This is a genomic window from Massilia sp. IC2-476 (assembly GCF_020707295.1).
Lineage (GTDB): Bacteria > Pseudomonadota > Gammaproteobacteria > Burkholderiales > Burkholderiaceae_D > Telluria.
In genome coordinates this window covers 228,621-454,250 of sequence record NZ_JAJFER010000004.1, presented here as the reverse complement: position 1 = coordinate 454,250, position 225,630 = coordinate 228,621, and the positions used below count along the sequence as shown (strand labels likewise).

The window sequence follows — 225,630 nt, the reverse complement described above, 5'->3', positions numbered from 1 at the left end:
TCGCATTCTGCGAGAACGGCGCAGGCTTCGGTGGCGCCGTCATTTCGCTGATGGCGATGCTCGAACAGCTCGATCCGCGCTATACCCCGCTCCTGTACACCAGCCTGGGCACCGAACAGTACCGGCAACTGGCGGCGCAGACGTCCTGGCGGCACCTGGCGCCGGTCGACATCGTGAGACGGGGCTGGCTGTACGACCGCCGCGTGCCCTTCGCGTCGATGATCGACAACGTGTGCAACCTGCTGCCCTATGCGTTCAAGTATTACCGGGCCTTCCGTCGCCAGGGCGCGCGCATCGTCTACCTGAACAATGACGCCAGCTGCAATGTCGCCGCCGCCATGGCGGCGCGCATGGCGGGCCTGCCCCTGGTATTGCACGCGCGCGGCTTCCACGCCGACACGCGCAGCAACCGGCTGGTCCTGTCATGGCTGGATCATTGCATCCCGGTGTCACAAGCCGTCAAGCAGCAGCTGGTTGGCCTTGGCGTGCCGGAAGACAAATGCACCGTGGTGCCCGAGGGCCTCGACCTCGGGGTCTACCGTCCGCGCAGCCCGGCAGCACGCCTGCGCGGCGAGCTGGGCCTGCCGGCGGATGCGCCGGTCATCACCCTGGTGGGCGGCCTGATCGAATGGAAGGGGCAGGATGTGCTGCTCGAGGCGGCCCCGGCGGTCTTTGCGCGCTACCCGAACGCGCACATCCTGCTGGTGGGCGCCGCCTACGGCCGCGACGACGTGTTCGCGCGCAAGGTCGGGGAGCTGGTGCAGGCGCCCGGCGTGGCCGGCCGCGTCCACCTGCTGGGGGGACGCAAGGACATTCCCGAGATCCTGTCCATCAGTTCGGTCGTGGTGCACGCGTCGACCCAGCCTGAGCCCTTCGGCCGCACCTTCCTGGAAGGCATGGCGGTCGGGCGCCCGGTGATCGCATCGAACGAAGGCGGACCGCTCGACGTCATCACCCATGAAGTCGACGGGCTCCTGATCGCGCCGCGCGATCCCGCCGTCCTGGCTGGCGCCATCCTGCGCATCCTGGACAACCCGGCCTGGGCCGCGCAGATGGAAAGCGCGGCCGCCGCCACGGCGCAGCGCTATTCGATCCAGTCCCATACGAAGGCGATCACGGCGGTACTCGAGCGCTTTGCCTGAAGCGCGGACCGGCCGCGGCGCGGCCGGCTTCTTTCAGGAAGCGCGACCGAAGCGCGACAGGCGCAGCCTGGCGCTGCCCGCCAGCAGGTGCAGTTCGTTGACGAGCGGGTGGGAAATCAGGCGCAAGGCCCCGTACCAGGTGCCGAGCACGAAAGGAAACGCGAGCAGCAGCCGCGCCATTGCCGGCAGTGACTCCGGCAACACCAGGTGCAGCGCTTCGCCGATCACCGTACAGCACACCGCCACCGCCAGGCTCGGCATGACGCTGGCGAACAGGGCCGAAGGCTTGAACTGCAGGTAGTGGTACTGCAGGTAGAGCATGACCGGCACGACGCACATCGTCGCCAGGCAGACTGCCCAGCCAAAGCTGACCAGGGTACCGTCGAACAGCAGCACGCCCAGCGTAATGCGCATCACCAGGGTGGCGCTTTGCGGAATCGCGCCCAGGTAGGGGCGTCCGATCGAAGCGAGCGCGCTCGGCGTGTACTGGAACAGCAGGTAGAAGCACGCTGCGATACAAAGCGGCAGGATCGCCGGGACGCTGTCCAGCCAGGTAGGACCATACAGCGCCAGCACCAGGTCGCGCCCGAATACCGCCGTCAGGGCCAGCGCCGGCCAGCCGATGCCGGTCAGGAGGGTGACGGCGCGGCGCAGGGTCGGCACCAGCGATTCGCCGCGGTGATGCGCCTGCGACAAATAAGTCAGGGCGCCATAGGTGACGGTGGTACCTGCCAGGTAGCTGAAGATCGACACCGTCGAGTTGGCCCGGCTGAACAGGCCGACATGGCGTGCACTGCCCAGTTTGCCCAGCACGAGTTCGGCGATCGAGCCGTTGGCGGCATCGATACAGTTGGTCAACAGCTGTCCCACGCCGAAGTTGATCACCCGCCCCCAGCCACGGCGCGAGGGAATCCAGGGCATGCCTTTCGGGCGGAAAGGGATGTAGGCCAGGGCGCAGGTGCAGATGTTGATCAGGTTGGCCCAGGCCAGGCTCATGGTGCCGAAATCCAGGGCCGCGAGGATGAGGCAGCTGGCGCAGTAAGCGATGGTGCCGGCCGCCGTCACCACGGCCTGCTTGTCCGCCGCCAGTTCACGCAGCAGCATCGAGTGCGTCAGCGAGCCGAACGGGATGACGATGAAGCCCAGGGCCAGCACCCGCATGACCGGGACGATGCCGGGCTCGTTGAAAAAATCGCCCAGCGGCGCGCTGAGGGCGAACAGGCCGACCGCCAGCGACCACGAGGTGGCGTACAGGATCCCGAGTGCCGAACGGATCTTTTCGGGGGTGAGCTCGGGCTCGCGCTGGATATAGGTGGCGACGCCGAAGTCGCGGAACATGTGGGCGATGGTGACGAACACCACCGTCATCGAGAACACGCCGATCTCGCTCGGGGTGAGCATGCGCGCGAGCAACACGCTGACGAGGAACTGCACCAGGGCGGCGCTCGACGACGAGAAGAAATTAATGACTAGTGAGCGGCGCAGGTTGGCCATGCTTCATATACTTTCCGGCAACTGCCTATTCGCGGCACTACCAAGGACCTTGACGATGGCGAAGCGGCTCGCCGGGTTCAGGACAGGACTGCACCAGCCCGGTCCGCCTATCCTCGCATGACCGACGCCATGTCGCGCAGCGAGCGCAGCGAAGGATTGCTCCACATGAGCGGAGCGACGGCGGCGACCGCCGCCCGGCGCTGGCCGGCGCGCAGGTGCATGTATGCCAGGCTCAGCCTGCCATAACGCAGCCTGGTGCGCCAGCCGCGCCGGATCCCGGCCGGCGCGTCGCGCAATTCCTCGTCCAGGGCCGCAATCGTGGCGACGTACTTGCGCTGCGCCGCCACCGGATCCTTGCGCAGGGCGCTGCCCGGGTAGATGTAATACACCGACAGCGGCAGGTTGACCACGCCGCCGCGCCGGCTGGCGGCATACAGGCGGATGAAGAAATACATGTCTTCGCCAATCTTGTGCTCGAGCGGGAAGCCTCCCAGCCTGAGGAAGGTCGCGCGCGGCAGCGACAGGGTGCGGATCTCGGCGAAACCATCGGCGATGCAGGCCTCGAAATCGTCCTGGGCGATCGGGATCTCGACCTGGCCCGGATGGCGCGCCACCAGGCTGCGGCCGGCGGCGCAGGCGTCGATCGAGAACTGCAGATGGGTATCGTCGGGCTCGCGGAAGTCCTGGTCGGCGAACAGGAAATCGATGTCCGGTTCGCGCGCGATCCAGCGTGCGTGCGCAGCCAGGCGTTCCGGCATGTAGGTATCGTCGGCGTCCAGGAAGGCCAGCCAGGTGCCGGTGGCCAGGCGCGCCCCGTTGTTGCGGGCCGCCGACACGCCGGCATTCGGCTGGGGCACGTAGCGCACCCGGTCGCCGTAACGCGCCGCCACCGCCGCCGAATCGTCGGTGGAACCGTCGTCGATGACGATGATCTCGTGCGCCGGCCAGGTCTGGGCCAGCACCGAGTCGATCGCGCGCGCCAGCGTCGCGCCGTTGTTGAAATTCGGTATGACGACCGAAAACGTGATGTCAGGATGGTTCATGGCAGGCAGGGAACGGGCCGCATGTGGCTCAGGCGTCACCCGGGCGGAAGTGGCGAGCATGGTTGCGCCACAGCGCACGGCGCAGGGCCTCGACCACCCACGGCACCTTGCGTTCGAGGTTCCATTTCCCCGACTTGCCGGTCTGGCTGTCATAGACGCCGAGCATGCAGGCCGCGCACTTCTCGTCGTAGCCGCCGTTGCGCAGGCGGTTGGCCACCAGCAGGGCGCGGTCGATCAGCTTCAGGCGGATCATGCGGCGGTAGGGGGCGGGGGTATGCTGGTACCAGAACTTGAACGAGTTGCGCGCCATCAGATAAAAATAATACGGTCCTTTCTCGCTCATCCGCAGGCGCGGATGGCAATGCAGCACCACCGCATCGAAGGCCATGCGGCACAGCCAGCCCTTGGCGGACAGGCGCGCGCTGATGTCGTTGTCTTCCCAATAAGCAAAATAGGAATCGTTGAGCAGGCCGACTTCGCGCAGGGCCTCCACGCGCAGCATCAGGGCGGCGCCCATCAGCCACATGTCGCGCGGATACTGCGCTTCCATTTGGCGTGTTTCTTCCACCGAGGTCGAGCTGACCGAGGCCATCGCCGGCCAGTCGTGGCGGGCGCCGCAGAAATCGATCACGCTTTCGTCGTCGCGCGCCAGGATCAGCGGCGAGGTGGCGCCGCAGCGCGGATCGGCGTCGATCAGTTCGACCAGGCGGTCGAGCGCATCCGGCTTGACCACGGCGTCGCTGTTGACCAGCCAGGCGTAGTCGGCGCCGCTGTCGAGCGCACGGCGCAGTGCGATATTGTGGCCGCCCGCGAAGCCGAGGTTCTGCTCGTTGCGCAGCAGGCTCAGGTCGGCGCCGGCCAGGCTCTGCTGCAGGCGGGTCCATTCCTCGGCACGCGAACCATTGTCGATCACCACGATGTCGAGCAGGTGGCCGGCCCGGTTCTTGAGCGCAGCCAGCGAACGTACGCAGGCGGCGGTCTCGTCCGAGCAGTTCCAGTTGAGAACACTGATCAGGATGCGCCGGGAACTCGGAGCTGGCTTGGACATGTCTACCTCGGCACTACGGCAATTAAATTAACGACAATTATTCTAGATCAATTTTCGTTCGCTGAGGCAATTAAACCAATCGTGCGCACGGCTTGTGGCATGACCGCGTCACACCAGCACCTCGGCCGGCGCCGGATGTCCGAGGAAGGCGGTGGGGCTGGCCGACAGGCCGTAGGCGCCGGACTGGAACACCACCACCAGGTCGCCGCTGTCCGCCTGCGGCAGTTCCATGCGTTCGGCCAGCATGTCGAGCGGCGTGCAGAGGGGACCGACGACGGTGACGCTCTCGCGCGCCTGTGCGTCCATGCGGTTGCCGATCGCCACCGGGTAGTTCTTGCGGATCACCTGCCCGAAGTTCCCCGAGGCCGCCAGGTGGTGGTGCAGGCCGCCGTCGGTGACCAGGAACACCTGGCCGCGCGATTCCTTCCGCTCGAGCACGCGCGCCACGTAGACGCCCGCTTCGCCCACCAGGTAGCGGCCGGACTCCAGCGACACCCGCACATCGCCCAGGCGTTCGCGGACGCGCGGCAGCCACGCGGCCAGCCCGGCCGCCACCGGAGCCAGGTCGAGCGCCGCCTCGCCCGGGAAATACGGAATGCCGAAGCCCGCTCCCAGGTTCAGCATGCGGGGAAGGAAGGCGCAGTCCTCGGCCAGGCGCAGGGCCAGCGCGAAGCCGCTCGCGTGCGCCTCGACCACCGCCTCCGCCTTCAGGCTTTGCGAGCCGGCGAAGATATGCAGGCCGAGCGGCTCGATACCATGCCGGCGCAGTTGCGCCACCACTTCCGGCACGCGTTCGGCGTCGATGCCGAAGGGCTTGGCGCCCCCGCCCATGCGCATGCCCGAGGCCTTCAGCTCGAAGTCCGGATTCACGCGCAGCACCACGCGCGGGGCCAGGCCGAGCTCCTTGGCCTGGTGCGCGATACGCTCGACCTCGGCCGCCGATTCGGCATTGATGCATACCCCGGCGGCGATCGCGCGCCGGATCTCGGCCATGCTCTTGCCGGGGCCGGCGAAACTGATATCGGCCGGGTCGAAGCCGGTGTCGAGGGCGGTGGACAGCTCGCCGCCTGACGCCACGTCGAGGCCGTCGGCCAGCCCTGCCATCAGCTGCACCATGGCCGGCATCGGATTGGCCTTGATCGAATAATGCAGCTTCAGCCCGGCCGGCAGGGCGGCGCGCAGCTGCGCCATGCGCGCCTTGACCAGGGCCCGGTCATAGGCATAGAAGGGCGTGGCGCCGACCCGTTCGGCCAGGCGCGACAGGGGCATGCCACCGATCTGCAGTTCGCCGCCGGCGACGGGAAACTGGTTCTGCGGGGCGTGGACAGGTTTGTTCATGCGATGCTGCTTTCGAAGGTATCGAGGAAGGCCGCGCGCAGCGCCGGGCGGTCGATCTTGCCGTTCGGGTTGCGCGGAAACGCTTCGGCGCGCAGGGCCAGGTGCTGCGGCACCATGTAGGCCGGCATGCGGCGCTGGCATTCCTTCAGCAGCGCGCCGCGGGTGGCCTCGTCGGCGCAGGGCACGCTGGCCAGCAGCACCACCGCCTGTCCCAGCTCCGGGTGCGGCACGCCGAACGCGACCGCCTCTTCCACCAGGCCGCTGGCATAGGCCAGCTCTTCGACCTCGGTCGGGCTGATGCGGTAGCCGGAGACCTTGATCAGGTCATCGGTACGGCCGACGAAGTACAGGAAACCCTCTTCGTCGCGGCGCACGGTGTCGCCCGACCAGACCGCCATTTCGACCAGGGGCAGGGCCGGATCCTGTCCCGGCGCCGGGCGGAAGCGCTCGGCGGTCTTAGCCGGATCGTTCCAGTAGCCGAGCGCGACCAGGGCGCCGCGGTGCACCAGTTCGCCCGGCTCGCCGGGCGCACAGGCGCTGCCGTCGGGCCGCACCACCATCACCTCGGCATTCGGGATCGCGCGCCCGATCGAATCCGGACGCCGGTCCAGCTGTTCCGGCGGCAGGTAGGTCGAGCGGAAGGCTTCGGTCAGGCCATACATCAGGAACACCTGTGCCCGCGGCAGCGCGGCGCGCAGCTGCGCCAGCGTGGCGCCCGGCATGGCGCCGCCGGAATTGGTGAGGTAGCGCAGGCTGCAGTCGGCCGGCCACGGCAGCCGCGCCAGCTGGCTCCACAGCGGCGGCACGGCGGCCAGGCCGGTGATGCGCTCGGCCGCGACCGCCGCCACGACATCGCGCGCAAACAGGTGGTTGATCAGCACCGCCGAGGCGCCGGCCAGGAAAGCGCAGGTCAGCTGGCTCAGGCCATAGTCGAAGCTGAGCGGCAGCACCGACAGGATGCGGTCGTCCGGCCCGATCGCGAGGTAATCGGCGACGCTGCGCGCACCGGCCACCAGGTTACGGTGCGACAGCACCACGCCCTTGGGCTTGCCGGTGGAGCCGGAGGTGTACAGGATGGCGGCGACGTCGGCGTCGATCCGGCGCGCCGGCGTGGATGCGGGCGCGGCGGCCAGCGCCGCTTCCCAGGCGCGCACTTCCGGCGCGCCGGCGGGCGTCTCCGCTCCGGACTTCAGCCCGGTGGCCAGCACGGCGCGCAGGTCGGGACAGGCCGCCAGCACCGGCGCCAGCGCGGCCAGGCGCTCGCTCGAGGTGACCAGCACCCGCACGTTGCAGTCGCGCAGGATGTGCGCGACCTGTTCCGGCTTGAGCAGAGGATTGACCGGGACGAAGACGGCGCCGGCGGCGGCGGCGCCGAACAGCGCCGCCACGTTCTCGATGCGCTTTTCCAGGAACACGGCCACCCGTTCGCCGGGCGCGCGCAGATGGGCGCCCAGCGCCGCGGCGGCGGCGCGCACGGCGCCGGCCAGCGCGGCGTAGTCGAGGCGGATGTCGCCATGGGCCAGGGCCGGGGCCTGCGGCGTGCGCGCGGCCGAGGCGAAAATGAAGTCGTGGACCAACTCGCTCATAAAAGAAGACGAAGCATGCGCGGCATGTCGTGTTGCGGTGCAAATAGAGCGCAATGTTACCATTTCGCCTGCGAAACAAGGCACAATACGACCCAGATACCACAGCCGACCATGCCGCTTCCCGCCCCCCTTTCCCTCGCGCCGCCGGCGCATCCCCGCGTGCCGCTGGCGCCGGTGCTGTCGCGCGCCTCGTTCGGCCGCGGACGCGCCAGCCTGCCGAGCGTGCTCGAGGCCGGGGAAGCCCGCTTCGTCACCAGCGGCCGGGTGGCGCTGGCGCTGGCGCTGCGCGCCCTCGGCGTGGAAGCGGGCGACGCGGTGCTGCTACCGGCCTATCACAGCCTGTCGATGGTGCCGCCGGTGCTGTGGCGCGGCGCGACGCCCCTGTTCTACCGCGTCGGGATGGACACGGCGGTCGACCTGGACGATGTCGCCGCGCGGCTCGGGCCGCGGGTGAAGGTGCTGGTGGTCACCCATTACTTCGGCTTCCCGCAGGACCTGGTGCGGCTGCGCGCGTTTTGCGATGCGCATGGCCTCGCCCTGGTGGAGGACTGCGCCCACTGCTTCTTCGGCGAGCACGCGGGACGCCCGGTCGGCGCATTCGGCGACTACGCCATCGCCAGCAGCATGAAATTCTTCCCGGCCTACGATGGCGGCGTGCTGGTGTCGCGCACCCGGCCGCTGGCGTCCAGGCTGCGCCCGGCCGGCGCCGCCTTCGAGATCAAGGCCCTGCTCAACACCCTGGAACGCGGCTTTGCCTACGGCCGCCTGCCGCTGCTGCACGCCCTGCTGGCCGCCCCGCTGGCGGCCAAGGGACTGTTGTGGAACGCGCTGAAAGGCCGCCGCGGCGAGGCGGCGCAGGCCGCGGCGCTGGCCCCCGCCTCGTCCGACAGCGGCGTGGAGTTCGACCCTGCCTGGGTCGACAAGCGCGCCTCCTGGATCGCGCGGCGCCTGCTGCGCCGCGCCGACGCCGGGCGTATCGTGACGCGGCGCCGCGCCAACTATGCGCGGCTGGAGCGCGCGCTCGGCGGCCTGCCCGGTTGCCGCCCCCTGTTCGCGCAGTTGCCGGCGGGCGCCTGTCCCTGGCTGTTCCCGCTGCTGGTGGACGATCCGGAGCCGGTCTGCGCGCGCCTGGACGCATGGGGCGTGCCGGTCACCCGCTTCGCCTCGACCCTGTGGCCCGGCGTGGACGCGGCTGCCGGCGCCGAGAGCGCAGCGCTGTCGCGCCGGGTGCTGGCCTTCCCGCTGCACCAGGAGCTGCGTGAAGACGAGCTTGCCTGGCTGTGCGAACGCGCACGCGCGGCCCTGGCCCCATGAAGTGGCGACTGCTTCCGGCCGCGCGCTTCGGCGCCGCCGCCGCCCACTGGGATGCGCTGCGCGCCGGCCTGCCGGCGGCGCCGATGTTCGCGCCCGCCTTCGTGGACGCGCTGCTGGAAGCGTTCGGCAGCGGACCCGAGCTGCTGGCCCTGTGCGAAGACGAGGCGGGCCCGTGCGCGGCGGCCGTGCTGGCGCCGCAGGGCCCGGGGCGCTGGGCCACCTTCCAGCCGGCCCAGGCGCCGCTCGGGCTGTGGCTGCAGCGGCCCGGCATCCCGGCCGCGTCCCTGCTCGCCGGCCTGGGCGGCGCCCTGCCTGGCTTCGCCCTGCAGCTCGGCCTCACCCAGTGCGACCCGCTGCTGCTGCCGCGTCCCGCTCCCGGCGCCGGCGACAATATGCGTACCCTGGACTACATCGCGACCGCGCGCATCGATGTCACCGGCGGCTTCGAGGATTACTGGAACGGCCGCGGCAAGAACCTGCGCGCCAACCTCAAGAAGCAGCGCAAGCGCCTTGCCGCCGACGGCATCGCCACCCGCCTCGACGTGGTCGATCAGCCCGGCATGATGGCTGCCGCGGTGGCCGACTACGGCCGGCTGGAAGGCGCCGGCTGGAAGGCGCGCGGCGGCACCGCCGTCGACGCCGGCAACGCGCAGGGGCTGTTCTATGCCCGCATGCTGGAAGCCTTCGCCCGCGATGGCGGCGCGCGCGCCTACCGCTACTGGTTCGGCGAGCGGCTGGTCGCCATGGACCTGTGCATCCTGGAACGCGATACCATCGTCATCCTGAAGACCGCGTACGATGAAAGCGCGGCGGACGGGCTGTCGCCGGCGCTCCTGATGCGCGAGGAAGCCTGCCGCGCGCTGTTCGACGAAGAACGGTTCGCGCGCATTGAATTCTACGGACGGGTGATGGAGTGGCACACGCGCTGGACGGACCAGGTGCGCACTCTTTACCATCTCAACCATTACCGGTGGCCGGCCCTGGCGCGCCTGCATGCGATGCTGCGCGAACGGGGCGCCGCCCACCTACAGAACGGAGCATGACATGTATCTCGACGAAGTGAAAACCCTGCTGGCCGACGTGCTGAACCTCGGTCCCGGCGCCCAGGCGCTGACGGCCGACTCGCCCCTGCTGGGCGCCATTCCCGAACTCGACTCGATGGCGGTCGTCAGCGTGATCGCCGCCATCGAAGACCGGTTCGGCGTCATGATCGACGACGACGACATCAGCGCCAGCACCTTCGAGACGGTGGGCAGCCTGGCGCGCTTCGTGGAACAGAAAACCGGACAATGATGCGTCCCGCGCCTGCCGAACATTTCTTCCTGCCTGCCGCCGCCGGACGGCGCTATTGCGTCTACCATCCGGCCCAGGGCGGCGCCCGTGCGGCGCTGCTGTACGTGCCGCCCTTCGGCGAGGAGATGAACCGCAGCCGGCGCGCGGCCAGCGTGGCCGCGCGCGCGCTGGCCGCGCAGGGCTGCGCGGTGCTGCAGCTGGACCTGCACGGCAGCGGCGACAGCGACGGCGAGTTCGGCGAGGCGCGCTGGGACACCTGGAAGGCCGACCTCGCCCTCGGCCACGCCTGGCTGGCAGAGCGGACGCAGTGCACCCCCGGCCTGTGGGGCGTGCGCCTGGGCGCGCTGCTGGCGCTGGACTACGCGCGCGCCGCCGCCGTGCCGGTCGAGCGCTTCGTCCTGTGGCAGCCGGTGCTGCGCGGCGCGGTCTACCTGAACCAGCTGCTGCGCATGCGCATGGCAAGCGAAATGCTGGCCGGCGAAGGCGGACGCGACAGCCGGCGCCTGCGCGAGTCGCTGCGCGTGGAAGCCCAGGAGATCGGCGGCTACATGCTGGCCCCGGCGCTGGCGGATGCGATCGAAGCGGCCGACGCGGGCGCCTTCGCGACGCCGGCGGCGCCGCTGCACTGGCTGGAAGTGGTGCCGGCGGCCGGCCGCCCGGTTCCCCAGCCGGCGCAGCAGCAGGCCTGGATCTGGCGCGCCCAGGGTGCGACCGTGGAACTGCAGGCCGTGCACGACGAGGCCTGCTGGAGCATGGCGGAAACGGCCGAGTGTCCGCAGCTGCGTGCGGCCACGCTGGCCGCGCTGGCCGCGCCGGCGACGCAGGGAGGGCAGCCATGATCGACGAACGCGCCATCTCCTTCGACTGCGAGGGCGACCGCCTGTACGGCATCGTCAGCCTGCCGGCCGGCCCGGCCGCGCCCGTGCGCGGGGTGCTGATCGTGGTCGGCGGCCCCCAGTACCGCGCCGGCAGCCACCGCCAGTTCACGCTGCTGGCGCGCAGCCTGGCCGCGCGCGGCATCGCCGCCATGCGCTTCGACTATCGCGGCATGGGCGACAGCGAGGGCCGCGCGCGCGGCTTCGAGGAAGTCGATGCCGACATCCGGGTGGCGCTCGACGCCTTCACCGCGGCCGCGCCGCAGCTGCGCGACATCGCCCTCTGGGGCCTGTGCGACGGCGCCTCGGCGATCGCATTCTACGGCGCCGGCGACGCGCGCGTGGGCGGCCTGGCCCTGCTCAATCCCTGGGTGCGCACCGAGGCCGGCGCGGCGCGTGCGACCATCCGGCATTACTACCGCAGGCGCCTGTTCGAGGGCGAGCTATGGAGCAAGATCCTGGCCGGGCGCTTCGACCTGCGCTCGGCGGCCGCCTCGGCGCTGGCAGTAGCGCGCAGCGCGCTGGGCGCGAAGCCGGCGCCGGGGCCCGTGGCCACGCTGCCGCAGCGCATGGCCGACGGCCTGGCGCGCTTCGACGGACGCCTGCTGGTGATGCTCAGCGGCGCCGACCTCACCGCCCAGGAATTCGCGGGCGTGGCCGAGACCGATCCCGCATGGCGCCGCCTGCTCGGCGAGCGCCGCGTCACGCTGCGCCGCCTGCCGGGCGCCGACCATACCTGCTCGCGGCGTGACTGGCACGACCAGGTCGTCGACTGGACCTGCGACTGGATGGCCGCGTGGTAGACACGGTCCTGATGGTCGCCTTCCACTTCCCGCCCCAGCGCGGCAGCAGCGGCATCCAGCGCACCGTCTCCTTTGCCCGCTACCTGCCCGACCTCGGCTGGCGTCCCCTGGTGCTCAGCGCCCATCCGCGCGCCTATGCGGACGCGGGCGGCGCGCCCTACGACGGACCGGCGCAGGTGACGCGCGCGTTTGCGCTCGACAGCGCGCGCCACCTGGCGATCAAGGGACGCTATACCCGCATGCTGGCCCTGCCCGACCGCTGGATCGGCTGGCTGCCGGGCGCCGTCTGGGCCGGCTTGCGGCTGGTGCGGCGCGAGCGTCCCGCCGTCATCTGGTCCACCTATCCGATCGCCACCGCGCATTTGATCGGCCTGGTGCTGCACCGCCTCACCGGGCTGCCCTGGGTGGCGGACCTGCGCGATCCGATGATCGACGCCAGCTGGCCGCAGGATCCCTGGATGCGGCGCGCCGCCGCCTGGGTCGAGCGCCGGACGCTGCGCCACTGCGCGCGCGCCGTGTGCGCCACGTCTGGCATGGTGCGCAGCTACCGCCAGCGTTATCCGGAACTGCCGCCGGAACGCTTCTGCGTGATCGAGAACGGTTACGACGAAGCGGAATTCACGGCCGCCACAGCGGACGTGCCGCGGCCCGTTGCGGCGCCCGACCGCCCCTTCGTGCTGCTGCACAGCGGAATCGTCTACCCGTCGGAGCGCGATCCGGGTCCGCTGTTCGCGGCACTGGCCGGGCTGGCCCGCGCCGGCGTTCTCGATCCGGCGCGCTTCCGGCTGCGGCTGCGTGCGCCGGTGCACGATGCGCTGCTGAAGGAACTGGCGCGCGAGCAGGGCATCGACGCGCTGGTGGAGATCGCTCCGCCCCTGCCCTACCGCGCCGCGCTGGCGGAAATGCTGGCGGCCGACGGCCTGTTGGTCCTGCAGGCGGCAAACTGCAACGACCAGGTGCCGGCCAAGCTCTACGAATACCTGCGCGCGGGACGCCCGCTGCTCGCGCTGACCGATCCCGCAGGCGACACCGCGGCCCTCATGCGCGCGGCCGGCATCGATACCATGGCGCCGCTCGACGACAGGGAAGCGATCGCGCAGGCGCTGACGCGCTTGCTGGAATTGGCGCGCAGAGGCAGTGCGCCGTGCGCGGCGCCGGAGTTCGTGCAGGCGCAGGCGAGGAGCGCCCGCGCCCGGCAACTGGCCAGCCTGCTGGCAGACGTGGCATCCGAGGCCCGGTCCCGGCGCGCTGGGAACTGAGGCAGCGCGCTGCCTGGGGCCCGGGCGCGCTTACCTCTGGGGCCCGGCCGCGCTAGCGGCAGAGGCCAGGCAGGGAGCGAAGTCGTCGAACGCTCCGTATGCGGGCGCCGCGCTGCGCGCCTGCCCGCACAGGTCGTGCGGCGCGCCGGACGTCGCGCCCTCGCGGCGCGGTACTTCATCGCGCCAGGCGAATTCGCGGCCGGCGAACAGCGCGCGTACCGGGGAGTAGCCGAGATAGGCATACAGTGGAGGCGTGCTACGGTTGTCGCGTTCGCGCACGACACCGCCGTCGCGGCTGCGGATAACGCCATCGACCAGGTTGCCTTCGAGGTCGGCGCTGCTTCCGGCGAAACGCACATCCACACCCGCGGTGTCGATGACGCTGTTGTGGACCAGACGGCTGCCCGCAGCGTTGTTGAGATAGATGCCGACGTCGGAACACGAGGCGATCAGGTTGCTGTGCAGGCTGGCGTCCTGCTGCTCGACCACGCAGGCGCGGTCGCGGCAGTAGGGCTTGCCGGTGGCGCCGCCGCCCAGCGACAGCCCGACACGCTTTCCGCCCAGCCCGCGCAGGCGGCGCTCGCACCAGACCAGGTTCTGCTCGAACAGGTTGCGTTCCCCCGCCCCCTTGGCGAAGGCGCCATAGCTGATGCCGTCGCCGAAGCCCTTGACGAAGTCGCTGATCAGGTTGCGCCGGATGTTCCAGTCGCTGGCGGCCACCAGATCGATCGGCGTCACCGGATTGGTCGTCATGCGCGCCTTCGTGTTGTGCAGGGTGTTCGACTCGATCAGCCCATGGTCGGGGAAACGCCCGTTCTCGCCGTTTATCTTGATGTGCGCATTGAAGTCGACCAGGGTATTGTTGACGATGGCGACATGATGGGCGGCGCCCACGATGTGCAGCGCATGCTCGCAGCTCGAATCGTCGCCGCACACGCCTCGCATTTCCAGGTTTTCAATCCGCCACCATGGCGCGCCGATGCGAATTGCCTCGACGGTCTCCACTAGCAGCGTGACGCTGCCGGGGCGGCGTGCACGCAGGGTGATTGGCGCCGCTTCGCTGCCCGGCTGGAAGGCCGCCAGCGTGGCGCCGATGCGGTAGCTGCCCGGCTGGAGGGTGATGGCGTCGCCCGGCTGCGCCTGTCCGACCGCGGCGTACAGGGCGCCCACGCTGGCGACCTCCACCTCGCGCGCGACGCGACCGGATGCGGGAGCGTCCTGGGCGCCGAGCCGCAGCGCTGCCTCGGTCAGGAGCGGCCCGCTGTCCCGGTCGAGCGCGACCAGCCCGGAGCCAAGCCAGTGCCCGACGCTTTCGATGGCGGCGTTGTGGCCGTCGGCGCGGCGCTCGATGTAGGGTCCAAGCTGGCGCGGAGCGACGTTCACCCGGTCCAGCACGAAGGCAGCGGCGCCCGCCGCCATGAGCGCCAGCAGCAGCGCCAGCGCCAGCAGGGTGGCCGGCAGGCGCCGCCGCGCCGCACGCGGGCCAGGCGTCATGGAGCGGACTTGATGCCGTGGCGGGACATCAGATCGTACAGGGTTGGGCGGCTGACCCCGAGGATCTCGGAAGCCTTGACGATGTTGCCGTCGACCCGTGCCAGCACCTTGACGATGGCCTTGTACTCGGCCTCGTCGCGCACCTGGCGCAGGTTGATCGGTTCTTCGGTCGCGCCTTCGCCCGGCAGCCCGAGGTCCTCGGCGACGATGGTGTTCCCGTCGGCCATGATGACGGCGCGCTTGATGTAGTTCTCCATCTCGCGTACGTTACCGGGCCAGTTGTAGCCCTCGATCGCGGCGATCGCGTCCGGCGCGAAGTGCAGCGAGGCGCGCCCTTCGGCGGCGCAGAACTTGTTCTTGAAGTGGTGCGCCAGCAGCGCCGCGTCGCCTTCGCGTGTACGCAGCGGCGGGATGGTCACCACGATCTCGGACAGGCGGTAATACAGGTCTTCGCGGAAGCGCCCCTGGGCGCACAGTTCCTTGAGCTTCTGGTGGGTAGCGCAGACGATGCGCACGTCCACCGGGATCTCCTCGTGGCCGCCGATGCGCTCGATCACGCGCTCCTGCAGGAAGCGCAGCAGCTTGGCCTGCAGCGCCATGGGCAGGTCACCCACCTCGTCGAGGAAGAAAGTGCCGCCGTGCGCCAGTTCGACCTTGCCCTTGGTCTGCTTCGCCGCGCCCGTGAAGGCGCCTTTTTCGTAGCCGAACAGTTCGGATTCGAGCAGGTTCTCGGGGATCGCCGCGCAGTTGATCGCCATGAAGCGCTCCTTGGCGCGCGGCGACAGCTGGTGCAGGGCGCGCGCCAGCACTTCCTTGCCCGTGCCCGATTCGCCCAGCAGCATCACCGAGGCCGAGGTCGGGGCCACTTTCTCGATGTTGCGGCAGACCTTGAGCATGCCGGGGTCGCGCGAGATCACGCCGGCCAGCGGCGAATCGGCCTGGGCCTGCTGCATGCGGCGGTTTTCCTTCTGCAGGTTGTGCAGGAAGAAGGCGCGCTGGATCACCAGGTTCAGCACTTCCGGGTCGCAGGGCTTGTGGTGGAAGTCGTAGGCGCCCATGCCGATCGCCTTGACGGCGTTGGCATGGTCCTGGTTGCCGGTCAGGACGATGACGCGGGTGTCCGGCGCCAGCGCCAGGATCTGCTGCAGGGTTGCCAGGCCTTCGGTCGAGCCGTCCGGGTCGGGCGGCAGGCCCAGGTCCATGGTGCACACGGCCGGCTCGTGGCGCCGGATCTGGGCCAGTGCGGCCTCGCGGTCGCCGGCCACCACCACGTCGTAGGCGTCCAGGCTCCAGCGCAGCTGTTTCTGCACCCCGGGATCGTCCTCGATGATCAAGAGTTTCGGTTTTGTCTGGGTCACGTTGTTCCTCGTTTCAGGCGGCACGGCGGGCGCCCTGCTCCGCCGGCGTTTCCTGTTGGTGGTGCGGCAGCAGGACCCGGAAGGTGGTGCCCGCACCAGGCGTGCTGCTCACCTCCAGGCTGCCGCCCAGTTCATGGATGTATTCACGGCTCTCGAACACGCCGATGCCCATGCCGGCCGACTTGGTCGAGTCGAAAGGCTTGAACAGGCGCTCGCGGATGAACTCTTCGCTCATGCCTTCGCCGGTGTCGACGATCTCGATCAAGGCCTGGCCGTCCCGGCGCAGCAGGCGGATCGTGACGCGGCCGGTGCGCGGGGTTGCTTCGATCGCGTTCTGGATCAGGTGGCCCACCACGCGCTCGAGGCGCTCGCGGTCGGCCAGCACGCGCAGCTGCGGGTCTTCCACCACCAGCTCGGGGCGCGGCTCGAACGCGGCCTTCAGCGCCACCGCCTGCGCCACCACCTCGTCCAGCGCCAGCGCCAGCGGCTGCTCGGCATTGTCGAGGCGGCTGAGCTTTTGCAGCATGATCTTCATCTTCTGCACCGAGTAGTCGACGGTCTCGAGCATGTCGGCCTGGAATTCGGGATTGTCCTTGTGCTTGGCCGCATTCGCGTTCATCAGGGACAGCTGCAGCACCAGGTTCTTCAGGTCGTGCACCACGAAGGTCGACATGCGGTTGAAGGACTCGAACTGGCGCGCGACCATCAGCGCGTTGGCGGTGTCCTGCTGGGCCAGCTGGCTGGCGGCCTGGCTGCCCGCGATCTCGAGCACGTCGATCACTTCCCAGTTCAGCTTGACCGGGCTGCGCGGGTTCTGCAGCAGCACGAAGCCGAACAGGCGCGCGTGCAGGATCAGCGGCACCACCAGCCAGGCGCGCGGATAGTCGGCCAGCCACGCCGGCAGCACCAGGGCGTCGTACTTGTCCGGGCTATGCGCGTATTCGTGCAGGTCGACCACCCACTGGCTGGTTTCGAGGAACTGGCAGAAGGCCGAGCCGGCCGGCTCGGAAGCCGCAGGCGCCGGGACCTGCCAGCTGGCCACCGGTTCGAAGCGTCCGCCTTCGACGCGCTGCCACAGGGCTCCGCCCGGGCTCTCGACCAGGTTGGCGACCGCTTCGATGGCGCGCTGGCCCAGGTCGGGACCGGGTTTCGACAGGGTGCGGGTGAAGCGCATCCACTCTTCGCGGTAGTCGTAGTTGTAGCGGTAGAAGTGCTTGCTGATGAAGACCTTCAGGCGCGCCCGGAAGCTGCCCGAGAACAGCACCCCGGCCAGCAGGATGATGGCGGCGAACAGGAAGGTCACCTGCATTACCGTGCCCCAGCTGCCGCCGAAATAGCGCAGGTAGTAGCCGGCCGAGCCCATCGCCAGCAGGTAGAGCGCGGAGCCGAACAGGGTCGCCGAGTGGAACATCGCGCGGCGCGACACCGACAGCGGCGAAGACCACAGCTTGCTGCGGCCGAGCGACACCGCGATCAGCGGCACGCTCAGGGCGTTGACCAGGCCGCGCGCGGCCCAGATGTCGGTGTCGACGCTGCGGAACAGCAGTGCGTGGCTGTACAGGTAGAAGTCGTAGGCGAACATGGTGCCGATGCCGAGGCAGGCGAACTTCACCGCCCAGCGCTCGTGCAGGGTGCGGTTGCGGTAGACCAGTTCGACCAGCAGCATGCCCGACACCGCCATCGCCACCCGCGCCGCGATCGGCAGCGCGCCGGCGTCGGCCGTGGGCGCCAGGCTCCACCAGCCGCCCACGGTCCCGAGCAGGCAGCCCAGGTAGGCCAGCGCGCCCAGCACCAGCGCCGGCTGCAGGCGCAGCGGCAAGCGGCTGGCGGGATCGGTGAAGTGGCCGCGCAGCACCAGCAGGAACGCCGACCAGGAGGCGTTGCGCAGCAGCTCGGCGCTGTCGGCCAGCGCCGAGACGGGCGTGCCGACGCTCGCTTCCCAGGCCAGGGTCGCACCCCACAGGACGCTCGAGAGGCAGGCCAGGCCGAGCGCGATGTCGTGGCGGCGCCGCTGGCGCACCGCCAGCGGCGCGCCCAGCACGAGGAAACAGACGGCCACCAGCACGTAGCTGTAGGCCGCGATGCTGGTCAGGGAAACTTCCATGGGGTCGACGGTGGCTCGAACGTGAGTGGGCGGGCTGGATGGACGGGACCGGCCGGCCCCGGCGCCATCAACGCCCGCTGCGGAACAGCACGACCTTGAGCGTATTGATCAGGATGAGCACATCCAGGAACAGGCTGTTGTTCTTCACGTAGTACAGGTCGTACTGGAGCTTTTGCAGCGCGTCCTCGGCCGAGGAGCCATAGCCGTAGCGCACCTGGGCCCAGCCGGTGATGCCGGGCTTGACGCTGTGGCGCACATTGTAATACGGCACCACCTCGATCAGCTGCTCGACGAAGTACGGACGCTCCGGCCGCGGGCCGACGAAGGACATCTCGCCCTTGAACACGTTGAGGATCTGGGGCAGCTCGTCGATGCGGGTCTTGCGCATGAAGTTACCGAAGCGGGTGACACGCGGGTCGTTCTGCGCCGCCCATTGTGGCTTGCCGGCCTTTTCGGCGTCGACGCGCATGCTGCGGAACTTGTGCACGCGGAAGGTCTTGCCGTCCTTGCCGACCCGTTCCTGCGAGTAGAACACCGGACCGCCGTCTTCCAGCTTGACGAAGATGGCCGCCAGCAGCATCAGCGGGAAGGCCAGTACCAGGATGATCATGCTGCACACCAGGTCGAAGCTGCGCTTCATGAAGGTACGCACGAAACTCTGGTCGAAGCCGCCGCCAAACACCAGCCAGGAAGGCTGCAGCGAGTCGACCCGGATCTGGCAGGTCTCGCGCTCGAAGAAGGTGGCGGCGTCGGTGACGCGGATGCCCTGCAGTTTGCAGTCGAGCAGCTCCTTGATCGGGAAGCCGCCGCGGCGGTTCTGCACCGACACCACGATCTCCGACACGTTGTGCTGGCGTACCAGCGAGACCAGCGAATCGCCGTCGCGCACCTTCAGCAGGCTGGTGGACGGCACGCACAGTTCTTCGCTCGGGATCTGGATGTAGCCGGCGATGTCGTACTTGTGGTAGCTCGAGTTCTTGCTCGCCAATTCACTGCATTCCTTGGCCAGGGGGCCGCTGCCGAGGAACATGATGCGCGACTGGAGGAATCGCGCCTCGGACGACTTGAAGAAGGCCATGCGCGCCAGGAAAATGCCGGTGCCGGCCAGAACAAACACCAGGGCCATGGTGCCGCGCCCGAAGGACAGTTCCGGCGCCATGTAGAACACCAGTGCCAGGATCGCGAAGCCCATCAGGAAGGACGGCATCAGCTTCATGAAGAAGGGATGGCGCAGGCCTTCGTCGAAGTCGAGCTGGTACATGCCCATCGCGCTCATGCTGAAGATGATCGCCACGGTGAACGCCACCGCCGAGGTGAAGAAGTGGTCGAGGTGGGCCGCCGCCGCGGCATCCTCGAATTCAAGCATTCGCACCGCGGCGCCTATGTAGGCTGCGCCCAGCAGCACCAGCACTTCGACGAACAGCAGGAGAAAGACGATCTTCGATACGTAGTGGTTAGAGATCCGAAACACGGTAGCCTCCCCGATTCTTATTGCTATTCATATGGCTTGTTGGTATTTCTTATCTGTCATGCGCTGCGGCCGGCGCCAGGTTCCGTACATACCAGTCCATCGCCTGGCGCAGCCCTTCGCCGATGCGGTGGGTGGGCTGGTAGCCCAGCAGGCTTGCCGCCTTGCCGATGTCCGCCTGGGAATGACGCACGTCGCCGCGGCGGAAGTCCGCGTACTGCGGCCGGTGCGCGTCCAGGTGCGGGAACTGCTCCCGCAGCAGGTCGCGCATCATGCCGTACAACTGGTTCAGGCTGGTGCGTTCGTTGACGGCGATGTTGAAGACCTGGTTCGCCGCCTCCGGGCCGGCCAGGGCCGACAGCAGGTTGGCCTGCACCACGTTGTCGATGTAGCAGAAATCGCGGCTGGTCTCGCCGTCGCCGTTGATGCGCAGTTCCTGGTTGCGGATCAGGGCCGCGACCCACTGCGGGATCACGGCGGCGTAGGCGCCGTTCGGGTCCTGGCGCGGACCGAACACGTTGAAGTAGCGCAGGCCGACCGATTCCATGCCATAGGTACGGCCGAACACGTTCGCATACAGCTCGTTCACGTACTTGGTCACCGCATACGGCGACAGCGGATTGCCGATGCGGTCCTCGACCTTGGGCAGATCCGGATGGTCGCCGTAGGTGGAGCTCGACGCCGCGTAGACGAAGCGCCGCACCCGGGCGTCGCGCGCCGCCACCAGCATGTTGAGGAAGCCGCCGACGTTGGTGTCGTTGGTGGTCACCGGGTCGTCGATCGAGCGCGACACCGAGCCAAGGGCGGCCTGGTGCAGGACGAAATCGGCGCCCTCGCAGGCGCGTGCGCAGTCGTCCGCCTTGCGGATATCGCCTTCGATGAAGGCGAAGCTGTCCCAGGCGGCGGCGCCGACCGCTTCGCGCACGAGTTCGAGGTTGTGCCTGTGGCCGGTGGCAAAGTTGTCCAGGCCGGTCACTCGCTGGCCGAGGCGCAGCAGCGCCTCGACCAGGTTCGAACCGATGAACCCGGCCGCACCGGTCACGAGCCAGTGGTAGCGATGCTGCTGCAGGTGTTGCTGGGCGTCTTGAAACTTATTCACTTTCGAACACTCTCTTGGTCACGCCGGGCCGACTGGCGCTGCCGCGGCACATGCCGCGGCCGATGCAGGACTTGCGGTTATTACAGGCGCCAGACGCAGTAGCCGGCTTCCTGCAGAGCTTTCGGATCGAACTGCGATTTCACGTCGATGAAACAGCCATTTTCGTTCAGCTTGGACTGGAAGTCAGCCAAAGACAGCGCCAACACCTCTTTGTGTGGCACCGCAACCACCAGCGCGTCCGCTTTCGGCAGGCTGTCCCAGCTTTCCAGCTTGATGCTGTATTCGTGCTGCGCTTCCTCGGCATCCGCCTGCGGGTCGAACACATGCACCTCGACCCCGTAGCTTTCGAGTTCGTGGACGATGTCTGCCACCTTGGAATTGCGCAAGTCGGGGCAGTTTTCCTTGAAAGTCAGGCCGATCACGTTGACCTTCGAGCCCTTGACGTGGAAGCCCGACGAAATCATCGACTTCACCGTCTTCTCGGCCACGAACTTGGCCATGCCGTCGTTGATGCGGCGGCCTGCCAGGATCACCTGCGGATGGTAGCCAACCATCTCGGCCTTGTGGGTCAGGTAGTACGGATCGACGCCGATGCAATGGCCGCCGACCAGGCCGGGACGGAAGGGCAGGAAGTTCCACTTGGTGCCGGCCGCCTTCAGGACTTCGAGCGTGTCGATGCCAACCTTGTCGAAGATGATCGCCAGCTCGTTCATCAGGGCGATGTTCAGGTCGCGCTGGGTGTTCTCGATGACTTTCGCGGCCTCGGCCACCTTGATGCTGGAAGCGCGGTAGACGCCGGCGGTCACGACCGATTCGTACAGGGCGGCGATGCGCTCGAGCGAGGCATCGTCGTCGCCCGACACCACCTTCAGGATGGTGGTCAGGGTGTGTTCCTTGTCGCCCGGGTTGATGCGCTCCGGCGAGAAGCCGACATGGAAGTCCTGCTTCCACTTCAGGCCCGATTCGCGTTCCAGGATCGGGATGCAGACTTCCTCGGTCGCGCCGGGATAGACGGTCGACTCGTAGACGACGATGGCGCCGCGCTTCATATTGGCGCCGACCGACTTGCTGGCGCCGATCAGCGGCGTGAAGTCCGGATTGTGCGCGATGTCGACCGGGGTCGGGACGGCAACAACAATATAGTCAGCCTGGGCAAGCAGCGCCGGATCGGTGCTGACTTCGAGGTGGCGTGCGGCCTGCAGCTGTTCCGACGATACCTCGCCGGTCGGGTCGACAAAGCGCTTGTAGTTCTCGATTTTCGCGCTCGACAGGTCGAAACCGATGGTGCGCCCCTTTTTGCCGAATTCCACTGCCAGGGGCAAGCCCACATAACCCAGCCCTACTACAGCGACGACCTCATCAGCTTTCATATCGCATTCCGTTCAAGAATTTAGTTTTGCAATAATGCTAACTTTCAGTTTAGCATGAATGCATAAGTACACTCAACTTTACCGTCTGTATTTGTCTAACGGTAACAACAATGTCCGAAGAACGATATCGGAATGTCATGACGATGTCATGACAGCGGGAGGCAAAGCAGTGCCAACTCATCCGTATCGACCATGCAATATTAGCATTTTCTGAAACACAAGTTCCAAGAAAGCATGAATCGTGCGCGGCCATTTGATAGCAAGCGGTTAAGCAATATTGCCACGCGGAATTGGATCAGGGCGCACGTTTGCAGGCTGCAAACCGGGCATGGACGTCGGAAGGGGAAACTGGTGGCGCGGCTGGCGGGGATCGAACCCACGACCCTTGGCTTCGGAGGCCAATACTCTATCCACTGAGCTACAGCCGCGTAGGGGGAAGGAAGTGATGCGAAGGATACAGTCTTTCGCAACTTACGTCCATGGGCACTCTTGCTCCAAATGAATTTCATTACACTATGGAAGCTTTACGACTATAATCGGCCGTTTGACGGCATTTGCAAGAAAGCATGTGATCGCAAGCGCCGGGAGTGGCAGGTTTTTTTAATCGAATTAAGGAAATCATGAGCGACGCACACAACGAACACCAATCCCTGATCCGAACCCCGAAGCAACTCATTGCGGCCGTAGCGGGGTTCTTCCTGGTCATCGTCATCGGCATCATCCTGCTCGTGATCTTCGCTACCAATAACCGCCTGACCGGCGCCGGCACCAGCAGCCAGAGCGCCGAAGCCGTGGCGGCGCGCCTGCGCCCCGTTGCCGAAGAAGGTTTCACCCTGGTCGACGCGAATGCGCCTAAAGTCCTGCAAGCAGGCAATGCGGTGTACGCGGCCGTGTGCGCCGCCTGCCATGACAGCGGCGCTGCCGGGGCCCCGAAGCTGGGCGACAACGGCGCCTGGGGCGCCCGCCTGGCGCAAGGCTACGACACCCTGGTCAAGCACGCGATCGAAGGCATCCGCGCGATGCCGGCCAAGGGCGGCAATCCCGACCTCGACAACGTGGAAGTGGCGCGCGCCGTGGTTTATCTGGCCAACAAGAGCGGTGCTTCGTTCAAGGAGCCGGCCGTGCCGGCCCCGGCCGCGGCGAATGCCGCCCCGGCGGCCGCAGAGGCTGCGCCGGCAACTGCGGCAGCCGCCGCGGCACCGGCCGCGGCCGCCCCTGCTCCGGCCGCAGCGCCTGCCGCCGCCCCGGCGCTTGCCTCGGCAGACACCGGCAAGGCCTTGTATAACAGCGCGTGCATCGCCTGCCATGGCGCCGGCATCGCGGGCGCACCGAAAGTCGGCGACAAGGCGGCCTGGGCCGCCCGTATCGGCCAGGGTAACGCCGTATTGTACGAACACGCCATCAAGGGCTTCCAGGGCAAGGCCGGCATGATGCCGCCCAAAGGCGGCTCGACAGCGCCTGATGCCGACGTGAAGGCTGCAGTTGACTACATGGTGCTTGCTTCGAAGTAAAAGCAAACGGCCTGGCTCCGACCCGCCCACACCGGCGGGTTTTTTTCCGCCAATGTCAAAACGACAGTATATATATTGCTAAAAACGGTTGCTGCCGAATAATATTCGTTAAATACTGGGTAATATTGTGTTGCTCTAGGGCAAAAATCGCCCAAAATTTTGAACAGAATTTGTGATTCCTCTGGGAATGTGTTTTTCTTTGGCGTAACCTTGTTCTCTGCCAGTGGCGTAATCAAGCGTCCCGCATCCTGAACGAGATCTCCACATGAAATTCTTGACACATCCGCTGACCAAGCGCGCTGCTTATACTGTTCTGTTCGGCGCGACCCTTACCGCCTGCGGTAGTGGCGGCAGCACAACCGATCAAAACAATGTCCTGTCGTCCAGCATGGACGGCACGCGCTCGATGTCCCTCGGTACGTATGTACCGCAAAGCCGTGGCACCACGACCGGCACCAATACCAATACCGGCGCAACCAACCCGGCCGGCACCATCACCACCGTGCGCTTCGAGGGCACCTCGTCGGCCGCCCAAACCAACGTTCCCGTGACCTTCGGCCAGGTGTTCGTGGCCGGCGACCTGCCTGCCAATTCCGGCCTGGTCGGCCGCCTGGAGGACGGCAGCAGCCTTCCGCTGCAGGTCGACGTCAAGGCCAAGCACGCCGACGGCTCGGTGCGCCATGCCATCATCTCGACGGTGCTGCCGACCCTGAATGCCAGCGAAGTCCGTTCCATGTCGCTCATCCGCGGCACCGCGTCGGCTGCCAGCGCGGCGCCGATCACCGCTCCGCTGGATGCCGGTTTCACCGCCTCCGTCAGCGCTACCCTTAACGGCGTACGCTATAGTGCGTCGGCTGAGGAGCTGATGCGCAGCGGCAAAGCCAAAGTCTGGCTGTCCGGCGCGACCGCTACCGAATGGCAAGTGATGGCGCCGCTGACCACCAGCACCGGCGTGCAGCACCCGCACCTGACGGCACGCTTCGCGATCCGCTGGTACCCGGCGACGAAGAAGGCACGCATCGACACGGTCGTCGAGAACAACTGGGCCTTCGAGCCGAAAGTGCAAACCTTCACCTACGACGCCAACCTGACCGTGGGCGGCAAGACGGTGTTCAACAAGCCAGGCATGATGCATTACCACCATGCCCGCTGGCGCCAGCTCGCCTGGTGGAACGGCGCAAGCCCGGAAGTCAACGTCAAGCTCAACACCGGCTATCTGATTGCCACCCGTGCCGTGCCGAACTACGACCAGACCCTCAGCATTCCTGAATCGCAGCTGAGCGCGCTCAAGACCGAATGGAATGGCGCGATCACCGAACCGATGGCAACCGGCCTGGCCCTGAAGAACATGCCGACCACCGGCGGCCGCCGCGACATCGGCCTGCTGCCGGGCTGGACGGTCATGTACCTGCTGAGCATGGACAAGCGCGCGCGCGACGTCACGCTGGGTACCGCCGACCTGTCGGGCAGCTGGTCGCAGCACGTGCGCGACAAGCAGACCGACATGCCGGTCAGCGTCATCGACTATCCTTATATGTCGGTGCTCGGCCGTGGCGGCGACATGATCAACCAGAAGACCGGCCGTGACGAACGTTTCCCGGACTGCCTGAGCCCGACCTCGTGCTATACGCCGAATGAACAGGATACCGCGCACCAGCCGAACCTGGCCTACGTGCCGTATCTGGTGACCGGCGACTATTACTACCTGGAAGAGCTGCAGTTCTGGGGCATGTACAGCGCCTTCGTCGACAATCCTTACTTCCGCGGCTTCGAAAAGGGCCTGGTGATCCCGGACCAGGTGCGTGGCCAGGCATGGTCGCTCCGCACGCTGGCCGAGGCGGCGTACATCACGCCGGACAGCCACCCGCTGAAGAGCCACTTCACCACCTTCGTCAACAACAACCTGGACTGGTTCAACAACACCTATACCACGGGTGCGGCGACCGGCAATGCCCTGGGCGTGATCACGAACGGTTATTCGATCGTGTATGACGAAGGCACCGGCCTGGCGCCGTGGCAGGACGACTTCTTCACCTCGGCGGTTGGCCACGCTGCGGAACTGGGCTTCACCAAGGCTGAAAACCTGCTGCGCTGGAAAGTGAAATTCCCGATCGCCCGCATGGTCGGCCAGGGCGCCTGCTGGATCGGCGCCGCGAACTACACGATGAAGGTCCGTGACAGCGCCAACTCGCCCATCTACGCGACGATCGGCGAAGTCTTCAAGAAGAGCAGCCCGGACTACCTCAGCACCGCCTGCGGCAGCGAGGCGATGGCCAAGGTCCTGAACCTGCGTGTCGGCGAAATGAGCGGCTATGCTCCGGAAGCGACCGGCTACCCGGCCAACATGCAGCCTGCCCTCGCTTACGCGGCGAGCTACGGCGGCACCGAAGGCCAGAAAGCCTGGGCCCTGTTCGACCAGCGCAACTTCAAACCCAACTACGCGTACGCTCCGCAGTTCGCGATCAAGCCGCGCTGATCAAGCCGGATGAACAAAAGGCCGCCTCGTGCGGCCTTTTTTTTCGTCCCGACGCACGCGGGCCGTGTAACAGGTAGTCGATCAGACAAGCCTGCCGAAGCGCAGACCACCTTTCTGATTTTTGCGACTTGGACACCAATCGCAGCAGGTTCGGCGCCAAAGCACGCATATTGCCGCCCTCCTCAAAAAATAATCTTCATAGGCAAATGTTGCGGATTACCCGATTTTCTTACAATTGGTTACGTATTTTCCTGTTCGCATCCTATACTCTGTGGAAATGTGTCTCACGGAAATTTATTTTAGACACAATTACTAGTCGAAATGATACGAGGAACCAGATGCGTCCATCCTGCCTTACCCTGACCCGCACCGTGCTCGCACTCGCGTGCGCTACCATCCTGGCGCCGGCCTCGGCCGCAACCCTGTCGGTCGGCGCCGGCAAGACCTACGCCCGCCCATGCCAGGCGTTCGCTGCCGCCAAGGTCGGCGACATTGTCGAAATCGCGGGCAACGCCACCTATAGCGGCGACGTCTGCGGCATCTATGCCAGCAACCTGACCATCCGCGGCGTGAATGGCCGCCCGAAGATCGATGCGGCTGGCCAAAATTCGATGGGCAAGGCCATCTGGGTGGTGGTTGGTGACAATGTGGTCATCGAAAACGTCGAAATGTTCGGCGCGAAGGTGCCCGACCAGAACGGCGCCGCCCTGCGCCTGGAGGGCACCAACTTCACTCTGCGCTCGTCCTACCTGCACGACAACGAGAACGGCATCCTGACCGGCGTCAACCTGAACAGCAACATCCTCATCGAGAACAGCGAGTTCGGGCGCAACGGCTACGGCACCGGCTACACCCACAACCTGTACATCGGCAACGTCGGCAGCCTGACCTTCCGCTACAACTATTCGCACGACGCCAACGTCGGCCACAACCTGAAGTCGCGCGCACGCGTCAACACCATCGCCTACAACCGCTTCTCGAGCCTGCCGGAAGGCCAGGCCGGCAGCGGCAAGCCGAGCTACGAGATCAACCTGCCGAACGCAGGCACCAGCTACATCATCGGCAACGTGATCCAGCAGCCGGCCGCGCACAACAACCCGAACCTGATCGCCTACGGCGAAGAAGGCGCGAGCAATCCGGGGCACGACCTCTACGTCGTCAACAACACTTTCCTGAACGACGACAGCTCGCGCGGCAACTTCGTGCTGGTCGGTAGCGGCGTCACCAAGCCGATCCTGTTGCAGAACAATATCTTCGGTGGCACTGGCACCCTGAGCAACCAGGTCGGCGCCATCGAGAAGACCAATTACCGCGCTGCCGCGCCGGGCTTCGTCAACCGCGCCGCCTACGACCTGCGCCCGACCGCGAACGCGCTCGTGATCGATGCCGGTTCCGCCCCTGGCGTGTCGGCAGCCGGCGTGGCGCTGGCCCCAGGCGCGCAGTACAAGCACGTGGCCGGCGGCGAAGCCCGCCCTGCAGGCCTGCTCGACATCGGCGCCTACGAGGCGGCATCCGTGACGACGGCGCCGGCGCCGACCAGCTGGGTCACCTGCGCCACCGAATGGGGCACCTGCAGCTTCAGCGGCAGCCGCGAAGTGCGCTACGGCACCGCCACCGCCTTCGTCACCAAGACCGTGAGCGGTCCGGTGCGCTGCGCCAACTCGGTCTTCGGCGACCCGGCCCCGGGTGCGGCCAAGTCCTGCAGCTACGCCGTGGCCGCCACCACCGGTGCGGCGCCGGCCGACGCGAGCTGGACCGCCTGCGCCAGCCAGTACGGCATCTGCACCGTTCCCGGCACGCGCGAAGTGCGCTACGGCGCCGCCGGCAGCTACGCGACCATGATCGTCACCAATTCGGTCAAGTGCTCCGACGCCGTCTTCGGCGACCCGAAGCCGGGCGTGGCCAAATCCTGCAGCTACTCCAGCGTCGCACGCTGATTTCCGCTCCCTGTACGGGTGCACAAAGAAAAACGGCCGCGATTCGCATCGCGGCCGTTTTTTTATCGCCCCAGGCGACGCGCGATTACCAGATGATCACGCGGTCCTGCGGCGCCAGGTACATCTTGTCGCCCTGCTTCACGCCGAAGGCTTCGTAGAAGCCCGGCTGGTTCTTCAGGGTGCCGTTGGCGCGGAACTGGGCCGGCGAGTGCGGGTCGGTCTTGACCTGGTTGATCTGGGCCGGCTCGCGCATCTTCGCGCGCCACACCTGGCCCCAGCCCATGTAGAAGCGCTGGTCGCCCGTGAGGCCCTTGATCACCGGCGCCGGCTTGCCATTCAGGGACAGCTTGTAGGCCTTGTAGGCGATCGCCAGGCCCGAGTTGTCGCCGATGTTCTCGCCCAGGGTCAGTTCGCCGTTGACGTTATAGCCCGGCAACGGGCTGTAGCCGGCGTACTGCTTGATCAGCACCTTGGTCTTCTCGGCGAAGCGCTTGCCGTCTTCCTCGGTCCACCAGTTGCGCATGTTGCCGTCGCCGTCGTACTGCGAGCCCTGGTCGTCGAAGCCGTGGCTGATCTCGTGGCCGATCACGGCGCCGATGCCGCCGTAGTTGACCGCGTCGTCGGCCTTCGCATCGAAGAACGGCGGCTGCAGGATCGCGGCCGGGAACACGATCTCGTTCAGTTCCGGGTTGTAGTAGGCGTTGACGGTCTGCGGCGTCATGCCCCATTCGTCGCGGTCGATCGGCTTGCCCAGCTTGTTCAGCTCGCGGTTGTATTCGACCACGCGCGAACGCATCACGTTGCCCACCAGGTCGTCACGCTTGACGGTCAGCGAGGAATAATCCTTCCACTTGTTCGGATAACCGATCTTCGGGGTGAACTTGGCCAGCTTGGCCTGGGCTTCCTTCTTGGTCGCGGGGCTCATCCAGTCCAGGGTGTCGATCGAGGAGCGGTAGGCCTCGAGCAGGTTCTTCACCAGGACTTCCATGCGCGCCTTGCGCTCGGCCGGGAAGTGCTCCTTGACGTACAGCTTGCCCACCGCGTCGCCCATGGCGCCCTCGATGGTCGACACGCCGCGCTTCCAGCGCGGTTCCAGCTTCGGCGCGCCCGACAGCGTGGTGCCGTGGAAGGCGAAGCGCTGGTCGACGAAGGCCTTCGACAGGTAGGAGGCGTAGCCGTTCACGGTGTGCAGCTGCAGATAGACCTTCCAGGTCTCGAGCGGCACGCGGTTCACGATCTCGGCCATGCCCTTCAGGTAGCTCGGCTGGCTGACGATGACGTAGTCGGTCTTGCCGGCGATGCCGGCTTCCTTCAGCCAGGCGTCCCAGGCGTAGCCCGGCGCCAGCTCGGCCAGCTTGGCCACTTCCACCTTGTTGTAGGTCTTGATCGGGTCGCGGTTCTCGACCTTGGTCCACTGGACCTTGGCCAGTTCGGTTTCCAGGTCGACGACGGCTTTCGCGTTGGCGGCGGCATTGGCGTCGCCCGACAGCGCCAGCATCTTCTCGACGTGCTGCTGGTACTTGGCGCGGATGTCGGCCATCTTGGCGTCGTCCAGCTTCAGGTAGTAGTCGCGGTCCGGCATGCCCAGGCCGCCCTGGTACAGGTCGGCCACGTACTTGGTCGAGTCCTTGGCGTCCTGGTGGATGTAGAAGCCGAAGGGCGTGGTCACGCCCAGGCGGCCCAGGCGGGCAAACGCGGCCGGCAGTTCGGCCTTGTCCTTGATGGCGGCGATGCCGGCCAGTTCGCCCTTGAGCGGGCTGATGCCCAGCTTCTCGAGGCGCGCTTCGTCCATGTAGCTGGCGAAGAAATCGCCGATCAGCTGCTCTTCCGAGCCGGCGCGCGGGTTCTTCGTGGCGGCCGACTTCTCGATGATGGCGCGCAGTTGCGGCTGGGTGTCGTCGTGCAGCTTGTGGAAGGCGCCCCAGCTCGACTTGTCGGCCGGGATCTCGACGGTTTTCAGCCACTTGCCGTTCAGGTATTCGAAGAAGTCGTCCTGGGCGCGCACGCCCGGCTCGACGTATTCGAGGGCGATGCCGGCGGACAGGGCCTTGCCCTTGGCGGCGCCGGTGGCGCTCTTGGTGGATTCGGCCTGGGCCATCGAGGCGACCAGGATCAGCGCCGCGGCGCTCACTAGACGTCGTTTCATGCGGTTCTCTCTAAGTGTCGTTATTGTCGTTATATGCGCAGCGGGCCGACGCTGCGAAGCGCCGGCCCGTCGTTTCAAGGCCTGATTACCAGATCAGCACGCGGTCCTGCGGCGCCAGGTACATCTTGTCGCCTGGTTTCACGCCGAAGGCCTCGTAGAACTCCGGCATGTTCATCACGGTGCCGTTGGCGCGGAACTGGCCCGGCGAGTGCGGGTCGGTCTTGACCTGGTTGATCTGCTGCGCTTCGCGCATCTTCGAACGCCACACCTGGCCGAAGCCCATGAAGAAGCGTTGGTCGCCGGTCAGGCCGTCGATCACCGGGGCCGGTTGGCCGTGCAGCGACAGCTTGTAGGCTTTATACGCGATCGACAGGCCGGCGTTGTCGCCGATGTTCTCGCCCAGGGTCAGTTCGCCGTTGACGTTATAGCCAGGCAGCGGCGAGAAGCCGTTGAACTGCTTGACCAGCTTGTCGGTGCGGGCCTTGAAGGCGCTGCGGTCGGCGTCGGTCCACCAGTCGCGCAGGTTGCCGTCGCCGTCCGACTGGCTGCCCTTGTCGTCGAAGCCGTGGCCGATTTCGTGGCCGATCACGGCGCCGATCGCGCCGTAGTTGACCGCGTCGTCGGCGCGCATGTCAAAGAACGGCGGCTGCAGGATCGCGGCCGGGAACACGATCTCGTTGGTCGTGCTGCGGTAGTAGGCGTTCACGGTCTGCGGCGTCATGCCCCATTCGGTGCGGTCGACCGGCTTGCCCAGCTTGTTCAGCTGGTAGTTGTACTTGAAGGTCGCGGTACGCATCGCGTTGCCGACCAGGTCGTCACGCTTGATGGACAGCTTCGCGTAGTCGCGCCACTTGTCCGGATAGCCGATCTTCGGGGTGAACTTGGCCAGCTTGGCGCGGGCTTCCTTCTTGGTGGTCGGGCTCATCCACTCCAGGTTGTCGATCGACTGGCCATACGCAACAATCAGGTTCTTCACCAGTTCTTCCATGCGCGCCTTGCGCTCGGCCGGGAAGTGCTCCTTCACGTACAGCTTGCCGACCGCTTCGCCCAGCGCGCTCTCGACCGTGCCGACGCCGCGCTTCCACAGCGGGGCCTGCTCCGACACGCCCGACAGCGCAGTGCCATAGAACGAGAAGCTCTGGTCCACGAATGCCTTCGACAGCAGCGGCGAGTACTCGCGCAGCAGCTGCCACTCGAAGTAGGACTTCAGGGTCGACAGCTCGGTCTTGGCCAGCACCTCGTTCAGGCCCTTGAAGTAGCTAGGCTGGTTGACGATGATGGTGTCGACCTTGTTGCCGATTCCGGCCGCGCCCAGCGCCGCCTTCCAGTCGTAGCCGGGAGCCAGCTTGCCCAGGTCGGCCACGCTCATCTTGTTGTAGCGCTTGACCGGGTCGCGGTTTTCCACGCGGGTCCACTGCACCTTGGCCAGTTCGGTCTCGAAGTCGACGATGGCCTTGGCCTGGGCCGCGGCATCCTTCTCGCCCGCCAGCGCCAGGGTCTTTTCGACGTGCGCCAGGTACTTGGTGCGGACTTCGGCCAGCTTGGCGTCGTCCTGCTTCAGGTAGTAGTCGCGGTCCGGCAGACCCAGGCCGCTCTGCGAGATGTACACGACGTGCTCGGTCGAGTTGCGCATGTCCTGGCTGACGTAGATGCCGTATGGGGTCGACACGCCGATCTTCGCTAGGTGCGCGACCAGGTTCGGCAGGCCCTTCTTGTCCTTCAGGGTGCGGATCTTCTGCAGCTCGCCGGACAGCGGCTTGGTGCCCAGGGCTTCGCGGCGCGCTTCATCCATGTAGCTGGCGTACAGGTCGCCGATCTTCTGGGTTTCGGAGCCAGTCTTGGCCGACTTGTCGGCCTGCGCGGCTTCGATGATGGACTTGATCTGCGGCGTGGTGTCGTCGCGCAGTTTCATGAAGGTGCCCCAGCTTGCCTTGTCGCTCGGGATCTCGGTCTCTTTCAGCCACTTGCCGTTCAGGTAGGTGAAGAAATCGTCCTGCGGGCGCACGCTGGTGTCGATGTACTGGGTGTCGATGCCCGACACCGGCGCGCCGGCCGGCTGGGTCGGCGCCTTGTCGGCCGCATTCGCAAAGGCTGCCATCAGGGACAGCGTCAGGGTGCTCAAAAGGATTCGCTTCACGAAAATAGTCCTCGATTGCTAGGGGTGCTGGGGTTGGGAAAAAGCGGCCGGCTTGTGGCCGGTCTTCAGGAAGTGCGCGTGATAACGCGCCTGGCTTGCCGTGTAGACCCCAGGCACGGTGATAAAACGCGCTGTGTCGTGGTTCTGCGCCAGCAGGTGATTGCCGAACACGCGCAGCTGCATGTTGGCGGGAAAACGCGGGTGTCCGGCCCGGCAGCGCCGCGCGGACGAGAGAGTCGATTTCTTCATTCTTATAATGTTCTGCCTGACATCCCGCCCACCGTCCTCGACGATAGGGCTGCACCCATTCTAGCGGGTGCGCAAGGGGCAGCAACGGCCCGGGGGGCTTTTTTACTTTTCGATACATGCAAACAGGGCGATATCACGTATGCATGTGTTGGTACGTCACAACAAGACGGCCTGCGGGAGGCGGTATTGCTACCAGGAATGTAGAATCGACGGGAATAAAAAAGCCCGCGGAGGGGGCCGCGGGCAAAGACCACTTCAAAAAGTGGAGAGAGAAAAACTGGAATTCACTATAGGTTCCCACCCTCGCGTTCGCTTCGACTCTTACAATTGCTTACCAAGCCGGCATATCCGTAACAGGGCGCTTACACAAACCCGCTGTCATGTATGCATGAGCGCATGGTTTGGCCTGCTTCGGAGCAGCCCTCCGTGTTCGGGTTTATACTGGACTTGCGCTACCTCATGCGTGCTGCACGGCACCAAGGCCAGCGCTCACATCGGGTGAACCATGGGCTCCACTTTCAAGAATTCCTGTCTCGTCGGCCTGGGCGTCGTTGCCGGGGTTGCGGCCACCATGCAGTTTTCGGCGCTGGCCCAGAAACCGGTCGAGGCCGGCATGCCGCTGGCCGAGCTGCGCCAGCTGGCCGATGTCTATGGCGTCATCAAGTCCACCTACGTCGAGCCGGTCGAGGACCGGGCCCTGCTGTCGGAAGCGATTTCCGGCATGGTGGCTTCGCTCGACCCGCACTCGGCCTACCTCGACCCGCGCGCCTACCGCGAGCTGCGCGAAGGCACCGAGGGACGCTTCGTTGGCCTCGGCATCGAGATCTCCGAGAGCGAAGAAGGCTATGTGGAGATCGTCGCCCCGATCGAGGATTCCCCGGCCTGGCATGCCGGCATCAAGGAAGGCGACCTGATCACCCGCATCGACGGCCACCCGGTGCAGGGCCTGCCGATCGACGAAGCGATCAAGCGCATGCGCGGCGAACCGGGCAGCAAAGTCACCCTCACCATCGCGCGCAAGGACAGTCCCGAACCGCTGCGCTTTACCATCGCGCGCGGCGAAATCGTCCAGAAAAGCGTCAAGGCGAAGATGGTGGAGCCGGGCTATGCCTGGCTGCGCATCGCCCAGTTCCAGGAGCCGACCGTGGACGACATGGCGGCCAGGCTGCAGGCGCTGTACCGCGACAACCCGGACATGAAGGGCCTGGTGCTCGACCTGCGCAACGACCCCGGCGGCCTGCTGCAGGGCGCGATCGGCGTGGCCGCGGCCTTCCTGCCCAAGGATGCCGAGATCGTCTCGACCAACGGCCAGCTGCCCGACTCGCGCCAGCGCTTCTACGCCCGTCCCGAGTTCTACATGCTGCGCAGCGGCGCCGATCCGCTGGCCAGCCTGCCGCCGGCCTTCAAGAAGCTGCCGATGGTGGTGCTGGTGAACACCGGCTCGGCCTCGGCTTCCGAGATCGTGGCCGGCGCCCTGCAGGATTACAGGCGCGCCGCCATCCTGGGCAGCCAGACCTTCGGCAAGGGCTCGGTGCAGACCATCCGCCCGATCGGCCACGACGCTGCGGTCAAGCTGACCACCGCGCGCTACTACACCCCGGCCGGGCGCTCGATCCAGGCGCGCGGCATCCTGCCCGACTTCCCGGTCGACGAAACGGCCGACGGCGACGGCTTCAACGCTTTACGTATGCGCGAAGCCGACCTCGATCGGCACCTGTCCAACGACCGCGAGAAGGAAGCCGCCACGCGCCAGGAAGACATCGAGGAGCAGATGCGCCTGTGGGCCGACGCGCGCGCGCGTAAACCGGTCGATTACGGCAGCGCCGACGACTTCCAGCTGGCCCAGGCCCTGCGCCACCTGAAGGGTGAGAAGGTGCAGCTGTCCAGGCGCGCCGTCCCCACCGCGACGACGCTGGCGCAGCAGGAGCACTGAGCTCCTTGCACGCAGGTCAAGCTTGTCATTTCCGCCAATTCCCAGCCCCGGCATGAGCGTGTAGAATCGCCGCATCTCTCGGGAAACCTCGGTTAATGTCTTTGAAAGTCCCCAATATGAAACCTGTCGTGATCAGCGGCACTGGCCTGTTTACGCCGCCGTATTCCATCTCCAACGATGAGCTGGTAACGGCTTACAACGCCTACGTCGACCTGTACAACCAGGAGCACGCCGCCGCGATCGCCGCCGGCGAAACCACCGCGCTGGAGCACTCGAGCAGCGCCTTTATCGAAAAAGCCTCCGGCATCAAGTCGCGCTACGTGATGGAAAAGGAAGGCGTGCTCGACCCGACCCACATGACGGCCCGCATCCCGGAACGCGCCGACGAACAGGTGTCGCTGCAGGCCGAGATGTGCGTGGCCGCCGCGCGCGAAGCACTGGACCGCGCCGGCAAGCAGGCGTCGGATATCGACATGGTGCTGGTGGCCTGCTCGAACATGCAGCGCCCTTACCCGGCGATGGCGGTCGAGGTGCAGGATGCGCTGGGCATCGAAGGCTTCGGCTTCGACATGAACGTGGCCTGCTCCTCGGCCACCTTCGGCATCCAGACCGCGGTCGACGCGGTGCGCAGCGGCCGCGCCCGTGCGGTCCTGATGCTGAACCCGGAGATCACCAGCGGCCACCTGAACTTCCGCGACCGCGACAGCCACTTCATCTTCGGCGACGCCTGCACCGCCGTGATCGTGGAAGCAGCGGATACTGCGACCAGCCGCCACCAGTGGGAAATCCTGGACAGCAAGCTCAAGACGAAGTTCTCGAACAACATCCGCAACAACTTCGGCTTCATGAACCGCTTCGACGAAGCCGGCATCGGCGCGCCGGACAAGCTGTTCCGCCAGCAGGGCCGCAAGGTGTTCAAGGAGGTGTGCCCGATGGCGGCCGAGACGATCGCCGACACCGTGAAGAACGCGGGCCTGGAGATCAAGGATGTGTCGCGCTACTGGCTGCACCAGGCCAACCTGAACATGAACCAGCTGATCGCCCGCACCCTGCTAGGCCGCGACGCGGAGCCGAGCGAGGCGCCGGTGATTCTCGACACCTACGCCAACACCTCGTCGGCAGGGTCGATCATTGCGTTCCACAAGTACCAGGATGACCTGCCGAGCGGCGCGAACGGAGTGATCTGCTCCTTCGGCGCCGGTTACTCGATCGGCTGCGTGGTCGTTCGCAAGAAGTAAGCTTGACTGCGTGGGCGGCAGCGCTGCCCACGCAGCAGAGTGTCGATCACAAGCGCGCAGCCAATTCGGCGCCCTCCCGGATCGCCCGCTTCGCATCCAGCTCCGCCGCCAGCGCCGCCCCGCCGATCTTGTGGAAACGCGGTCCGCCGGTCGTGCCTTCCGCCGGCATCAGCTCCGCCAGGCTCTCCTGCCCCGCACAGATCACCACGTTGTCCACCTCCAGCACGCGCGCCTCACCGCCAACGGTGATGTGCAGTCCCGCGTCGTCGATGCGCTCATACTGCACGCCCGCCAGCATCTGCACGCCGTTGCGCACCAGGGTCGCGCGGTGCACCCAGCCCGAGGTCTTGCCCAGGCCCGCGCCCGGACGGGTAGTCTTGCGCTGCAGGAGCCAGACTTCGCGCGGCGGATGGGGCCTTGCCGGCGCCACCAGGCCGCCCGGCGTGCTTGACGCAGGATCGACGCCCCACTCCGCCATCCAGTGCGCGGCCGGCACCGGCAGCGGCACGGCCGGGTCGTGCACCAGGAATTCGCCCATGTCGAAGCCGATCCCGCCGGCGCCGATGATGGCCACGCGCCGGCCCACGGGTTTCCCTTCGCGCAGTACGTCGAGGTAGCTCAGCACCTTCGGGTGCTCGATGCCGGGAATGCCTGGCTTGCGCACCTTGATACCGGTAGCGACGATCACGTCGTCGTAGCCGCCGGCGAGCAGCTCGTCGCGGCTCACCCGGCGGCCCAGGCGCACGTCCACATTAGTGAGCGCCAGCTTGCGGCCGAAGTAGCGGATGGTCTCGGCGAATTCCTCCTTGCCCGGCACGCGCATGGCCACGTTGAACTGGCCGCCGATGTGGTCAAGGGCATCGAACAGGGTGACCTGGTGGCCGCACTCGGCCGCCACGGTGGCTGCCGACAGCCCGGCCGGGCCGGCGCCGACCACGGCCACGCGGCGCCCTCTGGCCGTCTTGCGGTACACCAGTTCGGTCTCGTGGCAGGCGCGCGGATTGACCAGGCAGCTGGCCCGCTTGTTGGAGAAGGTGTGGTCGAGGCAGGCCTGGTTGCAGGCGATGCAGGTGTTGATTTCGTCGACGCGGCCTTCGGCCGCCTTGGCGACCCAGTCGGGATCGGCCAGGAAGGGCCGCGCCATCGACACCAGGTCGGCGCTGCCCTGCGCCAGCAGCGCTTCGGCGTCCTGCGGCATGTTGATGCGGTTCGAGGCGACCACGGGGATGCGGACTTCGCTGCGCAGGCGCGCCGCCACCTGCGCAAAGGCGGCGCGCGGCACCGAGGTAACGATGGTGGGCACGCGCGCCTCGTGCCAGCCGTAGCCGGTGTTCAGGATCGTGACGCCGGCGGCCTCGAGGGCCCTGGCCACCGCCACCACTTCGTTCCACGTATTGCCGCCTTCGACCAGGTCGAGCACCGAATGGCGGTACATCAGGATGAAGTCGGGGCCAACCGCGGCACGGATGCGGCGCACCACCTCGAGCGCCAGGCGCATGCGGTTCTCGATCGGGCCGCCCCAGTCGTCCGTGCGCTTGTTGGTGCGCGCGCACAGGAACTGGTTCAGCAAATAGCCTTCGCTGCCCATGATTTCAACGCCGTCGTAGCCGGCCATCTTCGCCAGCTTCGCGCAGCGCGCATAAGCGGCGATGGTGGCCTCGATACCGGCGGCGTCCAGCGCCTTCGGCTTGAACTTCGAGATCGGCGACTTCAGCGCGGAGGCGGAGACCACGAAAGGCTGGTAGCCGTAACGCCCAGCGTGCAGGATCTGCAGCAGGATCTTGCCGCCCTCTTCGTGCACGGCACGGGTGACGCGCCGGTGGTTGGGTACGTCGCCGATGACATTCAGGGTGCCACCGAAGGGCAGCAGCCAGCCCTGGCGGTTGGGCGAGATGCCGCCGGTGACGATCAGGCCGGCGCCGCCCCGCGCGCGTTCGCGGTAGAACGCGGCCAGCTTGCCGTAGTTGTAGAAGCGGTCTTCGAGACCGGTGTGCATCGAGCCCATGATCACGCGGTTCTTCAGCGTGGTGAAACCGAGGTCGAGCGGGGCGAGGAGATGGGGATAAGTGGTGGACGTCATCACGGCATTACACCGTGATTTCGTGGAGGCGTGTTTCTAAACTTCCAATTCGACCTCAGGCCAGGTGGCTTTCGCGGTCGCGCAGTTCGGCGAAAGCTTCGATGCTGCCGATGTTGACCGTGACCGGGCGCAGGATCGCATCCGGCGACATCGACCGCCAGGCGAACTGCCATTCCTTTTCCTGGGCCTGGCCGGCGCCCTTGGTAAAGGCCGCGCCCAGGCGCGAGCGCACGCCGTATTCCACCGGACCGTCGATGCCGGCCCAGTCAGGCAGGGTACGCTGCACCGCGCGGTGCAGGCGTTCGCCGAATAGTTCGGTGTTGTGGATCACCAGGCAGCTGTCGGCCGGGCCGAGCACGTCGAACAGGCGCTTGTCCCATACGGTCGAAAACGACACGGTCAGGAAGAAGCCGGCGGGCACCAGGCGGAACTGGCCGCGCAGCGCGGCTTCCAGTTCGGCATGCGGTGCGTAGCGGTGGAGGGTCGGGGGGCGTTGATAGTCGTGCATGCTGTACTCGATCATTCGGTGGGTGCGCTCTGGCGTGGCTGTTGCAGGGACAGCGTATGCTGCATGCGCATGAAGCGCGAGGCGATGAAGATCTCGCGCAGGAAGTAGACGAAGCTGCTGATCAGGCCGACCATCGCGAACACGAAGAGGCCGGCGATGTACTGGTCCAGCGGCAGGTTGGTGGTATCGCCCAGGAACAGCATCGCAATCACCAGGCAGACCATCAGGCCGCAGCCGGTGCTGGAAGTGATCGCGGTGTTGATCAGGTGCGAGCGGGTGTAGAGGGTTTCGAGTTCGGCCGATTCCTCATTGCTGGGGCGGACCTTGAGGCGGTCTTCGAGCACCCGGGTGCGGTCGATGATGCGCGCCAGCCGGTTGGTCAGCACGGTCAGTTTGGTCGCCACGCCAGTCAGCAGGAAGACCGGCGCGATCGCCAGCTGGATGACGTGGCCGATGTCGCTGATCTGGATATTCATGGGAAGCGCAATGTTGTTGTAGGTTTGAGCATAGTGTAGCAGCCGCGGCGCGCGACTGGCACCCCGCGCCTGTCAATCAAAGCGGCTGTGGCGCTTGAACTGCTCGGTGGCGTTCACCAGCGCCCGGGCGATGCCGGTCTCGAGGGCGCCGTGGCCGCCGTCCGGAATCATGTGCAGCTTCGCCCCCGGCCAGGCCTGGTGCAGGCGCCAGGCCGACAGCGGCGGGCAGATCACATCGTAGCGGCCCTGCACGATGACCGCCGGCAGGTGGGCGATGCGTCCGATGTCGCGCACCAGCTGGTCCTCTTCCAGGAAGGCGCCGTGCAGCATGTAGTGCGACTCGAGGCGGCCCACGCCCAGGTCGAGCGCGTCGGACGAGGCTTCTTCCGGCTGCGGCAGCAGAAACACGCGGCGGCCTTCGAAGCGGCTCCAGGCGCGCGCGGCCGGCCAGTAGACCTCGGGATCGCCGCACAGCAGGCGCTCTGCATAGGCCTTGAGCAGGTCGCCGCGCTCTTCCTGCGGAATCGGGGCCACGAAGTCTTCGTACAGCTCGGGGTAGAACCACTTCACACCATTGATGAACCAGTCGACTTCCGCCTTCGTGCACAGGAAGATCCCGCGCAGCACGAAGCCGAGGCAGCGTTCGGGGTGGGACTGGCCGTAGGCCAGCGCCAGCGTCGAGCCCCAGGAACCGCCGAAGACCAGCCATTGCCGGATGCCGAACATCTGGCGCAGGCGTTCGACATCGTCGATGAGGAGCTGCGTGGTGTTGTTGCGCCACTCGCCCAGCGGCGTGGACTTGCCGGCGCCGCGCTGGTCGAACAGGATCACGCGGTAGGCGCTGGGGTCGAAGAAGCGCCGGTGCTGGGGCGACAGGCCGGCGCCCGGCCCGCCATGCAGGAACAGCACCGGAATGCCGTTGGGGTTGCCGACTTCTTCCCAGTAGATCGTGTGCAATTCGTCGACGGCGAGCATGCCGTGGCGGATGGGCTGGATCGGCGGGAACAGGGACGGCGGCGTGGCAGGCATGGTTCTCTTTCGGCGGGTGACAGCCGATTGTAGCCTACCGCCACGGCGTTTCAGAAGAAGGTGTTGAGCGCCTCGCGCACGTTGTAGGCGTCGTCCACCGCCAGCAGGACCTGCCACTTGTCGAAGGTGGTGCAGGGATGCGAAATGCCGCAGCCGACCAGGTCGCCCACGCGCAGGGAGTCGCGGATGTCTCCCTCGGGCAGCGACAGGTAGGCATGCTGGTCGTTCATCTTGACGATCTCGCAGCCGGGCGGCAGTTCGTTCGGTAGCCCCGCCGCGCCCGGACGGTGGGTGAATAGCGGCATCGGCAGCGCTTCGTCATAGGATGCGTCGCGCTTGCCCATGGTGAGGATGGCGAGGCCCGGTTCGGGGCGCGACTGCACCGTGCTCCACACCTCCAGCGCCGGGCGCAGGCCCTCGCCATGGGCTTCGCGCGCGTCCAGCTGGGCCAGCAGGCGCTTGTATGAGCCATGGTCGCTGGTCAGATAGCAGCCGCTGCGCAGCACGGCGCGCACCGGGCGCGACAGGCTGTCCACGCCGGCAAAGCCGCGCGCCACCAGATCGAAGTACGAGGAGCCCCCGGCCGACAGCAGGATCTCGGCGCTGCCGAACAGGCCTTCGCCGTCGGCCGTTTCGACCAGGTCCACCAGCTCGGCCAGGAAGGCGCGCACGGCGCGCAGGTCGGCCTCGCGGTCCTGGCTGACGAGCAGGCCTTCGTAGCCTTCGAAACCGGCCAGCACCAGGCCGTCGGCACCCGCGACAGCGCGCGCCACGTCGAGCGCTTCCCTGGCGGTGCGGCAGCCGGCGCGCTTGCCGGCCAGGCCGAGTTCCACCAGCACCGGCAACGGACGCGCCAGGCCGCGTGCGCCCGCCGCTTCCGACAGTCGCGCGACACCGGCCAGGGAGTCGGCCAGCACGAAGCACTCGAAATCCGGATCCTCGTGCAGCAGCGCCAGCACGGCGGCGATGTCGGCGCGCGCCACCAGCTGGTTCGCCAGCAGCACGCGGCGCACGTTGAAGCGGTAGGCAACCTGGACCTGGGTGGCGCTGGCCAGGGTGATGCCCCAGGCGCCATTGGCCAGCTGGGCCGCGAACAGCTGCGGACTCATGGTGGTTTTGCCATGCGGCGCCAGGGTGGCGCCGTGGCGCTCGCAGAAAGCCTTCATCCAGGCCAGATTGTGCTGCAGTGCCGACGTCTTCAGCACAGCCACCGGGAAGGAGGTGTCGCCGCGCAGCACATTCCAGCCCTGCAGGCCGACCGCACCCTGGCGCAACGGTTCGGTGATCGGCAAGCCCTTGGTGCCGGGCAGGAGCAGGTGTTCGTCGAGGCTGGACAGGGCGAGGCCGTCGCGGGGCAGAGTGTGCATGGCGGTCACTGGTTAAAAGTCGTTGCGGCTATTGTACCGAGGCTGGGCGAGGCGAAAAAAAAGCACCGCCGCAGCGGTGCCTTCCCTTACGTCACGACCTCGGCATTACTGCATATGCTGGCCGCCATTGATCGCGATATTCGCGCCGGTCACGAACGCCGCTTCTTCGGACGACAGGTAAGCGACCAGGCCGGCGACTTCTTCCGGCTTGCCCAGGCGGCCCATCGGGATTTGCGGGATGATCTTGGTTTCCAGCACTTCGCTCGGGATGTCCATCACCATCTTGGTGCCGATGTAGCCTGGCGAGATGGTGTTGACGGTCACGCCCTTGCGTGCCACTTCATAGGCCAGGGCCTTGGTGAAGCCGTGCATGCCGGCCTTGGCCGCCGAGTAGTTGGTCTGGCCGAAGGCGCCCTTCTGGCCGTTGACCGAGGAAATGTTGATGATCCGGCCCCAGCCGCGCTCGACCATGCCGTCGCAGACCGGCTTGGTCATGTTGAACACGGAGTCGAGGTTGGTCTTCATCACCGCGTCCCAGTTCGGCTTGTCCATCTTCTTGAAGGTCATGTCGCGGGTGATGCCGGCGTTGTTGACCAGCACGTCGACCGGGCCGACTTCCTGCTCGACCTGGCGCACGCAGGCCTGGGCCGAATCGTAGTCGGACACGTCGCAGGGATAGGCCCGGAAGTCAAAGCCCTGCTCTTTCATCTGGGCCAGCCAGCCGTCGGCCTTCTTGTTACCCGGCGAATACGTCGTGACGACCTTGTATCCCAAAGCGGCCAGCTTGATGCACACCGCCTCGCCCAGGCCGCCCATGCCGCCCGTCACCAATGCTACTCGTGCCATTGTCTTCTCCAGTTTTAGTTGTCAGTCACTGCTACCGCATTTACTCCAGGCGGTCAGTCGCGTTCGACCGCCAGCGCCACGCCCATGCCGCCGCCGATGCACAGGCTGGCCAGCCCGCGCTTGGCGTCGCGGCGCACCATTTCGTGCAGCAGGGTCACCAGCACGCGGCAGCCGGAGGCGCCGATCGGGTGGCCGAGGGCAATTGCACCGCCATTCACGTTGATCTTCGAGGTATCCCAGCCCATTTCCTTGTTGACCGCGATGGCCTGGGCGGCGAAGGCCTCGTTGATCTCCATCAGGTCGATGTCTTCGTGGGTCCAGCCGGCCTTTTTCAGGCACAGCTGGGTCGCCGAGACCGGGCCCATGCCCATGATCGACGGATCCAGGCCGGCCGAGGCGTAGGCCTTGATGCGCGCCAGCGGGGTCAGGCCCAGCTCCTTGGCCTTGGAGGCGCTCATCATGATCACGGCGGCGGCGCCGTCGTTGATGCCGGAAGCGTTGCCGGCGGTGACGGTGCCCTCTTTATTGAAGGCGGGGCGCAGCCCGCTCAGCGCTTCCAGCGTGGAGCCATGCTTCGGGTATTCGTCGGTGTCGAAGATGGTCGGGCCCTTCTTGGAAGGAATCTCGACGGGGATGATCTCGTCCTTGAACTTGCCTGCTTTTTGGGCAGCTTCGGCCTTGAGCTGGGATTGCAGCGCGAATTCGTCCTGCTCGGCGCGCGAGACCTCGTACTTGCGCGCGACGTTCTCGGCGGTCACGCCCATGTGGTACTGGTTGTAGACGTCCCACAGGCCGTCCACGATCATGGTGTCGACCAGCTTGGCGTCACCCATGCGGAAGCCGTCGCGCGAGCCGTTCAGCACATGCGGCGAAGCGCTCATGTTTTCCTGGCCGCCGGCGATGACGATCTGGGCGTCGCCGCACTTGATGGCCTGGGCCGCCAGGTGGGTGGCCTTCAGGCCGCTGCCGCACACCATGTTGATGGTCTGGCCCGGCACCATGTCGGGCAGGCCGCCCTTGATGACGGCCTGGCGTGCCGGATTCTGGCCGGCGCCGGCGGTGAGGACCTGCCCCATGATCACCTCGCTGACCGAGGCGGGGTCGATGCCGGTCCTGGCCAGCAGTTGGCGGATCACGTGCGCGCCGAGTTCGGCAGCAGGGATCTTGGCCAGTGTGCCGCCGAACTTGCCGACCGGCGTGCGGCCAGCGGCCACGATGACGACGTCTTCCATGTTGATCTCCCTAATTCCCGGCGCCGCCGGGCGATTGTTCAGACAGCAGGGTTGCGAAACCATGCATGTTACGGTGGGTGGGGTGCTGATGTTTGAGCAAAATCAATCTTATCAGTTTACTCACCGAATACAACCGCGCGACGACTGGCTTGCGCTGGGATGTTGCGCGTTTTTTGAACAGCAATGGAACACCCATTTCTACTAGGAATCATGCGTACGTAACTGTCCTTTCGGTCAAATTTCACAGTAGAATGCACGAGCGCAACGCCAACCAGACTGTTTTATGCCGAAAAACCCAAGCTCGCTGCCCATCGAAATCAAGATCTCCACGGTCGTCGCCATCTCGACGATCCTGCATTCGGCCGACCCGGTCGTGATCGATGCAGCCCTGCGCCAGATGACGGGCGGGGTGTCGGATTTCTTCGAGGACGAGTTCGCGGTGATCGACATCGCCGCCATCGCCCATGAGGGAGAGGCGATCGACTGGCCGGCCCTGGTGGCGCTGCTCAAGAAATACCGGCTGAACGCCGTCGCCGTGCGCGGCGCCGGCCCGGGGCTGGCGGACAGGATCCGCGCCCATGGCCTGTCGCTGGACGACGGCAGCAGCGGCGTGCGCGCGCCCGAGCATAAGGAGGTGCAGGAAGCAAGCGCAGCGGCCCCGGCGCCCGAGCCGACCCCGGCGCCGACGCCCGCCCCGACCGCGGCCCTGGCCGCGCCGGCTCCGGCGCCGGTCTCGGCCATGATCATCGATACCCCGGTGCGGGCCGGCCAGCGCATCTATGCGCGCGGCAGCGACCTGATCATTACCGCGGTCGTGAACAATGGCGCGGAAATCATTGCCGACGGCAGCATCCACGTGTATGCGCCGCTGAACGGCCGGGCCCTGGCAGGCGCATCGGGCAACCCCGAAGCGCGCATCTTCGCCCTGGCCATGCAGCCGGAACTGGTGTCGATTGCAGGCGTGTACCGCACCTTCGACGACGGGTTCCCGAACGACCTGACGCGCCAGCCGGCCCAGATCCGCCTGGTCGGCGACCGGCTCGACATTTCGTCGCTGGCGCCGGCCTCGCGTGCATAATCCCCCATAGACCGCAGATACCTGCTAGAACTGTAAAGGACCTTTTTGTGGCACGAATTATTGTTGTGACGTCCGGCAAGGGCGGTGTGGGCAAAACCACTTCGAGCGCAAGCTTTTCGAGCGGCCTGGCCCTGCGCGGCCACAAGACCGCCGTCATCGACTTCGACGTCGGCCTGCGCAACCTCGACCTGATCATGGGCTGCGAACGCCGCGTGGTCTACGACCTGATCAACGTGATCAATGGCGAAGCGACCCTGAACCAGGCCCTGATCAAGGACAAGCACACCGACAACCTGTTCATCCTGCCGGCCTCGCAGACCCGCGACAAGGATGCGCTGAGCGAAGACGGCGTCGAGCGCGTGCTCAATGACCTGGTCCAGATGGGCTTCGAGTTCATCATCTGCGATTCGCCGGCCGGCATCGAGCACGGCGCGCTGATGGCGCTGACCTTCGCCGACGAAGCGATCATCGTTACCAATCCGGAAGTGTCCTCGGTGCGCGACTCGGACCGCATCCTCGGCATCCTCCAGGCCAAGTCGCGCCGCGCCCAGAGCGGCTCGGAGCCGGTCAAGGAACACCTCTTGATCACCCGCTACTCGCCGAAGCGCGTGGACGCCGACGAAATGCTGTCCTATCAGGACGTGCAGGAAATCCTGCGCATCCCGCTGATCGGCATCATCCCGGAATCGGAGTCGGTGCTGCACGCCTCGAACCAGGGCAATCCGGCGATCCACTTCAAGGGCACCGACGTGGCCGACGCCTACGAAGACGTGGTGGCCCGTTTCCTGGGCGAAGACCGTCCGCTGCGTTTCACCAACTACGAAAAGCCGGGCCTGTTCCAGCGCATCTTTGGAGCCAAGTGATATGCCTATCCTGAACTTCCTCTTTCCCAAAAAAGAGAAGAGCGCGACAGCGGCCAAGGAGCGCCTGCAGATCATCATCGCCCGCGAGCGCACCAACCGCGCCGGCCCGGACTTCCTGCCGGCCCTGCACCGCGAGCTGATCGAAGTGATCTCGAAGTACACCAAGGTCAGCGCCGACGACATCAAGATCTCGCTCGACCGCCAGGGCAACCTGGAAGTGCTGGACGTGAACGTGGTGCTGCCGGACGCCTGATTCGCCTGCCCGCCGCGAACCGATGCCAGTCAGTGCAGCTGACTGGCATTTTTTTTATCACTCGTCGTCTTCGGTCGAGACTTCCAGCCTGAGCTCGCCGACCCCAATCACGCCGCCCCTGGGGCTGTGGTCGCCGTTGATGCGCACGAACGAGAGCGACAGCGCACTCAGTTCATCGGCCAGGGCGCCGGCCAGATGACGCCGGATCGGGTAACGCAGCTGCACGGCCCCACCCCCGTGATGGGCGGCGCTGTTGATCTTGAAGGCACCCAGGTTGCCGATGTACAGGTTCAGCGGCCGTCCCAGCGCCGTGCGGCGCGAAGGAATGTTCAGGTACAGCTCGTAATAGAAGCCGCCCTGTTTGGCCAGCTCGGCCAGTTCGACGCTGTCGAGCGTGATGTGCACCGAACGGTAAGTGTCGGCGCGGCCCGGGATGCGGCCCGCCTTGTTGCCCCCGATCGCGGCCAGCGTGCGCGCATGCTCGGCACTGATCGGCAGCTGGACGCTGAGCGAGTTCTCGTCCAGGCCGACCTTCTCGGCACCGCTCAGCGCGAACCTGCCCTTGCCGGTCTCGCGCGGCGACGGGATGCGGAAGGACCCGACCGGCGGCAGGGACGAGGCCAGTTCGCGCGCTCCCGCCTGCGCCCGCCGGATGTTCGGGTCGGCGAGGCGCGCCAGCGGCAGCCGGGTCGGCAGCGCTTCGTTCGCGTAGCGGTAGCCCAGGCTGCTGCGATTGCTGTAGGTCGACAGGCGGGACAGGCTCAGGCTGCTGTTGTAGACGTGGGTGCCGGACCAGTAGGCGTTGGTGGTGGCCGGCATCTTGCGTCCGCCGCCCGCGCTCACCCAGGCCACCCAGAGCCGGTCGATGTTCGCATGGTGCAGCCAGAAGATGGGATCGATGGGCGACTCCATGGTGGCCATCACTCCGCCGATCAGGTCATGGACCGGGTTGTGCGGCGCGTCTTCGCACAGGGTCTCGAAGGCATTGCTGGTGCCACGCTGGAAGTTGAGCACCGTCGGCGCGAAGGGCGCCATGGTGAGCACCGGCCGCACATTGGTGTTGATGCGCGCCACGAACAGTGGATTGGCATTGTTCGGGTTGGTGAACTCGGCCGGCAGGTTCGGGTAGCTGTAGTAATCCCAGTAAGGCAGGACCAGCAGGCTGTCGCCGGACACCGTGCGCAGGCGGCGCTCGAAGTGATACAGGTAGCCGCGGTGCCAGGCCAGGAAATACGGAATGCTGTGCGGGCACTTGTTCAGGTGGATGCTGGTCCAGTACGCCCAGCTGTTCGGGTCGGCCGCATTGGTATTCGCCTTCATGAGCCGGACCGCCTTGAGCAGCGAGTCGTAGCGCGGCGTGGTCTTGAAGGCCTGCCACTCGGGGCGGATCTTCAGGGTGGTCTGGGCCAGCACCTCGAGCGGCAGGCTCGCCGCGCCGAGTGCGAGCGCGGAGCGCTCCAGGAACGCCCGCCTGCCTGGTCTTGCCTGTGTCATCGTCAGCCTCGTCTGGTCGATTGGTCGATTCGACGATACCGGGCCGGTCCCGGCGGGACTTGAGATGGCGCGACCCGGCGCCAGCCCTGTCAGCGAATCGCTGTCCGGGCTGTGCTGGATCAAAGTTTCCGAATGGATCTAATGCTAGGAAATTTCCGGTTTGCAGCTTCTAGACCGGCACCTGGACCGTTCCCATGTCGATCACGCGCGCCTTCTGCAGCTCGCGCGCCACCTTGGCGCAGGCTTCCACGTGCTCGTATCCCATCTTGCGGAACAGTGCGAAGCCGATCGCCGCCGAGGCCACCTGCCCGGCAATCGGTACCACCTTGGTCACGGTCTTGGCCGCGATCTTGATGCCGGCGCGCTTGAACAGCTGCAGCACCAGGGTCTTGGTCACAAGCTTGCCGACCAGCATGCCGCCCACCGAAGCCGCCGCCTGGTAGGCCAGCACCCGCATACGGGGATGGAGGCGCTCGATCTGCTGCTGGCTCAAGCCGAACTCCTTGTTCACTTCCTCGACCAGCACGGTGAAGGTGGTCAGGTCGGACAGCACGTCCACGCCCGGCAGCGGCACCGCCGCCACCCCGGCCGATACCAGGGCGCGCTTGCGCACCATCTCGCGGCAGCGCTCACGCGCCAGCTCGATGTCGGGGCCGGTCACCGGCTCCAGTTTGGGCGCCTCGCTAGTTGCCGCCACGTCTTTCTTTTTGCGTCGAAACAACATATCGCCTCCGGATTACCATCGTCGGGACAAGTGTAACGCCCTCTGGCGTTTCGCCTTAACACAACAGAAGCAAGTTTCATAACGCAAATTCGTTATTTTTCCGTAGCGCTATTTTGTGAAAGTCTGCTATATTCGGTTTAACCCTTGTAGGACCCTTCCTACAAGGGTAACCTTACCAGTAGATGTCCTATGAAGATCGCCGTTCTTGAGCAAGACCGCAGCCAGGCCGAACTGATTTGCCAGGTGCTGACCGCCGCCGGGCATACCTGCCACGCCTACGACAGCGCCAAGGAATGCCTCGCCCAGCTGCGCAAGGAAAACGCGGACATGCTGGTCATGGATTGGAACGTGCCAGACATGGAAGGCGCCGAGATACTGCGCCGGGCCAAGGAAAAAATGGCCTCGAACGCACCGACGATCTTCCTGGTCGGCAACAATGCCGAGGACGACATCATTGCCGGCGTCACCGCCGGCGCCGACGACTACTTGGTCAAGCCGCTGCGCCGTGGCGAACTGGTGGCGCGCGTCTCGGCCCTGCTGCGCCGCGCCTACCCTTCGCAGAACAGCGCCGAGCAGCTGCAGTTCGGCCCCTTCACTTTCGAAACCCGCCCGGGACGCCTGCTCAAGGATGGCTCGATCATCGACGTCACCCAGAAGGAATTCTCGCTGGCGCTGCTGTTCTTCCGTAACATCGGCCGCCCGCTGTCGCGCGCCTACATCCACGAATCGGTGTGGGTGCGCGATACCGACGTGCCTTCGCGCACCATGGACACCCATGTCTCGCGCGTGCGCAACAAGCTGAGCCTGCGTCCGGAGAACGGCTTCCGCCTGGTGCCGGTCTACAGCTACGGCTACCGCCTGGAAAAACTCGGCGCTTGATGCGCTTGCCTGCATTATCGTAAATGCACCAGGGCGGCCGGCCCCGGCCGGTCCCTGAAACCCTGCTCGCACAAGGGTATAATGGCTGTAACCCTGTCGACCCCGTCCCACCATGCAACTGCTTGCCGTTGGCCTGAACCATACCACCGCACCGGTCTCGCTGCGCGAGCAGCTGGCGCTCGCGCCTGACCAGCTCGGCAAGGCGGTGCAGGCGGCGCGCAGCTGGTTCGCGCGCCAAGGTTCGGGGGTCTCCGGCGACGAAGCGGCGATCCTCTCCACCTGCAACCGCACCGAGATGTACGCGGCCAGCGACATCGCCAATCCGCTCGACGCCTCGGCCCAGTTCCTGGCCCACTACCACGCCCTGAATTTCGCCGAGCTGCGCCCCCACTTATATATGCTGCCGCAGGACAGCGCGGTGCGCCACGCCTTCCGCGTCGCCTCCGGGCTCGATTCGATGGTGCTGGGCGAGCCGCAGATCCTGGGCCAGATGAAGGATGCGGTGCGCAGCGCCGAGGAAGCCGGTGGCCTCGGCACCTACCTGCACCAGCTGTTCCAGCGCAGCTTCGCGGTGGCCAAGGAAGTGCGCACCACCACCGAGATCGGCGCCCACAGCGTGTCGATGGCAGCGGCCGCGGTTCGTTTATCGCAGCGCATTTTCGACCGCATCGCCGACCAGCACGTGCTGTTCATCGGCGCCGGCGAGATGATCGAGCTGTGCGCCGCCCACTTCGCGGCCCAGAACCCGAAGTCGGTCACCATCGCCAACCGCAGCATGGAACGCGGCCAGCTTCTCGCCGCCCGCTACAACGGCGAGGCGATCCGCCTGGCCGACCTGCCCGAGCGCCTGCACAGCTTCGACATCGTGATCTCGTGCACCGCCTCGACCCTGCCCCTGATTGGCCTCGGCATGGTCGAGCGCGCAGTCAAGGCGCGTCGCCACCGTCCCGTGTTCATGGTCGACCTGGCCGTGCCGCGCGATATCGAGCCGGAAGTCGCGCGCCTGGACGACGTCTTCCTGTATACCGTGGACGACCTGGCGCAAGTGGTCCAGACCGGCATCGAGAGCCGCCAGGCTGCCGTGGCCCAGGCCGAAGCCATCATCGAAACGCGCGTGCAATCCTTCATGAACTGGATCGGCGACCGCGCCATGGTGCCGGTGATCCGCGACCTGCACGAGTCGAGCGAGGCGCTGCGCCTGGCCGAACTCGATCGCGCCCGCAAGCTGCTGGCGCGCGGCGACGATCCCGAGGCGGTGCTGGAAGCGCTGTCGAAGGGCCTGACCGCCAAGTTCCTGCACGGTCCCCAGCAGGCGCTGCACCACGCCCAGGGCGACGAGCGCGCCCGCCTGGCCAGCCTGCTGCCCCAGCTGTTCCGCGGCCGCCGTTAGCGGCCCTCTCACCGATCCGTCGTGCGTCCTGCCATGGACGCGTCCCGGCCGCCCTGCGGCTACCAAGACTCTATTCGAACCCCATGAAACCATCCATGCTGGCCAAGCTGGACCAACTGGCCAACCGACTCGTCGAACTGGACGAACTCCTGATGTCCGAAGGCGCCACCGCCAACATGGACAGCTACCGCAAGATGACGCGCGAGCACGCCGAGCTGTCGCCTTTGGTGGCCCTGTACAAGCAGTACGGCGCGGCCCAGGACGACATCGCCGCCGCCCAGGAGATGGCGCAGGATCCGGAGATGAAGGAATTCGCCCAGCAGGAGACCGAAGACGCCAAAGCGCGCCTGGCGGCCCTGGATCTCGAGCTGCAGAAGATGCTGCTGCCGAAGGACGCCAACGACGAGCGCAACATCTTCCTCGAGATCCGCGCCGGCACCGGCGGCGACGAATCGGCGCTGTTCGCCGGCGACCTGCTGCGCATGTACACCCGCTTCGCCGAACGCCAGCGCTGGCAGGTCGAGGTGGTGTCGGAGTCGGCGTCGGACCTGGGCGGCTACCGCGAAGTCATCGTGCGCATCATCGGCAACGGCGTGTACTCGAAGCTGAAATTCGAATCGGGCGGCCACCGCGTGCAGCGCGTGCCCGCCACCGAAACCCAGGGCCGCATCCACACCTCGGCCTGCACGGTGGCCGTGATGCCGGAAGCGGACGAGGTCGAGGACGTGAACATCAACCCGGCCGACCTGCGCATCGACACCTACCGCGCTTCCGGCGCCGGCGGGCAGCACATCAACAAGACCGATTCGGCGGTGCGCATCACCCACCTGCCGACCGGCATCGTGGTCGAGTGCCAGGACGACCGCAGCCAGCACAAGAACAAGGCGCAAGCGATGAAGGTACTGGCGGCGCGCATCAAGGACGTGCAGATCCGCGAGCAGCAGTCGAAGGAAGCGGCCACCCGCAAGAGCCTGATCGGCTCGGGCGACCGCAGCGAACGGATCCGCACCTACAACTTCCCGCAGGGGCGCCTGACCGACCACCGCATCAACCTCACGCTGTACAAGCTGGACATGATCATGGACGGCGACTTGGCGGAGCTGACCAATGCGCTGGCGGCGGAGCACCAGGCGGAGCTGCTGGCGGCTTTAGGAGACTGATGTTGTAGGGTGGGCAGATTTCCTGCCCACGCGGTCAACTGCCACCGGCACTGTCGCAACGTATCATCCTGTCGCGACCACCGCGTGGGCGGGAGACCCGCCCACCCTACGTTAAGCAAAGATTAAGTGGTAACGCAGGCTTCATGCGAGAATGGCCCCCGTCCGAACCACACCGATAACAACGCCATGATGCTGCCTTCCAACCGCCAGATCCTGTACGCCATCTCGTCGATCTGCTTCGCGCTGATCGCGGTCGCCCTCTACCTGCAGCACATCCAGCAGATGCTGCCCTGCCCGTTGTGCGTGATCCAGCGCTACATGTTCCTGGCGATCGGCGTGGCCAGCCTGGTGTCGGCCATCAGCGGCAAGGTCCGCGAAGGCACCGTCCTGGCCCTGCTGGCGGCGCTGGGCGGCCTGTACACGGTCGGCAAGCACCTGTGGGTGATCGCCCATCCGGGCTTCACCTGCGGCATCGACCCGATGGAGACCTTCCTCAACAAGATCCCCACCGCTGAATACCTGCCCTGGCTGTTCCGCGCCGACGGCCTGTGCGAAGGCGCCACCGATTCGCTGATGGGTCTCGCGATCCCGCAATGGTCGGCGGTCTGGTTCGTGGTCCTGACCCTGCTGCTGGCCTTCGTCCTGCTGCGCAAACCGGCGCGATGATCACGCAGGTAGAAGCCGGCGCCACCCTGCGCCAGCTGCAGGCGGGGCTAGGGCTCGACCCGCTGGAAAACCGCATCCTGCTGTGCCATGCGCTGGCTTTGCCGCGCGTGGCCCTGATCACCCAGTCCGAGCGCGCCCTCACTGCCGACGAAGCGGCGCGCCTGGCAAGCCTGGTGCAGCGCCGCCTCGACGGCGAACCGATCGCCTACATCGTCGGCGAACGCGAATTCTTCGGGCTGCCGTTCCGGGTCGCACCCGGCGTGCTGATTCCCCGTCCCGACACCGAACTGATCGTCGAACTGGCGCTGGAGCGCCTGCCGCAAGGAGGCCGCCTGCTCGACATGGGCACCGGCAGCGGCGCCATCGCCGTGGCCTGCGCCCACACCCGACGGGACGCCGTCGTGACCGCGCTCGACCTCAGCGACGAGGCCCTGGCCATCGCGCGCGCCAACGCGGCAGCCAACGGCGCCAGCGTGCGCTTCCTCCAAAGCGACTGGTTCGCTGCCGTGGGTGACGAGCGTTTCGAGCTCATCGCCTCCAATCCGCCCTACATCGCGGCCGGCGACGCCCACCTGGCGCAGGGCGACCTGCGCTTCGAGCCGGTCGGCGCCCTCACCGACCATGCCGACGGCCTGTCGGCCCTGCGCAGCATCATCGCGGGTGCCCCCGGCCACCTGGTGCCCGGCGGCTGGCTGCTGCTCGAACATGGCTACGACCAGGCCCATGCCGTGCGCGACTTGTTGCAGGCACGCGGCTTCAGCGACGTGCAGAGCTGGCGCGACCTGCCCGGCATCGAACGGGTCAGCGGCGGCCGCCTGCCCTAGCTTGCGCGACGCCGGCCGCGGCGTTGCTACAATGACCATTCCTTGACTGCCAGCCCCGACGGGCAACGCATGCGCAAACTGTTCGCTTCGATCATCCTGCTCGCTCCCTTCGTGTGCGGCGCCGCCGACACGACGACCGAGTCCGCGCGCCGGCTGTTCGAGCGCGAATGGCAGTGGCAGCTGCGCCAGCAGCCCGAATACGCGACCGGCATCGGCGAGCATCGCCACGGTGGTCTGCTGTCCGACACCTCGCTGGAGGCGCGCGCCGCAGCGGTCGAACACGCGCGCAAGGTGCTGGACGAAGCGCGCCGGCTCGAGCGCAGCGAACTGCAGGGGCAGGACCGCATTTCCTACGACCTGTTCGTGGCCGCGCGCGAACGCGAGCTGGCGGCGGCCGCCTTCACCGCCTTCGATCCGCAACCGATCAGCAGCTGGGACGGCCTGCACCTGCGCCTGCCGCGCCTGGTCGCGCAGATGCCCTTCGCCACCGAGCAGGATTACCGCAACTATCTTGGACGCCTGAACGCGCTGCCGGCCCACGTCGATGGCCTTATCGAGCAGATGCGCGCCGGGATGCGCGCCGGCTGGACCGTGCCGAAAGTCGTCCTCATTCCAGTGCCGGAAGCCTTGCGCCGCCTGCGCGAAGACATCGCTGCCGGGCCGCTGTTCGCGCCGCTCCAGCGCATCCCCGCAGCGATCGAAGCGGAGGTGCGCGAAGACCTGGTCGACGGCGGCATCAGCGCGCTGGCCAATGCCGCGGTCGCGCTGTACCGGCTGGAAGACTTCCTGCGGGCCGCGTACCTGCCCGCTGCGCGCGACACCATCGGCGCTTCCAGCCTGCCCGGCGGCGCGGCCTGGTACGCCTTCCTGGTGCAGAGCAGTACCACGACCGGGCTGTCCCCGGCCCAGGTGCACGCGATCGGCCTGAAGGAAGTGGCGCGCATCCGCGCCGAGATGGCGGCGCTGGTGCCGCGCACCGGCTTCAGGGGCGGCCTCGATCGCTTCCTCGTGTTCGCGCGCAGCGACCGGCGCCTGTTCTTCGCCCAGCCCGACGCGCTCCTGGGCCGCTACCGCAAGGCGCTCGCGCGGGCCAAGGCCAGGCTGCCGAAGATCGTCGGCACCGTGCCGACCGCGGAGATCACGGTCAAGCCGATGCAGGATGGGATCGCGCAGCCGGTGGCCTATTACGAAGCCGGCAGCGACGAGCGCAGCGCCGCGCTGGTGGTCAACCTCACGCAACTGGGCACGCGCCCGATCTGGCAGGTCGACAGCGTCGCCCTGCACGAAGGCCTGCCGGGCCACCACCTGCAGGTGGCGCGCGCGCAGATCCTGTCCGAAACTGCGCTGCCCGCCTTCCGCCGCCACGCCTGGTTCGACGCCTTCGGCGAGGGCTGGGCCACCTATGCCGAAGGCCTGGGCGCGCAGCTCGGCTTCTTCGACGATCCGTTCTCGCGCTTCGGCCAGCTCAATGAAGAGATGCTGCGCGCGGCGCGGCTGGTGGTGGACACCGGCATCCATGCCCAGGGATGGTCGCGCAAGGAGGCGATCGACTACCTGAACGCGCACACCGCCAACCCGCCGCAGGACAACGAGGCCGAAGTCGACCGCTACATCGCGCGCCCGGCCCAGGCGCTCGGCTACAAGATCGGCCAGCTGCGCATTGCCCTGCTGCGCGACCGCGCCCGCGCGGCGCTGGGCGGACGCTTCGACCTGCGCCGTTTCCACGATGCGGTACTCGGGAACGGCGCGCTGCCGCTCGACCTGCTGCAGCGCCAGGTCGAGGCCTGGATCCTGAGCGAAAAAGAGGCAGGCCGCCCGGCTGCGCCGCGTGCCAAAGGAACCGCCGGCCAGGAATGAGGCCCCTCCCGGCGCGCCGCGCGTTTTTCGGTTACTCTCTGCTCCAATCCGCATTGGCAGTATAAGAAAGGAAACACCCGTGTCGAATCAACTCCAACGCCGCCTCGCCCTGCTCGACGACGACGACCACCGCGCCCTGCTCGGCCAGGGCCTGCGTGGCATCGAACGCGAAACCCTGCGCGTAGACCGGCAAGGCCACCTGGCGCGCACCCCGCACCCGGTCCAGCTCGGTTCGGCACTGACCCATCCGCAGATCACCACCGACTATGCCGAAGCCCTGCTGGAATTCATCACCCCGGCCGAGCACGACATCTCCGTGGTGCTGAACCACCTGGACGCGATCCACCGCTTCGCCCATGCGCGCCTCGACGGCGAGATGCTGTGGAGCGTGTCGATGCCGGGCGAACTGCCTTCCGAGGAAGAGATCGAGATCGGCTGGTACGGCAAGTCGAACATCGGCATGCTCAAGCACGTCTACCGCCGCGGCCTGGCGCTGCGCTACGGGAAGGCGATGCAGTGCATCTCGGGCATCCACTACAACTACTCGCTGCCGGAAAAGCTGTGGACGCTGGTGGCCGCCAGCGAAGGCATCCACGAAGAACGCCGCCATGCGCTGCGCGACTTCCAGTCCGAAAGCTACATCGCGATGATCCGCAACTTCCGCCGCTACAGCTGGCTGCTGATGTACCTGTTCGGCGCCACCCCGGCCCTGACCACCAGCTTCCTGCGCGGCCGCCCGCACGGGCTGCAGACGCTGTCCGAGGACACGCTCTACCTGCCCTACGCGACCAGCCTGCGCATGAGCGACCTCGGTTACCAGAACGATGCCCAGGCCGGCCTGCGCCCGCACGAGAACAGCCTGGAAAGCTACGTCACCAGCCTGATGGCGGCCGTGAACACGCCCTACGAGCCTTATCAGGCGCTGGGCACCAAGAGGGACGGCGAGTGGATCCAGCTGTCGACCAATGTGCTGCAGATCGAGAACGAGTACTACTCGACGATCCGCCCGAAGCGCGTGATCCGCACCGGCGAGCGCCCGGTGCAGGCGCTGTGCAACCGCGGGGTGCAGTACATCGAAGTGCGCTGCCTCGACGTCGATCCGTTCGAGCCGGTCGGCATCAGCCTGGAAACGGGCCGCTTCCTCGACGCCTTCCTGCTGTTCTGCGCCTTCGAAGAGAGTCCCCTGATCAGCGCCCACGAGGGCCAGGTCCACGCGCGCAACTTCGCCCGCACCGTCAAGGAAGGGCGCGATCCGTCCCTCACGCTCACGCGCGACGGCCTTGATGTGCCGCTGAAGGACTGGGCGCTGGAACTGGTCGAACGTATCCGCCCGGTGGCCCAGCTGCTGGACGACCAGCACAACGACGGCAACGTGCACGAATCTTCGCTCAACCTGCAGAAGGCCAAGATCATCAACCCGGACCTGACGCCGTCGGCGCGCGTGCTGGAAGAGATCCGCAGCCTCGGCTCGGCCACCGCTTTCGGCCTGCGCCAGAGCGAACTGCATGCGGCAGCGTTCCGCGACAGTCCGCTGATGCCGGCCGAGGAAGCGCTGTTCGACGAGATGGCGCGCACGTCGCTGGCCGAGCAGGCGGCGATCGAAAAGACGAATACCGGCAGCTTTGACGACTTCGTCGCGGCCTACAACAGCAGCACGCTGTGCGGCAACCACTGAACCTGGTCCTCCAGGGATGCTCACGTTCTACAACGAACACCATGCCCAGCAGGCCCCCTGCTCCGGGCCCTGGGACGAGCATCTGGATGCGCTCGCGCTGACGCTGGCGGAGTTCGAGCGGCGCGGCCTGGGCCGCATCGTGACGCCGCAGGGCGTGCCCCTGGTCTCGCTCGAGCGCGTGCACACGCCGCGCTATCTGCACTTCCTGCGCAGCGCCTGGAGCGCGTGGACGGCGCTCGATCCCGCCAACGCGCAGCGCAATTTGCTGCCCACGCTCTGGCCGGCCCACGGCGTGCCAAGCGCGCCGGAGCCGGACGACTTCTTCGCGCGCCTCGGCCTGTTCGCCTCCGACAGCGGCACGCCGATCGGCGCCGGCACCTGGCTCGCCGCCAGGACCGGCGCCGACTGCGCCATCAATGCCGCCCACGCGCTGCGGGTGGGCGAACGGGCCAGCTTCGCGCTGACCCGGCCCGGCCAGCATGCGCGCGCCGAAGGCTTCGGCGGCGGCTGCTTCCTGAACACGGCGGCGCTGGCGGCCCAGCACCTGCTGGACGACGGCCTGGGACGCGTGGCCATCCTCGACATCGCGCGCCACCATGGTGGCGGCGCGCAGGACATCTTTTATGCGCGCAGCGATGTGCTGGCCGTGTCGCTCCACCTCGACCCGCGCCAGGCCTACCCGTTCTACAGCGGGCATGCCGGCGAACAGGGTGCGGGGGCGGGGCTGGGCTACACCATGAACCTGCCCTTGGGACGCGATTGCGGCAGCGCCCAGTGGCTGGCCGCGCTGGAGACGGCCTGCGTCAAGCTGGCCATGTTCCGGCCCGAGGCGCTGGTGGTTCCGCTGGGCGGACTGGCGCAGTGCTTCGGCCTGCAGGGCGGCGACCTGCTGCGCATCGGCGAGCGCATCGCCCACCTCGACCTGCCCACGGTCTTCATGTTCGAGGGCGGCCATGGCGCCGTGCACATCCTCGAAGGCTTCGAAACCGCCGCGTGAGCGTGATACGCGCGGCTCCCAACCTATTTCATTCCCATGATCGACTGGCAGTTCACCCATTTCAACGACCTGACTACCGCCGAGCTGTACGAAGTGCTGGCCCAGCGCCAGGACGTGTTCATCCTCGAGCAGACCTGTCTCTACCCCGATATCGACGGCCTCGACCCGCAGGCCCACCACCTGCTCGGCTGGCGCACGGTCGACGGCCAGCGCCGGCTGGCGGCCTACCTGCGCGTGCTGGGTCCGGGCGTGAAGTACACCGAGATGTCGCTCGGCCGCGTCATCACCACCAAGGCCGCACGCGGCAGCGGCGCCGGGCGCGCGCTGCTGAAGGAAGGCATCGCGCGCGCCGAGGCGCTCTACCCGGGCCATCGCATCCGCATCGGCGCCCAGCAATACCTGGAACAGTTCTACCAGAGCTTCGGCTTCGAAACCGTCTCCGCACCCTACGACGAAGACGGGATCATGCACATCGACATGCTGCGCTAGCGCGCCGGCGCCAGCAGCACGGCCCGGCAGTCGCCCTCCTCGGTGCAAGCGTAGGCGGCGATCTGGCGGGCGTCGTTGATGCCGACGGCGTCCAGCACTGTCCAGATCCCGCGTTTGGCGACCAGGTCGTTCAGGTCGTGCATCACGCCGTCGCGGTAGAGGAAGGCATGCGAAAAGCTCTCGCCCGGCACATCGCTGGCGCGGGTCGAGTAGCCGACCACCATGCCGGCATTGTTCAGGGCGCGCGCCTCGGTGGTGGCGCCGCCGAAGGAGCCGAGGTCGGTCATGGCGCCGCCGCGGTACAGGAAGGCGTGCTGGACGTCGGCGTTCACGAAGCTCGTGCCGGCCACCTCGCCGCGCTCGTTGATGGCCGCGGCCGCGCTCGACGGGCCTCCCAGGGTGCCGAGGTCTTTCATGACGCCCTTCGCATACAGGAAGGCGCGCTGGGCCGTGAAGCCGCGCAGGAAGGACACCCCAACGACCGCGCCGGCCTTGTTGATCCCGGCCGCGCGTGCCACGCCGCTGCCGAGGCTGCCGATGGCGGTCATCTTGCCACCCGAATGAAGAAAGGCACGGTCATTGCCGGCGCGGTCCAGCGCATACCCGGCCACCTGGCCGCTCGCATTGATGGCGGTGCCGAAGGTCGGGCGGCCGTTCAGCATGCCGAGGTCGCGCGCCGTGCCGCCCTGGTACACGACGGCATGGGACACGCCGTTCTTCGTCTCCGAGGAACCGGCGACCTGGCCGGTCGGACTGATGGCCGCCGCCACGCTGCCATTGCCGCCAAGCGTGCCCAGGCTGCTCATGCTGCCCTGCGACCACAGGAAGCCGCGCCCGTCCGGCCCGATACCCACGATGCGCCCGCTGGCGTCGATGGCGTGCGGCGTGGTGTTGGACGGCAGGAAGCTCATCGTGTAGACGGACTGGCTATGCGCAGCGAGCGGCGCGAGGAATGAAGAGGACAGCAGGAGGGCAGGCAAGGAATAGCGCATGACGAACCTTTGATGCTTGAGTGAAGGGGACTTGCAGCATCTCGGATAGCCAACCCAGCAGGTTTGATATATATCAATGTCCAAAATCTCATCTGGACTTCTTTCGGCGACGCGGTTGCGCCGCCAGCCGGCCTGCCATGCAGACGATCACGGTCGCGAGCAATAGCCAGCCGTCGGGCTCGCCTTGCGCGGCGCGCAGCGGCAGGCAGGCGGCAACCGGCGCCACAGGCGCGGTGGCGGATGCGGAGGGCACAGCGAGGAAGAACAGCAGGAAGGGAAAGCGCATGGGCGGAGGCTGGCGGAGTCGTCGGGACTCGCAGCATCGGGCATCCAGCACGCCCGCCCACTGCGCCAGCGCAGGCGTGCACGCAAAAAAAAACCGGGTCAGCGCCCCGGTTCATTTGCCAGCAATGTCTTACTCGACCTTGGTCAGCGTGATCTCGAACACCAGGCCATTGCCTGGCGGGACGCTACCCGAACCGCGGTCGCCGTAGCCCAGGCTTGCCGGCACTTCGATGGTGCGCTTGCCGCCCACCTTCATGCCGGTGACGCCCTGCTCGAAGCCCGGGATCACGGCGTTGGTACCGAGCTTGAACGAGAAGCTGTTCGATTCGACGCGGGTGCCCTTGTGGTCGGCAGCCGACGCGCTGTACAGCCACAGGATGTAGGTCACGGTGGCGGTCTTGCCGGAAACGGCTTCGGCGCCGGTGCCGACGGTGTCGTCCTTCTTCACCAGCTGGGCCGGATTGTTCGGGTTAGGCGTACCGGAATCGCCACCGCCGCCGCAGGCGGTCAGGCTGAGAATGGCGGCGAAGGCGGCGGCGAGGAGGAACTTCAGCTTCATGAGACGGATCCTTGGGGTGGAAAGTAAAGTGCGAAAAGTTAATGCAACGTAATTTCGCACCTTACCGGAGCCGTCTCCGGGCGTCTGTCCCCCGACTGTCCGTCTTTTGTATCGATCTGTCCTTATTTGTAATGGGGTGGCAGCATCAGATCTCGACCTGGGTGCCGAGCTCGATGACCCGGTTCGGCGGAATCTGATAGTAGTCGGCAGCGGCACGCGCATTACGCGACATCATCACGTACAGGTGCTCGCGCCATGGCGCCATACCGCCGCCCGGCGCCGAGATCACGGTCTGGCGGGCGATGAAGAACGAGGTCTCCATCATCTCGAAGTTCAGGCCGAGGCCGCCGCACTGGCGCAGGATCCCCGGGATGTCCGGTTCGTCCTTGAAGCCGTACTGGACGTTGAGCTGGAAGCAGTTGTGGCCAAGCTCCACTACCTCGACCTGTTCCTCGCTCGGCACCCACGGCACCTCGCGCATGTGCACAGTCAGGAACACAACGCGTTCATGCAAGACCTTGTTGTGCGACAGGTTGTGCAGCAGGGCATGCGGTACGCCGTCGCTCTCGCCGCGCAGGAACAGGGCGGTGCCGGGCACGCGCGCGGGCGGCGCCACGAACAGCGATTCCATGAAGGCTTCCAGCGGGATCGCATGCTTTTCCAGGTTCTCGAACACCAGCTCGCGGCCGCGCTTCCAGGTCAGCATCAGGGTCAGCAGGACGGTGCCGAGCAGCAGCGGGAACCAGCCGCCATGGAACAGCTTGAGCGTGGTCGACGAGAACAGCATCACGTCGATCACCAGGAAGAAACCGGTCGCCCCCAGGCACACGGCCAAGGGCAGGCGCCAGCGGTAGCGCGTCACGAAGAAGGTCAGGATGGTGGTCGCCATCATGGTGGCGGTCACCGCGATGCCGTAGGCGCCGGCCAGTTCGTCCGAGGAACCGAAGCCGATCACCGCGATCAGCACGACGGCCAGCTGCACCCAGTTGACGGCTGGGATGTAGATCTGGCCGATCTCGCTTTCCGAGGTGTGCATGATGCGCATGCGCGGCAGCAGGCCGAGCGCGATCGCCTGCTTGGTCATCGAATACGTGCCGGAAATCGTCGCCTGCGAGGCGATGACGGCCGCCATGGTCGACAGGATTACCAGCGGAATCACGCTCCAGGTGCCGAGCTGGTGGAAGAAGGGATTCTCGACCGCGTCCGGCTGCATGATCAGGAGACCACCCTGGCCAAGATAGTTCAGCACCAGCGCAGGGAAGGCGATCATGAACCAGGCCATGCGGATCGGCCTGCGGCCGAAGTGCCCCATGTCGGCGTACAGCGCTTCGGCGCCCGTGATCGCCAGCACCACGGCGCCCAGGGCCACGAAGGCAAGCAGCTTGTTTTCCATCATGAAGCGCAGCGCATGCCATGGATTCAGGGCGTTCAGGATCACTGGCGCTTCGATGATGTTGATGATGCCCATCACGGCCAGGGTGAGGAACCAGATCAGCATGATCGGGCCGAAGAAGCGGCCGATGCCGGCGGTGCCGTGGCGCTGCACGCTGTACAGGATCACCAGCACCACCACCGCCAGCGGCACCACGTAGTGCGACATGCCGGGGGCGGCCACTTCCAGGCCCTCGATCGCGCCCAGCACCGAGATCGCCGGCGTGATCACGCTGTCGCCATAGAACATGGTGGCGCCCAGTACACCGATCACCAGCAGCGGGAAGTGCCAGCGCGAGTGTTTCGTGACGGAGTTGGTGGCCAGCGCCATCAGCGCCATGATGCCGCCTTCGCCGCGGTTGTCGGCGCGCAGCACCAGCGTGACGTACTTGAGCGAAACGATGACGGTCAGCGCCCAGAAGATCAGGGAAATGATGCCGAGGATGTTGGGGGTGGTGAGAGGAAGACCGTGCTCGTGGTCGAAGATCGCGCGCAGGGTGTACAGCGGGCTGGTGCCGATATCACCGTAGACGATGCCGATGGCAGCCAGCGTCAGCGCCGCGATGCTGCTCTTCTTGTTTTCGGAACTCAAGGTTGCACCATTGTTTCTGTTCTGGTGCGCCGCACCATAAAATAACGACAAGAAAATTGCAAGAAGATTTCGTGTTGCATCATACACCTACGCAAAAAGGCCCCGCGCCAGCAGAGATATTGCGCATCAGGGATAATGTCATCCCAGCAATCGTCTCTCTCCTCCCATGCGTTCCGGTATCCTGTCCGCCGCCCTCGCCTTCCTGTGCTGGGGTCTCTTCCCTATCTATTTCCATGCGATCGGCGAAGTGCCGCCGGCCCAGATCCTGGCGCACCGGGTGCTGTGGTCCCTCGGTTTCCTCCTGATCGTGCTGGCCTTCCGGCGCCAGTGGAAATGGCTGGCGCAGGTGCGCCAGCCGCGCGTGTTCTGGAGCTTCGTGGCTTCCGCCTTCCTGCTCTCGGCCAATTGGCTGGCCTACATCTGGGCGGTGAACAACGGCCATGTGATCGAAGCGAGCCTCGGCTACTTCATCAATCCGCTGGTGAACATCATGTTCGGCTATCTCCTGCTGAAGGAACGCATGCGTCCGGCGCAATGGGGCGCGATCGCGATCGCTGCGCTGGGCGTGGCCTGGCTGACCTGGCAGGCGGGCTCGGTGCCCTGGATCGCGCTGTTCCTGGCGGCCTCCTTCGGCGGCTACGGCCTGCTGCGCAAGACTGCGGCGCTGGGTGCGCTGGAAGGCCTCTCGTTCGAGACCATGGTGCTGTTCCCGTTCGCGGCCGCCTATGTGGCCTGGCTGACCGTCAACGGAGGCAATGCCTTCCTCGAGGTGGACTCGGATACCACCCGCGTGCTGCTGGTCGCGGCCGGCCCGATCACGGCCATCCCGCTGCTGCTGTTCGCCACCGGCGCGCGCCAGATTCCGCTCTCGATCCTCGGCCTGCTGCAGTACCTGTCGCCGACCATCCAGTTCCTGCTGGGCGTGTGGCTGTTCCAGGAACACTTCAGCAGCGACCGCCTGGTCGGCTTCGCGATGATCTGGGCCGCGCTGGCGCTGTTCGCTGGCGAAGGCCTGTGGCGCAACAGGACCGCCAGCGCCAAAACCTGATCCGGGACCGCGCGGGACACAAAAACCAGTGTCCCGCGGGACGGGTTCCGGGTATCCTGTGCACCTTAAACAACACCAGAGTCAAAGCATGGCCAATTACGTCTATACCATGAACCGCGTGGGCAAAATCGTCCCGCCAAAACGTCAAATCCTGAAAGATATTTCCCTGTCCTTCTTCCCGGGTGCGAAGATCGGCGTGCTGGGCCTGAACGGCTCGGGCAAGTCGACCCTGCTGAAGATCATGGCCGGCATCGACACCGACATCCAGGGCGAAGCGCGCCCGATGCCGGGCCTGAACATCGGCTACCTGCCGCAGGAACCGCAGCTCGATCCGGAAAAGACCGTGCGCCAGGAAGTGGAAAGCGGCCTGGGCGAAGCCTTTGAAGCGCAAGCCAAGCTGGAAGCCGTGTACGCCGCCTATGCGGAAGAAGACGCGGACTTTGACGCCCTTGCCAAGGAGCAGGAGCGCCTGGAATCGATCATCGCCGCAGCCGATGGCGGCAACCTGAACCTGCAGATGGAAATGGCTGCCGACGCGCTGCGCCTGCCGCCGTGGGACCAGAAGATCGGCGTGCTGTCCGGCGGCGAGAAGCGCCGCGTGGCGCTGTGCAAACTGCTGCTGAGCAAGCCCGACATGCTCCTGCTCGACGAACCGACCAACCACCTGGACGCCGAATCGGTCGAGTGGCTGGAACAGTTCCTGCTGCGCTTCCCGGGCACCGTGGTGGGCATCACCCACGACCGCTACTTCCTGGACAACGCCGCCGAATGGATCCTGGAACTGGACCGCGGTTCGGGCATCCCATGGAAGGGCAATTACTCGTCGTGGCTGGACCAGAAGCAGGCACGCCTGAAGCAGGAAGAAGCGACCGAATCGGCACGCCAAAAGGCGCTGGCCAAGGAACTGGAATGGGCGCGCCAGAATCCGAAGGCACGCCAGGCCAAGTCCAAGGCCAGGTTGGCCCGCTTCAATGAACTGAGCGAATACGAATACCAGAAGCGCAACGAGACCCAGGAGATCTTTATCCCTGTGGCTGAGCGCCTGGGCAATGAAGTCATCGAGTTCAAGAACGTCTCGAAAGCCTTCGGCGACCGCCTGCTGATCGACAACCTGTCCTTCACCGTGCCGCCGGGTGCGATCGTCGGCATCATCGGCCCGAACGGCGCCGGTAAGTCGACCCTGTTCAAGATGATCGCGGGCAAAGAGCAGCCGGACAGCGGCGAAGTCGTGATCGGCAAGACCGCCAAGGTCTCGCTGGTCGACCAGAGCCGCGACGAACTGGCCAACAACAAGACCGTGTTCGACGACGTCTCCGGCGGCGCCGACATGCTGAGCGTGGGCCGCTTCGAAATGCCCTCGCGCGCCTATCTGGGCCGCTTCAACTTCAAGGGTTCGGACCAGCAGAAGGTGGTCGGCAACCTGTCGGGCGGTGAACGCGGCCGCCTGCACCTGGCCAAGACCCTGCTCCAGGGCGGCAACGTCCTGCTGCTGGACGAACCGTCGAACGACCTGGACGTGGAAACCCTGCGCGCCCTGGAAGACGCCCTGCTCGAGTTCGCCGGCAGCGTGATGGTGATCTCGCACGATCGCTGGTTCCTGGACCGTATCGCGACCCACATCCTGGCCTTCGAAGGCAATTCGCAAGTGACCTTCTTCGATGGTAACTACCAGGAATACGAAGCCGACAAGAAGAAGCGCCTCGGCGAAGAGGGCGCGAAACCGAAGCGCATCCGCTACAAGCCGCTCACGACCTAAGCCCTTGTTTCGTAATGGAAAGCCCCGCATCGCGGGGCTTTTTTTTATTCGCGGAAACGGAACGCAGGTTTGCAAAAGTCGTGTGTAGAATCGTCGCGTTTAGGCCTGTAGGCCAGGGATCTGCGCTGCCGTTCTGCGGCCTGCGCTGACAGTGCTTATGATTGATTACCGCAACAACCGCGTCCCGGGCGGGACCTTCTTCTTCACGGTGCGCCTGCTCGAACGGGGAAGCACCCTGCTGACAGACCATATCTCCGCCTTCGGCGAAGCCATGCGCCTGGCGCGCGTGCGCAAGCCCTTCCACGTCGATGCCTGGGCGGTCCTGCCGGACCACGCGCATGCGATGTGGACGCTGCCACCAGGCGACCACGACTGTTCCAGCCGTTGGCGCGCAGTCAAGATTGCCTTTTCCAAGGCCTTGCGCAAATCCGCCATGCCGGATGCCAACGAAGGCGCGATCTGGGAGCGCCATTACCAGCACTACCGCGTCGGCGACGACCACGAATACGCGGCGCTGGTCGACTATACCCACACCGATGCGGTACGCCATGGCTTCTGCAGCCATCCGCGCGAATGGCCCTGGTCCTCGCTGCACCGCTTCATCAGCGCCGGGCACGAGGCGCCGGCGCCGGAGCTGATCGTGCCGCCGTGGATACACCGGCCGCAACCGAACGGGTTTGCCCGCTTGTAAAAACAAAAGGCCCCGCAGGGCCTTTTGTTCTGATGACAGAAACGCTTAGAAAGCGTACTTCGCACCGATGGTGAACACATCGGCCTTGGCGCCGAAATCCTTGCTCTTGCCATAGCGCTCGTATTCGCCGATCAGCGACACGTTCTCGTTGATCTTGTACTCCGCGCCGACTGCGCCATAGGCTTCGGTCTTGCTGCGGCTCATGCTAGCGTTGACGAGCTCGAGTTCGTTCTTGACGCGGGTGGCGCCCAGCTTGCCGTACACCGAGAACTGCTCGTTCACCGGCATGCTTGCCTTGGCGGCCAGGTAGAAGGCATGGCCTTCGGTCTCGCCTCGGTTGTTCACGCCGCCGATCGAATAGTTGACGTCCGACTTGCGGAAGTCCGTATAGCCCGCCTCGACACCCCAGGTCTGGTTGAACTCGTAGCCGCCGAAGAGCTTGCCGGAAGCCTTGTAGCCTTCGGTGTCGACATTCGTAGCGCCGGACAGCTTGAAGTCGTGGTCGGCGCTGGCAATACCGGCGCCGACATAGGCGCGCGGGGCGGTGGTGGTCTGGGCCTGGGCAGCCGACATGGCGGCTGCGGATGCGATCAATACAGCGACAAGCTTCTTCATTACGCGAATCCTTTACTTGACTGGTTCGCGATTCCCATCGAATCGCGATGTAGCCAAGATAGCATTCAGGTTTCTTAATTAAAGGCCCAGAACCCGTAAAAACTGTAAGCAGATGTAACTTAATGACCGAAGAGTTAGATATTTTATAAAAAGATCATGAAAAATCGATGCTGCTTACACGATGTTCCTGAAAGTTAGATTAAGGCGAGAGCCAGTGGGTTTGGCGGTTTTGTTGATTCCATGCATCCAATTGGCCTGCATCCGCCCCGCCATGAACAGCAGGCTACCGTTGGTCAGCGGCAGCTTCAGGGTCTCTTTCGTGAGCTTGTGACGCAGAATGAAAGGTCGGGTCGCGCCGAAGCTGACCGAGGCGATCGCCGGCTCAAGGCCCAGCTCGGGCTCGTCGTCGCTGTGCATGCCCATGCTGTCGCGGCCATCGCGGTAATAGTTCAGCAGCACACTGTTGTAGCGCCGGCCAGTCGCCTCTTCGGCGGCCAGGCGGATGGTGTCGAGCAGCGGCGTGAACGGCAGCGGCGCCAGGCTCAGGCCCGAATAGCGGTAGCCCTTCTCGCCATGCCAGGCGCTGAGGCGCGGTTGCAGGTGACGCTTGCCGTAGACGACCACGGTTTCCTCGCGCCAGTCGGTTTCGGCAATCAAACGCGCCAGCACCTCCTCGTTCGGCCAAGGCAGCGGCAGCTGGGGGAGAAAGGCGAGTTCGCCGTCGCGGATCGGGATCGGCGTCAGATCGGTAGCTGGGGCGAATAAGTCCATTGTGCAATGTTTATGGCTATGATGAGGCTTTCCCCTCACCCCATCATTTTCGCATGGACAAACGTCATTTCTTGGGCGCGGCACTGGCGTCAAGCACCCTGCCCGCGCTGGCGGCCACTCGAAAGACAGCGAGCGGCCCTACCCTGCTCACGATCACCGGGGCCATCGAACGCAGCAACCGCGGTGCGCTCGACCCGGTGCGCGACCAGATGATGTTCAAGCAGAAGCTGGCGTTCACCCGGGCGCTGGCGCTGGACTTCGCGGCGCTCGCCGCCCTGCCGGCGCGCACGATCCGGCCAACCCTCGAATACGACGGCAAGCCGCATGCCCTGCGCGGGCCGCTGTTGACGGACGTGCTGGCACTGGGCGGCGCGCGGCCGGCAGACCATGCGAAGGTCCTGCTGCGGGCGGTGGATGGCTATGCGGCGGCGGTCCCCATGGGCCAGCTGCGGGCCTGGGGCTTCATCGTGGCGACGCACCTGGACGGCCAGCCGATGGCGCTCGGCGGGCTGGGACCCTTATGGGCGGTATACGACGCCGACCGCGTGCCGGAAATGGCGGCGCGGAAGGTCACGGAACGCTTCGGAGCCTGCCCCTGGGCGCTGTACCACATCGAGGTACAGCCTTAAAGCGCTTGGCAAAACCCCGAGGGCAAGGCGCATCTTCGAAGACAGTACGCCAGTACGGCGAGACGATGCAACGCAGCCATCGGGGGAATTGCCGGGCGCGTTCAAGCGTAGGCTTCGGCCAGGCTCATGACGCGCGGGGTCACGGTGATGCCGACGTTGCCGAACAGCGTTTCGATCGCGGCCAGGTTGGCCTGGCATTCCTCGGCCTTCCAGCCGTTGAACAGATCGGTGCCATCCTTCTGGAAGTGCAGGTCCAGCACCTTGCCCTTGTCCTTGTGGACATAGCTCTGCTGGTGGATATTCTTGAAGCCGAGTTCGGCCAGACCCGCCAGCACGGACTGCGGCGGATTGTCCGGATCGGTGGCCAGGAAAACACCGAAGGTCTTGCCGGGCGGTTTTGCGGCGACGTCGATATCGTAAATACCCGGGGCCTTGGTGACGCTGGTGCTCTTCAGGAACAGCATGTTCTCTCCTTATCCTCTTACCTGCTTCGAACGCAGATGGATCGGTTTGTATTGATCAGCAGCCTAGCTTATTGCTCTCTGGGAACTTTGTCGATCTTTGTCTGCACTTTTTTGGGTTTAGCGCAGCAATAGCCCCCAAACAGTGCCGCCAATTAACAACGCACAAGCCAACATCCCTGTAATAAAGCCAACTTCCCGCTTTGCCGGATCACGGTAATAGCCCAGCGCATAGGCGATCCGGCCCAGGCACCACAGCATGCCCCCAAGCGCCGCCCAGACGTCGCCCAAATAATAGGCACACATCCACAACGGCACCAGCAACAGGGGCAACTGCTCGAGCGTATTGGCTTGCACCCGCTGGCAGCGCTGGAACTCTTCCGGGCCATCCATGATGGGCGCCGGAATGTCGTGGCGGATGCGGGCGCGGCCGGCGTTCACGCCGGTCCAGAAATACACGCCGAGTGCGGCCAGGGTGGCCCAGGCAGTCAAGAACATCGAAAATCCTGTGAATAAAGTGGGGATAAAGCCGGGATAAGACAGGGATAAAACGGGATAAGTCAGCCTTCACCGCGCTTGCGCCGCGCCAGCTCGGCGGTCGGCGGCACCAGTGCTTCGTACAGCTGGCCGGTGGCCGGGTCCCAGCGCGTGACGGCCTCCTGCTGGCGCGCCACGGTGGCGAAGTCGCCGCGCGCGACCGGGCCGCTGAGGGCTGCTTCAGGACCCAGGCGGAACACATTGGCCAGGGTTTCGCTGGCCAGCGGCCGCGCCAGTTCGCGCGCGACCTCCGGCGGCACGCCGGCAGCCTGGTAGGCGCGCAGCGCGGCGTCGAGCACCGTCACCAGGTAATTCGACGCGAACACGGCGGCCGCGTGGTAGACCGTCTTGGCGGCGGGATCGATGCGCACGGTGCGCGCGCCGATCGCGGCGAAGGCCGGCTCCAGCACGGCCAGGGCCTGCGGGTCGCCCTCGATGCCGCAGAAGGTGCCGGTGAAGGTCCCTGCAACCGCTTCCGGGTCGGCAAAGCTGCGGATCGGGTGCACGCTGGCGACAAAGGCGCCGGCTTCGCGCGCCGGCTGCAGTTCGCTGGAGGCCTTGGCGCCGCTGCAGTGGAACACCACGGCGCCTGTAAAGTGGCCGTCTCGCGCCAGCGCTTCACAGGCAGGTACGATGGCGTCGTCGCCCACCGCCAGCATCCACACCTGCGCGGGACGCATCCGCACCAAGGTGTCGCAGGCGCTGCCGGCGCCGATGAAAGCGACGGCCTCACGCGCACTGTCCGGGCTGCGGGTCAGCACGTCCTGCACGGCGAACGTGCCGGTGGCCGCGAACAGGCGCCCCAGCGCGCGGCCGACGTGGCCGGCGCCGACCAGGTTCAGCGTCGGACTCACGTCAGAAGCTGGAGCCGGGCAGCTCGAGGAAGGCCAGTTCTTCCAGCGTGGAGGCGCGGCCGAGGATGGCGTTACGGTGCGGGAAGCGGCCGAAGCGGGCGATCACGCCGCGGTGACGGTGCGCATAGTCGAGCGCTTCACCGAAGCCTTCGTGCTGGCCAGCCAGTTCGGTGAACAGGCTCACGCACTGCGCCTGCATGTGCGCGTCTTCCGCGTGCTCGAAGGGCATGTAGACGAACTGGCGCTCGACGGGTGCCAGCGCCAGGTGTTCGCTGGAATCCACCAGCTGGCGCGCATTGGCCAGTGCCAGCGTGTCGCCGGCAAAGGATTCCGGCTTGCCGCGGAAGGCATTGCGGGTGAACTGGTCGAGCACGATGATGCGCGCCAGCGTGCCGCGCGGTCCCAGCTCGTCCCACTCGCGCAGCCCGCCCGCCAGCGCCTGGCTGATCAAGGCGCCGAAGCGCTCGCGCAGGCCGGCATCGAAGGCTTCGTCCTTGCGGAACCATTCGACCCGCTGCTTCCCGTGGCCTTCAGCGCCCTCAGGAAGGAACCAGAAATCGAGAACGTCTTGTGCTTGCATTGATGAACCCCAGTAATGAATAGCGAAGCTTATTATTGTTATTTACTTAATTGCGGGCGTGCGAGAGCTGGAAGGCTTCCAGGCCTTCGAAGGCGGCCAGCTCGTCGGCCAGCTCGGACAGCGAGGCCCCGCTTTTCCTCGACAGGGCCAGCGCCACGAAGCGCCATTCCTGGCGCCCTTCGTCGCTGCTGATGGTCAGCGAGCTGCCGGCGATCTCGTAGCCGCGCTCGAGCGCCGCCGTGCGCAGCACGTCTTCGCGCGGGAAGACCTGCGGCTTGAAGCGCATGCGCACCGCCACCGCGTGACGCGACGGCAGGATGGTTTCCAGGCGGTTCAGGTAGATCATGATCATGCCCGAGAAAAAGGCCAGGCCCATCGCCGCCAGGTAGAAGCCGACGCCGACCAGGATGCCGATCGCGGACGAAGCCCAGATCGAAGCAGCCGTCGTCAGGCCGCTGATGTTGAAACCTTCGCGCATGATGACGCCGGCGCCGAGGAAGCCGATGCCGGTCACCACGCCCTGGATGATGCGGGTCGGGTCGACCGGCGCCAGCACGCCGCCATGGCCGCCGTACCAGAAGTCCGGGTAGCCGGCCAGGATGGTCAGCGCGGCCGAGGCCATGCACACCAGGCCATAGGTGCGCATGCCGGCAGCGCGGCCATGGTAGGCCCGTTCATAGCCGACCAGCAGGCCGAGCGCCAGCGCGCCGGCCAGGTGCAGCAGGATCAGGCCATTGGTGAAGATGCTGGATTCGGACCAGTACGCCCCGAGGAGTTGGTTGGAAGGCATAAGAGGCTGTTACGCTCCCGGCTTCTTGCGAACCAGCTGCTTTTCGAAGGCCTCGTCGTGCTTGCTGATGCGCTTGACCTCCTGCGGACCGAGGCCATTCACGAAGGCGACGAATTCGTCCAGCTCCATGGGCGCGTTCAGGGCCGGGGCGCCCGGCGCTTCCGCCAGGTAGAACAGGCCGTCGCCGGTGCGCGCCATCGAATACGCGGCGTTGCCGGTGCGTTTTTTCAGGCGCTCGACGGCGGCGCTGGCGCGGGTGGATCGGGAGCTCGCCATGTTAGAAGGCCTCCGTGCGCTTGATCAGCCAGTCGCGCGCCGCGCCCTGCACATGCGGTTCGAGGCGCGCGCGCACCATCGCGTGGTAGGCGTTCAGCCACGCGATCTCGTCTTCGCGCAGCAGCGCGCGGTCGATCGGGCGGGTATCGATCGGGCACAGGGTCAGGGTTTCGAAGCCCAGGTACTCGCCGAACTCGGTGGTGTCGACCACCTGGTTCAGCACCAGGTTCTCGATGCGGATGCCCCAGCGTCCCGGACGGTAGATGCCCGGCTCGATCGAGGTGATCATGCCCGGCTCCATCGCGGTGTGCGGGTCCGGCGGCACGGCTGGCGAAATCGTCTGCGGGCCCTCGTGCACGTTCAGGAAGTAGCCGACGCCGTGGCCGGTGCCGTGGCCGTAGTCGATGCCGGCGGCCCAGATCGGCGCACGTGCGATTGCGTCCAGCAGCGGCGCGCGGGTGCCGCGCGGGAAGCGGGTCGAGGACAGGTTGATCAGGCCCTTGAGCACCAGCGTGTAGTCGCGCTTCTGCGCATCGGAAGGGGTGCCGACCGGGATCACGCGCGTGATGTCGGTGGTGCCGCCCAGGTATTGGCCGCCCGAGTCGATCAAGAGCAGGCCGTCACCCTCGATGACCGCGCAGCTTTCTTGCGAGGCGCGGTAGTGCATGATCGCGCCGTTGCTGTTGAAGCCGGCGATGGTCGAGAAGCTCGGGCTGATGAAGTTCGGTCGGCGTGCGCGTGCGGCCGTGATGTGGGTGTCGATCGCCACTTCGTCGAGTGGTGCGCGGCCGGCGTCTTCCAGCAGCGGCTCGAGCATTGCAAAGAATTCGCACAGGGCCGCGCCGTCCTGCTCCATCGCGGCGCGCACGTTGACGGCTTCGCTGTCCAGCTTGCGCGACTTGGCGAAAGTGGTCGGGTTGATCGCTTCGGCCACGTTCACGCCCTGGGCGACGGCCGCGCGCATGCCGGCGGTGACGCGGCGCGGGTCGAGCAGCAGCGTTGCGCCATCCGGCAGCGCGGCCAATGCGGTGGCGGCGTTCGCATACGGCGCCAGGTGGACGCCGTCGGATTCCAGGCGCGCGCGCACGTCCGCCGGCACCTTGCCCTCGCCCACGAACAGGGTGGCGTCGGCGCGGCCGATCAGCGCGTGCGCCAGGAACACCGGATTGAAGCTGACGTCGGCGCCGCGCAGATTGAACAGATAGGCGATATCGTCGAGCGTCGAGATGAAGTGGTAGCCGGCGCCGTGCTGCTCCATGGCGGCGCGGGTGGCGGCCAGCTTGTCGGCACGGCTCATGGTCGCATACGGCGGCAGGTGCTCGAACACCGGGTCGGACGGCAGCGCCGGGCGATCCTGCCAGACTTCGTCGAGCAAATCGATGTCGGTACGCAGACGGATGTTCTTGGCCGCCAGCGCATCGGCCAGCAGGCGCGCACCGGCCAGGCCGAGCACCCGCGCATCGACGGCAACGGTCTGTCCTGCCGACAGGTTCGCAGCCAGCCAGTCCACGTGCATCTGGCTGGCGGCGCCGGGGATCTTCATCAGGGCAATCTCGCTGCCGGCCAGCTCGCTCTCGGCCTGGGTCCAGTAGCGGCCATCGGTCCACACGCCGGCGAAGTCGCGGGTGGCGATGAAGGTGCCGACCGAACCGGTGAAGCTTGAAATCCACTCCCTGCCCTTCCAGTGGCCGGGCAGGTATTCCGACAGGTGCGGGTCGCTCGACGGCACGAGGTAAGCGTCGATGCCGGCGCGCGCCATCGCGCTGCGCAGCCGGGCAAGCTTGTCGGCACGGGCTTGTTCGAATTCGGGAGTGGACATGGCTTGGTCATTCAGGTTGTTATCCAAGCCACGTATGATACGCCGCAATGCCATGACGTGGCGCGTCGCCTTATTGCGTTATGACATCATCCGCTACAATGTCATCAACACGATCAAGTTGACCGGCAGCCAGCCGGCGCAGGAGACGGACATGGATTTCGAAGCGGCCAAGCGGCTGTGCCGCAGCTTCCCCGGCTGTACCGAGGACACCAAGTGGGACCACGACACCGTGTTTTCGGTCGGGGCCAGGATGTTCGCGGTGACCAACAAGGACGGTCCTTCGCAAGGCTTCAGCCTGAAGGCGGACGACGAACGCTTCCTGGAACTGACCGACCGGCCCGGCATCAATCCGGCCCCCTATCTGGCGCGCGCCAAGTGGGTGTTCGTGACGCCGGAGGCCCAACTGGACGACGCGGAATTCGCCGGGCTGCTGCGCCGTTCCTACGAACTCGTGTTCGCCAAGCTCACCCGCAAGCTGCAACGTGACATAGCCGGCTGATCCCAACAGAAACGCGCCCGCCGACCCGATTGGCGCATAATCTGCACCGCCATCTTTACACCAGAAGACAGAACGACATGCAAGACTACCACCATGACCGCGCCCGCGCGCTGCTCGCCAACGCTACCCAGATCGTCACCCCGGAACAAGTGCAGGCCGCGGTGAAGCGCGTCGCCGACGAACTGAACGCGCGTTTCGGCGCCCCCGACAACAAGGCCTTCCCGCTGGTGCTGGGCGTGATGGGCGGCGCCGTGGTCTTCACCGGCAACCTGCTGCCGCAGCTGAACTTCCCGCTCGAATTCGACTACATCCACGTCAGCCGCTACGGCGACGCCGACCGCGGCGGCCAGATCGTGTGGAAAGTCATCCCGCGCCAGGACGTCACCGGCCGCACCATCGTGGTGGTCGACGACATCCTCGACGAAGGCGAGACCCTGGCCCACGTCAAGCAGCGCCTGCTCGACATGGGCGCGGCCGAAGTGATCGTCGCGGTCTTCGCCGACAAGGACCTCAAGCGCGCCAAGCCGATCAAGGCCGACCTGGTGGGCCTGACGCTGCCGAACGAATTCGTGGTCGGCTTCGGCATGGACGTGTACAACTACTGGCGCAACCTGCCGGGGCTGTGGTCGATCAACCAGGATGACCTGAGCGCGGCGGAGCCGGAGCCGGAGTTTCCGGTGCCGGATGCGAAGCGCCTGGATTAATCTGTAGGGTGGGCAGGTTTCCTGCCCACGCGGTCAACCGGCTGCAAGATCGTCGAGCACGGTGTTTCACCCTCTAACTATCACCGCGTGGGCGGCAGAGCCGCCCACCCTACGGTTCAGCGAATTGCCAGGCGTTCGCGCGCCGCGGCATATTCGGCCTTGAGCCGCTCCACCATCTCGGCCACGGTCGGCACGTCGTCCATCAGGCCCACGCCCTGGCCCGCGCCCCAGATGTCGCGCCAGGCCTTGGCGCTGCCGCCGCCGAAGCTCATCTTGCTCTTGTCCGATTCCGGCAGGTTGTCCGGATCCAGCCCGGCCGCGACGATCGACTTCTTCAGGTAGTTGCCATGCACGCCGGTGAACAGGTTGGTGTACACCACGTCCGCCGCGCTCGATTCGACGATCGCATCGCGGTAGGCGTCGGTGACGTTCGATTCCTTGGTCGCCAGCCAGCGCGAGCCGATGTAGGCGAAGTCGGCGCCCATGGCCTGGGCCGCGAGGATCGCGTCGCCCGTGGCGATCGAGCCGGACAGCGCGACCGGCCCCTGGAAGAACTTGCGCACCTCGCCCACCAGCGCGAACGGCGATAGCGCGCCCGCATGGCCGCCGGCGCCGGCCGCCACCAGGATCAGGCCGTCCACGCCCGCCTCCAGCGCCTTTTGCGCGTGGCGGATCGAGACCACGTCGTGCAGCACGATGCCGCCGTAGGCGTGCACGGCGTCGAGCATCTCCTTCGGCGGCGCGCGCAGCGAGGAAATGATGATCGGCACCTGGTGCTTCACGCACACCTCGATGTCGTGCGCCAGCCGGTCGTTCGAGGCATGCACGATCTGGTTCACGGCGATCGGCCCCACCTTCTTGCCCGGATTGGCGGCCCCGTAGTCGGCCAGTTCGCGCTGCAGGTCGGTCAGCCAGGTGTCGAGCAGCTCGGCCGGGCGCGCGTTCAGGGCGGGGAAGGAACCGACGATGCCGGCCTTGCACTGGGCCGCCACCAGCGCGGGGCCGCTGGCGATGAACATCGGCGAGGCGATCACGGGAAGGGACAGGTCTTGCAACACGGGTGGCAGCGTCATGGAAGGCTCTCGGTTGTCGGTTGATGGAACACGGTGGAGGGCATTATGCCGTGAAAAAAGAACGATCGTGCTAGATTTTTGACTCTAAACGTCGAGCAGCTGCCCTCCCGCGATCCGCGCGGCCCGGGCGCGCACCAGGGCGGCCACCGCCCACCCGGCCAGCTCGTCCTGCGACATCGCCAGCAGCGCGGTGCGCACCCGCTCCACCAAGGGGATAGCGCTTAACAGCCCGGGCAGCCCCTCCAGCGCCAGCGCGCGCCGCTCCAGCAGCAGGAACTTGAGCAGCACCTTGACCGCGTTCTGCGCATTGCGCACCGGGTCGGCGCTCAGGTAGTCGAGCCGGGCCCGGGCCCGCGCCACGGCATCGGCGACGTTCGCGAACACCGGGCCATGGCCGGGGATGACCACGCGCGGCGCCAAGGAGGCGATCAGCGCCAGCGTGGCGCCCACTTCCGCGAAGCCCGGTTCTCCTGCCAGTTCGGGAAAGATCACGCCGAAGCCGTTTTCCCACAGGGCGTCGCCGGAGATCAGGATGCCTTCGGATTCGCAGAAGAACAGCAGCGCATGCGGGTCGTGGCCGGGAGCGGCCAGTACGCGCCAGGACAGGTCGCCCAGCTCCAGGCTATCGCCCGGCCTGAGTGTGGCATCGAAGCCGAAGCGCGCGCACTGCTGGCCGGTGGCGCGGTAGCTGAGCGCCTCCTCGTCCCAGGCTGCGACTTTGTCCGCGTCCAGCGCCGGGATCGCCGTGTGGCAGCCATAGGTGGCCTGCAGCAGCGCGTTGCCGCCGCAGTGGTCCGAATGCAGGTGGGTGTTGAGCAGGCGCCCGAGCGGGCGGCCGTTCAGGGCCTGGCGCACCAGCGCCAGGGTCTGCGGCGCGTGCGTCACGTAGCCGCTGTCCACCAGCGCCGTGTCATGGCGGCCGGTGAACAGGATATTGTTGGACGACAGCCAGCCCCGCTCGAACACGTGCAGCGACGGGGGCAGGCGCAGGTCCATGTCAGCCCCAGTCGATCTCGGCTTCGCGGCGCCGGATTTCGGTCCACACGCTGCGCTTGTACTCGTCGCTGGCCTTGCCCCAGGCGACGATCTCGTCGATGGTACGCAGGCAGCCCTTGCACAGGCCGCTGACAGGGTCCATCTGGCACACGTTGATGCAAGGCGATGGGACGGGGCTGCTCAATTCAGGATTCATGCGAACAGCGCCTTCACGTCGAGGTAATGGGCGCAGACGGCCACCACGACCATCAGGGCCAGCGCCACGCGGCTGCCGCGGTCCTTCAGCGCATACAGCACCGGGTCGTCGTCCATCTCGCCGCGCGCGGTCTTGATCCACAGGCGGCCGAGCCAGTAGATCATCAGCGCGGCCAGGCCCCACAGCAGCACCGGGCTGGCGTAGCGCGCCTCGGTGTCGGCCGCATTGATGAACAGGCCCAGCACCACCACCGCCGCCAGCGCCGAGGCCAGGCCCATCGGCCACAGCACGGCCAGGTCGACCACGTGGTAGTCGCGCCCGTGCGCGCTGGCCTGGCCGCGCTGCTGCATCAGCTGCAGCTCGGAGCAGCGCTTCACCAGCGCCAGGCTGAGGAACACGAACAGCGAAAAGGCCAGCAGCCAGGAGGTGGTGTGGATGCCGACCGCCACCGAGCCGGTCACGATGCGCATCGTGTACAGCGTCGACAGCATCAGCACGTCGAGCAGCACGCGCTCCTTGAGCCACCAGCTATAGGCGGTGGTGAGCACCACGTAGGACAGCAGCATCGCCACGAAGCCCTTGTTGATGGTGGAGGCCAGGGCGAAGGAACCGGCCAGCAGCAGCAGCGCAGCCAGCACGCCCGAGGTGATCGGCAGCGCGCCGCTGGCAAAGGGCCGCAGCTTCTTGCGCGGGTGGCGGCGGTCGTTGCCGAGGTCCCACAGGTCATTCGCGATATAGGTCGCCGAAGCCGCGCCGGAAAAGCACAGGAAGGCCAGCAGCATGGTGGCCACGTGTTCGGGTGCGAAAGAGAAAGCGGTCAGCAGCGGCACGAACAGCAGGACGTTCTTGGCCCACTGGTGCACGCGCAGCGCCTTGCGCCAGGTGGCCAGGCCTGCCGCGGGCTTCGGGAATTCCTTTTCGACGGCATGCCTGGCGCGCACGGTGCGCGTCACGGCGTGTGATGCCCCCACCAGCACGGCGGCCTGGGCGCCTTCCCACACCGCCAGGTCGGCCGCGCTGTCGCCGGCATAGGCGAACTCCGGCCCGACTTCTGCGCGGATCGCGGCCAGCTTGTTGCTACCCTTGAGGTTGCGCGTTTCGTCGGTGGCCAGCACGCGGTCGAACAGGGCCAGGTGGGCGGCCACCGGCTCGGCGATCGAGCGGTGCGCGGCCGTGGCCAGCACCAGTTCGCGCCCGCCGGCTTTTTCCGCGCGCAGGTAGTCGAGCAGGTCTTCGCGGTAGGGCAGCGCGTCGGGCGAGATGGTGACGCGGCGCGCGATCTCGGATTTCAGGTGCTCGCGTCCGCGCAGCAGCCAGAACGGCAGCTTGAGCAGGTCGGGGGCGGAATGCTTCGCCAGCAGCAGCACCGACTCGACCAGGGTATCGGTCGGGGTCAGGGTGCCGTCGAGGTCGACCACGAGCGGGACGGTGGTCGAACGCTGTGCCTGTTGGGAATCCAGCATGGAAGTGTCAAGCGAAGTGATCACGATTCAGTTCAAGAATTGCAAAGCCATCGCGCATTATCGCTCATCGCGCGGCGGCTCGGCCGGTACTGCATGGGGCGAGGCCCATTGCGCCAGCTTCTTCGCCACCCGGTCATTGAAGCGCGCGGGATCGATCAGGTGGCGTTCGTGGATGCCCTCGCACACCTTGTCCAGCTCGTCCCAGGCTTCGACCTGGAAGCGCACCCGGCGGCCGTCCACGTCCACGACCCTGCCGCGGATGGTCAAGGTCATGCCCGGCGGGGTCGGCACCAGGTGCTGGAAACTGACCATCGTGCCCAGGCTCTGCTCGCGCGGCCAGTCCATGAAGGGCATCAGGCCGTGCAGGCAGGCCAGCTCCATCATGCCGACCAGGTAGCCGGTGGCCAGCACTTCCGGCATGTCCAGGCAGAAGGGCGTGTCGTGATAGAGCGCGGGCACGCTGGCCCGCGCCGGGATCGTATAGCGCCATTCAAAGCTATGGCCGAGTTGTATTTCTGCACGCATGTGCGCAGATTAACGCAGCCGGTCGCATTTGGGTAAATCCTCCTTGACCTGCAGCGTCAGGGGCGTACACTCCAGACACCATCCAGCTGGATGGTGCAAGCGTGGCGTAAGGAAGCGAAAGGCATCATGACCAGAGAACTAGTGAAAGTGGTAGCGAAGGAGCCGGTACGGCCGGCGGACTCGGAAAAGATCACGATCAACCTCGGGCCGATCGACCTCGGGCAGATCGATCTGTTGGTGAGCGAAGGTTTCTATTCCAATCGCTCCGACCTGATCCGCACGGCGATCCGCAACCAGCTGCAGGCGCATGCCGACGTGCTGCGCCAGACCGTGGCGCGGCGCAGCCTGGTACTCGGCATCCACCATTACACGCGGGCCGACCTGGAACGGGCGCGCGCCGCCGGCGAACGCCTGCAGATCCAGGTGCTCGGCCTGGCCAGCATCGCAGACGACGTCACGCCCGAACTGGCGCGCGACACCATCGAATCAATCGTCGTCCTCGGCGCGCTGCATGCCAGCAGCGCGGTGAAGGCGGCACTAGCCGGACGCATCCAGTAAGCGCTCCGGCCAGGGGAAGACCATGAAAATGAACATGCACCTGCTCGCGCAGATGCGCAAGGCCACCCGCGCCCTGCTCAAGAAAAATCCGCTCGATACCGCGGCCATCGTGCAGGAAGCGATGAAGCACGCGAACGCCTTCCAGCGCAGCGCGCCCTCCACCGACGTGCTGGCCGACCTGCAGCGCAACATGGAATCCTTGCGCGGACAGTTCGAGGTCCCGGCCAACGACGCCTGGCCGGGCAGCTTCAGCAGCGGCAGCTACAGCAACGAGGCCGGCACCCGCGACTACAAGCTGTACGTGCCGAGCACCCTGGGCGACGCCCCGGCCGCGCTGGTCGTCATGCTGCACGGCTGCACCCAGAACCCCGACGACTTCGCCCACGGCACGCAGATGAACGCACTGGCGGAAGAACTGGGCTGCCTGGTCGTCTATCCGGCGCAGTCGCAGTCAGCCAACCCGTCGCGCTGCTGGAACTGGTTCAATGAATCGGACCAGCAGCGCGACCGCGGCGAACCCTCGATCATTGCCGGCATCACGCGCGACGTGATGGCGCGCCACGCGGTCGATGCGCGCCAGGTATTCGTTGCCGGCCTGTCCGCGGGCGGCGCGATGGCGACCATCATGGGCACCCTGTATCCGGACCTGTACGCCGCCGTCGGCGTGCATTCGGGCCTGCCCTTCGCGGCGGCCAAGGACCTGTCCTCGGCGCTGGCGGCGATGAAGGGCGATTTCCGGCGCAGCCAGGCGCCGGGACGCCAGCTGCCGGTCATCGTGTTCCACGGCGACCGCGACACCACGGTCCATCCCGCCAATGGCGACGCCCTGGTCAGCCAGGGCCGCGCGCGCGGGGTGCGCCACACCGCCGAGCCGGGCCAGGTGCCGAACGGCCACGCCTACACCCGCACGGTGCACCACCACGACGACGGCAGCGTGCATGCCGAGCACTGGCTGATCCATGGCGCCGGCCACGCCTGGTCGGGCGGCAATGCGCGCGGCAGTTATACCGATGGCAAGGGGCCGGATGCGAGTCGTGAGATGATGCGGTTTTTCCGCACGCAGCGGTAAGGTGGGCGGGTCCCCCGCCCACGCGGTGAAAGTTAGCGGTTCAACTGTCGCGCCGGCTGATCTTGCCGCAATAGTTCAGCCTCGATGTGGGCGCGCAGGCAGGCCGGGCACCAGCAGCCAGCGGCTTCCTGCGGTACCAGAACGGCGGGCGGCAGGGCCGTGCACCAGCAAGGTTCAGGGCTGCCATCGGCCATGGCGCAGCCGAATTCGGCGCCGCAGCGGGTGCAGGTGCTCACGGGGCATTCCCGCATGAAAAAGGGGTCATGGTTCTGTACGGTGGCGATTCAGCCCATAAAATACAACAAGACGCCATATAATCAGCACAAGTACTAGGCTGTTGCCTTAAAATCTCGCGACATTTATTTTGGACCTTCCATGAACGCAACCTTGAGCAGCCTGAATCCCGACGACCAGCCCAACGATCTGACCAAGGTTTCGCCACAGATCAAGGCACAGATCCTGGCCGAGGCGCTTCCCTATATCCGTAATTTCCACGGCAAGACCATCGTCATCAAGTACGGCGGCAATGCCATGACCGACGAGCGCCTGAAGCACGGCTTCGCACGCGACGTCATCCTGCTCAAGCTGGTCGGCATGAACCCGGTGGTGGTGCACGGCGGCGGTCCGCAGATCGACAACGCACTCAAGAAGATCGGCAAGCAGGGCACCTTCGTGCAGGGCATGCGCATCACCGACGAAGAAACCATGGAAGTGGTCGAGTGGGTGCTGGGCGGCGAAGTCCAACAGGACATCGTCATGCTGATCAACCACTACGGCGGCCAGGCCGTGGGCCTGACCGGCAAGGACGGTGGCCTGATCCGCGCACGCCGCATGTCCATGCCGGACAAGGAAAAGCCGGGCGAATTCCTCGACATCGGTTTCGTCGGCGAGATCGAAGCGATCAACCCGGCGGTCGTCAAGGCGCTGCAGGACGACGCCTTCATCCCGATCATCTCACCGATCGGCTTCGGCCAGGATGGCCAGGCCTACAACATCAATGCCGACGTCGTGGCCGGCAAGATCGCCGAAATCCTGAAAGCCGAAAAGCTGATCATGATGACCAACATCGCCGGCGTGCAGGACAAGCAGGGCAACCTGGTCACCGACCTGTCGGCGCGCGAGATCGACGAGATGTTCGAAGACGGTACGATTTCGGGCGGCATGCTGCCGAAAATCTCGTCGGCGCTGGACGCCGCGAAGTCGGGCGTCAATACGGTCCACATCATCGATGGGCGCATCGAACACAGTTTGTTGCTGGAAGTCTTGACCGAACAGGCTTTTGGCACTATGATCCGGTCTCACTAAATTTTTTGTGGCAGAGTTTCTGCCACAGAAGACGACCTGAATGCCCTTGTAGCTCAGTGGTAGAGCACTCCCTTGGTAAGGGAGAGGCCACGTGTTCAATCCACGTCAAGGGCACCACCCCCCTCCTGCAGCACTTCCCTCAGTAGATCCGCTCCACCTTGATGCCGCGCTTGCGCAGCAGCTCGGGCACGCCGCGTTTGCCCACCAGGTGCAGCAATCCCACCGCCACCACCGCATTGTTTTCGCGCCCCAGGAGCGAAACGATCTTGTCCGCCATCGGCCCGTTGCGTTCGTCCATCAGCAGTTCGCGCATGAACTTGCCGCTGATGCTGTCGTCTTCTTCCATGCGCTGCGCGATGCGTTCCAGCGCCGCCTGGTCGGCGCGCTCGTAGGCATCGAACAGTTCGCGCGACTCGCGCAGCTGGCGCCCGGACGCCATGTGCTCCAGCGTTTCTTCCAGCAGTTTCCACTGGTCCTCGTCCTTGAGGCGGTCAAGCAGCGCGGCCTGGTAGCCGATCGACTCGAGTTCGGCGATGCGGGTCTTGCCCTTGCTGCGCGCCTGCTCCGCCAGATGGCTGTCCACGCCCAGGCGCGGGTCGTAGCCCATCTTCGCCGCGTCGATCACGGCCAGCGTCATCACGATCATCCAGGGTTTCAGCTGCTTCAGTGCGGCCGGGTCGAGGCCCTGGCGCTTGAGCGCGGTTTCGATGCGCTGGCGCCGCTCGGGCGCCAGGCCGGCCAGCCCGAGACGCGGGTTACCATACATGCCGTGCTGCTGGAGCGCCGCCGCCATCGCGGCCGGATCGCGCGCGGTATCGATTTCCAGCGCCAGCGTGGGCGCGGCCTCCAGGGCCTGGCGGATGCGCGGTTCGAGCGGATAGAAATCGGGACGCCCGGCATGGATGGTGCCGTACAGGTAAAGTGAGTGCCCGCTGCCGCTGACCTTGAACAGCGCGCCGCGTTCTGCCGCCAGCGCCTGGAAGGCCAGCAGGAACAAGCTGAAGAACACCACTATAATCGGACGTCGCATTCAATTCTCCGTTGTGTCTGCACCGTGCCAAATCATACCCTTCCCTCTCCCGTCTGGCTGTTCGACCTCGACAACACCCTGCACGACGCCTCGCATGCGATCTTCCCGGCCATCAGCGCCAACATGAACACGTATATCGCGCGCGTGCTGGGCGACGGCGACAGCCCCGCCACCCAGGCGCAGGTGGACGCCGCCCGCCTCGGCTACTGGAAGCGCTACGGCGCCACCCTGCTCGGCATGATCCGCCACCATGGCGTGTCGGCCGCCGACTTCCTGCACGTCACCCACGACATCGGCGCCCTCGACAAGCTGGTGCGCGCCGAGAAGGGCCTGGGCGCCCTGCTGCGGCGCCTGCCGGGCCGCAAGATCCTGCTCACCAACGCGCCGACGCGCTACTCCACGGACGTGATGCGCCACCTGGGCCTGGGTCGCCACTTTGCGCACCACGTCGCGATCGAGCACATGCATGTGCACCGCCAGCTGCGTCCCAAGCCATCGAGCCTGATGCTGCGCCGCCTGCTGCGCAAGCACGGCGTGGCGGCGCGCCGCTGCATCCTGGTCGAAGACACGCTGGCCAATTTGAAAAGCGCGAGCCGCCTCGGGCTACGCACGGTGTGGGTCACACAATACCTGCGCATGAGCGACCCGATCGGCAAAGCGCCACTGCCGCGGACCCTGAAACGCCCCGGTTACGTCGATGTCAAAGTAAAATCCGTGCGACAGCTACCGGCGCGTTTACACCGGCTGCGCTAATCCAAAAACAAGGGGGGCCTCGAAAACCGTAGCGAGCGGCGGTAAGCTTGACCGAGAAGCGCAGCTGTACGGGAGTACAGCGAGCATCGCAGGTCGAGATTACAACGCGTAGTAGGTTTGCGAGGTCTCCCAACGAACTAGGGATCACATGGCAACTAAGCCGGGGCAGCGCAAGCTGCAAATCCTCCAGGCCCTGGCCTCGATGCTCGAGCAGCCCAAGGGCGAGAAGATCACCACGGCGGCGCTGGCGGCGCGCCTGTCGGTGTCGGAAGCGGCGCTGTACCGCCACTTCGCCAGTAAGGCCCAGATGTACGAGGGCCTGATCGAGTTCATCGAGTCCAGCGTGTTCGGCCTGATCAACCAGATCACCGAGCGCGAGGAAGGTGGCGTGAACCAGGCCTATGCGATGCTGCAGATGCTGCTCTCCTTCGCCAGCAACAACCCGGGCATGACCCGGGTCCTGATCGGCGACGCGCTGGTGGGCGAGGACGAGCGCCTGCAGCTGCGCATGAACGGCTTCTACGACAAGGTCGAGATGGCGTTCAAGGGCGCCCTGCGCGTGGCCGCTACCCAGGGCCACGGCCAGGAAGCCGACGTCGCGGCGCGCGCCGGCCTCCTGGTGAGCTACGTGACCGGACGCTGGCACCGCTTCGCCAAGAGCGGTTTCAAGCAGAACCCGGCCGAAGGCACGGCCCTGCAGCTGTCGCTGCTGCTGGCGGCATAAGCTAGCGCCAGAGGCATCATGGACACCCAGGAAGTCTTCGCACTGCTGGACGACGCCGGCGCCCAGGGCGAAGCGCGCTCGCGCCTGTACAGCCGCCACGCCGGCACGCTGCACTGTGACGCTGCCCAGGACTGGCCGCAGTTGCTGGCGGCGATGCAGGAGGCCCTGGATCGCGGCCTGTACGCAGTGCCCTTGCTGACTTACGAACTGGGCGCGCACTTGCAGGGTTTGCCCGCCCATCCTCTCGACGGTCCGCTGGCCCAGGTGCTGCTGTTCGAACAGTGCGAGCACCTCGATGCGACCCAGGTCGAGGCCTGGATCGCCACCCGCGCGCCGGCTGGTGAATTGGCGGGCGTGGCGGGGATCACGCCCAACGTCGACGAAGCCGCCTTCAGCACAGCGATCGGCCGCATCCGTGACTACATCGCGGCCGGCGACACCTACCAGGTCAACTACACCTACCGCCTGCGCTTTGCCGCCTATGGCGCCTTGGTCGCGCTGTATGCGCGGCTGCGTGCGCGCCAGCGCGTGCCCTACGGCGCCCTGGTCGCCCTGCCCGACGGCAGCGCGGTGCTGTCCTTCTCGCCCGAACTCTTCATGCGCTTTGAAAGCGGCGTGCTGCTGGCGCGGCCAATGAAAGGCACGGCGCCGGCCAGCGGCGACGATGCGACCGACGCCCAGCGCTCGCAGGCACTGGCCGCGGATACCAAGAACCGCGCCGAGAACCTGATGATCGTCGACCTGCTGCGCAACGACCTGGGTCGCGTGGCGCAAACCGGCAGCGTCGAGGTGCCGGCGCTGTTCGACGTGCAGCGCTACGGCAGCGTGCTGCAGATGACATCGACCGTGCAGGCGCGCCTGCGCCTTGACGCGACCCTGGAAGACATCTTCGCCGCGCTCTACCCCTGCGGCTCGATCACGGGCGCACCCAAGCACCGCACGATGGAAATCATCCACGAACTGGAACCGACGGCGCGCGGCATCTACACGGGCGCGATCGGCTGGTTCGATCCGCCGTCCGCCGGTCAGGCCTTTGGTAATTTCTGCCTGTCGGTCCCAATCCGCACCCTGGCCCTGGGCGCGTCCGAGGGCGGCACCCGCCAGGGCGTACTCGGCGTGGGCGCCGGCATCGTCTATGACAGCATTGCCGCCTCCGAATTCGCCGAATGCCAGCTCAAGGCGCGCTTCCTCACCGGCCTGCCGAACGAACTCGAGATCTTCGAAACCCTGCGCGCCAGCCGCGACGACGGCTGCCGCCACCCCGAGCAGCACCTCGACCGCCTGGCCGCTTCCTGCCGCTTTTTCGGGCATCCGTTCGACTTCGGTAGCGCACGCGCGGCCCTGAACGAGGCCTGCCTGGCCCTGCCGCCCGGCCAGCTGCACCGCCTGCGCCTGTCGGTCGATCCGTTCGGCCAGCTGGCCGTGGGGTCAGGCCTGCTGGCGCCCTCGAGCGAGCCGGTGCTGCTGGTGCTGGCAAAGGAGAACACGCATTCGGGCGACGTCTTCCTGCGCCACAAAACGAGCGTGCGCAGCCGCTACGACGCAGCCTGGCGCGCGGCCGAAGCGCAAGGCGCCTTCGACGCGCTGTTCTTCAACGAGCGGGACGAACTGACCGAAGGTGGACGCAGCAATGTGTTCGTGCGCTTCGGCACGGCCTGGTACACGCCGCCGCTATCCTGTGGAGTGCTGCCGGGCGTGATGCGCAGCGTGCTGTTGCAGGCGCCGGCCTGGAATGCGCGCGAGCGTGTGATCACGCGCGAGATGCTGGAAGATGCGGACGACCTGGTGGTCTGCAACGCCCTGCGTGGCCCGCTGCGGGCAGTCCTGCTGGACGACCCGCAGGCTTAGCGGCTTAGAAGCGGTAGCCGACACCGACGCCAAACAGCACCGGGTCCACCTTCACCGCGCTGACCCTGGCGCCGCCGACGATCACGTCGCTGCGGATGTTCACCTTCTTCACATCGAGGTTCGCCGACCAGCGCGCATCCAGGCGGATGTCGACGCCGGCTTGCAGCGCCAGGCCCCAGCTGTCGTTCTCGAGATCGCCCGCGCCGTTCAGGAGCTTCACACGCGAGATGCGGGTGTAGTTGACGCCTGCGCCGACATAGGGACTGAAGCTCTCCCGCGGCGTGAAGTGGTACTGCGCTGTCAGGGTCGGCGGCAGGTGACGGAAGCTGCCGATGCGCGCCCCGTCGAGGGTGACGTCGTGCTTCTGCGGATAAGTCAGGATCAGTTCCGCCGCCAGATTGGGCGTGAAGAAGTAGGAGACGTCGACTTCCGGGATGGTCTTGCTGGACACGTGGATGCGGTCCACCGCGCCGGTACCGGCCAGCGGCGCGGATTCATTCGCCGGGTCGATATGAACGGCGCGGGCACGCACCATCCAGTTGGTTTCCTGCGCCAGGGCCTGGCTGCCGGCGAGCGCGAGAGCGATCGCCAGCACATGCTGCAACATCGTTTTCATTGTTTTTACCTTTCGTCATGTCATCAGTGACGAAGGTAAGGTTATTGATGCAGCGCAAAAAAATCGTTGATGTGGATCAAATAACCACAATCATAGGATGGTTATTCGATCCACGCTGCTTACATGGCCAGCGCCTGTTCGATCTTGCCGACCAGGGCCGGATCTTCCGGCGTTACCTTGCTCGGGAAATGCTCCAGGACCTTGCCGTCGCGGCCGATCAGGTACTTGGTGAAGTTCCACTTCGGCGCCTGGCCGGTGGCCTTGGTCAGGCTGGCGTGCAGCGGATTGGCCTCAGGACCTGTGACGGCGGTCTTGGCGAACATCGGGAATTTCACCCCGTAGGTGTTGAAGCAGAAGTCGGCGATCTCCTTCGCGCTGCCCGGCTCCTGCTTGCCGAAGTCGTTCGAGGGGAAGCCGAGCACCACCAGGCCGCGGCCGTTGTATTTGGCGTAGAGCTTTTCCAAGCCTTCGTATTGCTTGGTGAAGCCGCAGTAGCTGGCCGTGTTCACCACCAGCACCACCTTGCCGGCGTACTGGCACAGGTCCTGCGGCGCGTCGTCCTGCAGGCGCTTGAAATTCTGGTGCAGGATGGCCGGGCAGCTGGCCTTGGCGGCAGTCGGCTTGGCGCTGGCCGCGTTGGTCGCCTGGGCGGCGGCCGGCTGGGAGAGGCTCGCGGCGACAAGGGCTGCGAGCAGGGCGGTGGTCTTGAACATGGGTGGCATCCCTGGAGTGTGATGCCACGATTGTAACGCAGCGGCAGCCACAAGAATCGCGGTCTGCGCCGGGAGCCGGGACCTTAGCCGTTCAGACTGCGGTGTTCGATCTTAATGCAGTGGTTCATGACCACATCCAGCCCGGCGGCGCGCGCCAGGTCGGCAGCGGCCTGGTTCTCGATGTCGAGCTGCATCCACAGGCAGCCGGCGCGTACGGCGATGGCGTCGCGCGCGATCGGCGGAATGTCTTCGGACTTACGGAAGCAGTCGACGATGTCGATCGGCTGGCCGCTGGCAGCGAGGGCGTCGGCCGCCTCCTGCAGCGTGGCGTAGGCTTTTTCGCCCAGCACGGTCTGGCCGGCGAGGCTCGGGTTCACCGGCACCACGCGGTAGCCGGCTCCCTGCAGGTATTCGGCCACGCCGTAGCTGGCGCGCTCGGGCTTGTTGGACAGGCCGACGATGGCGATGGTCTTGCTGTCGCTGAGGATCTGGGCAATGCTTCTCATGATGGGTACAGTAGATTCAGGGTGCGATCCCTAGCTTATCAGATTTGCATCATCTGGCGCGCCTGCACTGGCGCAGGCCGCGCAAACGTGGAAAGATGCGGTCTCGTCCCTGATCCCTTACGTCATGCGCCCCACCGCCCTCTCCTGCATCGCCGCCCTTGTCCTGTCCCTGTCAGCCCACGCAGCCGAACCGCTGGCCGCGGTCGAACGTGGCATCGTTCCCGTGGCGACCTGGGGCGGCACCCCGGCCGACGCCGGCAAGGCCAAACGCCACGCCATCAGCCAGATCACCCTGCACCACCAGGGCGAGCCCTTCAAGCCGGGTACCGACCCGCAGGCCTACCTGCGCCGCCTGCAGTCCTGGTCGCGTACCACCAAGGGCTGGCTCGACATCCCCTACCACTACGTGATCGACCTCGACGGCCGCATCTACGGGGCGCGCAGAATCGAGTTCGCGGGCGACACCAACACCGAATACGACCCCACCGGCCACGCCCTGATCGAAGTGGTGGGCAATTTCGAAGAGGTGGAACCGAACCAGCAGCAGCTCGACGCGGTGGTCGACCTGATGGCGCTGCTGGCCCGGAAGTACCAGGTCTCGCTGGACGACATCAAGAGCCACCGCGACCACTCCGACAAGACCGTGTGCCCGGGCGCGAACCTGTACCGCTACGTGAAGGAGGATTACTTCCGCCACAAGGTGGCGCTGCGCCTGGCCGGCGAGCAGGCCAATACGCGTTAACGTTCACAGCTTGCGGCCCGGCGTGTCGCGGCCGCCCTGTTTCAGCACCAGGGTCTGCCCTTCGAAGCTGATCTCGGCGTCGACGCGGTCCGAGAAGAACGTGGTTTCGCTCATCGGGAAGATCTCGAGCTTGCCCTGGCCGGTGGCCTGGGTAAAGTAGCGGTCGCCCTCGCGCGTCAGTTCCAGCACGAAGCCGGGCCTCAGCTCGTAGCGGCCGATACGGCTATCGAAGGACGCGTTGGCGATCTTGATTGCGCGGCGCGCGGGCGGTGCGTCGCCAATACGCGGGTTCACGACCGGCGTGCCATCCTGGTGATGCGTCACCGCCACCACCTTGCCATCCGCGCCGCGCTGGAACTCGAACCACTCGAGCGTACCGGGCAGGAAGAACTCCGTGCTGGATGCAGCCTTGACCGCCACCTGCGGCATGCCGGTGCGCTGCATGCTCAAGCCCTCGCCGGTGCGGCGGAACACGCGCTGCACGCCCTTCTCGACCTCGTAGGTACCGGCGACGGCGTCAAACGCGGCCTCGTCCAGCTTCGCTTCCCTGAACTCGCGGTAGGGCTTGCCGATAGCCACGCCCGCCGCCTTGCGGGCCACTAATCCCGGACTGGCCGGGCCGGCGTCGCTGTTGGTCAGCACCGCAACGTAGACGCCCTTGCCAGGCACGCGCAGCGCGTAGGTGGAGAAGCCGTTGATGCCGCCGCTGTGGCCGATGGCGGTCTCACCCTGTACCTGGCTGATTCCCCAGCCATAGCCGTAAGTGGTCGGCTTGCCGTCGCTGAGCCGGTAGGGCGTGAAGGCGCGCTGCCAGCTGGCCGGCTTGAGCAGCTTCCCGGCGCTGACCGCGGCATCCCAGCGCGCCAGGTCGTCCACGGTCGATACCAGGGCGCCGGCCGCATATGGCTGGGTCATGCTGAGCGGTTTGGCGGGACCGAAGCCGCTGGCGCTGCGGGTATGACCGGCCGCTACTGGGGCCTTGCCAGGCTTGATGCCCTCGTAATAGGTGTCCAGCATGCCGAGCGGCTTGAAGATGCGCTGCGCGAGGAAGGACGCATAGCTCTGGCCCGAGACCTTTTCGATGATGGCGCCCAGCAGGAAGTAACCCGAGTTGTTGTAGCGGTACTGGCTGCTCGGCTCGAAGTCGAGCGGATCGTTCTTGAAGGAGTCGATCATCTGCGCCACCGTCAGGTCCTGCGTCATGCCGGTGGTGTAACCGGGCTTGCTGGTAAAGCTGGCGATGCCCGAGGTGTGGGTCAGCAGGTGCTCGATCGTGATCGTCTTGCCCCTGGTCGGATAGTCCGGCAGGTGCTTCGTGATGTCGTCGTCGAGCGACAGCTTGCCCTCCTCCCCCAGCATCAGGATCGCGGTCGAGGTGAACTGCTTGGTGAGGGAACCGAGGCGCAGCGCCATGTCTGGCGTCATCCTGATGGCCCGGGACGTGTCGGCCATGCCGTAGGCGCGGCGCAGGACGGTCTTGCCATCCTTGACCACGATGACGGTGGCGCCCGGGGCGTCGGCCTTGAAATAGGGTGCAATGGCTGCATCGATGCGGCCGGCCAGGTCCTGCTCGCCGAGCGCGGACTTCGCCGCGTCCTGAGCGAATGCGGCATACGGGTGGCACAGCAACAGCGCGGCGGCGCAGATGGCGGAGCGAAGCAGCATGGCGGAGATCCCTTTGTCATTATGGGTATCGTCCATACTATCCGCCCCGCCTCCCATGGCAACTATCACCTTGGAGGGGGCGTCGGCTCCTTACAGCTTGCGCCCGGTGAAGCTGCGGCTGCCCTGTTTGAACATCAGGCCTTGGGCTTCGAAGCCGATCTCCGCGTCGACGTCGCGTGCGAAGAAGCGGGTCTCGCTCAAGGGGAAGATCTCGACGCGGCGCTGGCCGCTCGGCTGCACGAAATAGCGGCTGCCCTCGCGCTGGACCTCGAACACCATGCCCGGCTGGATCTCGTAGCGGCCCACGTGCGCGTCGAAAGCGGCGTCCGCGATCTTCGCCACGATGCGTGGCGGCGGCGCTTCGCCGGAGCGCTTGTGGACCAGCGTCCTGCCGTCCTGGTAGTAGGTCATGCCGGTCGCCTTGCCGCTGCCGTCGCGCTGGAAGACGATCCAGTCGGCGGTATCGGGGATGAAGAATTCGTTGGGCGACATCGCCTTCAGCACCAGCGGCCCACGGCCCGCGCGCTGCAGCGCCAGGAACTCGCCGTCGCGCCGCAGTACGCGCTGGGTGTCCTTGTCCTGCGTGTAGACGCCCGCCACGGCATCCAGGCTGGCCGCATCCAGCGCCACCTCCTTGAACTCCGGGAGCGGCTTGCCGATGGCGACGGCGGCCGCGCGGCGCGCCACCACATCGGGGACCACGGTGCCGCTGTCGCCGTTGGTCAGCACCGCCACGTAGACGCCTTTGGCAGGCAGGCGCAGGCCATAGGAACGGAAGCCCCGGGTCGAGCCGCTGTGGCCGATGGTCGGTTCGCCCTGGATCAGGGTCAGCTCCCAGCCATAGCCGTAGTTGCTGTCCTTGCCGTCACTGAGGCGGTAAGACGTAAAGGCGCGCTGCCAGGTGGCGGGCTTCAGAAGCTTGTTGGCCGCGATGGCCGCATCCCATGTCGCCAGGTCGTCCACGGTCGACACCAGTTCGCCGGCCGCGTACGACTGGTTCTCGCCGAGCGTACGGGCCGGACCGAAACCCTTCTCGCCCAGGCTGTGGCCGGCCGCGGTCGGCCAGGCGCGGCGCTCGTAGCCCTCGTAGGCGGTGTGGCTCATCCCGAGCGGGACGAAGATGCGCTGCTCCACGAACTTGTGGTACGGCTGGCCCGAGACCTTTTCGATGATGGCACCGAGCAGGTAGTAGCCCGAGTTGTTGTAGCGGTACTGGGTACCTGGCTCGAACTGCATCGGCTCGTTCTTGAACGAGTCGATCTGTGCGGCCACCGTGGTGTCCTGCGGCGCGCGCTGTGGATAACCCGGCTTGCCGGTATAGCTGACGATGCCCGAGGTGTGGGTCAGCAGGTGCTCGATGGTGATCTTCCTGCCCTGGGTCGGATAGTCCGGCAGGAACTTGGTGATCTCGTCCTGAAGCGACAGCTTGCCCTCGTCCGCCAGCAGCAGGATGGCGGTGGCGGTGAACTGCTTGGTCATCGAACCGATGCGCAGCGCCATCTCCGGCGTCATTTTGATGTTCTTCGACGTGTCGGCCATGCCGTAGGCCTTGCGCAAAACGGTCTTGCCGTCCTTGACCACGATGACGGTGGCGCCCGGGGCATCGGGCTGGAAGTAGGGAGCGATGGTGGCGTCAAGGCGGGTCGCCAGGTCCTGGGCGCTGCGGGTGGCAGATGCTTTTTCCTGGGCGAAGGCAGCGTGTGGCTGGCACAGGAGCAGCGCGGCGCTGCAGATGGCGGTGCGGATGAACATGGTCGGCATTCCTTTCTTGTTATGGAGTGCCGAGACTGTACGTACGTGATCGATCCCGCCGCAATTGGTTGCCGATCAGTGGTCGTTCGGATAGGTCGAGTGGTTGCTATCCGGGGGCGAACGGGACGGTCCCCGCCATCTTCAGGACAGCTTGGCGTAGGTCAGGAACAGCCAGGTCACCGTCATCACGGCGATACCGGTGAGGGTCACGCAGGATCCAGTGAAGAAGACCGCCGACAGTGCGGTAGCGGACAGCACGCGCTCGAACAGGAAGCCGAGCGCGAAGTCGAAACCAGCCAGCACCGACCAGCGCCGCATGTAGACCGGCAGGTAGCGGCTCATGCGGCGGTTATGCTCGCGTGCGGCGTGGCGCTCGTAGAGATTGCGCGCCGCGCTGACGTCGCGGAACAGCCAGTCGAAGAAGAGGAAACGGTACAGGGTCTGGCCGAACGGCGCTTCCGCCGGCAGGGCTTGCTGCTGTCGAGGTTCTGGAGGAATTGCCATGGTCCGGCCCGAGGATTCTCATACTGGAGAATCGATACTAAGCCGGAAAAGCGCACGCACCCGTGCGCTGACTAACTGTCCGATACATTTGTTGCCTACGGATTTAAGAGTGCATGTACTGCTTAACTTGGCAAGTCAGCCATAGTGCAGTTTACGTTCGCTTGGTGCCAGTGAACAGATGGAAGGAGGTATTCAGCTGAGCAAACTCGACAGTAACGCAGACCAATTACTTCCAGAATCATCTAATGGAATCGAAGGTCTATCTAGCACAGCTGATGTCGACCTAGGTGGACCTGGCGCCATGCCTTCAATTTTGCATATAGACCAGTTTTGTAGCACAACATGCGCACGGGAGAGCTCTACCCGTTGACAACCACATGGCACACTGGCAGACTGAACAGGTGAGTCACGGGTAGGTCAGTACCCGTGACTCGCAGCAACAACTCTTCGCAACCAACTTTTGAGGTGTCACATGCACAAATTTTACTCTATTTCCCTTGGATCTCGGGACGTACCCGTTCGTAAGGTGTCGACATGACAATGACACTGCTTGCCAACATATTTAATACCGTGGTTAAGACGGTAGATGCTCATCAAACTGGGGCGTTTCTGCTTCTGTTGATCCTTCTGGCGTTGTGTCACCTGAAGAGCCTTCGCCGCCGTAAATAATCTGTACGCTGTCCCTGCTGCCGGTGGGGACGGCTTTTCCCATTTTGTCGCTAGGCAACCATGAATAACATTGTGCCGCTATGTCAAGTCGCTTCCGTTCGAACGATCATGGCTTTCCGGGATCAATCCCCGGTCAGCAACCAAGCCGGAACGGCACTAGCAATAGGTATACGTGATATTGTTGGACCGTGGCCGCTAGACTTCGAGCGACTCACTCGCGTTGATGTGGCACCTGAGCTAATTGACAGCGCACTAAAATATGGCGAAATTTTATTGCCAGCACGGGGTGACAACTATCCGGCCCGATACTTTTCGTTTCAGGAGGCACCGGTTTTTACTGTCGGCCAAATCAACGTCATTACTCCAAATTCCAGAATTGTCGGAGGATATTTGGCATGGTACATGAATTTGCCGGAGTTTCAGTCAATAATTGCTAGATCCTTAACAGGTACAAGTATCAAATCGTTGAGTAAATCCCGCTTGATTGAGATGCCCATCAAATTACCGCCCCTGTCTTCGCAGCATGCGATTGCTGAAATTATTTATCTAGACGCAGAGCGTCTTAGCTTACGTGAAAAATTGGAAGCAATTGAAAGAATAAAAATAGAAACAACGTGCCGAAAAATAATGCAAGGGGAGGGTTAATGGTGGACCTTGTTGAAAGCAGCAAGCAATCCATTCGTAGCGCCGGTGAGGCGCTGCGTTCTGCTCTTGGATCAAATGAGGGATGGGAATATATCCTTCCTATTATTTTTTTGAAGGCGCTGGCAGAGGTGTCACAAAAATCAGAGGAAAGATTAGCGTTTCACAATCTTTTATCTGACGCACACGGTCCCGATCTTGGAAAAAAAATAAATACTACTCTTTACACAATTGGAAAAAAGTATAGTAAAAGCTTAGAGAACGTATTTGATGGATTCGACTACAGAAGTAGCCGCCTTGGTTCGGAAGATTCTAGGGATTATTTGCTGAAGAATCTTCTGAATCATTTATCAAATTTTGAATTTGGTTTGAATAGCAGACCAAGTCATAACCGTTTCGTCTGCGCTTACGCATTTTCTAGCGCAATACAAGAGCTGGGCCGCCGAAAGCTAGGAGCTGAGTTTATAACACCGCCTGATCTAGGTGCGTTAATTGCAAATTTAGTAGATCCAAAAGCTGACGAATCTCTCTATGACCCTACATTGGGTGTAGGAGCACTTCTGCTCGAATGTCTACGTTATGTCTCTGAGACAAGGAAGGGGCTTCCAAACGTTGCAGGACAGGAGAAAAACTGGTTTGCTTGGTCGGCAGCGAAGATGACACTATTCTTACTCGGCGAGAATTCCTCGTCTATTTGTTTAGGTGACACACTACGATCACCAAAGCTGGTGGACGACACGCATAAGTTAAGAAGATTCGATGTAGTGATATCTAACTATCCTTGGGGGATTAGAGATTGGGGAGTCGATGAGGCGGCATACGACTTATATAACCGCTTTAGCTTAGGTATGCCACCAAAGTCTAACGGCGACTATGCATTTCTCCTTCACATTCTTGCCAGCCTTAAGAAAACAGGTCGTGCAGCTGTTGTAGTGTCTAATGGAGCGTTATCGCGCGGTGGCACCGAGAGAGAAATACGTCGGAAAATTGTAGAGAATAATTGGGTTGATGCGGTAGTTGGACTCCCTCCCAAGATTTTCTACAATAAAGATAGCGCATGTAGCCTCTTGATTCTTAAAAAAGATAAATATGACGATACAATCTTGTTTATTAACGCAAGTATGTATTTCCATCAGGTCAAAGATAAGAACATAATTAATCCGGAAGCGATCAAGGAGATTTCGTCGCTCTACCACTGCCGTGAAGCCAAGGATTCAATTTCGGTCCTAGTTACTTTAGAAATGTTAAGAAAACAGGAGTACGATTTACATGTTGGTGTACATGTGCATAGTGAACAGACTATCGAATCAGTTGATCTTATGTTAATTGAGAAGAAGAGATCGGCTTTAGAAGCAGAGCTTAAAGTAGTTGAAGCTAAGCTAACGAAGCTGTTAAAGAAATTTAATGATTAGGGTATATTATTCGTTGCCTGCTCTGCGGCAAAATTCAGCGCTGTGAAATCAAGGCAATATGATTTTTCTCGTGCAGGATACGCAGCCCCAGATGGCTTCCTCGAATAAAATAAAGTTCGATAGCCTGTTTTCGGATCGGTCAACGGCTGAATCCACAATAAAAAAAGGCAGCCCGAAGGCTGCCTCCTTATTCCGCAGTAGCGAATGCTTAGCGTCCTTTCGAACGCAGCTTCTGGATCGCAGCCAGCTGCGCGATCGCCGCGGCCATTTCGGCCTGGGCTTTCGCGTAGTCGATCTTCGATTCCTTGTTTAGCATCAGCTCTTCGGCCTGCTTCTTTGCTTCCAGTGCCTTCGCTTCGTCCAGGTCGCCACCGCGGATTGCGGTGTCGGCCAGCACGGTCACGCCATTCGGCTGCACTTCGAGGATACCGCCTGCGACGAAGACGAACTCTTCGCCGCCGCCGGCTACCTGGATCCGTACAGCACCTGGCCTGATGCGCGTGATGAGGGGGGTGTGGCGTGGGTAGATACCCAGCTCACCCGACTCACCCGGCAGCGCGACGAATTCGGCCTGGCCGGAGAAGATCTGCTCTTCGGCCGAGACCACGTCCACTTGAATCGTGTTTGCCATGTCTGTCCTTCAGGTGAGAAGTGGCTTAGGCAGCCAGCTTCTTGGCTTTCTCGATTGCTTCCTCGATGGTGCCGACCATGTAGAAGGCCTGCTCCGGCAGGTGGTCCAGTTCGCCCGATGCGATCATCTTGAAGCCCTTGATCGTGTCTTTCAGCGAAACGTACTTGCCCGGCGAGCCGGTGAACACTTCAGCGACGTGGAACGGCTGCGACAGGAAACGCTGCATCTTACGAGCGCGTGCGACGACCAGCTTGTCTTCCGGCGCCAGTTCGTCCATGCCCAGAATCGCGATGATGTCGCGCAGTTCCTTGTAGCGCTGCAGGGTGCCCTGCACGGCGCGTGCGGTGTTGTAGTGCTCTTCACCGACGACCAGCGGGTCCAGCTGGCGCGAGGTCGAGTCGAGCGGGTCCACTGCCGGGTAGATACCCAGCGAAGCGATGTCACGCGACAGAACGACGGTCGAGTCCAGGTGGGCGAAGGTGGTTGCCGGCGACGGGTCGGTCAAGTCATCCGCAGGGACGTACACGGCCTGGATCGAGGTGATCGAACCGGTCTTGGTCGAGGTAATACGCTCTTGCAGGCGGCCCATTTCTTCGGCCAGGGTCGGCTGGTAACCCACTGCCGACGGCATACGGCCCAGCAGTGCCGACACTTCGGTACCGGCCAGGGTGTAACGGTAGATGTTGTCGACGAAGAACAGAACGTCCTTGCCTTCGTCACGGAAGGCTTCCGCCATGGTCAGGCCGGTCAGCGCGACGCGCAGACGGTTGCCCGGCGGTTCGTTCATCTGGCCGTAGACCATCGCCACTTTCGAGTTGGTCGGGTTTTCCAGGTCGACGACCTTGGCGTCCGCCATCTCGTGGTAGAAGTCGTTACCTTCACGGGTACGCTCACCCACGCCGGCGAACACGGACAGACCCGAGTGCGCCTTCGCGATGTTGTTGATCAGTTCCATCATGTTGACGGTCTTGCCGACGCCGGCGCCGCCGAACAGGCCGACCTTACCGCCTTTTGCGAACGGGCAGACCAGGTCAATAACTTTAATGCCGGTTTCCAGCAGGTCGGTCGACGGCGACAGTTCGTCGTAGACCGGTGCCGAACGGTGGATCGAGGCCATGCGCTCATGGCTGACCGGACCGCATTCGTCGATCGGGTTGCCCAGCACGTCCATGATACGACCCAGGGTGGCGGTGCCAACCGGGACCATGATCGGGTTACCGGTGTTCTGGATGGTCATGCCGCGACGCAGGCCTTCCGAGCTGCCCAGTGCAATGGTACGGACCACGCCGTCGCCCAGCTGCTGCTGGACTTCCAGGGTCAGTTCCGAACCTTCCATTTTCAGTGCGTCGAAAACCTTCGGCATGGCGTTACGCGGGAATTCCACGTCAACCACGGCGCCGATACACTGAACGATTTTGCCATCAGCCATGTTCGTTCCTTCAGATATATAGTTAAATTCTTTTACTTAAACCGCGGCCGCACCGGACACGATCTCGGAGAGTTCTTTGGTAATCGCCGCCTGGCGGGTCTTGTTATAGACCAGCTTCAGGTCGCTGATGACACTGCCGGCGTTATCGCTTGCGGCCTTCATCGCGACCATGCGTGCCGATTGCTCGGACGCCAGGTTTTCTGCAACCGCCTGATACACCAGCGCTTCCACGTAACGCACCAGCAGTTCGTCGATGACGACGGCCGCTTCCGGTTCGTAGATGTAGTCCCAGCTATGTCCGCCTGCTTCCGCTTCCATGTGCTTTGCGGGCAGAGGCAGCAGTTGCTCGACCATCGGTTCCTGCTTCATCGTGTTGATGAACTTGGTGTAGCACAGGTAGACAGCGTCGAGCTTGCCTTCCTGGTACGCGTCCAGCATCACTTTGACCGGGCCGATCAGCTTGTCCAGGTGCGGGGTATCGCCGAGCTGGGTCGCTTGCGAGACCAGCTTCATGCCCATGCGGTTCAGGAAACCCAGGCCCTTGTTGCCGATGGCGACTGCCTCGACACGCTTGCCTGCCTGTTCCATTTCGCGCGCCTTCATGGTCACCTGGCGCAGCACGTTGGTGTTCATGCCGCCGCACAGACCCTTGTCGGTCGTGACGACGATGAAGCCGACGGCGTTCGCCTGCACGTCCTTGGCTTGCGCCATGAACGGGTGGGTGTACTCCGGATTTGCGCCGGCAAGATTGGCGGTGATGTTACGAACCTTGTCACTGTAGGGACGGGCGGCGCGCATGCGGTCCTGCGCCTTGCGCATTTTCGATGCGGCGACCATTTCCATCGCCTTGGTGATCTTCTTCGTATTCTCTACGCTCTTGATCTTGCCACGAATCTCTTTGCCTACTGCCATGAGTCCTTACTCCTTCCGCGCACCGGCGCCGTGTTCACACGGCGCCGGCTCGACGATTAATATGCGCCGGATTTTTTGAAATCAGCAATGGCGGCGGCCAGCGCAGCTTCGCCGTCCTTGTCCAGTTGCTTGGTTTCGTCAATCTTCGACAGCAGGGATGCGTGGCTCGACTTCAGGAAGTTGTGCAGACCGTGCTCGAACGGCAGCACTTTCTTGACTTCGATGTCGTCCAGGAAGCCCTTGTTGACGGCGAACAGCGATGCGGCCATCAGCGAGGTCGACAGCGGCGAGAACTGCGGCTGCTTCAGCAGTTCGGTCACGCGGGCGCCGCGGTCCAGCTGCTTGCGGGTCGACTCGTCCAGGTCCGATGCGAACTGCGCGAACGCAGCCAGTTCACGGTACTGCGCCAGGTCGGTACGGATACCGCCCGACAGGCCCTTGATGACCTTGGTCTGGGCTGCACCACCGACGCGCGACACCGAGATACCGGCGTTGATCGCAGGACGGATACCGGCGTTGAACAGCGAGGTCTCCAGGAAGATCTGGCCGTCGGTAATCGAGATCACGTTGGTCGGCACGAATGCCGAGACGTCGCCTGCCTGGGTTTCGATGATCGGCAGTGCGGTCAGCGAACCGGTCTTGCCGGTGACGGCGCCGTTGGTGAACTTCTCGACGTAGTCGGCGTTCACGCGGGCTGCGCGCTCGAGCAGACGGCTGTGCAGGTAGAACACGTCACCCGGGTAAGCTTCGCGGCCCGGCGGACGGCGCAGCAGCAGGGAGATCTGGCGGTAGGCGACTGCCTGCTTCGACAGGTCGTCGTACACGATCAGCGCGTCTTCGCCGCGGTCGCGGAAGTATTCGCCCATCGCGCAGCCCGAGTAGGCCGAGATGTACTGCATTGCAGCCGATTCCGAAGCGGAAGCGGCAACAACGATGGTGTATTCCATCGCGCCGTGCTGTTCCAGCGAGCGGACGATGTTCTTGATGGTCGATGCCTTCTGGCCGATTGCGACGTACACGCAGGTGACGCCCTGGCCCTTCTGGTTGATGATCGCGTCGACAGCAACAGCCGACTTACCGGTCTGGCGGTCGCCAATGATCAGCTCACGCTGGCCACGGCCGATCGGCACCATCGCGTCGATCGACTTGATGCCGGTCTGCATCGGCTGCGAGACGGATTCACGGGCGATCACGCCCGGAGCGATCTTTTCGATCGGTGCGGTCAGGGCAGTGTTGATCGGACCCTTGCCGTCGATCGGCTGACCCAGTGCGTTGACCACGCGGCCACGCAGTTCCGGACCGATCGGCACTTCCAGGATGCGGCCGGTGGTCTTGACGGTGTCGCCTTCCGAGATGTGCTCGTAGGCACCCAGGATGACGGCGCCGACGGAGTCGCGCTCGAGGTTCATCGCCAGGCCGAAGGTGTTGCCAGGGAATTCCAGCATCTCGCCCTGCATCACGTCCGACAGACCATGGATGCGGCAGATACCGTCGGCGACGGAGATCACCGTGCCTTGATTGCGAACTTCAGCCGAACCTTCCAGACCCTGGATGCGGCTCTTGATCAGTTCGCTGATTTCAGAAGAATTAAGTTGCATGAGTGCTAACTCCAAATGTTTTTGATGCGTAGGGCAAGGGCGCGAGGCCGGCGCGTGCTGCTAGATGCTTCTCTTACGAAGCCAGCGCAACATGCATCTGTTGCAGCTTGGCGCGTACCGAGGTATCGAGCACTTCGTCGCCGACGACCACGCGCACACCACCGATCAGCGATGCATCCACTGTTACCGTTGGGTTCAGCTTGCGGCCAAATTTCTTTTCCAGCGTAACGACCAGCTGGGCCAGCTGGTCACCCGAGATCTCGAAGGCGCTGAAGATCGTCGCATCGGCGGCGCCTTCGTTGGCGTTCTTCAGTGCCGCGAACTGGGCGGCGATTTCGGGCAGCAGGTTGACGCGGCCGTTTTCGGCCAGCATCGCGATAAAGTTCTTCGCTTCAGCGTTCAGCGGCGACTTGACCAGGGACGCAATCGTGTCGGCCAGCTGGGCGTGCGTCACGTTCGGGTTGCTGGCGAAGGCCTGCACGTCCGGATTGGCGCCAATCTGGCCCAGTTCGGTCGTGACGGCCGACCAGGCGGCCACGTCGCCCGACTGGGCGACACGGTACAGCGCTTCGGCGTAAGGGCGGGCGACGGTTGCGAGTTCAGCCATGATCAGAGCTCGGTCGACAGTTTCGACAGCAGGTCGGCGTGGACCGCTGGGTTCACTTCACGCTTCAGGATCTGCTCGGCGCCCTGCACTGCCAGTGCTGCCACTTGGGCACGCAGTTCTTCGCGGGCACGGGTCACTTGCTGCTCGGCGTCGGCCTGTGCTGCGGCGACGATACGGGCGGCTTCTTCGGCAGCGGTTGCCTTGGCTGCGTCGATGATCTGGGCAGCACGCTTTTCTGCGTCGGCGATGCGCTTCTGGACTTCGTCACGGGCGCCGGCCAGCTCGGTCTGGACGCGCTTTTCGGCGGCGGCCAGGTCGGCCTTGCCACGGTCGGCGGCTGCCAGGCCGTTCGCAATCCTCTCAGCACGCTCGTCGAGTGCTTTCATCAGCGGCGGCCACACGAACTTCATCGTGAAGGCGGCCAGGATGAGGAAGACCACGAGCTGTGCAAACATCGTTGCGTTAAGGTTCACGGTATTTTCCTTATTACAGAAACACGGATGCCGAACCGGAGTCGGTTCGGCTCTTCAATACGTCAAGACGTGTGTCTTAGCCGGTGAACGGGTTCGCGAATGCGAACAGCATGGCGATACCGACACCGATCAGGAATGCCGCGTCGATCAGACCAGCCAGCAGGAACATCTTGGTCTGCAGGGTGTTCATCAGTTCTGGCTGACGTGCAGAGGCTTCCAGGTATTTACCGCCCATCAGTGCGATACCGATGCAAGCACCGATAGCGCCCAGGCCGATGATCAAACCGCAAGCCAGTGCAACAAAAGAAAGGTCAGTCATGAGTAACTCCAAAAGTTAATTTAAAAACTAGATTAAAAACTACAACTTCTTTACAACCACTATCTGTTCGATGCTTGCGGCGTCGATCAGTGGCCTTCATGGGCCTGACCGAGATACACCAGCGTCAGCATCATGAAGATGAATGCCTGCAGGAACACGATCAGGATGTGGAAGATCGCCCAGATCGAGCCTGCAATCACGTGGCCGACGAAACCGAAGATGGTAGCGGTCGAACCAAGCAAAGCGATCAATAGGAACAGCAGCTCGCCGGCGAACATGTTGCCGAACAGTCGCATACCAAGCGACACCATTTTTGCTGCATATTCGATGATGTTCAGGAGCAGGTTGAACGGCGCCATGGCGATGCCGAACGGTGCTGCGAACAGTTCGTGGATCCAGCCGCCCAGGCCCTTGACCTTGATGCTGTAGTAGAACATCAGGAGCAGCACACCCAGCGAGATGCCGATGGTGCCGTTCAGGTCAGCAGTCGGGACCACGCGGTGATAGGGGAAGACGTGCTCCACGCCCAGCAGGCTGAAGGCATACGAGAACATATCGACCGGCAGGAAGTCCAGCGAGTTCATCAGGGCGACCCAGACGAACACGGTCAGTGCCAGCGGAGCGATGAAGCTGCGGTCGCCGTGCACGATCGACTTCGACTGGTCTTCGACCATCTCGACCAGCATTTCGACGGCAGCCTGGAAACGGCCGGGCACGCCGGAAGTCGCTTTGCGCGCCGCCATCCACATGATCAGGCAGCCCAGGATGCCCATGGCGATCGACCAGAAAATCGTGTCGTAGTGCAGGATCGAGAAGTCAACCGGACCTTCCTGATGGTGGTTCGACAAATGGCCGAGGTGGTGCTTGATGTATTCTGAAGCGGTGGGCGCGTGCGCTGCGCCTTCGGTTGGAGTCGCCATTTTTCAGTGCCTAAATAATAAGAATATGTAACTTTTTAGCGCCACGATGAACCCGGCAAGTAGCGCCAGCCAGTTCAGATCGCGGTACAGCCACGCGGTAGCACCCAGGAGCGCCAGCGTCAAAGCAATCTTTATAAATTCCCAGATGAAGAATGTTGCAGGACTGGCCCCGCCCGCGCGGTGCGCATTGGCGAACAGTCTTACTGCCATGATGCCGTTGGGCACAACACAACACAAACCGCCCAGTACTGCCGAAAACATCGCAGACCATCCCCCCAGCAGTGCGGCGATGAGGCCGGCGACTACCGTTGCCATCAATTGCAGGGAGACGATGCGCAGCATATTTTTATAGTTTCGCGCTGGCGCACTGGGACGGTTTACGATGTGGTAATTACATGAATCAGCGGGATTATAAGTGGTTATACGGACGCGAGTCAAACGATTCCGAGCTTATAACTGGGCTGTAAAGATGTGATGGAAGCAACATGAGGATAGACAAAAGCCTCATATTTTCAGTTACTTAACTGTAGGGTGAGCGGGTTCCGCCCGCGCGGATTCCGTGGTGGAATGACTGCGGTGTGGATATATGCATACGAGCACTGTCCGCGTGGGCACGAGGACCTGCCCACCCTACCGAAGACACAATTCAGGCGCGCAGGCGGGCCAGTACGCCGTCGAGGATGTCGAGGTCGGCGAAGTCGATGATCAGCTGTCCCTTGCCCTTCGCCCCCATCTTGAACATCACCGGGGTCGCGAGGCGGTCGGACAGTTCCTCTTCCAGACGCACGATGTCGCCGGGCTTGTCCTTGGCGCGCGCCGGCGTCGCCGGGCTGTTCTGCTCTTCCAGCGCGCGGGCGACCATTTTCTCGGTCTCGCGCACCGACAGGCGCTTGGCGATCACCTGATTGGCCAGCGTGATCTGGCTGGCACTGTCGACAGCCAGCAGGGCACGGGCGTGGCCCATGTCGATGTCGCCGGCCATCAGCATGGTCTGCACCGGCTGGGCCAGGTTGATCAGGCGCAGCAGGTTCGACACGGCGCTGCGCGAACGGCCGACCGCCGCTGCGGCCTGCTCATGGGTGAATTGAAAATCGCTGATCAGGCGCTGGATGCCCTGCGCCTCCTCCAGCGGATTCAGGTCTTCGCGCTGGATATTCTCGATCAGGGCCATGGCCGCAGCGGACTGGTCGTCCACGTCGCGCACCAGCACCGGGATCTCTTCCAGGCCCGCCATCTGCGCCGCGCGGAAGCGCCGCTCGCCGGCGATGATCTCGTAGGCGACGGCGGAGCCGTCGGAAAGGGCGCCCTCGCCCAGCGGACGCACCAGCACCGGCTGCATGATGCCCTGGGTCTTGATCGAGGCGGCCAGCTCGCTGAGCGAGGTTTCGTCCATCCGGGTACGCGGCTGGTACTTGCCGGCCTGGATCTGGTCGACCTTCAGGGACGACGGCGCTTTTACCGGGGCCGGCTGGCTGTCGCCACCGAGCAGTGCATCGAGGCCGCGTCCGAGCCCTTTCAGTTTTTTGGTTGCCATTTCTGTGTCAGCTTTCAGTAATTACATTGTCTTGATGCGCTCGACCATCTCGGCGCCGAAGGCGATGTACGCCTGCGCACCCTTCGAAGACGGATCGAACACCACGCCCGGGATGCCGTACGAAGGCGCTTCCGCCAGGCGCACGTTGCGCGGGATGATGGTCTTGAACACCTTGTCGCCAAAGTGCTGCTCGAGCTGGCTCGAGACCTGCTGCGACAGGGTCATGCGCGGATCGAACATCACCCGCAACAGGCCGATGATGCGCAGGTCGGTGTTTAGGTTGGCGTGCACCTTCTTGATGGTGTTGACCAGGTCGGACAGGCCTTCGAGCGCGTAGTACTCGCACTGCATCGGGATGATCACGCCGTGCGCCGAGCACAGGCCGTTCAGCGTCAGCAGCGACAAGGCCGGCGGACAGTCGATCAGGATGAAGTCGTAGTCCTTGTCCACGGCGGCCAGCGCATCCTTCAGGCGGCGTTCGCGGTTTTCCAGCGAGACCATCTCGACTTCAGCGCCGGCCAGCTCGCGGTTGGCGGGCAGGACGTCGAAGCGCCCTGCCTCCGAGCGCATGCGGGCAGCGGCGACGTCAAGCTCCCCGAGCAGCACCTGGTAGATCGAGCCCTCGAGCTCGGCCTTGTTGATGCCCGCGCCCATGGTCGCATTGCCCTGCGGGTCGAGGTCCACCAGCAGCACGCGCTGCTCCAGCTTGGCCAGGCCTGCCGACAGGTTGACGGTGGTGGTGGTCTTGCCGACCCCGCCCTTCTGGTTCGCTACGCAAAAAATCTTCGCCATCTATTCTTATCCGAGTGTGAGCCAAGACGCTATACCGTTCATACGGTACAAACCATTTTAATGGTTCGTACTTTATAAACGGTATAAACTATTTATACGGTTTATTTTGTTTATGCCGATCTCTCAACAAAGATCAGGTGCCGCTCCGCGCCGAGCCTTGGAACCTGCAATGGCTGCAAACCGCTGATTTTCCATTCCGCCGGTATTCGCTCCTGCTCTTCGGCCGGCGCGGTGCCCTTGAGGGCGATGAATTTCCCGCCCTCCGCCAGTAGGTGCCCGGACCAGTTCAGGAAATCCGACAGGTCGGCGAAAGCACGCGACGTAATCACGTCGAATTTGTCGCTCACTTCGAGTTCCTGCACCTTCATCGTGTGCACCGTGACGTTGGTCAATTCCAGCTCCGCCTTCACCTGCTTGAGGAAGGCGGTTTTCTTGTGGACGGTGTCGATCATCGACACGTTCATGTCGGGGCGGCAGATCGCCAGCACGACACCGGGCAATCCGCCCCCTGCTCCGACATCAAGCACATTGCGCGCGCCGGTAAAAGCGGGCACTGCGGTGAGCGAATCGAGCAGGTGGTGCGTCACCATCTGCATCGGGTCGCGCAGCGACGTCAGGTTGTAGACGCTGTTCCACTTGTTCATCAGGGCCAGGTAATCCAGCAGCTGTTCCTGCTGCTGCGCCGACACGTCCAGCTGCATTTCCTTGATGCCCTCACCCAGCACCTGCGCCAGGGCGGCGCGGTCGAAATACTTCATTCGGCCGCCTCCGCGGGAGCATTGGTAAAGCCCTTGGCGCCGCGCTTTTTCAGGTGCACCAGCAGCAACGAGATCGCCGCCGGGGTCACGCCCGAAATGCGCGAAGCCTGGCCCAGGGTTTCCGGGCGCTGTTTATCGAGCTTCTGACGCACCTCGATCGACAGTGCCGCGATCTCCAGGTAGTTCAGGTTCTCGGGCAGCTTGAGGTTCTCGTAGTGGTCGTGACGCTCCACTTCGCGCGCCTGGCGGTCGATGTAGCCGGCGTACTTCAGCTGGATCTCGATCTGTTCCTTCACCGCCGGGTCTTCTACACCCGGGCCAGCCAGTGCCTGGCCTTCGGCGCCAGTCATGCTCATCAGGGTGTCGTACTGCACACCCGGACGGCGCAGCAGGTCCGCCAGGTTGTACTCACGTTCGATCGCCTGCCCCACCACGCGCTCGGATTCGGCGGCGGCCAGGATGCGCGGGTTCACCCAGGTCGAACGCAGGCGCTCGAGTTCGCGGGCGACGGCTTCACGCTTGGTCTCGAACGCGGCCCACTGGGCGTCGCCCACGATACCGAGCTTGCGGCCGATTTCGGTCAGGCGCATGTCGGCATTGTCTTCACGCAGCGACAGGCGGTATTCGGCGCGGCTGGTGAACATGCGGTAAGGCTCGGCCACACCCTGGGTGGTGAGGTCGTCGACCAGCACGCCGAGATAGGCTTCCGAACGGCCCGGCGTCCAGGCATCCCTGCCCTGGGTCTGCAGCGCGGCGTTCAGGCCGGCGAGCAGGCCCTGGGCCGCGGCTTCTTCGTAGCCGGTGGTGCCGTTGATCTGGCCGGCGAAGAACAGGCCCTTGATCGCCTTGGTCTCCAGCGACGCCTTCAGACCGCGCGGGTCGTAGTAGTCGTACTCGATCGCATAGCCGGGACGCAGGATGAAGGCGTTCTCCATGCCGCGCATCGAGCGCACCAGTTCCAGCTGCACGTCGAACGGCAGGCTGGTCGAGATCCCGTTCGGATAGAACTCGTTGGTGGTGAGGCCTTCCGGTTCCAGGAAAATCTGGTGCGATTCTTTCGAGGCGAAGCGATGGATCTTGTCTTCGATCGACGGGCAGTAGCGCGGGCCGACACCCTCGATCACGCCGGTGTACATCGGGCTGCGATCCAGACCGTTGCGGATGATCTCGTGTGTTTTTTCATTGGTGTGCGTGACCCAGCACGGCACCTGGCGCGGGTGCATGGCGGTGTTGCCCATGACGGAAAACACCGGCACCGGATCGAGGTCGCCCGGCTGTTCGGCGAGTACCGAAAAGTCGATGCTGCGGCCATCGATGCGCGGCGGCGTGCCGGTCTTCAGGCGTCCTTGCGGCAGCTTGAGTTCCTTCAGGCGGCTCGACAGCGATACGGCCGGTGGGTCGCCGGCGCGGCCACCCGAATAGTTTTGCAGGCCGACGTGGATCTTCCCGTCCAGGAAAGTACCGGCGGTGAGCACCACGGCGCGGGCGCGGAACTTCAGGCCGACCTGGGTGACGGCGCCGACGACGCGGTCACCTTCCAGCATCAGGTCTTCGACGGCCTGCTGGAACAGCCACAGGTTCGGCTGGTTCTCCAGGCGCGAGCGGATCGCCTGCTTGTACAGGACGCGGTCGGCCTGGGCCCGGGTGGCACGCACGGCTGGGCCTTTGGACGAATTCAGGATACGAAACTGGATGCCCGCTTCGTCAGTGGCGATCGCCATGGCGCCGCCGAGGGCGTCGACTTCCTTGACGAGGTGACCCTTCCCAATGCCGCCAATCGATGGATTGCACGACATTGCGCCAAGGGTTTCGATGTTATGCGTGAGCAGCAGGGTCTTCTGACCCGTGCGTGCCGACGCAAGTGCGGCCTCGGTACCGGCATGGCCGCCGCCGACGACGATGACGTCGAATTCAGTTGGAAATAGCATGATGGAGAGTGAGGCGAGGAGTCTAATGCGCGATTATAGATTCTTTTTTCTTGCCGGACTCTAAGGGGGGCTTAAAACGACAGATTTTGTTCCACGTGGAACAGTTAACGCGACCGTCGCTAAGATGTTCCACGTGAAACAAAAACAAAAAAAGCCGGGCGAACCCGGCTTTGCTGTTTCACGTGGAACAATCACCAACCTATCTTCGTGAACGCATCGTAGGCGGTTTTCAGGATCAGTCCGGATACGACCACAAGGAAGAGCTTCCGCACGAACGCGCTACCATGCTTCAGCGCCAATCTGGTACCGACCAATGAACCCGCGACCTGGCACACTGCCATCATTAGGCCCAGCTGCCACAATATGTGCCCGCTGTAGCCGAACCACAGCAGCGCCGAAAAATTGCAGGCCACGTTGACGATCTTGGCCGCTGCCGACGCACCAAGGAAATCGAAGCCGAAGAAGCGAACGAACAGGAAGATCAGGAAGCTACCTGTACCCGGGCCAAAGAAGCCATCGTAAAAGCCGATCGCCGCACCGATGCCGATCGCCCAGTAGCGCTCCGCACGTCCGCTGTGGACGGGTGCATGGACCGCACCGAGCTCCTTCTTCTTGAAGGTGTATACCGCGACCGCGACGAGGATGATCGGCAGCAGTGTACGTACAAAGTCGGCTGGCACCCGCGTCACGGTCCATGCGCCCGCGAAAGACAAGATGAAAGCAGCGACGGCTGCCGGCGCTGCGGTGCTCCACGCTACCCTCACCCGGCGCGCGTAATTCACCGCAGCCGCACTGGTACCAAAGATGCTGGCAAACTTGTTGGTGCCCAGCAGGGTGGCTGGCACCTCTTTCGGCAACACGGAAAAGATCGCGGGAATCTGGATCAAGCCGCCACCGCCAACGACGGCATCGACCAGGCCGGCCGTGAAGGCAGCAGCGCCGAGCCAAGCAAAATCAATCATGGGAAAGAACGTGGGAGGAATGCAGAGGCTGCATTGTACGGGATGGGTTAAGCTTGTCCAATAACGACCACGGAGACACCATGACCGCCTTTGCCTTCAGCACGGTTCCCAGCATCCTGTCCGAGCCAGGCGTGACCCAGCGCCTCGGCGAACTCATCGCCGAGCGCTTCCCCGGCACCCGTCGCCCCTTCATCGTTACCGACGCGGGCTTCGTGCGCACCGGCCTGCTCGAGCTTCCCAGGCTCAGCCTGGAACAGGCAGGCCTGGCGCCCATGGTGTTCGCCGGCGTCGTCGCCGATCCGCCGGAAGCCGTGGTCCTCGATGCGGTGCAGGCTGCGCGTCGACACGAAGCCGACCTCGTCATCGGTTTCGGCGGCGGCAGCTCGATGGACGTCGCCAAGCTGGTCGCGGTGCTGGCAGGATCGGCCCAGGCCATCGGAGAGATCTACGGGATCGGCAAGGTAAGCGGCAAGCGCCTGCCGCTGGTCCAGCTACCGACGACGGCCGGCACCGGCTCGGAGGTGACCAACATCGCCATCGTCACCACGGGCGAGACGACCAAGACCGGCGTCGTCGCGCCCCAGCTGTACGGCGACCTGGCCGTGCTCGATGCGAACCTGACGCTCGGCCTGCCGCCGCTTGTGACGGCGGCAACCGGCATCGACGCCATGGTCCACGCGATCGAAGCCTATACCAGCCGGCACAAGAAGAATCCACTGTCGGATGCACTGGCGCGGGAGGCCCTGGCGCTGCTGTCGCGCAGCCTGATCCGGGCCTGCGAGCACGGCGACAATCTGGAAGTCCGGCAGGCCATGCTGCTCGGCGCCTGCTTTGCCGGCCAAGCATTTTCGAATGCACCGGTGGCCGCCGTACACGCGCTGGCTTACCCCATCGGCGGCATCTTCCACGTGCCGCACGGTCTGTCGAACTCGCTGGTGCTCCCGCACGTCCTGCATTTCAACCTGCCGGAGGCTGCCCACTTGTACGCGGAACTGGCGGCGGTTGTGGTGCCGCATGCCAGCGGCAGCGAAGAAGCGCGGGCGCAGGCGCTCATTGTTGCGATGCAACAAACAGCCAAGATGACGGGGATCGAAACGACTTTGCGCCAGGTCGGCATCGACGAGGGTGACCTCGACCGGCTAGCAGACGACGCCATGCTCCAGACCCGCCTGCTCGGCAACAACCCCCGCGAGCTCACCCGCGCGGATGCACGCGCGATCTACGCGGCAGCCTTATGAGGCGCGCAGGAAGTCCAGCAGCAGGGCGTTGAGGCGGTCCCTGGCGGACAACTGCATCCAGTGCCCCGCCCCGCTCAGGCGCTCGTAGCGAAAGCCCGCGCGGCAGTGATGCAGCGAATCCAGCATCTGCTTTTCGCCGAGGGCCGGGTCGCGGTCGCTCCAGACACCCATCACCGGCACCTCGACCGGACGCCAATGGTGCGGCCGGCCCAGCTTCAGGTTGGCCCGGTAATAGTTCAGCGCCGCGGTCAGGCGCCCTTCCGGTTCCAGCGCGGCGCGCCAGATCGCCAGCTGCTCGGGGCGGCGCGTCATCTGGCGCAGGAAGAACCAGTCGTTGGCGCGGATCGCATGCTCGGCCACGACCGGCATCAGGAAGCCCAGGATGTACCAGAAGCGCATCTGCTGGGCGACGCCGGCACTGGCGATGGCCGCCGGGTGGCCAGTGGACAGGGCGACGAAACGCTCGAAGCGCTGGGGCGCGTTCATGCACAGCTGCCAGCCGACCAGCCCGCCCCAGTCGTGGCCCACGATCGACGCCCGCGCGAGGCCCAGCTGGTCCATCAGGCCGAGGATGTCCGCACACAGGAATTCGATGGCATAGGCGCCGGTGCCGGGCGGCGCATCGGTCCTGCCGTAGCCGCGCATGTCGGGCGCAATGACGCGGTAGCCATTGGCTGCCAGCACCGGGATCTGGTAGCGCCAGATCTCGTGGGTATCCGGAAAGCCGTGCATCAGGATGACGGCCGGGCCATTGCCTGCGCTGACGTAGAACTTGCGCAGGCCGTGTACGTCGACGTAGTGGGATTCCAGGTTCATGTTCGCTCCGCAGGCGCCGTGCGCTTGCCGGACTCGAGCAGCGCACCCATCTCCCCCACGATACCACGTCGGAACAATAGAACGCAGACAATGAAAATCAAGCCCGTCACCATGCCCACCGATTCGCCGAGGCTCGCGAACCACGCGATGCCGAGCCGCTCCGAGAGCCAGGTCCCCCAGTCGCCCAGCTTGTTCTCGAGGGCGATGATGAGGAAGGCGCCAACGATGGGCCCGGCCATCGTTCCCATGCCCCCTACCAGCGTCATCAGGACGACCAGGCCGGACATGGTCCAGTGCACGTCGGTCAGCGTCTCAAAGCCCAGCACGACCGTTTTGGTGGCTCCTGCGAGCCCCGCCAGGCTGGCCGATAGCACGAAGGCCAGCAGCTTGTAGCGGTCGACTTCATAACCGAGCGACACCGCCCGCGCTTCGTTCTCCTTGATGGCCTTGAGCACCTGGCCGAAGGGCGAATGGACGGTGCGATAGATCAGCGCAAAACCTGCGGCGGCGATCGCCAGCACCACGTAGTACATGGTGAGGTCGTTGGACAGGTCCAGCAGCCCCAACAAGCGGCCGCGCGGCACGCCCTGCAGCCCATCCTCGCCATGCGTGAAGGGGGCGCGCAGCGCCGCGAAATACACCATCTGGGCCAGCGCCAGCGTGATCATCGAAAAGTAGATGCCTTGGCGGCGGATTGCCAGCAGGCCGATCGCCAGGCCCAGCAGCCCGGCCGCGGCCACGCCCGCTGCAATGCCCAGTTCGGTCGGCAGCCCCACCACCGCCAGCAGATGCCCCGTCACATAGCCGGCGCTGCCCAAAAAAGCGGCATGTCCGAAGGAAAGCAGTCCGGTAAAGCCGATCAGCAAATTGAAGGCGCAGGCGAACAGGGCGAAGCACAGCAGCTTCATCAGAAACACGGGATAGGCGAAGAAGGGCGCCGCAAGGAACAGCAGCAGGCCCAGCAGGGAGAGGGTTTTACGATTCATGGTCTAGCGCTCCTTGCCAAACAGCCCGGCCGGACGCAGCAGCAGGACAATCACCATCACCACGAACACCACCACTTCCGAGCCTTCCGGATAGAACACCCGTGTCAGGCCCTCGATCACGCCCAGGGCCAGGCCGGTGAGGATCGAGCCGAGGATCGAGCCCATGCCACCGATCACCACCACTGCGAACACGACGATGATCAGGTTCGAACCCATCAGCGGCGTGACGTTGATGACGGGCGCCGCCAGCACGCCCGCCAGGCCGGCCAGCGCCACCCCGAAGCCGTAGGTGAGCGTGACCATCAGCGGCACGTTGATGCCGAAGGCTTCCACCAGTTTCGGATTCTCGGTGCCGGCGCGCAGGTAGGCCCCGAGGCGGGTCTTTTCGATCACGAACCAGGTCGACAGGCAGACGGCGAGCGAGGCGGCCACCACCCAGGCGCGGTAGTTCGGCAGGATCATGAAGCCAAGGTCGGTGGCCCCGGCGAGCTGCTCGGGCACGTCCAGGGTCTGGCCGGAGACGCCGAAGAAGGAGCGGAACACCCCTTCCAGCAGCAGCGTGATGCCGAAGGTCAGGAGCAGTCCATACAAGTGGTCGAGCTGGTACAGCCAGCGCAGCATCGAACGCTCGACCAGGATGCCGAACAGGCCGACCAGCAGCGGGGCCAGCAGGAGCATCATCCAGTAGTTCAGGCCGAAGCTGGTGACGCCAATGTAGGCGGCAAAGGCCCCCATCATGTACAGCGCGCCATGGGAGAAGTTGATGACGTTGAGCAGGCCGAAGATGACGGCCAGGCCCAGCGAAAGCATGGCGTAGAAGGAGCCGTTGACCAGGCCGAGCAGGAGCTGGCTCAGCAGGGCTTGGTGGGGGATGCCGAAGATGTCCATGTACCCTGGTTGGAGTGCCGCGTTAGTTCGATATATTGCTAACTGTGAGACCGTCGCACCGGCGAAGGCCGGTGCCCAAGTTCTTCGCGCTGCTGTTATGCACGCAGAAATTGGGTTCCGGCCTTCGCCGGAACGACGGTTTTGAAGCTAATGGTCGATGTGGAGCTAGCGATGATGCTTACTTCCACAACGCGCACTTGGTCTCCGACTTCTTCGTATAAGCCTGGTCCCCCGGGATCGTCGCCATCACCTTGTAGTAGTCCCAAGCCCCCTTCGATTCCTTGGGCGTCTTCACCTGCATCAGGTACATGTCGTGGACCATGCGGCCGTCCGAGCGGATCGTGCCGTTGGTGGCGAACATGTCCTTGATCGGCGTGGCTTTCAGGTGCGCCATCACCTTGTCGGCGTTGTCGGTGCCCGTCGCCTTGACGGCGCCCAGGTACTGCATCGTGGCCGAGTAATCCCCCGCCTGCAGCATCGAAGGCTGCTTCTTCATCTTGGTGAAATAGCGCTTGGCCCAGGCGCGGGAGTCAGGCGTCTGGTCCCAGTACCAGCCGTCGGTCAGGTACATGCCCTGGGTCGTGTTCAGGCCCAGGGTGTGGATATCGTTGATGAACACCAGCAGGCCGGCCACCTTCATCTTCTTCGTCAGGCCGAATTCGTTGGCCGCCTTCACCGCGTTGATCAGGTCGCCGCCCGCGTTCGCCATCCCCAGCACCTGCGCTTTCGAGGACTGCGCCTGCAGCAGGAAGGACGAGAAGTCCGAGGCCGACAGCGGATGCTTGACGCTGCCCACCACGGTGCCGCCATTGGCCTTGATGACGTCCGCCGTGTCCTTCTCGAGCGACTGGCCGAAGGCATAGTCGGCGGTCAGGAAGTACCAGGACTTGCCGCCCTGCTTGAGCATGGTGGCGCCGGTGCCGCGCGCCAGCGCCACGGTGTCGTAGGCGTAGTGGACCGTGTAGGGCGTGCACTGTTCGTTGGTCAGCTGCGCGGTGCCGGAACCGATGGCGATGAAGACCTTTTTCTTTTCCGCGGCCACCTTGGCCATGGCCAGGCTGGCGCCGGAATTGGTGCCGCCGATCAGCAGGTCGACGCCCTGCTGGTCGAACCATTCGCGCGCCCTGGAAGCGGCGATGTCGGGCTTGTTCTGGTGGTCGGCGACGACCAGCTGGATCTTCTTGCCGTTGATCGCCCCGCCCATGTCGGCAATCGCCATGCGGATCGCTTCCGCGCCGCCATTGCCGTCGACGTCGGAATACACGCCGGACAGGTCGGTGATGAAGCCGATCTTGATGACGTCGACCGAGATCTGGGCCTGAGCCGGCAGCGACAAGCCAAGGCTGGAGGCGAGCGCAAGGGCAATGACGGTAGGTTTCATGTGGTCTCCATTCTTGTTGGCGGGTGATGCATGGTTCAAACGCCGAGCAGCTCGGTGAGGAGCGGCATCCTGCTGTCCAGTTCTGGCGCCGCGATAGTCTCCACCACCTGGCCGTGCTCGACCACGTAGAAGCGGTCCGCCAGCGGCGCGGCGAAGCGGAAGTTCTGTTCGACCATGAGGATCGTGTAACCCCTGGCCTTGAGCGTCGTGATGGTGCGCGCCAGGCTTTGCACGATGACCGGCGCCAGGCCTTCGGAAATCTCATCGAGCAGCAGCAGGCGCGCGCCGGTGCGCAGGATGCGGGCCACGGCCAGCATCTGCTGCTCGCCGCCGGACAGGCGCGTGCCCTGGCTGTGGCGGCGCTCGTAGAGATTGGGGAACATCGCGTAGATCTCGTCCAGGCCGAGTCCCTTCCCTGCCCCCGCTATGCCCCTGAGCTGCGGCGGGAGCAGCAGGTTTTCCTCTGCCGACAGCGAAGAGAAGATGCCGCGCTCTTCCGGGCAGTAGCCGATGCCGAGGTGGGCGATGCGGTGGGTCGGCAGATCGATCGATTCGACGCCACCCACCTTGATGGAACCGCTGCGGCGTCCGGTCAGGCCCATGATCGCGCGCAGCAGCGTGGTCCGGCCGGCGCCGTTGCGGCCGAGCAGCGTCACCACTTCACCCGGCGCCACGCTCAGGTCGATGCCGTGCAGGATGTGCGATTCGCCGTACCAGGCGTGCAGGCCGGCGATCTGGAGCGCCGGGTTCAATGCCGCGCTCCCGCGAGCTCGCCGGCGGCCGTGCCCATATAGGCTTCCATCACCTGGGGATTGCGCGATACCTCGGCGTAGCTGCCTTCAGCCAGCACCGCGCCGCGCTGCAGGACCGAGATGCGGTCGCAGATGCCGGCGACGACGTTCATGTTGTGCTCGACCATCAGGATGGTGCGGCCGGCGGATACCTTTTTGATGAGCTCCGTCACCCTGTGGACATCTTCATGGCCCATGCCCTGGGTCGGCTCATCCAGCAGCATCAATTCCGGCTCCATCGCCAGGGTGGTGGCGATCTCCAGCGCGCGCTTGCGGCCGTAGGGCAGGTCGGCCGTCAGGCTGCCGGCGAAGCCGTCCAGGCCGACCTCGCCCAGCAGGGCCAGTGCCTGCTCGTCCAGCTGTTTCAAGGAGCGGCTGCTGCGCCAGAACTGGAAGCTGGTGCCGAGCCGGCGCTGCAGGCCGATGCGCACGTTCTCGAGCACCGTCATGTGCGGGAAGACGGCGGAAATCTGGAAGGAGCGGATGATGCCCATGCGGGCGATCTGGGCCGGCCGGGCATGGGTGATGTCGCGGCTCTTGAACAGGATCTGGCCGGAGCTCGGGGCCAGGAATTTGGTGAGCAGGTTGAAGCAGGTGGTCTTGCCGGCGCCGTTCGGGCCGATCAGGGCGTGGATGTGGCCGCGCTCGACCTGAAGGCTGACCTCGCTGACCGCCGTGAATCCCTTGAATTCCTTGGTGAGCTTTCTCGTCTCCAGAATGACATCCGCCATTGGTTCTCCACACGTGCTGCTGCAAGTGACAGAAACTGCGAGGACTGCTTGCCTGATGATACATACAAGCTTTGGCCCTCACAATACGGCCGAGCTGGCGTGCGCGGTGCAGATGCGCCCTATCGGTGCAAGCCGCTTGTGCGTTTTTGCACGTCTAGGCTGTTGTCTTGTGCCCGGCGAGAATGTCCACGGCAGCCTTTTCCGCAATCATGATGGTTGGAGAATTGGTATTGCCCGAGGTGATGAAGGGCATGATCGAGGCGTCCACTACCCGCAACTTCTCGACGCCGCGCACGCGCAGGCGGCTGTCGACCACCGCCTGTGGATCGTCTTCGCGGCCCATGCGGCAGGTGCCGACCGGGTGGAAGATCGTCGTGCCGACCAGGCCGGCCGCATGGGCGAGTTCTTCCTCGCTCTGGTACTGCGGGCCCGGCATGAATTCTTCCGGGCGGTAGGATTTGAGGGCCGGCGCGGCCACGATGCGGCGCGTCAGCGCCAGCGCCGCCGCGGCGGTATTGCGGTCGGCCTCGGTGCTCAGGTAATTCGGCGTGATCTTCGGCGGCGCATAACTGTCGCTGGAGGCGATGCGCACGTGGCCGCGCGCGGTCGGCTGCAGGTTGCACACGCTGGCCGTAAAGGCCGGAAAGCGGTGCAGCGGATCGCCGAACTTGTCCAGCGAGAGGGGCTGGACGTGGTACTGCAGGTTAGGGGCCGGCAGCTCGGGCGACGAGCGGGCAAAGGCGCCCAGCTGGGACGGCGCCATCGACATCGGTCCGCTCTGGATGAACGCATATTCGAGCCCGATCAGGGCCTTGCCGAACCAGTTGGTGGCGCGTGTGTTCAGGGTGGGCACGCCCTGCACCTTGAAGATCATGCGCAGCTGCAGGTGGTCCTGCAGGTTGGCGCCCACGCCCGGCAAGTCGGCAACCGGAGCAATGCCATGACGCTGGAGTTCACCCGCATCGCCGATGCCGGACAGCTGCAGGATCTGGGGCGAACCCACCGCCCCCGCCGCCAGCAAAGTTTCGCGCCTTGCCGTCGCCGTGAACATGCGTCCATCCCCGCTGAACTGCACGCCGCTACAGGCTTTTCCCTGCTGACCGTCCTTGAACAGCAGGCGTTCGACGTGGCAGCCGGTCATGATCGTCAGGTTCGGCCGTTTCGCCGCTGGTTTCAGGAAAGCTTTCGCGGTATTCAGGCGGATACCGCGTCGCTGGTTGACCTCGAAGTAGGCGGAGCCTTCGCCAAGGCCGGCATTCAGGTCCTCGATTTTCGGGATGCCGGTCTGGGCTGCCGCCTCACGGAAGGCATCCAGGATCTTCCACGACAGCCGCTGCTTTTCCACCCGCCATTCGCCGCCGGCGCCATGCAGTTCACTGGCGCCCAGATAATGGTCTTCGCTGCGCTTGAACAGCGGCAGCACCTTCTCCCAGCGCCAGGAATCGTCGCCGGAAACCTCGGCCCAGCGCTCGTAATCCGCGGGCTGGCCGCGCATGTAGATCATGCCGTTGATCGACGAGCTGCCGCCCAGCACCTTGCCGCGTGGGTAGATCAGCGCCCGCCCGTTCAGGCCGGGATCGGCTTCGGTGCGAAACAGCCAGTCTGTGCGCGGATTGCCGATACAGTACAGGTAGCCGATCGGGATGTGAATCCACATGTAGTCGTCGCGGCCACCCGCTTCGATCAGCAAGACCTCGATGTCCGGCCGCCCCGAGAGCCGATTCGCCAGCACACAGCCGGATGTGCCGCCGCCGACGATGATGTAGTCGTACTCGCCGGCCGATTCCAAGCTCAGGCTTCCCGAACGATGCCGCAAACGCCGTGTACGCCACCTGCGAACACAGGCAAACCGGTCCCCTCCGGCTGGCCAGGCATGGGCTTACGAGACAGCGCGTCGAGATCCACAAGGCCTCCGTTCGTCATTCGTTGAGGCAAGCTTACCAGATCGTAAACGGAAGTCTAGGGCCCCTCTGTGGATAAGCCTCTTGATATCCACAGGTCTGTTTTGTGCAGAACCGGGGCATTTTACGGCCATCAAAATCTTGTCCAGTTTTTCAAACGTCTTCACGCGCAACTGCTGCACTGATTTATCCGGACAGTAAGTTGATGATTCGTTAGGCGTTTATCGTCTTTTCCACAGACTCAGGCTGCCGTTAACCACTACTACTATCCTTGTATACAAATTTTGTTTGTAAACCCAGGAAACTTTTTCGAAATTTTTTTTTCGCCCTTCGTCGCACACGGCACACAGGCTCTCAAGCCATGGATCAGCAACTGCCAGCACCTGGATGCTTCAGTTTGCTACAGGCTTCGGTTTCGGACCTGGACTGCGATCACCGCCAACAGTCGGCCGCCCAGACCTAAAGTCAGCTTTCCTGCATCGACCTTCACTGCTAGCACTGCCGGCAGCAATATGCCTATTTTTGCCAGCATCTGTGGAAAACCTCTTGGATATCCACAGGAACGAATGTGTAGAAGCGCTCCTTAACCAGGTCAGCCAAAATTCTGTCCAACTTTCCTACAGTTCAAACACAAGCCTTGTTCAGCACGTTAACGCGACCGTAAACCATTGAGCTTGTGGAGAAAATCCTTCTTATCCACAACTGCATGCTCGTTTACTATTACTACCAGTTTGTATACAAACTTGTTTACTACAACAACAAAACCCAACAACGCGTCTGTGCAGCTTTCACTGCGTGGCCCAGAACCCTGCCAGACCTGCTCGCAATATTGACTGCTGACGCGTACTGCTTGACTCAACACCCCTGTTCGCATCCCGGAAGCGCATCAGACCCGCCCGAAACCCGTCCTGCAGGCCTGGTTTGCCGATGCGTCTGTGGAAAAGTCGAGGTATATCCACAGGATCGGATGTGCAGAACACGTCGATTTTTCTTCACTGCCAAAACTGTCCAAGATTCGTGCAAGCTCCACGCAAGGTTTGTGCAGCCGGTAAACGCGAACGCAAGTGTTTGATACTGTGGAGTAAACGCGAGTTATCAACAGAAGAAGCCGCGTTTACTATCTACTACCAGTCTTTATATACAACTTAGTTAACTAAGAACCTGGAAGCGCAAGCGCCCTGGAAAGGCCAGGAGAACGCGTTTTTTCTAGCCTCTCGCCTGTAAGACAAGCAAAATGCACACTCATCCGTGCGAAAAAGTTAACGAATGAGCTCGATCAAACCCTGTACAAGTCCTGAACAAGCCGGCTGGCTGGAGCTGCGCATGGCGCTGTGGCCCGAAGATCCGGCTGAACATCTGCTTGAAATGCAGGCGCTGTGTGAACAACCCGGCCGTTATGCACAGTTCATCGCGTATTCAAGCGACGACGAGCCCCAGGGACTGATTGAGGTCGCGCTGCGCAGTGATTACGTCAACGGCACGGAGTCGTCTCCTGTCGGCTTCCTGGAAGGTTTGTACGTCGATCCTGCTTCCAGGCACCACGGGATTGCCGCCCTGCTCGTCAAAACTGCCGAGCAATGGGCCAGGGAACAGGGTTGTAGCGAGATGGCGTCCGACGCTGCCATCGACAACACGGCGAGCCACGCCATGCACGAGGCACTCGGATTCGAGGAAACCGAGCGCGTTGTGTACTTTCGCAAGTCACTTTGATAACAAAAAACAGGAAAAACATGCGACTGGGGATCATCAGCGCGCTGGCTGAAGAACAGCTGGGGCTCGTGGAAGCCATGAGAGGGCCCTCCAAGCTCATCCATGGCATGCGTGACTACTGGACAGGAACACTGTGGGAAATCGACGCTGTGTGCGTTCTATCGCGAATTGGCAAGGTTGCGGCTGCCATGACAGCGACAACGCTTGTGGAGAAGTTCGGAGTTACCCACATCCTCTTCACCGGCGTGGCCGGCGCGGGAGATAAAACGGTCCAGGTGGGCGATATCGTGGTCGCCGAAGCCCTGGTCCAGCACGACATGGATGCCAGTCCCCTGTTTCCGCGCTTCGAGGTGCCGCTCACCGGCTTGACCCATTTCCAGCCCGACCAGCAGCTGTCGCTGCGCCTGTCGCGCGCTGCCCATGAATTCTTGGAACGTGACTTCCTGGACGCGATCAGCGAAGGAGAACGGCAGGCATTCCGCCTGGCGCAGCCGCGCGTACACCGCGGCCTGGTGGCGAGCGGCGACCAGTTCATGAACGACCGTGTGCGCCTGGAAGCCCTGAATGCCGCCATGCCGGGCCTGGTGGCGGTCGAAATGGAAGGCGCCGCGGTGGCGCAGGTGTGCTACGAGCTGGGCGTGCCATGCGCCGTGATCCGCACCGTGTCGGATAACGCCAATGAAAACGCGGCCACCGATTTCATGCGTTTCGTGAAATCGGTCGCCGCGCAGTATGCCTTCCATATCACCCGGCGCGTCTGCCGGGATCTGCTTGAGTATCCGCTTCAGCCCAGCAGGGTCTCTGCCGGCACGTAATCGTAGTTCAGGTCTTTTGCTACCGCCTCATAGGTGACCTTGCCCCGGCAGACGTTCAGGCCGTTGCGCAGGTGGGCATCATCCGACAAGGCGCGACGCCAGCCCTTGCTCGCCAGCGCCACGGCGTGGCCGATGGTGGCGTTGTTGAGGGCAAACGTGGACGTACGCGCCACCGCGCCCGGCATGTTCGCCACGCAGTAGTGGATCACGCCGTCGACGACGAAGGTCGGATCGGCGTGGGTGGTCGCATGCGAGGTCTCGAAGCAGCCGCCCTGGTCGATCGCCACGTCCACCACCACAGCGCCCTTCTTCATGCGCGAGATCATGTCGCGGGTGACCAGCTTGGGCGCCGCGGCTCCCGGCACCAGCACGCCGCCGATCACGAGATCCGCATCCAGCACCGCTTCCTCGATCGAGTGGGCGTTGGAGTAGAGCGTGGAGATGCGGTTGCCGTAGACGAGATCCAGCTGGCGCAGGCGGTCGACGTTCTTGTCGAGCACCGTTACGCGGGCGCCGGTGCCGACCGCCATCTGCAGCGCATTGGTGCCAACCACGCCGGCGCCGATGATGACCACGTGACCGGCAGCGACACCCGGCACCCCGCCCAGCAGCAGGCCCATGCCGCCGCGCGACTTTTCCAGGTGCGCAGCGCCGGCCTGGATCGACATGCGCCCAGCCACCTCGCTCATCGGCGCCAGCAGCGGCAGGCCGCCACCCGGGCCGGTGATGGTTTCGTAGGCAATGCAGATCGCGCCGGATTTGACCAGGGCCGCAGTCTGCTCAGGATCGGGCGCCAGGTGCAGGTAGGTGTAGAGCACCTGGCCTTCGCGCAGCATCGCGCATTCGAGCGGCTGCGGTTCCTTGACCTTCACGATCATGTCGGCGCGGGCAAAGATGTCCTTCGCCGTGCCCACGATGGTGGCGCCGGCCGCCACGTACTGCTCGTCCGACAGCCCGATCTGCTCACCGGCGCCCTGCTGCACGATGACTTCGTGACCGCGCGACGTCAGCTCACGCACCGAGGGCGGCGTCAGGCCGACGCGGTACTCGTGGTTCTTGATCTCCTTTGGTACGCCAACAAGCATGTCTACCTCCAATTTTTGTAATGACTCGGCTGCCAACTATCACCGCGTGGGCGGAAGACCCGCCCACCCTACGCTCCTACGCTACTCCTGCTGCTTTGATTTGGGTCAAAAAAAAGGGGAGCTCGCGCTCCCCCAGATGATTACACTCCCAGCGTCATGAGGCTTGCGTTGCCGCCAGCCGCCGTCGTGTTGACACAGACGGCCCGTTCGGCCACCAGCCGCCACAGGGCGACCGGCGCCGTGGCCGTGGTGTCGACAATGCCGACGATGGCCCCCGGGCGCGCTGCCAGTTTCGCGCGCAGCGAACCGGCAAGACCGGCTTCCAGCAGCGCGATCTGGAACTCGTCGGCGTCGAGTTCATCGTCACCGATGAAGCGCACCCGTTCCTTCACCAGCGCCGGCAGATTGGCTGGAATCAGGTCCGGCGTCGCCAGCACCAGGGCGCGGTTGCCGGTGGCCAGGCTTGCAGCCAGCTGGTTGAGCAGGCCGTTTGCCGTCTTCGGTGCGCACAGCACGGTGCCGCGCTTGGTGAAGGCCAGGGTATTGCGCTCGCCGGTCGGACCTGGCAGGGCGATCTCGACGTTGGTCAGCGCGGTGCGGCCATAGGCTTGCGCCAGCGTGGCCAGCTCCGCATGGTCGTTAGCGCGCAGCCAGCCGAGCAGCGCATCCAGGCCGGCGTCGAACACGCGGCTGTGTTCCATCAGGGGCGCGGCATTGCGCTGCAGGCGCTTCAGGTACAGCGGACCGCCGGCCTTCGGGCCGGTACCGGATTTGCCTTCGCCACCGAAAGGCTGCACGCCCACGACCGCACCGACGATGTTGCGGTTGACGTAGATGTTACCCACGTGGGCACGCGAGACGATGAAGTCGATCGTTTCGTCGATGCGCGAATGCACGCCCAGCGTCAGGCCGTAGCCGGTGGCGTTGATGGTGTCGATCACCTTCGGCAGGTCCGCGCGGCGGTAGCGCACGATGTGCAGCACCGGGCCGAAGACTTCGTGCTTGAGTTCCGCCATCGAGCCGATTTCCAGCACGGTCGGCGGCACGAAGGTGCCCTGGGCATTGACGCTCTCCGGCAGCTCGAGCGCGAAGTGGCTGCGCGCGGTGGCGCGCATGCGTTCGATGTGGGCCAGCAGGTTGCGCTGGGCTTCCGCATCGATCACCGGGCCGATGTCGGTCGCCAGGCGGTCCGGGGCGCCCACGCGCAGTTCCAGCATCGCGCCGCGCAGCATCTTGATGGTCTTGTCGGCGATGTCTTCCTGCAGGAACAGCACGCGCAGCGCCGAGCAGCGCTGGCCGGCCGAGTCGAAGGCCGAGGACAGCACGTCCTGCACCACCTGCTCCGGCAGTGCCGAGGAATCGACGATCAGCGCGTTCTGGCCGCCCGTTTCCGCCACCAGCGGGATGTCGATGCCTTCTTTTTCCGCACGCGTAGCCAGAGTGCGGTTGATCAGCTGGGCCACTTCGGTGGACCCGGTGAAGATCACGCCTTTGACGCGCGTGTCCGAAGTCAGGGCGGCGCCCACCACTTCGCCGCGGCCCGGCAGCAGCTGCAGCGCCGCACGCGGGGTCCCCGCTTCGATGAACAGCTCGACGGCGCGATGGGCGATCAAGGGAGTCTGCTCGGCCGGCTTGGCCAATACCACGTTGCCGGCCACCAGGGCGGCGGCAACCTGGCCGGTGAAGATCGCCAGCGGGAAGTTCCATGGGCTGATGCAGGTGACCGGACCCAGCGCGCCATCTGCTTTCGATTCGCGCACCTGCACGGCGTAGTAGCGCAGGAAATCGACCGCTTCGCGCAGCTCGGCGATCGCGTTCGGCAGCGACTTGCCTGCCTCGCGCACGGCCAGGGCCATCAGCTCGGTGCCGTTCTGCTCGAACAGGTCGGCGGTGCGCTCGAGAATGGCGGCGCGGGTTTCGACGGGAGTCGCTTCCCATTCGCCGGCGAAAGCGGCAGCGGCGGACAGTGCGGTTTCTACGTCCGTGCGGGACGCTTCGACCACCTGGCCGACGACGTCGCTCGACATGGCGGGATTGATCACCTTCGCCGGCTCGCTAGCTTCCACCGGACCGGCGATCAGCGGCGTCGCGTTGTACTGGCGCTGCTTGGCCAGGCCTTCGGCGGTCGAGCTCAGGATGTGCTCGTTGACCAGGTCCAGGCCCGCCGAATTCTTGCGCTCGGCGCCGAACAGCTGCAGCGGCAGGGCGATCGCCGGGTGCGGCTTGCCACCGGCGGCGCGCGCCTGTTCGAAAGGATCGGCCAGCAGGGTGTCGATCGCCACGTTCTCGTCCACGATCTGGTTCACGAATGAAGAGTTGGCGCCGTTTTCCAGCAGGCGGCGCACCAGGTAGGCCAGCAGGGTCTCGTGCGAGCCAACCGGCGCGTAGATGCGGCAGGCCTTGTCCAGCTTGCGCGGGCCGACCACCTGGTCGTACAGGGTCTCGCCCATGCCGTGCAGGCACTGGAATTCGTAGTTGGTAATGCCGTCGGCCTTGGCCCAGGTGTAGATCACCGACAGCGAATGCGCGTTGTGGGTCGCGAACTGCGGATAAATCATATCGCTGGCCGCCAGCAGCTTGCGCGCGCAGGTGAGGTAGGACACGTCGGTGTAGACCTTGCGCGTGTAGACCGGATAGCCCGGCATGCCCTCGACCTGGGCGCGCTTGATCTCGGCGTCCCAATAGGCGCCCTTCACCAGGCGCACCATGAACTTGCGGCCGCTGCGCTTGGCCAGGTCGACCACGAAGTCGATCACGAAGGGGCAGCGTTTTTGATACGCCTGCACCACCAGGCCGATGCCCTCGAAGCCGCTGAGTTCCGGGTCGAAAGCGAGCGATTCGAGCATGTCGAGCGAGATCTCGAGGCGGTCCGCTTCTTCCGCGTCGATGTTGATGCCGATGTTGTACTGCTTGGCCAGCAGCACCAGGCTGCGCACGCGCGGCAGCAGCTCGTTCATCACGCGCCAGTACTGGGCGCGGCTGTAGCGCGGGTGCAGGGCCGACAGCTTGATCGAGATGCCCGGGCCGTCCTTGATGCCGCGGCCGTTCGAGGCCTTGCCGATCGCGTGGATCGCGGTCTCGTACGAGGCGTAGTAGTTCTTCGCGTCCTGCTCTGTCAGCGCGGCTTCGCCCAGCATGTCGTAGGAGTAGCGATAGCCGCGGCTTTCGTTCTCGCGGCTGTTCTTCAGTGCCTCGTCGATGGTCTGGCCGGTGACGAACTGGTTGCCCAGCATGCGCATCGCCATGTCCACGCCCTTGCGGATCAGCGGTTCGCCGCCCTTGGCGATCAGGCGGGTCAGCGCCGAGCCCAGGTTCTTCTCGCTATTGGTCGAGACCAGTTTGCCGGTGATCAGCAGGCCCCAAGTCGCTGCGTTGACGAACAGCGAAGGCGATTCGCCCAAGTGCTTCTTCCAGTCGCCCTTGCTGATCTTGTCGGCGATGAGACGGTCGGCGGTTTCGCTGTCCGGAATGCGCAGCAGCGCTTCGGCCAGGCACATCAGCGCCACGCCTTCTTCCGAAGACAGCGAGAACTCGTGCATCAGGGCGTCCACGCCCGAGGAACGGGTGCGTTTGTCGCGCACGCTCGAGACCAGGCGGTGGGCCAGCATGTAGGCGTCGCCGTTGGCGCTGGCGCCTTGCGCGAGCAGCCACTGGACCGCTTCGGTCTCGTCGCGGCGGTAGGCATTGGTGATGGCTTCGCGCAGCGGGGTCTGGTCGTGCTTGACCTCAGCCTGGAATGCATCGAAGGGGACGAAGGTGGACGCCGGGACGGCAGCAATCTGCATAGTGATTCTTCTAAAAAGGAAACGGACTTCGTGCTCATGCAGCAAAACACGCCGCACCACCCTAGGGGCGGCCGGCGTGCTCCGGAACACAATGGAATGATTCGATTGTAGAAGGAAATCTTCTGGATTAATTCTGTTTTTACGACAGACTAGCAAAAGATAGTTTTTGGTGAGACAATCTGACCGAATAATATTTACATGGCAGGAGGCGGACCATGCTCGACAAGATCAGTAAGAAGATTCTGGCAGAACTGCAGAACGACGGACGAATCAGCAACGTCGAGCTGGCGGCACGGGTCAACCTCTCTCCCGCCGCCTGCCTGGAGCGCGTGCGCAAGCTGCACGAATCCGGCTACATCATGGGCTATACGGCCCAGCTCAACCCCCAGCTACTGGACGTGTCGCTGCTGGTGTTCATCGAGGTGGTGCTCGATCGTACCACTCCCGAGGTCTTCGATGCATTCAAACAGAGCGTCCAGATGATTCCGGAAGTGCTCGAATGCCACATGGTGGCAGGCGGCTTCGACTACCTGGTCAAGGCGCGTGTGAAGGACATGGCCGCCTACCGCGAATTCCTCGGCAAGACCCTGCTGCAAAAAGGTGTGCGCGAAACGCACACCTATGCAGTGATGGAAGAGGTCAAGAACACCACCAAGCTGCCGATCCGCTAAGCCTCCTCAACGCCCCGGCGCCTGCGGATGCGCCTGCGGGCGCTTTTTAGCGACCTGTCCCGGCGTACCGAGCTCGAGCAAGTTGATGCGCTCGTACAGCGTGGTGCTCCTGCGGCTCGAGTCGGTCACGCGTACCACGATGTTGTAGTCGCCCTGCGCCGTGTAGGTATGGCTGGCGCGCACCTCGCCCTTCCCCCTGTATTCACGCAGCGCCGCCGCTTGCGGCCCTCTGCCGTCTCCCCAGTCGACCGTAGCGCTGTGCGTGTCCGCCGGGTTGCGGTCGCGCAGCGACAGCGTGAGCTGGACCGGACGGTTCACCTGGAGCTGGCTCAGCTGGATCGGCCCCAGCACCGGCGCATCGGTCCCGCCGCCGTTCGGGCGCAGCAGGACCAGCCCGGCATTCGATTCGGCCACGATATCGCCATTGGCGGACACGGTGAGCGCGTTGGTCAGCACCAGTCCGCCAGGAGCGTTCAGCAGGCGCCTATTCAGGTCGACGCCGGCGCCAGAGCGCAGCCAGCGCCAGGCGCGGCTCTGGGCGTACTGCTCTGGCCAGGCCAGGCCCACTACCACCCCACTGTCGTTGACGCCATTCGCTTCGGACGCCCAGAAGGATGAAGGGTTAAGGTTGACCAGTCCGCGCGCACGCGAAAACACGAAGGCGCGGTTCTCGTTGTTGCTGCGCTGGACCCGGCCGACCACCTCGCCCGCTTCGTTGAGATCCGTGGGAACCGTATTCAGGCCGATGCGTGCCGCGCCTTTGCCCGGGCTCAGCAGGAAGGACGTGAAGTTCGGGGTGGTGAAGTCGAACAGGCCGACGATGTCGCCGCGGTTGTTGAGGAAGCGGCTGACGGCGCTGCTCGCGCCCAGCGTGCCGAGGTCGGTCGCGCGGCCGGCGGCATTCCAGACGATCAGGTGCGAGGCGCCGCCGGCGCTCTGGCCGTCGCCAAGAGTCACGTTGTTCTCGTTGATGTCGGTGGCAAAGGTATTGGTGAGGCCGGTCGGGGACGGCAGGGGCAACAGGCGATTGGCCGCGGTCCAGCGTACCGCCCGGTAGTTGCTGTCTCCGGTGGTGTCTGAGCCGCCGACGATCTCGCCGCGGTTGTTGAGGGTCTGCAGGAAGGTGTTGGTGTCCGGGTTGGGCGATGGCAGCGGCACCAAGCCGCGCGCCGCGGACCAGCGATAGGGCTGGAACACGGCGGTCGACGGATCGGTCCTGGGAAAGCGGATCTGCAGGGCTACCTCGCCCCTGTCGTTGATGCCGCTGACCGAGGAGGTATCGTGGCCCGGAGGGCTGATGTCGAGCAGGCGCTCGCCGTTGAAGACGCCGGCATGCAGCCGGTCGTCGAGCGCGATGTACTCCAGGGCCACCTGGCCACGCGCATTGATGTAGGTGCGCAGCACCGGGGACGGCACCAGGTTCACGATCCCGTAGACGTCCTTGGCGGCGTGCGCGGTACCGGCCATTCCGGCTTCCAAGGCTTCGGGCGCGGCGGCCTGCGCCTGCCATAGTGCGCCGCCAAACGCCAGCACGCCGGCCGCGAGCGCGATCCGTCCTGTCGAAAAGTTTCGCATGCTTACCTCCCATTGGTAGGCGCATGCACCGTGCATGCGCCTCTCTCAATGTAGGGTGCAGCGGGACGAGCCGGGACGAGGTATCACAAAGCCGGACAGGGCTCAAAAGCGGTTCCGGAGGCGGATCTTGCAGGCGGAAAAAACGATGCCGGCAACGATGCCGGCATGCAGTGCTTTAGACCACTTTCCTGGCGCCGGTCTTGGGCGAGGCGCTCTCCGCCATGCTTTCCAGGTTCTTGCGCAGCCAGCGGTGGGCCGGGCTGCGGCCGTCGCGCTCGTGCCAGAGCATGTCGAGGTGTACGGCCGGCAGCTGGAAGGGCAGTTCGCGCCAGACCAGCGCGTCGGTCATGCCGGTGGACACCATCAGGTGCTTCGGCAGTACCGTGATCAGGTCCGAATTCGCCACCACGCGCCCTGCCGTGAAGAACTGGTTCACGGTCAGCAGGATGCGGCGCTCGCGCCCGATCTGGGCCAGCGCTTCGTCCACCAGGCCGTGAGCGCGGCCCGAGAAGCTCACCAGCAGGTGATTGGCCTTGCAATAGGTGTCGAGGTCGAGCTTTTCCTTGGCCAGCGGGTGGTCCTTGCGCATCACGCACACGTAGACGCCCGAGTACAGGCGCTCATGGCGGATCGGCGAACCTGTTTCGTAGGACAGCTGGGCCGCTACGCCAGGGAAGAAGCCGACCGCCAGGTCGATGTCGCCGCGCAGCAGCATCGGCCGCGGTTCGCGCGTGGTGAGCGGCACCATGCGGATGTTCACGCCCGGCGCTTCCCGTTCAATCGAACGCATCAGCGACGGCAGCCACAGGGCGGCGGTGGCGTCGGCCATCGCCATGCGGAAGGTGGCCTGGGCCTTGGAAACGTCGAAGGTTTCCGGCATCACGGCCGCTTCCAGCGCAGCCAGGGCCTGGCGCACGGCCGGCCATAGCGCTTCGGCGCGCGGCGTCGGCTTGACGCCATAGGCGGTGCGGATCAGGAGTTCGTCCCCCAGACTTTCGCGCAGCCGCTTGATGGCGTTGGAAACGGCCGGCTGGGTCATCGCGAGGTGCCCGGCGGCGCGGGTGAGGTTTTGCTCGGTCATCACTGCGTCGAAGACGCGCAGCAGGTTCAGGTCAAGCGTCAGAAAGCTCATGGGAACTTATCGATGGCAATACAGATGCTCCCAGTGTACCTCAAGTATTCACAGAATGCATAAGCGTCATCAGTGAACAAAATTAGATTTATATGTTGCATCGCACTATGCTGTGCACAACTCAACAATTATCAACACCATGTCTGCCTCGCTCACCCTCATCCAGACCGCAGTTGCCGCCGTTCCAGTCGGCCAGGTCGTTCGTACCGCCACCGGTGTGGCGCTGCTGGGTGGCGTCGCCATGTTCTTCCGCCCGCTGCTGGTCGGCATCGGCCGCGCCGCCGTCCTGGCCGTGCGCCCGCGCCCGCCCAAGGCCCACTTGGCCAAGCGCTGACCCTCATTCCTCCGTTTAAACGCGGCCTCCGATTCGGACGCCGCGTTTTTTTTCGTCCGTTCTCTCCGGCTTCGGCCTTTTCCCTCTCGTTTGTCGACCATTCGGCGTTGAGCCTGCGGTGACTCTTCGTCACCTGGGTTTTCAGGCCTCGGCGATTTAACAAAATTCACGAAGAGTTAAAAAGTGATGGATGGCCAAGTCCTCTCGACGTTCATGCAAAGCGGGTAAATCGGAGCTAATGGCCCTATCTTGCCTGCGGAATGTTGGAGGAAGGCGGAACATAGGGCAGGTGTTCGATCGGTAGAAAGCCGAAGCAAATAGTCGCTTTTATCTTCCGTTAGCGCAAAGAAAAAAGAATATAGATGAGTGATGGCTGATGTTACACAGATTTCACGTTCTATTCAGTGTTTATGGTGAATATTGGTTAAGACGAAGGCGAACGCCTGCCTGCCCCGGTCCTCAAGGCATGTTCGTGCCATGCACAGTGAATTACTTGTGTTTGCAGTTGAGCTGTTCGGACGCTTCCTCAATGATCGAGATGACAGCGCCGGTATCGGTCGGTTTGGCCAGTTCTTCGGCCTTGTGGTCGACCTTGTCCCGGACGTTGGGCAGGTCGCGCCGGAGCTCTTCCAGCATCTCGATGATTTTGCTGGTCTTTTCGTCGGCCAGCAAATTGACCTGCAGGTCGAGGTGGGCGTGCTGGTTGGCGAGGGCGGACATGCGATTCTGGCGAATCAGCACGGTGGTGGAGATGATGAAGGCATTCAGGGCAATCAAGCCCTGCAGCCAGAAGAAGGGCGGCTCGTCCCATTGGTCGAACCCGAGTTCGGGCGCCGCCAAGTTCCAGATGATCCACAGGACGACGAAGACCAGGTTGCCGGCGACATAGGCCGGACTGCCGAGGAAGATACTGATCTTTTCGACGATGCGCTGCGCCGGCGTGGTTTGCTCTTCGTGGCGCGCATAGAATTCCGACACCGTGCCGACATGCTCGTGCACGGTAGAGGGAATCGCTTCCTCGTGATCGCGTGGCGCATCCATGCCAATCAGGATAGCACTTGGCCTGCGCACACCCTGTTCGTACGCGTGCGCCGGCGGGGCATTGGCGCGTCAGTGGCAATGGAAAAAGAAAAGCCGGCATGGAAGCCGGCTCGGGATCAGGCGCTTGCCTTCTCGGCAGTCAGGCGTTCGTATTTCGCCTGCAGCTGTTCGCGCGTTTCGCGCCATTCGGGGTTAATGGGAATGCATGCGACCGGGCACAGTTCCGCGCAGGTCGGCTGTTCGAAATGGCCGACGCATTCGGTGCATTTGCCCGGGTCGATCTGGTAGAACTCGGCGCCCATGGAGATGGCGTCGTTCGGGCATTCGGGTTCGCAGACGTCGCAGTTGATGCAATCGTCGGTAATCATCAGTGCCATGGTGTTGCTCGTTCCTTGCTGCTCAGGGCGCGGTGGCCGCTTTCATCGCTGCGATTTTCTTCTGCAGCCAGCGGTCCACCGACGGGAAGACGAATTTCGATACGTCGCCGCCCAGCATTGCGATCTCGCGCACGATGGTGCCCGAGATGAACTGATACTGGTCGGACGGCGTCAGGAACAGGGTCTCGACGTCGGGCAGCAGGTAGCGGTTCATGCCCGCCATCTGGAATTCATACTCGAAGTCGGACACTGCGCGCAGGCCGCGCACGATCACGCGCGCGTCATGCTGGCGCACGAAATCCTTCAGCAGGCCGGAGAAACTCTCCACCTGCACGTTCGGATAATGGCCGAGCACCTCATTGGCGATCTCCAGGCGCTCGTCGAGCGAAAAGAAGGGTCGCTTGTTCTTGCTGTCGGCCACGCCAACCACCAGGCGGTCGAACAGGCCCGACGCACGGCGCACTAAGTCTTCGTGCCCCCGCGTGAGCGGATCGAAAGTACCTGGATATACGGCTACAACCATTGCGGCTCCCTTGGAGAATCACCCTGTCAGAACGCGCATTATGCCTGAAATTCCGGCAGTCGCCCCAGCAAGGGGCTGGTTTTGCCCAATTCTTGTGCAGTTTTTAAGGACTAAGCCTCGTCTGTGTGCAATTTCAGCAGGTAGTAATAGACCATGCCGGCCTTGTCGTCCCGGATTGCATCCCAGCCGGCCAGCCAGTCGGGCAATTCCGTGTCTTCGAAAGGCAGGGCGGCGCCGGTCTCGGCATAGACCATGCCGCCTTCGTTCAGGATGGCCGGGCACAGCGGCAGGATCTGGCTGAGCAGGCCCAGCTGGTAGGGCGGATCGAGGAAGATCACGTCGAAACGCTGGCCGCGTGCCGCCAGGTCCTTGACCAGCGCCAGCGCGTCGGCGCGCAGCACTTTCACGTTGTCCGCTTTCAGCTTGTCGCGGTTGGCTTCCAGCTGGCGTGCCGCCGGGCCATGGTTGTCCACCATCGTCACCATCGCCGCGCCGCGGCTGGCCGCTTCGAAGCCGAGTGCGCCCGAGCCGGCGAACAGGTCGAGGAAGCTGGCGCCCTCCAGATCGCCGCCGAGCTGATGGCGGATCCAGTTGAACACGGTCTCGCGCACGCGGTCAGGAGTGGGACGCAGGCCTTCTGCATCGAGGACCGGCAGCAGCGCGCGTTTCCAGGCGCCGCCGATGATGCGCACCTGGCGCGGGGCGAGGCGCGGCGCCCCGTGGCTATGGGAACTGTGGGGTTTGGAGGACTTCTTTTGCATGGGCGGCACTATAGCATGGGCATAGTGCCGCCTATTCTTGGCTACTTCCCGGCCGCGAGGGCGTTGAAATCATTGATCCAGCCCTGCATGCGCTCCTGGGCGTGTTTCTTTTGCGCCGGGGTGGCAATGCGGATCGCAGTCAGGATGAACTTCGTGGTCTGGTCGACGCTGGTGTCATAGAAGGGCTTGCGCTCGGGCGAATCCATGCGGCTGAACAGTTCGCGCTGCATCGCCGTGATCTGGGCGGCGGCCTGCTCGCGGTTCGGTTTCTCCTGCTGGAACTTGCGCAGCAGACTGAGGATGCGGCGCTGGCGCCAAACCCGTTCCTCCAGCCAGATCTCGTTGTCGAGCGGGCGTGCGTCCATGGTCTTGCGCAGGGTCTCCTGCTGTTCGCTGCTGAAGTTGCCGAACCAGAGTTCCAGCTGGTCCATGGCCTTCTTGAAGCGGGCGCGCTGGCGCTTTTCGGTACTGCCTTCAATAAATTTCTTCCGATATTCCGCGTTTTTCGAAATAAATTTGCGCTCGATATCGGCAATCTGGTCTGGTTTGAGCGACAGTGCCAGAGTGGTCATTTCCGGCACGGCATGGCCGGCCAGGCGCTCCCCGCGGACGCGGATTTCCTTGTACAGGTTGATCAGGTCGGCCTGGGTCGGGTTACCGGCGAGCTGGCGCTGCATATTGCCCAGCAATGCCGCGTAGTCGCGCAGCTGGGTCTGGCGATGCCATTTGAACAGATTGTCGATGTCGCGCTTGGCAATGTCGGCCTGGTTGCCTTCCAGATCGGCATAGGAATCCAACCACCAATACAGTAAGGTATCGCCCTGGTTATAGGTAAAACGCACCGAACTGCACGCCGCGAGGAGCGCGAACAGCGCTACCATGCATAGCGCAATAGTGCGCTGGAACAAGGACTCTTGCGTGTTAAACTTTTTCATATTTTCAACTTTTTGAGAACGGCATATGAACGTTGTGATCCTCGCCGCCGGCATGGGAAAACGCATGCAGTCCGCACTGCCAAAAGTCTTGCATCCATTGGCAGGGAAGCCGCTGTTGCGCCATGTAATCGATACCGCCCGCAGCTTATCGCCGAGTAAATTATGCGTGATTTACGGGCACGGGGGCGCAGCGGTGCCTGAGATGGTCGGCAAGCTGGCGCAGGAGACCGGCGCCAGCATCGAGACCGCGCTCCAGCAGCCCCAGCTGGGTACCGGCCATGCGGTGATGCAGGCCGTGCCGCAGCTGGAAGAAAGCGTGCCTACCCTGGTGCTGTACGGCGACGTGCCGCTGACCACTGCCGCTTCGCTCGGCCGTCTGGTCGAGGCCGCCGGCAAGGACAAGCTCGCCATCCTGACCGTGGAGCAGGCCAATCCCTTCGGCCTGGGCCGCATCGTGCGCGAGAACGGAAATATCGTGCGCATCGTCGAGGAAAAGGATGCTACCGACGCCGAGCGCGCGATCCGCGAAATCAACAGCGGCATCATGTGCATCCCGACCGTGCACCTCAAGAAATGGCTGGCGGCGCTGTCGAACAACAATGCGCAGGGCGAGTACTACCTGACCGACATCGTGGCCCAGGCCGTTCGCGATGGCGTGCCGGTGGTGTCGGCCCAGCCGTCCGCCGAATGGGAAGTGGCCGGCGTCAACAGCAAGGTCCAACTGGCCGAGCTCGAGCGTCGTCACCAGCTGAACATCGCCAATGCCCTGCTGGAAAAAGGCGTCACCCTGATGGATCCGGCCCGCATCGACGTGCGCGGTGAACTCATCTGCGGCCGCGATGTCGTAATCGACGTCGGCTGCGTGTTCGAAGGCCGGGTCGAGCTGCTTGATGGCGTCACGGTCGGCCCGCACTGCGTGCTGGTCAATGCAAAAGTCGGCGCCGGGGCCCAGATCAAGCCCTTCTGCCACATCGAGGACGCGGTGGTCGGCGACAAGTCGCAGATCGGTCCCTATGCGCGCCTGCGCCCGGGCACCGAGCTGGGCGAGGACGTCCATGTGGGTAACTTTGTCGAGATCAAGAACAGCCAGGTCGCCGCGCACAGCAAGGCCAACCACCTGGCCTACGTGGGCGATGCCACCGTCGGCTCGCGCGTGAACATCGGCGCCGGGACCATCACCTGCAATTACGACGGCGCCAACAAGTTCCGCACCGTGATCGAGGACGATGCCTTCATCGGCAGCGACAGCCAACTGGTGGCGCCAGTGACCGTCGGCAAGGGCGCAACCCTGGGGGCGGGCACTACCCTCACCAAGGATGCGCCAGCCGGCAAGCTGACCATCTCGCGTCCGAAGCAAATGACCATCGAAGGATGGTCACGCCCAGTGAAAACCAAGAAGTAATCCACCGGCAATCTACAGGCTAACAACAGGAAAGACACAGGAAAAACACAGGCTAATCACATGCTTATCCTGTGGTTTTCCGGGTGCTAGTCCACAAACTTATCCACAGATTGTCCGGGTGGCTCAGACCGCGATCCGGGTGTCGAACTTGGCGCGGTGGGTCGAAAAATAAGCTTTCACGTTGCGCACGTTGGCATGCGCGGTGAACAGGCGGTGCGCCAGCGCGTGGTAGGCAGGCATGTCCGCCACTTGCACCACCAGCACGAAGTCCGGGCCCGGGGACACGCGGTAGCACTGCAGCACTGCGCCTTCCTGCGCCACCAGGCTTTCGAACTCGTCCATGCGTTCAGCAGCCTGCACGTCGAGCGTGATCTCGACGATGGCGCTCAAGCGGGCGCCGACCTTGGCCGGATCGACGATCGCGACCTGGCGTTCGATGATGCCGGCATCGGTGAGCTGCTTCACCCGGCGCAAACAAGTGGGCGGTGACACGTGCACAAGTTCAGCCAATTCGGCATTCGTATGCGATGCATCAGTCTGCAATGCGTTCAGGATGCGACGATCGAGCTCGTCTAAAGGTAGTTGATCTGACATCGATTGAAATAAATAATAAAAATTCTGCTCTAAATGAAAGAATATTTCATGCCTTTTGAGTAATGAAATAATCTATCAAAAGATCGTGAATTCTGAAAGCTTATTTCAACCTAGTTGCTCTACGATAGGTTTTATTGCAAATCTTTAAACGAGGTCAAACATGTGCGGTATCGTCGGTGCAGTCGCCAAGCGCAACATCACCCCAGTCCTGATCGAGGGCCTGAAACGCCTGGAGTACCGTGGTTATGATTCCTGCGGCGTTGCCGTCCACCTCGATGGCAAGCTGACCCGCTCGCGCAGCACCTCGCGCGTGGCCGACCTGGAAACGCAAGTGCGCGAAGCCCGCCTTGACGGCTTCACCGGCATTGCCCACACCCGCTGGGCCACCCACGGCGCGCCGGCATCGCACAACGCCCACCCGCACTTCTCCCCAAGCGAAGGCAATGCCCGCATCGCACTTGTCCACAACGGCATCATCGAAAACCACGACGAGCTGCGCACCGAACTGAAGGGCCTCGGCTATGAATTCACCAGCCAGACCGATACGGAGGTGATCGCCCACCTGGTCGACCACATGTACAACGGCGACCTGTTCGACACCGTCCAGCAGGCCGTCAAGCGCCTGCACGGCGCCTATGCGATCGCCGTGTTCTCGCGCGAAGAACCGCACCGCGTGGTCGCCGCCCGCCAGGGCTCGCCGCTGATCGTCGGCGTGGGCGAGAACGAGAATTTCGTTGCTTCCGACGCCATGGCGCTGGCCGGCACCACCAACCAGATCATCTACCTGGAAGAAGGCGACGTGGTCGACCTGCAGCTGGCGCGCTACTGGATCGTCGACGCCGAAGGCCGCCCGGTCGAGCGCGAAGTGAAAACCGTGCACGCCCACACCGGCGCCGCCGAGCTCGGTCCGTACCGCCACTACATGCAGAAGGAAATCTTCGAGCAGCCGCGCGTCATCGGCGACACCCTGGAAGGTGTAACCGGCATCATGCCGGAACTGTTCGGCGACGGCGCCTATGGCGTGTTCAAGGAAATCGACCGCGTGCTGATCCTGGCCTGTGGCACCAGCTACTACGCCGGCCTGACCGCCAAGTACTGGATCGAGTGCATCGCCAAGGTCCCGGTCAACGTCGAGATCGCCAGCGAATACCGTTACCGCGACAGCGTCCCGCACCCGCAGACCCTGGTCGTGACCATCTCGCAGAGCGGCGAGACGGCCGACACCCTGGCTGCGCTGAAGCATGCGCGCAGCCTCGGCATGCCGCACACGCTGACCATCTGCAACGTCGCCACCAGTGCCATGGTGCGCGAGTGCAAGCTGGCCTACATCACCCGCGCCGGCGTCGAAGTGGGCGTGGCCTCGACCAAGGCCTTCACCACCCAGCTGGCCGCGCTGTTCCTCCTGACGCTGACCCTGGCGCAAGTGAATGGCCGCCTGACGGACGCGGAAGAAGCCGAGCACCTGAAGATGATGCGCCATCTGCCGGTCGCCCTGTCCTCGGTGCTGGCGCTGGAACCGCAGATCATGGCTTGGGCGGAAGAGTTTGCACGCAAGGAAAACGCCCTGTTCCTGGGCCGTGGCATGCACTACCCGATCGCCCTCGAAGGCGCACTGAAGCTCAAGGAAATCTCGTACATCCACGCCGAAGCCTACCCGGCCGGTGAGCTGAAGCACGGCCCGCTGGCCCTGGTGACCGAAGAGATGCCAGTGGTGACCATCGCCCCGAACGACGCGCTGCTAGAGAAGCTGAAGTCGAACATGCAGGAAGTCCGCGCCCGCGGTGGCCAGCTCTACGTCTTCGCCGACGTCGACTCGCGCATCACCTCGGGCGAAGGCCTGCACGTGATTCGCCTGCCGGAGCACTATGGCGACCTGTCGCCGATCCTGCACGTGGCCGCGCTGCAGCTGCTGGCTTATCACACCGCGCTCGCACGCGGCACCGATGTGGACAAGCCGCGCAACCTGGCCAAGTCGGTCACTGTGGAATAATCAGACGGGTCCCGTCGAGACCGTGAATGCATTGGAAGGGCCGGTTCAATACCGGCCTTTGTGCATCAGCCCGCGGCCGATGTGTGAGCACCATCAGGTATGATTAACTTTCCTTGTGGAAATCATACCTATGGATATATTTGCATTGTGGCCAGACCGCCCGGGATACGCATTCATCACGGAAGAAGCCTATTTCAGTTCGACACAGCGGCGTCAGCCTTGGGCGACCGAGACCAGGAGCTTGCCCAAGAGACCGCTTTACCTTGCCACTTGTCCGGAATGTAAAAACGCGATCGAGATCCGCGAACTGGATCGGATACGCGGCGAGAATGATCGTGACCCGACTGCGCCCTTCGGCAAACACTACAAGCATGACGTCCCAGGCTTGCGGGTCACCTACAATCAGGATGCTTACGACAACTGCTCACTGCGCGGCAAAGTCAGTTTGAGCTCATCCGAGCCTCGCAAGAATAAGGAATTCAATGCAGAGATCCTTCGGCTTCTCGTAGAGAACGCTGCGGTTGTTCATGAAGTCATCGCGGCCAAGTTCGGGATTCGGCCCGGCGCTGGGCTGTACGAGAAGATGCTGAAAAACTTCATCGAGCAAGCGCGATACGAATGCAAGGGCGTTCTCCCATCCAATCTCCCATTCGCGTTGATGTACTGGAACGAAAGCCAGTCGCTGATTCGGCAGACTGTGACAGATACGGAGATGCAGGACGCCATTACGAAATCCAGGCACTTCTGCCTCGATGGGCGGACCATCAACTCCAGGCACTGGCAAGACGCAGTCTTGGCTGATCCTGGACTTGCTTCGTCGAAACCGGACTGGGGGCCTCATCGGATAGCATTCTTTATGGGTGGCCGTGTGCATCGCGGTAACGAGCTCACGGGGGAGCCGAATCACATGACCATGACGATTACGGAACATATCGGAAATGCTCCTAAAGGGACGCCGATTCACTCGAAGAAGATTGAGTATTCGAATCGTCACTTCCCCAATGCGATCGCCAGCTTCGAACGCCGGCTCACGGGCAAGGACGAGGATGCCGAGAGAGGATTAGCGAAAAAGATCAAATGGGGAAACATCGCCTACAAGTACGCAAAGCCCTTGCTGGCAATTGACTGGATGCCTAGTTGGCTGTCGGCTCAATAATGCTTACGCAGTATGCATCGACGTCGGAGCACGCAGTAACAGAAACCCCGTAAATTGTTAGAGTTGTTACAAGATGTATGCGCGCATGTGGTCTTTACGCATGCCTCATCAGCACCACTAAAACAGCAGTTCCTCCGCAAAAACAGCCATTTCTCCCTCTAAAAAGTGCGTAATTTCCAGCTTCTTTCGGGGCGGAATTGGTTTGACTTCCCAATTGAACAAACTTATCTTAATTTCATCGATGAGCATCCAGAACGGGTACTCATTTGATCATTTTTGATTCGTGCGGTGACGTGGAGAGGCACTGTGTGCTCTCCAGGGAAGGGTTTGCGCGCCATTCCATGAGGTCCTGTTGCCGCCTTTGATGAACCCAATGACCGGGCCGCCGCGTTCTTAGCGAAGCCTGGCACTGACGCTTGCCGCGTCGTGCCGTCCGGCCGGTCGAATGGAGGACGCATGAATGTGTTAATGGTAGGCGCTGGCAATGCAGGATGCGCGCTTGGCGCGATCCTGGCCCAGGACGGGCACCGGGTCGCCTTGCTGAAAACTTCCCGCTCGCTGCATGACCAGAATTTCGATACCGTGCGCGAGACCCGCGCGATCAAGCTCATCAGCAATCCAAAAGGCGGCGAAACCAGCACCGCGACCATCGCCCTGGCCACCCGTGACGTCGGCGAAGCCTTCGCCGTCACGCCGGATGCCATCATCATCACCACCCAGACGCAATGCCATGCCGAGATCGCCGAGCTGATCGGCCCATACCTCAAGGCCCACCAGCTGGTGCTGCTGGCGCCGGGCTATATGGGTTCGTGCTACTTCCTGCCCTACCAGAAGAAGGAAGCCTTCCTGCTGGCGGAAGGCGAAAGCCTGCCCTACGACGCGCGCATCGTCGAGCCGGGCGTCGTCAACGTCCTGTTCCGCAACACTCGCAATGCGCTGGCCTTCCTGCCGCGCGAGCGCGCCGCCGAAGGGCTGGAACGCGCCGCGCGCCTGTTCCCGACCTATGTCGCGACGCGCAGCAACGTGGTCGAGTCGGCCATGCACAACCCGAACCTGATCGTGCACACGATCGGCACCCTGCTCTCGGCCAGCCGCATCGAACATTCCGAAGGCGAATTCTGGATGTACCGTGAAGCCTTCACGCCGTCCGTGCTCAACCTGCTGTATAAACTCGACGCCGAAAAGAATGCGGTCATCGCGGCAACCGGCGGCAAACCTTCGCCTTACTTTGACGAATGCAAGTTCCGCAACGAAGAAGACTTGTCGCAACCTTCGATTTCCGTATTCCGCCGCTATGCGCGCGAGGGTGGCCCCAAGGGACCGGCGACCCTGCAGACCCGTTTCATCACCGAAGACGTGCCGATGGGCCTGGCGCTGCTGTCCTCGATCGGCCGCCTGATGGGTGTGCCCACTCCGACTGCCGACGCCCTGATCGTCATCGCCAGCGGCCTGCTCGACCGCGACTTCCTGCTTGAGGCGCGCACGCTGGAACGGCTGGGGCTGGGCGACAAGTCGCCTGCCGAGTTCAACCGCATCCTGAACGGGTGACGACGTGACCATCCACGACCTGCTCGCCAAACCCTATTACGCCTGGCGCCGCTACATTCCGAGCCGCGTCCTTTACCACCCGGACTTCTTCAGCGTGCTGGACATGCTGTCGCAGGACAAGGCCGCCGTCGCGGCGCAGTCCCAGCAGCGCCTGCGCAAGATCCTTGTGCACGCCCTCGAACACGTGCCGCACTACCAGCGCAGCGTGAAACTGAGCGTCGACGAGGCGAAGAACGAGCCGGTGCACGAGGTGCTGGCCGCCTTCCCCTACCTGTCCAAGGAAGAAGTGATGTCGCAGCAGCGCGATTTCCTCGACCGCCGGCTCGATCCGGACAAGCTGATGTACGCCACCAGCGGCGGCTCGTCCGGCCAGGGCATCGGCCTGTGGCGCACCAAGCGCCTGGCTGACATCGAGAAGGCGTTCTTTACCCATGAGTGGGGCAAGCTCGGCTTCTCCTTCGACAAGTCGCGCATCCTGCGCATCGGCGCCGACGCCCGCCGCCTGGCGCACGAAGAGCCGGCGCGCGTGGTCGGCAATCGCCTGATGCTGTCGCCCTACCACGTGCACGGACAGCACAAGGCGGCCATCATCGAGGCGATCAAGCGTTTCCGGCCCGAGTACGTGCATGGCTACCCGAGTTCGGTGACGGCGCTGGCCGAACTGGTCGACTCCAGGGAACTCGATGTGCAGGTCAAGGCGGTGCTGCTGGCTTCGGAACCGGCGACGCCGGCGCAGCTCACGGCGATCCGCCGGCTGTTCCGCGCGCCGGTATCGCTGAACTATGGTTTGTCGGAACGAACGAACCTGGCCTTCCTGAAGGTGGACGATAGCGGTACCTCGGATTACCAATTCCAGCCGCTCTATGGCTGGAACGAAAACCGCATGGACGGCGAGCGTCCCGAAATCGTCGGCACCTCGCTGTGGAACGATGTGATGCCGCTGATCCGCTACCGGACCAACGACTATGGTTTGATCGATGCGGAGGGCCGCTGCCCGGGTATCGATGGCCGCGGGCACGAATACCTGGTTGACCGGTCCGGCAAGCGGATTCCGGGCTTGTCGATCGTGATCGACGAAGTGACCTGGGATTTCGTGCGCCTGTACCAGGTGCGGCAAAAGAAAGCGGGCGAGATCACGCTGGCGGTGGTGCCGCGCCATGGCAGCCTGAATGACGAACAGCGGGCATTCGTGCTGGACGCCCAGCAGCGCCGATGGGGTGGCTTCTTCGACATCTCGCTGCAGGAAGAGAACGATATCCCGCTGGCGCCGAATGGTAAGCGCAAGCTGGTGGTCAATTCGCTCGAAACCTGAGTCCGGTTCCTCCGGCGGCTTATGCCGGAGGACGCACCAGCGCCGCGCTGCGCAGGATCGGATCCTCGTTGCCGATGCAGAGGATGGGCGCGCCACGCTCGAGCGCATAGTGCCGCGCCAGCGCCAGCACCGTCATGAAGGGCACGGCGCCGCAGCTGCCACTGCCCAGGCCGATGCGGACGATGTCGGCCGCGTCGACCTGCGGGATGGCCGGGGCGCTCAGTCCCATCAGCTCGAGCACGCGGTTGGGACGGTGGGCGGTGTCCGCCACGACCATGTTGAGCTGCGAGATATCCACAGCGGCCGCCTTGTGGATCTGGTCGACCATGTCCAGCAACAGGGTCGAATCGACCCGACGCGCCTCGTCCGCGGAACTGTCACGGCGGCGCTCGATAACTGGGCCCAATAGGGCGAATTCGGCGCCGCAGGAGTGTGCGAGCTGCAGGTCCGTCAACAGCAATCCAGCTGCGCCCTCGCCCGGGATCTGACCACGCGATTGCGAGGACTTGAAGAGGGCCGATTGTGCAGCCAGGCGGTCGACACTTTCCTGTCCGATCAGGGAGGCGCAGGCAAGGACGATTGCTACCTGCGATCGGCTATTTGATGACGCAACAGGCATCAGCTGCGCAAGCAGCGTGGTGGGCGTCGCTTGCTCCTGATCAGGGATATCTGAGGTGGTGATACTCGCTTCCGGCCAGCCATACTGACTCACCGTATGCTTGAGCCACATCGTCGCCGCACGTCGGACCTCGATCGTCCACTCATGCGGCAACATCAGCTTGAGCTGGAGCATTGGCGGATTTCCCTCGGAGGGCAATAGATCTCCGGCCGCCTGGCTGCCGAGTTCAGCGGCCACGCCGGTTGCCAGCGTCAGGGCGCGCCATTCTTGGTCCGACAACCGTAGCTGCATACCCTGGCTTGCCAGCCAATCCGCAATCTCATCCTGCAACGTGTCATCCTGCGCGTCGTCGCTCCTGGCGGTCATCACCGGAAAACCGTTGTCGTCGACAAGTTCCTTGTCCAGGTCGGCGCGTGCTTCGTTATCGGCAATGGCGCTTGCGAGCTCTTCAGCCGACGTACCGTGCGGGGAGCGCAGTGCGCTTGCGACAAGTGCCAGCACTGGTGAAGCAGGTGCAGCATCAACTCGCGCTGTGGGCGACGCCGGCTTTGCGGTAACGGAAGGACTGGGTGCTGCACGACCCAAGACCGCTTTCTGACTGGCCCACAGGCCAAACAATATGCCCATGGGCAGAACAAGCAGGCCAAGTGCTAACTCGCCTGTTCCAGGATCTCGTCCAGTCTGGTGCCAATACCACAGCGCGATTGCCCAGCTGACGATGAAGGCCGTGATAACGACCGCGCCCAGTTTGAACCAGTCGGCAGGAAAGCGTGCCGGTGTTGTTGTCGTTGTTGTCATGTCAGTCACTTAGATGTTGTCGATCGTTGCTTGCTGGCCGGCGATTAAGGTAGCGCCGCAGGCTGTTTTGTCACCGTGGCGTGCCGCCGGTTTGCCATCGACGATAAACGTCATGTCGCCACTGACAATCGGGTTCGATCCATGTGCCGGGCAGCTCGTCTTGTCACCTATTCGCGCAATCCCTTTACCTCCTGTATCGCTATACGGAGAAGCTTCGATGACCACTCCTCCATGGGACGTTTTGTCGCCAAGCGTAATTACTGGGCCTGCCATGGTGTGCCTTTCAAGGACTGTTGGGTCTCAATTCGTGAGCAATACTTTACTGAACTTCATCCCATTGCCAAATCGTCTTACCATAGGTCGAATCAAGACTTGGCATTAGTTCGCTCTTTATAAAATATTTGCGTGAGCTTGGGAGTGCTGGACTGAAATAGAATCCAGTTTTTGGGCATAGATCACCCGCACCGACCTTAAGATATTCATATGTTTCATTAGCTCGCAAATTGAACGCATCGTTCTTATCATCGTGTTCAATCAAATACCATGTGCATTCGACCCGCTTATAAATTTTCTGTTGATCGTATTTTTCGTTTGTACGTGGATCAAGTAGATCTTCGGCTCCTATACAAACGCTAGTCAAAGGAGCGCATTTGCGATGGGTGCCAAGGAATTGTGGACATGTTTGCTCCATATCCGGCACATATACTCCGCTGACTTTGGTTTTCTCGCCAGAACGAACTGCTACCCTCATGTTTCTTCGGTAGTTCCTAGGTAGTAATGATGATAAAAAAGGTGATAGTTCTTCCTGAGTTAAAATTGATTCAAGCGATTGCCATGCACCCTCGTCTGTCAAAATGATATTGTGGGCCATGGACACCGCAGAATAAATATTATCCTCGTATGTTTTTCTATCATTCTCGCTCATCCAGTCGGCGATATAGTCCAGTTGACCTTTAAAGTCACTCCTAACGCTATTTGCGTATCCAAGAGCACTTATATCTCCATGCGTTAGCATAATGTATGCTTGGTTGAGCTTTTCTAACGTACGTTGAAAATTCGGAAGCACCCGATTACCCCATGTAACATCGGGCTGGTCGGGAAGCGGCTTAGATCGATAGTTTGGTGGAAGTTTTGCGACGTACGCTTCTAAACAAGAGTCCACGTGCTCAATTATCTCCTCCCATTTATCGCGTAGCGCGCCAAAATAATAGGTAGAAGAAAACAGTTCTAGCAATTGCACTTGCTCGTATTGAAACTTAATTTGCATAATACTTCCCATTAGACAAAATTGTTTTTCAGTGCGGGTACCCCGATCATATTATTTTCTATACCGAGCTCGTCATACTTCCATTTCGTAGCTTGACGCTTTCCGATATAAGCCTTGTCCAAGTGAGACGGATCAACTACGAGCTGGGTCGCGCCTCCCTTAACAACATAATCGCTTGTGTCAAGTCTCTGGGAGGCTGTAATTCCCTCCCAAACGTTCAGCCCCGGACCGTCTGGTACAGTGTACGTGAGGTACTCGCCGTTAGCGTTCCAGTGCGCCCAGACTCCGAATTTTTCTCTCCATTCCGCTTTCGACTTTAGTAGCTTGAATTCTTCTTCGCGCATCCAGCAAATACTGTTATCTTTGGAGGTTGGATCCACGATCCGATATAATTTAGTCCTAGGCGGAATAGTTGATGCTTTCATCGAAATAAAAGTATCAACTGCCCTTGTACTAGGCCATCCATCTTTGGCGGCCGGCGCTGTGCCCAAGGGAGGATATTCTAAAATTCCCGTGTCGCTCACCCAACCAGGTTTGCCGTGCTTCTGAAAGGCTTCGATTTCCTCGGTTGGAGACGATAGTTTTTTAAATGCATGCGGATTAACGCTGTTGAGATATGCACGATGTGCCATGTCAGCATCGACTTCCAATCTTCGCGCTGTGCAAAGCAAATATTCTTTGATTGGTGCAAGCGCGTTCGCAAGATGGCGATCCGCCCCACGCCTGACTGATTCAACATTGTTAATTAGCTCCTGAGCTTTCTTGGAAATTCCCGCGTTGCCCCACCTTTGAACAAGGCGAAGCATGCTATGTGCCGCACCTACTGCTTCATTCAGTGCGGATTTGAGTGCTGTGACATTGACTTTTTCCGCGACCCGACTAAGTTCTTTTGCCAAAGTACGATATGGGTTGTCCCATTTAAGTGCAACTAAGACTTTTGCCACTTCGGGACGCGCAAAGAACTTGTTCAGTTGCGATATAGATGCGCCTACATAGATATCTAATCGAGGAGCAATACCAGTTGCAGATGCTCCCTTCCTCAAAGTGGCAAACATTACCTTCAGACATCCTTTGACGAGTGATCCGATTGCAGGAAAAAGTCCGATCAAAGTAAGAACAAGAGATATCCATGGCCAGGAACTGTTGGGCTCTTGATTAATCTTTCTGCAATTTGCTACCAGATCTCGTACGTCGCAAATCTGATCGACGAAGGGAATCATCGAAATGATTGTTCCCGTGGCAACCTGGGCAGTACTCGCGTTATCGTTGAAGTCCCCCTGAAGCACCTCCCAAATCCACTGAGATGCCGATTCGAGGTTTTTTCTGCCGCTCTCAAGCCAACCAGCTGGAGCCGAAGCAAACCACGCGAGAGCATTTTCGAAGTCGTCATTCATTTGACGTTGCTTTCAGGTGACGACCGGTTGAGGAACGCTTCTGCTTCTCCAACCATTTCTGCCAAGGATTGCCATGGCTTGTCTTTCGATGGCTGACGTTCTTCGTATTGCACGCTCACTGGGTTGGGCGGAACATTCTCATGACGCGCGTTACCGTCCTTGTCGAGCTTTCCGCTAATTACAACGCCGTCTCCAAACTTGATCTTGTAGCCGACGTCAGCCATGGGATGGCCGTTAGCATCACGGTAGTTCACTGCAATGAAATTGCTGATCTCGGTGACAGAGGTGGGTAGGTGTGGGAATTCGACTGAATTGCTCCCGCCTTTGTCAAACAAGTGCTGTCCCCCCTTCACTGAAAAGGTCCCCGGACAAGCAAACGTAATATCCCCACCCTCCAGCGTGATCGACGACTGCCCCGCCTGCAGCACAATCTTTTCCTTGGCCTTGATCTCGATGCAGTCATTCACCGAGATCACGGTGATCTCCTTGTCCGCCAAAATCTCCAGCTGATCGGTATGTGCCTGCAGCGACACCGGCCCATTTGCTGCGATCGCTTGGATACCTCCGGAATGCGTGAACAGGCTGGTAGGCCCACCGGAAACGGACGAAAAGGTATGCCCCGCCGTCATGTGCATGTCCGCCTGCGTCGTCCAGTGCAGGTGCTGCCCCGCATACAGCACGGTCGATGCCGGCGTGGCCCAGTTGATGCTGGCCGCCGAATCAATCAGCACGATCGGCGAGCCAAACTTCTCCACAGGCTGCGAGTTGTCCAATTCGCGCGACCCCTGCTTGGCCTTGAACGCGGGCTGCCCATTCACCGGCCCTTCATACTTGCCCTTAGCCTGCGGATCGATCTGCGTGATGAACTCTTCCTGCGCCTTGGCCGCGTCCTTGCTGAACAAGGCCTGCTGTGCCGTCGCCGCCTCACCCAGCTTGGCCGTCAGCTCCTGCGCACTCTTGAACTGCGCCACGGCTTCCGCCACATCCATCTGCGTCGAAGTAACGCTGCTCCCCATCGCCGGCCGGGCGCGGGTCGAGAGCAGCACACCTTCGCCGCCACGAATCACTGCCCACGCATCCGTGCGCAGTTCGAATCCGCTGCCGCGATACCCACCTCGCTGTGAAGTGCCAGGCTCCTGGTGGATCAGGTAGCCGAGATTGAGCTGCGTCGCCCCAACGCTCGTCGCAAGGCGCATGCGCAGCTGACCGGTTGTGTCATCGATCTGCCATTGGTTGTAGCCGCTGCCGTCGAAGTTACGGGTGTGGATTCCCGACAGCGCACCGGGATGGTTGGCGCCCGAGTCCACGCCCGCCGAAAAAGGCGGCAGGTCGGCGCCGTTGTACAGCTGCGCGACGATGACCGGGCGGTCGATATCGCCTTCGATGAAGTCGACCAGCACCTCGGTCCCGATGCGCGGCGTGAACACGGTTCCCCAATTCGGCCCGGCCAGCGCCTCGGCCACACGCACCCAGGTGCCGGACGTCTCGTTCCCGGGCGCGCACCCCTTGTCGTCCGTGTTGTGCGCCATGCCGCCGCTATTCGGGCGCGCGCCGCGCTGCCATGCGAACTGGACCCGCACCTGGTGATCGCGGTTGGTGGTCGATACGGCATCGGCGAGTCCGACCACGAGTGCACACTGCGGCCCGGGCGCCGTGGTCCGATGCGGGGCCGCAGTCAGAGAAGGCACGAGCGGCACGACGTCGCGCACGCAAGCAAACACATTCCGGTAAGCGCCGTTTTCCACCCCGGGAGCGGCTCCGGCGATCCCGGTCTGAAAGTTATTGCGCGCCTCATGCTGCACCGACAGCACCTTGAAGCTGTTCGCGCCATCCGGATAGCGGTCGTGCTGCGTCAATCGAAAGGCATACCCGGCTGCCAGCCTGCGCACCGCCCCGCTGCCTTCGAACAGCTTGTTCTCCAGTTCCAGCGCCTGCAGCATCAACTCGCTGTGGGTGTCGGCGGCGCCGCGTTCGGTGGCGATGCGTTCGCCGCTGCCGTCATAGACCTGTAATGAAGACAGCTCTCCCGCATCGAGCACGGATGCATGTTCGTACCCGGGCGCCAGCAGGGTCGCCGGATCCCAGCTGCTGATCGCTACGGCATTGGCGCGCACGCTGCGGCGCGCACGGAAGCCGTCGATCGCGTCGTCCTGTTCCGTCGCCCGCACACCATGGAAGCGAATGAGCTCACCGCCGGGGACCAAAGGTGCTGCCGCCCTGCTGTCGAACACGATCAAGCGGTGCTTCGCCTGGCCGTGCGCGCCGTTGCCCGCCTCGTCGGCCTGGTCATGCTCGAAGCGCCAGTTCAGGCCTTCGGAGGCCAGCAGGCGAGTAAAGAAATCGAGGTCGCTCTCGCGATACTGGGTGCAGACTGCACGCGGCAGCAGTTCCTGCGTGAGGTCGAAGTCGAAGCGCACCTGTGGATAATCCGCGAGTAATTCACAGACGATGTCGCGGACGGTCTTGTCCTGGAAGAGGTAGCTGTCGCGGCGCAGCGCCAGCATGCTCAGGGCAGGCTCCAGACGCAGGCGGTAGCGCGCCACGCCGCCGTCGGCGCCCAGCCAGGAGGCCGAAGTACATAGTCCATGCCATATGCGCCGCGAGCCGTCCGGCTGCAGCAGCCCGATGGTGAGTTCTTCGCCAATGAACAGCGCCAGATCGAGATCGGTCGATGTGCTGAGCGCCGTGACGTCGAAGCCGAACAGTTCGTTGACGGCTTCGCGTCCGCTGAAGCCCTCCACCGCCAGCGATTCCGGCAGGGCGCTGTCCTGGGCACTGGCCAGGGTGATGAGACGCGCATACTGGCTCAGGCCCGTGCCGAACACGCCCAGGGCTGCGCCCAGTGCCGCAAGCTCCGCCTTCATGCGGCGACGGCCAGCAGCTCCAGCCGCAGTTCCTTCATGCCGGCCGGGACGTAGATCGAGATCGATTGCGCCTTGAGCATGCGCTCGTACATCGGGCCTTTGGCCTCCAGTACGAAGTAGCAGGTTTCGGGGCGCACCGGCACCGCGGCCGGCAGCTGCGGCGCATACTGCAGGCGCACGCCGGGCAGCGCCGACAGCACGAACTTCTCGACGTCGTCCGGTGCGCCGACCTTGAAGCGTAGCGGCACCACGTCGACCAACTCCACCGCGGGAATCGCCGCCGACACCGCAATGTAAAAGGTGGTCTTCTCGTCGATCTTGCCCGAGTCGAGCGCACCGATGTGGTACGAAGGCCGCACTTCGCTCAGCGCGATCGCGAAGTACTTGGACGAGATCACCGTGTCGAGCAGTTCGCGGATGATCACGTGCAGCTTGGCGAACGAGGGGCCCGGATCGTGGTGCTGGTAGGGCGGCAGGTCGGACAGCAGCCAGCTCTTGGAAAAGGTCATCAGGCCGCCCGCGAGGTCGAGCAGCTGTTCGTACAGGCGCTCCGGATGCAGGGCCGGATGGTGGAAGTGGTGGCTCAGCGTCGCATAGGCGGAACTGGCCGTGTGCAGCAGCCAGAACGAAGACATGTCGCCCGAGCGGAATTCCACCACGTTGCGGCTCGGCTCGCGCTGGTGGCCATACAGCGCCGAGGTTTTGGCCTGCAGCGCATCCAACAGGCGGCGCAGCCCCTGGAACAGCGCCGGTGCGGCGCCGACCGAGAGTGTGGGCGGCACGAAGCTCTCGTCCATCTCGAAACCGCCGGTGGCAGCGCGGCGCAGCCGCAGCAGCGGGAAGTGGACGTAGGAGTCGCGCGGCTCGGCTTCCGAGACCAACCGCAGCGCCTTCTTCAGGTAGGCCAGCTGCACCGGCGCGGCCTGGGTGTAGAGGTCGGCCGTGTCCTGGTTGGCCTGTACGAAGCGCGCCGTGTTGCTGGCCTGTCCCGGCGGCGCGAAGTTGCCGCTGAACGGCTTCATGCCGGGCAGGGCGATGTAATACGTGATGCTCTGCGTCGATGGCGGCAGCAGGCTCAGGTCCACCGTCTCGGGCAGGGCGTCGATCTCCGGCGCATCGACCAGTTCGCCGTCCTGGAAGCGCACCGACAGCGCCAGCAGGCGCAGCACGCTGTTGGCCAGCGCTTCGCGGTCGACCTGCAGGGCCTCGACCCCCCAGGCGTAAGGATGCACGGCCTTGATACTTTTATGGAGACACTGCTCGTGGTAGTGGTCTTGCCGCTGGAAGTGCTGTGGACGCAATAACAGGCCTTCGCCCCAGAGAACTTTGCTGGTCATCTCTCTGCCTTCGCTCAAGTTTTGGTAAAACGACTCGGGAAACCATAACAACGGGAAAGGATTGCCCATGTGAACTTGATCAAAGGTTGGTGCTGGTGTGCGTGGCAACATCGGATTTCGTTTTCGAGGGGACGCAGATGAAGGGATACACGCCAGGCTTGTTCGACCGCCTCCTTGGACTGCCGCAGCGCGGGCCGGGCAACAGCGCGGCGCAGCGGTTGACGATCGACGAGCTGAAAGACACCGTGGCGCGCGACCTCGAAGCCCTGCTCAACACCCGCTCCAGCATTCCCGAGGGCGCACTGAAGGCCTACCCCGAATGCAGCCGCTCGATGGTCACCTATGGCCTGGGCGACTTCGCCGACCGCTGCCTGTCCAGCCCCTCCGACCGCGCCGCCATCTGCGCCAGCATCGAGAAGACCATCGCCTGCCACGAGCCGCGCCTGCGCAACGTGCGCGCCAACCTCGACCTGGGGGGAGAATCGGTGAACCGCCTGAATTTCTCGATCACGGCGGTGCTGGTGGCGAGCGTGTCGCAGGAGCCGGTCAACTTCGACGCGGTGCTGACGCCCTCCACCCTCCAGTACAGCATCAGCAAGGCGAGCAAGGCCGCCAAGCCTGCACGCGTGGCGCCGGGAGCCTGAGCATGGACCAGATGCTGCCGTATTACGAAAGCGAACTCGCCTACCTGCGGCGCGACCTGCGCGAATTCGCCGAGCGCTATCCGCGCATCGCCGGGCGCCTCCTGATCAGCGGAGAAGTGTGCGAAGACCCGCATACCGAGCGCATGATCGAATCCTTCGCGCTGCTCAATGCGCGCATCGCCAAGCGCCTCGACGACGACTACCCCGAATTCACCGAAGCCTTGTTCGAAGTGCTGTATCCGCACTACCTGCGCCCGTTTCCCTCGTGCTCGATCGCGCGCATGGATGTCGGCGGCGCCGCCAAGCAGTCCGGCACGGGCGTGATCGCGCGCGGCACCCAGCTCAATACCCGCCCGGTGCGCGGCGCGGCCTGTACCTTCCGCACCGTGTATCCGGTTGCTGTCGCCCCGCTGGTCTTAAGCCGCGCTGCCTTTTCCGCCATCATCGACGCTCCGGAAGCCGTGCGCCTGCCGGGCAATGCCTCGTCCAGCATCAGCCTGAGCCTGTCCTGTACCGCCGAGCAGGGCGCCATCGCCCAGCTCGACCTGGCCTCACTACGCGTCTTCATCGACGGCGAGCCCTCGTTCTGCGCCGCGCTGCGCGACGCCCTGTTCATGCGCAGCGTCGCTGCCTATGTCGAAGCCGACAACAGCGGGCGCTGGGTCCAGCTTCCTGCGATTCCCGTGCAGCCCGCCGGCTTCGACGAGGACGAAAGCCTGATCGACTTCCCGGCGCGCTCGCATGCGGCTTACCGCCTGCTGACCGAATACTTCTGCTTCCCCGAGAAGTTCAACTTCTTCGACATCGACCTGCGGCTTCTTGCCGCGCAAGTCCCCGGCGCGCGCACAATCACTCTGCACCTGGCGCTCACCGGCCTGCGCTCGGACTCGAACCTGGCGCGCATGCTCGGCACCCTGTCCACCAACAACGTGCTGTTGGGCTGCACGCCGGTGATCAACCTGTTCCGCCAGCGCGGCGAACCGATCCGCGTGACCCACACCACCGCCAGCTACCCGGTGCTGGCCGACGCGCGGCGCGCCTTTGCCTACGAGGTTTATGCGATCGAGTCCCTGAACCTGATCCGCCAGACGCCTCAGGGCGAAACGCTGGTGCAGTTCCGCCCCTACTACGCCCTGAAGCACGCGCAGACCCCAGGCGACGCCGGCCACTACTACGCGATCCGGCGCGACGAATCGCTGGCGGACAAGAGTCCGGGCTTCGAGACCCAGGTCGCGATCGTCGACATCGATTTCGACCCGGCCGACGTGGAAACCGACACCCTCAACATCGAGCTGACCTGCACCAACCGCGACCTGCCGGCCAGCCTGAGCTACGGCCAGCCGGGCGGCGACCTGTTCCTGGAGGGCGGCTCGAGCGTGCGCGCGATCGCCTTCCTGCGCAAACCCACGCCTTCCTACCGCTTCGGGCGCGGCCGGGGCGCGCACTGGCGCCTGATCTCGCACCTGGCCCTGAACCACCTGTCGCTGGCCGATGGCGGTGTCGATGCCTTCCGCGAGATGCTGGCGCTGTACGACCTGCCCCACTCGCCCTCCTCGCAGCGCCAGATCGGCGGCATCAATGCCATCGCCCAGCGCCCCACGACCGCCTGGCTGGCCGGGAACCCTTTTACCTGCCTGGTGCGCGGCGTCGAAGTGCGCCTGACCATCGACGAGGAAGCTTTCGTCGGCAGCGGCATCCATGCCTTTGCCCAGGTCGTCGAACGTTTTCTCGCCCTGTACGTGCACGCCAACAGCTTCACCCAGCTGGTGATCGTGTCCAGCAAAACCGGAGAGGACTTATTCACATGCCAGCCCCGCAGCGGCGATTTGAGCCTGCTGTAATCGACCGCCTGTTCCGCGAGCCTTACCGCTTTGAGTTCGTGCAGGCGGTGCGCATGCTCGAGCTGTGGCTGCGCCGCCGCGGCCAGCCCTCGACCGACCTGGTGGCGCGCTTCCTGCGCTTCCAGAACTCGGTGTCGCTCGGCTTCCCGGCCAGCCAGCTCGAGACCGTGCAGGCCGAGCCGCGCGATATCGATACCGAACCGGGCGTGGTCGCCGAGGCGCTGCAGGCGGGATCTCTCAAGTACGTGCGCCTGACGCCCGCTTTCATGGGACTGCTGGGCGGGCAGGGCGTGCTGCCGCTGCACTACACCGAGCGCATCGCCGAGCACCAGTACCAGGAAAAGGGAGATGCAGAGGCGGAAGGCGCCCGTGCTTTCCTGGACAGCTTCTCGAACCGTTCGCTGGCGCTGTTCTACCAGGCCTGGCGCAAGTACCGGCTGGCGCTGCAATACCAGCTCGACGGCCAGGATGCCTTCCTGCCGCTGCTCCTGAGCCTGGCCGGGCTGGGTGACGGTGCGTTGCGCCGCCGCCTTTCCGGGTCCGACGAAGGCGCGGTGCTGGACGAGTCGATCGCCTACTTCGCCGCCTCGGTGCGCCAGCGCCCGGCATCGAGCGTGCAGCTGGCGCGGGTGCTGTCGGAATACTTCGGCCAGCACATCGTCGCCGAACAGTTCGTCGGCCGCTGGTACGATGTGCCGCCGGCCCAGCAGACCACCCTCGGTAGCGACAATGCGGTGCTGGGCGTCGGCACCATCGCGGGCGCGCGCGTGTGGCAGCGCGACCTGCGCTTGCGGCTGGTGGTGGGGCCGCTGGACCGGGACGGCTTCAACGGCTTCCTGCCGGGCGGGCTGGCGGCGCGCGCGCTGCGCAGCATGCTGGCGATGTTCACGGGGCTGTCGCTCGAGTACGAGGTCGAGCTGGTGCTGCTGGCGGCGGACGTGCGCAACGTGCGCTTGGAGGGCGAGGAGGGGCGGCTGGGCTGGGATGCCTACCTGGTCGAGGGCTTGCAGACCGAGGACCGGCGCGACGTGCGCTACGAGCTGCATTTGTAGGGTGGGCGAGTTCCTCGCCCACGCGGTAGTAGTTTGTTTGAACGCGCGGTCGGCGAAGCCGACCACCCTACCGCTTGCTGAGTTCGCGCTCCAGGTCCAGCCGCAGCATGAAGGGCGTCGGTGTCAGCCCGCGGTCGCCCGGCGTATAGAAAATTCCTGGCAGTACGCCGTCTTCTTCCAGCTGCGGCAGCAGGTCGCTCATCAGCTCGTCCAGCGGAAAGGCATGCGGCTCGTAGCCGTCCCACTCGTATTCCGCGCACAGGTCGGCGAATTCGCTGGCCGGCCACATCGCGAACACCAGGGTGCCGTCGTCGGTCTTGGCCAGCGCCCAGCCGTCGCGGTACAGCCCCCATACCTCGCCCGTTTGCGCCACCTGCTCGACGAAGCGCGCATAGCGCTGCTGCACCGGCATGGTGACCACGTCGGCCAGCTGCTGCGCGCCGAGCTTGATTGCCGATAGTGTCTGCTCGCTCACCTTGTCACACCCGAATTGATTGGCTACCCGTTGAGGATACGCCGGATCGCAAATCGGTGGCGCAGCGTCGCTGTTCGATTACCTGGGAGGTAATCGCCAGTGCCCGTCCGGCTGTGGAGAATGGCCTTCATCTGCTTGAGTTCACGCTCGAGCTGGGCCACAATCGGCCGCAGTCCTGACAGGGAGGCAACATGGATACGCTTGCAGTGGAAAACCAGTACTTCAGCGATTTCGCCGCCGCGCTGCGCTACTGGCGCGGCAAGCGCGGCGTCAGCCAGCTGAAATTGTCGGTGGATGCCGGCATCTCGCAGCGCCACCTGAGCTTCCTCGAGACGGGCAGGGCGGCGCCCAGCCGTGACCTGATCCTCAAGCTCGGCCTGGTGCTCGACATCCCGCTGCGCCAGAGGAACGCCATGCTGCTGGCGGCCGGCTTCGCGCCGGCGTACCGCGAGCGCAGCCTGTCCGATCCCGAGCTGGCGGCGGTGATGCAGGCGCTCGACTTCATGCTGGCCCAGCAGGCGCCCTATCCGGCGCTGGTGGTCGACCGCCTGTGGAACCTGGTGATGGCGAACGAACCGGCGGCGAAGATGATGCGCTGGTTCCTCGGCATGCCCGCCCATGCGCCGATCCCGCGCGACGGCTCGGTCAACGTCATCAAGCTCACCCTCGACCCGGGCGGCCTGCGCCGCCACCTGCTGAACTGGGAAGAGGTCTGCACCGACCTGCTGCAGTGGGTGCAGCGCGAAGCCATGGGCGACGGTCCCGGCAGCGAAGCCACCAGGCTGCTGGACGAGTTGATGGCGCTGCCCGGGATCGCCGCGGCAGCCAGCCAGCCCAACCTCGACCGCCGCGCCCTGCCCTTCCTGCCGGTACAGCTGCACAAGGATGGGGTGACGCTGAACCTGTTCACGACGATTACCACGCTGGGCACGCCGCACGACGTCACGGTGCACGAGCTGCGCCTGGAGTCTTTCTTCCCGGCCGATGCGATCAGCCGCCAGTGGTTCGAGGCGCAGGCTGCCACTTCCAGCGCCTGAGGATAAGATAGGCGTTTTCCACAGCCGCCTGCCGCGATGTCCTTCGAGCTTCTCTCCTTAAGCCGCATGGCCGGCCTGTTCTTCCTCACCGCGATCGCAGAGCTGCTCGGCTGCTACTTGCCGCTGTTGTGGCTGACCGGGAAGGGTTCCGCCTGGCTGCTGCTGCCGGCAGCCCTCAGCCTGGCGGCTTTCGTCTGGCTCCTGACCCTGCATCCGGCGGCCAGCGGGCGTGTCTACGCCAGTTACGGCGCGGTGTACATCGCCACCGCGCTGGCCTGGCTGTGGATCGTGGACGGCATCAAGCCGGTGTGGAGCGACTACCTCGGCGTGGCGCTGGCGCTGGCCGGCGCGGCCTGCATCGCGCTGGGGCAGCGCCAGGCCTGAACATGGTTCAGGGCGCGAGCCCGGCCAGCAGTTCCTGCACCACGTCCAGCTGCACCGGTTTGGTCAGGTGGTGGTTGAAGCCGGCTTCGTTCGACTTGCGGCGGTCGCTCTCCGCACCCCAGCCGGTCAGCGCCACCAGGGTCATCTCTTCCAAGCCGTCCAGCCGGCGCATTGCGCGCGCGGTGTCGTAGCCGTCCATCCCGGGCATGCCGATGTCGAGGAAGGCCACCTGCGGCCGGAAATCCCGGGCCGCCGCCAGCGCCTGCATGCCGTCGTGCGCCACCTGCGTCGTGTAGCCGCAGGCTTCCAGGATCATCGCCAGGGTGGTCGCGGCGTCGACGTTGTCGTCCACCACCAGGATGCGGGTGCCTTCGAGGGCGCTGCCGGCGGCGTCCGCGCTGGCCTGCGGCTGCGCGTCGCCGGCGCTAGTGGCCAGCGGCAGGCGCACGGTGAACACGCTGCCGGCGCCGGCGCCGCCGCTGGCGGCCGATACCGTCCCGCCATGCATGTCCACCAGCCTGCGCACCAGCGACAGGCCGATCCCGAGTCCGCCCTGCGCGCGCTCCAGGTGGTGCCCGACCTGGCTGAACATCTCGAACACCGATAACAGTTCTTCCTCGGGAATGCCGATGCCGTTGTCGGTCACCTTGATCACGGCTTGCTGCTCCTCGATGCGCAGTGACAGCTCGACGCGCCCGCCCGCCGGTGTGTACTTGGCCGCGTTATTGAGCAGGTTGGCGACCACCTGGGCGATGCGGGTAACGTCGACCTCGGCCGGCACCTCAGTCTCCGGCATGTCCACCGACAGTTCGTGCCGGCCGGTTTCGATCAGCGGCAGGCTGGTTTCGACGGCGCTCGAGAGCACGCCGCGCAGGTCGGCGCGCTCCTTCTTGAGTTCGAGCTTGCCGCCGCTGATGCGGGCGATGTCGAGCAGGTCGTCGATCAGGTGCACCATGTGGCTGACCTGGCGCTCCATCATCTCGCGCACCCGCGCCACCGAGGCGGCGTTGTCGCCCTTCAGGCGCATCACCGACAGGCCGCTGCGGATCGGCGCCAGCGGATTGCGCAGCTCGTGCGCCAGCGTGGCCAGGAATTCGGTCTTGCGCTGGTCGGCTTCGGCCAGGTCCTTGGCCAGCTTGACCAGGGTCGCCTCCGACTGCTTGCGCGCCGTGATGTCGCTGAACAGCAGCGCCACCCTGCGGCTATCCGGGCCCCCGAGACGCGTGGCGTAGACGTCGAACCAGCGTCCCATCGAAGGCGCTTCGTTCTCGAAACGCACCGGCTCCCCGGTCTGGGCGACCCTGCCATAGGTGTCGAACCAGTAGCCGTCCAGGTTCGGGATCAGCTCCTTCGCCGTCTTGCCGACCGCATCGCGCAGGCCGGTATGGGTCTCGAACATCTTGTTCATTTCGAGGAAGCGGTAGTCGACCGGCCGCTCCTGTTCGTCGAAGATCATCTCGAAGATGCAGAAGCCCTGGTCGACCGATTCGAACAGGGTGCGGTAGCGTTCCTCGCTGGCGCGCAGCTTCTCGGCGGCGCGCCGGCTTTCGGTGGTGTCGACCACGATCGCCACCAGCCCCTGGAATTCGCCGTCCGGGCCGCGCAGCGCGTTCACGCTGCTGGTGGCCGGCATCACCGTACCGTCGGGCCGCAGGTATTCCTTGTCGATGACCACCCCCGTCTCGCCACCGCGCAGCAGGCGCACCGCGTCCAGCGTCACCGGCACCGATTCCGGCGCGGTCACGTCGAGCACGCTGGTGCCCAGCAGTTCGGACTCAAGCCGTCCCACCATCTCGCAGTACTTCTGGTTGACCAGGGTGATGCGGCCCTCGGTGTCCATTTGCACCACGCCGGTGGCGGCCTGGCTGACGATCTTCTGGAAGCGCTCGCGGCTCTCGAACAGCTCGATCTCGGCCAGCTTGCGGTCGGTGATGTCGATGCCGTGCACCAGGATGCCGGTGACCCGGCCGTCCGGGTCGCGCAGCGGCATGTAGACCTGGTCGACGAAGCGGCGCTCGAGCGGTCCGCCCGGCTGGCGCTGCAGCATCACGGGAACGTCGGTGCCGGATACCGCTTCGCCGCTGCGGTACACGCCATCGAGCAGTTCGATGAAGCCCTGGCCGGCAATTTCCGGCAGCGCCACCCGCAGCGGCAAGCCGACCGAGGTGCGCCCGCCGACCAGCTGCATGTAGCGGTCGTTGACCAGGGCGAACACATGATCCGGCCCCGTAAATACGCACATGAAGGCCGGCGCCTGGCGGAACACGTCCTTCATCATCTGGTTGGCGGCGCGCAGCTCGCGCATCAGGCCCGTGCGTTCCTGTTCGCTCAGGACCTGCTCGGTGATGTCGCGCGAGCTCGCCAGGAAGCCCTGGTCGCCGACGCGGCTGACGCTGACGTCCCACCATTTGACGGTACCGCCCGCGGTTGGACAGGGCGCGCGCAGGCGCCCGACGCCGCTGCTGTGCGCCTCCGCCAGCGCCGCCTCGACGCCGGCGCGGGATTCTTCCGGCCACAGGGCGCTCCAGGGCTGGCCGCGTACGGCGTCAATACCGGCGAGCTCCATGACGCGCAGGCCGTTGCCGTTCATGGCAAGAATGCGGCCATCGATATCGAGCAGCTTGACGCAGTCGGGACTGGCTTCGAACAACTGGTGGCCGAGGGTGGCCGGGTCGAGCGCCTGGACGGCGCCGCGGTGGTCCTGCATGTGGGTTCCTTGTTGGGTTCTAGCAGTATATCTGTACAGCTGGTTACACGGCGCAGGATTGTGGATGTCACACAACTGTTATCGAATGGTCACAAGGAAGTCATGTTCGCTGCCTACCATGCACGGACTTTTCCTCACTACCAACAGGATTACTTGTGAACAAGCCGACCGACCTCTTCCGCATCCCTGTCGACCATGACACCGATACGAATGTTTCGTCGAACGAACATTTCAGCACCGTCCTCGAAGCCCGCCTGAGCCGCCGCAGCCTGCTGCGCGGCGGCGCGGCGACGGCTGCTTCCGCCCTGCTGGGCGTTGTCGGCCTGAGCGGCTGCGGTGGTTCGGACAACGATACCGTTACCTCGCCGCCGCCGGTGAATACCACTCCGCCGCCGCCGGCCGAGAAGCTGCTCGGCTTCAGCGCCGTGTCCAAGAGCCTGGCCGACACCGTGGTTGTCCCGGCCGGCTACACCGCCACCGTCCTGTACGCGCTGGGCGATCCGCTGAGTGCGAATACCGCCGCCTACAAGAACGACGGCACCGATACCGATTTCGAAAACCGCGCCGGCGACCACCACGACGGCATGGAATTCTTCCCGCTCTCGAGCACCGGCACTGCGTCCACCAGCGCGGTCGACCGCGGCCTGCTGGCGATGAACCATGAAGCCACCACCGACGAAAAGCTGTCCTCGCACTTCGTGCACGCCAACGGCGGCACCCAGAGCCTGCCGCGCCCGGCGCTCGAGGTCGACAAGGAGATGGCGCTGCACGGCCTGTCCGTGGTCGAAGTGCGCCAGAGCGGCGGCAAGTGGGCCTACCAGAAGGATTCCAGCTTCAACCGCCGCGTGCACCAGCAGACCGATATCGAGCTCTCGGGCCCGGTGCGCGGCAACGCGCTGGTGGTGACCAGGTATTCGACCAACGGCACCAGGATCCGCGGCACCCTGAACAACTGCGGCACCGGCCGCACCCCGTGGAACACCTACCTGTCGGGCGAAGAGAACTGGTCCGGCTACTTCACCCGCGCCGCCACCGATGACGCGGCGCGCGGCAACGACAAGAGCGTGGTCTCGCTCAAGCGCTATGGCCGCGACCAGGGCGCGGCCTCGCGCCACGGCTGGGAAACCGGCGGTACGGAAGATAAATACCAGCGCTGGAACATCAGCCGCAAGGGCGCCTCGATCGACGGCAGCGACGACTACCGCAACGAGATGAACGGCATGGGCTACATCGTCGAGATGGACGCCTACGACAAGAGCAAGTCGATCAAGAAGCGCACCGCGCTGGGCCGCTACGCCCACGAAAGCGCCGTATTCGGCAAACCGGTCGTGGGCCAGCCGCTGGCCGTGTACATGGGCGACGATTCGCGCAACGAGTACATCTACAAGTTCGTCTCCAGCGCCGTCTGGGCCGCTGCCGACGCCACCCCGACGGACCGTATCGCCACCGGCGACAAGTACCTCGACAGCGGCAAGCTGTATGTGGCCAAGTTCAACGCCGACGGCAGCGGCCAGTGGATCGAGCTGTCGATCTCCAACCCGGCCATCGCAGCCTACACCGGCTACAAGTTCGCCGACCAGGCCGACGTGCTGGTCAACGCCCGCCTGGCCGGCGACGCCGTGGGCGCGACCAAGATGGACCGTCCGGAATGGTGCTCGGTGCACCCGACCACCGGCGAGATCTACTTCACGCTGACCAACAACAGCAACCGCCGCGTCGAGCCGAGCGGTTCGAGCCAGGCCGCCCCGGACGCCGCCAACCCGCGCGTCTACACCGACATGAAGGGGACGACCGCGCAGGTCGGCAACCCGAACGGCCACATCATCCGCGTCAAGGAAGGCACTGCCGGTTCGAGCTCCAGCAGCTTCAGCTGGGACGTCTACCTGTTTGGCGCCGAATCCGGCGCAGCCGCCGCCACCGTGAACCTGTCCGGCCTCACCGCCGACCAGGACTTCTCGAGCCCGGACGGCCTGGCCTTCAGCACCTCGACCGGCATCTGCTGGATCCAGACCGACGACGGCGCCTACACCGACGTCACCAACTGCATGATGCTGGCCGGCCTGCCGGGCCAGGTGGGCGATGGCAAGAAGACGACCCTGAACCACGCCCGCGCCAACGGGACGACGCTGGCGGTGGACACCTACGTCGGCAAGGCCGCCACGGCGGATACGCTCAAGCGCTTCCTGGTGGGCCCGGTCGGCTGCGAACTCACCGGCATCACCGAGACGCCGGACGGCAAGGCGCTGTTCGTGAACATCCAGCACCCGGGTGAAACCACGTCGTCCGCGAATATCGCGGATCCGACCAAGTACAGCAGCCAGTGGCCGTCGAACGCCGGCTACGGCGCCGGCAAGCGTCCGCGCTCGGCGACCATCGTGATCACCAAGAACGACGGCGGCAGGATCGGCAGCTAAGCCAGTCGTACCGTAACTTCTCCATCTTTGGGGCTGGACGTGCAGGCGTCCGGCCCTTTTTTTCGTCCATCGCAAGAAGCCTGCAGGCAAGCCGTGCCAGCATCATGCATGCGCATTCACGCCGCAGGAGCACGCCATGCCGACCGTCACCCTCCCCACCTATCTGCGCATCACGCGCACCAGCGCCCTGTTTGACATCCTGGTCGCCGCGCCTTTCGCCACGCCCTGGACCTTCGCCTTGTTCTACCTGCAGCTGTCCCGATTGAACATGTATCTGGGCGGCGCGGCGCTGCCGCCCTTCGCCCATATCCACATCCTGATCACCTGCCTGATGGGCAACCTGGTGCTGCTGTGGTCCGTGCGGCGCCTGCTGGAACCTAGCCTGGCGCTCGGGCGTTACGACGGCGCCGGGCGCTTCCTGTTCGCGACCTGGATGGTGTGGGCGCTGGTCCAGGGCGGGCTGCCGGTGGTCTGGCTATTCCTGGTCGCGGAACTGCTGTGGGGCGTTGCCCAGTGGTGGCCGGTGGCGCCGGCGCGCGCGGCTCGGCGCAGCAACCGCCCTGGCCTGAAGCTGGTGCGCTCCTAAGTACTCGACAAGAAATAAATGTGAGTTTTGGCAAACAGAACCGGATGTGATGCAAGGCGGCGAGTGCGCCGCAGTGCTAGCACTGCAAGCAGGAGCCAACGCAGCAGCGCGCCGGTTATGGCAGCCAAAAACACATTTATTTCGGGGCGAGTACTTCGGCCTGTAGAAGAACGTCGCGCGCCGCTTTCACCAGGGCCGCACCCATGCGCTCCAGCCGCGGCGGCTGCACGCGCCAGGCGTGCCAGTACAGCGGCACATCCACGTATAGATCGGGCGCCAGGTCGACCAGGCTGCCGTCGTCCAGCATGGCGCCGCACTGCTCCATCGGCAGCATGCCGTAGCCCATGCCGATGCGGATCGCATCCACGAAGGGGTCGCTGGCCGGCACGTAGTGGAAGGGGTAGGCTCCCTCAGGCAGGCCGAAGTGTCGCAACAGGAAGGCCGACTGCAGCGAATCCTTGCGGTCGAATACCACGACCGGCGCGCGCCTTGCGGTCTCGCGATTGAAGCCGTCGGCGAACCAGCGGGCGGCAAAGTCCCTGGACGCCACCATCCGGTAGCGCATCAGGCCCAGCGGACTCACGGTACAGCCGTGCATGGACGTGGCTTCGCCGGCGACGCAGGCCACCACCCGGCCCTGCTCCAGCAGCGCGAAGGTGTGGCCCTGGTTGTCGAGCACGCATTCCACCAGCAGTTCTTCCGCCGCCAGGATCGGCGCCAGCACCGGCAGCAGCCAGGTGGCCAGGGTGTCGTTGTTGACGGCGATCGCGACTCGCACCGACCCCTCGTCCATGCCCATCTCGGCCAGGAATTCGGATTCCAGCAGGCTGGTGCGGCGCAGGTACTGCAGCAGGCGGGTGCCGGGACCGGTCGGGCGGCAGGGCCGGCTGCGCACCAGCAGCGGCGTGCCGAAGTCCTGCTCCAGCGCCGAGATGCGCTGCGAGACGGCGGAGGGGCTGAGCGCAAGCTGGGCGGCCGCCAGCTCCAGGCTGCCGGTATCGACGGCGGCAAGGAAGGCGGCGCTGCGGCGGGGATCGATCTGCATCAGTTTCTCTTACCTAAGTTGAGAAATCATGAATATATTTGAATTTACGGGCGAGTTGAACGAGCATGGTGACTTTCGTGAGGAGCATCATGTTTTCGCAACAGGTTTTTCTGCAGGGGCTGGGCCTGGGCGCCAGCCTGATCATGGCTATCGGCGCACAGAACGCGCACGTGATCCGCACCGGCGTGCGCGGCCAGCACGTGCTGGCGACGGTGGCCACCTGCATCGTCGTCGATGTGGTGCTGATCGCGCTCGGCATCTCCGGCCTGGGTGCGCTGGTGGAGGCATCGCCCACCCTGATGTCGGTGGCGCGCTATGGTGGCGCCCTGTTCCTCGTCTGGTATGGCTGGCGCTGCTGGAAAAGCAGCCTGCAGGGAGGCGCCTCGCTCGCACTGTCGGCGCAGGACAAGGGCATGACGCTCGGGCGTGCGCTGGCCACCGTGCTGGCGCTGTCGCTGCTGAATCCCCATGTCTACCTCGACACCGTGGTGCTGCTGGGTGCGGTCGGCAGCAGCCTGGCGGGCGAGGCGCGCACCTCGTTTGCCCTGGGCGCGATGACGGCCTCGGTGCTGTGGTTCTCGGCGCTTGGCCTGGGCGCACAGCGCTTCGCGTCCGTGCTCGGCCGGCCCTCGGTGTGGCGCGTGATCGAAGCCTGCACCGGCTCGCTGATGCTGGTGCTGGCGTATCTCCTGGTCCGCGGAGCATAAGCCCGCCGGCCTGGCTATACTCATGGCTGGACCTCGAACCGGAGCCGCATCATGCGCCACGACCTGCTGTCGAAGCTGGACATCCGCTATCCCATCATCCAGGCCCCGATGGCCGGCATCTCGACCCCGGCGCTGGCGGCCGCCGTCTCGGAGGCAGGTGGGCTGGGCTCGATCGCCGTCGGCACCGTGAATGCGGAAGGGGCGCGCGCCGCGATCGCGGCGGTGCGCGAAAAGACGCAGCGTCCCTTCAACGTCAACGTGTTCACCCACGCTCCGGCCCAGGCCGACCCGGCGCGCGAGGCGGCCTGGCTGGATTGGCTGCGGCCACACTTTGCCCGCTTCGGCGCCGAACCGCCATCGCGCCTCAGCGAAATCTACCGCAGCTTCCTGGCCGACGAGGCCATGCTCGCGCTGCTGCTGGAACAGCGTCCCGCCGTGGTCAGTTTCCATTTCGGCCTGCCGCCGCAGGATTGGATCGACCAGCTTAAGGCGGCCGGCATCGTGCTGTTCACCACCGCCACCTCGCTCGAGGAGGCGCTGCGTATCGAGCAGGCCGGCATCGACGTGATCGTCGCCCAGGGCATCGAGGCGGGCGGACACCGCGGCATCTTCGATCCGACGCAGCCCGACCCGGCGCTGCCGACCTTCGAGCTGCTCGAGCAGCTCTCTGGCAAGGTGGCGCTGCCGCTGGTGGCCGCCGGCGGCATCATGGACGGCAAGCAGATCCGCACCGCCTTCTACCACGGCGCCAGCGCGGTCCAGATGGGCAGCGCCTTCATCGCCTGTCCGGAATCCTCGGCGCCGCCGCACCACCGCGCCCTGATCGCCAATGGCGCCGCGCTGGAAACGGCCATGAGCGCCGTCATTTCCGGCAGGCCGGCGCGCGGCATCGTCAACGAGCTGTTCACCGAGGTGGGGGCCGCAGGCCATCCGCCGCTGCCCGACTACCCGATCACCTACGACGCCGCCAAGGCCCTGCACGCTGCAGCCTCGGGCAAGGGCAGCCAGGACTATTCGGTCAACTGGGGCGGCACCAACTTCGCCCAGGCGCGCGCCATGCCGGCGGGAGAACTGGTCGCCACGCTGGCGGCCGAAATGATTGAGCCCGCCTAGACAGGGCGTTCCAGCGGCCGGCAGCGCTCCTCGACCAGGGCGTGCAGCAGCTTCACCGCCGGCGAGAACTGGCGGCGGTGCGGGCAGACCAGGTTGAGCGGCGTGGGTTCGCCCGCGATCTCGGGCAGCAGCACCTCCAGGCGCTGTTCCGCCACGTCGGCGCTGACGTCGAGCCAGGATTTATAGGCGATGCCTTCGCCCGCCACGGCCCAGCGCCGCACCACTTCGGCATCGTCGCTCACCAGGCGTCCCGATACCTGCACCAGGCGCGGGCCTTCCGCCAGCATAAAGGACCAGCGGTCGTAGGTGCGGCCGCGCAGGCGGTATTGCAGGCAGTTGTGGTCCTGCAGCGCGTCGAGCGTGGCCGGGCGTCCGTGCCGCGCGATATAGTCGCTGGAGGCCACCAGCACGCGCCGGTTGGCGGGCGCCACCGGCAGGGCGACGTAGCTGGCGTCGTCGATCTGGCCGTAGCGCAGGGCGATGTCGACGGGATCGCGGAACACGTCCGTCAGCTGGTCCGACACCGACAGCTGGATGTCGAGCCCCGGATGGTCGCGGCGGAACTCCGAGATCCAGGGCAGCAGCAGGTTGCGCCCGAAGTCCGACGGCGCTGCGATCTGCAGGGTGCCGGTCAGGCAGTTCACGTCGCCGCGGATGCCGTCGACACCGTCGCGCAGGGCTTGCAGGGCATCCTGCGCGAAGGGCAGGTAGCGCCTGCCCTCCTCGGTCAGGCGCAGGCTGCGGGTGGAGCGTGCGAACAGGCGGATGTCGAGTTCGCGCTCGAGGCGCCCGATCGCCGCGCTGGCCTGGCCGGGCAGCAGGTTGACCTCGCGCGCGGCCTTCGAAAAGCTGCCCAGGGCGGCGGTGCGGACAAACAGGGCCAGGTCATCGAGCCTGATCATTTTCTCTCCAACTGTGAAAGTGAAATCGCTCCAGCCGGGTTTTTCCCGATGGCGCTGCTACATAGAATCCACGTCAAGCGAAAAACTTACTGGAGATTCAACATGAAAGCGCTAGTGTATACCCAGCACGGCCTCCCCATCGCCGACCCGCGATCCCTGCAGGAGACCGAGCTGCCGATGCCCCTGGCCGGCCCGCACGACCTGCTGGTCGAGGTGCGCGCCGTGTCGGTGAATCCGGTGGACACCAAGATTCGCAACGGTGCACCGGTCACCGAGCCGCGCGTGCTGGGCTGGGACGCGAGCGGCATCGTGCGCGGCGTCGGCAGCAGCGTCACCCTGTTCAAGGAAGGCGACGAAGTCTTCTACGCCGGTTCGCTGGTGCGTCCCGGCTCGAACAGCGAGTTCCACACCGTGGACGAGCGCATCGTCGGCCGCAAGCCGGCTACGCTCGACTTCGCGCAGTCGGCCGCCCTGCCCCTGACTTCGATCACCGCCTGGGAACTGCTGTTTGACCGCCTCAAGGTAGCGGAGGGCGGCGGAGAAGGCAAGTCGCTGCTCGTGATCGGCGCGGCCGGTGGCGTTGGCTCGATCCTGGTGCAGCTGGCGCGCAAGCTGACTGGTCTTACCGTGATCGGCACCGCCTCGCGTGAAGAGACCCGGAACTGGGTGCAGGAACTCGGCGCCCACCACGTCGTCGACCATGCGCAGCCGCTGCGCCCGCAGCTGGAAGCGCTTGGCATCCCGGCGGTCGACATCGTCATCAGCCTGACCCACACCGACAAGCACTACGCCGCCATCATCGACGTGCTGGCGCCCCAGGGCCAGTTCGCGCTGATCGACGACCCGGCCACGCTGGATGCGGTGCCGCTCAAGCGCAAGTCGATCTCGCTGCACTGGGAGCTGATGTTCACGCGGCCGATGTTCGAGACCCCGGACATGATCGCGCAGCACGCGCTCCTGAATCGCGTCTCGCAAATGATCGACGAAGGCAGCCTGCGCACCACGCTGGGCCAGCACTTCGGCCGTATCAACGCGGAAAACCTGCGCCGCGCGCACGCCCTGATCGAAAGCGGCCGCGCGGTCGGCAAGATCGTTCTCGAAAATTTCTAAGTCAAACAAGGAAGCAACACGGATGGATATTCTCGCAACAGCCCGCAAGCGCCACACCACCAAGGCCTACGACAGCGCACGCCGCGTACCCGAAGAACTCATGCAGCAGGTCTACAGCCTGCTGCGTCACAGCCCCTCGTCAGTAAACTCGCAGCCCTGGCACTTCATCGTCGCCAGCACCCCGGAAGGCAAGGCGCGCGTCGCGAAAGCGGCGCAGGGCGGCTACGGCTACAACTCGGCCAAGATCCTGGACGCCTCGCACGTGATCGTGTTCTGCTCGCGCACCGACATGGACGACGCCCACCTGGAGCGCCTGCTGGCGCAGGAAGCGCGCGATGGCCGCTTCCGCGACGATGCCGCCAGGGCCGGCCAGGATGCCGGCCGCCGCGGCTACGTGCGCACGCACCGCTACACCACGCGCGACATGCCGCAGTGGCTGGAAAAGCAGGTCTACCTGGCGCTCGGCACCGCCCTGCTGGGCGCAGCCTCGCTCGGCATCGACGCGACGCCGATGGAAGGCTTCGACCAGAAGATCCTCGACGAGGAATTCGGCCTGCATGAGCAGGGCCTGGCCAGCGTGGTGCTGGCGAGCTTCGGCTACCACTCGGAGGCCGACTTCAATGCCGGCCTGCCGAAATCGCGCCTGCCGGAAGAGCTGACCTTTACTTTCGTGTAAGCGTGTCCGGCCGCGGCGCGTAGTGCGGCTCCCTGGTGCAGCGGCGCATCTCCTTCACACTGTCCAGGTAGTCGTACAGTTTGCCCATGCCCAGCCGGGCCCGGCGCGCCTCGACCAGCGCGAGCTTGTCGAAGGGCTTGAAGAAAATGGCGCATGGTTGGTCACGCGGTGTGTCCAGCTGGGTGCCGTAATGCTGCGGACGCCCTTCCGCCACAGCCACCCGGTCGTACAGCTGGGCGAAGCGTCCGTCCGGGGCATCGCCGCCGGCTGCTGCCGCCTGTTCGACCAGCGCCAGCGCCTGCTTCTGCAAGGCGAGGTGATGTTCGCCACGTTCGACCAGCAGCCAGGCGTGCTTCAAGGCCGTGTCGCCATGCGCCACGCGGGCCGGCCAGCCGCAGCGCGCCAGGAGCGCCTGGAAGCGTTCGTCATTGACGCGTTCGACCAGGCGCGTGTTGCTGTCCAGCTTCTGTTGCGCCGGGTTGTCCGGATCGAGGTAGTCGATGCGCTTGCGCAGGCCCTGCTCCGCGTCGACCATGGCGGCCAGCTGGGCGGCGTAGTCCGGGCAGGCTTCCGTAGCCGCGGCCAGTGGAGTGACCAGGCTTGCTGCCAGCAGGGCGGCGCCGAACATCATGTGCTGCATCTTTCCTCCTGTCGCACACATGGGAATGTCTTTTCCATCAACACCGACTCCAGCTGGATGCCGCTGCGGTGCGGGTAGATCTCGCGCCGCAGTTCCACGTAGCCGGCGCGCTCGTAGAAGGGCGCCGCGTTGAGCGAGGCGGACAGGAACAGCCGGTCGAAACCGCGTTCGATCGCCATCGCGTCCAGCGCCGCCAGGAGTTGGCGTGCGATGCCGCGCCCCTGCTGCGCCGGCTCGACGAAAGCCGCGTCGAGTTCGCCCGTTTCCAGGTTCAGGATGGCAAAGCCGAGCGGCTGCCCCCCTTCTTCCATCAGCAGCCCGCCACCCGCCGCCAGTAGCGCTGCCATCTTCTCGGGCGGCGCGGCGGCGCACCAGGTGTCGATGATGTCCTGGGAATAGTGGGAAGCGCAGCTGACCCGGATGGCGCGGGTACGCAGCTGCCACAAGGCTGGAATGTCGGCAACGAGGGCCTGGCGCTGGGTAGTCATGCTGCAAGCTTAGCGTTCATCCGTGCGCTCGTCCATGCCTCGCTGGCGGGATAATCCCTGCAGCCCGATCCAAGGAGACGCGAGCATGCTTCGACGACGCTTTCTGGCAGTGACCGCAGCATTGGCGAGCGCGCCGCTGCTCGCTTTCGATGCCGACCTGTGGCAGCGCCTGCAGTCGGGAGGCTACGTGCTCCTGATCCGCCATGCCGCCACCATTCCCGGCATCGGCGATCCGCCCGGTTTTCGCCTGGGCGTCTGCAGCACCCAGCGCAACCTGTCCGAACAGGGCCGGCGCGACGCACACGCGATCGGCGCCGCCTTCCGCGAGCGCGGCATTCCGCTGGGAGCGGTGCTGTCGAGCCGCTGGTGCCGCTGCCTCGACACCGCCCGCCTGGCCTTCGGCCGGGTGGAAGAAGCACCGATGCTCGATTCCATGTTCAACGATGGCGAGGCCGCCAAACGCGCCAAGCTGCGCGAAGTACTGGGCCGCGTGAATGCCTTCGGCAGCGAAGCCGGCAAGACCAACCTGGTGCTGGTGACCCACGACGTCAACATCCGCGCCCTGGTGGGCGAGCTGGTGGCGCAAGGCGAGATCGTGGTGGCGCGGCCGCAGCCGAACCGCCTGGAAGTCGTCGGGCGGCTGCGCGCCTGAAAAACAGGGGTAGAATGATTTGCCTTTTCCTCAACAGGAGGTGTCCATGAAACGCTGGTTTATGCTGGCCGCCCTGGTGGCCACGACGGCTTCCGCCCACCACGGCTGGAGCGAATACAACGCCGACAAGCCGCTCACCCTGTCCGGCACCATCGAGGAGTCCGGCTACCTGCAGCCGCACGGCTTCGTGCGCCTGAAGACGGCGGACAAGACCTGGATGGTGGTGCTGGCGCCGCCGAGCCGCATGGAAAACCGCGGCCTGCCGAAGGAAAACCTGGCGGTGGGCGGCCAGGCGACGGTTGTTGGTTATCCACACCGCAGCAACGCGACCGAGCTGCGCGCCGAACGCATCATCATCAAGGACAAGACCACGGAGCTGCGCTGATGCTCCCTGACGCGGCGAAGCTGGCCGCGTCCCTGCCCCTGGCCCAGGCCATGCGCGAGCATGCCTGGCTGTACCCGGCCGTCGAGACGCTGCACATCGTCGGTTTTGCCGTGCTGGTGGGGGCCGTCACCATGTTCGACCTGCGCGTGCTCGGCTTCGGCCGCCAGCTGCCGGTCAAGGCGCTGGCGCGCCATCTGCTGCCCTGGTCGGCCGGCAGCATGCTGCTGGTCGTTCCTACCGGGCTGCTGCTGTTCGTGGCCGATCCGCTGGCGCTGCTGGCCAACCGGGTGTTCCTGCTCAAGCTGGGCCTGATCGGCGTGGCCGGGCTGAACGCGCTGGCCTTCCATGCGGGGCCCTACCGCCAGGCCGACGGCTGGCCGCAGCGCGCTCCCGCCAGGGCCATGCTGCACGCCCTGCTGTCGCTCGGCCTGTGGATCGCAGTGATCGCCTGCGGGCGCCTGCTGGCATACTTCTAGCGCTTGCACTATCCTTGTCGGACCATGTGCGTCAACTACCATTCCCCCACCCGCGAGCAGTTCGGCAGCCTCGGCGCCTTCAGCGAGCTGCCGGCCGACTGGCGCTGGCCCGATGAGGTCTGGAAGGACTACAGCGCGCCCATCGTCCGCCGCGGCCGCGACGGCAGCCCCTCGGTCTGCCTGGCCAGCTACGGCATGGTGCCGCGCCGGCACATCCCGCCTGGCGTGAAGCCCTTCGACACCATGAACGCGCGCGCCGAATCGCTGGGCGAGCGGCGCTCGTTCGCCCCGGCCTGGCGCCGCCTGCAGCTGTGTGCGGTGCCGATGACCTGGTTCTACGAGCCCTGCTACGAAAGCGGCCGCGCGCTGCGGCACGCGATCGGCATGCACGATGACAGCCCCTTTTTCGTCGCCGGCCTGTGGCGCGAATGGACCGAGGCCGATGGCCGGGTCGAGTCCTCGTTCACCCAGCTCACGATCAACGCCGACACGCATCCCTTGATGTCGCGCATGCACAAGCCGGACGACGAGAAGCGCTCGCTGGTGGTGATCGGGCCGGACGAACTCGAGGACTGGCTGGCCTGCCGCGACGTGGAGACGGCGCGCAGCTTCCTGCGCCATTATCCGGCGGACCGGATGAAGACCTGGGCGGCGCCGCAGACGGTGAAGAAGGCGCCCGAGCCGTCGCCGAATTTGTCGCTGTTCTAGTAGGGGTAATCTGGTCCAGTGGACCAGATTACGGTTTCCCGCCCACGCGGTGATCGTGCTACAGTTTCTGCATGCTGAAACCACTCGCCACCTTCGCCGCCACCGCCGTCATCGCCAGTACCGCCCAGGCGGCAGTCCCGATCTACGGCTTCGTCGTGAAGAACACCTACCCGCACGATCCGAAGGCCTTCACCCAGGGCCTGTCCTTCCGCGACGGCCACCTGTACGAAACCACGGGCCGCAACGGCAGTTCCTGGCTGCGCCGGGTGGAGCTGGCCAGCGGCAAGGTGCTGCAGCAGATGGACCTGCCGGCGGACGTCTTCGGCGAAGGTTCGACCCCGGTGGGCAACGAGATCGTCGCCCTTACCTGGACCTCGCAGGTGGGCTACGTCTACGACATCAAGACCTTCAAGCTGAAACGCAGCTTCAAGTACGTCGGCGAGGGCTGGGGCCTGGCCAGCGATGCGAAGCAGGTCTACATGAGCGACGGCAGTTCCTTCATCCGCATCCTCGAACCCAAAACCCTGAAGGAAGTGCGCCGGATCCAGGTGACGCACCAGGGCAAACCGATCGCCCAGTTGAACGAGCTCGAGATGGTCAATGGCGAACTGTTCTCCAACATCTGGGGCACCGACCTGATTGTCCGCATCGATCCGCAGGACGGCAGCGTGAAAGGCGTGATCAACCTCGAGGGCCTGCTGCCCCCTGCGCAGCGCGGCACCCTGGATCAGGACGCGGTCCTGAACGGCATCGCCTGGGACAGCAAGGGCAAGCGCCTCTTCGTCACCGGAAAGCTGTGGCCCAAGCTGTACGAGATCGAACTGGTGCCGCAGAAGCGCTGATCAAGCCTGGGCGGTGACGTCGATCACGACCTTGCCGAAGTGCGAGCCCGATTCCATGTAGCGGTAGGCGTCCTGCGCCTGGGCGAACGGGAACACGCGGTCGATCACGGGCTTCAGGCCGGTGGTGTCGGCGAAGCGCATCACGTCTTCCAGCATGCCGCGGCTACCGACGAAAATGCCGACCATGCGCTTGGCCGTGGCCAGCAGCGCCGCCGGGTTCACTTCGCCGCCGAAGCCGCTGACGCCGCCGATGATCGCCACCGTGCCGCCCATCGCCGCCGCCGACACCGAGCGGTTGACCGTGCCCTTGCCGCCCACTTCCAGCACCACGTTCGCACCCCTGCCCTGGGTCATGGCCAGCACTTCTTCGTGCCACTCGGGGATGGCCCGGTAATTGATGGTGTGGTGGGCGCCCAGCTCGCGCGCGCGCTGCAGCTTCTCGTCGCTCGACGAGGTGATGATGGTGCGCAGGCCGGCGGCCTTGGCCAGCTGCATGCCGAGCACCGACACGCCGCCGGTCCCGAGCAGCAGTACGGTGTCGCCCGGCTTGACCCCATTGCTGGATACGAAGATCGCATTCCAGGCAGTGACGCCGGCGCAGGGCATGGTCGAGGCTTCGACGAAGCTCAGGGAAGCCGGGATCTTCGCCAGCGCATCCTCGTGCAGCACCACCTCTTCGGCCAGCATGCCGTCGATGTCGCCGCCCAACGCGTGGCGGATCTTCTCGGGCGAAGTCATGCCGTCCTGCCAGAACGGGAAGAAGGAACCGGCGACGCGGTCGCCGACCTGCACGCGGGTGACGCCCGGGCCGAGCTCCAGCACTTCGCCGGCGCCGTCCGAGCACGGGATGATGGGGTCGTCCACGGTAACGAGGTAGTTGCCGCTGGCGACCATCAGGTCGCGGTAGTTCAGCGACACGGCGTGCACGCGGATACGCACTTCGCCGTGTCCCAGCTTGCGGTCGGGGTAGTCGATGCATTGCAGCCCGTCGATGTTCGCGCCGGGGAGAATCTGGTAAGCCTTCATGAGTGCTCCTTGAGTCAATGGGTGGTGCGGGTCACATCGGCTTGGCCACCATCAGCCAGAAGATCACCACGAAGGCGATAAAGGCCGGCACGCCGAGCGTGACCCAGATGCGGAAGTAGCGCCAGTACTGCGGCGTGAGTTTGGTATTGGTGCGCGCGGCCTCCTGGGCGATGTCGCGCATGCGGATCTGCAGCCACACTACCGGCAGCCAGCAGGCGCCGGCCAGCACGTACAGCGCGATCGACCACATGATCCACTTGCTGTGCAGCGGGTAGCCCGCCAGGTGGATCATGTAGAAGCCAGTGGCCGGCTGCAGGATGGCGGTGGTGGCCGTGAACAGCCAGTCGGCCACCACCACGTACTTCGCCACCACGGCGATCGCCCGCACGTCGCGGCTGACGTTCGCGAACAGCATGTACCAGGCCGACCCGATGCCGGTGCCGAACAGGAAGGTCGAGGACAGGATGTGGAGCCACTTGATGACGACGTATTCCATCTATTCTTTCTCCAGTTCGTAGAGCAGCCAGATAGCTGCCAGCATGGGCAGGTTCTTGGTGAGCGGCCCATAGGGATGCAGCAGGAATTCCGGCAGCTTGATCGCGATGACGACAGTGTAGAAGCCGATCAGCCCGAGCTGCGCCAGCCACAGCCAGCGCCGCTTCTTCAGGAAAAGAATGCCCAGGCCGAGCGCCAGGTCGAAGGTGGCGGCGCCGTACAGCATCAGCGGCTGCAGTTCGGCGGGAATGCCGGTGCGCCCCAAGAGCTCGTAGCTGGCCTCGACCGGGTACAGCCCATAGGACACGATCGCGGTGATGATCCACACCGCCACGATGGACAGACGCAGGATGGGCAGGAGCCAGCCGAGTTTCGCGCGGCTGCGCTCGGCGCCTGGCGCGCGGATGAAGTCCTGGACCGGCCGCGGCGCGTGGCCGAGCAGCCGGGTCGTCATGGACGGGTCGCCGGCGTTGCCGCGGTCGAGCATGCGCAGCGCGTCTTCGTCCAGCAGGCCGCTCGGCAGCACCCGTCCGAACTTGGCCATCAGGCGCGCCAGCGCGCCGGGCAGCTGCAGTACCGGCTGGCGCCCCATGCCCATGGCCGTGCGCAGCGCCTGCAGGTAATCGGTAAACGGCATCGCCTGCGGCCCGACCAGGGGCACGCGCAGCGCGGTGCTGCCCGGCTGAAGCGGCAGGCGGTGCTTCAACAGGCCCACCATCGCAGCGACCAGGTCATCGATGTGGATCGGCTGCACCAGCTGCGGCGCGCTGCCGAAGCGTACGGCGAGCGGCATGCTGGCCAGGGTGCGGAACACCGTGCTGCTTGCGCCCTCGCTGCCATAGACCAGCGAAGGCTGCACGATGTAGGCGCGCAGCGGGAGCGAAGCCAGGTAGTCGTCGGCCGCGCGCTTGGACAGGTGGTAGGCGGTATCGGCCTCGCGGTCCGCGCCCAGCGCCGACAGCTGGATCACCATCTGCACCTCGTGCGATTCGGCGCAGGCGGCGAACAGCGCGCGCGGCGTCTCGACGTGCAGGCGCGCGAAGGTCTGGCTGCCGGATTCGCGGAAGATGCCCACCGTGTTGATGACGACATCGACTCCGCCGATCTCGTTCATGCGCGCCAGCCAGACCGATTTATCGGTATCGTTGGCGAAGTCCGCATGGATGTAGGTGAGGCGCGGTTCCGGGCTGGTTCTGGGCCGGCGCACCGCGCACACGACATGGTGGCCTTCGGCCAGCAGTGCCTGCAGCAGGTGTTGTCCGATGAAACCGCTGGCTCCCGTCAGCAAGATCCGCATCCATGCTTCCTTCCATGCATCTACAGTTAATCAAAAGGACTCGTCATGCAAACCTGGAACACGGCACTACAGCGCGGCCTCGTCTCTGGCGCCGCATCCAGCATCCTGTCGACGGTGGCGCTGGCGGCGCTCGGCAAGAAGGAAGTCGGCAGCGCCTACGCGCCCACCAATGCGGTCAGCCACTGGATCTACGGCGACAAGGCGGCGCGCCACAGCGGTCCGTCCATGCGCTACACCGTTCCGGGCTACCTGATCCACCACGCCAGCGCAACCTTCTGGTCGATCCTGTTCGAGCGCTTCGCCGGCAAGTATCTCGATCGCAAGACCCCGGTCGGCTACCTGACGGCGGCCGCGGCCACCTCGGCCTTTGCCTGCTTCGCCGACTACAAGCTGACGCCCAAGCGCCTGCACCCGGGCTACGAGAAGCACCTGTCCAAGCCCTCGCTGGCAATCGTGTACGCCGGCTTTGCGCTCGGGCTGGCAGCGGGCGCCGCGCTAATCCGTCGCAGCTAGTCTAGAGCAGGCAGAAAAAACGTGCCGCCCTATGTCTATGCGTTAATTTTGCATGGCGTGATCGGCTTCCTGGACGTGCTCATCAACCACGAATGGCTGTCGAAACTGCCGGCGCGGCCTGAATGCGTTTCCGAAGAGCGCCTGCACAGTGCGCGCGAATTCCTGTTCGCCGCGCTGTTCGCCGCGCTCGCCTGGTTCGAGTGGCATGGGGCGGCCGTGTGGTGGATCGTGGCGCTGTTCGGGGCAGAACTGCTGGTGTCGGCGCGTGACGTGGTGGTCGAGGGCGATGTGCGGCAGCTCCCCGCCAGCGAGCGCTTCCTGCACCTGTTCCTGTTCATGAACCTGGGCATCCTGTACACGCTGACCGGACAGGCGCTGCTGGCCTGGCATGGGCTGCCGACCGGGTTGGCGCCGGTCGATCATGGCTGGGCGAGCTGGCTCTTGAGTGCGATGGCGCTGGGAGCGTTGGGATGGGCGGTGCGCGATGGCCTGGCCGCCGTGCGCTTGAGGCACGCGGCCGCGGCGTAGGGTGGCGGATTTCCGCCCACGCGGTGATGGTTGGTGCTTGAAACCCGCGCTCGATGATCGTGCCGTCTGTTGACCGCGTGGGCAGGAAACCTGCCCACCCTACCGATCAGTGAGCTTTTTTACCGCGCAGGCGCTGCACGACAGTGACCACCGCCAGCACGATGGCGCCGACGAGCACGCCGGCGAGCGCATCGACCACTGTCGGGGTGATCGCCGCCAGCACGCCGCCGACACCCGGCACGCCGGCCATCGTGTGCGCCGCTCCTTCCGAAAAGTGATGCAGCGGCTCCCAGGCGTGGGCGATGATGCCGCCGCCGACCATGAACATGGCGGCGGTGCCGACCACCGACAGGAATTTCATCAGCTTCGGCGCGGTGGCCAGCAGCAGCTTGCCGGTACCGCGCGCCAGGCCGCTGGCCTTCTGGCTCAGCGCCAGGCCGGCGTCGTCCATCTTGACGATGGCGGCCACCAGGCCATACACGCCGATTGTCATCAGGAGCGCGATCGACACCAGCACCAGCACCTGCTGGCTGAACGGCGCGTTCTCGACGGTGCCGAGGGCGATGACGATGATTTCCGCGGACAGGATGAAGTCGGTGCGCACGGCGCCCTTGATCTTTTCCTTCTCCATCGCACACATGTCGACGGCCGGGTTGGCCAGTGCGGCGGTCAGCTCCGCGTGGTGCTGCGCGTCTTCTTCCTTGCTGTGCAGGAATTTGTGGGCGAGCTTCTCGAAACCCTCGTAGCACAGGAAGGCACCGCCGATCACCAGCAGCGGGGTGATCAGCCAGGGTACAAAGGCCGAGATTGCCAACGCGGCCGGCACCAGGATCGCCTTGTTCTTGAACGAGCCCTTGGCCACCGCCCACACCACCGGCAGTTCACGGTCGGCATTCACCCCGGTCACCTGCTGGGCATTGAGCGCCAGATCGTCGCCGAGCACGCCGGCGGTCTTCTTCGCCGCCACCTTGCTCATCGCCGCAACGTCGTCGAGGATCGTTGCAATATCGTCCAGTAATGCCAGCAAACTGCCTGCAGCCATTGGTCACACTCCAATCATGTCAAGTTCGCCACATCTTACCTGAGCCACAGAGGCCAGTCACACGGTTCAGCGCGGCTTTTTGCATTCCAGTCGCGCAAATCTGCATCTCGTCGCTTTTGCCGGGCATCCTGTCCCTCGCGTACGTATAGTGCAAGGCTGTTGGCTGCGGTACTGCAGCCTCGCCACCGAAGGAGACGCCATGAACACCGAATCGACCATGCAAGCAGCACCGATCGCCGCAGCACCTGCACGCCGTGCCCGCCCGCCGAAGCGCAAGACCCGCATCACGATCTACCTCGACGACGAAGTCCTGAATGAATTCCGCAATCTGTCGGAGCGCTGCGGCACCGGTTACCAGACCCTGATCAACGCCGCGCTGCGCCATCGCCTGGCCGCGCCGAGCGTCGAAAGCAGCCTCGCCTGACCCTGCGCTTCGCTTCGCCTCCGGGGCGAGATTACATACAGCAATATTTATGCTAATCTTCCCGCTCTTTTAACCCCGGAGGGACTTATGAAAAAAGGCGAACTGATCGCGGAATTCGCGAAGCGTACCGAACTGTCGGGCGCGGCTGCCAACACCGCCGTCAACACGATCATCGAGATCATCACCGAACGCCTGAAGAAAGGTGACACCGTCGGTATCACCGGCTTCGGCACCTTCTCGGTCACCAAGCGCGCTGCACGCAAGGGCCGCAACCCGGCAACCGGCGATGTCATCAAGATCGCTGCATCGAAGACCCCGCGCTTCGCTGCCGGTGCGACGCTGAAAGCAGCCGTCAACCCGAAGAAGAAGTAAGCAGTACCCAGGCCCCGCGCCGCGCTCCGGCCCGCCCGGACGCGCGCGCTGGCCCATTTTGCGCTACCCTCCTTTCCCCTCTTCCCCATTTCCCGCGGCAGCATGCTCTTCTCTACCTGGATCGCCTTCGTCATCGCCGGTACGCTGATCGCCATTTCGCCCGGCTCCGGCGCCGTCCTGTCGATGTCGCACGGCCTCGCCTACGGGTTGAAGAAAGCCAGCGCCACCGTGCTGGGCCTGCAGATCGGCCTGATCCTGGTCCTGATCATCGCTGGCGCCGGCGTCGGTTCGCTGCTGCTCGCCTCCTCGCTGGCCTTCACCATCGTGAAGATCGTCGGCGCGCTGTACCTGATTTATCTCGGCATCGGCCAATGGCGGGCCAAGGCTGAAGTCGGCCCCGTGGATACGGCCGGCCTGGCGGCCCACCCGAGCTTTCGCAAGCGCGTGATGACCGGCTTCCTGACGAACGCCACCAATCCCAAGGGCATCATCTTCATGGTCGCGGTGCTGCCGAGCTTCATCAACCAGAAAGCGCCGCTGCTGCCGCAGCTGGCCATCCTGGGCGTGACCATGGTGGTGATCGATTCGACCGTCATGCACGGCTACGCCGCGCTGGCCTCGTCGATGCAGCGCTTCTTCCGCGACGTGCGCGCCGTGAAGCTCCAGAACCGCATCTTCGGCGCCGTGCTGGTGCTGATGGGCTCGCTTCTGTTCCTGGTGCAGCCAAGCCACCGCGCCTGAGTCATGTATCCTGCTGTGTCCGTTAACACAGCTTTGCAACTTTCTGTAAGTTGAGTATTCCCTGCAGGCACTCGTGCGTTGTAATCAGGTAGCCGTCCTTCGTCCCCATTTGCGGAGCCTTCCATGAACAAGCGATTCGCCCAGACCGCCGTGATGCTCGCGCTCACGGCTTTATCCACTGCCGCCCTGGCACAGGACACGCTTGAGACGGAGCCCCCGGGGCGCGTCGGCCGCGTGTCGCTCACCCAGGGCAAGGTCAGCATCACCGGCGACGTCGGCGACACCGCCAGCGAGGCCCTGGTCAACTGGCCGGTCACCACGCGCAACCTGATCACCACCGAGCCGAACGGCCGCACCGAGGTGCGCATCGGCTCGACCGCGATCCGCATCGACGGCGACAGCTCGCTGGAAGTAACGGAACTCGATGACGACAGCGTGCGCCTGCGCCTGCACTACGGCAGCGCCAGCATCCGCATCCTGAGCGAGGACGTGCTGCCCGAGTTCGAGCTGACCACGCCCCAGGGCCGCGTACGCATGCTGCGTCCCGGCCGCCTGCGCGTGGACGCCGAGCGCGTGCGCGACACCAGCGTGGTCAGCGTGTTCGACGGCGAAGCCCAGGTCGACGGCGGCGGCGCCAGCCTGACCATCCGCGCCGGCCGCAGCGCCGAACTGCGCGACGACGATGTGCGCACGCTGCAGGCGCGCCGCGACGCCTTCGATGACTGGGCGCTCGATCGCGACCGCCAGATCGATGGCTCGCGCTCGGCGCGCTACGTCACCACCGACATGACGGGCTACGAAGAACTGGACCGCCACGGCACCTGGCAGGAAGACCTCGAATACGGCCCGCTGTGGATTCCTTCCGTGTCCACCAGCTGGGTGCCCTACCGCGACGGCCGCTGGACCTGGATCGCTCCCTGGGGCTGGACCTGGGTCGACAACGCGCCCTGGGGCTATGCGCCCTTCCACTACGGCCGCTGGGTGCAGGTGCGCAACCGCTGGGCCTGGGCGCCGGGACGGATCGATCGCCGTCCGGTGTGGTCGCCGGCGCTGGTGGGCTGGGTTGGCGGCAGCGGCTGGAGCGTGAACTTCAACCATCACGGCTCGCGTCCGGCCACCGGCTGGTATCCGCTGGGACCGCGCGATCACTACGTGCCGCATTACCGCTTGTCGGATGATCGTTTGCGTCGCCTGAACAGCTGGACCTGGCGTGACCGCCGCGACCGTAATCATGACGGTAAGCCTGATTACCGCCGCCGCGACGGCCTGACCGTGGTCCCGCACGCGAATTTCGGCCAGCGTGGCCCGATCGTGGTGCCGAACGCGCCACGCGCGACGCCGCCGCAAGCGCTGCCGACCACGCCGGGCGCGGCGCCACCTCCGCCGCAGGGCTGGCGCGATCGGTCGACCGCGCGCCGCGACACGGACCGCGACGGTATCCCGGATCGCTTCGACCGGGACCGCGACGGCGACGGCATTGTCAACCGTGTCGATGGGGATCGTGACGGCGACGGCATTCCGAACCGCGTTGATCGTGACAGCCGCCGCGGCGATCGCTTCGACCGCAATGACCGCGGCCAGCGCCCGCCGGTGCTGACGACTGCCCCGACGCCGGGCCAGGTACCGTTCCAGCCGGGAGCCATCACGACGTCGCCGCCGGCGCCGGCCGTGGTGCAGCAGCCGGTTCGTCCGCAGCCTTGGTCGCGCCCCGGACGCGACGAGGAACGCGCCGACCGTGCCGACCGCTGGGATCGCAGCAGCCGCGGCCTCGACCGTGGCGAGCGATTCGAAGGCCGCCGCGAGCGTTCGCAGCCGATGGCGGCGATGCCGCAGCCGGCCGTGCAGGCGCCTCCGCCAGCACCAAGCGCTCCGCCGCCGCAGTCCTTCGCGCCGCCGCCGCGCCCGATGGCTGCGCCGGCGCCGATGGCCGCCCCGGCTCCCGCTCCGGCGCCCTCCGGCCCGCCGCCGGGACGTGGCCGGATGGAACACCGCGGAGACAACGTGGATGGCGGCGCCCGTCCACGCGAGATGATTCGCTGACTACACCGCCGTTTGCGTCGCCTGTCGCCGCAAACTGCAGTTCGTCACATTCCGCTCGCGCCGTGGACGGCGGCTGGATAAAGTGGCATCACTCGCTCGCAGGCAGCACGGCTGCTCCGAGCGGCCCGAATGTCCCGCTATTTCTCAAAAAAAGAGATAGTTCAGGCCGGCCACAGCGCCGGCCTTTTTTTTCGTCAGTGCAGCACCATATTGGATTGGCTACAATGCCGCTTTGCACAGGACAAATACCATGGACCCCAAAGAATCCCTCATCGAATACCCGAGCGACTTCCCGATCAAGGTGATGGGCGCCACGCACGTCGACTTCGCGCCGACGATCGTCGAGGTCATCATGAAGCTGGATCCGACTTTCCATGCTGGCAAGGTGCAAAGCCGTCCATCCGCAAAGGGCAACTACACCGGCCTCACCGTTACCATCCGCGCCACCAGCCGCGAGATGCTGGACGACGTCTATCGCGCCCTGTCCTCGCACCCCATGGTGAAAATGGTCCTCTGAGGCCGGCGGAAAACCGACAGCCGGCGGGCACAAGGCCTCACGCTGGCTTATAATGCCAGGGCTGTCCATATTCCCGCCCTATACCCTCATGTCCGCTAACCGTCCCGCCCCGCCGCTGATCCGCGAGCTTGGCCGCGCCGACTACGAACCGACTTTCGCCGCGATGCGCGCCTTTACCGACGCGCGTACGCCCGAGACGCGGGACGAGCTGTGGATCGTCGAACATCCCCCTGTCTATACGCTGGGCCTGGGCGCCGATCGCGCTCACGTGCTCGCGCCCCACGATATTCCCGTGATCCAGACCGACCGCGGCGGCGAGGTGACTTACCACGGTCCCGGCCAGGTCGTGATCTACCTGCTGATGGACCTGCGCCGTAACAAGCCGGGCGGCAAGCTGTACGCCCGTCAGTTTGTGGCAAAAATCGAACAGGCGGTCATCGAGGTGCTGGCGGCGTATAATCTTGCGGGCGAGCGCGTTGCCGGGGCGCCCGGCATCTACATGGCGGACGGACCGCGCAAGGGCGCGAAGATCGCCGCCCTCGGCCTGAAGGTGCGCGGCAACGGCTGCACCTACCATGGCGTTTCGCTGAACGTGGCGATGGACCTGGCCCCGTTCACGTGGATCAACCCGTGCGGATACTCCGGGCTGGCCACGGTCGACATGCGCACGATGGGCGTGGACGCCCCGCTGGCGGATGTCCAGCAGGCGCTGGCGCAGGAATTGGTGCGCCAACTGGTTACGGTTGAAGCAACCGAGGCCTGACTGGCCGTCCAGCAACGAACAACCTCTGAATGGAAGCCCGCCAGGGCTCGAGCCAAATGACCCTAGATACCAACACCGGTACTGCCCCTGCTACTTACGACGCCACCGAAAAGCAGAAGGGCGCCAGCAAGACCTCGCGCATCCCGATCAAGATCGTCCCGATCGCCGACGCCGAGCGCCTGAAAAAGCCGGACTGGATCCGCGTGAAGGCCGCCACCGCCTCCTCGCGCTTCTACGAGATCAAGGACATCCTGCGCGCGAACAATCTGGTGACGGTGTGCGAAGAAGCCAGCTGCCCGAACATCGGCGAATGCTTCGGCAAGGGCACTGCGACCTTCATGATCATGGGCGACAAGTGCACCCGCCGCTGCCCGTTCTGCGACGTCGGCCACGGCCGTCCGGATCCGCTCGACGTGAACGAGCCGGGCAACCTGGCCAAGACCATCGCCGACCTGCGCCTGTCCTACGTGGTGATCACCTCGGTCGACCGCGACGACCTGCGTGACGGCGGCGCCGGCCACTTCGTCGAGTGCATCACCAAGACGCGCGCTCTGTCGCCGAACACCAAGATCGAAGTGCTGGTGCCGGACTTCCGCGGTCGCCTGGAAAAGGCCCTGAACATCTTCGCCGGCGGCCTGCCGGACGTGATGAACCACAACCTGGAAACCGTGCCGCGCCTGTACAAGGAAGCGCGCCCGGGCGCCGACTACAAGCACTCGCTGGTGCTGCTGCGCGACTTCAAGAAGATGTACCCGAACGCGGTCACCAAATCCGGCCTGATGGTGGGCCTGGGTGAGACCGACGAAGAGATCCTGGAAGTCATGCGCGACATGCGCGAGCACGACATCGACATGCTGACCATCGGCCAGTACCTGGCGCCGTCGAACTCGCACCTGCCGGTGCGCCGCTACGTGCACCCGGACACTTTCAAGATGTTCGAAGAGAAGGCCTACGAGATGGGCTTCGTGCACGCCGCCGTGGGCGCGATGGTGCGTTCCTCGTACCACGCCGACCAGCAGGCGCACGAGGCGGGCGTCGCCGCTTAAGCTTTCCTCTGCACTGACAACAAGGCCGGTTCCGCACACGCGGGACTGGCCTTTTTCTTTTTCGAGCCACGTTTGACTCCTTGCCCATTCGATAATAGACTCCAATGGTTGCGCTAACATTCTGGTTGGCGACGATCAGAATGGAGTCGACATGGCAGGACAGGCACTACCCGGCACCGGGTTTGGACGATGCATGCTGCAGCGCTTGCTGTGTTCTCTCGCGCTCGGCCTGTGCCTGGCGCTGCCGGCCAAAGTCTATGCACTCGACACCCCGCGCTTCGTCGACCTGCAGGGCAAGGAAGGCGTCCGGCTCGTGGCCGGCGCCCGGGCCGCCCCGATCGTGGTGGGCAAGGACGAATTCCCCGGCGTGCTGCGCGCGGCGCGCGACCTGCAGCGCGACATCCAGGCAGTCACGGGCAGGACACCGCAGTGGCAAACCGCTGCAGCCGCAGGCAGCGACGCCATCATCGTCGGCACCCTTGGCCGCCACGCCCTGATTGACGCGCTGGCGCGCCAGGGAAAAATCGATACGCGCAGCCTCGCGGGCCAGTGGGAAGGCTTCCTGATCCAGACCGTCGCCGACCCCGTGCCCGGGGTGAAGCGGGCGCTGGTCATCGCCGGCAGCGACAAGCGCGGCACCATCTACGGCATCTATACGCTGTCGGAGCAGATCGGCGTCTCGCCCTGGCACTGGTGGGCCGACGTGCCGGTGGCGCGCCACGCCGCGCTCAGCGTCCCGCTGGATACCCGCCTGATGGACAAGCCGGCCGTCCAGTACCGCGGCATCTTCCTGAACGACGAAGCGCCGGCGCTCACCAACTGGGCCAAGGAACGCTTCGGCGGCTTCAACCGCAAGTTCTACGAGCGCATCTTCGAGCTGATGCTGCGCCTGCGCGCCAATTACCTGTGGCCGGCCATGTGGGGCTCGGCCTTTTACGATGACGACAAGAGCAATGGCGAGCTGGCCGACACCATGGGCATCGTGATGGGCACCTCGCACCACGAACCGATGATGCGCGCCCAGCAAGAGTGGGCGCGCCATGGCAAGGGTCCGTGGGACTACAACCGCAATGCCGATACCCTGCGCGACTTCTGGGCCGGAGGCCTGCGCAATACGCGCGATTATGAAAAGGTGATCACGATGGCGATGCGCGGCGACGGCGACGAGCCGATGTCGGAAAGCGCCAACGTCGACCTGCTCGAGCGGATCGTGCGCGACCAGCGCGCGCTCATCCAGCAGGAGCTGGGCCGCGATCCGGCCAGTGTGCCGCAGCTGTGGGCGCTGTACAAGGAAGTCCAGGACTACTACGAAAAGGGCATGCGCGTGCCGGACGACATGCTGCTGCTCTGGTGCGACGACAACTGGGGCAATATCAGGCGCCTGCCGACGCCTGAAGAACGCAAGCGCAGCGGCGGGGCCGGCGTCTACTACCACTTCGACTACGTGGGCGGACCACGCTCCTACAAATGGCTGAACGTGACCCAGATCGCCAAGGTCTGGGAACAGATGAACCTGGCCAACGAGTACGGCGCCAACCGGCTCTGGATCGTCAACGTGGGCGACCTAAAGCCGATGGAGGTGCCGACCGAGTTCTTCCTCACCTACGCCTGGAACCCGTCGGCCTGGCCGGCCGACAAGCTGCCGGCCTATCTGGAAGGCTGGGCGGCACGCGAGTTCGGCGCGCAGCACGCCGGGCGCATCGCAGCGATCGTCGAGCGCTACACTCGCTACAATGCGCGCCGGCGCCCGGAGCAGCTGGCGCCCGACACCTACAGCCTGACTGCCTACGACGAGGCGGAACGGGTGGTGAACGATTACAACGCGCTCGTCCTGGAAGCGCAGCAGGTCGGCAAGGCCCTGCCGAAGGCGGTGCAGGATGCGTACTTCCAGCTGGTCGAGTATCCGGTGCGCGCCTCCGCCAATGCGCTCGACATGTGGGTATCGGCCGGCCGCAACGCCCAGTATGCGCGCCAGGGCCGCGCCAGTACCAATGACATGGCTGCGCGCGTGCGCCGCCTGTTCGCGCACGATGCGGAGCTGACGCGCGCCTACCACGGCGCCAGGGGCGGCAAATGGAAGCACATGATGTCGCAGACGCGCTTCGGCTACACCAACTGGGCTCAGCCCTACCGTGACGTGATGCCGGCGGTGGCGGAGCTGCGCCTGCCCGATCCGGCCGCCCCTGGCGGCATCGGCGCGGCCGATCGCATGGGCGTGGTGGTGCAGGGCAGCCAGGCCGTCTGGCCGGCCTACGGCCTGCAGCACATGACCCTGCCGGCGCTGGACGTGTTCGAGCGCCAGCCGCGCTACCTCGAGCTGTTCAACCGCAGCGGGGAGCCCTTCGAGTATGCGGTCAAGGCGAGCCACCCGTGGATCCGCCTCAGCCACGCGACGGGACGGATCGACAAGCAGCAGCGCATCCTGGTGGACGTCGACTGGGACGCGGTTCCGGCAGGGCGCAGCGAGGCGGAGCTGACCGTCAGCGGACCGGATGGTGGCAGGGTGAGCGTCAAGGTCCCGGTGCACAAGCCTGCCGACCTGTCGCCGCAGTCGGCGCAGGGCCACGTCGAAAGCCGCGGCGTGGTCGCGATCGAGGCCGAACACTTCAGCCGTGCGCATGCGCCCAGCGGGCGCGGATGGCTCAGGATTCCCGGCTACGGCCAGACCCTGTCCGGCATGACGACGACGCCAGGCGCTGCGCCGGCGCTGACGCCGGTGGACGGCATGCGGCTCGAGTACGACGTGCACCTGTTCCGCGGCGGCGACATCAAACTGCATGCGGTGCTGGGGCCGACGCTCAAGTTCCAGCCTGGTAAAGGCTTCCGCTTTGCGGTCTCGATCGACGACGGCCCGGTCCAGGAAGTCAATGTGCACGCTGACGAATCGGAACAGTACTGGAACCGGATGGTGTCGGACGGCGTGGCGAAGTTCACCACCACGCATCGCATCGAGCGGCCGGGCCGCCATACCGTGAAGTTCTGGGCGCTCGATCCGGGTCTGGTGCTGCAGCGCCTGGTGATCGACGCGGGCGGACTGCAGCCGAGCTACCTGGGCCCGCCGGAAAGTCCCTACTATCCGGTACGGGAGGCCGCGCGCCCCTGACTGCGGTAACGCGCCGGCGGCGGCAGGCCGTGCTTGCGGAAATGATGGCGCAGCGACTCCGCCGAGCCCAGTCCGGACAGGTCGGCCACGGCCTCGATCGCCAGCTGCGGGCGTGTCTCCAGGATGCGCGCCGCCAGCGCGACGCGCTCGCGCACCAGCCAGGCCAGCGGCGTGAGGGAGGTGGCTTCCTTGAAGCGCCGCTGGAAGGTGCGGGCGCCAAGCCGGGCCTGCGCCGCCATCGAGTCCACTGTGTGCTGCGCGCGCAGGTTCTCCCGCACCCAGTCCATCAGCTGCGCGACGCCGGGTTCCCCTGGCGCTGGCAGGGGCCGTGCCACCAGCTGCGCCTGGTCGCCATCGCGGTGGGCGGGAATCACCAGTCGTTGGGCGACACGGCTGGCCACATCGAGGCCGAAGTCCTGGCGCACCAGGTGCAGCAGCATGTCCAGGCCCGCTGCCGAACCGGCCGAGGTGACGATGCGCCCGTCCTCGGCGTAGAGCACGCCCTGCTGCACGTCGATTGCCGGGAAGTCCTGCGCCAGGCGGTCGAGGTAGCGCCAGTGCGTTGTCGCTTTTTTACCGTCCAGCAGCCCGGCGTGCGCGAGCACGAAGGCGCCGGAACAGATGGTGCACAGGCGCGCGCCGCGTGCATGGGCGCGCCGCAAGGATGCCAGCAGGGCGGGGGAGGGAGCGTCGCCGGCGTCGCGCCAGCCGGGGATGACGATGGTGTCGGCCACCTCAAAAGCGTCCAGTCCGTGCGGCACCTGCACGTAGAGGCCTCCCGCGGCGCGCAGCAGCCCGCTTTCTTCCGCACAGACGGCGTAGCTGTACCAAGACACGCCGAGCTCCGGCCGCTCGAGGGCGAACAGTTCGACGGCGCAGCCGAATTCGAAGGTGCACAGGCCGTCGTAGGCGAGGATGGCGACATGGTGCGGCATGGCGCGATCTTACCAGTTTCTGTCAGGGCGGCCACTCGCCGGCCTTTCCTGCCGCTGCCACACTGGAGCCTCTTCAACAGGAGGACCACATGACTTCAGCCGTATCCGCCGTACCCGCCGCGCCCAGCGACCGCGCGCTTGCCCATTTCAGTTCCGCCTTCAGCTACGAGACCGATTGCGCCGATGTGCACCAGGCCTTTGCCAGCGGCCAGCCGGATTTCGTGCTGCTCGACGTGCGCAGCCCCGAGCTCTACGCGCGCGGCCACGTGCCGGGTGCGCTCAATCTGCCGCAGGGGAAGATCGTCGAAGCCAAGCTGCGCGAATATCCGGTGGACACCCTGTTCGTGGTCTACTGCGCCGGACCGCACTGCAACGGCGCGCACCGCGGCGCCGAGCGCCTGGCCAGGCTGGGGCGCCCGGTCAAGCTGATGATCGGCGGCGTCACCGGCTGGCTGGACGAGGGCTATACGCTGGCGACCTAGCGCCGCTCGAGCGCGGCCGCCGGTTTCGCCAGCGCCTGCTGGATCTCCAGGGCGTTGCGCTGCACGCGCTCGATCTCATGCACGTCGGCGCCTTCCGCATGGGTCGGCACGATGCGCGGCGTGATCACGACGATGGTCTCGGTCAGGTTGCCGGTCTGCTCGTTGTTCGCGAACAGGTTGCCCAGCACCGGGACGTCGGCCAGCAGCGGCACGCCGGTGCGCCGGTTGCCCGAGCTGGCCTTGATCAGGCCCCCGATCAGGATCGATTGGCCGTCCTCCGCCACCAGTTGCGTGCTCACCTCGGTGGTCTTCTTCGACGGGATCCCGCCCAGCACCGTGCCGGAGCTCACTTCGGGCTTCACGCGCATGGCGATCTTGCCGTCGGTGTCGACGGCCGAGGTCACGCGCAGGATGACGCCGGTCTCGAGGAATTCGATGGTCTCGCTCGTGACGTTGTTGATCGTCGTGGTCAGGCGGTAACCGAGCTTGTCGCCGATGTTGGTGCTGGCTTCCTGGTTCTCCAGCGTCAGCAGCTTGGGCGTGGCGAGGGTGCGCACCTTGCCCTTGTTGCTCAGTGCGTTCAGGTAGAAGTTGACGTTGTCGTTGACGAAGTTGAACACGAAGCCGGCGCCGCGCTGCGCCAGCCCGCTGGTACCGAAGCGGTTGACCCCGTCCGCGCTGAACACCTTTTGCCAGTCCACCCCGAACTGCTGGTTGTCGTCGAGCGTGATCTCGAGGATCTTCGCTTCGATCATGATCTGGCGCGGCTGGCGGTCGATCTCGCGCATCAGCGTTTCGATGCGGGCAATGCCGGCGGCGCTGTCCTCGACGATGACCTGGCGCCGCAGCGGCAGTGCGGTGACCTTGCCGCCCACCCCGACGTGCTTGCCCAGGATCTCAGCGATCACCTGCGGCTCCGAATACTGCACCTTGAGCGCCCTGACCTCGAGGCGGCGGTCGCCGGAAGCAGCCGGTGCGCCTTGCGCACCCTGAGCCGCCTGGGCCGGATTGACGATCATGTAACCGCGTTCACGTTCCAGCACCTGGTAGCCGCCGGCTTCGGCGATCGCCTGGATCGCCTGGCGCGCGCTGACGTCGTACAGGCTGATCGCCACGTTGCCGGTCACGCCCTTGCCGAGCGTGATGTTGATGCGCTCGCGGCGCGAGATCATCTCGAACAGTTCGGCGATGGGGGCGTCGCGGAACACCAGCGAAGTGAGGTTGGTGCCGGCGCTGGCCGGGACGCCGGCTCCGCCTGCACCGCCATCGGCGGCCGCTACCTGACCGGCCAGCATCGCGGCCAGCACCGTGGATAGGATGGTCTGCTTCATCATTCGCTGCTTTCCCTGTCGCTTCCCCGATCGGGTGTCCTGTCGATTGCCAGTACGTTCTTCGTCTTGCCGCGCAGGAGCGTGACGCTGCGCTCGTCGATCCGCAGTACATGGTAAGGGCCGACCTGGTCGCCCACCCCCACGATATGCCCTCCGATGTTCGCCATCGATTGCCTTGCGTCGACCATGATGGCGCGCAGTACCGGCAAGGTGTCGGTATCGAGCGCGTCGCTTGACGGCGGCGGCGCCGGCTGGGCCGGCGGCCGTGCGAAGGGATCGCGCAGCGGCGCGGCCTGGGCGGCAAGGGCCGGGCAGGCGAGCGCCAGTGCGAGGAGGACGTGAAGTGGCTTCATGAGTTGGGCTCCAGCGGCCGGTAGGCGGCGATGCGCAGGCGGATGTGGATGGCGCCGGAGGCTTCGTCCGGGCTCATCTCGAAACGGTCGATGGCCAGGTTGGGACGGGAGCGCTCGATCGCTTCCATCCAGGCCAGCAGGTCGGCGTAGCTGCCGGTCGCCTCGGCATCGATGCCGTACTGTGTGAACACCATGGTCTTCTGCTCGGCGGCGGGGGTGCTGCCGCGCAGCGCCACCCGGTGCTGGCGCGCCAGCCGGTTGACGTCCCCGATCAGCTGCACCACCAGCGGCGCGATCGGTCCTGACGCGCCCAGCTGCGCACCGCCCAGCTTGCGTGCCAGCGCCTCGCTCTCGACGCCGAGCGCGGCCAGCTGGGCCTGCAGCAGGCGCGGGTCGCTGCCGGCCTGCGCCAGACGCGCATGTTCGGTACGCACGGTACGCAACTGGGTCAGCGGCGCGCGCAGTGCATAGAACCACAGCGCCGAGCCGACGATCAGGAGCAGTCCGGCGCCCGCCAGGTGCAGCTGTCGCAGCGGCAGCGCCGCCGCCCTTACCGTCCAGCGTCCGTTCATGGCGTGCTCCCGTTCGGACGCAGGGCGCCGGCCACGCTGAAGGCGAGCGACACGCCGGCATCGGTCTTGCTGGCCGAGCTGTTGAGGAAGCGTACGTCCGTCAGCAGCGGGTCGCCCGACAGGGCGTCGAGGAAGCGCGACATGGCTTCGTTGTCCTGGGCCTGGCCCGCGATCTCGAGGCGGTTCGCCAGATGCCAGTGCTCGACGCTGCCACCGGCTGCGCCCTGCACCTGCAGGGTGCCCGCAGGCAGCGGCTGGGGCAGGGGATCGCGCAGCAGTTCCTGGGTGCGCGAGAACTGCAGGCCGTCGAACCAGACGCCATCGTTGACGGCGCCGTCGATCGATCCGGCCAGCCGCGCCACGGCCCCGCTGCCGCGCAGCGCGTCGAGCGCATTGCTGGCCTGCTGCAAGGCTTCCTTGCGCGCCTGCGCGGCTGCCAGCTGGTTGCGCGTCGCTTCGGCCAGCGCGGTGGCGGCGCGCAGCTGTTCCAGGCGCGGCGTCTCCACCGCCAGTCGCCAGCGCACCCAGGCGGCAGTGCCGCCGCCGAGGCCCAGCACGAAGGCCAGTGCGCATCCATAAGCGAACAGCGTGCGCCGCGCCCGCAAGCCTTCTCGGTAACTGCGCGGGATCATGTCCACGTCAGCCATGTTCTACTCCCCGTAATGCCAGCCCGGCCGCCAGCGCGATGCCGTGCATCTGCTGTGCGCCGCGATCCTTGTCCATGTCGGCAAAGGCCGTGAACGGATCGAGCACCTCGACCGGCAGGTGGACCAGCTGGGCGATGCGCTGCGGGATGTTGGCGTAGCGCGCCACGCTGCCGTTCAGGTAGACCTTGCTGACCGTGCTGCCGCGCGTGCGCGAAGCCACGTACACCTGGGTGCGCACCAGTTCCTCGGCAAGGGCTGCGAATTCCGAATGCAGGATCTCGCGGATGGTGCGCCCCATGTCGGGGGTTGCACTACCCGGCTCGTGGCCCGCGACTGCGCCGGTGCCGTGCTGGCGCAGCAGGGCGAGCGCCGTGCCGGCGTCCAGCCCCAGCGTAGTGGCCACCTTGCTCACCAGCGTTGTTTCGCCCAGCTCGATCTCGCGGTCGAGCATCAGGCGCCGGCCCCAGATCACCGTGAGATAACTGCGTGTGCTGCCGAAGTTGATCAGAAGGACGGACTGGCCGTAGTCTTCCCGATGCATGGCCGCCAGCAGGCGCGCGATGGCGGCCGGCCCAATGTCCAGTGCCACCGGATCGAGGCCGGCGCCGCGCAGCGCCTCCAGGTAGTTCACGACGGTCGAGGTGGGCGCCACCGCGGCCAGCACCTGTTTTTCGGTCCCGGCGGCGTCGGCGCTGCGCACCTGGTAGTAATCGACCACGGATTCTGCAGCGGCCGCGCCGAGTTGCTCGCGCACCGCGCGCCCCACCGCCTGCTGCTCGTTCTGCCCGGCCGGCACGTTGACGGTGAGCGGCAGGATGCGCACCTCGCTGGGCGCCAGCGCCCCCACCATGCGGCGCCCGGAGAATGGAGCCGCGGCCAGCGCGCCGCGCACGAAGGCGCGCAGCGCGCGCGGGTCGGCCAGCAGGCGGCTGCGTTCGATCGGGTAGGGCAACGACACCGCCGCGCGCACCCGGGCGCCGCCCGGGACGGCGTCGACCTGCATCATGTTCAGGCTTTCAGCAGCAAAATCGACGCCGATCGGCAGGCCCGGCGCGCCACGCGCCGCCAGGCGCGAGAATAGTCCGCGGACGGCAGCCATGTCGATGCGTGCGTTCATGCCGCTTCCTCCACGCTGGCGCCGATGCGCATGCCGTTGCCGCCCGCACGCTTGGTGTCGTACAGCAGCTCGTCGGCGAGGCGATAGGCGGCGTCAAAGGCAGGGCAGCCGCGAGTGGGCAGGCGCAGCAGGCCGAGGCTGACCGTAACCCGCGCACCCGCCGGCAGCGGCGCCCGCATCTGCTCTTCTACAGAGGCCAGCATGCGCGCCACCCGTTCCGGCACGTCGTCGCCGCACATCAGCAGCGCGAATTCGTCGCCGCCGAGGCGCGCCAGGTATTCGTCGCCCGACAGCTGGCCGAACGCCGCATGTACCGCACGCAGCACCTCGTCGCCGGTGGCGTGGCCGCAGCTGTCGTTGATCGACTTGAAGCGGTCGATGTCGAACAGGCCGAACCAGCTCGGCAGGTTCGAGGCCTGGTGGCGCGCCACCACGGCGGTGAAGTCGGCCTCCATGTGGCGCCGGTTCCAGGAACCGGTCAGGTGGTCGCGGTTGGCCAGGTCGGTCAGCTCGCGTTGCGTCCGTTCCAGCTCGAAGCGCAGGCTCAGGTCGTGCTTGCGCAGGCTGAGTGCGCGGCCTACCAGCGCCAGCGAGATCATGGCGGCCGTCAGCATCAGGCACTGCAGCACCCACAGGTCGAGCGCGGCGAAACGGAAGCGGCTGAGCCAGGTCGACGCGGTGAACATCAGGTAGATCGCACCCAGCGTCATGGCGGCTTCGCGCACGCCCCAGGGCACCACCGGCACCAGCATGATCAGCACCGCCACGCTCAGCAGCAGGATGGTGTGCAGCTGGCCGACGCGCTGGGCCAGCAGCACCAGTGCCGAGCCGCACACGACCAGGAGCAGCATCGCCAGCAGGTACAGGGCGCGCAGCTGTTCCACGCGGGCGCTGGAGACGTAGATGTGCAGCGCCAGGGCGCTCAGCAAGGAGTAGGTGTAGGTGTAGCCGGCGCCCAGGTTGAACACCGCCGACACGACCGCCGCCAGCAGCAGGAACAGCAGCGCCACGACGCTCAGCAAGGCCACGCCGCGCCGGGTTTCGCCGGCGATGACCGGTGCGGCATAGGCCGACAGCTCGGGCGCGCCGAAGCTGGTGCAGGACCAGACGGTGGACAGTTCGCCGACAATCGTTTCGGTATGCTTTCTCATCGTTTTCGGTTCGTTCAAAAGCTCAGTCGCAGCGCTTGTGGTAGGAGATGTCCATGCGCGGCTCGTTGTTGTTGGCCTTGGTGCTGTTGAAGCGCGCGTCGTTCAGGCCCAGGGGCTTGAACAGCATGCCGAAATTGGCCAGTTCTCCGCCTTGCCAGCGCCGCATCAGCGGTCCGATATCCCAGCGGTAGAAGCGGTTGGTGCCAGCGATGGTCGTGACCCACTCCGGACGTACCTCGTAGCTTCCGCCAGGGCTGGTATTCCACGGCGAATTCCAGGTGGCAGTGCCTTCGGACCAGCTGCGGCTGACCGCATGCACCGCCAGCTCACGCACCGTCTGTACCGAGTTCGAGCTGCTCAGGTACAGCCACAGCGTAGCCTTGGTCACTCGCGACTTGGGCGGGAGATTATTCAAATCCACGCTGAGAAGCGGATGGGCGCCGCCGTCGGTCGCTACCATGTCGGAGCTGTCTCCGTAAGAAGTGGCTGGAGCGTTGCTGTTGATCCAGGTGTCCCTGAAGTCGTCGTCGTCGTCCAGCACCATGTCGTACTGTTGCGTACGGTCATAGAACATCATTTTTTCGCGCGTGATGGTGCTGACGGTGCCGCGCGCAGACCTCGCCGTCACAGTGATGTCGAGCTCGTCCTTCTTTTTGATCGTGATGCTGTCCGCCGTCATCGTCCCGGCGACGCCCGGTAGACGGACGTCGACGAAACGGCGGTCGCTGTCGCAGTTGATCTTTTCGTTCTGCCACTTGGCCAGGCGCACCCCTGCCTCGGCAAGGTAGCGTGTCGCGTCCAACTCGTACTGGGCGTCGACGGCCGAGGCGTCGTCCGCAGCGCCGCGTGTCATGGCATAGGCGAGGGCGCCCATGACCGACAGCGCCAGCGCGACCGGCAGCAGCAGCAGACCGTGCTGGCGCTTCATGAGCGCGGCCCACCCAGGCGCACGGCAATGCTGCCCTGCGCGGCTTCCGTATCGCGCTCGAGCCGCAGGGTCGCCTCGACAATCGTTGCATCGCTGTTGACCCTGCTCGCACTGAGGCCGAAGTTGGCGACAGATTCGGCCACGATGTTGTCGACCCCGTCGCGCACTTCGATCAGCTGCCTGTTCGCATTGACGCGAAAGCGCGACTTGTCGAACCAGGCACCCGAATCGGCCAGCGTCGTATTCTGGGGCGCCAGTGGCTTGAGCGGGGTGTCGCGGGCTGCACTGGAAATGCGCTCGAGCGCGAAGCGCAGGTCTTGCCGTAGTTCCGCCCGGGTCCCATTCTGGCTGCCAGCCAGTACGCTGGTATCGAGCATGCTAGCCAGGGGGCCGATCACCATTACGCAGATCACGAGTGCGACCAGCAGCTCGACCAGCGTAATGCCGCCCTGACGACGGTGGAATGGCCGCCTCATCGGTCCACCAGCGTCGTTAGAGGATAGCTTCCGTCTGTACCGGACACGGTCACCAGCAGCAGCGTATCCTCGGCCGTGTTACCGGCCGACAGTATCAGGCCGGTGGCGGCGCCATAGGGATGCCAGTATTTGGAGATGTAGACATTGCGCACGCCGCATTCGCCGTCCGGGCCGGGGTCGGCCGCCAGCGAATAGCTGGAAGGCGTCGTCGAACCCTCCACCGCTTTCCACAGATCGTCATAGGATTCGGCCAGTACGGTTTCCATCCTGTTCTTCACGCAGCGCAGCTCACGCGCCTGCATCGCCCCTGCCTCAGTGGCGCGCAGTCCGCTGCGAATCGCGTCGGCGGCGGGCAGCGCGCAGATCGCGAGCAGCACCAACGCCACCATGACCTCGATGTAGGATAGGCCTGCAGCTGGTGTGTGCATCTTCACGATGAGGCGGCCCGCCCAGTCACGCGCGCGACGGCGACGCTGCGCTGGACGTTCCCCTGCGCCACGACCACCTTGCCGTCGAGCTCGAGCAGGTCGACGCCCAGGTCGGCCGGATTGATGCTGGCCGGAGCGCCATCGTCGGGGCGGAAAGAAATGAAGTTGGTCACGGGACGTGTCCTGTACTTGAATTCGACGGTTGCCAGTTGACCGGTGGTACCGAACCTGACCTCGTACCGGGACTTGTCGACCGGGTGGAACACGAGGTTGGTGTTGTCCTGCAGTCCGGCGGAAGTTACGCGGTACACCAGCAGAGATTGCGTGGCCATGTCGAAACGCACTGCGTGCCAGGCCCCAGTGCGGACCGCCTCGCGCTGGGCGAAGCGGATGGCGCGAGTGACTTCCGAAGCGGCGGCATCGGCGGCGAAGGCGCCGGCCGGAGCCGCATTCGGTACGACAATCGAGGCTGCCAGTGCCAGGGCCGCGACCGTCGCCAGCATCTCTGCCAACGTTACACCGGCAGAGCGATGTGGGTGTGCCCGTGACCAGGCCATTTCAGGCTCAGTGAGTATTGAACGCCCGCTGGTTGCGGTCGAGCGCCACACTGTTCATCTCGAAGCGGCCGGTTACCAGGCTATAGCGCCAGCCCGCCGCGCCACCGCCCGCAGCAATTGGCGCGAGCACGCCGTTTGTGACTGCGACCGCGTTTCCGTTGGCATCTGCAGCCGGGGTGACCGGATCGCGCGGGATAGCGCGCAGATAAGGTCCGTTATCGTAACCGGGGATAAAGACGGTGCAGGTCTGTCCAGCGCGGTTCGAATGCATCGTCATCTGGTCTGAGAATGCCAACGCAGTGTTAGCGAGCCCGGTTCCGGCAACTCCCCCCGCGGCGGTACAAGCATTGCCTGCACCAGTGGCTTCGCGGACACCGGGCAAGATATTGTTGTGCTGCACCCGGTACAGTTCAATTGCCGAGCGCACGGTGTTCAAGTTGGCATCCAAGGCAGCATCGGTTGCTTCAGCAGTGCTATTACCAAACTGCGGAATCGCAATCGCCGCCATGATGGCAATGATGATCACCACAATCAACAGCTCGATCAGGGTAAAACCTTTAACTGCGTATTGGCGGATGTTTGTTTTCATGATGATCACAGATTAGAAGGAAAGGCAATTGCCTATTAGAAAGTCATTTGAGGTTAGCATGAACTTTCAGCAATGTATATTTCTGAAAGCCATCCTGATACAAGTGTGGCAAATTCACCGCGTACTCATCTTGAATATGGGCAAGATAATTGAACTAACGATAGTGCCAACTAATAGGCCCATAACTAATAACATTACTGGTTCGGCAAGTTTGGCCAGACGGTTCAGCTGGCGCGTCAGGTCGCGCTCGTAAAAGTCGGCCACCCGACCCATGACGCGTCCGAGCGATCCGGTCTGTTCACCGGTAGCGACCATCTGTTTCACATTGACGGGAACCAGGGGGCTGTCGACGAACCCGGCCGCAATGCCGCGTCCTTCGGTTACCTGGATCTCGAGGTCGCCGATAAAGCGCTGGAACTCCTGGTTCGGCACCACATTGCGGCAGGCCGCAAGCGTGGCCATGATGGTCACGCCGCGCTCGAGCGAGGCGCCCATCACCCGCATCAGGCGCTCCAGGTAGATCTTGGTGAAGATGTCCTTCACGAAGGGAAGGCGCAGCTTCAGGCGGTCGAGCCAGGCCTGCCCGGCCGGTTGCCTCGCGGCCGCCACAGCCAGCACCAGCAGCAGCGCCGCGCCGGCCAGCAACTTGCCGCCATGCGCCAGCAGCACCTCGCTGACGACCATCAGGACCTTCGTCGTCGCGGGCAGCTTGTGATAGATCCCCGAAAACATCGGTGCGAACTTCGGGAACACGTACATGAGGATGAAGATCACCACCACGACCGAGAACACCAGCAGGAAGCCGGGATAGGACAGGGCCGAGACGATGGTGGCGCGCAGCCGCTCCTGCTTCTCGTCCATCTCGACCAGTTGCGCCAGCACCTCGGGCAGGAAGCCACCCGCCTCGCTGGCGCCCACCAGGTTGACGTAGGTGAGGGGGAACAGCTGCGGATGGCGCGCCAGCGCTTCCGAAAAACGCTGGCCGCCGACGATGGCCTCGGCCATGTCGCCGATGATGGCGGCGACCGCCGGCCTGGCAGCCTGCTCCTGCAAGGAGCGCAGCGCCGCGTGCAGCGGCACCCCGGTCTCCAGCAGCAGCGCCAGGCGTTCGGTGAACAGGATGCGGTCGGCGCTGCCGACCCGGGCCTGGCCGAAAGCCGGCGCACTGCGCCGGCGCGGCGCCGTTCCCATCGCCGCGGTTTTCGCTACCGGCTCCAGTTCGTCCCAGTCGAGCGCCATGCTGCCTTCCCCTTAGCTCGCGTGGACTGCGCGCGCGATTTCCTCGGGCGTGGTGAGTCCGGCAAAGGCGCGCTGCATGCCGTCGGCGTACAGGTCGTGGTGGCCCTGGGCGGTGACGTGGCGCGCCATCTCGTCCTTGCCGGCGTTGGCGACGATCATGCGCTGCAGGTCGGTTCCCACTTCCAGCAGCTCGTAGATGCCGAGCCGCCCCTTGAAGCCGGAGTCGTAGCAGGACGGACAGCCGCGCCCGCGCATCAGTTTCAGGTTGCCTTCGCCCTTCCAGCCATAGGCGGCGGCGGTGGCCGGCGGCACCAGGGAACTGGTCTTGCAGGCCGGGCACACGCGGCGCACCAGGCGCTGCGCCATGACGCCGATCAGCGCCGACGACAGCAGGTAGGGCTCGACGCCCATCTCGACCAGGCGCGCCACCGCGCCCAGGGTGTCGTTGGTGTGCAGGGTGGTGAGCACCAGGTGGCCGGTCAGCGCCGCCTGCACCGCGATCTCGGCGGTCTGGCGGTCACGGATCTCGCCCACCATGATGATGTCCGGGTCCTGGCGCAGCACGTGCTTGAGGATCTTCGGGAAGGTGAGCCCGATCGCATCGTTGACCTGGTTCTGGTTGATGATGTCGAGCTGGTATTCGACCGGGTCCTCGATCGTGACGATGTTCTTCTCGATGCTCTTGAGGTAGCTGATCGCCGCGTACAGGCTGGTGGTCTTGCCACTGCCGGTCGGGCCGGTGACCAGGATCAGGCCGTGGCTGCGCCCGAGCAGGCGCTTGAAGGCGCCGACGGCGCTGTCGTTCATGCCCAGCTTGTCGACGTCGAGGATCGACTGGTTCTTGTCCAGCACCCGCAGCACCACCTTCTCGCCATAGATGCCGGGCAGCGAGGAAAAGCGCAGGTCGACCGTGCGGCCCTGGGTCACCACCTGGATGCGGCCGTCCTGCGGCAGGCGCCGTTCGGCGATGTCGAGGTTGGCCATCACCTTCAGGCGCGACACGATGGCCGGGTGCAGCTCGAGGCGCGGCGACATCACCTCGTACAGCACGCCGTCGATGCGCAGGCGCACGCGCGCCTTGTTGCGCGAGATTTCGATGTGGATGTCGCTGGCGTGGTCGTGGATGGCGCGCTGGATCACGGCGTTGACCAGGTTGATCACCGGGCTGGCGCCGGCCATCTCGTCGATCGCCGTGTAGTCGTCCGGGACGTGGTTTTCCACCAGTTCCAGGTCGTCGGCGGAGCTGTGCACGAAGTCGGGCAGGGTGGCGCCGCCATAGGCGTCGTTGCGCACGCGTTCGATGTCGGCCGGCGCCGCCATCGCCACCCGCACGCGGCAGCCGGTGCGGGCGCGGATCTCGTCGATGCTGTGCACCGCCTGCGGGTCGGCAGTCGCGATGGTGAGCGTATTCGACACCAGGAACAGCGGCAGCACGCCAAGGCGGCGCGCCACGTCGCGTTCCAGCACCGATACCGCGGCCGGGTCGTACAGGCCGGCGCGCAGGCCCACGAAAGGCACGCCCAGCTGCTCGGCCAGCGCCTGGAACAGCGCCGCCTCGGGCAGCCACTTCTTCTCGACCATGATCAGGCCCATGCGCTTGCCGGTCTGCTCCTGCAGGCGCTTGGCCTCGTCCACCTGGGCCGCGCTCACCAGGCCGCGTTCGACCAGGATGTCGCCCAGCTTGGCCTGGCCCTGGCGCAGGACCACCTTGGCCGGGGGCGCGTCGTACAGGGCCACCTGGTCGGTCAGGCCGGTCACGTCGAGCACGTCCTGCAGCAGCGCGCTGGGATAGGCCAACTTCAGCCAGCCGCCGAGCCCGGCCAGGCGTTCGGCGCTGCCCTGGACCAGTTCCAGTGCGCGGCCGGACAGCAGCGCCACCTTGCCCAGGTCGATCACGATCGTGACCTGGTGCTGGGCGATGCAGGCCGCCAGCGCCGCCTCGAGCGCGGCGACCGCCTCGACCGATACCAGCGCCATGGTCGGCGCCAGGTAGGTCATCGAGCCGATGCGGCTGCGGGTGACGGCGTTGTCCATGGCCTCGTCGCGCATCTCAGGCAGCCGCGGAAGCGCGCTCGCGCTGGATGTTGAAGCGTGCGATCCACTCCGGTTCGAGCGCGCAGATTTCCTCCAGCACACGCACGACGTTCGGGTCGAGCTGTTTGCCGGACACGCGCGCGATCTCGGCCATCGCCACCTCGTGGCTGCGCCCGGCGCGGTAAGCGCGCGAGCTGGTGATCGAGTCGTAGGTGTCGGCCACTGCGATGATGCGCGCCAGCAGCGGAATGTCGGTGCCCTGCAGCCCATGCGGGTAGCCGGTGCCGTCCCATTTTTCCTGGTGGTGGCGTGCGCCCGGCACCGCCCCCTTGAGGCGGTCGATGTGGCGCAGGATCTCGTAGCTGCGCTCCGGGTGCACCATGATGAAGGTGTACTCGTCCTGCGTGAGGCGGCCTGGTTTGCACAGCACCGCATCGGGAATGCCGATCTTGCCGACGTCGTGCAGGAGCGAACCCCAGAACAGGTCGTCGGTATCGCGGCTGCCCAGTCCCATGGCGGCGCCGATCTGCATCGAGATGTAGTGCACCCGCTCGGAGTGGCCGCGGGTGTACGGGTCCTTCGCTTCCACCGCTTCGATCAGGGCGTTGGCCATCTGCTCGTTGAAGCGGCTGGTCTCGGTCAGCATGCCGTACATGCGCGACAGGCTGGAGAGCTGGTTGGCGAGCAGCTCGCCCAGCTTGCGGTCGCTGTTCGAGAAGTCGGGCTTGGCCAGGTGGTTGGCCAGCACCAGGATCGCCACCACGCTGCGGTTGTGGATCACCGGGCAGCACAGCAGCTTGTAGGGCAGGTCGGTGAAGATGTAGGCGCGGCGCGGATCGTTGGTGTCGTTGATCACGATCGAGGCGCGCGAAGAATGCGCGAAGCGGTACAGGTCGCCGCGCATCTCGACCAGCACCAGGTCCAGGTTGTGGATCGGGGCCGACAGGTTGGTCGCATGCACGCACAGGTTCTCGCCTGGCTTCACAAAAGCGGCAACGTCGCAGTCCATGTGCACGGCCCAGCTTTCCAGCAAGCGCTGGAACAGGTCGACGCCCGGCTCCAGCTGCTGCACCTGCTTGTCGATCGCGTACACCAGGTGTAGCTCTTCGTAGCGTTCCGACAGCTCGAGCGCCATCGCATCGAGTTCGGTCTTGGACGCCAGGTCGTCGGCGATGCCGGCGGCGATGTCTTCGAGCGTTTCGGCCAGCAGGTCCCAGCCGGCATCCGGTTCGCCGGCCGCGACCCGCACCGCCAGGAAGCCGTGCGCGCGCACCGGCAGGTAGAGCAGGGTGGCGTCAGGCGCGTCGTGGCGCTGCATGCCCTCGCCGACGCAGGACCAGGCGAAGCCGCTTGCGCCCAGTGCCGCCAGCCAGTCGGCCATGTTTGAGCCCGACAGGCTGGTCCAGGCGACGGCGCCGCCGCTGCCGACCACGGCCAGGTCGTAGTCGGTACCGCTGACGCGGCGCAGCCAGCGTGCGTAACGGTTGTAATCGAGCTCGCTCAGGGTATCAGCTTGCATGCTGGGTCTCCGGCCCGCCTTCGCGGGCATTGAAGTGATCGGCCAGGCGCGCCACCAGCTGGCGCGGGCTCAGGGGCTTTTCCAGGAATTCGACCTTCGGCAGTGCGCGCACCCAGGCGCGTTCGTCGGCCGCGGTCATCGAGGTCATGACCAGGATCGGGAAGTGCTCGTCGGGCCAGCGTTCGCGCACCGCAGTGCACAGCTCGCGTCCGTTCATGCCTGCCATCTGGATATCGCTGATCAGGGCATCGGGGCGCGCATCCGCCATCAGCGCCAGCGCCTCGGCGCCATCGCCGGCGCACAGGACGCGATAGCCTTCGCGCTCGAGCATCAGGCGCAGTACGCGGATGACGTGCGCTTCGTCGTCGACGATCAGGATGCTGCGCTTGCTCATAGGACGTTGGCGCTTTCGGCGAGCGAAGGCATCTTCTTGAGGTGGATGGAGAAGGTACTGCCCTGGCCGGGCTGGCTTTCCAGGCTCAGGCGGCCATGGTGCAGTTCAACGATCTGGTTGGCCAGGTACAGGCCCAGGCCATGGCCGCCGCGCTGGTTCGGGCCGGTCTCGGGCACGCGGTAGAACTTCTCGGTGACGCGCGCCTGGTCGTCAGGCGCCATGCCGATGCCGGTGTCGCGCACCGTGATCACCACGTCGCTGTCGCCTTCCTCGGCCGACAGCACCACGCTGCCGCCGGCATCGTTGTACTTGATCGCATTGCCGACCAGGTTATTGAGCGCGATGCGGAACAGGTCCTTGTCAATCGAGACCGCCGGGATATCGTGCGGCACCTGCAGCTCGAGCTTGACGTGCTTCTGGTGGGCGCGCGGCTGCGCCTGCTGCCAGGTGTCGTGCAGCAGTTCGTGCAGCTTGACGCGGTGGCGCTCGGGGCGCACCGTGCCCATTTCGAGCTTGCTCACGTTGAGCAGGTTGTTCACCAGGGACGTCATGCGCTCGATCTGGTCCTGCACCACGTTGACCGCCTCGATGCGCTCGTCCGGGGCGGTTCCCGGATCGGCCAGCAGCTCGCCGTACATGGCCAGCACGTTCAGGGGCGACTTCAGTTCATGCGAAACGTGGGCGACGAAGTCGTTGCCGGCGGCGCGCGCCAGGTGTTCGGCGGTGACGTCGCGCAGCACCACCAGGCTGCCGAAGGAGACGGCGCCACCGGCCGCCTGCAGCGGCGAAACGCTGGCGTGCAGGCGCTTGCCGGGCACGCGTACCGGTTCGAACTCGAAGTTCTGCGGGCGCCGGGTGTCGGCCGCGCCGCTGCGCAGGCGTTGCAGCACCGCGCGCAGCTCGGCGTCCTCGCACCAGGTGTCGACCGGCTGGGTCAGCACGGCGGTCACCGGCACGCCCAGCAGCGGCTCGAGCTTGGCGGTGGCGAAGGTGATGTCGCCGCCCGGATCGAGGGCCAGCAGGCCGTCGGGCTGGCAGTGCAGCATGGCCTGCATCTTGTTGGTCGTGTACTCGAGCAGACGACCGCTGGCCAGGTTGGCCACGCTCGACTCTTCCAGCTCGCGGATGCGGCGGCCGGCCTGGTCGAGGTAGGTGTTCAGTTCCAGCGCCAGGCCGCGCACGTCCTGTTCGCGCGTAGCGGGCACCGGCGCCGCAGCCGCGCCCTGGGCGCCGGCAAGGGTGTGCAACTGCTCGCCGAGTTTCGCCAGCGGCGCCATCTCGCGCTTGATGACCAGGTAGATGAGGGGCACCAGCAGGAACACCGCCAGCGCCACCAGGCCGTAGAAAGGCAGGTCCTTGAGGCCGTCGGCGATGCGCGGCTCGTAGTAGCCGACGCGGATCTGCAGGCGTCCGCCTTCCGGGTCAGCCACCGGGCCATGGAATTCGCGGATGGCCGGCATGCCGGGTGCGGCAGGAAGCGCGCGCTCGGCAAAGCCGGAGACGGCCATCGGGACAGCGGGAGGAAGGATCACGCCGGGACCGGCCACTTCGGCCAGGTTGCGCCCGTTGGCATCGGTGACGGCGGCATAGGCGAAATCGCGGCGGCCGCCGTTGGCCAGGACCGAATCGAGCACGCCGTACTGGCCTGCGCGCGGGACCAGCACCGGCGCCGGCAGGGCCGACAGCGAACGGATGGTGGCCAGGCCCTGCACCCGCATCTGCGCCGCCGCATCGGCCTGCTGGCGCTGCAGCAGCATGGCGACGATCAGGGCGATCACCGCCAGCGAGGAGACGACGAGAATGATGCCGATCCGGTTGTTTTTCATTGTGATAATCCGGTTAGCCCACGACAGCGGCTCGCTTGTGAGCTACAGACTATAGTTTAATAATTTCTTACGGGCAAGTAACATTCGCAAGCCCTGAATGACTGTTGGTTTTTGTCCAAGGAAAGACCAGGGGCCCCGCGCCAGGGCAGCGGCGTTCGCGGGCGCGCGCCCGCGCCACGCCGCGCTATAGTGGTAACCGTGACAACAACAGGACAAGCTTTCCGCCAATGAGCCAGCCCCGCAACGACCCATCCGACAACGATAGCGATACCGGCGACGACGCCTTCCTCGAGCGCGAGCTCGACTTCCCCGAACGCGGCATCGAACTGGTCAAGATGGAAGGCCGCGTCTTCCTGCGTTTCTCGGGCGAGGTGCGCTACGAGGGCCTGCGCGTGCCCTACCGCCTGGTGCCGTCGCGCGGCGTGCTGGCCAAGCCGAGCAAGTGGCGCAAGATGGACATGCTGGCACGGCGCGACCTGCTCGAAGAGCGCGCGACCCCCGACGCCATCGAGCAGCTGCAGACCGAGGCCGAGGACTTCGTGCGCGACATCGCCGAAGAAGCCGACGAATTCGGCTGGGACCCGATGCTGTTCCTGCACGTGCTCGACGAACTGGAAACCTCGGAACCGGCCGAATACGTCTTCCAGCGCATCTCGCAGCGCCTGACCCACGCGGTCGAGCGCGAGCAGGAAGAGCGTCACGCCGCGCGCACCAAGGAAAGCATCAACCTGGCCGAGTACCCGGAATCCTTCGAGGTGGCCAGCAAGATGCAGCGCAAGTTCGTCGCCCTGCTCGGTCCCACCAATTCGGGCAAGACCCACCGCGCGATGGAAGCGCTGGCCAAGGCCGCGAGCGGCGTCTACCTCGCGCCGCTGCGCCTGCTGGCGCTGGAAAACTACGAGCGCCTGCAGGAGGCGCGCCCGCATGGCAAAGAGATCAAGGTCAGCCTGATCACCGGCGAAGAGCGCCGTGTCGCTGAAGGCGCGACCCACGTCGCCAGCACCGTCGAGATGCTCGATACGAAGAAGCCGGTCGAGGTGGCGGTGATCGACGAGATCCAGATGCTGGCCGACCGCGACCGCGGCGCCGCCTGGACCGCCGCCGTGTGCGGCGCGCCGGCCGCCACCGTGTTCCTGGTCGGGGCCCCGGAAGCACGGCGCGCGATCGAGGCCCTGGCCGAGCGCCTGGAGGTGCCGCTGGAAGTCCATGTACTGAAACGCATGGCGCCGCTGGCGATGGAGCCGTCGCCCGTGCGCAAACTCGGCAACCTGCGGCGCGGCGATGCCGTCATCGCTTTCTCGCGCCGCGATGTGCTGATGTGGCGCGACATGATCACCGAGAAGGGCCTGTCGGTGGCCACCGTGTACGGCAACCTCTCGCCGGAAGTGCGGCGCGCCCAGGCCGAGCGCTTCCGCGAAGGGCAGGCCGACATCGTGGTCGGCACCGACGCGCTGGCGATGGGCCTGAACATGCCGATCGCGCGCATCGTGATGACCACGACGGTCAAGTACAACGGTTACGAGGAAGAAGAAATCTCGGCCGCGCTGGCCAAGCAGATCGCCGGCCGCGCCGGGCGCTACGGCGTGCACGAGGAAGGCTTCGTCGCCGGCTACGACGACGACACCCACGAGGTGATGCGCGCGCTCATGAAGGAAAAGATTCCGCCGGTGGCCGCCACCGGCTTCGCGGTCGCGCCTTCACTCGAGCAGCTGCACCGCATCTCGTCGGTGACGGGCGAAACCTCCTTGGTGAAACTGCTGCGCCGCTTCGTGCACAACATCGACGTGCCGGACGGCTTCTTCTACCCGCGCATCACCGAAGAACAGAACGAGCGCGCCGAGTGGCTCGACACGCTGCCGTTGTCGGTGGCGGAGAAGTTCATGCTGTCCCTGGTGCCGATCTCGACCAGGGTGCCGGTGCTGCAGAGCGCCTGGGAGCATTGGGCGCTGTCGCTGGCCAAGAAAAAGGTCTGCAAGCTGGCGCCGCCTACCCAGGAGCTCTATTACATGAACCTGCAGGAGGTCGAGGACACCTGCCGCATGTACTCGGCCTACGCCTGGCTGGGCTACCGGGAGCCGGAACACTTTCCAAGCATCGAACTGGCGCAACAACTGGCGCGCGAGGCGTCGGAACGGGTCGATTCGATGCTGCAGCAGCAGAATGCGGCGGCGCGGCAGCGGGGCGGGTCCTCGGGTGGGGGCAAGCGCAGGCGTTAGAGGCTGCGGTGCGAAATTGGAGGGAATAATGCCAGTGGCATTATTCCCGCCAGCGCCGGGATGACGGTCTTGAGGCTAGAGGTCAAGTCCGACTGTTGTGGCCACTCGCCTAAGCACGTCGTTCCGGCGAAGGCCGGAACCCAATTCCGTCGCTCAGCCACTAACCCAAGCCTGCACGATATTGACGCACAGTGTACGATCCCGCTTTTGCCATCAAAGCGACAACACCGTGAACCCGAAATACACCCCAGAATCCTTCAACGAATTCGGCAAGTCCTTCCTCCCCGGCCACCTCGGCATCCAGATCACCGAAGTGGCTGAAGGGCGTGTCTGCGCCGAGCTGCCGATCACGCCCCAGCTGCTGGCCCCGAACGGCTACCTGCATGCCGGCAGCGTGGTCACGCTGGCCGATACCGCGGCCGGTTACGCTTGCGTTGCCCACCTGCCGGAAGGCGCCAACAACTTCACCACCATCGAACTGAAATCGAATCACCTGGGCACTGCGCGCCAGGGCACCATCGCCGTGGTGGCGACCGCCGCGCACCTGGGCCGCACCACCCAGGTCTGGGATGCGACGGTCACGGACAAGGACAGCGGCAAGACCATCGCCTTGTTCCGCTGCACGCAAATGATTCTCTATCCCAAATAAGCGAAGGCTTAAGAGGCCAGCTCTTTCTCGAGCAGCTTGTGCAGGGTCGGGAAATCCGGCTCGCCGACGTACTGCTTGATGATCTTGCCGTTCTTGTCGATCACGAAGGTGGTCGGGGTCAGGCTGACGTCGCCGAACTGTTTGGCGATGTCGCCGGCCGAGTCGATTGCCACCTTGAACGGCAGCTTGCGCGTCTCGGTGAAGTTCAGCACGTAGTTGGGCGGGTCGTACTGCATTGCCACCGCCACGAACTCCAGGCCCTGTCCCTTGTACTTGTTATAGGTCTCGACCATCTGCGGCATCTCCTTGACGCAGGTGACGCAGGAAGTCGCCCAGAAGTTTACCATCACCACCTTGCCGCGCAGGGACTCGGTACTGATCTTGTCGCCGCTGATGCTGATGAAGGTGACGTTCGGCGCCGGCGTGCCCTGGTTGAAGGCGGTGTAGCCGATGCCGCCCAGCGCCAGCACCAGCGCACAGGCGGCGGCCGGCTTGATCCAGGGACGTGAGGGTTTGGAAGAGGTCATGGCGGATGCGGATAAAAAAACGGCAGGACCGCAGTCCTGCCCTTGAAGCTTAGCTCTGGCTTGGTGCAGCCTGGTTGGCGCGCGGGTCTTCCTCGGCGATGTACTCGAAGATCTTGACGACGCGGGTAACACCTGCCACGCCCTTGGCGACGTCGGCGGCGATATTGCCTTCGCGCGGGGTGACGAGACCCTGCAGGTAGACCACGCCGCGCTCGGTGGTGACTTTCACCGAGGTGGCCGAGATGGTTTTCTTGTCGACCAGGCTGGCCTTGACCTTGGTGGTGATCAGGGCGTCGCTGGAACGCGAGGTGTAGCTCGACGGACCGGCGATTTCCAGTTCGTTGATCACCGAGACCACGTTGTCGATCGCGCGCACTTCGCGCTCGGCCGCCTGCTTCATGGCTTCGTCGCGCACTTCGCCGGTCAGCAGCACCTTGCGGTTGTAGCTGGTGACGTTGATGTGGCCGTTCTCGCCGGTGAGCTGCTGCATCTTGATCTCGGCCTTGACGTTGATCGCCTTGTCCTCGGTCTGCATGCCGATGGTGCGGCGGTCATTCGCCGACAGGGCGGCGGTGGCGACGCCACCCACGGCCATGGCGACGCAGCCCGACAGCGAAGCCGCCAGTGCGGTACCCAGTACGATTTTCGACAGCAGGCCGGCCAGCGGGCGCATGTTGGTCATTCCTCTTCTCCTCCGAACAGTGCGACGTCGATGCCGTCGCAGATGCAGTGAATCGCGCACAGGTGGACTTCCTGGATGCGCGCGGTGCGTGCGTGGGGCACGTTGATGTGGATGTCGGCGTCGGTCAGCAGCTTGGCCAGCGCGCCGCCGTCCTTGCCGGTAAAGGCGACGATGCGCATCTCGCGCTCGAGCGCCGCCTCGACCGCGGCCAGCACGTTGGCCGAATTGCCGGAAGTCGAGATCGCCAGCAGGATGTCGCCTGCCTGGCCGAAGGCCTGCACCTGCTTCGAGAAGATCTCCTTGAAGCTGTAGTCGTTGCCGACCGCCGTCATGATCGAGGTGTCGGTGGTCAGGGCGATCGCCGGCAGTGGGAAGCGCTCGCGCTCGAAGCGCCCGACGAGCTCGGCAGCAAAGTGCTGGCAGTCGGCGGCGGAACCGCCATTGCCGCAAGCCAGGATCTTGTTGCCGTTGGACAGGGCATGGAACATCAGTTCCACGGCCTGCGAAATGGGTTGTGCCAGGGCAGCTGCCGACTTCATCTTGAGATCGGCGCTCTCCTGGAAGTGAGCGAGGATGCGTTGAGTATTCATAGCCGGGAATTATAGTGCAGTGGCAACCCAGCTCGGGCAACCACCGTAAAAATTGCTTACATTTCAAGGGGCCGCTGAGGGCGGCCGGCGAGGCTGCTTGGCAAATTGATCAGTTAATCACATCCTTGAGCCATTCGAGACGGTCGCCATCAATGGCGACGACGTCGAAGCGGCAGGGTGGTGTGACGGGAAAACGCAACAGGTACACCTGCGCCGCACGCACCAGGCGGCGGATCTTGGCGGGGGTGATGCTGGCGGCCGCGCCGCCGTAGTCGTTGCCGGCGCGCTGGCGCACCTCGACGAACACCAGGATATCGCCATCGCGCATGACCAGGTCGATTTCTCCGCCCTTGCAGCGGAAATTTTCTTCGACCGGCTTCAGGCCGTGGCGTTTCAAGTGGAGCAGAGCGGCCCGCTCCCAGTCGCGGCCCTGGGCCTGCCGCAGTGACAGGCGCAGCGGCCACATGTCAGCGCCCGAAAGCGACTGCTTCAAAGGCGCCGTCGCGGTAGACGGTGCCGGTCTCGACGCGGCGGAAGGCGCTCGCACCGGCGCCCATGTCCACCGACAAGCGCCCAGTCACGCCATCCAGCTCGAAGGCGCCGTCGGGACGCAGGGCCAGCTGGCGTGCGATGCGGAAGGCGTCGATGCCGAGCGCGTAGAGGCGCTGCATATCGTAGCCATTGCTGGTATCGCCCCAGCGCGGATAGCTCGCCACCAGCGGATGTTCCGGCTGCACGGCCCAGGGCAGGTCGAGGATGCGCACGCCGGCCAGTTCCGGCGCGGCGCTCCCGGGATCGCGGCCCGGATTGATCGAGGCGGTGCCGTAGGTCGGCAGCGAGGTGCCGATGGCGCTGCGCACCTGGCGCAGCTGCACTGCGTCGAGGGCGGCGAACACCAGCTGCGGCTGGTCGACCTGCATGCGCGACCGCAGCTCGGCCAAGGCATTGGCATCGACGTAGCCGTCGCTGCTGGGCAGCTCGACGACCATGTTGTTCAGGCCCAGCTGGGCCCAGCGCGCCGTGAAGGCGCCCGACAGGCGCTGCTGCCATGCGGCTTTGCCGGTCAGCACCAGGGCGCGGGCGCCCGGCTGTTCCGCGGCGGCCCAGTCGGCCACCTGGCGTGCTTCGTCTTCGAGCGACAGGCCGACCACCAGCATCTGGCGCGGCAGTGGTCCATTGGTTTGCGGGTGGTTCAGGGCGATGGTCGGCCGGGTGACGGCGCCGCTGGTGGCCAGTGCGGCCACGGCCGGACGCGCGAGCGGGCCGACCACGATGTCGTGCTGCTCGGCCGCGCGTGCGTAGGCGTCGAGCGTGGCCTGCGAGGAGTCGCCGGTAGGGATCACGTTGACCGTCACGCCGCCGCGGTCGCGTTCGTAGCCGGCCATGAAGCCGGCGCGCACTGCTTCGGCCGGTTGCGCGAGCGCGTCGGATTGCAGGGGCAGCAGCAGGGCGATGCGGGCGCCGGAAGGATTGAGGTCGGCGGCGAGGGGACGGCTACCGGTTGGCGGCAGGATCTCGATGGGATTGGTTTGGACGGGAGCGGCCGGCGGCGGGGGTGTATAGCTGGGTTCGGCAGGCGGCGGACTTGCACTCGTCGCGGCGGGCGCGCACAATCCGCCCGGTACGCCGCAGCCGGTGTCGGGCGGCAAAGGTGTGCTACTGCAAGCAGACAATGCGGCCGCAAGCAGGCCGAATGCGGCAGTTGGCAGCAGCGCCCGGATATTCTTTTTCTTCAGCATCGGAACCCCTTATGACAGAACAGCAGACCATCGACATCGCCCGGCTTCCCGTCATGGGCGAAGCGGCCCAGCAGTCCTATCCTACCGCAACGCTGTATGTCGTGGCTACACCGATCGGCAACGTCACCGACATCACGCTGCGCGCATTGCACCTGCTGGCGCTCGCCGATGTCGTGGCCTGCGAGGACACGCGCAAGACCGGCGCCCTGCTGCAGCGCTTCGGCCTGTCGAAGCAGACCATCGCCGCCCACATGCACAACGAACGTGAAGTCGCGGACAAGATCGTCGAGCGCCTGCAGGGCGGCCAGCGCGTGGCCCTGGTGTCGGATGCCGGCACGCCTGCCGTATCCGACCCGGGTGCGCGCATCGTCGATGCCGTGCGCGCAGCAGGCCTGAACGTGGTGCCGCTGCCGGGACCGTCGGCGGCGATCGCGGCCCTGTCGGCAAGCGGACTGGTGAATGACCGCTTCCATTTCGTCGGCTTCCTGCCGGCAAAATCCAAGCAGCGCGAAAGCGCACTGGCCGAGCTCGCGCGCGAAACCTCGACCCTCGTCATCTACGAAGCGCCGCACCGCATCGTCGATTGCGTCGACGGCTTGATGAGCGTGTTCGAGCCGACCCGCCAGGTGGTGTTCGCGCGCGAGCTGAGCAAGATGTTCGAAGAAGTGCACCGCTGCCCGCTGAGCGAGGCACGGGCCTGGGTCACGGCCGACCAGCACCGCGAGCGCGGTGAGTTCGTGGTGCTGGTGGAAGGGGCGACCCTGGAGACGGACGCGCAGGATGCGGAAGCGGAGCGCATCCTGCAGATTTTGCTGACCGAATGTTCGGTCAAGCAGGCGGCCAACCTGGCTGCGCAGATCACCGGACGCAAGAAGAACGCGCTGTATGAGCGCGCCCTGCAGATCAAGGGCGAGTAATCAAGCCCTCAGGCGAGCCTCTTTCGCGGCGTCTTCAATTTATTGGCCCCTTGATAAGTTCCTGCCGTAGAATGTTAGCGCAACCATTGTGCTGACGCAGCGCTGGAGCAGTAATCACTTGGAGAGGGGACATACATGATGAGAACAATCCGCATGGGCCTTGCTGCTGGAGTAGTCGGCTTGGGCTGCGCCTTGACTGCGCCGGTAATGGCTCAGGACGACAAAATGACGCCGATCGCGATTCCGGCCCAACCGAACGCGATCGTGCTGGGGACCAGCGAGCTGCCAGGTGCGAGTGCGCAGGAGAGCTGGCACAGCCAGTACGGCAGTGTGTTCGCCCGCAACGTCACCCTGGCCACGCTGACGCCCTTCCTGCCGGTCCCAGGGAAGGCGACCGGTGCCGCGGTGATCGTCGCGCCGGGCGGCGGCTTCCGTACGCTGTCGATGAACAACGAGGGATGGGACGTGGCCCGGGCCCTTGCCGACAAGGGCGTGGCGGCCTTCGTGCTGAAGTACCGTCTCAACCAGACACCGCAGGACATGGGCGCATTCGCGCGCTCGATGGCGCAGATGTTCTCGGCGGGCGCGGAGGGGGCCCGCCGAGCTTCGCAGCAGGATCCCGCCGTGACCCTGGCGCCCCAGATCGCCGATGCGCGCGCCGCCTTTGCGCTCGTGCGCTCGCGTGCCGCGGAGTGGCGGGTGGATCCCGACCGTATCGGTATGGTCGGCTTCTCCGCCGGCGCGATGCTGACGATGGCGACCACGCTGCATGGGCAGGACGCCAGACCTGCCTTCATCGCCAACATCTACGGCCCGCTGGCGCCGATGAAGGCAGCGCCTGACGCGCCGCCGCTGTTCATCGCGCTTGCCGCAGACGATCCCTTGTTCGGCAATACCGGCTACGGCCTGGTCGACAGCTGGCGCGCCGCCAAGCGTCCGGTGGAGTTCCACCTCTACGAGCAGGGCGGCCACGGCTTCGGCATGTACCGGAAGCCGACCACCAGCACCGGCTGGTTCGAGGACTTCGCACGCTGGCTCGACATGCACGGCTACCTGAAGCGAAAACAGGGGGTGTGAGGCTTACCACTTGCAGCCGTGGTCCTTCTTGTCCATCATGAGGAATAGGGGCGCCAGCAAGCCTCCCGGTACGCCGTCCTTGCAGTCGCGGCGCTTGGCCTTGTTGATGGCGCGGGCGGCTTTCGTTTCGGTTTCCAGCGGCGGATCGGGGAATTGCGCGTTCGCATTTCCTTCACGGCCGAGCTTGGTCTGACTTGCCAGTTGCCGTGCCGTTTGCCTGGCGGCATTGATGTCGAACTGGGGCGCCTCGCTCGGTGCAGGTTCCTCGGCTTGCTGCACGCTGAAGCTATCCGGTGATGCCTCCTGTTGCGGCGAGGCAGGAAAGGCGATGACTGGTTTCGGCGTCGATGGGCGGGCAGGGCGTGGTGCGGCGGGCTCGGCGCGCGGCTGGGGCTTTGGCTCCACGCGCGGTGGCGCCGGCGGTGGAGGCGGGGGCAGGATGCGCACGGCGATCGGCGCGGACGGTTCGGGTTCCAGCGCAGGCAGGGCCGGGACATGGCCGCGGTAGGCCAGCATCAGCATCACGTGCAACACGACGGATACGCCGATGCCCACGAGGAAGCGCCTGTTCCCTCGACTCCCGACGGTGTTGTCGCCGTACGCTGCTGCGAAACTCACAATGTTTCCTGCTTGATCATTGTCGAAGAATGCCACACGCTGGCTTATTTTCCCCTTAAACCTTGACCAGATCAGCCGGGAGCGGTATGATTCTTCTTCTCGGAGTGTAGCGCAGCCCGGTAGCGCATCTGGTTTGGGACCAGAGGGTCCAAGGTTCGAATCCTTGTACTCCGACCAGCATTAAGGAAAAAGCCGACAGTGAAAACTGTCGGCTTTTTTCGTTCTGGACGACCGGCATTGCCGGCCGCATGTGGATCAACCCGCGCGCTTGGCGAGCAGTGCATTCCCGGCCCGGCTCGCACCCTTGCGGCCCAGCGCCTGCGAAATGAATTGTCCCGCATCCACCACCTGGTCGAGGTCGATGCCGGTCTCGATGCCGAGGCCGTTCATCAGGTAGAGCACATCCTCGGTCGCGACGTTGCCGGTGGCGCCCTTCGCATACGGGCAGCCGCCCAGGCCCGAAACGGACGAGTGGAAAATCGCCACGCCGACTTCCATCGCCGCGTAGATATTCGCGAGCGCCTGGCCATAGGTATCGTGGAAGTGGCCCGACAGCTGCTGCAGCGGGAATTCGCGGCTTGCCGCCAGCATCACGGCCTGGGTCTTGCGTGCGGTCGAAACGCCGATGGTGTCGGCGATGTCGATCTCGTCGCAACCGAGGTCGCGCATGCGGCGCACCACATCGGCTACGCTCTCCAACGGCACCTCGCCCTGGTAGGGGCAGCCGAAGGCCGTGCTGATCGAGCCGCGCAGGCGCAGGCCATTGGCCTTGGCCGCCTTGGCTACCGGCTCGAAGCGCGCGATCGATTCGGCGATCGAGCAGTTGATGTTCTTTTGCGAGAAGGCTTCCGAGGCCGAGCCGAAGATCACGACTTCATCCGCCCTGGCGGCCAACGCTGCCTCGAAACCCTGCATGTTGGGCGTCAGCGCCGAATAGATGGTGCCCGGCAGGCGTTCGATGCCGGCCATGACTTCCGCACTGGTGGCCATCTGGGGCACCCACTTGGGCGAGACGAAGGAGGCTGCTTCGACATTCGGAAAACCCGCGCGCGCGAGCCGGTTCACCAGTTCGATCTTCACCGCGGCGGACAGCGCCTCTTTCTCGTTCTGCAGGCCGTCGCGCGGCCCCACTTCGACGATCTTGACCTTCTTCGGCAGGCTGGCTTGCTCGTTCATTTCTATCAATATCCTAGATCGCGGTCGACGATGTCGCCGACGGGTTGGCCGCTCTCCAGTTTCGCGATTTTGTCTGCGATCTGGAGCACGGCGTCATGGCGCACGGTAAGCGCCGAGATATGCGGGGTGATGCTGATGCGCGGCTCGTTCCAGAACGGGTGCGGCGCCGGCAGCGGCTCGTGGCGGAACACGTCGAGCGTGGCGCCGGCGATGTGGCCGGAGCGGATCAGCGTCATCAGGTCGGGCTCGGCCAGGATGGCGCCGCGCGAGACGTTGATCAGATACGCGCCCTGCTGCAGCTTGCCCAGGTTGTGGCGGTCGAGCAGGTTGGCGGTATCCGGCGTGAGCGGCAGCATGCAGACCAGCACGCGGGTGCCGCGCAGGAAGGCATCCAGGCCCTCTGTGCCGTGGAAGCATTCGACGCCCGGGATGTCCTTGGGCGTGCGGCTCCAGCCGCGCACCGGGAAGCCGAACAGGCGCATCGCCTCGACCACCGGCAGGCCGAGCCTGCCGAGCCCCATGATCCCGACCGCGAATTCGTCCTTGGGCGTGAGCGGCAGCGGATCCCAGACGCCGTGGCGCGCCTGTTGTTCGTAATCGTCGAAGTGGCGGTAATAGCGCAGCACGGCGTGCGCCACGTATTCCGCCATCTGCACGCCCATGCCGGCGTCGCCCAGGCGCACGATCGGTACCGGCGGCAGCGCCTCGCCCAGCTTGAGCAGGGCGTCGACGCCCGCGCCCATCAGGAAGATTGCGCGCACGTGCGCAAGCTGGTCCAGCAGGGCCGGGGTGGGGCTCCACAGTACCGCGTAGTCGCAGGGCGGCAGGGCCACGCCCTCCTTCCATGCGACGGTCTCCACCTGCGGCATGACGGACGCGAACTCGCGCGCCCACGGCTCGATCACGCCGTCTCCCCGGTACAGGAGTATCCGCATGTCCCCTCCTTGGTTTTTTTATCGTTGTATTAAGCCGCCTTGAAAGCCAGCAGCGGCGCTCCATCCGCCACCTGGTCGCCCACCTGGTACAGCACTTCTTCGACCAGGCCGTCGCTCGGCGCGGAAATCGTGTGCTCCATCTTCATCGCTTCCATGATGACCAGCGGCTCGCCCTTCTTGACTTCCTTGCCGGACGAGGCCAGTACAGCCACTACTTTACCCGGCATCGGCGCCGTGAGGCGTCCGCCCGCGGTCTCCGCTTCTCCCGCATGCGCCATCGGGTCATTGTACGCCAGCGTGTAATGGCGGCCACCCGTGAACACGTGGAACATATCGCCGTCGCGGCGCACGCTGCCGTGCAGCGAGGTGTCGCCCAGGCGAATGCTCAGTTCCGCGCCCTCGTGGCGCACCAGTTCGAGCGGCTGGCGCTCGCCGTTGGCGTCGATTTCCCAGCCGTGCTGGCCATAGGTCAGGCCGACCTGGTAGCCGGTTTCGCCGCTGAACTCATCGCCGAACGAGAGCACGCGGCGGTAGGCGCTGTTCATGCGCCAGCCACGCGCCTGGGCCCACGGATCGGCCGGATTGGTCGCGCCGCGCACGGTTTCGCCGCTGCTGAGCGCCAGTGCGGCCAGGGCCAGGGCGCCCAGCGGCGCGGCAGTCGCTGCCGGGAACAGGGTGGCGCCGTGGCGCTCGATCAGGCCGGTGTCCAGGTCGGCCGTGGAGAAGGCTTCACCTTCGACCAGGCGTTTCAGGAAGGCGATGTTGGTCGCCAGGCCGACGATCTGGAACTCCGCCAGGGCCTGCGACAGGCGCGCCAGGGCCTGGGTACGGTCGGCGCCCCAGACGATCAGTTTGGCGATCATCGGGTCGTAGAAGGGCGAAATCGCATCGCCTTCGCGCACGCCCGAGTCGACGCGTACGGCGGCCGGGTTGGTCCCATCAGCGCCTAGCTGGAATTCGACAGCAAGCGGCGTATCCATGTGGCGCAGCGTGCCGATCGACGGCAGGAAGCCCTTCTCCGGATTCTCGGCATACACGCGCGCTTCGATCGCATGGCCGTGGATGGCCAGCTCGTGCTGCTTCTTCGGCAGCGGCTGGCCGGCGGCCACGCGCAGCTGCCACTCGACCAGGTCGGTGCCGGTGATCATTTCGGTGACCGGGTGCTCCACCTGCAGGCGGGTGTTCATCTCCATGAAGTAGAAGGAACCGTCCTGGTTGGCGATGAATTCCACCGTGCCGGCGCCCACGTAGCCGACCGCGCGCGCGGCATTCACGGCCGCTTCGCCCATGGCGGCGCGGCGGTCCTGGCTCATGCCCGGGGCCGGCGCTTCTTCCAGCACCTTCTGGTGGCGGCGCTGCACCGAGCAGTCGCGCTCGTGCAGGTAGACGCAGTTGCCATGGGTGTCGGCGAACACCTGGATCTCGATGTGGCGCGGACGGATCAGGTATTTCTCGACCAGCACCTTGTCGTCGCCGAAGGAACTGATCGCCTCGCGCTTGCACGAGGCCAGCGCGGCCTCGAAATCTTCCGAGCGCTCGACCACGCGCATGCCCTTGCCGCCGCCGCCGGCGCTGGCTTTCAACAGCACCGGATAGCCGATGCGGTCGGCCTGGTCGCGCAAGAAGGCGGGGTCCTGATTGTCGCCGTGGTAGCCCGGCACCAGCGGCACGTTGGCGCCTTCCATCAGCTGCTTGGCGGCCGACTTCGAGCCCATCGCCCGCATCGAGGAACCCGGCGGGCCAATGAAGACCAGCCCTGCGGCCTGCACGGCTTCGACGAATTCCGCGTTCTCGGACAGGAAGCCGTAGCCCGGATGGATCGCCTGGGCGCCCGTCGCCTTGGCCACCTCGATGATCTTCTGGCCGCGCAGGTAGCTGTCCTTCGCCGCACTAGGGCCGATCAGGACCGCCTCATCGCAGACCGCCACGTGTTTTGCGCCCGCATCGGCTTCCGAGTAGACGGCGACGGTGCGAATACCCATGCGGCGCGCGGTGGCGGCGACACGGCAGGCGATTTCGCCACGGTTGGCGATGAGGATCTTGGTGAACATGCGTTTGTCTTTCGCTTTTGGTTGTCAGTTCAATCAACGGCCGTGTCTCCCCGGCCGTACTCGCTTAATTAGCAGCCGCAGGCAGCCTTCGGCGCCGATTCCAGCGTGGCAGCGCGGGTCTTCAGGCCCAGCTTCTCGAGCAGCACGCGGTCGTCGTCCGCCTCCGGGTTGCCGGTGGTGAGCAGCTTGTCGCCGTAGAAGATCGAGTTGGCGCCGGCCATGAAGCACATCGCCTGCACCGCTTCGCCCAGCTCGCGGCGGCCGGCCGACAGGCGCACGCGCGCCTGCGGCATGGTGATGCGGGCCACGGCGATGGTGCGCACGAATTCGATCGGATCGAGTTTCTCGACGCCGTGCAGCGGGGTGCCCTCGACCTGCACCAGGTGGTTGACCGGGACCGACTCCGGATACGGGTTCAGGTTGGCCAGCTGGGCGATCAGGCCGGCGCGCTGTTCACGCGTCTCGCCCATGCCCACGATGCCGCCGCAGCAGACCTTCAGGCCGGCGCTGCGCACGCGGCCAAGCGTATCCAGGCGGTCCTGGTACTCGCGGGTCGAGATCACGTTGTTGTAGAAGTCCGGGGCGGTGTCGATGTTGTGGTTGTAGTAGTCCAGGCCGGCGCGCTTGAGCTGTTCCGCCTGTCCTTCTTCGAGCATGCCGAGGGTGGCGCAGGTTTCCATGCCGAGCGCCTTCACTTCGCGCACCATGGTTTCGACCTTTTCCATATCGCGTTCCTTCGGGCTGCGCCAGGCAGCGCCCATGCAGAAGCGGGTGGCGCCGCTGGCCTTGGCCTGGCGCGCAGCGTCGAGCACGGTGTCGAGGTCGAGGATCTTCTTGGCTTCCACGCCGGTGTCGTAGCGTGCGGCCTGCGGGCAGTAGCCGCAGTCTTCTTCGCAGCCGCCGGTCTTGATCGACAGGAGCGTCGCCAGTTCGACGTCGCCGTCCGGGAAGTTGGCGCGATGCGCCTGCTGCGCACGGAACATCAGATCATTGAAGGGCAGCTCGAACAGGGCCAGCACGTCGGCCAGCGGCCAGGTGACGTTGTCCGGCTGCTTGATGGCGACGGGACGATGCAAGGCAATGGTATTCGGTTGGGACATCTTGGTTTTCCTTAGGTCTGGACGCGCGGGGAATGCCAGCCCGGCAGTCCCGCGAGATCGATATATTCGGCGGCGGCTTGTGCCGTCGGGTTTTCCAGGCGGGGCACGTGGCCCAGCAGCGGCGCCGGAATGCGTTGTTCCAGCGCTTCGATGTTGTCAACCATGAAGCGCATGTTCGGGTCGACCGTGTTGGCGACCCAGCCAGCCAGCACCAGGCCGCGCGCCACGATGGCTTCCACCGTGAGCAGGGCGTGGCTGATGCAGCCCAGGCGCAGGCCCACCACCAGGATCACCGGCAGGTTGAGCTGCGTGGCCAGGTCGGCGCTGTCGAAGTCGTCGTTGAAGGGCACGCGGAATCCACCGACGCCCTCGACCACGACGGCATCCGAGGCCGCGTGGATTTCGGTATAGGCGGCCAGGATCGGCACCGCTTCGATAGTCACGCCTTCGAGGGCGGCGGCGATGTGCGGCGCGGCCGGCTCCTTCAGCAGGAAGGGCGTGGTGATGTTGATTGGCAGGTGCACGTTGCCGGCGGCGCGCAGCATGTCGGCGTCCTCGTTGTGCAATTCGCCGTCGATGAGTTCCGCGCCGGCCGCCACCGGCTTCATGCCGCAGGCGCGGCGGCCGCTTGCGGCCAGCTTGTGCAGGATGGCGGCGGACACCAGGGTCTTGCCGATCTCGGTGTCGGTGCCGGTGACGAAGCAGCAGAAGCGCGAGGGTACGCTCTCCACCGCGAGCGCTTCCGGCTTCGGCTCCTCCACCGCGGCGCCGGCCGTGGCAGGCGCTGGCGCGGTGACGATGGGCGTCAATGCCAGCGGCTGGTCCGGTTCGTTCAGGTTGTTCATGCGATGGCCCTCTCCAGTTCGTTCAGCGCACGCGCCAGTTGCGCGACCTCCTCATGGGTGTGCGCCGCAGACAGCGTGATGCGCAGGCGTGCGGTGCCCGCCGCCACGGTGGGCGGACGGATCGCCGGTACCCACAGTCCCTGCTCGTGCAAAGCGGCGGCCACGTGCAGCGCATCGTCGTTGCTGCCGATGATCAGCGGCTGGATCGCAGTGTTCGAGGCCAGCAGCTGCCAGCGTTGCGGGCGCAGCGCATCCTGCAGGTGCCCGACCAGCGCAGCCAGGTGGGCGCGGCGCTCTTCGCCTTCCTTGCCGCCGATGATATCAAGGCTGGCCTGCAGCGCGTGCGCCAGCGCCGGCGGCGCGGCCGTGGTGTAGATGTAGGGGCGGGCGCGCTGGGTAAGCAATTCGATCACGCTGGCGTGCGCCGCGATGAAGGCGCCGCCCACGCCGGCCGCCTTGCCGAGGGTGCCGATGTAGACCAGGTTGGGCGAACGCAGCCCGAAGTGTTCCAGCGCACCGCGTCCGGTCTCACCCAGCACACCGAAACCGTGGGCGTCGTCCACCACCAGCCAGGCGCCGTGGCGCTCGCACAGGGCCAGCAATTCGGGGAGCGGCGCCAGGTTGCCATCCATGCTGAACACGCTGTCGGTGACGACGATCTTCGTGGCCGCGCTGCTGCTGATCAGCTGCTGTTCCAGCGCGGCGACGTTGCCGTGCGGGTAGACGCTCACGCCGGCCCGGGCCAGGCGCGCGCCGTCGATCAGCGAGGCGTGGTTCAGCGCTTCGGAGAAGATCATGGCGTCGGCATCCTGGCCCAGCGCGGTGAGCACGGCCAGGTTGGCCATGTAACCGGTGCACAGGTAGAGGGCGCGCGCCTTGTCGATGTAAGGGGACAGCCACTCGGCGAAGCGTTCTTCCAGCAACGCATGGGCGCGGCTGTGGCCACTGACGAGGTGCGAGGCGCCGCTGCCGGCGCCGTAACGTTCCGCTCCCTCCTGCAGGGCGGCGATCACGGCCGGGTGCGAGGCCAGGCCCAGGTAGTCGTTGCTGCAGAAGGCCAGCATGGGGCGGCCATCGACGACCTGGCGCGGCGCGCAGGGGCTGTCGGCCACGCGCAGGCGGCGTGTGAGGCTTTGCGCGGCCAGCTGGTCCAGCTTGCGGTCGATGCCTTCGATCAGATTCATGCTCAGCCCGCGATCACCGATTCGAAGACCTTCTGCGTGCGTGCGGCCAGGCCGGCGACTTCCTCGTCGTCCAGCACGTAGGGCGGCATCAGGTAGACCGTGCGTCCGATCGGGCGCAGCAGCAGTTCATTCTCGACGGCTGTCGTGAAGAAGCGCCGTGCGAAGGTCGAGGCCCGTGCCGGGTCGGGCTCCACCGCATCGAACGCGAAGATCATGCCGCGCTGGCGGAAGTGGTGGGTGCGCTCGTGCTCGGCCAGCGGCGCCAGCGCGATGGTCAGTTTCGTCGCCAGCTCGCGGTTGCGGTTCAGGACATCGTCTTCCTCGAAGATCGCCAGCGTGGCGAGCGCCGCGCGGCAGGCCAGCGGGTTGCCGGTGTAGGAGTGCGAGTGCAGGAAGCCGCGGGTAATGTCTTCGCTGTAGAAGGCTTGGTAGATCGCGTCGCTGGTGAGCACCAGCGACAGCGGCAGATAGCCGCCGCTGATGCCTTTTGATAAGCACAGGAAGTCGGGCCAGATGGCGGCCTGCTCGCAGGCGAAGAAGGTGCCGGTGCGGCCGCAGCCGACCGCGATCTCGTCGGCGATCAGGTGCACGTGGTGCTGGTCGCACAGTTCGCGCAGCAGCTCCAGGTAGAGCGGGTCGTACATGGCCATGCCGGTGGCGCACTGCACCAGTGGCTCGACGATGATGGCAGCGATCTTGTCGCCGCGTTCCTCGAACAGGGTGCGCACGTCCGCGATCGCGCGTTTCGCCACGTCCTGGGCCGATTCTCCTTCGGTGGCATTGCGCGCATCCGGCGCCGGCACCACGTGGGAAGCGCGCAGCAGCGGGCCGTAGGCGTCCTTGAACAGCGGGACGTCGGTGACGGCGAGGGCGCCGATGGTCTCGCCGTGGTAGCTGCCCTGCAGGCAGACGAATTCCTGCTTGCCCGGGTAGCCGGCGTTGCGCCAGGCGTGGAAGCTCATCTTCATCGCGATCTCGACCGCCGAGGCGCCGTCCGAGGCGTAGAAGGCGTGGCCGAGGTTGTGGCCGGTGAGCGCGGCCAGCTTTTCCGACAGCTCGATTACCGGCTCATGGGTGAAGCCGGCCAGCATCGCGTGTTCCAGCTTGTCCAGCTGGTCCTTCAGCGCCGCATTGATGCGCGGGTTGGCGTGGCCGAACAGGTTGACCCACCAGGAGCTGATGCCGTCCAGGTAGCGCTTTCCCTCGTGGTCGTACAGCCACGGTCCCTTGCCATGGCTGACCGCGATCAGCGGCACCTCTTCGTGGTGCTGCATCTGGGTGCACGGGTGCCACACGCTGCGCAGGCTGCGTGCGATCCAGTCGGAAGAGGTCTGCTGCTTCACAATCGATCCAATATTCGTTACTTAATTCAGCCAGGTCGGCTTGCGCTTCTCGAGGAAGGAGGCGACACCTCCGCGGCCCTCCAGCGAAGCGCGGATTTCCGCGATGCGGTTGGCGGTGTCCGCCAGCAGCGCGTCGGTGACCGGCTGGTTCACCACGTCGCGCACCAGCTTCTTGGCCTCGCGCACGGCATTCGGGCTGTTGGTCACCAGCGATTTCACGATGCCGGCCACGGTGGCGTCCAGTTCTTCGGCTGCCACCACTTCATGGGCGAAGCCGATGCGGCGCGCTTCATGTGCGTCGAAGCGCTCGGCGGTGAGGAAATAGCGGCGCGACGCCTGCTCGCCCATGGCCTTGATGACATAGGGTGAGATGGTGGCCGGGATCAGGCCCAGCTTCACCTCGGACAGGCAGAAGTGCGCCACGTCGCTGGCAACCACGATGTCGCAGGCCGCGACCAGGCCCATGCCGCCGGCGTAGCAGTCGCCCTGCACCTTGGCGACGGTGGGCTTCGGGCACAGGTAGATGGTGCGCAGCATGTCGGCCAGGCGCGCGGCATCCTCTTGGTTCTCGCTGTGCGAGTAGCCGGCCATCTTCTTCATCCAGTTCAGGTCGGCGCCGGCGCAAAAGGCCGGGCCGTTCGCCGCCAGCACGATGGCGCGCACCTGCTCGTTGCGTCCCAGTTCGTCAAAGGCCAGCGCCAGCTCGGCGATGGCGTGCTCGTTGAAGGCATTGCGCAGGTCGGGGCGGTTCAGGGTGACGGCGGCCACCTTGTCGTCGATCGAGACGGTCAGGGTCTGGAATTCCATGTCTGTCTCCTTACATGCGGAACACGCCGAACTTCGTCTCTTCGATCGGCGCGTTGAGCGCGGCCGACAGACCCAGGCCCAGCACGGTGCGGGTATCGGCCGGGTCGATCACGCCGTCGTCCCACAGGCGCGCCGACGCGTAATACGGGTGGCCCTGGTGCTCGTACTGCTCCTTGATCGGCTGCTTGAAGGCGGCTTCTTCGTCCGCACTCCACTGGCCGCCCTTGCCTTCGATGCCGTCGCGCTTGACGGTGGCCAGCACCGACGCTGCCTGGTCGCCGCCCATCACCGAGATGCGCGCGTTCGGCCACATCCACAGGAAGCGCGGCGAGAAGGCGCGGCCGCACATGCCGTAGTTGCCGGCGCCGAAGGAGCCGCCGATGATCACGGTGAACTTCGGCACCGAGGCGGTGGCAACTGCCGTCACCATCTTGGCGCCGTTGCGGGCGATGCCTTCGTTCTCGTACTTGCGGCCGACCATGAAGCCGGTGATGTTCTGCAGGAACACCAGCGGGATCTTGCGCTGGCAGCACAGCTCGATGAAGTGGGTGCCCTTCAGGGCCGATTCCGAGAACAGGATGCCGTTGTTGGCGATGATGCCGACCTTCATGCCATAGATGTGGGCGAAGCCGCACACCAGCGTGGTGCCGTAGCGCGCCTTGAACTCGTCGAATTCGCTGCCGTCGACCACGCGCGCGATCACTTCGCGCACGTCGAAGGGCTTGCGGGTGTCGACCGGGATCACGCCGTACAGTTCTTCCGGCGCGTACTTGGGCTCCACGCTCTCGCGCAGGGCACCCTGGACCGGCTTCACGCGGTTCAGGTTCGACACGATGGTGCGCGCCAGCGACAGGGCGTGCAGGTCGTTCTGGGCCAGGTGGTCTGCCACGCCCGACAGTCGGGTGTGGACGTCGCCCCCGCCCAGGTCTTCGGCGGTCACGACTTCGCCGGTCGCCGCCTTCACCAGCGGTGGGCCGCCCAGGAAAATCGTGCCCTGTTCCTTGACGATGATCGATTCGTCGCTCATCGCCGGCACGTAGGCGCCGCCCGCGGTGCAGGAGCCCATCACCACCGCGATCTGCGGGATGCCCTTGGCGGACAGGTTCGCCTGGTTGTAGAAGATGCGGCCGAAGTGGTCGCGGTCCGGGAACACGTCGTCCTGGTTCGGCAGGTTGGCGCCGCCCGAGTCGACCAGGTAGATGCAGGGCAGGTGGTTCTGTTCGGCGATCTCCTGGGCGCGCAGGTGCTTTTTCACCGTCATCGGGTAGTAGGTGCCGCCCTTAACGGTGGCGTCGTTACAGACGATCACGCATTCCTGGCCTTTGATGCGGCCGATGCCGGTGATGATGCCGGCGCTTGGCGCGGCGCCGTCGTACATCTCGTAGGCTGCCAGCTGGGAGAATTCGAGGAAGGGCGTGCCCGGGTCGAGCAGCATCTGCACGCGGTCGCGCGGCAGCAGCTTGCCACGTGCGACATGCTTGGCGCTCGCCGCTTCACCGCCGCCCTGGGCCATCTGGGCCACTTTGGCGCGCAGGTCATCGACGACGGCTTGCATGGCCGCGGCATTCGCCTTGAAGTCCTCGCCGCGTGGGTTCAGTTTGCTCTCGATCTGGGGCATTGCCGTCCTCTATGTCTCTTTATTTTGGGAAACTGCCGTCCACGTAATACCAGCGCTTCACCCCGGTCTCGGGGTCCGGTTCGCGCAGGAAACGGCTCACTTCGTGCAGCCGGTGCGCCCGTCCGCCCACCTTGAAACGGGCGACGAATTCGACGGTATCGCTGTCTGGATCGTCCGGCAAATCTACTTTACGTTGACGTAAACGTAAAGCAGATTTTACCTCAAGTCCGAGCCAGCGGATTGGCTCTTTCTCATCAATGATCGGTTCGGTCGGACGGGTAGAAGCGTGCCAGGTAGCAAGCAGGTAAGGCTCGTTTTTCTGGGTGTAGGCCGTATAGCGCGAGCGCATCAGCGCCTCCGCCGTGGGCGGCAGGGCTTCACCGAGAATGAAGGGACCGCAGCAGGCGGCCAGGGACGGCCCGCCGCAGGGGCAGGCGTCGAGCGTGGTCGTTTTGGACATGGCCGTCATTATCCGCCATTTCGGTATGGCGGATAATTCCGCCATTTTGGAGGCGGAGACGGCTGCGGCCATCAGCCGCGCAGGGTCAGCCCGTCGAGTGCGAACGGCGGCGCCTCGCCCTTCATCGCCCCCGCCAGCAGGCTCGCGCTGCCGCAGGCAAAGGTGAAGCCGAGCGGGCCGTGGCCCACGTTCAGCCACAGGTTGCCGTAGGGGGTGGCGCCGATGATCGGGGCGCTGCTCGGGGTGGCGGGGCGCAGCCCGGCCCACACCGAGATCTTCGAATAGTCGGCCGCGCGCGGCATGGTTTCCTTCACCTGGCGGGTCAGCCCATCCACCCGCTTGGCGTTGTGGCTCAGGTCTTCGCCGACCATGTCGACCATGGCGGCCACGCGCAGCTTGTTGCCGATGCGGGCGTACAGCACCTTGCGTTCGAAGTCGGTAACGCTGATTTCCGGCGCCACGTCGTCCTCGCGGATCGGCGCGGTCAGGCTGTAGCCCTTGAGCGGGTACAGCGGCAGCGTAACGCCGACCGTATCGGACAGGGTGCGGCTCTGGATGCCGGCCGCCAGCACGTAGCTGTCGGCGGCGATGGTGCCGGTATCCGTCTCGATGCCCGTAATGCGGCCATTGTCGGCCAGCAGGCGGCGCGCCTCGGCGTTGACGAAGCCTTGGAAGTTCTGGTGGGCGCGCAGGCGCGAGGCCAGCGCCAGGCAGAAGGCGTGGCAGTCGGCCACGGCTTCGCCGCTGTTGTAGATACCGCCGGCCAGCAGCGGTTCGGCCGCGGCGAGCGAGGGTTCGCGCGCGGCGCAGTCGGCGGCCGACAGGATCTCGCCGGCGCCGGCCTTGCCCGCCGCTCGTTCAAACACGTCGCGCGAACGGTAGACCACCAGCTTGCCGGCGTCGCGCCATTCGAATTCCTCGAGCGGGATGATGAGTTCGAGCTGCTTCATGCCCTGGCGCGACAGTTCGCCCAGTTCGAGCAGCTTGGCCGTGGTCTTGCGGTTGACGTCGGCGCGGCAGTGGGCGAGGAAGCTGGCCAGCCAGCGGTACTGGCGCAGGTCGGCCTCGGGGCGGAAGTGCAGCGGGCCGGTGTCCTGGAACATCCACTGCAGCGCCTTCAGCGGCACCCCTTCGTCGGCCAGGGGCGAGACGTAGCGGTAGCTGAGCTGCCCGCCGTTGCCGTAGCTGGAGCCGTTGCCGACTTCCGCGCGTTCGAGGACGGTGACGCGGTAGCCGGCTTCGGCCAGCCACCAGGCCGAGGTCAGGCCGACCACGCCGCCACCGATGACAATTACTTGCTGCTGCATCCTGCACTCTTTTTATTGAATTTGAGGGTTGAGCTTAGGCGCTCGGCCGCAACACGGCCAATGAAAGTCGCGCCAAGCGCCATAACCGGAATATATGTGCGCATTTGGGTCACGTTGCCGCCTGTTGGCCGAGGATGGCATAGCGGTACAGGGCCGTGAGAATCCGTTCTTCGAAGCGCGCCCGCGCCGAATAGCGGCCCTTCTGCAGTTCCGGGTCGGACGAAGGACCGCCCACCAGCATGATCATGCCGTCGCCGCGCGCCAGATCCGCGGCGAACACGGAGCGCAGGCCATAGGCGTCGCCCGAGTGGCCGACCGCATCGAAACCGCCGCCTTCGACCAGGCAGCTGCCGGGACGGTCCGGGAACTGGGCGTTGCCCAGGCCCCAGGCCGGGAAGAAGCCTCCCAGCGAATCGCCGTTGCTGCCGGTGGCATCGATGGTCCAGTGGCGCGCGAACATGCGTGCCAGGGTCGCGGCCTGGAACAGGCGCATCCCGTAACGGCCATCGCCGTGCACGCCGCCATTCATCAGTATGCGCATGACCACGCCCATGTCGCGCGCCGAGATGCGCAGGCCGCCGGTGGGGCTGAAGGGCGTGGCATTGGTGCCCGGGACGTAGCTGGCGATGCCGGCGGGCGGCGCCGGCGGTTTCATCGAATAGTCGTCGACCTGGGCGATCCAGGGCCCGTCGGCATTCCAGATTTCGGTATCCGTGGTGCGCTTGCGGTACAGCGTGGCCAGGTTGTCGAGCGCTGCCGGCGGCAGCATCGAGACGTTGTAGCCGGCCACAATGCCGAGCGGCTGCAGCAGCAGGCGCTGCATCAGCAGGTCGAAGCGCTCGCCCGTCACGCGCTCCATCAGGGTGCCGATCACGCCCCAGCCGAGGTTACAGTAAGTGAAGTAGGCGCCCGGGCCGGCGCGGGTCGACCACATTTTTCCTTCGCCGTACAAGGGTGCGCCCGGCACCAGCACATCCTTCAGCGCGGTGGCGAAGGGCCAGGAATAGCCGCCTTCGTCGCGCAGCGAAGAGGTATGGGTGAGCAGGGTGCGCAGCGTGATCGCCTGGCTGGGGAAGTGCGGGTTGCGCAGGCTGAAGCCCAGGTAGTCGGAGACGTCGGCGTCGAGATCGACTTTGCCCGCTTCCACCAGGCGCATCAGGCCCAGCGTGGTCATCATCTTGGAGATCGAGGCGATGCGGTACAGGGTTGCGGGCGTGGCCGGCTTGTCCGGCAGGACCCCATTACCAATGAAGCGGCGGCCGAAAGCGCCTTCGTAGACCGGCTGGCCGCCGCGGATAGCCAGCACCGACAGGCTGGCCAGCTGCAGCGCGGGATCGTTCGCCACCGCCGCCAATTCGGCGTCGAGCGCCCCGTGCGGGCGGGTGGACGAGGGCGGGGCCGCGAACAGGGGCTCGACCGCGCCCAGCAGGGCCATGCCCAGCAAGGTTCGCCTGCGCTCGTTCATCCGGTCTCCTCTTCGCCCTCGGGGCTTGTTATTTGTGAAGCATGTAAGGTGGTCGGATGAGCATACGGAGTGGCAGGAAGGATTGCCAAATGAATAGCCGTGGCCTTGGCATAACCCTTTTATATTGGTATCAAGTGGTATGCTTATAAGCAATAAGAATGCATATACAAAGCTTTTTCATGGACCACTCTGTGTCGCGGGCCAATGTTGCCATTACACTTTGTGCGACACCCTGATCCGAACCGATGACGACAAGCCCCCCTGCCTTCCAGGTCGACCTGAACGACAATTCGCCACTGTACATGCAGCTGGCGCGCAAGCTCGCACAGGACGTGCGCGAGGGCCGCTACCAGGCCGACCAGGCCCTGCCTTCGGAGCGTACGCTGTCCGAGCAGCTCGACGTCTCGCGGGTCACGGCGCGCAAGGCGATCGACCAGCTGGTGGACCAGGGCCTGGTGGTGCGGCGGCGCGGATCGGGTAATTACATTGCGCCGCGCATCGAGCAGCCGCTGTCGGACTTGTCGAGCTTTTCCGAACAGCTGCAGCAGCGCGGCTATACCCCGAGCAGCCACTGGCTGCGGCGCGAGGTGGTGCAGGCCGACGCCGACGAGCAGCTGTCGCTGGGCCTGTCGCCGAACACGCGGGTGGCGCGCCTGGAGCGCCTGCGCCTGGCCGACGGGGTGGTAATGGCCTACGAAGTGAGCGTGATCCCGGCCACCGTGCTGCCGCGTCCCGAGAACGTGGGCGGTTCGCTGTACGCCCACCTGGCGAAGACCGGACACATGCCAGTGCGCGCGCTGCAGCACCTGCGCGCGATGAACGCCCCGCAGGAACTGGCGGCGCGCCTGGACGTGCCGGAAGGGCGCGCGGTGCTGTTCATTACGCGCGTGGGCTACCTGGAATCGGGCGAGCCGGTGGAGCTCACCCACTCGTACTGCCTGAGTGACCACTACGATTTCGTCGCCGAGTTGCGTAGACCAGCATAACTTTTCGGCATGATGAAGGGTGCAGCTTTCATAAGCCACCCGGATCGATTGGTATTACACTGGTTTCATCGATCACTCCGCACCTAGAAGATACGGCAATGCTGAAAACCGAAACCCCGGCCCAGGACCACGCAACCCTCGACCAGTATCCAACCGAGGACCTGGTCAACGTCCTGGTCGACGACCAGGTCAAGGCCGTCGACGCGGTCCGCGCCGCCGGTCCCCGCATCGCCGCCGCCATCACCGCGGCGCTGCCGCGCATCGAAGCGGGCGGACGCCTGATCTACGTCGGCGCCGGCACCTCGGGCCGCCTCGGCGTGCTCGACAGCGTCGAACTGAATCCGACCTTTTCCTGGCCACACGGGCGCGCCGTGGCCCTGCTGGCCGGCGGCGAGAGTGCGATGTTCGTCGCGGTCGAAGGCGCCGAGGACGATGTCGAGCAGGGCGCCGCCGACCTCGCGAGCGTCAAGGTCGAAGCGGGCGACGTCGTGCTTCTGCTGGCCGCCTCGGGCTTCACCCCGTATGTACTGGGCGCGTTGCGCGCCGCGCGGGCGGCGGGTGCCCTGACCATCGGATTTTCCAACAACGCCGACGCGCCGGTGGCAAGCGAAGCGGAGATCGGCATCGTGCTCGACACCGGACCGGAAATGATCTCCGGTTCCACCCGCCTGAAGGCCGGCACCTCGCAGAAGATCGCGCTGAACACCTTTTCCAGCGGCCTGATGGTGCGTTTGAACAAGGTGTACGGTAACCTGATGGTAGACTTCCGCGCTACCAACGCCAAGCTGGTGCGACGCGCCATCCGTCTGACCGTGTTCGCCACCGGCGCCGACGAAGCGGCCGCGCAGGCGGTGCTGGAGCAGTGCGGCTACCACGTCAAGACCGCGGTGGTGGCCTTGACCAAACAAATCAGTGTCGAGCAGGCGCAGGCGCTCCTGGAAGCGGCGCACGGCAGCGTGCGCGACGCCATCGCGTAATCCGCGCCCGGCGCGCATCCGATGCGCGCCGCAGCTGCCGACCACGAAAGACTTATGCAGACTTCGCTCGACAAACGTCCGTCAACTTCCGGCCCGCAGCAGGCCGGCCCGTCGCAGTCAAGTCCCTGGACGTGGATACCTTCCCTGTATTTTTCCCAGGCCATCCCCTATGTAGTGGTGATGAGCCTGTCGGTCATCATGTACAAGGACATGGGCGTGTCGAACTCCGACATCGCCTTCTATACCAGCCTGCTGTACCTCCCTTGGGTGATCAAGCCCCTGTGGTCGCCCATCGTCGACATGTTCGGCACCAAGCGCCGCTGGACCGTGCTGCTGCAGCTGGGCGTCGCCGCTTCGCTGGTCGCGGTGGGCATGACCCTGCACCTGCCGAACTTCTTCATCGCCAGCCTGGCCGTGATGTGGGTGATGGCCTTCGCTTCCGCCACCCACGACATCTCGGCCGACGGCTTCTACATGCTCGGCCTGCGCCAGCAGCAGCAGGCGGCTTTCGTCGGCGTGCGCTCGACCTTCTACCGCTTGGCGACGCTGTCGGTGCAAGGTCCGCTGGTAGTGCTGGCCGGTTACCTGGCGCACCAGCTGGGTGACGTCAACCAGGCCTGGGCGATCGTGTTCTACGTGCTCGCCGCCCTGTTCTTCGTGGCTTTCCTGTGGCACGGGACGATCCTGCCCAAGCCGGACAGCGACCACAAGGTGGCCGGCAGCAGCAACCCGCTGCGCGACTTCTTCGTCACCTTTGCCCTGTTCTTCCGCAAGCGCGACATCTGGCTGATCCTCGGCTTCATCCTGACCTTCCGCCTGGGCGAAGCCCAGCTCCTGAAGCTGGTGGCGCCCTTCCTGAAGGACCCGCTGGCCGCGGGTGGCCTGGGCCTCACCACCGAGCAGTACGGAATCGCCTACGGCACCATCGGCATCGCCTTCCTCACCATGGGCGGCCTGGCCGGCGGCTACCTGATCTCGCGCCTCGGCCTGAAGCGCTGCCTGTGGGTGATGGTGTTCGCAATCCACCTGCCGGACCTGGTGTTCGTCTACCTGTCGCAGACCCAGCCGACCAGCTTCGCCGTGGTCTGCACCGCGCTGGCGATCGAGCAGTTCGGCTACGGCTTCGGCTTCACCGCGATGCTGCTGTACATGATCATGGTCTGCGAGGGCGAGCACAAGACCGCCCACTACGCGATCTGCACCGGCTTCATGGCCCTGGGGATGATGGTGCCGGGCATGTGGAGTGGCGACCTGCAGGAATACCTGGGCTACAAGCACTTCTTCATCTGGGCCTGCCTGTCCACGGTCCCCGCCTTCATCATGGCGGCCCTCGTGAAGATCGACCCCGAGTTTGGCAAGAAGTAGGGTGGGCGGGTTTCCCGCCCACGCGGTCAGCTGGCAGTGACGGCATCAGTGCGTCATTCAGCCGCTAACGATCACCGCGTGGGCGGCATAGCCGCCACCCTACGAGGACGGCGGACACGCCAGCGATAACAATGAAAATGGAGACAACGCAGCAATGCGCGATGCACCGGTGCGCCTGACCTCGCTCGACGCCTTCCGCGGATTCACCATCGCCGCCATGGTGCTCGTGAATAATCCCGGTGACTGGGGCAACCTGCATGCCCAGCTGGCCCACGCCAAGTGGAACGGCTGGACCTTCACGGACTGCATCTTCCCCTTCTTCCTGTTCATCGGCGGCGTCGCGATGACGCTGTCGCTGGGCCGCCTGGCGCAAGCCGGCGCCGACAAACCGCGCCTGCTGCTCAAGCTGGCCAGACGCGCCGCGCTGATCTTCCTGATCGGCTTCCTGCTCAACCTGATCCCGCGCTTCGACTTCGAGCACGTGCGCATCCCGGGCGTCCTGCAGCGCATCGCCCTGTGCACGCTGCTGGCCGCGCCGGTGGTGGTCTACCTGCGCTGGCGCGCGCAGCTGGCCGTGATCGCGCTGCTGCTGGTGCTGTATTCGGTGCTGATGCTGTGGGTGCCGGTGCCCGGCATCGGGGCCGGCGTGCTCGAACCGGGCAAGGACTTCGGCGCCTGGATCGACCGCATGCTGCTGGATGGCCACCTGTGGGTGCAGGCGAAGACCTGGGATCCGGAAGGCCTGGTCAGCACCA

Annotated in this window: 216 protein-coding genes and 3 tRNA genes (2 of these 219 running past the window's edge); 87 read left to right on the top strand and 132 right to left on the bottom strand. The window is 65.1% G+C overall.

Annotated features, from left to right (window positions below; translation table 11 throughout):
* Window positions 1-1,142, top strand: the 3' portion of a protein-coding gene (locus tag LK539_RS14040) for a glycosyltransferase family 4 protein (RefSeq protein WP_227801578.1). 19 nt of this gene lie to the left of the window's left edge; the window shows 1,142 of its 1,161 coding nt (coding positions 20-1,161); its start codon lies beyond the left edge, outside the window; its stop codon occupies window positions 1,140-1,142.
* 33 nt (window positions 1,143-1,175) lie between these two features.
* Here the strand turns inward: LK539_RS14040 and LK539_RS14035 are convergent, their stop codons facing one another.
* From LK539_RS14035 to LK539_RS14015, 5 genes are all read right to left on the bottom strand, one after another.
* Window positions 1,176-2,636, bottom strand: a complete 1,461-nt coding sequence (locus LK539_RS14035; protein WP_227801577.1) for an oligosaccharide flippase family protein — start codon at window positions 2,634-2,636, stop codon at window positions 1,176-1,178.
* A 107-nt stretch (window positions 2,637-2,743) separates the two neighbouring features.
* Window positions 2,744-3,739: a glycosyltransferase gene (locus tag LK539_RS14030; RefSeq protein ID WP_227801575.1), complete on the bottom strand. Its 996-nt coding sequence runs from the start codon at window positions 3,737-3,739 to the stop codon at window positions 2,744-2,746.
* Window positions 3,708-4,727 carry a glycosyltransferase family 2 protein gene (locus tag LK539_RS14025; protein WP_227801574.1) on the bottom strand — a complete coding sequence of 340 codons (1,020 nt, stop codon included), beginning with the start codon at window positions 4,725-4,727 and terminating at the stop codon, window positions 3,708-3,710. Before LK539_RS14025 ends, LK539_RS14030 begins: the two co-directional genes overlap by 32 nt.
* A 108-nt stretch (window positions 4,728-4,835) precedes the next feature.
* Window positions 4,836-6,065: a pyridoxal-dependent decarboxylase, exosortase A system-associated gene (locus tag LK539_RS14020; protein WP_227801572.1), complete on the bottom strand. Its 1,230-nt coding sequence runs from the start codon at window positions 6,063-6,065 to the stop codon at window positions 4,836-4,838.
* Complete coding sequence (locus LK539_RS14015) at window positions 6,062-7,651, bottom strand: acyl-CoA ligase (AMP-forming), exosortase A system-associated (protein WP_227801570.1); 1,590 nt, start codon at window positions 7,649-7,651, stop codon at window positions 6,062-6,064. Before LK539_RS14015 ends, LK539_RS14020 begins: the two co-directional genes overlap by 4 nt.
* Window positions 7,652-7,762: 111 nt before the next feature.
* Here LK539_RS14015 and LK539_RS14010 point away from each other — a divergent pair, with 111 nt between their 5' ends.
* From LK539_RS14010 to LK539_RS13985, 6 genes are read left to right on the top strand one after another with little or no spacing between them, the layout of a single operon-like run.
* On the top strand, window positions 7,763-8,965 hold the full coding sequence (locus LK539_RS14010; protein ID WP_227801569.1) for a DegT/DnrJ/EryC1/StrS family aminotransferase: 1,203 nt from the start codon (window positions 7,763-7,765) through the stop codon (window positions 8,963-8,965).
* Complete coding sequence (locus tag LK539_RS14005) at window positions 8,962-10,008, top strand: GNAT family N-acetyltransferase (RefSeq protein WP_227801568.1); 1,047 nt, start codon at window positions 8,962-8,964, stop codon at window positions 10,006-10,008. Before LK539_RS14010 ends, LK539_RS14005 begins: the two co-directional genes overlap by 4 nt.
* Window position 10,009: 1 nt before the next feature.
* Window positions 10,010-10,258, top strand: coding sequence for an acyl carrier protein (locus LK539_RS14000; protein WP_227801566.1), 249 nt, complete (start codon window positions 10,010-10,012; stop codon window positions 10,256-10,258).
* Window positions 10,255-11,097 carry a hydrolase 2, exosortase A system-associated gene (locus tag LK539_RS13995; RefSeq protein ID WP_227801565.1) on the top strand — a complete coding sequence of 281 codons (843 nt, stop codon included), beginning with the start codon at window positions 10,255-10,257 and terminating at the stop codon, window positions 11,095-11,097. Before LK539_RS14000 ends, LK539_RS13995 begins: the two co-directional genes overlap by 4 nt.
* Window positions 11,094-11,936, top strand: coding sequence for a hydrolase 1, exosortase A system-associated (locus LK539_RS13990; RefSeq protein WP_227801563.1), 843 nt, complete (start codon window positions 11,094-11,096; stop codon window positions 11,934-11,936). The genes LK539_RS13995 and LK539_RS13990 overlap by 4 nt, the downstream gene beginning before the upstream one ends.
* Complete coding sequence (locus tag LK539_RS13985; RefSeq protein WP_227801562.1) at window positions 11,930-13,195, top strand: glycosyltransferase; 1,266 nt, start codon at window positions 11,930-11,932, stop codon at window positions 13,193-13,195. The genes LK539_RS13990 and LK539_RS13985 overlap by 7 nt, the downstream gene beginning before the upstream one ends.
* A gap of 30 nt (window positions 13,196-13,225) precedes the next feature.
* Here the strand turns inward: LK539_RS13985 and LK539_RS13980 are convergent, their stop codons facing one another.
* The 7 genes from LK539_RS13980 to LK539_RS13950 form a co-directional block, all read right to left on the bottom strand.
* The gene (locus LK539_RS13980) at window positions 13,226-14,689 is read right to left on the bottom strand and encodes a right-handed parallel beta-helix repeat-containing protein (RefSeq protein ID WP_227801561.1); all 1,464 of its coding nucleotides are present in this window, start codon (window positions 14,687-14,689) and stop codon (window positions 13,226-13,228) included.
* The gene (prsR, locus tag LK539_RS13975; RefSeq protein ID WP_227801560.1) at window positions 14,686-16,047 is read right to left on the bottom strand and encodes a PEP-CTERM-box response regulator transcription factor; all 1,362 of its coding nucleotides are present in this window, start codon (window positions 16,045-16,047) and stop codon (window positions 14,686-14,688) included. The genes LK539_RS13980 and prsR overlap by 4 nt, the downstream gene beginning before the upstream one ends.
* A 13-nt stretch (window positions 16,048-16,060) precedes the next feature.
* Entirely contained in the window at window positions 16,061-18,151 is a 2,091-nt protein-coding gene (gene prsK, locus LK539_RS13970; RefSeq protein WP_227801559.1) for an XrtA/PEP-CTERM system histidine kinase PrsK, read from the bottom strand.
* 67 nt (window positions 18,152-18,218) lie between these two features.
* On the bottom strand, window positions 18,219-19,622 hold the full coding sequence (locus LK539_RS13965; RefSeq protein WP_227801558.1) for a TIGR03013 family XrtA/PEP-CTERM system glycosyltransferase: 1,404 nt from the start codon (window positions 19,620-19,622) through the stop codon (window positions 18,219-18,221).
* A 49-nt stretch (window positions 19,623-19,671) separates the two neighbouring features.
* Window positions 19,672-20,718 (bottom strand): NAD-dependent epimerase/dehydratase family protein, encoded by a 1,047-nt coding sequence (locus LK539_RS13960; RefSeq protein WP_227801557.1) that lies wholly within the window; start codon window positions 20,716-20,718, stop codon window positions 19,672-19,674.
* Between the two features lie 80 nt (window positions 20,719-20,798).
* On the bottom strand, window positions 20,799-22,088 hold the full coding sequence (locus tag LK539_RS13955; protein WP_227801556.1) for a nucleotide sugar dehydrogenase: 1,290 nt from the start codon (window positions 22,086-22,088) through the stop codon (window positions 20,799-20,801).
* A 352-nt stretch (window positions 22,089-22,440) separates the two neighbouring features.
* Window positions 22,441-22,516 (bottom strand) — tRNA-Arg (locus LK539_RS13950).
* Between the two features lie 192 nt (window positions 22,517-22,708).
* On the opposite strand from LK539_RS13950, the gene LK539_RS13945 reads away from it, so the two are divergent.
* The 3 genes from LK539_RS13945 (at window position 22,709) to LK539_RS13935 (ending at window position 28,012) form a co-directional block, all read left to right on the top strand.
* Window positions 22,709-23,599 (top strand): cytochrome c5 family protein, encoded by an 891-nt coding sequence (locus LK539_RS13945; protein ID WP_227801554.1) that lies wholly within the window; start codon window positions 22,709-22,711, stop codon window positions 23,597-23,599.
* Window positions 23,600-23,864: 265 nt separating this feature from the next.
* The gene (locus tag LK539_RS13940; RefSeq protein WP_227801553.1) at window positions 23,865-26,075 is read left to right on the top strand and encodes a hypothetical protein; all 2,211 of its coding nucleotides are present in this window, start codon (window positions 23,865-23,867) and stop codon (window positions 26,073-26,075) included.
* 338 nt (window positions 26,076-26,413) lie between these two features.
* Complete coding sequence (locus tag LK539_RS13935) at window positions 26,414-28,012, top strand: right-handed parallel beta-helix repeat-containing protein (RefSeq protein ID WP_227801552.1); 1,599 nt, start codon at window positions 26,414-26,416, stop codon at window positions 28,010-28,012.
* An 85-nt stretch (window positions 28,013-28,097) separates the two neighbouring features.
* Here the strand turns inward: LK539_RS13935 and LK539_RS13930 are convergent, their stop codons facing one another.
* From LK539_RS13930 to LK539_RS13920, 3 genes are all read right to left on the bottom strand, one after another.
* Window positions 28,098-30,158: a M13-type metalloendopeptidase gene (locus LK539_RS13930; RefSeq protein ID WP_307728913.1), complete on the bottom strand. Its 2,061-nt coding sequence runs from the start codon at window positions 30,156-30,158 to the stop codon at window positions 28,098-28,100.
* A gap of 85 nt (window positions 30,159-30,243) precedes the next feature.
* The gene (locus LK539_RS13925; protein ID WP_227801637.1) at window positions 30,244-32,256 is read right to left on the bottom strand and encodes a M13 family metallopeptidase; all 2,013 of its coding nucleotides are present in this window, start codon (window positions 32,254-32,256) and stop codon (window positions 30,244-30,246) included.
* A gap of 57 nt (window positions 32,257-32,313) precedes the next feature.
* The gene (locus LK539_RS13920; RefSeq protein ID WP_227801551.1) at window positions 32,314-32,544 is read right to left on the bottom strand and encodes a hypothetical protein; all 231 of its coding nucleotides are present in this window, start codon (window positions 32,542-32,544) and stop codon (window positions 32,314-32,316) included.
* Between the two features lie 505 nt (window positions 32,545-33,049).
* Between LK539_RS13920 and LK539_RS13915 the strand changes: the two genes are divergently transcribed.
* Both LK539_RS13915 and LK539_RS13910 read left to right on the top strand, forming a co-directional pair.
* Window positions 33,050-34,477, top strand: coding sequence for a S41 family peptidase (locus LK539_RS13915; RefSeq protein ID WP_227801549.1), 1,428 nt, complete (start codon window positions 33,050-33,052; stop codon window positions 34,475-34,477).
* A 116-nt stretch (window positions 34,478-34,593) separates the two neighbouring features.
* A complete protein-coding gene (locus tag LK539_RS13910; RefSeq protein WP_227801548.1) occupies window positions 34,594-35,715 on the top strand; it encodes a beta-ketoacyl-ACP synthase III in 1,122 nt (373 codons plus the stop codon).
* A gap of 46 nt (window positions 35,716-35,761) precedes the next feature.
* Here LK539_RS13910 and LK539_RS13905 read toward each other — a convergent pair whose 3' ends face one another.
* The 7 genes from LK539_RS13905 to LK539_RS13875 form a co-directional block, all read right to left on the bottom strand.
* Window positions 35,762-37,795, bottom strand: a complete 2,034-nt coding sequence (locus LK539_RS13905) for an NADPH-dependent 2,4-dienoyl-CoA reductase (RefSeq protein ID WP_227801547.1) — start codon at window positions 37,793-37,795, stop codon at window positions 35,762-35,764.
* A gap of 55 nt (window positions 37,796-37,850) precedes the next feature.
* A complete protein-coding gene (locus LK539_RS13900; RefSeq protein ID WP_227801546.1) occupies window positions 37,851-38,303 on the bottom strand; it encodes a hypothetical protein in 453 nt (150 codons plus the stop codon).
* Between the two features lie 11 nt (window positions 38,304-38,314).
* Window positions 38,315-38,779 carry a DUF2721 domain-containing protein gene (locus tag LK539_RS13895; RefSeq protein WP_227801545.1) on the bottom strand — a complete coding sequence of 155 codons (465 nt, stop codon included), beginning with the start codon at window positions 38,777-38,779 and terminating at the stop codon, window positions 38,315-38,317.
* A gap of 72 nt (window positions 38,780-38,851) precedes the next feature.
* Window positions 38,852-39,808, bottom strand: a complete 957-nt coding sequence (gene pip / locus LK539_RS13890) for a prolyl aminopeptidase (protein WP_227801544.1) — start codon at window positions 39,806-39,808, stop codon at window positions 38,852-38,854.
* A gap of 50 nt (window positions 39,809-39,858) precedes the next feature.
* Complete coding sequence (locus tag LK539_RS13885) at window positions 39,859-41,175, bottom strand: amino acid deaminase (RefSeq protein WP_227801543.1); 1,317 nt, start codon at window positions 41,173-41,175, stop codon at window positions 39,859-39,861.
* 105 nt (window positions 41,176-41,280) lie between these two features.
* Entirely contained in the window at window positions 41,281-42,021 is a 741-nt protein-coding gene (locus LK539_RS13880) for a beta-ketoacyl-ACP reductase (protein WP_227801542.1), read from the bottom strand.
* A 53-nt stretch (window positions 42,022-42,074) separates the two neighbouring features.
* On the bottom strand, window positions 42,075-43,253 hold the full coding sequence (locus tag LK539_RS13875; protein ID WP_227801541.1) for an acetyl-CoA C-acetyltransferase: 1,179 nt from the start codon (window positions 43,251-43,253) through the stop codon (window positions 42,075-42,077).
* Between LK539_RS13875 and LK539_RS13870 the strand changes: the two genes are divergently transcribed.
* The 4 genes from LK539_RS13870 (at window position 43,252) to minE (ending at window position 45,447) form a co-directional block, all read left to right on the top strand.
* Complete coding sequence (locus tag LK539_RS13870) at window positions 43,252-43,458, top strand: hypothetical protein (RefSeq protein WP_227801540.1); 207 nt, start codon at window positions 43,252-43,254, stop codon at window positions 43,456-43,458. The two genes, LK539_RS13875 and LK539_RS13870, sit on opposite strands and share 2 nt — an antisense overlap.
* 78 nt (window positions 43,459-43,536) lie before the next feature.
* Window positions 43,537-44,331 carry a septum site-determining protein MinC gene (minC, locus tag LK539_RS13865; RefSeq protein ID WP_227801539.1) on the top strand — a complete coding sequence of 265 codons (795 nt, stop codon included), beginning with the start codon at window positions 43,537-43,539 and terminating at the stop codon, window positions 44,329-44,331.
* 47 nt (window positions 44,332-44,378) lie between these two features.
* Window positions 44,379-45,194: a septum site-determining protein MinD gene (gene minD / locus LK539_RS13860; RefSeq protein WP_227801538.1), complete on the top strand. Its 816-nt coding sequence runs from the start codon at window positions 44,379-44,381 to the stop codon at window positions 45,192-45,194.
* 1 nt (window position 45,195) lies between these two features.
* A complete protein-coding gene (gene minE / locus LK539_RS13855) occupies window positions 45,196-45,447 on the top strand; it encodes a cell division topological specificity factor MinE (RefSeq protein ID WP_159699137.1) in 252 nt (83 codons plus the stop codon).
* Between the two features lie 57 nt (window positions 45,448-45,504).
* On the opposite strand, the gene LK539_RS13850 is transcribed toward minE, so the two are convergent.
* Window positions 45,505-46,941, bottom strand: a complete 1,437-nt coding sequence (locus LK539_RS13850) for a tyrosinase family protein (protein WP_227801537.1) — start codon at window positions 46,939-46,941, stop codon at window positions 45,505-45,507.
* Window positions 46,942-47,110: 169 nt separating this feature from the next.
* Window positions 47,111-47,665: a hypothetical protein gene (locus tag LK539_RS13845; protein ID WP_227801535.1), complete on the bottom strand. Its 555-nt coding sequence runs from the start codon at window positions 47,663-47,665 to the stop codon at window positions 47,111-47,113.
* Window positions 47,666-47,854: 189 nt separating this feature from the next.
* Between LK539_RS13845 and LK539_RS13840 the strand changes: the two genes are divergently transcribed.
* The 9 genes from LK539_RS13840 (at window position 47,855) to LK539_RS13800 (ending at window position 57,602) form a co-directional block, all read left to right on the top strand.
* Window positions 47,855-48,544 carry a response regulator transcription factor gene (locus LK539_RS13840; protein ID WP_227801534.1) on the top strand — a complete coding sequence of 230 codons (690 nt, stop codon included), beginning with the start codon at window positions 47,855-47,857 and terminating at the stop codon, window positions 48,542-48,544.
* Window positions 48,545-48,656: 112 nt separating this feature from the next.
* The gene (gene hemA / locus LK539_RS13835) at window positions 48,657-49,934 is read left to right on the top strand and encodes a glutamyl-tRNA reductase (protein WP_227801532.1); all 1,278 of its coding nucleotides are present in this window, start codon (window positions 48,657-48,659) and stop codon (window positions 49,932-49,934) included.
* Between the two features lie 83 nt (window positions 49,935-50,017).
* Window positions 50,018-51,094 carry a peptide chain release factor 1 gene (gene prfA / locus LK539_RS13830; RefSeq protein ID WP_227801531.1) on the top strand — a complete coding sequence of 359 codons (1,077 nt, stop codon included), beginning with the start codon at window positions 50,018-50,020 and terminating at the stop codon, window positions 51,092-51,094.
* A 189-nt stretch (window positions 51,095-51,283) separates the two neighbouring features.
* Window positions 51,284-51,760, top strand: a complete 477-nt coding sequence (locus LK539_RS13825) for a disulfide bond formation protein B (protein WP_267877536.1) — start codon at window positions 51,284-51,286, stop codon at window positions 51,758-51,760.
* A complete protein-coding gene (gene prmC / locus LK539_RS13820; RefSeq protein WP_227801530.1) occupies window positions 51,757-52,584 on the top strand; it encodes a peptide chain release factor N(5)-glutamine methyltransferase in 828 nt (275 codons plus the stop codon). Before LK539_RS13825 ends, prmC begins: the two co-directional genes overlap by 4 nt.
* A 69-nt stretch (window positions 52,585-52,653) precedes the next feature.
* Window positions 52,654-54,441: a DUF885 family protein gene (locus LK539_RS13815; protein WP_227801529.1), complete on the top strand. Its 1,788-nt coding sequence runs from the start codon at window positions 52,654-52,656 to the stop codon at window positions 54,439-54,441.
* Window positions 54,442-54,520: 79 nt separating this feature from the next.
* On the top strand, window positions 54,521-56,116 hold the full coding sequence (gene gshA, locus LK539_RS13810; protein WP_227801528.1) for a glutamate--cysteine ligase: 1,596 nt from the start codon (window positions 54,521-54,523) through the stop codon (window positions 56,114-56,116).
* Window positions 56,117-56,132: 16 nt separating this feature from the next.
* Window positions 56,133-57,113 (top strand): histone deacetylase family protein, encoded by a 981-nt coding sequence (locus LK539_RS13805; RefSeq protein ID WP_227801527.1) that lies wholly within the window; start codon window positions 56,133-56,135, stop codon window positions 57,111-57,113.
* 36 nt (window positions 57,114-57,149) lie between these two features.
* Complete coding sequence (locus LK539_RS13800) at window positions 57,150-57,602, top strand: GNAT family N-acetyltransferase (RefSeq protein WP_227801526.1); 453 nt, start codon at window positions 57,150-57,152, stop codon at window positions 57,600-57,602.
* On the opposite strand, the gene LK539_RS13795 is transcribed toward LK539_RS13800, so the two are convergent.
* From LK539_RS13795 to LK539_RS13780, 4 genes are all read right to left on the bottom strand, one after another.
* Window positions 57,599-58,594 (bottom strand): hypothetical protein, encoded by a 996-nt coding sequence (locus tag LK539_RS13795; protein WP_227801525.1) that lies wholly within the window; start codon window positions 58,592-58,594, stop codon window positions 57,599-57,601. The two genes, LK539_RS13800 and LK539_RS13795, sit on opposite strands and share 4 nt — an antisense overlap.
* Before the next feature lie 88 nt (window positions 58,595-58,682).
* A complete protein-coding gene (locus LK539_RS13790; RefSeq protein ID WP_227801523.1) occupies window positions 58,683-58,880 on the bottom strand; it encodes a hypothetical protein in 198 nt (65 codons plus the stop codon).
* Between the two features lie 129 nt (window positions 58,881-59,009).
* A complete protein-coding gene (locus tag LK539_RS13785) occupies window positions 59,010-59,438 on the bottom strand; it encodes an FKBP-type peptidyl-prolyl cis-trans isomerase (protein ID WP_227801522.1) in 429 nt (142 codons plus the stop codon).
* A gap of 145 nt (window positions 59,439-59,583) precedes the next feature.
* Window positions 59,584-61,461 carry a potassium transporter Kup gene (locus tag LK539_RS13780; protein ID WP_227801521.1) on the bottom strand — a complete coding sequence of 626 codons (1,878 nt, stop codon included), beginning with the start codon at window positions 61,459-61,461 and terminating at the stop codon, window positions 59,584-59,586.
* Window positions 61,462-61,627: 166 nt separating this feature from the next.
* Here LK539_RS13780 and rarD point away from each other — a divergent pair, with 166 nt between their 5' ends.
* The 3 genes from rarD to LK539_RS13765 all read left to right on the top strand — a co-directional run bounded on the left by rarD (window position 61,628) and on the right by LK539_RS13765 (window position 64,956).
* Window positions 61,628-62,509 (top strand): EamA family transporter RarD, encoded by an 882-nt coding sequence (gene rarD, locus LK539_RS13775; protein ID WP_227801520.1) that lies wholly within the window; start codon window positions 61,628-61,630, stop codon window positions 62,507-62,509.
* A gap of 88 nt (window positions 62,510-62,597) precedes the next feature.
* Window positions 62,598-64,265 carry an energy-dependent translational throttle protein EttA gene (gene ettA, locus LK539_RS13770; RefSeq protein WP_227801519.1) on the top strand — a complete coding sequence of 556 codons (1,668 nt, stop codon included), beginning with the start codon at window positions 62,598-62,600 and terminating at the stop codon, window positions 64,263-64,265.
* A 157-nt stretch (window positions 64,266-64,422) separates the two neighbouring features.
* A complete protein-coding gene (locus LK539_RS13765) occupies window positions 64,423-64,956 on the top strand; it encodes a transposase (RefSeq protein ID WP_227801517.1) in 534 nt (177 codons plus the stop codon).
* Between the two features lie 45 nt (window positions 64,957-65,001).
* Here LK539_RS13765 and LK539_RS13760 read toward each other — a convergent pair whose 3' ends face one another.
* Both LK539_RS13760 and LK539_RS13755 read right to left on the bottom strand, forming a co-directional pair.
* On the bottom strand, window positions 65,002-65,571 hold the full coding sequence (locus LK539_RS13760; RefSeq protein WP_227801516.1) for a porin family protein: 570 nt from the start codon (window positions 65,569-65,571) through the stop codon (window positions 65,002-65,004).
* 174 nt (window positions 65,572-65,745) lie between these two features.
* Window positions 65,746-66,342: an alpha-ketoglutarate-dependent dioxygenase AlkB gene (locus LK539_RS13755; protein WP_227801514.1), complete on the bottom strand. Its 597-nt coding sequence runs from the start codon at window positions 66,340-66,342 to the stop codon at window positions 65,746-65,748.
* 53 nt (window positions 66,343-66,395) lie between these two features.
* Between LK539_RS13755 and LK539_RS13750 the strand changes: the two genes are divergently transcribed.
* The gene (locus LK539_RS13750) at window positions 66,396-66,971 is read left to right on the top strand and encodes a molybdopterin-dependent oxidoreductase (protein ID WP_227801513.1); all 576 of its coding nucleotides are present in this window, start codon (window positions 66,396-66,398) and stop codon (window positions 66,969-66,971) included.
* Window positions 66,972-67,072: 101 nt separating this feature from the next.
* On the opposite strand, the gene LK539_RS13745 is transcribed toward LK539_RS13750, so the two are convergent.
* From LK539_RS13745 to LK539_RS13715, 7 genes are all read right to left on the bottom strand, one after another.
* Entirely contained in the window at window positions 67,073-67,435 is a 363-nt protein-coding gene (locus LK539_RS13745) for a hypothetical protein (protein ID WP_227801511.1), read from the bottom strand.
* Between the two features lie 117 nt (window positions 67,436-67,552).
* Window positions 67,553-67,930, bottom strand: a complete 378-nt coding sequence (locus tag LK539_RS13740) for an MAPEG family protein (RefSeq protein ID WP_227801510.1) — start codon at window positions 67,928-67,930, stop codon at window positions 67,553-67,555.
* A 62-nt stretch (window positions 67,931-67,992) separates the two neighbouring features.
* Complete coding sequence (locus LK539_RS13735) at window positions 67,993-68,823, bottom strand: DUF2520 domain-containing protein (protein WP_227801509.1); 831 nt, start codon at window positions 68,821-68,823, stop codon at window positions 67,993-67,995.
* A gap of 1 nt (window position 68,824) precedes the next feature.
* Entirely contained in the window at window positions 68,825-69,403 is a 579-nt protein-coding gene (locus LK539_RS13730) for a DUF924 family protein (protein WP_227801508.1), read from the bottom strand.
* A gap of 46 nt (window positions 69,404-69,449) precedes the next feature.
* Window positions 69,450-70,193, bottom strand: a complete 744-nt coding sequence (locus LK539_RS13725) for an MgtC/SapB family protein (protein WP_227801507.1) — start codon at window positions 70,191-70,193, stop codon at window positions 69,450-69,452.
* A gap of 9 nt (window positions 70,194-70,202) precedes the next feature.
* Window positions 70,203-70,469 (bottom strand): hypothetical protein, encoded by a 267-nt coding sequence (locus LK539_RS13720; RefSeq protein ID WP_227801506.1) that lies wholly within the window; start codon window positions 70,467-70,469, stop codon window positions 70,203-70,205.
* 1 nt (window position 70,470) lies between these two features.
* The gene (locus tag LK539_RS13715; RefSeq protein ID WP_227801505.1) at window positions 70,471-72,288 is read right to left on the bottom strand and encodes an aminopeptidase P family protein; all 1,818 of its coding nucleotides are present in this window, start codon (window positions 72,286-72,288) and stop codon (window positions 70,471-70,473) included.
* 52 nt (window positions 72,289-72,340) lie between these two features.
* On the opposite strand from LK539_RS13715, the gene LK539_RS13710 reads away from it, so the two are divergent.
* Window positions 72,341-72,787 carry an MmcQ/YjbR family DNA-binding protein gene (locus tag LK539_RS13710; protein WP_227801503.1) on the top strand — a complete coding sequence of 149 codons (447 nt, stop codon included), beginning with the start codon at window positions 72,341-72,343 and terminating at the stop codon, window positions 72,785-72,787.
* A 77-nt stretch (window positions 72,788-72,864) separates the two neighbouring features.
* The gene (locus LK539_RS13705; RefSeq protein WP_227801502.1) at window positions 72,865-73,491 is read left to right on the top strand and encodes a hypoxanthine-guanine phosphoribosyltransferase; all 627 of its coding nucleotides are present in this window, start codon (window positions 72,865-72,867) and stop codon (window positions 73,489-73,491) included.
* A 116-nt stretch (window positions 73,492-73,607) separates the two neighbouring features.
* Here LK539_RS13705 and LK539_RS13700 read toward each other — a convergent pair whose 3' ends face one another.
* From LK539_RS13700 to LK539_RS13680, 5 genes are all read right to left on the bottom strand, one after another.
* Window positions 73,608-74,564: a nitronate monooxygenase family protein gene (locus LK539_RS13700; protein ID WP_227801500.1), complete on the bottom strand. Its 957-nt coding sequence runs from the start codon at window positions 74,562-74,564 to the stop codon at window positions 73,608-73,610.
* Window positions 74,565-74,648: 84 nt separating this feature from the next.
* Complete coding sequence (locus LK539_RS13695) at window positions 74,649-75,560, bottom strand: MBL fold metallo-hydrolase (RefSeq protein ID WP_227801499.1); 912 nt, start codon at window positions 75,558-75,560, stop codon at window positions 74,649-74,651.
* A 1-nt stretch (window position 75,561) separates the two neighbouring features.
* Window positions 75,562-75,756, bottom strand: coding sequence for a DUF1289 domain-containing protein (locus LK539_RS13690; protein WP_227801497.1), 195 nt, complete (start codon window positions 75,754-75,756; stop codon window positions 75,562-75,564).
* Window positions 75,753-77,219, bottom strand: coding sequence for a UbiA family prenyltransferase (locus LK539_RS13685; RefSeq protein ID WP_227801495.1), 1,467 nt, complete (start codon window positions 77,217-77,219; stop codon window positions 75,753-75,755). Before LK539_RS13685 ends, LK539_RS13690 begins: the two co-directional genes overlap by 4 nt.
* Window positions 77,220-77,276: 57 nt before the next feature.
* Window positions 77,277-77,744 (bottom strand): thioesterase family protein, encoded by a 468-nt coding sequence (locus LK539_RS13680; protein WP_227801494.1) that lies wholly within the window; start codon window positions 77,742-77,744, stop codon window positions 77,277-77,279.
* Between the two features lie 126 nt (window positions 77,745-77,870).
* Between LK539_RS13680 and LK539_RS13675 the strand changes: the two genes are divergently transcribed.
* Both LK539_RS13675 and LK539_RS13670 read left to right on the top strand, forming a co-directional pair.
* A complete protein-coding gene (locus tag LK539_RS13675; protein ID WP_227801492.1) occupies window positions 77,871-78,302 on the top strand; it encodes a CopG family transcriptional regulator in 432 nt (143 codons plus the stop codon).
* A 22-nt stretch (window positions 78,303-78,324) separates the two neighbouring features.
* A complete protein-coding gene (locus tag LK539_RS13670) occupies window positions 78,325-79,371 on the top strand; it encodes a PHB depolymerase family esterase (RefSeq protein WP_227801491.1) in 1,047 nt (348 codons plus the stop codon).
* 32 nt (window positions 79,372-79,403) lie between these two features.
* On the opposite strand, the gene LK539_RS13665 is transcribed toward LK539_RS13670, so the two are convergent.
* Window positions 79,404-79,622, bottom strand: a complete 219-nt coding sequence (locus LK539_RS13665; RefSeq protein WP_227801490.1) for a cysteine-rich CWC family protein — start codon at window positions 79,620-79,622, stop codon at window positions 79,404-79,406.
* A 124-nt stretch (window positions 79,623-79,746) separates the two neighbouring features.
* On the opposite strand from LK539_RS13665, the gene argB reads away from it, so the two are divergent.
* Window positions 79,747-80,676 carry an acetylglutamate kinase gene (gene argB / locus LK539_RS13660; RefSeq protein WP_227801489.1) on the top strand — a complete coding sequence of 310 codons (930 nt, stop codon included), beginning with the start codon at window positions 79,747-79,749 and terminating at the stop codon, window positions 80,674-80,676.
* A gap of 42 nt (window positions 80,677-80,718) precedes the next feature.
* Window positions 80,719-80,793, top strand: a tRNA-Thr gene (locus LK539_RS13655).
* Window positions 80,794-80,815: 22 nt separating this feature from the next.
* Here LK539_RS13655 and LK539_RS13650 read toward each other — a convergent pair.
* A complete protein-coding gene (locus LK539_RS13650; RefSeq protein WP_227801487.1) occupies window positions 80,816-81,706 on the bottom strand; it encodes a TraB/GumN family protein in 891 nt (296 codons plus the stop codon).
* Between the two features lie 24 nt (window positions 81,707-81,730).
* On the opposite strand from LK539_RS13650, the gene LK539_RS13645 reads away from it, so the two are divergent.
* The 3 genes from LK539_RS13645 to pabB all read left to right on the top strand — a co-directional run bounded on the left by LK539_RS13645 (window position 81,731) and on the right by pabB (window position 85,031).
* Entirely contained in the window at window positions 81,731-82,459 is a 729-nt protein-coding gene (locus LK539_RS13645) for a pyrimidine 5'-nucleotidase (RefSeq protein WP_227801485.1), read from the top strand.
* 148 nt (window positions 82,460-82,607) lie between these two features.
* Window positions 82,608-83,183 (top strand): nucleoid occlusion factor SlmA, encoded by a 576-nt coding sequence (slmA, locus tag LK539_RS13640; protein WP_227801484.1) that lies wholly within the window; start codon window positions 82,608-82,610, stop codon window positions 83,181-83,183.
* An 18-nt stretch (window positions 83,184-83,201) separates the two neighbouring features.
* Window positions 83,202-85,031 (top strand): aminodeoxychorismate synthase component I, encoded by a 1,830-nt coding sequence (gene pabB / locus LK539_RS13635; protein WP_227801483.1) that lies wholly within the window; start codon window positions 83,202-83,204, stop codon window positions 85,029-85,031.
* 4 nt (window positions 85,032-85,035) lie between these two features.
* Here the strand turns inward: pabB and LK539_RS13630 are convergent, their stop codons facing one another.
* The 3 genes from LK539_RS13630 to LK539_RS13620 all read right to left on the bottom strand — a co-directional run bounded on the left by LK539_RS13630 (window position 85,036) and on the right by LK539_RS13620 (window position 86,866).
* On the bottom strand, window positions 85,036-85,638 hold the full coding sequence (locus LK539_RS13630) for an OmpW family protein (protein ID WP_227801635.1): 603 nt from the start codon (window positions 85,636-85,638) through the stop codon (window positions 85,036-85,038).
* A 128-nt stretch (window positions 85,639-85,766) separates the two neighbouring features.
* Window positions 85,767-86,360: a glutathione peroxidase gene (locus LK539_RS13625; RefSeq protein WP_227801482.1), complete on the bottom strand. Its 594-nt coding sequence runs from the start codon at window positions 86,358-86,360 to the stop codon at window positions 85,767-85,769.
* 83 nt (window positions 86,361-86,443) lie between these two features.
* A complete protein-coding gene (locus tag LK539_RS13620; protein WP_227801481.1) occupies window positions 86,444-86,866 on the bottom strand; it encodes a CoA-binding protein in 423 nt (140 codons plus the stop codon).
* A gap of 124 nt (window positions 86,867-86,990) precedes the next feature.
* On the opposite strand from LK539_RS13620, the gene LK539_RS13615 reads away from it, so the two are divergent.
* Window positions 86,991-87,608, top strand: a complete 618-nt coding sequence (locus tag LK539_RS13615) for a peptidoglycan recognition family protein (protein ID WP_227801480.1) — start codon at window positions 86,991-86,993, stop codon at window positions 87,606-87,608.
* 3 nt (window positions 87,609-87,611) lie between these two features.
* Here the strand turns inward: LK539_RS13615 and LK539_RS13610 are convergent, their stop codons facing one another.
* The 3 genes from LK539_RS13610 to LK539_RS13600 form a co-directional block, all read right to left on the bottom strand.
* On the bottom strand, window positions 87,612-89,273 hold the full coding sequence (locus LK539_RS13610) for a serine hydrolase (protein WP_227801478.1): 1,662 nt from the start codon (window positions 89,271-89,273) through the stop codon (window positions 87,612-87,614).
* A gap of 90 nt (window positions 89,274-89,363) precedes the next feature.
* Window positions 89,364-91,034, bottom strand: a complete 1,671-nt coding sequence (locus LK539_RS13605) for a beta-lactamase family protein (RefSeq protein WP_227801477.1) — start codon at window positions 91,032-91,034, stop codon at window positions 89,364-89,366.
* A 132-nt stretch (window positions 91,035-91,166) separates the two neighbouring features.
* Complete coding sequence (locus tag LK539_RS13600) at window positions 91,167-91,529, bottom strand: hypothetical protein (RefSeq protein ID WP_227801475.1); 363 nt, start codon at window positions 91,527-91,529, stop codon at window positions 91,167-91,169.
* Window positions 91,530-92,258: 729 nt separating this feature from the next.
* Here LK539_RS13600 and LK539_RS13595 point away from each other — a divergent pair.
* Together LK539_RS13595 and LK539_RS13590 are read left to right on the top strand one after the other, a co-directional pair.
* A complete protein-coding gene (locus tag LK539_RS13595) occupies window positions 92,259-92,843 on the top strand; it encodes a restriction endonuclease subunit S (protein WP_227801474.1) in 585 nt (194 codons plus the stop codon).
* A complete protein-coding gene (locus LK539_RS13590) occupies window positions 92,813-94,252 on the top strand; it encodes an N-6 DNA methylase (RefSeq protein WP_227801472.1) in 1,440 nt (479 codons plus the stop codon). Before LK539_RS13595 ends, LK539_RS13590 begins: the two co-directional genes overlap by 31 nt.
* Before the next feature lie 208 nt (window positions 94,253-94,460).
* On the opposite strand, the gene LK539_RS13585 is transcribed toward LK539_RS13590, so the two are convergent.
* From LK539_RS13585 to LK539_RS13520, 14 genes are all read right to left on the bottom strand, one after another.
* Window positions 94,461-94,883, bottom strand: a complete 423-nt coding sequence (locus LK539_RS13585) for a F0F1 ATP synthase subunit epsilon (protein ID WP_227801471.1) — start codon at window positions 94,881-94,883, stop codon at window positions 94,461-94,463.
* Between the two features lie 25 nt (window positions 94,884-94,908).
* Window positions 94,909-96,312: a F0F1 ATP synthase subunit beta gene (gene atpD, locus LK539_RS13580; RefSeq protein ID WP_227801470.1), complete on the bottom strand. Its 1,404-nt coding sequence runs from the start codon at window positions 96,310-96,312 to the stop codon at window positions 94,909-94,911.
* 36 nt (window positions 96,313-96,348) lie between these two features.
* Window positions 96,349-97,224: a F0F1 ATP synthase subunit gamma gene (gene atpG, locus LK539_RS13575; protein WP_227801469.1), complete on the bottom strand. Its 876-nt coding sequence runs from the start codon at window positions 97,222-97,224 to the stop codon at window positions 96,349-96,351.
* Between the two features lie 56 nt (window positions 97,225-97,280).
* Window positions 97,281-98,822: a F0F1 ATP synthase subunit alpha gene (atpA, locus tag LK539_RS13570; protein ID WP_227801468.1), complete on the bottom strand. Its 1,542-nt coding sequence runs from the start codon at window positions 98,820-98,822 to the stop codon at window positions 97,281-97,283.
* 73 nt (window positions 98,823-98,895) lie between these two features.
* Window positions 98,896-99,429: a F0F1 ATP synthase subunit delta gene (locus tag LK539_RS13565; protein WP_227801466.1), complete on the bottom strand. Its 534-nt coding sequence runs from the start codon at window positions 99,427-99,429 to the stop codon at window positions 98,896-98,898.
* A gap of 2 nt (window positions 99,430-99,431) precedes the next feature.
* On the bottom strand, window positions 99,432-99,902 hold the full coding sequence (locus tag LK539_RS13560; protein WP_227801465.1) for a F0F1 ATP synthase subunit B: 471 nt from the start codon (window positions 99,900-99,902) through the stop codon (window positions 99,432-99,434).
* Between the two features lie 76 nt (window positions 99,903-99,978).
* Entirely contained in the window at window positions 99,979-100,221 is a 243-nt protein-coding gene (gene atpE, locus LK539_RS13555; protein ID WP_027864645.1) for a F0F1 ATP synthase subunit C, read from the bottom strand.
* 86 nt (window positions 100,222-100,307) lie between these two features.
* A complete protein-coding gene (atpB, locus tag LK539_RS13550) occupies window positions 100,308-101,141 on the bottom strand; it encodes a F0F1 ATP synthase subunit A (RefSeq protein ID WP_227801463.1) in 834 nt (277 codons plus the stop codon).
* A gap of 3 nt (window positions 101,142-101,144) precedes the next feature.
* The gene (locus LK539_RS13545) at window positions 101,145-101,483 is read right to left on the bottom strand and encodes an ATP synthase subunit I (protein WP_227801461.1); all 339 of its coding nucleotides are present in this window, start codon (window positions 101,481-101,483) and stop codon (window positions 101,145-101,147) included.
* A gap of 304 nt (window positions 101,484-101,787) precedes the next feature.
* Window positions 101,788-102,675, bottom strand: coding sequence for a ParB/RepB/Spo0J family partition protein (locus tag LK539_RS13540; RefSeq protein WP_227801460.1), 888 nt, complete (start codon window positions 102,673-102,675; stop codon window positions 101,788-101,790).
* Between the two features lie 21 nt (window positions 102,676-102,696).
* Window positions 102,697-103,467, bottom strand: coding sequence for a ParA family protein (locus LK539_RS13535; protein WP_227801458.1), 771 nt, complete (start codon window positions 103,465-103,467; stop codon window positions 102,697-102,699).
* Between the two features lie 110 nt (window positions 103,468-103,577).
* Window positions 103,578-104,225: a 16S rRNA (guanine(527)-N(7))-methyltransferase RsmG gene (rsmG, locus tag LK539_RS13530; RefSeq protein ID WP_227801457.1), complete on the bottom strand. Its 648-nt coding sequence runs from the start codon at window positions 104,223-104,225 to the stop codon at window positions 103,578-103,580.
* The gene (gene mnmG / locus LK539_RS13525) at window positions 104,222-106,153 is read right to left on the bottom strand and encodes a tRNA uridine-5-carboxymethylaminomethyl(34) synthesis enzyme MnmG (RefSeq protein ID WP_227801456.1); all 1,932 of its coding nucleotides are present in this window, start codon (window positions 106,151-106,153) and stop codon (window positions 104,222-104,224) included. The genes rsmG and mnmG overlap by 4 nt, the downstream gene beginning before the upstream one ends.
* 191 nt (window positions 106,154-106,344) lie before the next feature.
* The gene (locus LK539_RS13520; RefSeq protein WP_227801455.1) at window positions 106,345-107,115 is read right to left on the bottom strand and encodes a TSUP family transporter; all 771 of its coding nucleotides are present in this window, start codon (window positions 107,113-107,115) and stop codon (window positions 106,345-106,347) included.
* 80 nt (window positions 107,116-107,195) lie between these two features.
* On the opposite strand from LK539_RS13520, the gene LK539_RS13515 reads away from it, so the two are divergent.
* Window positions 107,196-108,353, top strand: a complete 1,158-nt coding sequence (locus LK539_RS13515) for an iron-containing alcohol dehydrogenase (RefSeq protein ID WP_227801454.1) — start codon at window positions 107,196-107,198, stop codon at window positions 108,351-108,353.
* Here LK539_RS13515 and LK539_RS13510 read toward each other — a convergent pair.
* The 7 genes from LK539_RS13510 to LK539_RS13480 all read right to left on the bottom strand — a co-directional run bounded on the left by LK539_RS13510 (window position 108,348) and on the right by LK539_RS13480 (window position 115,735).
* Complete coding sequence (locus LK539_RS13510) at window positions 108,348-109,169, bottom strand: alpha/beta fold hydrolase (protein WP_227801452.1); 822 nt, start codon at window positions 109,167-109,169, stop codon at window positions 108,348-108,350. The genes LK539_RS13515 and LK539_RS13510 overlap by 6 nt on opposite strands.
* Window positions 109,166-110,155, bottom strand: a complete 990-nt coding sequence (locus LK539_RS13505; RefSeq protein ID WP_227801451.1) for a branched-chain amino acid ABC transporter permease — start codon at window positions 110,153-110,155, stop codon at window positions 109,166-109,168. Before LK539_RS13505 ends, LK539_RS13510 begins: the two co-directional genes overlap by 4 nt.
* A gap of 3 nt (window positions 110,156-110,158) precedes the next feature.
* Complete coding sequence (locus LK539_RS13500; protein WP_227801450.1) at window positions 110,159-111,043, bottom strand: branched-chain amino acid ABC transporter permease; 885 nt, start codon at window positions 111,041-111,043, stop codon at window positions 110,159-110,161.
* Between the two features lie 178 nt (window positions 111,044-111,221).
* Window positions 111,222-112,424 carry an ABC transporter substrate-binding protein gene (locus tag LK539_RS13495; RefSeq protein ID WP_227801449.1) on the bottom strand — a complete coding sequence of 401 codons (1,203 nt, stop codon included), beginning with the start codon at window positions 112,422-112,424 and terminating at the stop codon, window positions 111,222-111,224.
* A 35-nt stretch (window positions 112,425-112,459) separates the two neighbouring features.
* Complete coding sequence (locus LK539_RS13490) at window positions 112,460-113,176, bottom strand: ABC transporter ATP-binding protein (RefSeq protein WP_227801448.1); 717 nt, start codon at window positions 113,174-113,176, stop codon at window positions 112,460-112,462.
* Window positions 113,173-113,946, bottom strand: a complete 774-nt coding sequence (locus tag LK539_RS13485) for an ABC transporter ATP-binding protein (RefSeq protein WP_227801447.1) — start codon at window positions 113,944-113,946, stop codon at window positions 113,173-113,175. Before LK539_RS13485 ends, LK539_RS13490 begins: the two co-directional genes overlap by 4 nt.
* Window positions 113,947-114,100: 154 nt before the next feature.
* The gene (locus LK539_RS13480; RefSeq protein WP_227801446.1) at window positions 114,101-115,735 is read right to left on the bottom strand and encodes a GMC family oxidoreductase; all 1,635 of its coding nucleotides are present in this window, start codon (window positions 115,733-115,735) and stop codon (window positions 114,101-114,103) included.
* A 1,378-nt stretch (window positions 115,736-117,113) separates the two neighbouring features.
* Here LK539_RS13480 and aac(6') point away from each other — a divergent pair.
* Both aac(6') and LK539_RS13470 read left to right on the top strand, forming a co-directional pair.
* Entirely contained in the window at window positions 117,114-117,557 is a 444-nt protein-coding gene (gene aac(6'), locus LK539_RS13475; protein WP_227801445.1) for an aminoglycoside 6'-N-acetyltransferase, read from the top strand.
* A gap of 20 nt (window positions 117,558-117,577) precedes the next feature.
* The gene (locus LK539_RS13470; RefSeq protein WP_227801443.1) at window positions 117,578-118,372 is read left to right on the top strand and encodes a 5'-methylthioadenosine/adenosylhomocysteine nucleosidase; all 795 of its coding nucleotides are present in this window, start codon (window positions 117,578-117,580) and stop codon (window positions 118,370-118,372) included.
* On the opposite strand, the gene ald is transcribed toward LK539_RS13470, so the two are convergent.
* Entirely contained in the window at window positions 118,342-119,457 is a 1,116-nt protein-coding gene (gene ald, locus LK539_RS13465; protein ID WP_227801442.1) for an alanine dehydrogenase, read from the bottom strand. The genes LK539_RS13470 and ald overlap by 31 nt on opposite strands.
* A gap of 140 nt (window positions 119,458-119,597) precedes the next feature.
* Window positions 119,598-123,242, bottom strand: coding sequence for a trifunctional transcriptional regulator/proline dehydrogenase/L-glutamate gamma-semialdehyde dehydrogenase (gene putA / locus LK539_RS13460; protein WP_227801441.1), 3,645 nt, complete (start codon window positions 123,240-123,242; stop codon window positions 119,598-119,600).
* Window positions 123,243-123,457: 215 nt separating this feature from the next.
* Between putA and LK539_RS13455 the strand changes: the two genes are divergently transcribed.
* On the top strand, window positions 123,458-123,913 hold the full coding sequence (locus tag LK539_RS13455) for an Lrp/AsnC ligand binding domain-containing protein (RefSeq protein WP_005664065.1): 456 nt from the start codon (window positions 123,458-123,460) through the stop codon (window positions 123,911-123,913).
* 6 nt (window positions 123,914-123,919) lie between these two features.
* On the opposite strand, the gene LK539_RS13450 is transcribed toward LK539_RS13455, so the two are convergent.
* Entirely contained in the window at window positions 123,920-125,488 is a 1,569-nt protein-coding gene (locus LK539_RS13450; protein ID WP_227801440.1) for a PKD domain-containing protein, read from the bottom strand.
* Window positions 125,489-125,663: 175 nt separating this feature from the next.
* Complete coding sequence (locus tag LK539_RS13445) at window positions 125,664-126,620, bottom strand: LysR family transcriptional regulator (RefSeq protein ID WP_036253186.1); 957 nt, start codon at window positions 126,618-126,620, stop codon at window positions 125,664-125,666.
* A gap of 139 nt (window positions 126,621-126,759) precedes the next feature.
* On the opposite strand from LK539_RS13445, the gene LK539_RS13440 reads away from it, so the two are divergent.
* Window positions 126,760-126,954: a hypothetical protein gene (locus LK539_RS13440; RefSeq protein WP_227801439.1), complete on the top strand. Its 195-nt coding sequence runs from the start codon at window positions 126,760-126,762 to the stop codon at window positions 126,952-126,954.
* A 489-nt stretch (window positions 126,955-127,443) separates the two neighbouring features.
* On the opposite strand, the gene LK539_RS13435 is transcribed toward LK539_RS13440, so the two are convergent.
* The 5 genes from LK539_RS13435 to LK539_RS13415 all read right to left on the bottom strand — a co-directional run bounded on the left by LK539_RS13435 (window position 127,444) and on the right by LK539_RS13415 (window position 130,657).
* The gene (locus LK539_RS13435) at window positions 127,444-127,995 is read right to left on the bottom strand and encodes a DUF1003 domain-containing protein (protein ID WP_227801438.1); all 552 of its coding nucleotides are present in this window, start codon (window positions 127,993-127,995) and stop codon (window positions 127,444-127,446) included.
* A gap of 116 nt (window positions 127,996-128,111) precedes the next feature.
* Entirely contained in the window at window positions 128,112-128,372 is a 261-nt protein-coding gene (locus LK539_RS13430; protein WP_227801437.1) for a YfhL family 4Fe-4S dicluster ferredoxin, read from the bottom strand.
* Between the two features lie 22 nt (window positions 128,373-128,394).
* Window positions 128,395-128,895 carry a pantetheine-phosphate adenylyltransferase gene (gene coaD / locus LK539_RS13425; RefSeq protein WP_159699373.1) on the bottom strand — a complete coding sequence of 167 codons (501 nt, stop codon included), beginning with the start codon at window positions 128,893-128,895 and terminating at the stop codon, window positions 128,395-128,397.
* Between the two features lie 110 nt (window positions 128,896-129,005).
* Entirely contained in the window at window positions 129,006-129,656 is a 651-nt protein-coding gene (gene rsmD, locus LK539_RS13420; RefSeq protein ID WP_227801435.1) for a 16S rRNA (guanine(966)-N(2))-methyltransferase RsmD, read from the bottom strand.
* Window positions 129,657-129,697: 41 nt separating this feature from the next.
* Window positions 129,698-130,657 carry a DUF6279 family lipoprotein gene (locus tag LK539_RS13415; RefSeq protein ID WP_307728911.1) on the bottom strand — a complete coding sequence of 320 codons (960 nt, stop codon included), beginning with the start codon at window positions 130,655-130,657 and terminating at the stop codon, window positions 129,698-129,700.
* Here LK539_RS13415 and glmU point away from each other — a divergent pair.
* Window positions 130,617-131,993 (top strand): bifunctional UDP-N-acetylglucosamine diphosphorylase/glucosamine-1-phosphate N-acetyltransferase GlmU, encoded by a 1,377-nt coding sequence (glmU, locus tag LK539_RS13410; protein WP_227801433.1) that lies wholly within the window; start codon window positions 130,617-130,619, stop codon window positions 131,991-131,993. The genes LK539_RS13415 and glmU overlap by 41 nt on opposite strands.
* A gap of 123 nt (window positions 131,994-132,116) precedes the next feature.
* On the opposite strand, the gene LK539_RS13405 is transcribed toward glmU, so the two are convergent.
* A complete protein-coding gene (locus tag LK539_RS13405; RefSeq protein ID WP_227801432.1) occupies window positions 132,117-132,587 on the bottom strand; it encodes an Lrp/AsnC family transcriptional regulator in 471 nt (156 codons plus the stop codon).
* Between the two features lie 160 nt (window positions 132,588-132,747).
* On the opposite strand from LK539_RS13405, the gene glmS reads away from it, so the two are divergent.
* From glmS to LK539_RS13385, 4 genes are all read left to right on the top strand, one after another.
* Window positions 132,748-134,577, top strand: coding sequence for a glutamine--fructose-6-phosphate transaminase (isomerizing) (gene glmS / locus LK539_RS13400; RefSeq protein WP_227801430.1), 1,830 nt, complete (start codon window positions 132,748-132,750; stop codon window positions 134,575-134,577).
* Between the two features lie 130 nt (window positions 134,578-134,707).
* Window positions 134,708-135,733, top strand: coding sequence for a hypothetical protein (locus LK539_RS13395; protein WP_227801429.1), 1,026 nt, complete (start codon window positions 134,708-134,710; stop codon window positions 135,731-135,733).
* Between the two features lie 456 nt (window positions 135,734-136,189).
* Window positions 136,190-137,281: an NAD/NADP-dependent octopine/nopaline dehydrogenase family protein gene (locus LK539_RS13390; RefSeq protein WP_227801428.1), complete on the top strand. Its 1,092-nt coding sequence runs from the start codon at window positions 136,190-136,192 to the stop codon at window positions 137,279-137,281.
* Between the two features lie 4 nt (window positions 137,282-137,285).
* Window positions 137,286-138,593: a hypothetical protein gene (locus LK539_RS13385; protein WP_227801427.1), complete on the top strand. Its 1,308-nt coding sequence runs from the start codon at window positions 137,286-137,288 to the stop codon at window positions 138,591-138,593.
* Between the two features lie 19 nt (window positions 138,594-138,612).
* Here LK539_RS13385 and LK539_RS13380 read toward each other — a convergent pair whose 3' ends face one another.
* The 6 genes from LK539_RS13380 to tssK are packed head-to-tail and all read right to left on the bottom strand — an operon-like array spanning window position 138,613 to window position 146,872.
* Complete coding sequence (locus LK539_RS13380) at window positions 138,613-140,010, bottom strand: hypothetical protein (protein WP_227801426.1); 1,398 nt, start codon at window positions 140,008-140,010, stop codon at window positions 138,613-138,615.
* 9 nt (window positions 140,011-140,019) lie between these two features.
* Window positions 140,020-140,283, bottom strand: a complete 264-nt coding sequence (locus LK539_RS13375; protein WP_227801424.1) for a PAAR domain-containing protein — start codon at window positions 140,281-140,283, stop codon at window positions 140,020-140,022.
* A 46-nt stretch (window positions 140,284-140,329) separates the two neighbouring features.
* Window positions 140,330-141,277, bottom strand: coding sequence for a hypothetical protein (locus LK539_RS13370; protein WP_227801423.1), 948 nt, complete (start codon window positions 141,275-141,277; stop codon window positions 140,330-140,332).
* 11 nt (window positions 141,278-141,288) lie between these two features.
* A complete protein-coding gene (locus LK539_RS13365; RefSeq protein ID WP_227801422.1) occupies window positions 141,289-142,671 on the bottom strand; it encodes a hypothetical protein in 1,383 nt (460 codons plus the stop codon).
* Window positions 142,668-145,535, bottom strand: coding sequence for a type VI secretion system Vgr family protein (locus LK539_RS13360; RefSeq protein ID WP_227801421.1), 2,868 nt, complete (start codon window positions 145,533-145,535; stop codon window positions 142,668-142,670). Before LK539_RS13360 ends, LK539_RS13365 begins: the two co-directional genes overlap by 4 nt.
* Window positions 145,532-146,872, bottom strand: coding sequence for a type VI secretion system baseplate subunit TssK (gene tssK / locus LK539_RS13355; protein WP_227801420.1), 1,341 nt, complete (start codon window positions 146,870-146,872; stop codon window positions 145,532-145,534). The genes LK539_RS13360 and tssK overlap by 4 nt, the downstream gene beginning before the upstream one ends.
* Before the next feature lie 137 nt (window positions 146,873-147,009).
* Here tssK and tssE point away from each other — a divergent pair, with 137 nt between their 5' ends.
* From tssE to tssG, 3 genes are read left to right on the top strand one after another with little or no spacing between them, the layout of a single operon-like run.
* Window positions 147,010-147,516, top strand: a complete 507-nt coding sequence (tssE, locus tag LK539_RS13350) for a type VI secretion system baseplate subunit TssE (protein ID WP_227801419.1) — start codon at window positions 147,010-147,012, stop codon at window positions 147,514-147,516.
* Window positions 147,517-147,518: 2 nt separating this feature from the next.
* Window positions 147,519-149,357, top strand: a complete 1,839-nt coding sequence (gene tssF, locus LK539_RS13345) for a type VI secretion system baseplate subunit TssF (RefSeq protein ID WP_227801418.1) — start codon at window positions 147,519-147,521, stop codon at window positions 149,355-149,357.
* Window positions 149,321-150,409, top strand: a complete 1,089-nt coding sequence (gene tssG / locus LK539_RS13340; protein ID WP_227801416.1) for a type VI secretion system baseplate subunit TssG — start codon at window positions 149,321-149,323, stop codon at window positions 150,407-150,409. Before tssF ends, tssG begins: the two co-directional genes overlap by 37 nt.
* A 67-nt stretch (window positions 150,410-150,476) precedes the next feature.
* On the opposite strand, the gene LK539_RS13335 is transcribed toward tssG, so the two are convergent.
* Window positions 150,477-150,884, bottom strand: coding sequence for a DUF2750 domain-containing protein (locus LK539_RS13335; RefSeq protein WP_227801415.1), 408 nt, complete (start codon window positions 150,882-150,884; stop codon window positions 150,477-150,479).
* A 191-nt stretch (window positions 150,885-151,075) separates the two neighbouring features.
* On the opposite strand from LK539_RS13335, the gene LK539_RS13330 reads away from it, so the two are divergent.
* Complete coding sequence (locus tag LK539_RS13330) at window positions 151,076-151,921, top strand: helix-turn-helix domain-containing protein (RefSeq protein ID WP_227801414.1); 846 nt, start codon at window positions 151,076-151,078, stop codon at window positions 151,919-151,921.
* A 36-nt stretch (window positions 151,922-151,957) separates the two neighbouring features.
* Window positions 151,958-152,305 (top strand): YnfA family protein, encoded by a 348-nt coding sequence (locus LK539_RS13325; RefSeq protein WP_227801413.1) that lies wholly within the window; start codon window positions 151,958-151,960, stop codon window positions 152,303-152,305.
* A 7-nt stretch (window positions 152,306-152,312) separates the two neighbouring features.
* Here the strand turns inward: LK539_RS13325 and LK539_RS13320 are convergent, their stop codons facing one another.
* Window positions 152,313-155,012, bottom strand: a complete 2,700-nt coding sequence (locus LK539_RS13320; protein ID WP_227801412.1) for a PAS domain-containing protein — start codon at window positions 155,010-155,012, stop codon at window positions 152,313-152,315.
* A gap of 155 nt (window positions 155,013-155,167) precedes the next feature.
* On the opposite strand from LK539_RS13320, the gene LK539_RS13315 reads away from it, so the two are divergent.
* Together LK539_RS13315 and LK539_RS13310 are read left to right on the top strand one after the other, a co-directional pair.
* Window positions 155,168-157,426: an alkaline phosphatase PhoX gene (locus LK539_RS13315; protein WP_227801410.1), complete on the top strand. Its 2,259-nt coding sequence runs from the start codon at window positions 155,168-155,170 to the stop codon at window positions 157,424-157,426.
* A 136-nt stretch (window positions 157,427-157,562) separates the two neighbouring features.
* Window positions 157,563-158,012 (top strand): hypothetical protein, encoded by a 450-nt coding sequence (locus LK539_RS13310; RefSeq protein ID WP_227801408.1) that lies wholly within the window; start codon window positions 157,563-157,565, stop codon window positions 158,010-158,012.
* A gap of 136 nt (window positions 158,013-158,148) precedes the next feature.
* Here LK539_RS13310 and LK539_RS13305 read toward each other — a convergent pair whose 3' ends face one another.
* Window positions 158,149-159,057, bottom strand: a complete 909-nt coding sequence (locus LK539_RS13305) for a LysR family transcriptional regulator ArgP (RefSeq protein ID WP_227801407.1) — start codon at window positions 159,055-159,057, stop codon at window positions 158,149-158,151.
* 89 nt (window positions 159,058-159,146) lie between these two features.
* Here LK539_RS13305 and LK539_RS13300 point away from each other — a divergent pair, with 89 nt between their 5' ends.
* Together LK539_RS13300 and LK539_RS13295 are read left to right on the top strand one after the other, a co-directional pair.
* A complete protein-coding gene (locus LK539_RS13300; RefSeq protein WP_227801406.1) occupies window positions 159,147-159,764 on the top strand; it encodes a LysE/ArgO family amino acid transporter in 618 nt (205 codons plus the stop codon).
* Window positions 159,765-159,815: 51 nt separating this feature from the next.
* Entirely contained in the window at window positions 159,816-160,877 is a 1,062-nt protein-coding gene (locus LK539_RS13295) for a nitronate monooxygenase family protein (protein WP_227801404.1), read from the top strand.
* Here LK539_RS13295 and LK539_RS13290 read toward each other — a convergent pair.
* Window positions 160,874-161,779 carry a LysR family transcriptional regulator gene (locus tag LK539_RS13290; RefSeq protein WP_227801402.1) on the bottom strand — a complete coding sequence of 302 codons (906 nt, stop codon included), beginning with the start codon at window positions 161,777-161,779 and terminating at the stop codon, window positions 160,874-160,876. The two genes, LK539_RS13295 and LK539_RS13290, sit on opposite strands and share 4 nt — an antisense overlap.
* 102 nt (window positions 161,780-161,881) lie before the next feature.
* On the opposite strand from LK539_RS13290, the gene LK539_RS13285 reads away from it, so the two are divergent.
* The gene (locus tag LK539_RS13285; RefSeq protein WP_227801400.1) at window positions 161,882-162,889 is read left to right on the top strand and encodes a zinc-binding alcohol dehydrogenase family protein; all 1,008 of its coding nucleotides are present in this window, start codon (window positions 161,882-161,884) and stop codon (window positions 162,887-162,889) included.
* A gap of 22 nt (window positions 162,890-162,911) precedes the next feature.
* On the top strand, window positions 162,912-163,565 hold the full coding sequence (gene nfsB, locus LK539_RS13280; RefSeq protein ID WP_227801398.1) for an oxygen-insensitive NAD(P)H nitroreductase: 654 nt from the start codon (window positions 162,912-162,914) through the stop codon (window positions 163,563-163,565).
* On the opposite strand, the gene LK539_RS13275 is transcribed toward nfsB, so the two are convergent.
* Window positions 163,552-164,205, bottom strand: a complete 654-nt coding sequence (locus tag LK539_RS13275) for a DUF6624 domain-containing protein (protein WP_227801397.1) — start codon at window positions 164,203-164,205, stop codon at window positions 163,552-163,554. The genes nfsB and LK539_RS13275 overlap by 14 nt on opposite strands.
* The gene (locus LK539_RS13270; RefSeq protein WP_227801395.1) at window positions 164,193-164,693 is read right to left on the bottom strand and encodes a GNAT family N-acetyltransferase; all 501 of its coding nucleotides are present in this window, start codon (window positions 164,691-164,693) and stop codon (window positions 164,193-164,195) included. The genes LK539_RS13275 and LK539_RS13270 overlap by 13 nt, the downstream gene beginning before the upstream one ends.
* A gap of 85 nt (window positions 164,694-164,778) precedes the next feature.
* Between LK539_RS13270 and LK539_RS13265 the strand changes: the two genes are divergently transcribed.
* From LK539_RS13265 to LK539_RS13245, 5 genes are all read left to right on the top strand, one after another.
* On the top strand, window positions 164,779-165,345 hold the full coding sequence (locus LK539_RS13265) for a histidine phosphatase family protein (protein WP_227801394.1): 567 nt from the start codon (window positions 164,779-164,781) through the stop codon (window positions 165,343-165,345).
* 46 nt (window positions 165,346-165,391) lie between these two features.
* Window positions 165,392-165,730: a DUF6152 family protein gene (locus LK539_RS13260; RefSeq protein ID WP_227801393.1), complete on the top strand. Its 339-nt coding sequence runs from the start codon at window positions 165,392-165,394 to the stop codon at window positions 165,728-165,730.
* Entirely contained in the window at window positions 165,730-166,206 is a 477-nt protein-coding gene (locus LK539_RS13255; protein ID WP_227801392.1) for a hypothetical protein, read from the top strand. Before LK539_RS13260 ends, LK539_RS13255 begins: the two co-directional genes overlap by 1 nt.
* 24 nt (window positions 166,207-166,230) lie before the next feature.
* Complete coding sequence (locus tag LK539_RS13250; protein ID WP_227801391.1) at window positions 166,231-166,914, top strand: SOS response-associated peptidase; 684 nt, start codon at window positions 166,231-166,233, stop codon at window positions 166,912-166,914.
* A gap of 71 nt (window positions 166,915-166,985) precedes the next feature.
* Entirely contained in the window at window positions 166,986-167,756 is a 771-nt protein-coding gene (locus tag LK539_RS13245; RefSeq protein ID WP_227801390.1) for a glutaminyl-peptide cyclotransferase, read from the top strand.
* On the opposite strand, the gene LK539_RS13240 is transcribed toward LK539_RS13245, so the two are convergent.
* From LK539_RS13240 to LK539_RS13230, 3 genes are read right to left on the bottom strand one after another with little or no spacing between them, the layout of a single operon-like run.
* Window positions 167,757-168,782, bottom strand: coding sequence for an NAD(P)-dependent alcohol dehydrogenase (locus tag LK539_RS13240; protein ID WP_227801389.1), 1,026 nt, complete (start codon window positions 168,780-168,782; stop codon window positions 167,757-167,759).
* A gap of 31 nt (window positions 168,783-168,813) precedes the next feature.
* Window positions 168,814-169,278 carry a DUF2269 domain-containing protein gene (locus tag LK539_RS13235; RefSeq protein ID WP_227801388.1) on the bottom strand — a complete coding sequence of 155 codons (465 nt, stop codon included), beginning with the start codon at window positions 169,276-169,278 and terminating at the stop codon, window positions 168,814-168,816.
* A complete protein-coding gene (locus LK539_RS13230; RefSeq protein ID WP_227801387.1) occupies window positions 169,279-170,574 on the bottom strand; it encodes an SDR family oxidoreductase in 1,296 nt (431 codons plus the stop codon).
* 45 nt (window positions 170,575-170,619) lie between these two features.
* Between LK539_RS13230 and LK539_RS13225 the strand changes: the two genes are divergently transcribed.
* Both LK539_RS13225 and LK539_RS13220 read left to right on the top strand, forming a co-directional pair.
* Complete coding sequence (locus LK539_RS13225; protein ID WP_227801386.1) at window positions 170,620-171,087, top strand: hypothetical protein; 468 nt, start codon at window positions 170,620-170,622, stop codon at window positions 171,085-171,087.
* Window positions 171,088-171,108: 21 nt separating this feature from the next.
* On the top strand, window positions 171,109-171,615 hold the full coding sequence (locus LK539_RS13220; RefSeq protein ID WP_227801385.1) for a hypothetical protein: 507 nt from the start codon (window positions 171,109-171,111) through the stop codon (window positions 171,613-171,615).
* Between the two features lie 106 nt (window positions 171,616-171,721).
* Here the strand turns inward: LK539_RS13220 and LK539_RS13215 are convergent, their stop codons facing one another.
* A complete protein-coding gene (locus LK539_RS13215; protein ID WP_227801384.1) occupies window positions 171,722-172,657 on the bottom strand; it encodes a DUF808 domain-containing protein in 936 nt (311 codons plus the stop codon).
* Between the two features lie 199 nt (window positions 172,658-172,856).
* On the opposite strand from LK539_RS13215, the gene LK539_RS13210 reads away from it, so the two are divergent.
* The 8 genes from LK539_RS13210 (at window position 172,857) to LK539_RS13175 (ending at window position 181,663) form a co-directional block, all read left to right on the top strand.
* Window positions 172,857-173,081, top strand: coding sequence for a BrnA antitoxin family protein (locus LK539_RS13210; protein WP_227801383.1), 225 nt, complete (start codon window positions 172,857-172,859; stop codon window positions 173,079-173,081).
* An 87-nt stretch (window positions 173,082-173,168) separates the two neighbouring features.
* The gene (locus tag LK539_RS13205; RefSeq protein ID WP_159699514.1) at window positions 173,169-173,453 is read left to right on the top strand and encodes an HU family DNA-binding protein; all 285 of its coding nucleotides are present in this window, start codon (window positions 173,169-173,171) and stop codon (window positions 173,451-173,453) included.
* Between the two features lie 102 nt (window positions 173,454-173,555).
* Complete coding sequence (locus LK539_RS13200) at window positions 173,556-174,194, top strand: LysE family transporter (protein WP_227801382.1); 639 nt, start codon at window positions 173,556-173,558, stop codon at window positions 174,192-174,194.
* 123 nt (window positions 174,195-174,317) lie between these two features.
* The gene (locus LK539_RS13195; RefSeq protein ID WP_227801381.1) at window positions 174,318-176,234 is read left to right on the top strand and encodes a DUF6600 domain-containing protein; all 1,917 of its coding nucleotides are present in this window, start codon (window positions 174,318-174,320) and stop codon (window positions 176,232-176,234) included.
* Between the two features lie 250 nt (window positions 176,235-176,484).
* The gene (locus tag LK539_RS13190) at window positions 176,485-176,751 is read left to right on the top strand and encodes a DUF493 family protein (RefSeq protein ID WP_227801380.1); all 267 of its coding nucleotides are present in this window, start codon (window positions 176,485-176,487) and stop codon (window positions 176,749-176,751) included.
* Window positions 176,752-176,839: 88 nt separating this feature from the next.
* Window positions 176,840-177,514 carry a lipoyl(octanoyl) transferase LipB gene (gene lipB / locus LK539_RS13185; RefSeq protein ID WP_227801379.1) on the top strand — a complete coding sequence of 225 codons (675 nt, stop codon included), beginning with the start codon at window positions 176,840-176,842 and terminating at the stop codon, window positions 177,512-177,514.
* 56 nt (window positions 177,515-177,570) lie between these two features.
* Window positions 177,571-178,560, top strand: coding sequence for a lipoyl synthase (lipA, locus tag LK539_RS13180; protein WP_227801378.1), 990 nt, complete (start codon window positions 177,571-177,573; stop codon window positions 178,558-178,560).
* Window positions 178,561-178,753: 193 nt separating this feature from the next.
* Window positions 178,754-181,663 (top strand): glycosyl hydrolase 115 family protein, encoded by a 2,910-nt coding sequence (locus LK539_RS13175; RefSeq protein WP_227801377.1) that lies wholly within the window; start codon window positions 178,754-178,756, stop codon window positions 181,661-181,663.
* Here the strand turns inward: LK539_RS13175 and ftrA are convergent.
* Window positions 181,633-182,598 (bottom strand): transcriptional regulator FtrA, encoded by a 966-nt coding sequence (gene ftrA, locus LK539_RS13170; protein ID WP_227801376.1) that lies wholly within the window; start codon window positions 182,596-182,598, stop codon window positions 181,633-181,635. The two genes, LK539_RS13175 and ftrA, sit on opposite strands and share 31 nt — an antisense overlap.
* Before the next feature lie 89 nt (window positions 182,599-182,687).
* On the opposite strand from ftrA, the gene LK539_RS13165 reads away from it, so the two are divergent.
* Complete coding sequence (locus tag LK539_RS13165; protein WP_227801375.1) at window positions 182,688-183,080, top strand: rhodanese-like domain-containing protein; 393 nt, start codon at window positions 182,688-182,690, stop codon at window positions 183,078-183,080.
* On the opposite strand, the gene LK539_RS13160 is transcribed toward LK539_RS13165, so the two are convergent.
* The 16 genes from LK539_RS13160 to LK539_RS13085 form a co-directional block, all read right to left on the bottom strand.
* Window positions 183,077-184,414, bottom strand: coding sequence for a type II secretion system protein GspD (locus tag LK539_RS13160; protein ID WP_227801374.1), 1,338 nt, complete (start codon window positions 184,412-184,414; stop codon window positions 183,077-183,079). The two genes, LK539_RS13165 and LK539_RS13160, sit on opposite strands and share 4 nt — an antisense overlap.
* Window positions 184,411-184,764 carry a hypothetical protein gene (locus tag LK539_RS13155; RefSeq protein WP_227801373.1) on the bottom strand — a complete coding sequence of 118 codons (354 nt, stop codon included), beginning with the start codon at window positions 184,762-184,764 and terminating at the stop codon, window positions 184,411-184,413. Before LK539_RS13155 ends, LK539_RS13160 begins: the two co-directional genes overlap by 4 nt.
* A complete protein-coding gene (locus LK539_RS13150; protein ID WP_227801372.1) occupies window positions 184,761-185,336 on the bottom strand; it encodes a GspMb/PilO family protein in 576 nt (191 codons plus the stop codon). The genes LK539_RS13155 and LK539_RS13150 overlap by 4 nt, the downstream gene beginning before the upstream one ends.
* Window positions 185,333-185,983 (bottom strand): PilN domain-containing protein, encoded by a 651-nt coding sequence (locus LK539_RS13145; protein ID WP_227801371.1) that lies wholly within the window; start codon window positions 185,981-185,983, stop codon window positions 185,333-185,335. Before LK539_RS13145 ends, LK539_RS13150 begins: the two co-directional genes overlap by 4 nt.
* A complete protein-coding gene (gene pilM, locus LK539_RS13140; protein ID WP_227801370.1) occupies window positions 185,976-187,100 on the bottom strand; it encodes a pilus assembly protein PilM in 1,125 nt (374 codons plus the stop codon). Before pilM ends, LK539_RS13145 begins: the two co-directional genes overlap by 8 nt.
* Complete coding sequence (locus tag LK539_RS13135; RefSeq protein WP_227801369.1) at window positions 187,097-188,251, bottom strand: GGDEF domain-containing protein; 1,155 nt, start codon at window positions 188,249-188,251, stop codon at window positions 187,097-187,099. Before LK539_RS13135 ends, pilM begins: the two co-directional genes overlap by 4 nt.
* Before the next feature lie 22 nt (window positions 188,252-188,273).
* On the bottom strand, window positions 188,274-189,179 hold the full coding sequence (locus LK539_RS13130; protein ID WP_227801368.1) for a DNRLRE domain-containing protein: 906 nt from the start codon (window positions 189,177-189,179) through the stop codon (window positions 188,274-188,276).
* Complete coding sequence (locus tag LK539_RS13125) at window positions 189,176-189,655, bottom strand: PilW family protein (protein WP_227801367.1); 480 nt, start codon at window positions 189,653-189,655, stop codon at window positions 189,176-189,178. Before LK539_RS13125 ends, LK539_RS13130 begins: the two co-directional genes overlap by 4 nt.
* Entirely contained in the window at window positions 189,652-190,089 is a 438-nt protein-coding gene (locus LK539_RS13120) for a type II secretion system protein J (protein ID WP_227801366.1), read from the bottom strand. The genes LK539_RS13125 and LK539_RS13120 overlap by 4 nt, the downstream gene beginning before the upstream one ends.
* On the bottom strand, window positions 190,086-190,595 hold the full coding sequence (locus tag LK539_RS13115) for a hypothetical protein (RefSeq protein WP_227801365.1): 510 nt from the start codon (window positions 190,593-190,595) through the stop codon (window positions 190,086-190,088). Before LK539_RS13115 ends, LK539_RS13120 begins: the two co-directional genes overlap by 4 nt.
* Window positions 190,596-190,647: 52 nt before the next feature.
* Window positions 190,648-191,229 carry a prepilin-type N-terminal cleavage/methylation domain-containing protein gene (locus LK539_RS13110; RefSeq protein ID WP_227801364.1) on the bottom strand — a complete coding sequence of 194 codons (582 nt, stop codon included), beginning with the start codon at window positions 191,227-191,229 and terminating at the stop codon, window positions 190,648-190,650.
* Window positions 191,230-191,343: 114 nt separating this feature from the next.
* Complete coding sequence (locus tag LK539_RS13105) at window positions 191,344-192,468, bottom strand: type II secretion system F family protein (protein ID WP_227801363.1); 1,125 nt, start codon at window positions 192,466-192,468, stop codon at window positions 191,344-191,346.
* A 12-nt stretch (window positions 192,469-192,480) separates the two neighbouring features.
* Window positions 192,481-194,502 (bottom strand): GspE/PulE family protein, encoded by a 2,022-nt coding sequence (locus LK539_RS13100; RefSeq protein WP_227801362.1) that lies wholly within the window; start codon window positions 194,500-194,502, stop codon window positions 192,481-192,483.
* Window positions 194,503-194,518: 16 nt separating this feature from the next.
* Window positions 194,519-196,021: an HD domain-containing phosphohydrolase gene (locus tag LK539_RS13095; protein WP_227801361.1), complete on the bottom strand. Its 1,503-nt coding sequence runs from the start codon at window positions 196,019-196,021 to the stop codon at window positions 194,519-194,521.
* Window positions 196,011-196,415 (bottom strand): response regulator, encoded by a 405-nt coding sequence (locus LK539_RS13090; RefSeq protein WP_227801360.1) that lies wholly within the window; start codon window positions 196,413-196,415, stop codon window positions 196,011-196,013. Before LK539_RS13090 ends, LK539_RS13095 begins: the two co-directional genes overlap by 11 nt.
* Window positions 196,412-198,241 carry an ATP-binding protein gene (locus tag LK539_RS13085; RefSeq protein ID WP_227801359.1) on the bottom strand — a complete coding sequence of 610 codons (1,830 nt, stop codon included), beginning with the start codon at window positions 198,239-198,241 and terminating at the stop codon, window positions 196,412-196,414. The genes LK539_RS13090 and LK539_RS13085 overlap by 4 nt, the downstream gene beginning before the upstream one ends.
* A gap of 227 nt (window positions 198,242-198,468) precedes the next feature.
* On the opposite strand from LK539_RS13085, the gene LK539_RS13080 reads away from it, so the two are divergent.
* Together LK539_RS13080 and LK539_RS13075 are read left to right on the top strand one after the other, a co-directional pair.
* Window positions 198,469-200,457 carry a helicase-related protein gene (locus tag LK539_RS13080; RefSeq protein ID WP_227801358.1) on the top strand — a complete coding sequence of 663 codons (1,989 nt, stop codon included), beginning with the start codon at window positions 198,469-198,471 and terminating at the stop codon, window positions 200,455-200,457.
* Between the two features lie 229 nt (window positions 200,458-200,686).
* Window positions 200,687-201,106: a hotdog fold thioesterase gene (locus LK539_RS13075; RefSeq protein WP_227801357.1), complete on the top strand. Its 420-nt coding sequence runs from the start codon at window positions 200,687-200,689 to the stop codon at window positions 201,104-201,106.
* Between the two features lie 8 nt (window positions 201,107-201,114).
* Here the strand turns inward: LK539_RS13075 and LK539_RS13070 are convergent, their stop codons facing one another.
* The 5 genes from LK539_RS13070 to LK539_RS13050 all read right to left on the bottom strand — a co-directional run bounded on the left by LK539_RS13070 (window position 201,115) and on the right by LK539_RS13050 (window position 204,644).
* Window positions 201,115-201,633, bottom strand: coding sequence for a TlpA disulfide reductase family protein (locus tag LK539_RS13070; protein ID WP_227801356.1), 519 nt, complete (start codon window positions 201,631-201,633; stop codon window positions 201,115-201,117).
* 49 nt (window positions 201,634-201,682) lie between these two features.
* Entirely contained in the window at window positions 201,683-202,315 is a 633-nt protein-coding gene (locus LK539_RS13065) for a BON domain-containing protein (RefSeq protein WP_227801355.1), read from the bottom strand.
* On the bottom strand, window positions 202,312-202,905 hold the full coding sequence (locus LK539_RS13060) for a phosphoheptose isomerase (RefSeq protein ID WP_227801354.1): 594 nt from the start codon (window positions 202,903-202,905) through the stop codon (window positions 202,312-202,314). The genes LK539_RS13065 and LK539_RS13060 overlap by 4 nt, the downstream gene beginning before the upstream one ends.
* Window positions 202,906-203,014: 109 nt before the next feature.
* On the bottom strand, window positions 203,015-203,371 hold the full coding sequence (locus LK539_RS13055; protein ID WP_227801353.1) for a YraN family protein: 357 nt from the start codon (window positions 203,369-203,371) through the stop codon (window positions 203,015-203,017).
* Between the two features lies 1 nt (window position 203,372).
* Window positions 203,373-204,644 (bottom strand): penicillin-binding protein activator, encoded by a 1,272-nt coding sequence (locus tag LK539_RS13050; RefSeq protein ID WP_227801352.1) that lies wholly within the window; start codon window positions 204,642-204,644, stop codon window positions 203,373-203,375.
* A gap of 11 nt (window positions 204,645-204,655) precedes the next feature.
* On the opposite strand from LK539_RS13050, the gene rsmI reads away from it, so the two are divergent.
* A complete protein-coding gene (gene rsmI / locus LK539_RS13045; protein ID WP_227801351.1) occupies window positions 204,656-205,561 on the top strand; it encodes a 16S rRNA (cytidine(1402)-2'-O)-methyltransferase in 906 nt (301 codons plus the stop codon).
* Window positions 205,562-205,786: 225 nt separating this feature from the next.
* Window positions 205,787-206,638 carry an alpha/beta hydrolase gene (locus tag LK539_RS13040; protein WP_227801350.1) on the top strand — a complete coding sequence of 284 codons (852 nt, stop codon included), beginning with the start codon at window positions 205,787-205,789 and terminating at the stop codon, window positions 206,636-206,638.
* Between the two features lie 3 nt (window positions 206,639-206,641).
* Here the strand turns inward: LK539_RS13040 and LK539_RS13035 are convergent, their stop codons facing one another.
* Window positions 206,642-207,256: a hypothetical protein gene (locus tag LK539_RS13035; RefSeq protein WP_227801349.1), complete on the bottom strand. Its 615-nt coding sequence runs from the start codon at window positions 207,254-207,256 to the stop codon at window positions 206,642-206,644.
* Between the two features lie 100 nt (window positions 207,257-207,356).
* Between LK539_RS13035 and LK539_RS13030 the strand changes: the two genes are divergently transcribed.
* Window positions 207,357-207,433, top strand: a tRNA-Pro gene (locus LK539_RS13030).
* A 78-nt stretch (window positions 207,434-207,511) separates the two neighbouring features.
* On the opposite strand, the gene LK539_RS13025 is transcribed toward LK539_RS13030, so the two are convergent.
* From LK539_RS13025 to LK539_RS12970, 12 genes are all read right to left on the bottom strand, one after another.
* Window positions 207,512-208,432, bottom strand: a complete 921-nt coding sequence (locus tag LK539_RS13025) for a hydroxymethylglutaryl-CoA lyase (protein ID WP_227801348.1) — start codon at window positions 208,430-208,432, stop codon at window positions 207,512-207,514.
* Window positions 208,433-208,437: 5 nt separating this feature from the next.
* On the bottom strand, window positions 208,438-209,367 hold the full coding sequence (locus tag LK539_RS13020) for a glyoxylate/hydroxypyruvate reductase A (protein WP_227801347.1): 930 nt from the start codon (window positions 209,365-209,367) through the stop codon (window positions 208,438-208,440).
* Between the two features lie 29 nt (window positions 209,368-209,396).
* Window positions 209,397-211,418: an acetyl/propionyl/methylcrotonyl-CoA carboxylase subunit alpha gene (locus LK539_RS13015; RefSeq protein ID WP_227801346.1), complete on the bottom strand. Its 2,022-nt coding sequence runs from the start codon at window positions 211,416-211,418 to the stop codon at window positions 209,397-209,399.
* 68 nt (window positions 211,419-211,486) lie between these two features.
* A complete protein-coding gene (gene bioB / locus LK539_RS13010; RefSeq protein ID WP_227801345.1) occupies window positions 211,487-212,518 on the bottom strand; it encodes a biotin synthase BioB in 1,032 nt (343 codons plus the stop codon).
* An 11-nt stretch (window positions 212,519-212,529) separates the two neighbouring features.
* The gene (bioD, locus tag LK539_RS13005) at window positions 212,530-213,363 is read right to left on the bottom strand and encodes a dethiobiotin synthase (RefSeq protein ID WP_227801344.1); all 834 of its coding nucleotides are present in this window, start codon (window positions 213,361-213,363) and stop codon (window positions 212,530-212,532) included.
* Window positions 213,360-214,547, bottom strand: a complete 1,188-nt coding sequence (bioF, locus tag LK539_RS13000) for an 8-amino-7-oxononanoate synthase (RefSeq protein ID WP_227801343.1) — start codon at window positions 214,545-214,547, stop codon at window positions 213,360-213,362. Before bioF ends, bioD begins: the two co-directional genes overlap by 4 nt.
* Before the next feature lie 2 nt (window positions 214,548-214,549).
* Window positions 214,550-215,890: an adenosylmethionine--8-amino-7-oxononanoate transaminase gene (gene bioA / locus LK539_RS12995; RefSeq protein WP_227801342.1), complete on the bottom strand. Its 1,341-nt coding sequence runs from the start codon at window positions 215,888-215,890 to the stop codon at window positions 214,550-214,552.
* Between the two features lie 21 nt (window positions 215,891-215,911).
* A complete protein-coding gene (locus LK539_RS12990) occupies window positions 215,912-216,697 on the bottom strand; it encodes an enoyl-CoA hydratase/isomerase family protein (RefSeq protein ID WP_227801341.1) in 786 nt (261 codons plus the stop codon).
* A gap of 10 nt (window positions 216,698-216,707) precedes the next feature.
* Window positions 216,708-218,315, bottom strand: a complete 1,608-nt coding sequence (locus tag LK539_RS12985) for a carboxyl transferase domain-containing protein (protein ID WP_227801340.1) — start codon at window positions 218,313-218,315, stop codon at window positions 216,708-216,710.
* Between the two features lie 19 nt (window positions 218,316-218,334).
* Window positions 218,335-218,775, bottom strand: a complete 441-nt coding sequence (locus LK539_RS12980) for a YchJ family protein (protein ID WP_227801339.1) — start codon at window positions 218,773-218,775, stop codon at window positions 218,335-218,337.
* A 71-nt stretch (window positions 218,776-218,846) separates the two neighbouring features.
* The gene (locus tag LK539_RS12975; protein ID WP_227801338.1) at window positions 218,847-220,082 is read right to left on the bottom strand and encodes a D-amino acid dehydrogenase; all 1,236 of its coding nucleotides are present in this window, start codon (window positions 220,080-220,082) and stop codon (window positions 218,847-218,849) included.
* Window positions 220,083-220,191: 109 nt separating this feature from the next.
* Entirely contained in the window at window positions 220,192-221,547 is a 1,356-nt protein-coding gene (locus LK539_RS12970) for a serine hydrolase (protein WP_227801337.1), read from the bottom strand.
* 245 nt (window positions 221,548-221,792) lie between these two features.
* On the opposite strand from LK539_RS12970, the gene LK539_RS12965 reads away from it, so the two are divergent.
* From LK539_RS12965 to LK539_RS12950, 4 genes are all read left to right on the top strand, one after another.
* Window positions 221,793-222,533: a GntR family transcriptional regulator gene (locus LK539_RS12965; protein WP_227801336.1), complete on the top strand. Its 741-nt coding sequence runs from the start codon at window positions 221,793-221,795 to the stop codon at window positions 222,531-222,533.
* 98 nt (window positions 222,534-222,631) lie between these two features.
* Window positions 222,632-223,510, top strand: a complete 879-nt coding sequence (locus tag LK539_RS12960) for an N-acetylmuramic acid 6-phosphate etherase (protein WP_227801335.1) — start codon at window positions 222,632-222,634, stop codon at window positions 223,508-223,510.
* A 54-nt stretch (window positions 223,511-223,564) separates the two neighbouring features.
* Window positions 223,565-224,875 carry an MFS transporter gene (locus tag LK539_RS12955; protein WP_227801334.1) on the top strand — a complete coding sequence of 437 codons (1,311 nt, stop codon included), beginning with the start codon at window positions 223,565-223,567 and terminating at the stop codon, window positions 224,873-224,875.
* Window positions 224,876-225,029: 154 nt separating this feature from the next.
* Window positions 225,030-225,630: the 5' portion of an acyltransferase family protein gene (locus LK539_RS12950; RefSeq protein WP_227801333.1), read on the top strand. It continues 542 nt past the right edge of the window; the window shows 601 of its 1,143 coding nt (coding positions 1-601); it begins with the start codon at window positions 225,030-225,032; its stop codon lies beyond the right edge, outside the window.

Bases quoted from the DNA above. Each gene is read 5' to 3' on its own strand.
- LK539_RS13540 (WP_227801460.1), bottom strand. From the start codon at position 102,675: ATGGCAACCAAAAAACTGAAAGGGCTCGGACGCGGCCTCGATGCACTG.
- LK539_RS14010 (WP_227801569.1), top strand. From the start codon at position 7,763: ATGCCGCTTCCCGCCCCCCTTTCCCTCGCGCCGCCGGCGCATCCCCGC.
- LK539_RS13295 (WP_227801404.1), top strand. From the start codon at position 159,816: ATGCGCCACGACCTGCTGTCGAAGCTGGACATCCGCTATCCCATCATC.
- LK539_RS14035 (WP_227801577.1), bottom strand. From the start codon at position 2,636: ATGGCCAACCTGCGCCGCTCACTAGTCATTAATTTCTTCTCGTCGTCG.
- LK539_RS14025 (WP_227801574.1), bottom strand. From the start codon at position 4,727: ATGTCCAAGCCAGCTCCGAGTTCCCGGCGCATCCTGATCAGTGTTCTC.
- LK539_RS13015 (WP_227801346.1), bottom strand. From the start codon at position 211,418: ATGTTCACCAAGATCCTCATCGCCAACCGTGGCGAAATCGCCTGCCGT.
- LK539_RS13485 (WP_227801447.1), bottom strand. From the start codon at position 113,946: ATGGCGGATGTCATTCTGGAGACGAGAAAGCTCACCAAGGAATTCAAG.
- LK539_RS13470 (WP_227801443.1), top strand. From the start codon at position 117,578: ATGCGACTGGGGATCATCAGCGCGCTGGCTGAAGAACAGCTGGGGCTC.
- LK539_RS13415 (WP_307728911.1), bottom strand. From the start codon at position 130,657: ATGCGTTTTCCCATGCCGGCGGCGAGGATCACAACGTTCATATGCCGT.
- LK539_RS13440 (WP_227801439.1), top strand. From the start codon at position 126,760: ATGTCTGCCTCGCTCACCCTCATCCAGACCGCAGTTGCCGCCGTTCCA.
- LK539_RS14015 (WP_227801570.1), bottom strand. From the start codon at position 7,651: ATGAGCGAGTTGGTCCACGACTTCATTTTCGCCTCGGCCGCGCGCACG.
- pip (WP_227801544.1), bottom strand. From the start codon at position 39,808: ATGCCTGCCACGCCGCCGTCCCTGTTCCCGCCGATCCAGCCCATCCGC.
- slmA (WP_227801484.1), top strand. From the start codon at position 82,608: ATGGCAACTAAGCCGGGGCAGCGCAAGCTGCAAATCCTCCAGGCCCTG.
- LK539_RS13065 (WP_227801355.1), bottom strand. From the start codon at position 202,315: ATGACCAACATGCGCCCGCTGGCCGGCCTGCTGTCGAAAATCGTACTG.
- LK539_RS13565 (WP_227801466.1), bottom strand. From the start codon at position 99,429: ATGGCTGAACTCGCAACCGTCGCCCGCCCTTACGCCGAAGCGCTGTAC.
- LK539_RS13260 (WP_227801393.1), top strand. From the start codon at position 165,392: ATGAAACGCTGGTTTATGCTGGCCGCCCTGGTGGCCACGACGGCTTCC.
- LK539_RS13285 (WP_227801400.1), top strand. From the start codon at position 161,882: ATGAAAGCGCTAGTGTATACCCAGCACGGCCTCCCCATCGCCGACCCG.
- LK539_RS13235 (WP_227801388.1), bottom strand. From the start codon at position 169,278: ATGGAATACGTCGTCATCAAGTGGCTCCACATCCTGTCCTCGACCTTC.
- LK539_RS13715 (WP_227801505.1), bottom strand. From the start codon at position 72,288: ATGTCCACTCCCGAATTCGAACAAGCCCGTGCCGACAAGCTTGCCCGG.
- minC (WP_227801539.1), top strand. From the start codon at position 43,537: ATGCCGAAAAACCCAAGCTCGCTGCCCATCGAAATCAAGATCTCCACG.
- LK539_RS13060 (WP_227801354.1), bottom strand. From the start codon at position 202,905: ATGAATACTCAACGCATCCTCGCTCACTTCCAGGAGAGCGCCGATCTC.
- LK539_RS13885 (WP_227801543.1), bottom strand. From the start codon at position 41,175: ATGCACACTCTGCCCCGCGACGGCCTCGCCCTGTCCAGCCTCGACGAA.
- LK539_RS13230 (WP_227801387.1), bottom strand. From the start codon at position 170,574: ATGCGGATCTTGCTGACGGGAGCCAGCGGTTTCATCGGACAACACCTG.
- LK539_RS13930 (WP_307728913.1), bottom strand. From the start codon at position 30,158: ATGAAACGACGTCTAGTGAGCGCCGCGGCGCTGATCCTGGTCGCCTCG.
- LK539_RS13875 (WP_227801541.1), bottom strand. From the start codon at position 43,253: ATGGAAGACGTCGTCATCGTGGCCGCTGGCCGCACGCCGGTCGGCAAG.
- LK539_RS13650 (WP_227801487.1), bottom strand. From the start codon at position 81,706: ATGCGACGTCCGATTATAGTGGTGTTCTTCAGCTTGTTCCTGCTGGCC.
- LK539_RS13515 (WP_227801454.1), top strand. From the start codon at position 107,196: ATGACCGCCTTTGCCTTCAGCACGGTTCCCAGCATCCTGTCCGAGCCA.
- LK539_RS13700 (WP_227801500.1), bottom strand. From the start codon at position 74,564: ATGACGCTGCCACCCGTGTTGCAAGACCTGTCCCTTCCCGTGATCGCC.
- LK539_RS13240 (WP_227801389.1), bottom strand. From the start codon at position 168,782: ATGAAGGCTTACCAGATTCTCCCCGGCGCGAACATCGACGGGCTGCAA.
- LK539_RS13125 (WP_227801367.1), bottom strand. From the start codon at position 189,655: ATGAGGCGGCCATTCCACCGTCGTCAGGGCGGCATTACGCTGGTCGAG.
- LK539_RS13520 (WP_227801455.1), bottom strand. From the start codon at position 107,115: ATGATTGATTTTGCTTGGCTCGGCGCTGCTGCCTTCACGGCCGGCCTG.
- LK539_RS13050 (WP_227801352.1), bottom strand. From the start codon at position 204,644: ATGCTGAAGAAAAAGAATATCCGGGCGCTGCTGCCAACTGCCGCATTC.
- LK539_RS13760 (WP_227801516.1), bottom strand. From the start codon at position 65,571: ATGAAGAAGCTTGTCGCTGTATTGATCGCATCCGCAGCCGCCATGTCG.
- bioF (WP_227801343.1), bottom strand. From the start codon at position 214,547: ATGAATCTGATCGAAGGCATCGACCGCAAGCTGGACCAGCTGGCCGCG.
- LK539_RS13375 (WP_227801424.1), bottom strand. From the start codon at position 140,283: ATGGCAGGCCCAGTAATTACGCTTGGCGACAAAACGTCCCATGGAGGA.
- LK539_RS13370 (WP_227801423.1), bottom strand. From the start codon at position 141,277: ATGCAAATTAAGTTTCAATACGAGCAAGTGCAATTGCTAGAACTGTTT.
- LK539_RS13740 (WP_227801510.1), bottom strand. From the start codon at position 67,930: ATGTTCTTGACTGCCTGGGCCACCCTGGCCGCACTCGGCGTGTATTTC.
- LK539_RS13935 (WP_227801552.1), top strand. From the start codon at position 26,414: ATGCGTCCATCCTGCCTTACCCTGACCCGCACCGTGCTCGCACTCGCG.
- LK539_RS13620 (WP_227801481.1), bottom strand. From the start codon at position 86,866: ATGAGAAGCATTGCCCAGATCCTCAGCGACAGCAAGACCATCGCCATC.
- LK539_RS12955 (WP_227801334.1), top strand. From the start codon at position 223,565: ATGCAGACTTCGCTCGACAAACGTCCGTCAACTTCCGGCCCGCAGCAG.
- prsK (WP_227801559.1), bottom strand. From the start codon at position 18,151: ATGGAAGTTTCCCTGACCAGCATCGCGGCCTACAGCTACGTGCTGGTG.
- atpB (WP_227801463.1), bottom strand. From the start codon at position 101,141: ATGGCGACTCCAACCGAAGGCGCAGCGCACGCGCCCACCGCTTCAGAA.
- LK539_RS13360 (WP_227801421.1), bottom strand. From the start codon at position 145,535: ATGAAGGCGGAGCTTGCGGCACTGGGCGCAGCCCTGGGCGTGTTCGGC.
- atpE (WP_027864645.1), bottom strand. From the start codon at position 100,221: ATGACTGACCTTTCTTTTGTTGCACTGGCTTGCGGTTTGATCATCGGC.
- LK539_RS12980 (WP_227801339.1), bottom strand. From the start codon at position 218,775: ATGTCCAAAACGACCACGCTCGACGCCTGCCCCTGCGGCGGGCCGTCC.
- LK539_RS13040 (WP_227801350.1), top strand. From the start codon at position 205,787: ATGACGCCGATCGCGATTCCGGCCCAACCGAACGCGATCGTGCTGGGG.
- tssE (WP_227801419.1), top strand. From the start codon at position 147,010: ATGAAGGGATACACGCCAGGCTTGTTCGACCGCCTCCTTGGACTGCCG.
- prfA (WP_227801531.1), top strand. From the start codon at position 50,018: ATGAAACCATCCATGCTGGCCAAGCTGGACCAACTGGCCAACCGACTC.
- hemA (WP_227801532.1), top strand. From the start codon at position 48,657: ATGCAACTGCTTGCCGTTGGCCTGAACCATACCACCGCACCGGTCTCG.
- ald (WP_227801442.1), bottom strand. From the start codon at position 119,457: ATGCTTGTTGGCGTACCAAAGGAGATCAAGAACCACGAGTACCGCGTC.
- LK539_RS13990 (WP_227801563.1), top strand. From the start codon at position 11,094: ATGATCGACGAACGCGCCATCTCCTTCGACTGCGAGGGCGACCGCCTG.
- LK539_RS13765 (WP_227801517.1), top strand. From the start codon at position 64,423: ATGATTGATTACCGCAACAACCGCGTCCCGGGCGGGACCTTCTTCTTC.
- LK539_RS13685 (WP_227801495.1), bottom strand. From the start codon at position 77,219: ATGCTGGATTCCCAACAGGCACAGCGTTCGACCACCGTCCCGCTCGTG.
- LK539_RS13665 (WP_227801490.1), bottom strand. From the start codon at position 79,622: ATGCGGGAATGCCCCGTGAGCACCTGCACCCGCTGCGGCGCCGAATTC.
- LK539_RS13940 (WP_227801553.1), top strand. From the start codon at position 23,865: ATGAAATTCTTGACACATCCGCTGACCAAGCGCGCTGCTTATACTGTT.
- LK539_RS13695 (WP_227801499.1), bottom strand. From the start codon at position 75,560: ATGGACCTGCGCCTGCCCCCGTCGCTGCACGTGTTCGAGCGGGGCTGG.
- LK539_RS13405 (WP_227801432.1), bottom strand. From the start codon at position 132,587: ATGTCAGATCAACTACCTTTAGACGAGCTCGATCGTCGCATCCTGAAC.
- LK539_RS13085 (WP_227801359.1), bottom strand. From the start codon at position 198,241: ATGAAAAACAACCGGATCGGCATCATTCTCGTCGTCTCCTCGCTGGCG.
- LK539_RS13675 (WP_227801492.1), top strand. From the start codon at position 77,871: ATGACCAGAGAACTAGTGAAAGTGGTAGCGAAGGAGCCGGTACGGCCG.
- LK539_RS13160 (WP_227801374.1), bottom strand. From the start codon at position 184,414: ATGATGAAGCAGACCATCCTATCCACGGTGCTGGCCGCGATGCTGGCC.
- LK539_RS13670 (WP_227801491.1), top strand. From the start codon at position 78,325: ATGAAAATGAACATGCACCTGCTCGCGCAGATGCGCAAGGCCACCCGC.
- LK539_RS12975 (WP_227801338.1), bottom strand. From the start codon at position 220,082: ATGCAGCAGCAAGTAATTGTCATCGGTGGCGGCGTGGTCGGCCTGACC.
- bioB (WP_227801345.1), bottom strand. From the start codon at position 212,518: ATGTCCCAACCGAATACCATTGCCTTGCATCGTCCCGTCGCCATCAAG.
- LK539_RS12985 (WP_227801340.1), bottom strand. From the start codon at position 218,315: ATGCCCCAGATCGAGAGCAAACTGAACCCACGCGGCGAGGACTTCAAG.
- LK539_RS13155 (WP_227801373.1), bottom strand. From the start codon at position 184,764: ATGAAGCCACTTCACGTCCTCCTCGCACTGGCGCTCGCCTGCCCGGCC.
- LK539_RS13925 (WP_227801637.1), bottom strand. From the start codon at position 32,256: ATGGCAGCCTTTGCGAATGCGGCCGACAAGGCGCCGACCCAGCCGGCC.
- atpA (WP_227801468.1), bottom strand. From the start codon at position 98,822: ATGCAACTTAATTCTTCTGAAATCAGCGAACTGATCAAGAGCCGCATC.
- LK539_RS13850 (WP_227801537.1), bottom strand. From the start codon at position 46,941: ATGACACAGGCAAGACCAGGCAGGCGGGCGTTCCTGGAGCGCTCCGCG.
- minE (WP_159699137.1), top strand. From the start codon at position 45,196: ATGCCTATCCTGAACTTCCTCTTTCCCAAAAAAGAGAAGAGCGCGACA.
- LK539_RS13615 (WP_227801480.1), top strand. From the start codon at position 86,991: ATGCGCCCCACCGCCCTCTCCTGCATCGCCGCCCTTGTCCTGTCCCTG.
- pabB (WP_227801483.1), top strand. From the start codon at position 83,202: ATGGACACCCAGGAAGTCTTCGCACTGCTGGACGACGCCGGCGCCCAG.
- LK539_RS13800 (WP_227801526.1), top strand. From the start codon at position 57,150: ATGATCGACTGGCAGTTCACCCATTTCAACGACCTGACTACCGCCGAG.
- LK539_RS13145 (WP_227801371.1), bottom strand. From the start codon at position 185,983: ATGGCTGACGTGGACATGATCCCGCGCAGTTACCGAGAAGGCTTGCGG.
- glmS (WP_227801430.1), top strand. From the start codon at position 132,748: ATGTGCGGTATCGTCGGTGCAGTCGCCAAGCGCAACATCACCCCAGTC.
- LK539_RS13625 (WP_227801482.1), bottom strand. From the start codon at position 86,360: ATGTTCAAGACCACCGCCCTGCTCGCAGCCCTTGTCGCCGCGAGCCTC.
- LK539_RS13195 (WP_227801381.1), top strand. From the start codon at position 174,318: ATGAACAAGCGATTCGCCCAGACCGCCGTGATGCTCGCGCTCACGGCT.
- LK539_RS13805 (WP_227801527.1), top strand. From the start codon at position 56,133: ATGCTCACGTTCTACAACGAACACCATGCCCAGCAGGCCCCCTGCTCC.
- rsmG (WP_227801457.1), bottom strand. From the start codon at position 104,225: ATGAAGTATTTCGACCGCGCCGCCCTGGCGCAGGTGCTGGGTGAGGGC.
- LK539_RS13955 (WP_227801556.1), bottom strand. From the start codon at position 22,088: ATGAAAGCTGATGAGGTCGTCGCTGTAGTAGGGCTGGGTTATGTGGGC.
- ftrA (WP_227801376.1), bottom strand. From the start codon at position 182,598: ATGCCGCACCATGTCGCCATCCTCGCCTACGACGGCCTGTGCACCTTC.
- rsmI (WP_227801351.1), top strand. From the start codon at position 204,656: ATGACAGAACAGCAGACCATCGACATCGCCCGGCTTCCCGTCATGGGC.
- LK539_RS13290 (WP_227801402.1), bottom strand. From the start codon at position 161,779: ATGATCAGGCTCGATGACCTGGCCCTGTTTGTCCGCACCGCCGCCCTG.
- LK539_RS13445 (WP_036253186.1), bottom strand. From the start codon at position 126,620: ATGAGCTTTCTGACGCTTGACCTGAACCTGCTGCGCGTCTTCGACGCA.
- pilM (WP_227801370.1), bottom strand. From the start codon at position 187,100: ATGAACGCACGCATCGACATGGCTGCCGTCCGCGGACTATTCTCGCGC.
- glmU (WP_227801433.1), top strand. From the start codon at position 130,617: ATGAACGTTGTGATCCTCGCCGCCGGCATGGGAAAACGCATGCAGTCC.
- LK539_RS13705 (WP_227801502.1), top strand. From the start codon at position 72,865: ATGCAAGACTACCACCATGACCGCGCCCGCGCGCTGCTCGCCAACGCT.
- LK539_RS13790 (WP_227801523.1), bottom strand. From the start codon at position 58,880: ATGCGCTTTCCCTTCCTGCTGTTCTTCCTCGCTGTGCCCTCCGCATCC.
- argB (WP_227801489.1), top strand. From the start codon at position 79,747: ATGAACGCAACCTTGAGCAGCCTGAATCCCGACGACCAGCCCAACGAT.
- LK539_RS13710 (WP_227801503.1), top strand. From the start codon at position 72,341: ATGACGTGGCGCGTCGCCTTATTGCGTTATGACATCATCCGCTACAAT.
- LK539_RS13200 (WP_227801382.1), top strand. From the start codon at position 173,556: ATGCTCTTCTCTACCTGGATCGCCTTCGTCATCGCCGGTACGCTGATC.
- LK539_RS13055 (WP_227801353.1), bottom strand. From the start codon at position 203,371: ATGTGGCCGCTGCGCCTGTCACTGCGGCAGGCCCAGGGCCGCGACTGG.
- putA (WP_227801441.1), bottom strand. From the start codon at position 123,242: ATGCAGATTGCTGCCGTCCCGGCGTCCACCTTCGTCCCCTTCGATGCA.
- LK539_RS13210 (WP_227801383.1), top strand. From the start codon at position 172,857: ATGAACACCGAATCGACCATGCAAGCAGCACCGATCGCCGCAGCACCT.
- LK539_RS13495 (WP_227801449.1), bottom strand. From the start codon at position 112,424: ATGAAACCTACCGTCATTGCCCTTGCGCTCGCCTCCAGCCTTGGCTTG.
- atpD (WP_227801470.1), bottom strand. From the start codon at position 96,312: ATGGCTGATGGCAAAATCGTTCAGTGTATCGGCGCCGTGGTTGACGTG.
- LK539_RS13750 (WP_227801513.1), top strand. From the start codon at position 66,396: ATGGACAAACGTCATTTCTTGGGCGCGGCACTGGCGTCAAGCACCCTG.
- tssG (WP_227801416.1), top strand. From the start codon at position 149,321: ATGCCAGCCCCGCAGCGGCGATTTGAGCCTGCTGTAATCGACCGCCTG.
- LK539_RS12965 (WP_227801336.1), top strand. From the start codon at position 221,793: ATGACGACAAGCCCCCCTGCCTTCCAGGTCGACCTGAACGACAATTCG.
- LK539_RS13025 (WP_227801348.1), bottom strand. From the start codon at position 208,432: ATGAACGAGCAAGCCAGCCTGCCGAAGAAGGTCAAGATCGTCGAAGTG.
- LK539_RS13980 (WP_227801561.1), bottom strand. From the start codon at position 14,689: ATGACGCCTGGCCCGCGTGCGGCGCGGCGGCGCCTGCCGGCCACCCTG.
- rsmD (WP_227801435.1), bottom strand. From the start codon at position 129,656: ATGCAAAAGAAGTCCTCCAAACCCCACAGTTCCCATAGCCACGGGGCG.
- LK539_RS13110 (WP_227801364.1), bottom strand. From the start codon at position 191,229: ATGAAAACAAACATCCGCCAATACGCAGTTAAAGGTTTTACCCTGATC.
- lipA (WP_227801378.1), top strand. From the start codon at position 177,571: ATGACCCTAGATACCAACACCGGTACTGCCCCTGCTACTTACGACGCC.
- LK539_RS13380 (WP_227801426.1), bottom strand. From the start codon at position 140,010: ATGACAACAACGACAACAACACCGGCACGCTTTCCTGCCGACTGGTTC.
- LK539_RS13815 (WP_227801529.1), top strand. From the start codon at position 52,654: ATGCGCAAACTGTTCGCTTCGATCATCCTGCTCGCTCCCTTCGTGTGC.
- LK539_RS13785 (WP_227801522.1), bottom strand. From the start codon at position 59,438: ATGAAGCTGAAGTTCCTCCTCGCCGCCGCCTTCGCCGCCATTCTCAGC.
- prmC (WP_227801530.1), top strand. From the start codon at position 51,757: ATGATCACGCAGGTAGAAGCCGGCGCCACCCTGCGCCAGCTGCAGGCG.
- LK539_RS13545 (WP_227801461.1), bottom strand. From the start codon at position 101,483: ATGCTGCGCATCGTCTCCCTGCAATTGATGGCAACGGTAGTCGCCGGC.
- LK539_RS13905 (WP_227801547.1), bottom strand. From the start codon at position 37,795: ATGACGTCCACCACTTATCCCCATCTCCTCGCCCCGCTCGACCTCGGT.
- LK539_RS13510 (WP_227801452.1), bottom strand. From the start codon at position 109,169: ATGAACCTGGAATCCCACTACGTCGACGTACACGGCCTGCGCAAGTTC.
- LK539_RS13600 (WP_227801475.1), bottom strand. From the start codon at position 91,529: ATGGCAATTCCTCCAGAACCTCGACAGCAGCAAGCCCTGCCGGCGGAA.
- LK539_RS13275 (WP_227801397.1), bottom strand. From the start codon at position 164,205: ATGCAGCACATGATGTTCGGCGCCGCCCTGCTGGCAGCAAGCCTGGTC.
- LK539_RS12990 (WP_227801341.1), bottom strand. From the start codon at position 216,697: ATGGAATTCCAGACCCTGACCGTCTCGATCGACGACAAGGTGGCCGCC.
- LK539_RS13870 (WP_227801540.1), top strand. From the start codon at position 43,252: ATGTTGATCTCCCTAATTCCCGGCGCCGCCGGGCGATTGTTCAGACAG.
- lipB (WP_227801379.1), top strand. From the start codon at position 176,840: ATGTCCGCTAACCGTCCCGCCCCGCCGCTGATCCGCGAGCTTGGCCGC.
- nfsB (WP_227801398.1), top strand. From the start codon at position 162,912: ATGGATATTCTCGCAACAGCCCGCAAGCGCCACACCACCAAGGCCTAC.
- LK539_RS13270 (WP_227801395.1), bottom strand. From the start codon at position 164,693: ATGACTACCCAGCGCCAGGCCCTCGTTGCCGACATTCCAGCCTTGTGG.
- LK539_RS13895 (WP_227801545.1), bottom strand. From the start codon at position 38,779: ATGAATATCCAGATCAGCGACATCGGCCACGTCATCCAGCTGGCGATC.
- LK539_RS13165 (WP_227801375.1), top strand. From the start codon at position 182,688: ATGACTTCAGCCGTATCCGCCGTACCCGCCGCGCCCAGCGACCGCGCG.
- tssK (WP_227801420.1), bottom strand. From the start codon at position 146,872: ATGACCAGCAAAGTTCTCTGGGGCGAAGGCCTGTTATTGCGTCCACAG.
- ettA (WP_227801519.1), top strand. From the start codon at position 62,598: ATGGCCAATTACGTCTATACCATGAACCGCGTGGGCAAAATCGTCCCG.
- LK539_RS14000 (WP_227801566.1), top strand. From the start codon at position 10,010: ATGTATCTCGACGAAGTGAAAACCCTGCTGGCCGACGTGCTGAACCTC.
- LK539_RS13190 (WP_227801380.1), top strand. From the start codon at position 176,485: ATGGACCCCAAAGAATCCCTCATCGAATACCCGAGCGACTTCCCGATC.
- LK539_RS13330 (WP_227801414.1), top strand. From the start codon at position 151,076: ATGGATACGCTTGCAGTGGAAAACCAGTACTTCAGCGATTTCGCCGCC.
- LK539_RS13500 (WP_227801450.1), bottom strand. From the start codon at position 111,043: ATGGACATCTTCGGCATCCCCCACCAAGCCCTGCTGAGCCAGCTCCTG.
- LK539_RS13595 (WP_227801474.1), top strand. From the start codon at position 92,259: ATGAATAACATTGTGCCGCTATGTCAAGTCGCTTCCGTTCGAACGATC.
- atpG (WP_227801469.1), bottom strand. From the start codon at position 97,224: ATGGCAGTAGGCAAAGAGATTCGTGGCAAGATCAAGAGCGTAGAGAAT.
- LK539_RS13795 (WP_227801525.1), bottom strand. From the start codon at position 58,594: ATGCGCTATTCCTTGCCTGCCCTCCTGCTGTCCTCTTCATTCCTCGCG.
- LK539_RS13945 (WP_227801554.1), top strand. From the start codon at position 22,709: ATGAGCGACGCACACAACGAACACCAATCCCTGATCCGAACCCCGAAG.
- LK539_RS13845 (WP_227801535.1), bottom strand. From the start codon at position 47,665: ATGTTGTTTCGACGCAAAAAGAAAGACGTGGCGGCAACTAGCGAGGCG.
- LK539_RS13680 (WP_227801494.1), bottom strand. From the start codon at position 77,744: ATGCGTGCAGAAATACAACTCGGCCATAGCTTTGAATGGCGCTATACG.
- LK539_RS13215 (WP_227801384.1), bottom strand. From the start codon at position 172,657: ATGGCTGCAGGCAGTTTGCTGGCATTACTGGACGATATTGCAACGATC.
- LK539_RS13395 (WP_227801429.1), top strand. From the start codon at position 134,708: ATGGATATATTTGCATTGTGGCCAGACCGCCCGGGATACGCATTCATC.
- LK539_RS13130 (WP_227801368.1), bottom strand. From the start codon at position 189,179: ATGAAGCGCCAGCACGGTCTGCTGCTGCTGCCGGTCGCGCTGGCGCTG.
- LK539_RS13505 (WP_227801451.1), bottom strand. From the start codon at position 110,155: ATGAATCGTAAAACCCTCTCCCTGCTGGGCCTGCTGCTGTTCCTTGCG.
- LK539_RS13100 (WP_227801362.1), bottom strand. From the start codon at position 194,502: ATGGACAACGCCGTCACCCGCAGCCGCATCGGCTCGATGACCTACCTG.
- LK539_RS13690 (WP_227801497.1), bottom strand. From the start codon at position 75,756: ATGAATCCTGAATTGAGCAGCCCCGTCCCATCGCCTTGCATCAACGTG.
- LK539_RS13135 (WP_227801369.1), bottom strand. From the start codon at position 188,251: ATGAGAAAGCATACCGAAACGATTGTCGGCGAACTGTCCACCGTCTGG.
- LK539_RS13995 (WP_227801565.1), top strand. From the start codon at position 10,255: ATGATGCGTCCCGCGCCTGCCGAACATTTCTTCCTGCCTGCCGCCGCC.
- LK539_RS13745 (WP_227801511.1), bottom strand. From the start codon at position 67,435: ATGCTGTTCCTGAAGAGCACCAGCGTCACCAAGGCCCCGGGTATTTAC.
- LK539_RS13250 (WP_227801391.1), top strand. From the start codon at position 166,231: ATGTGCGTCAACTACCATTCCCCCACCCGCGAGCAGTTCGGCAGCCTC.
- LK539_RS13585 (WP_227801471.1), bottom strand. From the start codon at position 94,883: ATGGCAAACACGATTCAAGTGGACGTGGTCTCGGCCGAAGAGCAGATC.
- LK539_RS13840 (WP_227801534.1), top strand. From the start codon at position 47,855: ATGAAGATCGCCGTTCTTGAGCAAGACCGCAGCCAGGCCGAACTGATT.
- LK539_RS13455 (WP_005664065.1), top strand. From the start codon at position 123,458: ATGCTCGACAAGATCAGTAAGAAGATTCTGGCAGAACTGCAGAACGAC.
- LK539_RS13325 (WP_227801413.1), top strand. From the start codon at position 151,958: ATGTCCTTCGAGCTTCTCTCCTTAAGCCGCATGGCCGGCCTGTTCTTC.
- LK539_RS13070 (WP_227801356.1), bottom strand. From the start codon at position 201,633: ATGACCTCTTCCAAACCCTCACGTCCCTGGATCAAGCCGGCCGCCGCC.
- LK539_RS12970 (WP_227801337.1), bottom strand. From the start codon at position 221,547: ATGAACGAGCGCAGGCGAACCTTGCTGGGCATGGCCCTGCTGGGCGCG.
- LK539_RS13630 (WP_227801635.1), bottom strand. From the start codon at position 85,638: ATGTTGCAGCATGTGCTGGCGATCGCTCTCGCGCTCGCCGGCAGCCAG.
- LK539_RS13920 (WP_227801551.1), bottom strand. From the start codon at position 32,544: ATGAAGAAATCGACTCTCTCGTCCGCGCGGCGCTGCCGGGCCGGACAC.
- LK539_RS13225 (WP_227801386.1), top strand. From the start codon at position 170,620: ATGCAAACCTGGAACACGGCACTACAGCGCGGCCTCGTCTCTGGCGCC.
- LK539_RS13255 (WP_227801392.1), top strand. From the start codon at position 165,730: ATGCTCCCTGACGCGGCGAAGCTGGCCGCGTCCCTGCCCCTGGCCCAG.
- LK539_RS14020 (WP_227801572.1), bottom strand. From the start codon at position 6,065: ATGAACAAACCTGTCCACGCCCCGCAGAACCAGTTTCCCGTCGCCGGC.
- LK539_RS13910 (WP_227801548.1), top strand. From the start codon at position 34,594: ATGAAACCTGTCGTGATCAGCGGCACTGGCCTGTTTACGCCGCCGTAT.
- LK539_RS13090 (WP_227801360.1), bottom strand. From the start codon at position 196,415: ATGAGCAAGCGCAGCATCCTGATCGTCGACGACGAAGCGCACGTCATC.
- LK539_RS13900 (WP_227801546.1), bottom strand. From the start codon at position 38,303: ATGCACGACTATCAACGCCCCCCGACCCTCCACCGCTACGCACCGCAT.
- LK539_RS13245 (WP_227801390.1), top strand. From the start codon at position 166,986: ATGCTGAAACCACTCGCCACCTTCGCCGCCACCGCCGTCATCGCCAGT.
- LK539_RS13265 (WP_227801394.1), top strand. From the start codon at position 164,779: ATGCTTCGACGACGCTTTCTGGCAGTGACCGCAGCATTGGCGAGCGCG.
- tssF (WP_227801418.1), top strand. From the start codon at position 147,519: ATGGACCAGATGCTGCCGTATTACGAAAGCGAACTCGCCTACCTGCGG.
- bioD (WP_227801344.1), bottom strand. From the start codon at position 213,363: ATGAACAACCTGAACGAACCGGACCAGCCGCTGGCATTGACGCCCATC.
- LK539_RS13300 (WP_227801406.1), top strand. From the start codon at position 159,147: ATGTTTTCGCAACAGGTTTTTCTGCAGGGGCTGGGCCTGGGCGCCAGC.
- coaD (WP_159699373.1), bottom strand. From the start codon at position 128,895: ATGGTTGTAGCCGTATATCCAGGTACTTTCGATCCGCTCACGCGGGGG.
- rarD (WP_227801520.1), top strand. From the start codon at position 61,628: ATGCGTTCCGGTATCCTGTCCGCCGCCCTCGCCTTCCTGTGCTGGGGT.
- LK539_RS13080 (WP_227801358.1), top strand. From the start codon at position 198,469: ATGAGCCAGCCCCGCAACGACCCATCCGACAACGATAGCGATACCGGC.
- LK539_RS13205 (WP_159699514.1), top strand. From the start codon at position 173,169: ATGAAAAAAGGCGAACTGATCGCGGAATTCGCGAAGCGTACCGAACTG.
- LK539_RS13450 (WP_227801440.1), bottom strand. From the start codon at position 125,488: ATGCGAAACTTTTCGACAGGACGGATCGCGCTCGCGGCCGGCGTGCTG.
- LK539_RS13610 (WP_227801478.1), bottom strand. From the start codon at position 89,273: ATGCTGCTTCGCTCCGCCATCTGCGCCGCCGCGCTGTTGCTGTGCCAC.
- LK539_RS13020 (WP_227801347.1), bottom strand. From the start codon at position 209,367: ATGCGGATACTCCTGTACCGGGGAGACGGCGTGATCGAGCCGTGGGCG.
- LK539_RS13430 (WP_227801437.1), bottom strand. From the start codon at position 128,372: ATGGCACTGATGATTACCGACGATTGCATCAACTGCGACGTCTGCGAA.
- LK539_RS13175 (WP_227801377.1), top strand. From the start codon at position 178,754: ATGCTGCAGCGCTTGCTGTGTTCTCTCGCGCTCGGCCTGTGCCTGGCG.
- LK539_RS13725 (WP_227801507.1), bottom strand. From the start codon at position 70,193: ATGCCTTCCAACCAACTCCTCGGGGCGTACTGGTCCGAATCCAGCATC.
- LK539_RS13720 (WP_227801506.1), bottom strand. From the start codon at position 70,469: ATGGCGAGCTCCCGATCCACCCGCGCCAGCGCCGCCGTCGAGCGCCTG.
- LK539_RS13730 (WP_227801508.1), bottom strand. From the start codon at position 69,403: ATGCAAGCACAAGACGTTCTCGATTTCTGGTTCCTTCCTGAGGGCGCT.
- LK539_RS13320 (WP_227801412.1), bottom strand. From the start codon at position 155,012: ATGCAGGACCACCGCGGCGCCGTCCAGGCGCTCGACCCGGCCACCCTC.
- LK539_RS13310 (WP_227801408.1), top strand. From the start codon at position 157,563: ATGCCGACCGTCACCCTCCCCACCTATCTGCGCATCACGCGCACCAGC.
- LK539_RS13150 (WP_227801372.1), bottom strand. From the start codon at position 185,336: ATGAACGGACGCTGGACGGTAAGGGCGGCGGCGCTGCCGCTGCGACAG.
- LK539_RS13755 (WP_227801514.1), bottom strand. From the start codon at position 66,342: ATGGACTTATTCGCCCCAGCTACCGATCTGACGCCGATCCCGATCCGC.
- mnmG (WP_227801456.1), bottom strand. From the start codon at position 106,153: ATGCTATTTCCAACTGAATTCGACGTCATCGTCGTCGGCGGCGGCCAT.
- LK539_RS13365 (WP_227801422.1), bottom strand. From the start codon at position 142,671: ATGAATGACGACTTCGAAAATGCTCTCGCGTGGTTTGCTTCGGCTCCA.
- LK539_RS14005 (WP_227801568.1), top strand. From the start codon at position 8,962: ATGAAGTGGCGACTGCTTCCGGCCGCGCGCTTCGGCGCCGCCGCCGCC.
- LK539_RS14030 (WP_227801575.1), bottom strand. From the start codon at position 3,739: ATGCTCGCCACTTCCGCCCGGGTGACGCCTGAGCCACATGCGGCCCGT.
- LK539_RS13095 (WP_227801361.1), bottom strand. From the start codon at position 196,021: ATGCAAGCTGATACCCTGAGCGAGCTCGATTACAACCGTTACGCACGC.
- LK539_RS13305 (WP_227801407.1), bottom strand. From the start codon at position 159,057: ATGCAGATCGATCCCCGCCGCAGCGCCGCCTTCCTTGCCGCCGTCGAT.
- LK539_RS13880 (WP_227801542.1), bottom strand. From the start codon at position 42,021: ATGGCACGAGTAGCATTGGTGACGGGCGGCATGGGCGGCCTGGGCGAG.
- LK539_RS13390 (WP_227801428.1), top strand. From the start codon at position 136,190: ATGAATGTGTTAATGGTAGGCGCTGGCAATGCAGGATGCGCGCTTGGC.
- LK539_RS13825 (WP_267877536.1), top strand. From the start codon at position 51,284: ATGCTGCCTTCCAACCGCCAGATCCTGTACGCCATCTCGTCGATCTGC.
- LK539_RS13605 (WP_227801477.1), bottom strand. From the start codon at position 91,034: ATGCCGACCATGTTCATCCGCACCGCCATCTGCAGCGCCGCGCTGCTC.
- LK539_RS13535 (WP_227801458.1), bottom strand. From the start codon at position 103,467: ATGGCGAAGATTTTTTGCGTAGCGAACCAGAAGGGCGGGGTCGGCAAG.
- LK539_RS12960 (WP_227801335.1), top strand. From the start codon at position 222,632: ATGCTGAAAACCGAAACCCCGGCCCAGGACCACGCAACCCTCGACCAG.
- LK539_RS13435 (WP_227801438.1), bottom strand. From the start codon at position 127,995: ATGGATGCGCCACGCGATCACGAGGAAGCGATTCCCTCTACCGTGCAC.
- LK539_RS13105 (WP_227801363.1), bottom strand. From the start codon at position 192,468: ATGGCGCTCGACTGGGACGAACTGGAGCCGGTAGCGAAAACCGCGGCG.
- LK539_RS13915 (WP_227801549.1), top strand. From the start codon at position 33,050: ATGGGCTCCACTTTCAAGAATTCCTGTCTCGTCGGCCTGGGCGTCGTT.